At 70.0% G+C, this 162,316-nt stretch carries 160 protein-coding genes, 1 tRNA gene and 3 pseudogenes; 48 read left to right on the forward strand and 116 right to left on the reverse strand.

Going from position 1 to position 162,316, the window contains the following annotated elements:
• Positions 1-684: helix-turn-helix transcriptional regulator (locus NBM05_RS01735; RefSeq protein WP_254164673.1), on the forward strand; the 684-nt coding region annotated here is incomplete at its 5' end.
• Between the two features lie 253 nt (positions 685-937).
• Here the strand turns inward: NBM05_RS01735 and NBM05_RS01740 are convergent.
• The 3 genes from NBM05_RS01740 to NBM05_RS01750 all read right to left on the reverse strand — a co-directional run bounded on the left by NBM05_RS01740 (position 938) and on the right by NBM05_RS01750 (position 2,382).
• A complete protein-coding gene (locus tag NBM05_RS01740; protein WP_254164675.1) occupies positions 938-1,174 on the reverse strand; it encodes a type II toxin-antitoxin system prevent-host-death family antitoxin in 237 nt (78 codons plus the stop codon).
• Positions 1,175-1,289: 115 nt separating this feature from the next.
• Positions 1,290-1,796: a GNAT family N-acetyltransferase gene (locus tag NBM05_RS01745; protein ID WP_254164677.1), complete on the reverse strand. Its 507-nt coding sequence runs from the start codon at positions 1,794-1,796 to the stop codon at positions 1,290-1,292.
• Positions 1,789-2,382: a winged helix-turn-helix domain-containing protein gene (locus tag NBM05_RS01750; RefSeq protein ID WP_254164679.1), complete on the reverse strand. Its 594-nt coding sequence runs from the start codon at positions 2,380-2,382 to the stop codon at positions 1,789-1,791. The genes NBM05_RS01745 and NBM05_RS01750 overlap by 8 nt, the downstream gene beginning before the upstream one ends.
• Before the next feature lie 111 nt (positions 2,383-2,493).
• On the opposite strand from NBM05_RS01750, the gene NBM05_RS01755 reads away from it, so the two are divergent.
• Positions 2,494-2,880 carry a VOC family protein gene (locus NBM05_RS01755; protein WP_254164681.1) on the forward strand — a complete coding sequence of 129 codons (387 nt, stop codon included), beginning with the start codon at positions 2,494-2,496 and terminating at the stop codon, positions 2,878-2,880.
• A gap of 13 nt (positions 2,881-2,893) precedes the next feature.
• Here NBM05_RS01755 and NBM05_RS01760 read toward each other — a convergent pair whose 3' ends face one another.
• The 12 genes from NBM05_RS01760 to NBM05_RS01815 form a co-directional block, all read right to left on the reverse strand.
• Complete coding sequence (locus tag NBM05_RS01760) at positions 2,894-3,733, reverse strand: alpha/beta fold hydrolase (RefSeq protein WP_373689262.1); 840 nt, start codon at positions 3,731-3,733, stop codon at positions 2,894-2,896.
• A 264-nt stretch (positions 3,734-3,997) separates the two neighbouring features.
• Positions 3,998-4,429 (reverse strand): VOC family protein, encoded by a 432-nt coding sequence (locus NBM05_RS01765; protein WP_254164683.1) that lies wholly within the window; start codon positions 4,427-4,429, stop codon positions 3,998-4,000.
• A 139-nt stretch (positions 4,430-4,568) separates the two neighbouring features.
• On the reverse strand, positions 4,569-5,921 hold the full coding sequence (locus tag NBM05_RS01770) for a YkvI family membrane protein (protein ID WP_254164685.1): 1,353 nt from the start codon (positions 5,919-5,921) through the stop codon (positions 4,569-4,571).
• 214 nt (positions 5,922-6,135) lie between these two features.
• Entirely contained in the window at positions 6,136-6,681 is a 546-nt protein-coding gene (locus NBM05_RS01775) for a GNAT family N-acetyltransferase (RefSeq protein ID WP_254164896.1), read from the reverse strand.
• A gap of 121 nt (positions 6,682-6,802) precedes the next feature.
• Positions 6,803-7,222 carry a type II toxin-antitoxin system VapC family toxin gene (locus tag NBM05_RS01780; protein ID WP_254164687.1) on the reverse strand — a complete coding sequence of 140 codons (420 nt, stop codon included), beginning with the start codon at positions 7,220-7,222 and terminating at the stop codon, positions 6,803-6,805.
• Positions 7,219-7,452 carry a FitA-like ribbon-helix-helix domain-containing protein gene (locus NBM05_RS01785; protein WP_254164689.1) on the reverse strand — a complete coding sequence of 78 codons (234 nt, stop codon included), beginning with the start codon at positions 7,450-7,452 and terminating at the stop codon, positions 7,219-7,221. Before NBM05_RS01785 ends, NBM05_RS01780 begins: the two co-directional genes overlap by 4 nt.
• Positions 7,453-7,517: 65 nt before the next feature.
• Positions 7,518-7,955 carry a VOC family protein gene (locus tag NBM05_RS01790; RefSeq protein ID WP_254164691.1) on the reverse strand — a complete coding sequence of 146 codons (438 nt, stop codon included), beginning with the start codon at positions 7,953-7,955 and terminating at the stop codon, positions 7,518-7,520.
• Between the two features lie 55 nt (positions 7,956-8,010).
• Positions 8,011-8,313 carry a HigA family addiction module antitoxin gene (locus NBM05_RS01795; protein ID WP_254164693.1) on the reverse strand — a complete coding sequence of 101 codons (303 nt, stop codon included), beginning with the start codon at positions 8,311-8,313 and terminating at the stop codon, positions 8,011-8,013.
• Positions 8,300-8,581, reverse strand: a complete 282-nt coding sequence (locus NBM05_RS01800; protein ID WP_254164695.1) for a type II toxin-antitoxin system RelE/ParE family toxin — start codon at positions 8,579-8,581, stop codon at positions 8,300-8,302. Before NBM05_RS01800 ends, NBM05_RS01795 begins: the two co-directional genes overlap by 14 nt.
• 207 nt (positions 8,582-8,788) lie before the next feature.
• Complete coding sequence (locus NBM05_RS01805) at positions 8,789-9,208, reverse strand: PIN domain nuclease (protein ID WP_254164697.1); 420 nt, start codon at positions 9,206-9,208, stop codon at positions 8,789-8,791.
• Positions 9,199-9,423 (reverse strand): type II toxin-antitoxin system VapB family antitoxin, encoded by a 225-nt coding sequence (gene vapB, locus NBM05_RS01810; protein WP_254164699.1) that lies wholly within the window; start codon positions 9,421-9,423, stop codon positions 9,199-9,201. The genes NBM05_RS01805 and vapB overlap by 10 nt, the downstream gene beginning before the upstream one ends.
• A 191-nt stretch (positions 9,424-9,614) precedes the next feature.
• Complete coding sequence (locus NBM05_RS01815; protein ID WP_254164701.1) at positions 9,615-10,073, reverse strand: helix-turn-helix domain-containing protein; 459 nt, start codon at positions 10,071-10,073, stop codon at positions 9,615-9,617.
• A gap of 85 nt (positions 10,074-10,158) precedes the next feature.
• Between NBM05_RS01815 and NBM05_RS01820 the strand changes: the two genes are divergently transcribed.
• The gene (locus NBM05_RS01820) at positions 10,159-11,976 is read left to right on the forward strand and encodes a bifunctional NAD(P)/FAD-dependent oxidoreductase/class I SAM-dependent methyltransferase (protein WP_254164703.1); all 1,818 of its coding nucleotides are present in this window, start codon (positions 10,159-10,161) and stop codon (positions 11,974-11,976) included.
• Positions 11,977-12,167: 191 nt separating this feature from the next.
• Here NBM05_RS01820 and NBM05_RS01825 read toward each other — a convergent pair whose 3' ends face one another.
• From NBM05_RS01825 to NBM05_RS01830, 3 genes are all read right to left on the reverse strand, one after another.
• A complete protein-coding gene (locus NBM05_RS01825; RefSeq protein ID WP_254164705.1) occupies positions 12,168-13,094 on the reverse strand; it encodes a phosphotransferase family protein in 927 nt (308 codons plus the stop codon).
• Positions 13,095-13,195: 101 nt separating this feature from the next.
• A complete protein-coding gene (locus tag NBM05_RS15305; protein WP_302183615.1) occupies positions 13,196-13,321 on the reverse strand; it encodes a hypothetical protein in 126 nt (41 codons plus the stop codon).
• A gap of 261 nt (positions 13,322-13,582) precedes the next feature.
• Positions 13,583-14,764, reverse strand: a complete 1,182-nt coding sequence (locus NBM05_RS01830; protein WP_254164707.1) for a PD-(D/E)XK nuclease family protein — start codon at positions 14,762-14,764, stop codon at positions 13,583-13,585.
• Between the two features lie 1,079 nt (positions 14,765-15,843).
• Between NBM05_RS01830 and NBM05_RS01835 the strand changes: the two genes are divergently transcribed.
• The 5 genes from NBM05_RS01835 to NBM05_RS01855 all read left to right on the forward strand — a co-directional run bounded on the left by NBM05_RS01835 (position 15,844) and on the right by NBM05_RS01855 (position 20,914).
• Complete coding sequence (locus NBM05_RS01835) at positions 15,844-16,149, forward strand: helix-turn-helix transcriptional regulator (RefSeq protein WP_254164709.1); 306 nt, start codon at positions 15,844-15,846, stop codon at positions 16,147-16,149.
• Positions 16,146-16,298 (forward strand): hypothetical protein, encoded by a 153-nt coding sequence (locus tag NBM05_RS01840; RefSeq protein ID WP_254164711.1) that lies wholly within the window; start codon positions 16,146-16,148, stop codon positions 16,296-16,298. Before NBM05_RS01835 ends, NBM05_RS01840 begins: the two co-directional genes overlap by 4 nt.
• A gap of 85 nt (positions 16,299-16,383) precedes the next feature.
• Positions 16,384-17,994 carry a DNA primase family protein gene (locus NBM05_RS01845; RefSeq protein WP_254164713.1) on the forward strand — a complete coding sequence of 537 codons (1,611 nt, stop codon included), beginning with the start codon at positions 16,384-16,386 and terminating at the stop codon, positions 17,992-17,994.
• Positions 17,995-18,879: 885 nt separating this feature from the next.
• Positions 18,880-20,286: a hypothetical protein gene (locus NBM05_RS01850; protein WP_254164714.1), complete on the forward strand. Its 1,407-nt coding sequence runs from the start codon at positions 18,880-18,882 to the stop codon at positions 20,284-20,286.
• A gap of 37 nt (positions 20,287-20,323) precedes the next feature.
• Positions 20,324-20,914, forward strand: coding sequence for a recombinase family protein (locus tag NBM05_RS01855; RefSeq protein WP_254164716.1), 591 nt, complete (start codon positions 20,324-20,326; stop codon positions 20,912-20,914).
• 35 nt (positions 20,915-20,949) lie between these two features.
• Here the strand turns inward: NBM05_RS01855 and NBM05_RS01860 are convergent, their stop codons facing one another.
• On the reverse strand, positions 20,950-21,927 hold the full coding sequence (locus NBM05_RS01860) for a hypothetical protein (protein ID WP_254164718.1): 978 nt from the start codon (positions 21,925-21,927) through the stop codon (positions 20,950-20,952).
• An 851-nt stretch (positions 21,928-22,778) separates the two neighbouring features.
• Here NBM05_RS01860 and NBM05_RS01865 point away from each other — a divergent pair.
• From NBM05_RS01865 to NBM05_RS01875, 3 genes are all read left to right on the forward strand, one after another.
• Positions 22,779-23,264, forward strand: coding sequence for a hypothetical protein (locus tag NBM05_RS01865; protein ID WP_254164720.1), 486 nt, complete (start codon positions 22,779-22,781; stop codon positions 23,262-23,264).
• A gap of 86 nt (positions 23,265-23,350) precedes the next feature.
• Positions 23,351-26,050 (forward strand): UvrD-helicase domain-containing protein, encoded by a 2,700-nt coding sequence (locus NBM05_RS01870; protein ID WP_254164722.1) that lies wholly within the window; start codon positions 23,351-23,353, stop codon positions 26,048-26,050.
• A gap of 362 nt (positions 26,051-26,412) precedes the next feature.
• Positions 26,413-26,835, forward strand: coding sequence for a hypothetical protein (locus tag NBM05_RS01875; RefSeq protein ID WP_254164724.1), 423 nt, complete (start codon positions 26,413-26,415; stop codon positions 26,833-26,835).
• Between the two features lie 198 nt (positions 26,836-27,033).
• Here NBM05_RS01875 and NBM05_RS01880 read toward each other — a convergent pair whose 3' ends face one another.
• Both NBM05_RS01880 and NBM05_RS01885 read right to left on the reverse strand, forming a co-directional pair.
• Positions 27,034-27,216, reverse strand: coding sequence for a hypothetical protein (locus tag NBM05_RS01880; protein ID WP_254164726.1), 183 nt, complete (start codon positions 27,214-27,216; stop codon positions 27,034-27,036).
• A 12-nt stretch (positions 27,217-27,228) separates the two neighbouring features.
• A complete protein-coding gene (locus tag NBM05_RS01885) occupies positions 27,229-27,960 on the reverse strand; it encodes a hypothetical protein (protein ID WP_254164728.1) in 732 nt (243 codons plus the stop codon).
• Positions 27,961-29,084: 1,124 nt separating this feature from the next.
• Here NBM05_RS01885 and NBM05_RS01890 point away from each other — a divergent pair.
• Complete coding sequence (locus NBM05_RS01890; protein ID WP_254164730.1) at positions 29,085-29,534, forward strand: hypothetical protein; 450 nt, start codon at positions 29,085-29,087, stop codon at positions 29,532-29,534.
• 100 nt (positions 29,535-29,634) lie between these two features.
• On the opposite strand, the gene NBM05_RS01895 is transcribed toward NBM05_RS01890, so the two are convergent.
• From NBM05_RS01895 to NBM05_RS01905, 3 genes are all read right to left on the reverse strand, one after another.
• The gene (locus tag NBM05_RS01895; RefSeq protein ID WP_254164732.1) at positions 29,635-30,450 is read right to left on the reverse strand and encodes a metallophosphoesterase; all 816 of its coding nucleotides are present in this window, start codon (positions 30,448-30,450) and stop codon (positions 29,635-29,637) included.
• A 148-nt stretch (positions 30,451-30,598) separates the two neighbouring features.
• The gene (locus NBM05_RS01900) at positions 30,599-31,177 is read right to left on the reverse strand and encodes a hypothetical protein (protein WP_254164734.1); all 579 of its coding nucleotides are present in this window, start codon (positions 31,175-31,177) and stop codon (positions 30,599-30,601) included.
• A gap of 175 nt (positions 31,178-31,352) precedes the next feature.
• A complete protein-coding gene (locus tag NBM05_RS01905; protein ID WP_254164736.1) occupies positions 31,353-32,159 on the reverse strand; it encodes a hypothetical protein in 807 nt (268 codons plus the stop codon).
• A gap of 148 nt (positions 32,160-32,307) precedes the next feature.
• Between NBM05_RS01905 and NBM05_RS01910 the strand changes: the two genes are divergently transcribed.
• The 3 genes from NBM05_RS01910 to NBM05_RS01920 all read left to right on the forward strand — a co-directional run bounded on the left by NBM05_RS01910 (position 32,308) and on the right by NBM05_RS01920 (position 34,121).
• Positions 32,308-32,574: a helix-turn-helix domain-containing protein gene (locus NBM05_RS01910; protein WP_254164738.1), complete on the forward strand. Its 267-nt coding sequence runs from the start codon at positions 32,308-32,310 to the stop codon at positions 32,572-32,574.
• 133 nt (positions 32,575-32,707) lie between these two features.
• A complete protein-coding gene (locus NBM05_RS01915) occupies positions 32,708-33,010 on the forward strand; it encodes a type II toxin-antitoxin system RelE/ParE family toxin (RefSeq protein WP_254164740.1) in 303 nt (100 codons plus the stop codon).
• A gap of 13 nt (positions 33,011-33,023) precedes the next feature.
• Positions 33,024-34,121, forward strand: coding sequence for a HigA family addiction module antitoxin (locus tag NBM05_RS01920; RefSeq protein WP_254164742.1), 1,098 nt, complete (start codon positions 33,024-33,026; stop codon positions 34,119-34,121).
• Here the strand turns inward: NBM05_RS01920 and NBM05_RS01925 are convergent.
• From NBM05_RS01925 to NBM05_RS01975, 10 genes are all read right to left on the reverse strand, one after another.
• Entirely contained in the window at positions 34,111-34,389 is a 279-nt protein-coding gene (locus NBM05_RS01925) for a hypothetical protein (RefSeq protein WP_254164744.1), read from the reverse strand. The genes NBM05_RS01920 and NBM05_RS01925 overlap by 11 nt on opposite strands.
• 483 nt (positions 34,390-34,872) lie before the next feature.
• Positions 34,873-35,094 (reverse strand): hypothetical protein, encoded by a 222-nt coding sequence (locus NBM05_RS01930; protein WP_254164746.1) that lies wholly within the window; start codon positions 35,092-35,094, stop codon positions 34,873-34,875.
• On the reverse strand, positions 35,091-39,869 hold the full coding sequence (locus tag NBM05_RS01935) for a DEAD/DEAH box helicase (RefSeq protein WP_254164748.1): 4,779 nt from the start codon (positions 39,867-39,869) through the stop codon (positions 35,091-35,093). The genes NBM05_RS01930 and NBM05_RS01935 overlap by 4 nt, the downstream gene beginning before the upstream one ends.
• Positions 39,860-40,885 (reverse strand): class I SAM-dependent DNA methyltransferase, encoded by a 1,026-nt coding sequence (locus tag NBM05_RS01940; RefSeq protein WP_254164750.1) that lies wholly within the window; start codon positions 40,883-40,885, stop codon positions 39,860-39,862. The genes NBM05_RS01935 and NBM05_RS01940 overlap by 10 nt, the downstream gene beginning before the upstream one ends.
• 268 nt (positions 40,886-41,153) lie before the next feature.
• Positions 41,154-42,698 (reverse strand): recombinase family protein, encoded by a 1,545-nt coding sequence (locus tag NBM05_RS01945; protein WP_254164751.1) that lies wholly within the window; start codon positions 42,696-42,698, stop codon positions 41,154-41,156.
• 300 nt (positions 42,699-42,998) lie between these two features.
• Positions 42,999-44,120 (reverse strand): hypothetical protein, encoded by a 1,122-nt coding sequence (locus NBM05_RS01955; RefSeq protein WP_254164752.1) that lies wholly within the window; start codon positions 44,118-44,120, stop codon positions 42,999-43,001.
• On the reverse strand, positions 44,117-44,932 hold the full coding sequence (locus NBM05_RS01960) for a TIGR02391 family protein (protein WP_254164753.1): 816 nt from the start codon (positions 44,930-44,932) through the stop codon (positions 44,117-44,119). The genes NBM05_RS01955 and NBM05_RS01960 overlap by 4 nt, the downstream gene beginning before the upstream one ends.
• A gap of 15 nt (positions 44,933-44,947) precedes the next feature.
• Positions 44,948-46,195 carry an exodeoxyribonuclease VII large subunit gene (locus tag NBM05_RS15545; protein WP_254164754.1) on the reverse strand — a complete coding sequence of 416 codons (1,248 nt, stop codon included), beginning with the start codon at positions 46,193-46,195 and terminating at the stop codon, positions 44,948-44,950.
• Entirely contained in the window at positions 46,192-47,298 is a 1,107-nt protein-coding gene (ychF, locus tag NBM05_RS01970; RefSeq protein WP_254164755.1) for a redox-regulated ATPase YchF, read from the reverse strand. The genes NBM05_RS15545 and ychF overlap by 4 nt, the downstream gene beginning before the upstream one ends.
• A gap of 222 nt (positions 47,299-47,520) precedes the next feature.
• On the reverse strand, positions 47,521-48,072 hold the full coding sequence (locus tag NBM05_RS01975; protein WP_309248092.1) for an OsmC family protein: 552 nt from the start codon (positions 48,070-48,072) through the stop codon (positions 47,521-47,523).
• A 772-nt stretch (positions 48,073-48,844) separates the two neighbouring features.
• Here NBM05_RS01975 and NBM05_RS01980 point away from each other — a divergent pair.
• From NBM05_RS01980 to NBM05_RS01995, 4 genes are all read left to right on the forward strand, one after another.
• Positions 48,845-49,702, forward strand: a complete 858-nt coding sequence (locus NBM05_RS01980; protein WP_254164756.1) for an alpha/beta fold hydrolase — start codon at positions 48,845-48,847, stop codon at positions 49,700-49,702.
• A gap of 141 nt (positions 49,703-49,843) precedes the next feature.
• Complete coding sequence (locus tag NBM05_RS01985; protein WP_254164758.1) at positions 49,844-50,815, forward strand: 3-oxoacyl-ACP synthase III family protein; 972 nt, start codon at positions 49,844-49,846, stop codon at positions 50,813-50,815.
• Positions 50,809-51,540 carry an ABC transporter ATP-binding protein gene (locus NBM05_RS01990; protein WP_254164759.1) on the forward strand — a complete coding sequence of 244 codons (732 nt, stop codon included), beginning with the start codon at positions 50,809-50,811 and terminating at the stop codon, positions 51,538-51,540. The genes NBM05_RS01985 and NBM05_RS01990 overlap by 7 nt, the downstream gene beginning before the upstream one ends.
• Positions 51,537-53,852 (forward strand): ABC transporter permease, encoded by a 2,316-nt coding sequence (locus NBM05_RS01995; RefSeq protein ID WP_254164760.1) that lies wholly within the window; start codon positions 51,537-51,539, stop codon positions 53,850-53,852. Before NBM05_RS01990 ends, NBM05_RS01995 begins: the two co-directional genes overlap by 4 nt.
• Positions 53,853-53,929: 77 nt before the next feature.
• Here NBM05_RS01995 and NBM05_RS02000 read toward each other — a convergent pair whose 3' ends face one another.
• Positions 53,930-54,529, reverse strand: coding sequence for a ScbR family autoregulator-binding transcription factor (locus NBM05_RS02000; protein WP_254164761.1), 600 nt, complete (start codon positions 54,527-54,529; stop codon positions 53,930-53,932).
• Positions 54,530-54,782: 253 nt separating this feature from the next.
• On the opposite strand from NBM05_RS02000, the gene NBM05_RS02005 reads away from it, so the two are divergent.
• From NBM05_RS02005 to NBM05_RS02025, 5 genes are all read left to right on the forward strand, one after another.
• Positions 54,783-55,694: an ABC transporter ATP-binding protein gene (locus NBM05_RS02005; protein WP_254164762.1), complete on the forward strand. Its 912-nt coding sequence runs from the start codon at positions 54,783-54,785 to the stop codon at positions 55,692-55,694.
• On the forward strand, positions 55,691-56,458 hold the full coding sequence (locus NBM05_RS02010; RefSeq protein ID WP_254164763.1) for an ABC transporter permease: 768 nt from the start codon (positions 55,691-55,693) through the stop codon (positions 56,456-56,458). The genes NBM05_RS02005 and NBM05_RS02010 overlap by 4 nt, the downstream gene beginning before the upstream one ends.
• The gene (locus NBM05_RS02015; protein WP_254164764.1) at positions 56,455-57,747 is read left to right on the forward strand and encodes a sensor histidine kinase; all 1,293 of its coding nucleotides are present in this window, start codon (positions 56,455-56,457) and stop codon (positions 57,745-57,747) included. Before NBM05_RS02010 ends, NBM05_RS02015 begins: the two co-directional genes overlap by 4 nt.
• The gene (locus NBM05_RS02020) at positions 57,744-58,355 is read left to right on the forward strand and encodes a response regulator transcription factor (RefSeq protein ID WP_254164766.1); all 612 of its coding nucleotides are present in this window, start codon (positions 57,744-57,746) and stop codon (positions 58,353-58,355) included. The genes NBM05_RS02015 and NBM05_RS02020 overlap by 4 nt, the downstream gene beginning before the upstream one ends.
• A gap of 67 nt (positions 58,356-58,422) precedes the next feature.
• On the forward strand, positions 58,423-59,610 hold the full coding sequence (locus NBM05_RS02025; protein WP_254164768.1) for a DNA recombination protein RmuC: 1,188 nt from the start codon (positions 58,423-58,425) through the stop codon (positions 59,608-59,610).
• Positions 59,611-59,662: 52 nt separating this feature from the next.
• Here NBM05_RS02025 and NBM05_RS02030 read toward each other — a convergent pair whose 3' ends face one another.
• Both NBM05_RS02030 and NBM05_RS02035 read right to left on the reverse strand, forming a co-directional pair.
• A complete protein-coding gene (locus NBM05_RS02030; RefSeq protein ID WP_373689265.1) occupies positions 59,663-60,718 on the reverse strand; it encodes a 4-hydroxy-3-methylbut-2-enyl diphosphate reductase in 1,056 nt (351 codons plus the stop codon).
• Between the two features lie 83 nt (positions 60,719-60,801).
• Complete coding sequence (locus tag NBM05_RS02035; protein WP_254164770.1) at positions 60,802-61,779, reverse strand: hypothetical protein; 978 nt, start codon at positions 61,777-61,779, stop codon at positions 60,802-60,804.
• Positions 61,780-61,851: 72 nt separating this feature from the next.
• On the opposite strand from NBM05_RS02035, the pseudogene xseA reads away from it, so the two are divergent.
• Positions 61,852-63,093, forward strand: a pseudogene (xseA, locus tag NBM05_RS02040) (exodeoxyribonuclease VII large subunit); the annotation flags it as partial.
• Positions 63,094-63,365: 272 nt separating this feature from the next.
• The gene (locus NBM05_RS02045; protein ID WP_254164771.1) at positions 63,366-63,596 is read left to right on the forward strand and encodes an exodeoxyribonuclease VII small subunit; all 231 of its coding nucleotides are present in this window, start codon (positions 63,366-63,368) and stop codon (positions 63,594-63,596) included.
• Between the two features lie 124 nt (positions 63,597-63,720).
• On the opposite strand, the gene NBM05_RS02050 is transcribed toward NBM05_RS02045, so the two are convergent.
• The 3 genes from NBM05_RS02050 to NBM05_RS02060 all read right to left on the reverse strand — a co-directional run bounded on the left by NBM05_RS02050 (position 63,721) and on the right by NBM05_RS02060 (position 66,507).
• Positions 63,721-64,947 carry a pyridoxal phosphate-dependent aminotransferase gene (locus NBM05_RS02050; RefSeq protein ID WP_254164772.1) on the reverse strand — a complete coding sequence of 409 codons (1,227 nt, stop codon included), beginning with the start codon at positions 64,945-64,947 and terminating at the stop codon, positions 63,721-63,723.
• Positions 64,948-64,974: 27 nt separating this feature from the next.
• Positions 64,975-65,937: an ABC transporter substrate-binding protein gene (locus tag NBM05_RS02055; protein WP_254164773.1), complete on the reverse strand. Its 963-nt coding sequence runs from the start codon at positions 65,935-65,937 to the stop codon at positions 64,975-64,977.
• Between the two features lie 135 nt (positions 65,938-66,072).
• Entirely contained in the window at positions 66,073-66,507 is a 435-nt protein-coding gene (locus NBM05_RS02060; RefSeq protein WP_254164774.1) for an NUDIX hydrolase, read from the reverse strand.
• Between the two features lie 398 nt (positions 66,508-66,905).
• Between NBM05_RS02060 and NBM05_RS02065 the strand changes: the two genes are divergently transcribed.
• Positions 66,906-67,085, forward strand: coding sequence for a hypothetical protein (locus tag NBM05_RS02065; protein WP_254164775.1), 180 nt, complete (start codon positions 66,906-66,908; stop codon positions 67,083-67,085).
• A 195-nt stretch (positions 67,086-67,280) separates the two neighbouring features.
• Entirely contained in the window at positions 67,281-68,267 is a 987-nt protein-coding gene (locus NBM05_RS02070) for a mechanosensitive ion channel family protein (protein ID WP_254164777.1), read from the forward strand.
• Here the strand turns inward: NBM05_RS02070 and NBM05_RS02075 are convergent.
• Complete coding sequence (locus tag NBM05_RS02075; RefSeq protein WP_254164778.1) at positions 68,221-69,312, reverse strand: LysR substrate-binding domain-containing protein; 1,092 nt, start codon at positions 69,310-69,312, stop codon at positions 68,221-68,223. The genes NBM05_RS02070 and NBM05_RS02075 overlap by 47 nt on opposite strands.
• A 64-nt stretch (positions 69,313-69,376) precedes the next feature.
• Between NBM05_RS02075 and NBM05_RS02080 the strand changes: the two genes are divergently transcribed.
• The 4 genes from NBM05_RS02080 to NBM05_RS02090 all read left to right on the forward strand — a co-directional run bounded on the left by NBM05_RS02080 (position 69,377) and on the right by NBM05_RS02090 (position 71,254).
• Positions 69,377-69,449, forward strand: a tRNA-Ala gene (locus NBM05_RS02080).
• A 75-nt stretch (positions 69,450-69,524) separates the two neighbouring features.
• The gene (locus tag NBM05_RS15315; protein WP_302183617.1) at positions 69,525-69,653 is read left to right on the forward strand and encodes a hypothetical protein; all 129 of its coding nucleotides are present in this window, start codon (positions 69,525-69,527) and stop codon (positions 69,651-69,653) included.
• Positions 69,654-69,752: 99 nt separating this feature from the next.
• The gene (locus NBM05_RS02085; RefSeq protein ID WP_254164779.1) at positions 69,753-70,709 is read left to right on the forward strand and encodes a P1 family peptidase; all 957 of its coding nucleotides are present in this window, start codon (positions 69,753-69,755) and stop codon (positions 70,707-70,709) included.
• Positions 70,710-70,711: 2 nt separating this feature from the next.
• Positions 70,712-71,254 carry a GNAT family N-acetyltransferase gene (locus tag NBM05_RS02090; protein ID WP_254164780.1) on the forward strand — a complete coding sequence of 181 codons (543 nt, stop codon included), beginning with the start codon at positions 70,712-70,714 and terminating at the stop codon, positions 71,252-71,254.
• A gap of 82 nt (positions 71,255-71,336) precedes the next feature.
• Here the strand turns inward: NBM05_RS02090 and NBM05_RS02095 are convergent, their stop codons facing one another.
• The 11 genes from NBM05_RS02095 to NBM05_RS02145 all read right to left on the reverse strand — a co-directional run bounded on the left by NBM05_RS02095 (position 71,337) and on the right by NBM05_RS02145 (position 80,077).
• The gene (locus tag NBM05_RS02095) at positions 71,337-72,314 is read right to left on the reverse strand and encodes an SRPBCC family protein (RefSeq protein ID WP_254164781.1); all 978 of its coding nucleotides are present in this window, start codon (positions 72,312-72,314) and stop codon (positions 71,337-71,339) included.
• A gap of 22 nt (positions 72,315-72,336) precedes the next feature.
• The gene (locus tag NBM05_RS02100) at positions 72,337-72,684 is read right to left on the reverse strand and encodes an ArsR/SmtB family transcription factor (protein WP_254164782.1); all 348 of its coding nucleotides are present in this window, start codon (positions 72,682-72,684) and stop codon (positions 72,337-72,339) included.
• Positions 72,685-72,735: 51 nt separating this feature from the next.
• Entirely contained in the window at positions 72,736-73,209 is a 474-nt protein-coding gene (locus tag NBM05_RS02105; protein WP_254164783.1) for an SNARE-associated domain-containing protein, read from the reverse strand.
• An 86-nt stretch (positions 73,210-73,295) separates the two neighbouring features.
• A complete protein-coding gene (locus tag NBM05_RS02110; protein WP_254164785.1) occupies positions 73,296-73,511 on the reverse strand; it encodes a hypothetical protein in 216 nt (71 codons plus the stop codon).
• 270 nt (positions 73,512-73,781) lie between these two features.
• Positions 73,782-74,399 carry a signal peptidase I gene (locus NBM05_RS02115; RefSeq protein WP_254164787.1) on the reverse strand — a complete coding sequence of 206 codons (618 nt, stop codon included), beginning with the start codon at positions 74,397-74,399 and terminating at the stop codon, positions 73,782-73,784.
• 12 nt (positions 74,400-74,411) lie between these two features.
• Positions 74,412-75,080: a hypothetical protein gene (locus tag NBM05_RS02120; RefSeq protein WP_254164788.1), complete on the reverse strand. Its 669-nt coding sequence runs from the start codon at positions 75,078-75,080 to the stop codon at positions 74,412-74,414.
• The gene (locus NBM05_RS02125) at positions 75,077-76,570 is read right to left on the reverse strand and encodes an RCC1 domain-containing protein (protein ID WP_254164790.1); all 1,494 of its coding nucleotides are present in this window, start codon (positions 76,568-76,570) and stop codon (positions 75,077-75,079) included. The genes NBM05_RS02120 and NBM05_RS02125 overlap by 4 nt, the downstream gene beginning before the upstream one ends.
• A gap of 26 nt (positions 76,571-76,596) precedes the next feature.
• Positions 76,597-77,082, reverse strand: coding sequence for a hypothetical protein (locus tag NBM05_RS02130; protein ID WP_254164792.1), 486 nt, complete (start codon positions 77,080-77,082; stop codon positions 76,597-76,599).
• 47 nt (positions 77,083-77,129) lie between these two features.
• Positions 77,130-77,714 carry a hypothetical protein gene (locus NBM05_RS02135; RefSeq protein WP_254164793.1) on the reverse strand — a complete coding sequence of 195 codons (585 nt, stop codon included), beginning with the start codon at positions 77,712-77,714 and terminating at the stop codon, positions 77,130-77,132.
• 74 nt (positions 77,715-77,788) lie between these two features.
• Complete coding sequence (locus NBM05_RS02140) at positions 77,789-78,448, reverse strand: hypothetical protein (RefSeq protein ID WP_254164795.1); 660 nt, start codon at positions 78,446-78,448, stop codon at positions 77,789-77,791.
• Between the two features lie 153 nt (positions 78,449-78,601).
• Positions 78,602-80,077, reverse strand: a complete 1,476-nt coding sequence (locus tag NBM05_RS02145) for a LuxR C-terminal-related transcriptional regulator (protein ID WP_254164797.1) — start codon at positions 80,075-80,077, stop codon at positions 78,602-78,604.
• A gap of 320 nt (positions 80,078-80,397) precedes the next feature.
• Here NBM05_RS02145 and NBM05_RS02150 point away from each other — a divergent pair, with 320 nt between their 5' ends.
• The 5 genes and pseudogenes from NBM05_RS02150 (at position 80,398) to NBM05_RS02165 (ending at position 84,407) form a co-directional block, all read left to right on the forward strand.
• The gene (locus tag NBM05_RS02150; RefSeq protein ID WP_254164799.1) at positions 80,398-80,796 is read left to right on the forward strand and encodes a hypothetical protein; all 399 of its coding nucleotides are present in this window, start codon (positions 80,398-80,400) and stop codon (positions 80,794-80,796) included.
• A gap of 335 nt (positions 80,797-81,131) precedes the next feature.
• Entirely contained in the window at positions 81,132-81,500 is a 369-nt protein-coding gene (locus NBM05_RS02155; protein WP_254164801.1) for a hypothetical protein, read from the forward strand.
• Positions 81,501-82,122: 622 nt separating this feature from the next.
• Positions 82,123-82,944, forward strand: a complete 822-nt coding sequence (locus tag NBM05_RS02160; RefSeq protein ID WP_254164803.1) for an alpha/beta fold hydrolase — start codon at positions 82,123-82,125, stop codon at positions 82,942-82,944.
• Positions 82,945-82,987: 43 nt separating this feature from the next.
• Positions 82,988-83,074: pseudogene (locus tag NBM05_RS15550) on the forward strand (NAD(P)-binding protein); the annotation flags it as partial.
• A gap of 148 nt (positions 83,075-83,222) precedes the next feature.
• The gene (locus tag NBM05_RS02165; RefSeq protein ID WP_309248093.1) at positions 83,223-84,407 is read left to right on the forward strand and encodes a phytoene desaturase family protein; all 1,185 of its coding nucleotides are present in this window, start codon (positions 83,223-83,225) and stop codon (positions 84,405-84,407) included.
• A 468-nt stretch (positions 84,408-84,875) separates the two neighbouring features.
• On the opposite strand, the gene NBM05_RS02175 is transcribed toward NBM05_RS02165, so the two are convergent.
• From NBM05_RS02175 to NBM05_RS02185, 3 genes are all read right to left on the reverse strand, one after another.
• Positions 84,876-86,513 carry a CYTH and CHAD domain-containing protein gene (locus NBM05_RS02175; protein ID WP_302183618.1) on the reverse strand — a complete coding sequence of 546 codons (1,638 nt, stop codon included), beginning with the start codon at positions 86,511-86,513 and terminating at the stop codon, positions 84,876-84,878.
• Positions 86,514-86,556: 43 nt separating this feature from the next.
• Positions 86,557-86,721 carry a hypothetical protein gene (locus NBM05_RS02180; protein ID WP_254164805.1) on the reverse strand — a complete coding sequence of 55 codons (165 nt, stop codon included), beginning with the start codon at positions 86,719-86,721 and terminating at the stop codon, positions 86,557-86,559.
• Between the two features lie 1,264 nt (positions 86,722-87,985).
• Complete coding sequence (locus NBM05_RS02185; RefSeq protein ID WP_373689263.1) at positions 87,986-88,843, reverse strand: UTP--glucose-1-phosphate uridylyltransferase; 858 nt, start codon at positions 88,841-88,843, stop codon at positions 87,986-87,988.
• Positions 88,844-89,003: 160 nt separating this feature from the next.
• On the opposite strand from NBM05_RS02185, the gene NBM05_RS02190 reads away from it, so the two are divergent.
• From NBM05_RS02190 to NBM05_RS02200, 3 genes are all read left to right on the forward strand, one after another.
• Positions 89,004-89,654: a 5-formyltetrahydrofolate cyclo-ligase gene (locus tag NBM05_RS02190; protein WP_254164808.1), complete on the forward strand. Its 651-nt coding sequence runs from the start codon at positions 89,004-89,006 to the stop codon at positions 89,652-89,654.
• 37 nt (positions 89,655-89,691) lie between these two features.
• Positions 89,692-89,934 carry an FmdB family zinc ribbon protein gene (locus tag NBM05_RS02195; RefSeq protein ID WP_254164809.1) on the forward strand — a complete coding sequence of 81 codons (243 nt, stop codon included), beginning with the start codon at positions 89,692-89,694 and terminating at the stop codon, positions 89,932-89,934.
• A gap of 423 nt (positions 89,935-90,357) precedes the next feature.
• Complete coding sequence (locus NBM05_RS02200) at positions 90,358-90,984, forward strand: SAF domain-containing protein (protein WP_254164810.1); 627 nt, start codon at positions 90,358-90,360, stop codon at positions 90,982-90,984.
• A gap of 138 nt (positions 90,985-91,122) precedes the next feature.
• On the opposite strand, the gene NBM05_RS02205 is transcribed toward NBM05_RS02200, so the two are convergent.
• The 11 genes from NBM05_RS02205 to groES all read right to left on the reverse strand — a co-directional run bounded on the left by NBM05_RS02205 (position 91,123) and on the right by groES (position 110,288).
• Positions 91,123-95,538: a hypothetical protein gene (locus NBM05_RS02205; protein ID WP_254164811.1), complete on the reverse strand. Its 4,416-nt coding sequence runs from the start codon at positions 95,536-95,538 to the stop codon at positions 91,123-91,125.
• 134 nt (positions 95,539-95,672) lie between these two features.
• Complete coding sequence (locus tag NBM05_RS02210; RefSeq protein WP_254164812.1) at positions 95,673-96,446, reverse strand: MurR/RpiR family transcriptional regulator; 774 nt, start codon at positions 96,444-96,446, stop codon at positions 95,673-95,675.
• A gap of 432 nt (positions 96,447-96,878) precedes the next feature.
• The gene (gene guaA / locus NBM05_RS02215) at positions 96,879-98,483 is read right to left on the reverse strand and encodes a glutamine-hydrolyzing GMP synthase (RefSeq protein ID WP_254164813.1); all 1,605 of its coding nucleotides are present in this window, start codon (positions 98,481-98,483) and stop codon (positions 96,879-96,881) included.
• Between the two features lie 99 nt (positions 98,484-98,582).
• Positions 98,583-99,146 carry a DUF3817 domain-containing protein gene (locus tag NBM05_RS02220; RefSeq protein WP_254164815.1) on the reverse strand — a complete coding sequence of 188 codons (564 nt, stop codon included), beginning with the start codon at positions 99,144-99,146 and terminating at the stop codon, positions 98,583-98,585.
• Between the two features lie 7 nt (positions 99,147-99,153).
• Positions 99,154-100,206: an SURF1 family cytochrome oxidase biogenesis protein gene (locus NBM05_RS02225; RefSeq protein WP_254164817.1), complete on the reverse strand. Its 1,053-nt coding sequence runs from the start codon at positions 100,204-100,206 to the stop codon at positions 99,154-99,156.
• Between the two features lie 193 nt (positions 100,207-100,399).
• A complete protein-coding gene (locus NBM05_RS02230; protein WP_254164819.1) occupies positions 100,400-101,527 on the reverse strand; it encodes a GuaB3 family IMP dehydrogenase-related protein in 1,128 nt (375 codons plus the stop codon).
• A 37-nt stretch (positions 101,528-101,564) separates the two neighbouring features.
• Entirely contained in the window at positions 101,565-103,082 is a 1,518-nt protein-coding gene (gene guaB / locus NBM05_RS02235; RefSeq protein WP_254164821.1) for an IMP dehydrogenase, read from the reverse strand.
• Positions 103,083-103,308: 226 nt separating this feature from the next.
• Positions 103,309-105,726 carry an acyltransferase family protein gene (locus tag NBM05_RS02240; protein ID WP_254164823.1) on the reverse strand — a complete coding sequence of 806 codons (2,418 nt, stop codon included), beginning with the start codon at positions 105,724-105,726 and terminating at the stop codon, positions 103,309-103,311.
• Between the two features lie 70 nt (positions 105,727-105,796).
• Positions 105,797-107,890 (reverse strand): acyltransferase family protein, encoded by a 2,094-nt coding sequence (locus NBM05_RS02245; RefSeq protein ID WP_254164825.1) that lies wholly within the window; start codon positions 107,888-107,890, stop codon positions 105,797-105,799.
• 463 nt (positions 107,891-108,353) lie between these two features.
• Positions 108,354-109,943, reverse strand: coding sequence for a chaperonin GroEL (gene groL / locus NBM05_RS02250; protein WP_254164828.1), 1,590 nt, complete (start codon positions 109,941-109,943; stop codon positions 108,354-108,356).
• 48 nt (positions 109,944-109,991) lie between these two features.
• Complete coding sequence (groES, locus tag NBM05_RS02255) at positions 109,992-110,288, reverse strand: co-chaperone GroES (protein ID WP_254164830.1); 297 nt, start codon at positions 110,286-110,288, stop codon at positions 109,992-109,994.
• 222 nt (positions 110,289-110,510) lie between these two features.
• On the opposite strand from groES, the gene NBM05_RS02260 reads away from it, so the two are divergent.
• On the forward strand, positions 110,511-111,791 hold the full coding sequence (locus NBM05_RS02260; RefSeq protein ID WP_254164832.1) for a class I SAM-dependent methyltransferase: 1,281 nt from the start codon (positions 110,511-110,513) through the stop codon (positions 111,789-111,791).
• Positions 111,792-111,900: 109 nt separating this feature from the next.
• Positions 111,901-113,052: a glutamate--cysteine ligase gene (locus tag NBM05_RS02265; RefSeq protein WP_254164834.1), complete on the forward strand. Its 1,152-nt coding sequence runs from the start codon at positions 111,901-111,903 to the stop codon at positions 113,050-113,052.
• Between the two features lie 40 nt (positions 113,053-113,092).
• Here NBM05_RS02265 and tsaD read toward each other — a convergent pair whose 3' ends face one another.
• From tsaD to NBM05_RS15775, 5 genes and pseudogenes are all read right to left on the reverse strand, one after another.
• Positions 113,093-114,175 carry a tRNA (adenosine(37)-N6)-threonylcarbamoyltransferase complex transferase subunit TsaD gene (gene tsaD / locus NBM05_RS02270; RefSeq protein WP_254164899.1) on the reverse strand — a complete coding sequence of 361 codons (1,083 nt, stop codon included), beginning with the start codon at positions 114,173-114,175 and terminating at the stop codon, positions 113,093-113,095.
• Positions 114,176-114,363: 188 nt separating this feature from the next.
• The gene (gene rimI / locus NBM05_RS02275; protein ID WP_254164835.1) at positions 114,364-114,867 is read right to left on the reverse strand and encodes a ribosomal protein S18-alanine N-acetyltransferase; all 504 of its coding nucleotides are present in this window, start codon (positions 114,865-114,867) and stop codon (positions 114,364-114,366) included.
• Entirely contained in the window at positions 114,864-115,643 is a 780-nt protein-coding gene (gene tsaB / locus NBM05_RS02280) for a tRNA (adenosine(37)-N6)-threonylcarbamoyltransferase complex dimerization subunit type 1 TsaB (protein WP_254164836.1), read from the reverse strand. The genes rimI and tsaB overlap by 4 nt, the downstream gene beginning before the upstream one ends.
• A 9-nt stretch (positions 115,644-115,652) precedes the next feature.
• The gene (gene tsaE / locus NBM05_RS02285) at positions 115,653-116,216 is read right to left on the reverse strand and encodes a tRNA (adenosine(37)-N6)-threonylcarbamoyltransferase complex ATPase subunit type 1 TsaE (protein ID WP_254164837.1); all 564 of its coding nucleotides are present in this window, start codon (positions 116,214-116,216) and stop codon (positions 115,653-115,655) included.
• Positions 116,206-117,623 (reverse strand): annotated as a pseudogene (locus NBM05_RS15775) (alanine racemase). The gene tsaE and the pseudogene NBM05_RS15775 overlap by 11 nt, the downstream one beginning before the upstream one ends.
• A 56-nt stretch (positions 117,624-117,679) precedes the next feature.
• On the opposite strand from NBM05_RS15775, the gene NBM05_RS02300 reads away from it, so the two are divergent.
• Positions 117,680-118,921 (forward strand): glycosyltransferase, encoded by a 1,242-nt coding sequence (locus tag NBM05_RS02300; protein WP_254164838.1) that lies wholly within the window; start codon positions 117,680-117,682, stop codon positions 118,919-118,921.
• A 69-nt stretch (positions 118,922-118,990) separates the two neighbouring features.
• Complete coding sequence (locus NBM05_RS02305) at positions 118,991-119,785, forward strand: phosphatase (protein ID WP_254164839.1); 795 nt, start codon at positions 118,991-118,993, stop codon at positions 119,783-119,785.
• A 34-nt stretch (positions 119,786-119,819) separates the two neighbouring features.
• On the opposite strand, the gene NBM05_RS02310 is transcribed toward NBM05_RS02305, so the two are convergent.
• The 5 genes from NBM05_RS02310 to NBM05_RS02330 all read right to left on the reverse strand — a co-directional run bounded on the left by NBM05_RS02310 (position 119,820) and on the right by NBM05_RS02330 (position 127,279).
• On the reverse strand, positions 119,820-121,454 hold the full coding sequence (locus tag NBM05_RS02310) for an NAD(P)H-hydrate epimerase (RefSeq protein ID WP_254164840.1): 1,635 nt from the start codon (positions 121,452-121,454) through the stop codon (positions 119,820-119,822).
• Positions 121,445-121,849, reverse strand: a complete 405-nt coding sequence (locus tag NBM05_RS02315) for a holo-ACP synthase (RefSeq protein ID WP_254164842.1) — start codon at positions 121,847-121,849, stop codon at positions 121,445-121,447. The genes NBM05_RS02310 and NBM05_RS02315 overlap by 10 nt, the downstream gene beginning before the upstream one ends.
• A gap of 168 nt (positions 121,850-122,017) precedes the next feature.
• Positions 122,018-123,892: a glutamine--fructose-6-phosphate transaminase (isomerizing) gene (glmS, locus tag NBM05_RS02320; RefSeq protein WP_254164844.1), complete on the reverse strand. Its 1,875-nt coding sequence runs from the start codon at positions 123,890-123,892 to the stop codon at positions 122,018-122,020.
• A gap of 214 nt (positions 123,893-124,106) precedes the next feature.
• Positions 124,107-125,246 (reverse strand): mannitol-1-phosphate 5-dehydrogenase, encoded by a 1,140-nt coding sequence (locus NBM05_RS02325; protein ID WP_254164845.1) that lies wholly within the window; start codon positions 125,244-125,246, stop codon positions 124,107-124,109.
• Positions 125,243-127,279, reverse strand: a complete 2,037-nt coding sequence (locus NBM05_RS02330) for a PTS mannitol transporter subunit IICBA (RefSeq protein ID WP_373689264.1) — start codon at positions 127,277-127,279, stop codon at positions 125,243-125,245. Before NBM05_RS02330 ends, NBM05_RS02325 begins: the two co-directional genes overlap by 4 nt.
• 236 nt (positions 127,280-127,515) lie before the next feature.
• Between NBM05_RS02330 and coaA the strand changes: the two genes are divergently transcribed.
• From coaA to mscL, 3 genes are all read left to right on the forward strand, one after another.
• Positions 127,516-128,472: a type I pantothenate kinase gene (gene coaA, locus NBM05_RS02335; RefSeq protein ID WP_254164846.1), complete on the forward strand. Its 957-nt coding sequence runs from the start codon at positions 127,516-127,518 to the stop codon at positions 128,470-128,472.
• A gap of 56 nt (positions 128,473-128,528) precedes the next feature.
• The gene (locus NBM05_RS02340; RefSeq protein WP_254164847.1) at positions 128,529-129,356 is read left to right on the forward strand and encodes a M15 family metallopeptidase; all 828 of its coding nucleotides are present in this window, start codon (positions 128,529-128,531) and stop codon (positions 129,354-129,356) included.
• Between the two features lie 224 nt (positions 129,357-129,580).
• Positions 129,581-129,991 carry a large conductance mechanosensitive channel protein MscL gene (gene mscL / locus NBM05_RS02345; protein WP_254164848.1) on the forward strand — a complete coding sequence of 137 codons (411 nt, stop codon included), beginning with the start codon at positions 129,581-129,583 and terminating at the stop codon, positions 129,989-129,991.
• Positions 129,992-130,077: 86 nt separating this feature from the next.
• On the opposite strand, the gene glmM is transcribed toward mscL, so the two are convergent.
• The 35 genes from glmM to NBM05_RS02520 form a co-directional block, all read right to left on the reverse strand.
• Positions 130,078-131,451, reverse strand: a complete 1,374-nt coding sequence (gene glmM, locus NBM05_RS02350; protein WP_254164849.1) for a phosphoglucosamine mutase — start codon at positions 131,449-131,451, stop codon at positions 130,078-130,080.
• 229 nt (positions 131,452-131,680) lie between these two features.
• Entirely contained in the window at positions 131,681-132,181 is a 501-nt protein-coding gene (gene rpsI / locus NBM05_RS02355) for a 30S ribosomal protein S9 (RefSeq protein ID WP_254164850.1), read from the reverse strand.
• A gap of 32 nt (positions 132,182-132,213) precedes the next feature.
• The gene (rplM, locus tag NBM05_RS02360) at positions 132,214-132,657 is read right to left on the reverse strand and encodes a 50S ribosomal protein L13 (RefSeq protein WP_254164852.1); all 444 of its coding nucleotides are present in this window, start codon (positions 132,655-132,657) and stop codon (positions 132,214-132,216) included.
• Positions 132,658-132,985: 328 nt separating this feature from the next.
• Entirely contained in the window at positions 132,986-133,933 is a 948-nt protein-coding gene (locus NBM05_RS02365) for a tRNA pseudouridine synthase A (RefSeq protein ID WP_254164854.1), read from the reverse strand.
• Between the two features lie 270 nt (positions 133,934-134,203).
• Entirely contained in the window at positions 134,204-134,899 is a 696-nt protein-coding gene (gene rplQ / locus NBM05_RS02370; RefSeq protein ID WP_254164856.1) for a 50S ribosomal protein L17, sunset domain variant, read from the reverse strand.
• Positions 134,900-134,999: 100 nt separating this feature from the next.
• Positions 135,000-136,004 (reverse strand): DNA-directed RNA polymerase subunit alpha, encoded by a 1,005-nt coding sequence (locus NBM05_RS02375; RefSeq protein ID WP_254164857.1) that lies wholly within the window; start codon positions 136,002-136,004, stop codon positions 135,000-135,002.
• A 177-nt stretch (positions 136,005-136,181) separates the two neighbouring features.
• Positions 136,182-136,586: a 30S ribosomal protein S11 gene (rpsK, locus tag NBM05_RS02380; RefSeq protein WP_254164858.1), complete on the reverse strand. Its 405-nt coding sequence runs from the start codon at positions 136,584-136,586 to the stop codon at positions 136,182-136,184.
• A gap of 29 nt (positions 136,587-136,615) precedes the next feature.
• Complete coding sequence (rpsM, locus tag NBM05_RS02385) at positions 136,616-136,984, reverse strand: 30S ribosomal protein S13 (protein ID WP_254164859.1); 369 nt, start codon at positions 136,982-136,984, stop codon at positions 136,616-136,618.
• A gap of 155 nt (positions 136,985-137,139) precedes the next feature.
• Entirely contained in the window at positions 137,140-137,253 is a 114-nt protein-coding gene (rpmJ, locus tag NBM05_RS02390) for a 50S ribosomal protein L36 (RefSeq protein WP_129656416.1), read from the reverse strand.
• 157 nt (positions 137,254-137,410) lie between these two features.
• A complete protein-coding gene (infA, locus tag NBM05_RS02395) occupies positions 137,411-137,632 on the reverse strand; it encodes a translation initiation factor IF-1 (RefSeq protein ID WP_005505018.1) in 222 nt (73 codons plus the stop codon).
• A gap of 342 nt (positions 137,633-137,974) precedes the next feature.
• Complete coding sequence (gene rlmN, locus NBM05_RS02400; RefSeq protein WP_254164860.1) at positions 137,975-139,150, reverse strand: dual-specificity RNA methyltransferase RlmN; 1,176 nt, start codon at positions 139,148-139,150, stop codon at positions 137,975-137,977.
• Between the two features lie 46 nt (positions 139,151-139,196).
• Positions 139,197-140,024, reverse strand: a complete 828-nt coding sequence (map, locus tag NBM05_RS02405; protein WP_254164861.1) for a type I methionyl aminopeptidase — start codon at positions 140,022-140,024, stop codon at positions 139,197-139,199.
• Between the two features lie 116 nt (positions 140,025-140,140).
• On the reverse strand, positions 140,141-140,704 hold the full coding sequence (locus NBM05_RS02410; protein ID WP_254164863.1) for an adenylate kinase: 564 nt from the start codon (positions 140,702-140,704) through the stop codon (positions 140,141-140,143).
• Entirely contained in the window at positions 140,701-142,011 is a 1,311-nt protein-coding gene (secY, locus tag NBM05_RS02415; RefSeq protein ID WP_254164865.1) for a preprotein translocase subunit SecY, read from the reverse strand. The genes NBM05_RS02410 and secY overlap by 4 nt, the downstream gene beginning before the upstream one ends.
• A 265-nt stretch (positions 142,012-142,276) precedes the next feature.
• The gene (gene rplO, locus NBM05_RS02420) at positions 142,277-142,753 is read right to left on the reverse strand and encodes a 50S ribosomal protein L15 (protein ID WP_254164866.1); all 477 of its coding nucleotides are present in this window, start codon (positions 142,751-142,753) and stop codon (positions 142,277-142,279) included.
• A gap of 2 nt (positions 142,754-142,755) precedes the next feature.
• Entirely contained in the window at positions 142,756-142,965 is a 210-nt protein-coding gene (gene rpmD / locus NBM05_RS02425) for a 50S ribosomal protein L30 (protein WP_068169536.1), read from the reverse strand.
• Complete coding sequence (gene rpsE / locus NBM05_RS02430; RefSeq protein WP_309248094.1) at positions 142,965-143,681, reverse strand: 30S ribosomal protein S5; 717 nt, start codon at positions 143,679-143,681, stop codon at positions 142,965-142,967. Before rpsE ends, rpmD begins: the two co-directional genes overlap by 1 nt.
• The gene (rplR, locus tag NBM05_RS02435) at positions 143,678-144,037 is read right to left on the reverse strand and encodes a 50S ribosomal protein L18 (RefSeq protein ID WP_302183622.1); all 360 of its coding nucleotides are present in this window, start codon (positions 144,035-144,037) and stop codon (positions 143,678-143,680) included. Before rplR ends, rpsE begins: the two co-directional genes overlap by 4 nt.
• A 2-nt stretch (positions 144,038-144,039) precedes the next feature.
• On the reverse strand, positions 144,040-144,576 hold the full coding sequence (gene rplF / locus NBM05_RS02440; protein WP_254164867.1) for a 50S ribosomal protein L6: 537 nt from the start codon (positions 144,574-144,576) through the stop codon (positions 144,040-144,042).
• Between the two features lie 27 nt (positions 144,577-144,603).
• Entirely contained in the window at positions 144,604-145,002 is a 399-nt protein-coding gene (gene rpsH / locus NBM05_RS02445; protein ID WP_254164868.1) for a 30S ribosomal protein S8, read from the reverse strand.
• A gap of 70 nt (positions 145,003-145,072) precedes the next feature.
• Positions 145,073-145,636, reverse strand: coding sequence for a 50S ribosomal protein L5 (gene rplE / locus NBM05_RS02450; protein WP_254164869.1), 564 nt, complete (start codon positions 145,634-145,636; stop codon positions 145,073-145,075).
• Positions 145,636-145,971, reverse strand: coding sequence for a 50S ribosomal protein L24 (rplX, locus tag NBM05_RS02455; protein WP_254164870.1), 336 nt, complete (start codon positions 145,969-145,971; stop codon positions 145,636-145,638). The genes rplE and rplX overlap by 1 nt, the downstream gene beginning before the upstream one ends.
• Before the next feature lie 3 nt (positions 145,972-145,974).
• The gene (gene rplN, locus NBM05_RS02460) at positions 145,975-146,346 is read right to left on the reverse strand and encodes a 50S ribosomal protein L14 (protein WP_254164871.1); all 372 of its coding nucleotides are present in this window, start codon (positions 146,344-146,346) and stop codon (positions 145,975-145,977) included.
• Positions 146,347-146,815: 469 nt separating this feature from the next.
• Positions 146,816-147,088 (reverse strand): 30S ribosomal protein S17, encoded by a 273-nt coding sequence (gene rpsQ / locus NBM05_RS02465; protein ID WP_309248095.1) that lies wholly within the window; start codon positions 147,086-147,088, stop codon positions 146,816-146,818.
• The gene (gene rpmC, locus NBM05_RS02470; protein ID WP_254164873.1) at positions 147,085-147,414 is read right to left on the reverse strand and encodes a 50S ribosomal protein L29; all 330 of its coding nucleotides are present in this window, start codon (positions 147,412-147,414) and stop codon (positions 147,085-147,087) included. The genes rpsQ and rpmC overlap by 4 nt, the downstream gene beginning before the upstream one ends.
• Positions 147,415-147,416: 2 nt before the next feature.
• A complete protein-coding gene (gene rplP, locus NBM05_RS02475; RefSeq protein WP_129656432.1) occupies positions 147,417-147,833 on the reverse strand; it encodes a 50S ribosomal protein L16 in 417 nt (138 codons plus the stop codon).
• Entirely contained in the window at positions 147,834-148,670 is an 837-nt protein-coding gene (rpsC, locus tag NBM05_RS02480; RefSeq protein WP_254164875.1) for a 30S ribosomal protein S3, read from the reverse strand.
• Positions 148,671-149,036, reverse strand: coding sequence for a 50S ribosomal protein L22 (gene rplV, locus NBM05_RS02485; protein WP_254164877.1), 366 nt, complete (start codon positions 149,034-149,036; stop codon positions 148,671-148,673).
• 59 nt (positions 149,037-149,095) lie between these two features.
• Entirely contained in the window at positions 149,096-149,377 is a 282-nt protein-coding gene (gene rpsS, locus NBM05_RS02490; protein WP_254164880.1) for a 30S ribosomal protein S19, read from the reverse strand.
• Between the two features lie 12 nt (positions 149,378-149,389).
• A complete protein-coding gene (rplB, locus tag NBM05_RS02495; protein WP_254164882.1) occupies positions 149,390-150,226 on the reverse strand; it encodes a 50S ribosomal protein L2 in 837 nt (278 codons plus the stop codon).
• A gap of 38 nt (positions 150,227-150,264) precedes the next feature.
• Positions 150,265-150,567, reverse strand: a complete 303-nt coding sequence (rplW, locus tag NBM05_RS02500; protein ID WP_254164884.1) for a 50S ribosomal protein L23 — start codon at positions 150,565-150,567, stop codon at positions 150,265-150,267.
• Positions 150,564-151,187: a 50S ribosomal protein L4 gene (gene rplD / locus NBM05_RS02505; protein WP_254164886.1), complete on the reverse strand. Its 624-nt coding sequence runs from the start codon at positions 151,185-151,187 to the stop codon at positions 150,564-150,566. The genes rplW and rplD overlap by 4 nt, the downstream gene beginning before the upstream one ends.
• A gap of 5 nt (positions 151,188-151,192) precedes the next feature.
• Positions 151,193-151,849, reverse strand: a complete 657-nt coding sequence (rplC, locus tag NBM05_RS02510; RefSeq protein WP_254164887.1) for a 50S ribosomal protein L3 — start codon at positions 151,847-151,849, stop codon at positions 151,193-151,195.
• A gap of 16 nt (positions 151,850-151,865) precedes the next feature.
• On the reverse strand, positions 151,866-152,174 hold the full coding sequence (gene rpsJ, locus NBM05_RS02515; RefSeq protein WP_030015043.1) for a 30S ribosomal protein S10: 309 nt from the start codon (positions 152,172-152,174) through the stop codon (positions 151,866-151,868).
• 1,136 nt (positions 152,175-153,310) lie between these two features.
• Positions 153,311-153,799, reverse strand: a complete 489-nt coding sequence (locus tag NBM05_RS02520; protein ID WP_254164888.1) for a hypothetical protein — start codon at positions 153,797-153,799, stop codon at positions 153,311-153,313.
• 653 nt (positions 153,800-154,452) lie between these two features.
• Here NBM05_RS02520 and NBM05_RS02525 point away from each other — a divergent pair.
• Positions 154,453-156,237: a hypothetical protein gene (locus NBM05_RS02525; protein WP_254164889.1), complete on the forward strand. Its 1,785-nt coding sequence runs from the start codon at positions 154,453-154,455 to the stop codon at positions 156,235-156,237.
• A gap of 364 nt (positions 156,238-156,601) precedes the next feature.
• On the opposite strand, the gene tuf is transcribed toward NBM05_RS02525, so the two are convergent.
• The 5 genes from tuf to NBM05_RS02550 form a co-directional block, all read right to left on the reverse strand.
• The gene (gene tuf, locus NBM05_RS02530; RefSeq protein ID WP_254164890.1) at positions 156,602-157,792 is read right to left on the reverse strand and encodes an elongation factor Tu; all 1,191 of its coding nucleotides are present in this window, start codon (positions 157,790-157,792) and stop codon (positions 156,602-156,604) included.
• A gap of 185 nt (positions 157,793-157,977) precedes the next feature.
• Complete coding sequence (fusA, locus tag NBM05_RS02535; RefSeq protein ID WP_254164891.1) at positions 157,978-160,092, reverse strand: elongation factor G; 2,115 nt, start codon at positions 160,090-160,092, stop codon at positions 157,978-157,980.
• 66 nt (positions 160,093-160,158) lie between these two features.
• Positions 160,159-160,629, reverse strand: coding sequence for a 30S ribosomal protein S7 (gene rpsG / locus NBM05_RS02540; protein ID WP_254164892.1), 471 nt, complete (start codon positions 160,627-160,629; stop codon positions 160,159-160,161).
• Positions 160,629-161,003 (reverse strand): 30S ribosomal protein S12, encoded by a 375-nt coding sequence (gene rpsL, locus NBM05_RS02545; RefSeq protein ID WP_129656444.1) that lies wholly within the window; start codon positions 161,001-161,003, stop codon positions 160,629-160,631. The genes rpsG and rpsL overlap by 1 nt, the downstream gene beginning before the upstream one ends.
• A gap of 438 nt (positions 161,004-161,441) precedes the next feature.
• Entirely contained in the window at positions 161,442-162,221 is a 780-nt protein-coding gene (locus NBM05_RS02550; RefSeq protein ID WP_254164893.1) for an IclR family transcriptional regulator domain-containing protein, read from the reverse strand.
• Between the last annotated feature and the right edge of the window lie 95 nt (positions 162,222-162,316).

Raw genomic sequence — 162,316 nt, forward strand, 5'->3', positions numbered from 1 at the left:
CTGGCCAAGCTGGACCAGGTGATGCCACCGCGGCTGCGCTCCGAGGTCCGCGCGGTGCACGGCGCGACCGTCTCCCTCCCCCGCCCCGGGACCGCGATCGACCCGGAGCTGCTGCTCACGCTCGCCCGCGCCTGCCGCGACGAGGTCCGCGTGGGCTTCGACTACACGGACCGGGAGGGCACGGCCCGACGCCGCACGGTCGAGCCGCTCCGCCTGGTCACCACCGGCCACCGCTGGTACCTGATGGCGTGGGACGTGGACCGCGGCGACTGGCGCGTGTTCCGCCTGGACCGCATCGACGACGCCGCCGCGAGCACCTGGCGGTTCAGGCCCCGGCCCCACCCCGACCCCGTCGAGCATGTGCACCGCTCCGTGACCGAGGCCCCGTACCGCCACGTCGCCCGGGTCAGGGTGAACGCACCCGCCGAGGAGGTCGCGGCGCGGGTCCCGCCGCAGGTCGGGCGCGTGGAGGAGGATCCGCTCGAGGGGTGGTGCCTGCTCGTGGTGGGCGCGGACCGGCTGGAGTCGATCGCGGTCCACGTGGCGCTGCTAGGGTTCGAGGCCGAGCTCGTGGAGCCGGAGGAGCTGCGAGTGGTCGCCGCGAAGCTGGCCGGTCGGCTGGCGGGGATGGGCGGGAGCGCCGCGGTGGACGATCCCGGCGATGGGGATGAGCCCCGGCCCTGACTCCCGGCGGGCGCCCTCGCCCGATCCGCGGATCGGGCGGCGCTGCGCCCTCTTCGCGAGGAGGCGGCCCGCTTCGGCCCCTCAGCCCCACGGATCCAGCAGCGCCACGCCCATCGGCTCGAAGTCGGTCACGTTGCGCGTCGCCACGGTCATCCCGTGGACCTGGGCCGTCGCGGCGATGTAGGCGTCGCGCTCCGGGCGCGGGCCGCAAGCTTGCGGATCTCGCTCTGCGCGTTCGTGTCGAGCAGGTACTTCACAGCTGCGGATCCCTCAGGCTGAACGGGCTCGGGAGCGGTACGAACTCGACGTCGGCGTCCTCGTCCATCCGCAGGCGCTCCACCACATTCCCGCCCTCGCGCGTCAGGCGGTGGAACTCCTCGATCGACAGGAGGACGTAGGCCGGCTCCCCTCGATCGGTGATGACCACCGGACCCGAGGCTGCCGCGCGCTTGGCAGCGCTGACGTCGCGATTCAGCTCGCGTGCGCTCATCTCGAAGACCATAGGACACCTCCCGTGAACAAGTGCTTACCTAGATTCTCAGACGGGTGACGGTGGTTTTCCAAGGCCGGTGGACCGCCGACGTCGCACGCTCTTCACCCGCAGGTCAGAGCGCCTTCCTCATCGCGGGCCACGCAACCTCCGCGAAACCCTCCCGCTCATACATGGACCGCCCCGCGCTGGTCGCCATGAGCTCCACCCGCCGGACGCCGGTCGACCGGGCCCACTCCATCACGGCCCCGAAGGCCCGGCGCGCATGGCCGCGGCCCCGCTGGGAGGGCACCGTGCACACCGTGCTGACCAGCACGTCCCTCCCCTCGGGGCAGGCGGGCGACGGCGCCGCATCCCTGACCGCGCCCACGGCCCCCGCCACGACGCCTTCGTCCGTCTCCACCACGAAGATGCCGTAGTCGGGGTGGGTCAGCCGCTCCGCGAACCAGCGGCCCGCCGCCTCCTGCCACGGACGCGATTCCGCGTCCGCCACGCCCATGGCGCGGAACATCTCCCGGCGCAGGGCGACGAGGGAGCCGAGGTCGCGGGCGGCGGCGCGGCGGACGAGGGGACCGGTGCCGGCGGCGTCGCCCGCGGTGGGGCGGCGCGCCCCCTCACCCATGCGGTTCACCGGTCATGACGTCGAACAGGGGACGCGAGCGAACGGTGCTCAGGAACGGGGACGGATCGTCCGCCTGCCACTCCTCGGCTGACACCCGCGTGATGTTCACCGGCAGGGACAGCTGGGCACCGGCACGGTTCGCAATCTCCGAGAGGGTGCGGCGCGGGACGGCCCCGACGACGAGGACGTCGAGGTCGTTGGGGAACGGCCCCGCGACGCCGCTGCGACGGGCCGCCCACGACCCGTAGATGAGCACCCGCTCCGCGCCCTCGACGGACTCGAATGCCTCGCGCAGCACCGGGACCGGGCCGTAGGTCGCCGCGATGACGTCTCGCATGAGCGTGAAGAGCGGGTGGTCCTGATTCGCGCGGAGGAGGCGGTTGCGGCCCTCCTGACGATCCCGAAGGACTCCCCCCTCCACCAGGCGACTCGCCTCGCGATGGACGACCGGCGCGCTCGCCCCCGTCCTGCGGGCGATCTCGGACAGGGAGAGCTCACGGTCCGGATGCCCCAGCGTCTCCGCGAGAAGGGCCCCCACGGCGTCGGACCTCACCAGCGGCGTGAGCAGGGACGGCAGAGTCTTCATATAACCGGATCATATTTTCCACTTATGGGAAGTGTCAAGGGCTGGTCCTCACCGTCACCGCATCGCCTCGCCCCTTCCCCCGCGCACCCCGCCCGCCTACACTTCACACGTATGAGCGGTTCCATCCAGCCCCAGCACACCGTCTTCGCCCTCGACTGCCCCGACGCCGTGGCCCTCGCCGAGTTCTACGCCACTCTCCTCGGCTGGGAGGTCGTCGCCGAGGACGAGGAGCCCGACTGGGTGGAGGTCCGCCCGCCCGGCGACGCCGCCTACCACCTGGCCTGCCAGCAGGTCGAGGGCTACCGCGCCCCCGAGTGGCCGGACGGAGCGATCCCGCAACAGGCTCACCTGGACTTCTACGTCGAGTCCATCCCCGACGCCGAGCCGCGGGTCTTCGCGGCCGGCGGCACGCGGCACGAGGTCCAACCGAGCGAGGACGGCAGCTTCGTCGTCTACCTCGACCCGGTGGGGCACCCGTTCTGCCTCTGCCGCTCCTAGGCGCGCACCCCGCTCAGTCCGTGAGCAGGAACGAGCGCAGCGCCGCGATCACCTCGTCCGGCTTCTCGGAGTGCACCCAGTGGCCCGAGCCGCGCACGGTCATGCGCGTGGTCTTGGGGAACAGCGCCCGCATCGCCGGGCCGTCCTCGCGCGTGACGTAGTCGGAGCGCTCCCCGGCGATCCAGAGCACGGGCCCGGTGAACTGCGCCCCGCCCGCGTCCGGGAAGCCCATGACCGCCTCGATCTCGCGGCGCAGCATCTCCAGGTTGGGCTCCCACCGGAACCCCTCCCCCTCCCGCCGGAGGTTCTGGAGCAGGAAGCCGCGCACGCCGTCCTTCGGAATGGCCTCGCGCAGCTGCTCGTCCGCCTGGCCGCGGCGCTCCAGCCCGGCGAGGTCGACGGTGGCGAGCGAGTCGAGCAGGTGCTTGAACTCGCCCCGCGCGGCGTCGGCGGCCACCGGCGAGATGTCGACGACGACGAGTCGCCGCACCAGCTCGGGGTGCCGCAGCGCGAGCACCATGGCCACCTTGCCGCCCATCGAGTGGCCGACGACGTCGACCGGCCCGTCCGCGGCGAACCCCTCGCGCAGGTGCGCGGCGACGGCGTCGGCCATCTCCGGGTAGTCGACGCTCTCGGTCCATTCGGAGCGGCCGTGGTTGGGCAGGTCCACGAGCAGGCTCCGGGCCTCCGGCTCGAGGCCGGACGCGATGCGGGTGAAGTTCTTGCCGCGGCCGAAGAGGCCGTGGAGGAACACGACGCGGCGAAGGAGCGCGGCGCCGGAGGTCCCCCGCGAGGCGTCCTCTGCGGGTCCGGCGACGACGGAGTGCAGGGTGGGCTGGGCTTGATCGTTCACGTGTCCAAGGTAACCGGAGCGGCCGGGCGGTGTCCTCCGGCGCGGCCGGGGTGAGACGATCAGGACACGGCCCGCGGCGAGGCGATCCCGGGCGTGGCCCGCGGCGAGGCGGCCTCGGCACGGCCCGTAGTGAGGCGGCCCCGGCCCGGCCCTCAGAGACGCGGCTCCGGCGCGCTCCGCGGTGAGACAGCCCCGGCACGGCCCGCGGCACAGTGGCGCCGGATGCGGCCCGCTGCGGGTCGCGCCCGGGGCCGGCATCGTCGCTCAGTCCTCCTCGGCGGAGTCGGCGGAGAAGGCCCACATGACCCCGAAGCGGTCGAAGACCGTACCGTACCAGCCGCCCCACGGAGCCTGCTCCAGCGGCATGCCGACCGTGCCGCCGGCGTCGAGGAACTTCTGGAACAGGGTGCGGGCCTCCTCGGGACCCTCCGCGGTGTAGAGGAGCGAGTAGGCGGTGCCGGTGAGCGGGTAGTCGTTGCCGTCGTCCATCGCGTCGCCGCCGGAGATCACCCCGCCGGGCAGGGTGAGGGTCGCGTGGGCGACGGACTGCGGGTCGGGCGCGAAGGGCATGCCCTGCAGGTCCATGTCGCCGTAGCGGATGACCTCGAGCTCCCCGCCGAGCACCTCGTGCCAGTGCTCCATGGCCTCGGCGGTGGTCCCTGGCAGGGCGATGTAGGTGGCGATGGACGAGGTCATGGCGGGCTCCTTCGACGCTGAAGTGGCTGGAGACTCCAGTATCACCCGGCGCACCGGGCCGCGGCCAGACCCGGACGGTCCCGACGGCGTCCGCGCACGACGTCGTGCTCCCGGCCCCGGCCCGGCCCCGCGCGGCGCGTCAGGCCGAGGGACCCGCCGACCCGGACCCGGTCTTCTCGCCCTCCTCCTTGGTCAGCTTGGCCAGGCGCTCGCCCAGCTCGCGCTGCTGCTCGACCGGGATCTCGATGCCCGTGGTCTGCTCCGCCTCCCGGTAGACGTCCTCGCTCATGAAGTCCCCGAGGTGCTTAGCGCGCAGGTTGGACTCGTCCACCGCCTGGATGAGCGCGCTGGCGTGCCGCGGGGTCCACCGGCGCTGCGGGTCCAGCCGGTAGAGGATCAGGGCGCGCACCCGGTCGCGACGGAGGCTCTCCGCGCTGATGTCGCTGCGGGCGCTGACGAGCCAGGTGCCCACGAGCACGGCCACGAACAGGATGCCCAGCCACCCGAGCACGGGGAACACGTTGTTCACCAGGGCCGTGAACGGCAGGAAGCTCAGCCCGAAGCCGATCAGCGTCACGGCCACGAACACCACGCGGTAGAGCGAGGGCCGCGGCACCGCGAGCCGCTTGCCCAGCGAGTAGAAGACCCCGAGGGCCGTGCTGAAGATCATCAGGTACGTGGCGATGGAGGCGATGACGCCCAGGATCGGGTTCATCTCGTTGATCAGCGCCAGCGTCGGCAGGTCGGAGGTGTAGACGTCCTCGACCCGCAGGAGCAGGGCGGCCGTCATGAGCAGCAGGAGGCCGCCGAAGATGAGGCCGCCGAGGAACCCGCCCCAGCCGGCCGCCTGCGGGCTCCAGTTCTGGCCGCCGATGATGATCGCCATCGCGATGCCGCTGAACATCGACAGGCCCGTGTAGTTGACGGTGGACAGCAGCCAGTTCGGCAGGGAGGAGGTGACGTGCTCGATCGCGAACTCGTGCACGCCCTGCAGCGAGCCGCTGAAGGTCAGGATCGAGTACAGGCCGGCCGCGAGGATCAGGGCGATCATGGCCGGGGTGATGCCGCCGATGATGCCGCTGACCCGGTCGGGGTTGAACATGCCCGCGACGATCACCAGCACCACCATGATGGCGGACCCGGCGAAGAGCGGCAGCCCGAACTGCTGGTTCAGGTTGGACCCGGCGCCGGCCAGCATCACGAAGCCGATGCAGAACTGCGCGATCGAGAGCCCGTAGTCCATGAACTTGGCGAGGAACTTCGAGGCGATCGAGTCGAAGACCTTTCCGTGCGACTGCGCCCGGAAGTAGCTGCCGTACTGGAGGATCGCGAGCGCCGTGAGCGGCATGATCAACAGGTTCACGCCCGCACCGGCCAGCCCCCACCAGCCGTAGGAGACGTAGAACTGGAGCATCTCCTGCCCGGACGCGAAGCCCGCCCCGACCGTGACGCCGAAGTAGGCGAGGCCGATCATCAGGACCCTCTTGAGCATGCCGAATATTCCCCTCAATGCGTGCGACTGTGTGCGAAGTACATAGGAAGCTTACTGATTTCCGGTCGACCAGCCTACTGATTGATTTGTGATATTCAACGCTGTCCGAGTCGGCCGCGGGCTTCTCTCGCGTCTCAGACTCCCCCGCGGATACGGCGGCGCGGGCACATGGTCCGCCCGGACGACGTCGGCCGCGTCAACCCGAGCGGTGCCCCTACCCCGCGCGGAGATCGCGCCGCATGATCACCCGAGGGAACCCGTCGAGCACCGACCCGGTCCGCGCCGCCAGCGTGAACCCAGCCCGCTCGAACACCCGCCGCGTGCTGACGTACGCCATCGTCGGGTCCACCCGCTCGACGCCGTTGTCCACCGGGTACCCCTCGATCGCGGGCGCGCCCCGCTCCCGCGCGTGCTCCACCGCGCCCTCCACCAGGGCATGCACGATCCCCTGCCTCCGGTGCCCCGGCCGCACGCGGAAGCACCACAGCGACCACACGTCCAGGTCGTCCACGTGCGGGATGCGCCGGCTGCGCGCGAAGCTCGTCTCGCTGCGCGGGTGCACCGCGGCCCACCCGACCGGCTCCCCCTTCAGGTAGGCGACGACGCCGGGCGGCGGCTCCTGCGCGCACAGCTGCCGGACGCGCTCGGCCCGCTCGGGCCCGCGGAGGGCGTTGTTCTCCGCGCTGCACAGCCGGTGGCTCAGGCAGAAGCAGACGCTCGACGTCGCCTTCCTCGGCCCGACGAGCGCCGCCACGTCCATGAAGACCGTCGCGGGCCTGACCTCGATGCGCTGGTCATCCACGGGCTCAGTATGCGCCTCGGTGCGCCGTAAGATGCTTTGCCGACTGGCGATTCGACTCAATCAGGAAGAATCTATTGGATCAGTCCGCCCAGGGGTCGATGACCCTCACGCCAGTACACGCGAAGTCCTTGACGTTGCGCGTCGCACACGCAGCACGGTGGGCGCGGCAGATCGCAGCGATCTGGGCGTCGGCAGTACTGATCGGCAGCCCCTCTCGTTCGCGCCGGGAGAGCACTTCAGCGTATTGCTCGGCGGCGGCGTCGTCGAAAGCCAAGATAGCGCCCGACTGGCGGTATGGCCCCACAGCGGCATTGAGGGCAATCTGCAACTCTTCCTTGCGTCGCCCCTCGGGGAGTCGGCGCACCCCGGCCAGGAGTTCGGCCAGGGTGACCGAGGTGATGGCGACCTCTTCTCCCGGTGCTTCCAGCAGTGCGACGACGCGAGCGTTCGGACGCGGCTTGAAGATCTCAGAGATGACGTTGGTATCGAAGACGATCACTCGAAGTCGACCACCCGCGCCACGTCGTCGCGCGCGGGGACGGGAAGGTCCTCGACGCCACCCACCTCTTGCGCCGCCCGCAACAGTGCCAGGCCGATGTTGCGTGGCTCCGTGGCGCGGGTGAGAATGTCACGGGCTTCGGCCTCCATGGAACGGCCGTGGTCCTTTGCCTGCGATGCCAGGCGCTGTTTAACCGACTCGTCGAGTCCGCGGACGATGATGGATGCCATGAGAATCACCTCGCTAGTTGCTATCACTCATGATATCAGTCCCTTCGATGGTGATCTCGCCGCACTCACCCACCCGCGAGCTCCTCCGCCAGCATCACGATGATGCCGCTGGGCCCGCGCAGGTACGTCAGCCTGTACGCGTCTTCGTAGGTGGCGACGCCGCGCAGCGGGTGGCAGCCGTGCCTTGCGGCGATCTCCAGGGCGGCGTCGAGGTCCCCGACCGAGAAGGCGACGCGGTGCATGCCGATCTCGTGCGGGCGGGTCGGCTCCGTGGGGATCGCCTCGGGGTGGATGTACTCGAAGAGCTCGAGGCGGCCGTGGCCGTCCGGCGTCTGGAGCATCGCGAGCCGGACGTGGTTGCCGTCGAGGCCCACGGCGGTGTCGGCCCACTCGCCGCTCACCTCGTCGCGCCCGAGGACCGCGAGGCCGAGGTCGGTGAAGAAGGCGACCGCGGCGTCGAGGTCCTCCACGGCGATGCCGACGTTCTCCAATTTGATGTCCATGCGCACCAGGCTAGCCAGCGGCGGGGAACGGGGGAAGTACCCGTCGGCCCCGGGATCAGGCGGCCCGCAGCGGCGTGATGGCCTCGATCCCGGTGTCCGCCCTGTCCCGGGCGCGGTCCAGGTCGTAGTGCGACTGCAGGTTGAGCCAGAACTGCGCCGAGACGCCGAAGTAGCGGCCGAGGCGCAACGCCGTGTCGGCCGTGATCGCGCGCTTGCCGTGCACGATCTCGTTGATCCGGCGCGGCGGCACCCCGATGGACACGGCGAGCTTGTTCTGCGTGATGCCGAAGCCCTCGATGAAGTCCTCCATGAGCACCTCGCCGGGGTGAACGGGCGCGAGCCTGTCAGTGGTAGTCAACGACCTCGACCTCCTCCGGGCCGGCCGCGGTCCACACGAAGCAGATCCGCCACTGACCATTGATTCTGATGCTGTACTGACCGACCCGATCGCCTGTGAGCGCCTCGAACCGATTTCCGGGCGGGACGCGAAGCTCCTCAAGCGCCTCCGCGGCTCCCAGCAGACGGAGCTTGCGCAGGGCCGTCCGCTGGATCCGCGGGTCGATGGACGGCACGCGCTCGCGATGCCACAGTCGTTCGGTGGCGCGGTCACCGAACGATCTGATCATGGCCTCATCGTATAACGCATCGCGTTATTAACGCTAGGCGTTAGGTCCGAACGCGGACATGTCGCTCTCAGCGAAGCAGACGGACTCTGCGGTCCGGCCGCATCCTGAACCCCATGCCCGATGACAACGCCGGCTCGATGTGGCCGGCACCCAGGCCTCCAGCCGAGCCGGCCACGAGACCAGCGCATCGCGGCCCTTCGCCTCCGGTCACCTCACGGCGAGCGTCTCGACCGGCTGCCCCGTGATCTCCGCGATGAGATCGAAGTCCTTGTCCATCGCGAGCACCGTGAGCCCGGCCTTCTCGGCGGTGGCCGCGATCAGCAGATCGGGAATGGAAGGTGCCCGATAATGACCGCGATCGGCGAGGAGCATCTGCACCTCGAAGGCACGGTACTCCATCGCGGGCGTCAGATGCTCGACCGGCATCAAGGATAAGGGCGGGAGGCCGAAGGCCGCCCTCCCCGCTTCACCCGAGCGGGCGGAGAAGCCGAGCTCGAGCCTCGTCACCGTCGAGAGCCGCACCAGGCCCCGTCCGATGCGCGCGTTCCATTCATCGAGGCGCGCGGCGTGGCCGGCCTGCATCCGGACGTAGGCCGATTTGTCGACCAGCCAGCTCGTCACCGCCACGCGGCGTCCATCACGTCACCGTCCGCCAGGTCGGCGAAGGCCGCTGCGGACCTCTCCCAGTCCGCAGCGGTCAGCTCGGTTGCGGGGTTGGCGGGAGCAGCCCCTTCGAGCTTTCTGCGCAGGAACTCGTTGCGAGACAGGCCTTGATCGGACGCCGCGGCATCGATGCGCTCCACCGCCTCATCGCTGAGACCTCGAATGAGCACGTTCGTCATGATGATCACCTCTTCCACTATGATATCGCGATGTCATCGCCCCTTCTAGCCACCCTCACGCCGTCGCAGGGATGCCCCGCGATGCCGGCCCCCTCAGTTCTCGCCGTCGTGCCGATGCACGGTGTGCCCCTCCCGGTCGAAGATCATGATCACCTCGGCGGGCCCCCCTTCGGCCACGAAGGCGTGCGGGGTCATGGTGGCAAACTCGGCCGCCTCCCCCGCCTCGACGACCACCGCGCGCTCCCCCAGGAAGGGCGGACCTTGCCCTCCATCACGAAGAACCAGTCGTGCCCGGGGTGCACCCGCTGCTCCGGGACCGCGGAGGTCGGCTCGAGCCGGACCTTGAGGGCCTTCATGGTGCCGGTCGCCCGGGAGAGCGTCCAGGTGGTGCGCGAGCCCTCCCGGCTCGGCTCGGGGCGGATGACGACGTCGGCGTCGGTGTCGTCCTCGAGCAGGGTCTCGACGTCGGTGCGCAGGGCGCGGGCCAGCGGGAGGAGGACGTCCAGGCTGATCGCGCGCTTGCCGGTCTCGATGCGGCTGATCGTCGAGGGACTGAGGTGGGAGCGCTCGGCCAGGTCGTCGAGGGAGAGGGACTGGGCGTGGCGCAGGCTGCGCAGCCGGGTGCGCACGACCTGTTCAATCTCGGACATGGGGGCCTTCCGGGCGTCTCGTGGCGGTCCTTGCGAATACCGCAAGATGGTATGCACTATACGCGATCCTCGCTATTCTCGACCTATGACTTCCAGCGACCAGCGATCCGCAGACCAGCACGACGCCGACCGGGCGCACTCCAGTGGCGGCACCTCGGGTGACGCTCCGGTGCACGCGCACGACGGCGCGTCGAACGCCGACCAGGTACACGCCCACACCGGTGCGTCGAGCGCCGACCAGGTGCACGCCCACACTGGTGCATCGAACATAGACCGGGCGCACGCCCACGGTGACGCATCGACCGCCGACCAGCCGTCCGCCCCGGCCCGTCCCGCCATCACCCGGCACGCCGACGTCGCGATCATCGGCGGCTCCGCTGCCGGCCTCGCGGCCGCCCTGCAGCTCTCGCGTCAGCGGCGCTCGGTGATCGTGGTCGACTCCGGGGAGCCGCGCAACGCGCCGTCCGCCTCAATGCACAGCTACCTGGGCCACGAAGGGCGCTCCCCCGCCGAGTTCCTGCGGATCGCCCGCGCCGAGGTCCGCTCCTACGGCGCGGAAGTCCTCACCGGGCGGGCCCTCGACGTCGTCCGCGAGGCCGAGGGCTTCCGCCTCCAGCTGACCGGTGGCATCGTGCTGTGCGCCCGGCGCGTGGTCGCGGCGACCGGCCTGCGCGACGAGCTCCCCGAGATCCCGGGCCTCGCCGAGCACTGGGGCGCCTCGGTCATCCACTGCCCCTTCTGCCACGGGTACGAGGCGCGGGACGGACGCATCGTCGCCCTCGTGACCTCGCCCGCCGGGCTGCATCCCCTGCCCCTGCTGCGCCAGCTCACGGAGCGGCTCACCGTGGTCGTCCACGGCGGCGTCCCCGCCGAGGACCCGCAGCTGGCGACCCTCAGGGCCGTCGGCGTGCGGGTGATCGTCGGCCCCGTCGAGCGGATCCTCGACGACGACGCCGGGGAACTGCGCGCCCTGCGGATGGCCGACGGCGCGGAGGTCCCCGCCGACACCATCCTCGTCGGCACCCGACTGCACGCCCGGGTGGAGCCCTTCGCGAGCCTCGGCCTGACCGCTGGCGAGCACCCGAGCGGCGTCGCGAGCTACGTCGAGGCGGATGCGTTCACCGGCGCGACGGCCGTGCCCGGGGTGTACGCGGCCGGGACCCTCGCGGAGCCGATGCTGCAGGTGCTGCCCACCGCGGCCGCCGGCGCGCGGGTCGGGGCGATGGTCAGCTTCGACCTGGCCCAGGAGGACCTCGCGGCCGCGGCCCGCCCGGTCGCGCACGCCGCCGACTGGGACGGTCGCTACAGCGGCGACCCGCAGTGGAGCGGCAACCCCAACGGCTCCCTCGTCGCCGAGGTCGCCGGCCTGACACCGGGTACGGCCCTGGACATCGGGGCCGGCGAGGGCGGGGACGCCCTCTGGCTCGCGGAACAGGGCTGGCGGGTCACGGCGAGCGACATCTCGGCGCGGGCCCTCGACCGCGTCCGCGCGGAGGCGCAGCGCCGCTCGGCGTCGGTGAAGACCCTGCAGGCCGACGCCAACGCGGCCGCCCCCTTCGCCGGAGCCCGCTACGACCTGGTCACCGCCGCGTACGCCTCGATCCCGCGGACCCCGGACGCGCGCGGCCTGGCGAACTTCCTCGACGCGGTGGCACCCGGAGGCAGGCTGCTGATCATCAATCACGACGTGAGCGACATGCGGGAGATGCTCTCGACCGCGGATCCGGACTCGACCCGCCCCTTCGACCACGAGGCCTTCGTCGGCACCGACGACTTCGTGGAGGCCCTGTCCGCCTCGCCGGACTGGGAGATCGAGGTCAATGAGCGCCGGGAGCGTCCCGCCGGAGCGGTCTCGGCGCATCACGTTCACGACGTCGTGCTGCGGGCCCGGCGAGTGGGATAAGTTCTGCGTATCCGACGCGCGGACTGATGGTCCAGCCTGCGCCGACGCACCGGTACTCCTCTCCCCTGCTGCAAGCTCAGATCCCAGACAGCTGACGACGGCCGCCCTATCTCTGACGACGATCGCTCGGCCCGTCGTCGGGGATGGGACGGTTCACCCGGCCCTTCTGTTGCATTGGCAAACGGTCGTCCTCAGCCAAGCACCGCGGACCTGACGTCGGGTCTGCGAAGCATGTTCGCGCACCAGACGAAGTGTCCGTCGGCCGCGTCGGATCCGAAGCAGGCGTTGGTGATCACCGCGTACGCCGCGCGGTAGACGCCGTACCGCCGAGGGTCGTGGCCGAAGCGGGCGAGGAAGGCGTCGTTGAGGAGTTCCTCGGACTCGCGTGCGTGCGGGCCGTACATGTCGAAGATGCTCGCCGTGATGGCGGCGTCGAACTGCGGGTCGCCGATGGTCGTCAGGAAGCCGAAGTCCAGCATTCCGCTGACCTGATCGTCCTGGACGAGGACATTCGCCGGGATCAGGTCGCCGTGGATCAGGCCGGTGACTTCCGGGGCGTCCAACTCGCGCAGCGCGTGGGTCAACGCAGTGACGAGATGATCGACGCCGTCCACTTCTCGCCGCAGCAACCGGGGCGATGCTCGGAACCGGCGGTCGACCAGGTCGGCCAGCGCCTCTGTGAAGAGTGTCTGCTGATCGAACGGCTCGTCGCCAGGCAGGATCGGTAGGGCTGCCAGTCCCGGCGATGCCTGTACCTGGGCGATGCCCGCCAACGCATCGCCCATCCATCGAATCGCAGCCGCATCAGCGACCGGTGGCTCAGGGAGACCGTCAATACGCAGCGGGCTGCCATGCACCCTGCGTTCGATGGTGATAAGGACGTCGTCATCCTCAAGCAGGTCGAGAACCACCGGGGCGTCGAACTCCAGGTCCGCGTACCCCAGCGCCGCTCCGAACTGCACCAATGCATCTAGGTCAGCGCGAGAACGACCACGCCAGACCTTGGCGACCTCCATCGCCGACAACGCGACGACGGTTCCTTCCATGCCCACGCCCAGAAGCTCGGCCGGCTGCCAGCCGTGTCGTCGCAGCACCGCAATCGCTCGGGTATCCAACACACCCGCGACTTTAGCCGCAATACGCTGTCCCGTGCCTCAGTTCGACCTCGGGTCCCTCCGTGAAGAAGCATGGGGCGTATGAGTTCACCAAGTCTCCAATCTCATTCCGCGCCTTTGCCGCCTCGATCTGAAATCTTGTAGACGTCACCCTGCTGGTCATAGGTGATCCATTCGCCCACGGGCTTCCCGGCGTCGAAGTGCCCGGAACGCTTGAGCGTGCCATCCACCCGTTACCACTCCAAGTAACCGACCGGACTACCGTCCTCGATCTTGCCCTTCGGCCAGCGTGTCACGCCATTGGCGTGGTATTTGATGGTGAAGCCGTCGATGACCTCAGTCTTCTTCGCACCGGATGCCATCTATTTCAGTCCCAAGACGCTAGACGTTGAACCGGAGCTCCACGACATTCCGGCACTAAGAAACATCATGCGCGCCATGCGGTTCACGCAGGGGTCATATCGAGACATGCCGGATGCACGACGCCGGATTCAGGCTCTTGAGTTCACCTCTAGGAGTCTGATGAGCTCGTCGTGAAGTCTGCAGTCGTCGTGATCGAGACCATCGAGCACTTCATCCAGAGTCACTGTCGTCTGACGGATCATCAAGGCATCAACGAGGGTGACGAAGACATACGAGTAGTTCACGGTCACTAGATCGACAGTGCTCTTCCAGTCTGGATCCCGTTCGTTGGCATACCATGCCGTGGGCCCAAACTTGAGTTGGACATGAGACCCGCCTGACTCAGCCACACCTTTGGGAAAGTCGACGGTGATCGTCCACTGGTAGATGCCCTGCAGATTCGCACCTACCCTGCATATGGGTTCACTGCCAAGAGTCTCGCTGAGCTGACGATTTAGGGGGCCTTCGGCAAAAGCTCGAAGACGGTTCTTAACCCCCTGGAGCACTTCACGTCCCTCGACGAACTGTTCTCTCGCCTGCATGGCCAAGTCACTCGCGAACTTCTCCGCTGCTTCGTCCTGTCTCTGCGCTTGATACCTCTCGGCTTCGCCTGTGTCGCACATGGCTGTTATGAACCGGAGCACATCCCGTTTTCCCATAAGGCCTCCTGACCTCACGAATTTTCGATGCATCTGCTGGATGAAGGAGTACGAGTCTGCATTCTCCTGCTGGTAATTCGGATCGTCATGAACCGCATCGTACAGCCTGTCGATCAGCCTGCTATATGTCAGGACCAGCGCCTTATCCCATCCGCTGGTTTGCCGGGATCGGTCTTCGTCACGGCACAGCAGGACCACCGCCCCCTGTCTGCGCTCACGACGACTGAAGTTCAGGTAACGCTCATACGCGTGGCCGTGTCCATCCGAGATGAAGTAGTTCTCAACAACGAGTGAGGCATCCTGGTTCTCGAGTACCAGGTCGGCAATGTCGGCCGGGTCCCCGACCGATCCCGTGTTCACCTCCTGCCGCACTCGGTAGCTCCCGTACTCGAATGGGGAAGGACACGTGCAGGCGGCGTTCACTTCATCGATGAAGATCCGTATGAACCGGTCGTGCAGATCATGAGACCCGCCGCTGTCGAGCAACCATCCGAATACATTGGAGATCTGCTTCTCATGGGTTCCGTGGTGCATGACATCAAAAACGTTGAACTTCTGGCCCAACGACTTTCCAAGGATCGGCAACAGCCTGGGGACTAACTCACCCGTCATTTTCCGCTCTCTTGCTTCTCTGTGGGGTAGGAACTCGTCATTCCATCATGCACGAATCGCTACCCGCATCGAAGCATCATTACCCTTGGCCTGAGTCGACCACCGCTAGACGTTCAAATAGTACTCCACATCGGCCCCCATGCACGTGGTCGCAGATCTCTGTGCGAGGTCAATTGCTGCCAACTTCGAGGAATGCCTGTCCCTTGAGCCTAATAGGACCTGACGTAGGAGGGTGTTCATGGAGCACGCCAAGAAAAACAAGTCGACGCTGACCCGAGCCTGAGCAACAGATGGCTGCGAAGCTGGAGCGCATCATCAGTGACTCCGAAGCCTCATACGCTGCAGCTCACAATGCTACGTACCGCGAAGAGCTGATCCACGCACTCATGCCACATGATGGAAGTACCGTAGCCGGCTGGTCTGAGAACCGCCCGAGCCGCCCACGCCCCCTAGAAAGTTGGTAAGTGCGTTCGGCATCCACCCAGACGTTGAGGCCCATCCTCCAAGTAGTCGACAGGGACCTCCCCCGCGAGGGGATAGCTCATGACCCACTCGCCACCAGTTCGGCCATCCGGTCGATCTAATGGATTGCCACACGGTTTCCATAGTGACGACCCCTCAACGATCCCCGAAGGACACCGGTCAAAATTTACTCGTCTGGCGCGCTGCCATGCGGCCGACGCCGGAGCCCTGAGATGGCTTTGGGACACATGGGACATTCCGATCCCCTTCTTTCTCACGTAGGGGTATGAGAAAGAAACCGTTGCCTACGTCCCTTATGTCCCCATCATCTCCGAACGAGGCGTTCCCATCCTGTTGGCCCGAGCTGTCGGACGGTTAATGAACAGAAGATCAGAAGGACTAGGGTACACCTGCTTGATCGAATGCAATCATGCGCCAAGCCTGTTGTGGCCGTGTCCCTAGTCATCCTTGCTTTCCTGGTCAGACATGGGTAGTTTGAGTTGCACCCGATTGCTCCCTCGGAGCGATTCCCGGCTTCACCTTGTGGAGTCGAACCGCTAAGTGTACCCAATAGAGGTGCAGCGGCCCCACTCTGGGGACGTATGAAGCGTGGTCTCATGAGCCGCGCATACGCGGGGCTGAGGCGCGACGTGAGTGCCGTGGGAATCAGAACTTTTCATCTTGCGAGAAAAGATCTGGAGCACCCCATGATCACCTCAGTATCTTCTGATTCTTCTCACGCGACCCCGGGCGCGGCACTGTCGGTCGACGGCGCGGCGGCATACCTCGGAGTGTCCAAGAGCGCCCTCGACACCTGGCGGACGCGCGGTCAGGGGCCGCGGTACAGCCGCTTGGGCAGGCGTATCGTCTATCGAATCGCAGCGCTCGACGAGTTCCTGCTCGAGAGCGAGCAGCGCCGATGAGCGCCCTGGCTGTCCTCGAGACCGATCAGCGCAAAGATCAGCCCGATGATATCGACGTGCTCGTCGAACAGATCGTCGACGGATTCCCTCGGGTGCGCGATTCAGAGAAGCGCGAGCTGACACAGCTGCTCTCCCCCGTCTCCCGCTGAAGCTGGGCGACCCCGAATACGAAGTTGGGGTCGCCGAGCGGCTACTCGGCGACCCCGACACGGCACATCCGACAGGAGATTGCCCATGTCTGATTATATTTTCTCCCATGATCCCGGTGAATTCCACAGCATCGCGGCCGAGAAGAGCTTAGCTGTCAACGGCGTCGAAGAGGCCGACCTCGCGGAGGCCGAGCGGCAGTTCTTGATCAGGGACGCCGATAATCTGCGCTCCCATGCCCGTGTCGCCCATATCGCTGCGGCGGAGTGCGTCAACAAGTTCATCCATGTCCCCGGGCTGGGTTGGTACCACTGGAACGGTATGCGCTTTGTCCTTGACGTCGAAGACAAAGCCGTTACAGGGGCAGTGATGCGCGTCATCGGGAACTACGCTGTCGAGGCCCTTTCCGACAGGGAGCTTCTCGCCGACCTGGTCAAGTCTCAGACTTCCAGCGGCCTCGCCGGCGTCGTGCGCATCATGTCGACGATCACGAGCCTGTCCGCGCAGGTGGAGGAGCTCGACGCCGATGCCTACCTCCTGAATACTCCCTCAGGCGTTCTGGATTTCCGCGAGATCGAGACCGGGTCGGACTGGCGCTCGCTTACGGTGCGCCCGCACGACCCCAAATACCGGATGACGCAGATCACCAGAGGTGCCTACGATCCCAACGCGTATTCGGAGCTATGGCAGAGATTCATCTCGACCAGCCTTCCCGATGCCGAGGTCCAGCACTACCTGCAGCAGGCGATTGGAGTGGGACTCGTCGGTGAGCAGGTGGAGCACATCCTGCCTATCCTCACCGGTGTCGGGCGCAATGGCAAAGGGGTCTTCTACGGAGCGCTCTTGCACGCTCTGGGCAACTACGCAACGGTGGCGAGTCCGAGCCTGTTCAACATCGACCGACATGCAACGGCTGACAAGCCGAGCCCCGCCTTGCTCTCCCTGCGTGCACGTCGAGTCGTCTTCATGTCCGAGACGGCCAAATCGGCAGAGCTGGATTCAGCTCGAATTAAGGCGCTGAGCGGCAATGACAGGGTCGTGGCGCGTGGGGTCCACAGCAAGCAGACGATCGAATTTGACCCCTCGCATCTGCTGTTCCTCATTACGAACCATGCCCCGCAGCTGCCTGCTGATGACACGGCCGTCTGGGAACGGGTGCGCACGGTTCCGTGGGATGTGGTGGTGCCGCCCGATCAGCGCGACAGCGGTCTCGGCAGCAAGCTCAGAGCAGAGGCTGACACGGTACTCGCCTGGGCGTTGGCTGGCCTCGAGGCCTACTTCCGAGAAGGCCTGGTCTCCCCGGAGCGAGTGGAGGAGGCCACCGACCTGTACAGGACCAATCAGGACACCGTCTCGAACTTCATTGCTGAGCGCTGCGAGGACGGCTGCACCGACAGAGAAAGCCAGTCGACCAAGGTCCTACACACCGACTACCAGAAGTATTGCAAGGCGAACGGGGTGATGCGCGAGCACGTACTTGGCGAACGCGACTTCGGCAACCGGTTGAGTGAACTGGGCTATGCCTCGGGAAAGTCTGGGTCGCGCCGGTTCCGCCAAGGGTTGAGGCTGCTGCCGGATGACGAGGAAGCTCGCGCCGAGATCGCGAAGGCCGAGGGTCTCGCGCGGGCCAAGGCGTTGCACACGGGCGATTCGCCCTCCGACGGTCCTAAGAAACCCGGCATCACCTACTGCGGCTGAGGCGGAGTGTCACCGATGCCAGGTTCTTCCCATCAGTTCTTTCAGAGGGGACTCCTGTCGATGCCGATCATTGCACGTCTGTGGGAGGAGCTCAGCACCAGAGGAACCGGACCGTTGAAGGGCGGGACAGGTGATAGATGCCGTCTGCGGTGCGATACCAGGCAGAGGGCCTGTTCTTGGTCTCGGTACGGTCATGGGCTGGCCTCAAGTTATCCCGTTGAAGACCGTATCGAGACCGAAGAAGGGCCCAGGAAACGTCGGGTCCATTCGAGACCTTATGAAGACCTGACCGGGACCTGTGGACGCCACGCTCTGGTCCAGAGGCAGACCTCGATCAAGCCATTTCGAAGTCTAGAGACCCATCTGGGCCCTCAAGGCCCCGCACCAGACCGTGACATGTCTCTTAAGAGTCCCAGCCAGGACATGAACGGGACCCGATGTGGTCCGTGTCTGGCCGGGATGCTCCATCGCCTCCCCCGGTGTCGGTGGGCCGGGGCTTCCTGCAGGTCTTCAGGCAATTCTCCTCTTCGGCGGTGTACACGACAGGAGCAGAGCCGCCGCAGCCCATCCCGAGGCCTCCGGTGGGGAGCCCCAGCGGGGCTCCCCACCGGAGCGCCGATGAGCGCCGCCAGGCGGTCGGCCCCCGGCAGGGCCCCGGACAACTGGAGCGAAGCGGAAGTTGTCTTACGGGGTTAAGACATTTCCCTTGTCCTGCGTTCGCCTCCCCATCCTCCATCATCCATGGATCTCGGGGAGGTGATCGGAGCAGCAGGACTAGGGAGAGATGCCGGCTCCTGGTGTGCGGGGCTGTGGAGCAGGAGGGGACCCGCACACCCGGAGACGGATGGGACTGAAACGAAGCACGATCGATAAGGAGTGAGTCAGATGGCGGAAATCATCGGACGGGCCGGCTTCCACGCCCAGCACACGAAAAACGTCAGCGAGAGGGGCGCGGTCCTGCACGAGATGATGCGCGAGCTCGATGAGGACTCGGTCGCCTACTGGGCTGCGCGGAACCCGAATATCGTCGTCGCCGACGAGGCGCTCAACGAGGCCATGGTCAACGACCGCGCCGGCGGGTTCCGGACCTGCACGGATCGGACGGAGGTGCTGGACTACGGGGCCGACCGTGTCCGCAGGGTCAAGCGGAAGTTCCGGGAGGACAAGCCCGATCGGAATACCGGGAGGATGAAGGGCGGCACCGTGACCACCTCCCTGCTGGTGGCTCACCTGCCGAAGTCTCTGTGCGTCGAGATCCCGGGCCACTACCCCGTGCTGGATAGCAAGACCGGTCAGCCCGCCGTGGACTACGACGGGCAGCCGATGATGCGCAGCCGGTGGGCCGCCCGGGACCGTGATCAGGCGCGGCGCTACTTCCAGGACGTGGTCCAGTACCTGGCCCAGGAGGTGATCCCCGGCGGGCAGGAGGCCGTGCTGGGCTACGACATCCAGCACAGCGAGAGCACCCCGCACGTGCAGGTCATCGCCGACACCTTCGCCGAGGACCCGAAGGATGCCGCGGCGCTGCGGGTGGAGGCGTCCCGGGCCTGGTTCTCCCACCGCGAGGTCAGGGATGAGACCGGGCGGCAGAAGAGCGGGCCGGCGAAGCTGCGGGACTACCACGCCGGCCTCAAACAGCACCTGATCGACCGCGGCTACGAGATCTCCGCCGACTTCGACGAGGAGCGTCACCTGGTCGGGATGGGCAAGGACGAGTACGGGCGGGTCATGGACGCGAAGCACCACATCGACAGGCTCCATGATCGGGCCGTGGCCGACCATGTGAAGCTCAACGACTGGGACGCGAGCCTGCTGGCGCACCGGCACGAACTGGAGGACAAGGAAGCGGATCTGACCGAGCACCAGCGCGAGCTCGAACGCCGAGAGGCAGAGCTCCCCGCCCTGCGTCGACGCGTCGCCGAGGACAGCCGGCAAGAGGTCCTTGCGACCGCCCGGACGCAGATCCAGGAGAAGGTCCAGCAGGAGCTCGCCAGCGCCCTCGCACCGGCGCAGTCGCTGTTGGATCGCCGGCAGGAAAAGCTCGAGGAGCGCCTGGCCCAGGCCGCCTGGGACCGGGAAGCCTACTTGAATGCCACGGCGCAGTTGGAGCGGATGAGCCGGTCTCTCCGACCCCTGGTGGAGAAATGGGAGCAGCGCAACCCGCACACCGAGCAGGGAGCGAAGGCCCAGTCCCATGCCGCGCGCATCAGGGGCATCGAGCAGCGGGCGGCCGAGATCCGTGCGAATGCTCCTGATCCTGACGCCGACCCCGAGGCCGAACTCGGCCACTAGTCACCCATACCCACCTCATACCGAAAGGACCACCATCATGCTCTACGGTTACACTCGGACCTCCACCAAGGACAAGCAGGACGATGACCTGCAGCGCCGGGCACTGACCGATGCCGGGGTCGCGAAGGCCCGGCTCTACTCCGACCAGGTCTCCGGCTCACAAGCGGCGAAGACCAGATCGGGGTGGGCGGCCCTCGACGTGCAGCTGCGCGCCGGCGACGAGCTGGTCGTCTGGCGCATCGATCGGATCGGGCGGTCGATGATCGACGTCGTCACCACGGTGAAGAACCTCGGTGACCGCGGCGTGAGCGTCCGGTCGCTATCGGACGGCATCGATCCCTCCACCCGCGAGGGTCGGCTGATGCTGAACTTGATGGCGACCTTCGCCGAGTACGAGCGAGAGCTCATTCAGGAACGCGTCCGAGCCGGCGTCAACGCCGCGAAGGCCCGCGGGGTGAGGATCGGACGCCCGGCACCGGACCCGGAGAAGGTCGCGCGGAACCTCCGGACGGTCCAGCATCTCATCGACTCGGAAGGTCTTGGCGTGGTCGAGGCCGCGAAGACGGTGGGCTGGTCGAAGGCGACGTATTACCGGCACAGATCGACTTCGAGCGGCAAACTGGCCTGAACCGGATCCGTGGCCATCGACGATCTGTGCAAGTCTCAGCGCTGCGCCCGGGCCAACCTCTTGTCGACGTCCAGGAGATAGACGAGGTCGTGCTGCCGCGCCGCCGAGCGGGCCTTGAACGCCTCCGCCGCACCGGCCACGGCCACCCTGCCCGCGGCCCCCGCCGCTGCAGCCGCGGACGGGAGCAAGGCGGCAAGGTCAGGGATGTTCGCGATCGCCACAGCAATGGTCGGCACGCCGTACCCCTCCGTCACGAGGCGCTTGCCCGTCTCGACCGCGACGCGGGTCTTCGACGCCGTGCTCCGCAGGTCATCGAGACTGGGGCGCACCTCGTCGTGCCAGAGCTCGTCGATCTCGCTCGGCAGAGTCGCGTCCAGCGCCGATGACTGGAGTTTATCGGCGAGGCTCTTCGCCGACGCTCGGTACCGGGCGCGCCCATCGGCGAGTTCGTCCCTCGCCTCGAGCACGTGGCTCATCGAGGCGTCGGGGAACGTCGGCAGCCGCTCCACAAGCCCAGCCCCCACTGCTGCCCGCCGGGACCTCAGCCCGGCGACGGCAGGGAGCCCGTCTGGATAGACTCCAGAGTCGAGCAGGAGTTTGGTGGTCACCTCGTCCAGCAGGACGTGGGAACCAGGATCGCTCAAAGCCTTCACCAGACGGTCGCGGAACCATGCGATCTGCTGATCGGTGGCGTCCTCGAGGCGGGTCCCGTCGCTGATCATCCTGACGGAGTCAGCTTCCAGCGCCATGTCGATCTCCACTGACTCATGACTGTCGAAGACCTCGTCGGCCTGCCTCTTCAGCGGAGGTATAGCTTCGCGCCACTGCCTCTCGTTCTCGATTCGGTCGGGATCGTTCCGGGGCCGAGCCTCTAGCGCCCTCATCGCCCTCCGGAAGTCTCGGGGAGCCACGCCCTCCACCCCGAGCCTCCTCAGCGTCCCGGCCGACAACGAGCAGACTGTCTTCCACGGGTCACCTGCGTCGACGTCCCGCAGTGGCCGGAAGTCGTTCATCCACGCCGCGCTCGGGGCGACTAGATCGACATGATCCGCGTACAGCAGGGAGCTCCGCAACAGGCGAAGCTCCCTTTGCAGCGACGGCTGGCCGCTGGGCTTCGTTCGAGGAGCGACACCGACGGTGATCGTCAGTCCCTCACGAGCGGGGATCGGCTTGTGGCGTTCCCTGCGAGATGCTCTGCGCGACGACTTTCCCATCCATCAATCATCCCGCAGGCATGACACGGAGTTCCGCGTCTCACAAAGTGTGTCTCGTACAGAAACTTTGCGAGACCGAGTTCTGAGACCCGACCTCCGGTGAAGATCCGGTAGGCAAGTCTCGTCTCATCAAGGTGAACGATCCAAGACTGCTCCTCGGTCAGCCCGGCGGCCATGGCGGGACTGGGCTGATCTCGCCGGTGACGACGGACCGAGGCGTGGTCCACTCCGCGGCGCTTATGCTCCTCGATGATGAGAGTCGATTGGCGGATTGTGGATATTCCGACGCGCGGACAGAGTCACGCATAGTCCCGAAGGCACCGCGAAATAGTTTCGCGATGTTACGCGACGCTCTCCCCATCAAGCGTTTCTCGCGGGAGCTGATCATTGACCTCACCGCATAATATCGGGGTCCATGCTTGGTTGCCCGTCGCCTGCGTCATGAATTCCTCGTGCAACAAGAATTCGAAATAATCAACGAATGTAGCACTATCGACCATCAAAGGTCGCATATCACCGATCTTTATTGCATCTAAAGACGTACCTCTCGACGTAAATGCGCCGCATCAACGTCTATATATGATCTGGTGGAGCCGGAGGCCATTGCAGAAGTCGACAGAACCATAAGGCCCATGACGAGGAGGCATGATATGAGCACCGACCCGGTCCTCGAAGACACGACGGACGCCAAGCCGTACGCGGCCAAGAGAACCCTCTGGTGGGAAGTGGTGATCAAGACGCTCATGATCATCGGCATGATCTCGTGGCTTGTCGGGCTGGATGACCCCGGGCAGTCTCTGAGGACCGTTGCCGGCTGGACCATGGTCGCCAAGCTGCTGACCCCCATCTTCGTGGTCGCGTTCTTCTGGCACGTCATCGATATCAGATCGCGCGAGCTGCAGGGCCTGCCGGCCCGCCAGGGAGCGATCCTGCGGTCCCAGTGGCGGTGGCGGTGGGTCTCGGTGGTGCTGCTGGCCGGTCTGAGCGCCATGTGGGCCGTGTTCTTCATCTTCAATCGCGAAGCCCCGCAGATCGCGGCCGCTGTGCTGACCGCGCTGGCGGGTGTTTTCACGGCGGCGGAGCTGTGGCGGTTGCGCCACCACCAGGTGCCGGACGAGCTGGTGCGTCAGGGATGAGGCGCGGCACGGCTTCGGGACACGCGTAGCCGGCAGCCGGAGGTCCTTCGCAGGCAGTATCCACCGATGATCATCAGGAGCGAGAAGTGAGAGAATGGCGTCCCTCGCGCTGGGCGCGGTTGTTCGGCGCGGCCGACGGCTGGGCCCTGCGCGTCGACGGGCCCTACGTCGAGATCGACCGGGGCGCGGAGGCCCAGCGGCACCACGCGTTCGTCGTGCGCGACCGGAGCACCGACAAGCGCCTGTTCTGGTACGCCGTGGTGTTGCCCATCGTTTCCGGGCCGATCCGTCTGAACGGGCTCAGCGGCCCGGCCCGGCGGTCGCTGGAGCAGGGACTGCAGGCCTCGCTGGACGAGTACGACCGGCTGAAAGGCATCGTCGAGCGCTTCAACGCCAGCAGCGCCCTGATCTCGGCCTGGTGGACCCGAGTGCAGGCAGACCGGCTCGAGATGGCCGAGCGCTGGCTGCCGCGCGAGGTGCTCCGAGGCTGGCAACAAGACCGGCCGGATCCCGACCCGTCGTTCCTGGACGTCTACCGCGAGACCCATCTGGCGGAGTTCCTCCGACAGCAGCCGCAGGAAGTGCACGCGGCGCTCCTCGCCTGGCAGCACGAGGACCTCGAAGCGAGCACCGCCAGGCGCAACCAGGCATTCCTGGCCGCCGAGCGCAACCGGCTGGCCGAGTTCTTCGACACGATCGAGAAGTCCCCGCTGACCGAGGAGCAGATCGAATCAGTCATCTGCTTCGACAACCGGGTCCGGGTGATCGCCTCCGCGGGGTCCGGCAAGACCTCCACGATGGTCGCCCGGGCGGCCTACACGCTGCGCCGCGAGTTGGCTCCCCCGGGCGGGATCCTCATGCTGGCCTTCAACAAGAAGGCCGCCGAGGAACTGGCAGAACGCCTGGTCGGCCGCCTGGGCGGACAGGGCGAGGGGGTCTCCTCGCACACCTTCCACTCCTTCGGGATGCGCGTGATCGGCGAGGCGACCGGACGCAAGCCGTCGGTCGCCGATGACATCACGAAGGACAGCGGCCTGAAGCGGGTGGAGCGCATCGTGGACGAGCTGCGCGAGCACAACGGCGGCTTCCGCCGGGACTGGGACCTGTTCCGCCTCGTCTTCGGCCGCGACCTCCCGGAGCTCGGGGCGGACGAGATCCCCGAGGACTGGGACCACGAGGCCAAGCGGTCCGGCTTCCGGACGCTCAACGGCGAGGTGGTCAGGAGCCAGGAGGAGCGGATGATCGCTGACTGGCTGTTCTACCACGGCGTCGCGTACCAGTACGAGCGCCCCTACGCCTACGACACCGCCGATGCCCAGCACGGCCAGTACCGCCCGGACTTCTACTACCCGGACATCGACGCCTACCACGAGCACTGGGCCATCGGTTCGGACGGGCGGCCCCCGGCGTCGTTCCGCGGTTATGCCGAGGGCATGGCGTGGAAACGTCAGATCCATCGAGGCCGCGGCACGACGCTGTTGGAGACCACCTCCGCCGGCGTCCGCGACGGATCGGCCTTCGAAGAGCTGGCCCACGGGCTGAGCACCCGCGGGATCGTCTTGGACGAGAACCCCTACCGGAAGAGCGTCGGCGAGGAACCTATGGAGGACCGCGACCTGATCAATCTGGTCCGGACCTTCATGGTCCACGCCAAGAGCAACCGGCTCGAGAGCTCGGTACTGGACGCCCGGGCCCGGACCACGTCCGGACTCCCCCTGCGCGCCCGCCTGTTCCTGCGCATCCACGGCCGCATCGCCCAGCAATGGCAGGACGGACTGCAGCGCGAGGGACTGATCGACTTCGAGGACATGCTCAACCAGGCCAGCGACCTCATCGAGGCCGGTCGCTGGCAGAGCCCGTTCGAGGTCGTCATGGTCGACGAGATGCAGGACAGCAGCAGCGCGAGAGCGCGCCTGGTCCAGGCTCTGGTGTCCAGGCCGCACACCTACCTCTACGCCGTCGGCGACGACTGGCAGTCGGTGAACCGGTTCGCCGGCGCGGACCTGTCCGTGATAACCGGCTTCGACCAGTGGTTCGGCGAAGGCCCCACCGTCTGGCTGCGGCGCACCTTCCGCTCCCCGCAGTCGATCTGCGACGTCGCCAGCTCCTTCGTGTCGAAGAACCCGGACCAGATCGCCAAGACGGTCGTCTCAGACCGGCCGGAGGAGCCCCCGACGCTTAGAGCCGTCGCGGTGGAGGCGAAAAGCGGCTACGGTCCGCTGGTGCACTCATACCTGGACGAGCTCGACCGCTCCCAGGCCCAGCGGGGCCAAGGCGGGGCCACGGTGCTGATCCTGGGCCGTTACCGCAAGACACTCGAGGACTTCGAGGCCGAGAAGGCCCACGGCTGGGAGCATCTCGAGATCGAGCTCAGCACCGTCCACTCCGCCAAGGGCAAGGAGGCCGACTACGTCGTCATCGCCGACCTGAACAAGGGCGGGTTCCCCAGCACCATCCAGGACGACCCGTTGCTGGAGCTGGCGATGCCGCGGGGCGAGGACTACCCCAGCGCCGAGGAGCGCCGGTTGTTCTACGTCGCGCTGACTCGCGCCCGCCGCGCGGTGCTGATGCTGACCGTGGCCCGCCGGGAGTCCCCGTTCCTGCTGGAATTGATCGACCGGAAGCAGGTGTCCCTGGAGAACGTGCGCGGAGAGATCGACAATCCAGTGATGTGCCCGACCTGCGGAGTCAATCGGATGCTCGTGCGCAAGGGACCGAAAGGGGACTTCTACGGCTGCAGTGCTTTCCCCGGATGCCGGGGCACGAAGAGCCTTTCAAAAAAATGAGCAGGTGCGCGCAGAGTTCGCGCCGTGGCGCGTGAGGGAGAGTCAGGAGTTGTCCGCGTGATGATGACCGAGATACGAAACCTTGCCCTGCAGCGAGCCGGTTGCCCAGATATGACGAAGAGACGGACCGTGCCGGCGTTCCCTTGCCCGGCACCGTGCCCGTGGCGAGTGGCCGAGACCGCCGGACGTCTACGAGACGCATGTCGGCCCGTACCCTTTACAGGCCGTCCGTGCGATGAAGGGAACGTGCAGGCTGCTATCCGATCTCGGCGTGGAACGGATGTCGGCGGATGGCTGGAGCGACCCGTCATGATGACCAGGCGAGATCAGCGGCAGCCAAGCCCGGCGGGGCGAATAGTCCGATGAGCGACCTCGTCCCGGCCTGCCTCTCCCCCGGCGACGCCGCGGCCTACGGCCGGTGGCTCGGCGGCGGCCAGGAGCCGGTCCCCTGGAGCTGGGAGGACGACGGGTCCCTGGCCTGCCTGCTGGCCCCCGCCCCGTGGTCGTTCTGGATCGGGGTCGGGGCCGTCACGGACGGCATGCTGCGCCCGGTCCTGGTCTTCAAGAACCCGGTGCCGGTCATGGACGACCGGCTGCTCGGTGATGAGCCGCCCCGGCGCATCGACGAGCAGCTGCGGCGCAGGCTGGAGCACCGGCTGCGCGTGCACAACCCGGGCCTGCAGGGCGCACTGGAGCGACTGAGGGCGGAGCCGGTGGGCCGTCTCATCGAACGCTCCGGTGCACTTGACGGGACCGGAGAGGTAAGTGGAGAATCCTGGCGCTGAGACATGCTCCAGCGCAGGTTCGGAGGTAAGACAAAGTCTGGTTGACAAAAACAAAGAGAAGGACACACGGACTGCCGCCCTAGTCGACACGCACACTTTAGAACGGATCTTTACCGCCCGCTATTTCCCACTCAGTGCAACGACCCGCCGTGGAATCAAGGACATCCACCCGATTCCACGACGGATCGTCGCGGCGCATCAATCTTTCAGTGAATTAGATTCACTGTCGCCCTGATGCGCGTACTGCTTGTTTTTCGTCGACGGACGAACAAGAAATTTTCGCAGCAGGTATATCACTATAAAGAAAGATGCGAGGAAAAGAAGAACCAGTGGTCCAAATCCTAAAATCGCCTGACCAAAAGTCGGTTCAATTGGACTCATTTTGATCAGATCCTATCGCCATCCGCAGGACACAACCCCCGGGCCGTTTGTGACTAACTGGAGGTTAGCACTCCTCGTGCTGTGATTCCAACCGAACAGGGACCGCTCCACGGTAACCGTGGTTTGGAAGTACCCCTGTCCACCTCCGAGGCGGTGAGTCGTATTACTGAAAGAGATATTAGCGCCGGGCTCCCGGGACACCACGACCTGAGGCGTGGCGGAGTAGGTTGCCAAGACACGACCCGAACCGGTCTGATAGTCCCCCGACAGGCGAATCTTGGTGATATTGATCCCGGCGAAGTTGAAATCCTGATCGCACCTGGAGGTCACGTTGTAGGTGGCGGCCGCGGCTTGAACAGCGAGCCCTGGAGCCGACGCGCCACCTTCCGCCCCTGCACCTTCAACACCGCAGTCGATGTGATCCACCGTTACACCACTATTCGGGTCCTGGGCGGCCGCAATGACACCCTCTCCGTTGATGATTTCGTTGAGTTTGCCCCTCTGTTCCTCAGAAAGGTTCAAATACGCCTCATAGGATTCACGGGCACCCTCCTCGCCACTTTCGGCCGCTACCTTGACATTTTCCCCCAACTTGTCCACCGCCGACTCGTCGACGGCTTCGTTCGACGCAGAAGACGCCCCCGACGAGGTTTCAAATGCACTAGCCGGGGCCAACGCCCCGAAAGAGGTAATGCCGGCAAGACCGATGATGATTGCAGTCCGGCCCACAGAGGACTTAAGCATAGATTACGCCTCATATTCTTCAATTATGCGAATGGTTGACAAGATAAACACAACCATATCCCCGCGCCACCCGTCAAAGACCGAGAGCCGCCGAACCGCGGCATGGACGTTACGTGATATTAAAATTTGATCGTAGTGAGTTTTATTACTGCGCTCTCAATCTTTGCGGTGTATTGGCCGCCTCCGGAGGTACTCATGGAGTGAGACTCAAGTAGTAGTGCTCGCCTAAATTGCCCACCTAAGTACCCCGTTCGCCGCCGTGCGATGCGGACTATGTGACTGGTGAGCGTGCATCCTCTTGCGAAAAGTGTCTCCATCGCGTGCTGGCAGGGTGATGCCATCACTCGATGGCGGCGCATCCAAGACAATGCGATTATGTCGCATTTGATTTATCCGTACATGATGCATTAGACACCCAGAACGCATAATGCCGGCGGAACACCTATGAAATCGCGGGAGGGCTGTGCTGAGATCTCCGACCGACCTCGAACCCGTGTGCTACTCAGCAGCGTCAGCAAGAATTCCGCCCGTCACCGTGGAAGCGGCCCATCAATCTCTAGGCAGCCAGATCACAGCATTTTGCCGTTCCGCCTGGGCGGCATGCCCCATGTGCCTTCGGCGCAGGGGTACCAGCAGGCGGGATACCGCCCCGCGGGCGCTTTCTCAATACATGAACAATGCCTTGGTTCTGGCTTCTGCGGAAGAGACGCCACCAAGCGATACTCACCATCAGCGGTCGACCGTCTATCAGATCATTCTCCCGGCCGCCGCCTTCGCCGATGTACCACGACCGCCGCATCGGCGGAGAGGACCGCGATGACGGTTTCAAGCATCAACGATGGCGCGTGCGCTCAGGCGGTCTAAGGGCCACGAGCAAGCACTTGATGCGCTTGGGCCAGCCGATGACAGTAGTGGCGGCTTGGCGACGCGGTGCGCGAATGTATCTCACGACGCTTGCGCCAGGAAGAGTGCCAGACGGCGCGTTGTCATCGACCGGCATGACGAGGATCGTTGCAGGAGCGGCGGATCGTAGGCTCATTTCGAATAATCTGGCCTGCGGGTCTTTAAAATTGATTTTCGCCGACACATACTGGTATGGGGGACATTGTGAAAGGCGGCTGCCAGTGAACAAATCGAGGAACGTTTCGACCAGGTGGAACCTGCCATCGCTCGTGCTGCGTCCGCTGGTCGTTCTGAATGCCGGGCTGCTCGCGCTGATGCTGGGCCTGCTCATTTGGGGCACGGTGGATGGCTGGATCTTCGAGGCGTCTGGCACCGGCGCTGGACGGCGCATGCGGCTGGAGCAGGTGAGCCTCGTTGCCGTCTTCCTTTCCGTCGGCATCGTCTGGGCGATGGGGCGGCCCGGCGCTGCTCGGACCCGACGGGCGGCCAAGCGGTCCGCCTGGTGGGACCGCGTGCACTCAGCCATCCGCCTGGCCGCATCGAACGGCGACGGGGGTAGGAAGTCGATTGGCCTGCACTTGCTGGAGCAGCTGATCGAGGATCCCGACGGGACGATGCAGGACCGCCGGATGCTGCGCGAGGTTACGGTCACCCTCAAGGCGCAGGGCTAGCACGCCTTGGAACTGACCATGTGCTTCCTCTCCTACCAGCGGCCCAGGCACGGGCCTGTATGATCCACGCTTTGACCAGTGCCCCCGAGCGCTTTCGTGTTCATCCCGGCTTTTCCTCACCCGAACCGCACGCGAAGGACGCGTATCTTCCGTCGGCGACGGCGTAGCGCAACACGTTCACCTGGCCCGTGCTCTCGACGTCACCGTCGATGTAGTAGTGGCTCTGGCCATCGTGGAACACCCCGTGAGAGCCGTCGGCGTGCATCTCGGACGTGCGGACGTGGCCGGCGACCACCGTCTTGACGAAGGGGCCGAAGGTTGGCGGGTACTTCTCCGTCAGCACGTGATCGGGCGTCGCCGCGCGCCAGAGGTCTCCTGCCTCTTCGTCGACCCCGGCGTGGACGTAGATCTGCTCGGGCGTCTCGTAGAGGCGAGGCAGGCCGCGCAACCAGGAGATCAACGCGGCGTGCTTCCCCCGCACGGCCCTTTTGAGGTTGCCGTTCGTCGTGGGCCCGTCGAGGGCGGAGGCGTCGCTGCCTGGATCTTCGTCCCCGAAGGCCCGCGCCTGCTCGGGCGGGCCGAGGAAGGACTTCACGGTGACCAGGTCCGCGTCCGACATGATCCAGCCGAGGTCCTCGTCGTCGCCGTCCAGCCACTCGAGGAGCCACTCCTCGTGGTTGCCGAGCAAGGCCGTCACTCTCTCGGGGAATTCCAGCTGAAGCCGCCGGACGATCTCGAGCACCTCGGCGCTGGCCGGCCCGCGGTCGACGTAGTCGCCGAGCAGGACGAGTCGCGCACCGGGGTCGCCTTCGAGGTCGACGAGGTCGAGGGCTGCCCGTAACGCGTCGGGGTAGCCATGGATGTCGGAGACCGCGTAGATGCGCTCCGCCTTGGAGTCGTGCTCTCGTTCGACCATCAACGCTCTAACTGTTCCCCCATGGTCACGCTCTCCCCCGCGCGCCTCCAACATACGGACAAGATTCCGCGGCATGGGATCATGGACCGCCGCTTGCCCTGGCCACGCGGAGCGAGGCCCGTCGGCAGTAATCGTGACCCGTCGGTCACTACCCCAGCGGGCCGGTCTGCTTTACGGTGTCCGAACGCCACCACACAGGACCATCGTTCCACGGCTCCATGCCGGCCCGACGGCAGGCGGTCTGGAGCTTGTCCAAGCCCGCGTTTCGCTCAGGACCATCGTCCAGACGACCGCCCCCGTCGAGACTGAGAGGTTCGGGCAGGGTGAGGACGAGCAAGGTGTCCTCGTGCAGCTGCAAGACATGGGCCAGCTCGTCGAGGATCCTTCCCATCAACTTCTGGCCGCGGTACCGCTCTTCCAGAGTGATCCGATCGACCAGCAGCACATCGTCGAGACGATCGCTCGCTGCGAGAATCTGCCGGGCGGCAGCACCCAGGGCCTCGGCGTGCGCACTGATGCTGTCGGCGGCGTCCCACACCTCCTCGGGATCGAGGGATCCGACGCCACGCCCGAGCCATCCGGTGAGATTGCCGATCTCGGCGGACCCGGCGTCGTCGTAGGACATGATGCTCGCATCGAGGCACCGCAGGACGCCGTAGGGGTCCGAGTGACCTTCCAAGAGCGTGGCCTCGATGCCGATGTTGGGTTCATCCTGGATAGCGGGCATAGCAACTTGTCCTTTTGCGAACGCGATATCCCATCTAATCCCAGTCCCGGGCCAGATCGTCGAGTTCGGCGTCGGTGAGATCCAGTACGACCCCCAGGGGCTCCTCCCCCTCGCCTCCCGAGATAAGAACGGCGCATGACGTCATGATGACTCCTTTCGACTGCGTTGAGCAGGATCAGTATTCCGGCGGGGCCCACTCACCGGTCACACTTAGCTCGGCGGCGGTGTCGCCGGTGACGATGATCGACGCCCCGTCCTGTCCGCCTTGGGTGCCGGCGACGACGGCGATGTCGACATTGGCGAAATTTCGGATGATATCGGAGTCGGCGCTGTTCATTTTCGAAGGCTTCTGTGAGTACGGGAAGCCCAAGCTGGTGATGTCGTCCTCAGCGTTTTCACTGCATTCGTCAACGAACGTGGCGTGCGAGAAATCTTTGGTCATGTAGTCCATGCCATTTTCGAGCTCAGCGTCACTTGGCACTTCATCAACGACTTCATCTTCTTCGATCTCGACATCTGTTATCGCCTCGTGCAGATTTGCCTGCGGGGTCTCGTCCTGGTGCCTCCGCGGCGCTGAAAGGGCATCCTCGCCCCCGTCGGTATAGGCGATGTCGACGTCGAGGCGGCAGATTCCGGTCTCGAAGGCCTTCGCGCTAAGAGTGTAGTGATCGATGGCTACGCTGCCATCCTCGGGGATCGTTGCCTTGAGCTCATCGGAAAGCTGCACCACGACCTCGCCCTCACTTGCGACGAACGGTTCCTGGTCATCGTCGTCATCCACGCGGGCCTGATCGAACTGGTAGACACTCTCCGTTGGGGTCTGCTCAGTGGCCTGGCTGTCCTGCTCGCTGGCCGGAGCGGTTTCGTCGCCGCCTCCGTCACCGCAACCGGAAAGCAACAGGGCGATCCCGGCCAGAGCCGCGGTGGGTGCGAGGATCCGGGAGCGTGCGGTGGTCGGGGGCTGGGTCAGTTCCGTGGTCAAGGGTGCTCCTGTCTGCATCGGTTGTTCGATCACGCTTCCGGCTCTTGGGATCGTCCGGTGAGAGCGAGTCGGCGTCCTCTCTCGACCCTAAACGAATAGGCGCTTTTAAGTTACTGTGCAAAGAAGGTTACTCCACGAGTGTGGAGGCATGCCTGCTCCCGTACCCGATCTGCGCGCCTTAGGGGTCGAGATCGCACGCCTACGGCGGGAGCGGGGGATGTCGATCGACCGGCTCGCTGAGGCTTCTGAGGTGCATCGGAAGTCGATCATCCAGATCGAGGCCGGGCGTGTTGCCGCGAGGATCTCCACGCTGCACGGCATCGCCCACGCCCTCGGCGTCCCCTTGACGGAACTGGTCGCGCCGGTGTGTGCCCGGCACCCGAAGACGGCGCAGAAGCCTACGCCGATCATCTGAAGCAGCCTCGGTGAGGCGCTGGTCAGCACGCAACCACCCAGGCGTACGTGTGTCTGGTCAGCGACTTTGGCTCATCCTCGGGCATAATTTCTGTGATGACAGCGTTATACTGTAACGAGATCGGTGACACTGATTGCGCGTAGACTACAAGGACAAGAAGCTCGCGAAACTGTGCACCGACGAGCGCGAGATACAGAAGAAGCGGCCGGATCTCAAGAAGAAGCTTCGACTGCGGATCAAGGCGCTCGAAAATTCAGACACACTCGGAGACCTGCCGGACGACGACCCTGGAGGTGCATGGCATGACCTCAAAGGCAAGCGCGCCGGGACATGGGCCGGCGAGCTCAGCGGCAACTGGCGGCTCCTCGTGGAGCCGATGCCCAACGCGCTAAACGCAGTCGACGTGACCGTCGTTGTCATCGAGGACTACCACTGAGGAAGGAGGGACCATGACCGCCACCAACTACGCCGTCGCTCCCGGGGAGTACCTGGAGGAGTGGATTGACGATCACGGCCTGTCCCAGCAGCGCGTTGCCGAACTCCTCGGAAGCAGCCGCAAGCAGGTCAATGAGATCGTCAACGGGCGCGCCCCGATCACGAGCGATACCGCCATGCGCCTCGAGCGTGTCGTCGGAATCCCCGCCAGAACATGGCTGAAGTACGAGGCGCTCTACCGCGCGGACCTCGCCCGCATCGCCGACGAAGAGGTCTTGGCCGATCACGCGGGGGAGATCGCGCCATCGGCTGTCACCTACCTGCGCGACATCGGCGCAACCAAGGCAACCAGGCGCAGCCCCGGCAAGCTCGTGTCCGACTTCCTCGCGTTCCACCGGTGCGGGACTTGGGAGGCCTACGTCCACCTCCACGAAGAAGCTTCCAGCGGCGACTACGCGCTTGCCGCTCTGAAGGACTCCGGCACGGCTCTCGACCAGACCCTGCTCACAACCTGGCTGCGTGCTGCCGAGTTGGAAGAGCCCTTCGAGCGCGGCCGCGGCTACGACTACGACCCCGAGCGGCTCCGCGCTGCTCTGCCCAAACTCCGTGCCCGCGCCGCAACGCCCGACACGACGATGCTGCGCGACATCGCGAACATCCTCGCCGACGCCGGCGTTGTCTTCATGGTCGTGGAGCCGCCCAAGAAGCTCCCGCTGCTCGGCATGACGCGCTGGATCGACAAGAAAGTGCCGGTGATCCAGCAGACCGGCCGCTGGGGCAAGGACGGTTTCGTCATTTGGACCCTCTTCCACGAAATTGGCCACGTCCTCAACGACCCCCGCGGCGAGATGCACGTGGAGTACCGCACGGAGAAAAAGCGAAACTCCGCAGCCGAGAAGGGTGCGAACAAGTTCGCCATGGATCTGCTCTTCGGCGACGCCGGCATCACACAGTTCCGCGGCCTGTCCTACGACCGAGAGATCGCTGACAAGGCCCGCGAGATCGGTGTCGCACCTGGCGTCGCCGTCCACCAGATGCACCGTCGCAGATTACTAAACTACAAGTTCGGCAACCGGCTCTGCGTGGATCTAGCAGGGACGTTCACCGAGTAGGGAAGGACGAGAGTTGGTCTCGCAGGTCGGCCAGCTTCACGAAGTACCGGCGGGCCGCGATTGCCAGCAGCGTCGCGTCGGTCTCGGCAAACCCGGTCTCGCGGTCGCCGTCGTGCGTTTCAATGACATGGAGCGCATAGTTCCTAACCTCGCGGAACATGTGCGCCTGCGTGACGATCTCCTTTATCGTCGCGCTCCCCGGGGACGGCTTGAGCTCACGGAGCTTCTGCTCGGTGAGACGGGTGCCCTCGGCGACGTCGCAGGCCATCCTCCGCCTTCTTCGTCAGCGACGTCGTCGGGCCCGGGACGGCGCGCGCGAGACTAAACCACGCTGCTTCGGACGCTGCCGCTAACAGGCTCGATGAGGCCAGGTAGAGACCGCTCCGCAGGGCTCGCCGGCTCTCGCGGACGATCGCGATGCCACGGATTCCGAGGAGTTCGTCAAGGCCCGCCAAGAGCTCCTCGTTGGGCAAGAGGATCTCGCTGGTGTCACGACCGGCCGGCGGGCAGGCATGAATGGTGAGTGGCTGCCGCCGCTAATATCGATCAAGGGCGACCGAACGAGCATAGGCACACGCGAGCTCCCGCCCGGGTAGGCGACTGGAACGTGACCCGGCTGGGGCACGTACTGGTTCCCCTCGGCGCGCGTGAGAACGCCTTCGGCGATGAACCGCGAGAGAGCGCGACGCACGGCGTGACGGCACCGGAGCACCGCCGGATGCGGGCCATGCGGGTCGGGGCCAGCAAGCCGTCAACCGGGCTCGGACGCCGACAATGCAGTGAACTTCGAACGTTCAGCTGGACGCCGAACACCGATTACGCTCAACCACCAGTCCTCACCTTCCGTCGTGACCACCGGTACGTCTACCTCCGCGACAGCATCGAGGGTCACGCCGCGCGCCACTATGGCATCAGCCTCGCTCGGCGTCACGGCGCTCTGCACGACCGAGACGAACGGCTCCTCGAAGTTCACTCGGTCTCGATGATGTCGAGCGGAGGCAGGGTATCGACGACCTTCATTGTCTCGACCGACACCGTGACGATCCGCGCGAGCAGATCCAGGACGTATCGCGGGTCACCGACCTCGCGCGACCAGTCGTTCGGATCGTTGACGATGCCGGACCCGGACTTATTGTCGGTCTTCACATGGTACCGATCGATGATCCACTCGACAGCCGACCGGCTGCCCAGCATGTATCGGTATGCCTCATCAGGGATGCCAGAAAGCACGATCCGGTCGTTGTACTGGATGACGGTCCTGTCAGCTTTCTCTCCTGCGGCCTTCTGCGCGGCAGTAGGCCTCCCGAACTTCATCTTCTTGCCCACCGTGTAGAACGCGTAAGGATCCGTGCCGTCAGCAGGAGCGGCGTCGAGGCCATCGAGCGGGTAGGGCTCCACGGACTCGTACCCGAGGTGAAGGCCGGAGAACGCTCGGCCGGCGTTTGCGAAGCCGTGGAAGTCGGCCGCGAACGGGATCCGCGGGAGCATCTTTTTCAGGTCGGCCGCGTACGCCTCTCGGTACTCCGGTGAGTGCAGCAAACCGTAGACGTAGAAGAAGATATCGTCCTTCGTCACCGCCTCATCGCCGTACACCGCCTGGAACCGAGACAGCGCGTCGTCAGTGATGTTGTCGATCTTCCGGTAGCCGTCAACAACCTCCGCATCGTCATCGGGCCTGCCGAAGTCGAGAGCGCCTTCCTCCGCCTCAGTGGACTCGTATCGGAATCGCGCAAGAGCCTGACCGCCTTCCGAGCCGTAGAGGTTCAGGTCGGGGACCACCGCCGTCATGAGCGCAGTGAACGGCTTGGATGTGGCCGCCGGAGTGATATAGATCGAATGGTTCGTTGCCAAAGGAGTCGGGAAAAACTCGCGAAGCGTTCGCGGCCGGTGGAGCCAGGCGTGGTCTGGGTAGAGACGCTGCATCTCAAATGGCCGGTACATCGCAACGAGAGGTTTTGAGTCGTTGAACGGAAGCTGCCGGCGTCGTTTGAAGGCGCTTTCAAGCGACGATGACCACTTGATCTTCTTCCTGTCCTTGCTTACGGGGCCTACGAGCGCGGCTGCATACGTTTCGCACGCAAGACGCATCGACTGCCTCAATGCGTCCGTGCCGGATGCGTACACCCACGCATCACGACTCGTTCCGAGTCCATTAACAATGGTCGAAAATACCCCTGATTCAGGTCCAGCCGCGACCGCGAGATACGTACTGAACTCGTTTGAACGGTGGTTGATCCAATCACCGTGCTCGTTCGGTCGGATCAAGCGGCCCGGGGAGGAGAGGATGGAACCGATCTGCCGGACCTGCTCTAGCTTCTGCTCTTGAGTGAGCCCGTCGGCCATCTGTTCGTAGTTAATCCTGGCCTCGCCGGACCGATCACCCCCCTTCACGAGCACAGTGATCGCAATGCCTGATTGGCTCCCTTCCCCGAAAACCTTGCCGCCTTCAGACCGCCAGTCAGACGCGCGCTGATCACCCCGGAGATTAAAGATGTGAACCGCACTGAACTCCTCAGCAAGGCAGAGTCGCATGCCGTCTGCCGTGTTTCCGTCAAGCCAGCCATTGCTGGACACGAATGCGATCAAACCACGATCAGCAAGTCGCTCACTCGCCCATCTGAACGCACGGATGTAGCTGTCATAGAGCGCGTTCTTGTTGGTGGCGGTCGACCGTTCCGCGTAGGTGCTCCGGATCTTGCTATCCAGGTGCGGATAGGACTCATTTGCGTTATCGTCGTTTCCGCTTCCTTGTTTGTGCGAGTACGGCGGATTGGCAACGATCACCGTGATCGGGAGCCCTCTCTGGCGCACGATCCGCTCGTTATTCTCGGGGAAGATATCAAGATCCTGGCGATCTCCGTCCTCGTACGACTGAAATGTGTCGGTGAGCACGAGACCTGGGAACGGTGCCGGCTCGTCAGCCAGGTCCGCGTAGGTGGTCTCGATGTTGATCGCGGCGATGTAGTACGCCAGCAATAGGATCTCGTTGGCGTGGATCTCCTCGGCGTACTTGCGTGCGAGGTCGTGCGGTTCGATCAGCCCGAGCTGCAGGAGCCGGACGATGAAGGTGCCGGTGCCGGTGAACCCGTCGAGGATATGCACGCCCTCGTCGGTCAGCGACTGCCCGAACTCTTGACGCAGAACATCATTGGCCGACCGCAGGATGAAATCGACGATCTCGACCGGCGTATAGACAATGCCAAGCTTGTCGACGGTCTTCTTGAACGCCTTAGCGAAGAAGTTGTTGTACAGCTCGACGAGGATCTTCTGGCGTCCCTCGGCGTTGTCGACCCCGGCGACTCGTCGACGGACGGAGTCGTAGAAACCCTCGAGGGTTGCGTTCTCGGAGTCAAGGGCATACTCATCGAGCACGGCGAGCATTGACTCCATCGTCTGCGCGACCGGGTTGTTCGCTGCGAAGTCGTAGTCTGCAAATAGCGCCTCGAAGACGGGGCGGGTGATCAGGTGCTGCGCGAGCATCTCGATCGCCTGGTCCTTGGTGATCGACTCGTTGAGGTTACCGCGCAACCCCTGGAGGAACGTGTCAAACCGCGCCTTCGCCACCTCGGACTCCTGCAACAGCCCAGTGATGCGCGTGATGTGGGCTTGAGCAATGTCGGCGATGTCCGATGCCCAGTCCTCCCAGTAGGTCCGCTCGCCGACCTTCTTCACGATGCGCGCGTACATCGCGTCCCGGAAGCCGTCGAACCCGTAATCCAGCGGAAGCTGCACGTAGTCCGGACCCTGCGAGCCGGTGTCGTTTCCCTCTTCGTCCCCGCGGGGCGGCGGCGTGACGTCGACGATGTCGATCTTGGTGTTCTTCTTCTTGTTCAGGTCGATCTGGTTGACCATGGCGTGGAACCGGTCGTCGTGCGACCGTAGTGCCTGCAGGACCTGCCAGACAACCTTGTAGCGCTTGTTGTCGTTCAGCGCCTCCGACGGCCTCATTCCTGAGGGAATGACGACCGGCAGGATGATGTAACCAAGCTTCTTCACCCCGGACGGGTCCTTGCGCATCACCCGGCCCACCGACTGCACAACGTCGACCTGGGACCCCCGCGGAGTCAAGAACATGACTGCATCCAGTGCTGGTACGTCGATGCCCTCAGAGAGGCACCGAGCGTTGGTGAGCACACGGCAGACCTCAGCCCCGGCATCGCTCTTGAGCCAGTCGAGGTGCTCGTTGCGCTCGTGAATGCCCATTGTCCCGTCGACATGCACGGCCTCGACGCGAAGGTCGTTGGAAACATGTCGGGACTCGTCCTCCAGCGCCCGTTCGATCAGCGCCGGGAACGCGCGGGACGCCGTACGGGAGGCCCTGATGTCCTTCGCGAACGCCACTGCCCGGCGCATCGGCATATCGTCTGCGCTGTCGCTCTCTTCATCACGGCGGTAGTTCTTCGCCAGCCCCTGCCAGCAGCCCAGCAGCTTCGCGGCGTCATCGAGCTGAATCTCGCCGTCCTGAGCCATGGTCTGCTGGAAGTGCTCGGCTACGTAGGCCTCATCGACTGTGAGCACGATCACCTTGTAGTCGGTGAGCAGGTTCTGCTCGACCGCCTCCCCGAAGCCGAGCCGGTACAGCTCCGGGCCATAGGTGTCCTCGTCGGCCATGTCGGCCAGCATCGCGTCGTTCTCGATCGCCTTCTTCGTCACCGCGTCGTCGAAGACGCGCGGCGTGGCAGTCATGTACACCCGCTTCGCGGCGGTGATGAAACCGTCGTCGTGGACCTTGACGAAATGCGATTCCGGCTGGCTGGCGAGGGTAACGCCGGTGGTACGATGCGCCTCGTCGCAGATAATTAGATCAAACTCGTCGAGTCCCTTCGCTTGGGCCTCCGAGATGACGTCTATGGACTGGTACGTGGAGAACACCACGGTCATCCGGGCCTGGGCGCGCTTGCCGACCGCCATCCGTGCCACCAGCGTATCGGCGTCAGTAGTCGCCGGTTCGGTCAGGTCGATCGTGGACAAGTCGCCTGAGTCGTCGGCCTTGCGACCGACCCGCACGTCTGAGCACACCGCGAACGGCCTGATGTCCACCTCGGACTGGGCCATCCACTCGCGCAGCGACTGCGACAGCAGTTGGATCGACGGCACCAGGAACAGCACCGTGCCGCCTTCGCCGACCTGCCGCTCGGCGAGCCTCAGCGCCGTGAACGTCTTGCCGGTGCCGCACGCCATGATCATCTTTCCGCGGTCGTGCTCAGCGAGTCCCGCGGTGGCCGCGTCGATAGCCGCCTTCTGGTGCCGGCGCGGCTGGTGCACGGTGGCGAGCTCAACTTGATCCGGCTTGGACCACGAGTACTGGGACCAGTCGACCCGAGCGTCGTCGAGGAACGCGATGTCGATGCGCTGCGCGACCTCCCCAAGGGTCTCCTCGGCGTTGCCGGTCCACCCAGCAGCGGTATCGAAGACGTAGCGCTCGGTCCACTCGGCCTTGGCGGAGGCGGAGATGAAGGAGTCTATATCGGACTTCGCGACCTTGTGGCCCTCGGCGTAGAACTTGCACTGGATCGCCGCGAGTCCCTCTCCCTCGCGACGCTCGGCGACCAGGTCGATCCCGGTGTCGGGGCGGTTGCCGCGGCCCGGCCACTCCTTCCAGAGCCATACGTTCTCGAACCGCGCCACCCACTCCGGCTCGTTCGACAAGTATGCCTTGATCAGCCGCTCGAACCGATCGCCTTTGTCCCGCTCGTCGAGCGACGCCTTGCGCAGATCATCGAGGAGTTCGTGGATCGTTACAGACATGAAAGGTGCTCCCATGATTCGCAGTTGCAGTTTTGTACCTCTAATCTCCTACTTGTGACTGCTCCGCCGGGCGGCGCTTCGAGTGGGTCTGCATCCCGCAACGACCCCTTCTCGACCTCCCAGTCGACCTCGAACATAAGGTTCGAAAACACATGGTCGAAGGCCTGCCCGTCGTAGAGGTCATCGACGAGACTGTTGCCCTTCTTGATCGCGTCGGAACGGCTGCCCTGTATCAGCAAGTCCGCCTTCCCAAGGGCGAACGGGGATGGCATGAGTTCTTGCCCGTAGAAGGTGACGTCGACCTGCTCGCTGGTGCGCTTCCGCGTCTCTTGCGCGATCAGCTGCATGCCGCCGGAGCCGGCCGTCGAGTCGTAGACCGAGCACGCGGCGTGGTCGGAGGCGAACGTATCGTCGTCGTTGCTGATGGGCACGTTGACCATCAGCCGGATCGCGTCTCGCGGAGTGTAGAAGTTACCCGTGGCCTCGCCCTTTTTGTTGAAGGCCCGGTACATGACACCCTCGAACACGTCGCCCATGTTGGTGTCATTAAGGCTGGCCGGGCTGAGGTCGAGCGTGGAGAGATGCTTGACGATGGGGTGCAGGCGGTTGGCGTCGGCGAAGACCTTCGCGCGTCGGTTGAAGTCAAACGAAACCCAGATGTCGGAGATGTTGTTCGAGAAGCCGTCAATGTGGCTCTTGAGGGACTTGTCCACGTTGTCATCGAACAACGCGATGGTCGGGAGGTCGAGCGGCGAGGTGTTATAGAAACCCAGGCCAAACCGGTCCTTGACGGCGATGTCGATGAGATGCTGAGACATTCCGGCGAAGGAGTTGACGTACTTGATGACGTCGTCGTTCCTGTCGGCCAACATACACTCCAGGCGACGGAGGACCGCGAACGGAAGGATGTAGTTGCCGTAGTCTTCCTCGTGGACGATGTTGCGCAGGTATTTGTCCGCTGTGTCCCATACAATCCGCGCCGTCGTCTTCCTGGACGACTCCGCCGGCTCGGCCATGCTCAACTGTTCCTACTCGTCACGATAGTGTTGTATCAAGAAATTTACACGGGCAATGCATTAGCAAGACGACATTTTGATCCGTGTCCAAGACGTAGCTGCGGGGCGATCGCAAGTTCACGCCCCGCAACGCCACTCAATCACCGCTTGTCCGCTACGGCCTCGATCGCTGCGATGCGACGGCTGTGCACCGACAAGCCAGAGCGGCTTCAGCCCACTAGGCATCCACATCGTCCATCCCAAGAAGTCCCGAACACAGGTTCCTCGCTCAGTTCTCGGCCTTCAGACCCTTAGGCGTGACCTTAACCGTCTCAGGATCGAAAACTTTCCGTCCGCGCGGTGCCGGGTAGAGCCTGACCTCGCAGAAGAAGTCGATGACCCGGCGCTTGATCGCGAGGTCTGCATCATCGAACGCCTTTACTAGATCCACTGCATCGAGGACGCCGCCGAGGTCGGTCGTCGCCGTGAGTGCCCGACGTTCCTTATTCAGAGCCTCGATGTACGCGCTCTCCCGGTCCCGGATGCGCTTGAGGTCTCGCCCCTCAATGATCTCCTCGTCGTAGTCATTCTGCGCGCGCATGATCCTGCCCTCGTGGACGCCGACCTCGTCCTGCAGCGCCTTGAGGCGCGGCTCGTCCCTCGCGGACAGCGCATCCCGGACATCTGGCCGCGCCAGGCGCGCGCGGATGATCCGCAGGACCCAGTCGTCCACGTTCGCCCGGGAGCGGACCAGGTGACCCGGGCAGCGGTAAGCGTGGGAATGTGCTCGAATCGGCTGGTCACAGATCCCGCAGAGGTACAGGCTCGACCCGAGGTGCTTCCGCGCCGTCGAACCGGTGCGGTTGGTCACCCGGGTCTGGTCGTTCAGGCGCTCCTGGACTGCGTACCAGGTCATCTCGTCGACGAGCGCCTCCCACTGACCCATGACGGGACGGCCGTCGACGTCGCGGAGGATCTGCGAGTACCAGCTGCGGCGCTTGTTCCTGTCGGTCCGCTCCTTCTTGTCGGTGTACACCGAGTACCCGGCGTAGCGCGGGTTGCGGAGGATCCCCAGCACGGTGCTCGATGCCCAGGGCCCGTCCTCCGGCACAGGCTTCGGTTCAAGACCCTCTTCCTGCCGGCGCTCGTTGCGCTCGATCATGAGCGTGCGGGTGTGCTTGGGCAGAGACGGGATCGAGTTAGGGACGTGAGCGCCCACCGCGCCGGACAGGCCGGCCGCCAGGGCTGCGATGGAAGGGCCGTTGGTGATGGCAAAGAGCCTGTACAGCTCGCGCACGGCAGCGGCCTCGTGATCGATGACCTCTCCCCTGCTTGTGTAACCGAGCGGACGCGTGCCCTTGGGGGCACGGCCCTGCTCGGCGCGCTGCAACTGGCCAGCGGACTGCCGGAAAGACTTCCGGTCCACTTCGCCGCGGGCGACAGCCGCCTTGATGCGGGCATACATGCGCCCACCGTCGGTGGTCAGATCGGCCTCGCCGTTCGCGGTGACGAGCTGGAGCCCGCGGTCCTCGGCGGCATCGATCCAGTCCTCGAGCTGGCGAGGCTGCCGCGTCAGGCGGTCGAGATCCCAGCAGATGATGGCGTCGAAGCGTCCCGCCGCGAAGTCTGCCACCATCCGGTCGTAGTCGGGCCGCTTCTTGGCCTTGTCGGTCGCGGACTTCGACTGGTCGACGTACTCCTCGACCACGGCCCATCCCCGGTCCTTCGCGATCCGTAGGCATGCGTCGCGCTGCCGGTCGATGGCGAGGCCGTCCATGTTGCGGTCGAGCGAGATGCGGAGGTACACGGCGGCGCGAACGAGTGCGGAGGTCATTGTCCAAGCCTAACCGATGATGTTTTTCAGTGCCGGAATGCTTTCGTTCAAGCTCTTGTAATAGTTGACGATCGATTGCTCTGCCTGTGCAGGACCCCGTGGGACGGACGCATGGGCGAGAATTAAATGGTGATGATGGATCCCAGCACTGCACACGCGTTCTGGAAGGCGCTCTTGGACAACGCCTCCGGCCTGGTTGCAGACGCCCATACTCTGTTCGAGCGCAGGTCGTTCGGCCGAACATAGGTCGTGCAGGAGTTCTGGGACGACGACTACTTCAATGGATCGGAGGCCTGAGAGTCAACCGGATTCGCAGGCCACCCTGTCGGCGTAGCCGATGAGGCTCGTGACGAGCATGAGCACCTGAATGCAATTCCGCTTGCTGAACTGACGCGAGGAGACGCCATGGACGCTGGCATGGCGGGAGTAGTAGTGAGGCACCTGGTCACCCTTGTGCTTCCAGAACTCCTCGTGCGCATTCCAGATAGGCAGCCATACGAACGCTTCGCGGACGCCCATCTCGTCGATCTCGTCGGGGACGTCAGCTCCCCTCTTGCGATTCGTGATGACCCCGCGGGCCTTCCGGTCGGGGTAGAAGCGGTAGATCAGCGTGTCCAGCGTGACGGTGAACATGGCCTGGGCGGAGCGGGCGTGGCCGGCGCGCATCGCGCCGAGGCCATCGAGCGCGAAGCTCAGCTCGTCACTGACCACCTCGTGGTCCGCCCGCTCCAGCACCGCGGCACAATCCTCGATGAGCGAGTCGTAGCAGTCGCAAAGCACTCGTCGTCGCCCTGCCCGGTCCTTCGCTCGCAGGAATCGAAGAGCCGTCCGGCCCCGTGGCACGAGGTAGAGCGGGATTCCCTCCTGCTCGACGAACGCGTGAACCTGGCTGGCCCTGATCTCATCCGCATGATCTTTGAGATTGGGCGGCAGCAGAGCGCGGTTGAAACCGCGGAGTGCTTCGGGGGCAAAGAACGGCCCGAGAGACCTTTGCAGGCCTTCCATGGCCTGCGCCTGCTGCTCCGAGATCCGCTTGAGCGTCTCTTGGGTCGCGGGATCGAGGACCGGTCCCTTCAACGCGGGCAGGTCGAGCGGCGGCATCGAGAAAGTGGGGACACTGGCGACGATCGACGCCATCTGCTCCCGGAGCCGTTCGTTCATCGGCGCGAAGGCCTCGCGGGCGATGGCGCTGTAGTCGGGCATTGATGAGCGGACCTGCGCCTGCAGGGGCGCGAGGACGCTGGCAACGAGATCGTCCATGTTCGGCAGTAGCGACCGCGAGAACCCCGTTGGCATACGGAAGCCGACGCTTCGATCCTTCTGGTCGCCCTCGGACGACTCTTCCAGCTCCGACGCTCCTTCCTCGGCGCGGGAGGCGTCCTCGTCTTCAGGTTCGACCTCGTGCTCGTCGTCATCGTTCACGACGATCCTCCGTTGGACGCCGACGCGCCATCGAATCTCCGATGGACCATGGAGACTATCGTCAGCACTTCGAGCAGCTCGTCGTCGTTGATCGTGCGGTTCAGTCTTGGGTCGTGCGCCGTCGGGTTCCGGTAGAGGCCGTTCAGGCCCTTCACGAGATTCGCGAGCCCGGTCTGCTCGTCCTTCTCCGTCTGCGTCCGCAGCGAGTTGATCGCGAGCATCGGGACCCCGGACTTGCCGAGCGCCAAGGCGTCGTCGGCGAGCACGGCCCCATCGCCCGACGCACCGGTCAGGCTCCGAAGACGGTCAAAGATGCTTTTGCTCGCCTCGAGGCAGGCATGGAAGTGCGCCTTCTTCAGGACCTCCAAGGAGCAGTATCGCAGCACCTCAGGATGGCACTTGCGGCGGTGGAGCTCATCGCGGATCGACGTGGCGATGCGAGCCGCTTCATCCAAGGTCTGGGCGACTGCGCCCTTGGCGACCTTGCCCTCGTCATTGACCCGCAGTCCGACGAACGCAAGGTGCTCGTTGAGACGATCCTGGCGAAGAGCGAAGAGCTCCGGCTGACTGCGGTACCGCACTGGGTCCATCGCCGTGACGATGCGCTTCGAGCTCTGGTCGTTATTCTGACGAGCGACGAAGGTCTCGCCGAGCCGGTCGCGCTTAGTCGTCGTCGGGATCGGATCCTCCATGCGCAAGCGGAAGAGCAGATCGCCAATCTCGCGACCCGTCAACCCGTCCGACGTGTCCGCAAGGACATCGGAAATCGTCTTCAGTACTGTATAGGACCAAGGTGTTTGTAGCTCACTCATACTCAAATCACCGGATTAGCTCCCGTTCTGAAGATGCAACCCCCGTGCATCCGAAACCGTATTATTCATATTTCTTAGGGCACGCTCAATGCTTTCCCCGTTACCAAGGCTTTTCTCGCCATTCTCAAGACGGCGAGCTCCTTCGGCTAGTATCATTCCCAGCTGCTGTTCATATTGAACCGTCTCTGCGAGAAACAACGTCCGGGCATCACTTGGGGTCCTGCAAACACGCACAACAGGATTTTTCACCGTCATGGGGTCACTCGCGTGCCCAACAGCGACCCAACACGGAACCTCGAGGGTCTCAAGATGAGGCTCTAATGCAGCGTGGACCTTTTCGAGGTCTTTCTTACTGCCGCCGCCATAAGCGACCACAATTGCATCCTGATCGAATTTGAAGGCTGCCAATGCACTGCTCATCTGCGCCGCGAAATTGGTTTTATTCCGATAGACGGTCCGGAGGCTGCATTCCAGCTCCGGATGCTCCTCAAGCTCGGCTATGTCGCTGCGCGCAGCTTCACCGCCGGGGACTATAACCCCAACTCTCCATTTCTTCCGAGGCAACGCACGTGAACTCGCGGCATCGAGAATCAGCCTTGGACCCGGTGCGGTCGATGCGAACGAGATATTGTTCATCTCGCCGGTCGCGAGCTGAATCTTATCGTGCCCCCACAGAAAGTCACTCAGCGATTTCAACAACTTGGTAACGCGTGCTACAGTTTGCTGATCCCCGTCTCGAACCGCGACATGCTGGACGCGCTGCGACGCGTATGCACCCCACCCGAAAATTAGCTGCGGAAGGAGCAAGTCCAACTCCTCGATGAGTGTTTGCCCTTCTTCTCCACATGCAGCCAGCGCGTCTTTGATATCGTTTACACGATCTTCCGTCGATGGCTGGATCACATCGCCGATCTCAGCCCACACAACGGCTTCGAGCTCAAGCACACCGTCAACACTCGATGAAAACTCCCGCACGACTTCCCGGACGAAGTCAATCCGCTTGTTAAGAGCCAAGTGCGCCCTCTTGGACAAAGGACGCATAAGCATGCGTAGCACAGGACGCGGAGTCCTGGAGTACGCACCCCAGGTCCGGAGCGCCATCTCACCCGGCACGAGTTCGACCCCCGAATCAAGCCAAGCGTCAGCCAAACGCTCCTCACCTAGAGCCAGCATCTTGAGATACACACCGACGACCAGCGAGTTCATCAAGGCGTGACGTCCCTGGAAGCTAGAGATCTCATGATCGAGCGGTGCCTCAGTCACTTCTTCCCGCTCCCTGACGCTCCTCCGTGCCGGAACTCCACCACGTCCCCATCCTTCATCACATACTCCTTGCCCTCCATCCGCACCTTCCCCGCGGCCTTGGCCTCGGTCATGGTGCCGGCGGCGTCGAGGTCGTCGAAGGAGACGATCTCAGCCTTGATGAAGCCGCGCTCGAAGTCGGTGTGGATGACGCCGGCCGCCTGCGGGGCGGTGTCCCCCTGCGTGATGGTCCAGGCGCGGGACTCCTTGGGCCCGGCGGTCAGGTAGGTCTGCAGCCCCAGCGTGGAGAAGCCGGTGCGGGCCAACTTGGACAGCCCCGACTCGTCCTGCCCGGACATCTCCAGCATCTCGCGGGCCTCCTCCTCGGACAGCTCGACCATGTCGGCCTCGAGCTTCGCGTCCAGGAACACGGCCTCGGCCGGGGCGACCAGCTCGCGCAGCTGCTGCTGCTTCTCCTCGGAGGCGAGGACGGCGTCGTCGGCGTTGAAGACGAAGATGAACGGCTTGGAGGTCAGCAGGTTCAGCTCGCGCAGCTTCTCGGTCTCGAGCTTGGCGGCGGGCGCGCCGCGGAAGATGGTCTCGCCCTCCTCCAGGATCTTCTGGGCCTCGCGGTAGGCCTCGAGCTGGGCGGCGTCGCCCTTCTTGATCTTGACCTGCTTCTCCAGGCGCGGGATCGCGTTCTCGAGGGTCTGGAGGTCGGCGAGGATCAGCTCGGTGTTGATGGTCTCCATGTCGGAGGCCGGGTTGACCGCGCCGTCGACGTGGACGACGTCGGGGTCGTCGAAGACGCGCACCACCTGCGCGATGGCCTGGGCCTCGCGGATGTTGGCGAGGAACTTGTTGCCGAGCCCCTCCCCCTCGGAGGCGCCCTTCACGATGCCGGCGATGTCCACGAAGGACACGGTCGCGGGCAGGATCTTCTCCGACCCGTAGATCTCCGCCAGGCGGTCCAGCCGCGGGTCGGGGAGGTTCACGACGCCGATGTTCGGCTCGATCGTGGCGAAGGGGTAGTTCTCCGCCAGGACGGTGTTACGGGTCAGTGCGTTGAAGAGGGTCGACTTGCCGACGTTCGGCAGTCCCACGATTCCGATAGTTAAAGCCACGGTGCCCCAGTCTATCCGGCCCGACGCCGCCCCGCATGCCCTGGTGCGTCACGCACGTCCGTCGGAGTCGTTGCCCAGGCGGTGCGTGGGTGACGACTCGTCACCTGTGCCTCGGCGCCGCGTGCGACGAGTCGTCAGATGGACCTGGGCGGTTTGCGCGACGACTCGTCACCGTGACGTCATCGTCGCCCGTGACGAGTCGTCGCCGCACCCCGGGATCGGTCAGTCCTCCACGCTCATCGTCACGCTCGTGGGGTGCTCGACCGTCCGGGAGACCGTGCAGTCCTTCGTCTGCGAGAGCTCGACCAGCCGCGGCACCATCGCCCGCGCCTTCTCCCCCGCGGACCCCTCGGGGAACCGGACGGAGAAGGAGAGCTCGACGTCGTCCAGCCGGCTCCCGCCGCCCTCGTCCGTGACCTTCAGCCCGCTCGCGCGCACGCGCAGCTCCTCCGGCTCGGCGCGGCGGGAGGAGACGACGTCAACGTCCACCGCGGAGCAGCCCGCGACGGCCGCGAGCAGCAGCTCGACCGGGGTCAGCAGGCCCTCGCCCTGGCCGAAGTCGACGGAGTCGCCGGCGGCGTTGGTCGCGCGGTAGTGGCGCAGGCCCACGCGCTCGACCTCGACGCCGCGGTAGCGGGGGTTCTCCTCGCGGGCGGTGGCCTCGGTCGCGGTCGGGCCCGTTGCGGTGACCCCGGTGGCGCCAGCAGGTGCGCCAGAAGTCGTGGCCTCGGCGGCGTTCTCGGCGGCTGTCCCGGATGCAGTTGATTCGCTCATGAACTCATCTTGCTCCACGGGAGCCACCGGCGTCGCTGGGTGTCTCCGACAGCGAAAAACGAGAGGTGCGCCTCTGGGTGGTCTCAGCGGCCTCACCCTCCCTCCCCACCGAGGAAGGACGCATCCGGCCGTCCGGCCCAACGCGTCCGGATCCGACTTACCGGGAGCGGACTCACACGACCCCTGCTCCGATAAGGCCAGATGCGCCCTCTCACCGCGACATTGCAGGAGGCAGCCGAGTCCGAGAAAGGGTTGTCTACGGCCGGACGGTCCCCGCCACACCAACAGCGAGACCTTTCCCGGACCAGCTCACTGACCGCACGGCTAGTATGTGGTTCATCTGACGAAGAAGGGGCGAGCATGCTCATCGAGAGGATTCGTGTCATGAAGCCGGCACACGTCCTACCGGAACGAATCGTGGACACGGCGGAGATCGAGGCGCTGCGCGGAACATCCGATGCCTGCGGACGCGTGAGCCTTGAAGTTCCAAGTCCTACATGTGGAACTCCTTGTCTATTTCCGCAACGCGTGAGCCCATCGACGACCACTGAGGCAGCAGCAAGGAGAATTACACGAACACCCTCGCTACCGGCGTCCAGACATGGGATCCGCCGCAGTGCACAGTGCACTTGGCGATCGACGCGGTTGCTTCCGGGTTCGCGTTTGACCGACGGCACCGCAAAGCTCCCGAAGCAACGTGGGCTCGAGCTTGAGCTCCCCGATGCGGGGCTGACGGATCGATTCGGGTCTGGAGAGGGAGGTGTCGGCACTGGTGGCCAAGCGCGATAACCCAACGCAGACGGGAGTCCTGACGACGAATATCGGGAGCATGCCTTGGCGTGCCTCAGGCAATGGTGAGACTCTCCTTTTCCTACACGGGCTCCTGACCAACGCTTCCTCCTGGGACGCCGTGATCGAGGATCTTGCTCGGGACTTCCGGTGCGTGACTCTCGATCTCCCCTTGGGCAGTCATACGTGCTCCACGCGGGAGAATGCGGAACTGAGCGTTGAGAGCCTCGCGACGGCTGTCTGCGAAGCCGTCGGTCAGTTGTGTCCCGAAGGCTTCGTGCTCATCGGCAGCGATACCGGAGGCGTCGTCGCTCAGATCACGGCTGTACGCAGACCCCCGGGCCTCACGCGCCTCGTCCTGCTCTCCTGTGACACCGAGAAGAACTTCCTACCCGCTGTCCTTCGGTACCTCCAGGTTGCCGCTCATGTGCCTGGCGCGATGCAGGTTCTTCGACTGTCTCTCAGAAGCCGGTGGATACGGCGGCTGCCCATCGCCTTCGGCTGGCTCGTACGTCGAGAACTCAGCGAACGGGAGTGGGACAGCATCGTCGCCCCTCTGAACAATCGCTGGGTGCGACGCGATCTCGGCAAGATCCTCCGCGGAATCTCGACCCGCTTCACCGTCAAGGCGGCCGAGGAGCTCGAGAGCTTCCCGCTGCCGACGCTGTTTCTTTGGGCCGACACCCGAAAGGTCTTTTCAATCGACAACGCGCATGCGCTGGCCGCGCGAATGCCTCGTGCGCGCGTGAAAACTGTTCCCGACAGTCTGGCTTTCAGTCACCTCGACCAGCCTGGATACGTATCTCAATCAATCAGGCAAGACGTGAAAGGAGACGGATAAGACGCGCTATTGCACATCCGAGTCCGTCACCGTTGGTCACCCGGACAAGGTGTGCGATGCCCTCACCGGCGGAATGCCTCAATCAACTCACTGACCGTACGGCTAGTACGTGGCTTATTCAACGAAGAAGGAGGAACGAGCATGCTCAAGGAAGGGATTCGTGTCATGGGGACGGCGGAGGTCCTGCCGGAACGGATCGTGGACACGGCGGAGGTAGCGGCCCTGTGCGGGATATCCGAGGAGAAGGCCCTGCAGCGGACCGGGGTCAGGACCAGGCGCTGGCTGAGCGACCACGAGGACCCGCTTCTTCAGGGGGTCGCGGCGGCCGAACAGGCCATCCGGGCGGCGGGGCTTGAACCCGCCGACGTCGACCTGGTGATCAACGCCTCCGGGACCCCGATGCAGGCCATCCCGGACGGCGGGGCGCTGATCGCCGCGGAGCTCGGGCTGAGGGGACGATTCGCCTACTCGGTGCACGCGACCTGCATCTCGTTCCTGGTGGCCCTCCAGCAGGCGGCCTTCCATCTGGGATCCGGGCGAGCCGACCACGTCCTGATCGTGTCGACCGAGGCCGGCAGCCGAGGCCTGGACTTCGGGCAGCCGGAGAGCTCGATCCTCATCGGGGACGCCGCAGCCGCCGTGGTCGTGGGCCGGCCGGAGCGTCCGGACCAGGGCATCGTGGCCTCACGGTTCTCCACGGACACCCACGGGATCCGCGACGCCAGGATCCCGGGCTTCGGCAGCCGGCGGCACGTCGGGGACACCGTGGGCCGGCCCGAGGACCACGTCTTCGACATGAAGGGCCTCAACCTCCTGCGCGGGGCCATCAACTGGTTCCCGCCGTTCCTGGAGTCGGTCCGCCCGGGCTTGAGCACCAGCGCCGAGGGGATCGATCGGATCATCCCCCACCAGACCAGCAGGGCCGGGATGGAGCTGATGTCCCGGTTCTGGGGGTGGGAGAAGATGGTCGTCACGCTCGGCGAGGTCGGCAACACGATCGCGGCCAGCATCCCCCTGGCCCTGCACCGCGCGGATCTGAAGCCCTCCGAGACCGCCCTGCTGGTCGGCACCGGCGCGGGAACCCACTACGGGGCGATGATCGTCCGATGGTGACCGAGGCTCCCTTCGTGGCCGTGGACGGCGTCGGGCGCTCGTTCGGGGAGGGCCCGACGCGGGTCGTCGCCCTGGCGGAGGTCAGCGTCGAGCTGCGCGGCGGAGAATTCTCGGTGATCGTCGGCGCCTCCGGCTCGGGCAAGAGCACCCTGCTCAACCTCGTCGGCGGCATGGACCGCCCCAGCACCGGGTCGATTCGCGTAGGAGAGACGGAGATCGCGGCCCTCACGGACCGGGAGCTGACGCGGTACCGGAGGGAGCGCGTGGGCTTCGTCTTCCAGTTCTACAACCTCATCCAGAACCTGACGGCCCGGGAGAACGTGGCGCTCGCGGCGTCGTTGGTCATGCCCGGCCGCGAGGCGGACGACGTCGCCGGGGACCTGCTGGAACGGGTCGGCCTGGGGCATCGGCTCGACCGGTTCCCGCGGCAGCTCTCCGGTGGCGAGATGCAGCGGGTCGCCATCGCCCGCGCCCTGGCCAAGCGACCCGCGCTGCTCCTGTGCGACGAGCCGAGCGGTGCGCTGGACTCGACGACCGGGACCCAGGTGCTCGCGCAGCTGCAGGAGACGGCGCGGACCACCGACACGGCCGTCGTCGTGGTCACGCACGACCGCGAGCTGGGGGCGGCGGCGGATCGCCTCATCCGGCTCCACGACGGCCGGGTGGTGGAGAACCGGCGCAACGACCGGCCCGCGACCATCGGCGGGAAGGCGGGCGCGGGATGACGCTCTTCGGCCGGAAGCTCTGGCGCGACCTGCGGGAGCACTGGGCGCCGTTCACCGCCGTCTGCCTCATGGCGGCCCTCAGCGTCCTCGTCTTCTCCGGACTCGAGGGCAGCTGGCGGGGCATCGGGGCGCAGCTCGAGTCGTTCTCCGCCAGCCACCGGCTTCCCGACGCGTGGGTCTCCGGGACCCGCCTGAGCGACGACGACGCGCGGCGGTTCGAGGAGCTGGACGGCGTCGAGCGCGCGGGGCTGGTCTCGGCCGTGCCCGTGACGCGGACGGGGTCCGCGACGGAGGACGAGCTCGTGCTCTCGACCCGGGACCGGGGCGGGCTCAACGCGCCCCTCCTCCGGGACGGGACCGGGATGCCGGCGGACGAGGCGGAGGTCCCGGCGGACGGCGTCTGGCTCGACGAGGCCTACGCGCGGGCGAACGACGTCGGACCCGGGGACCGGATCGCGGTCTCCCGCGGCGCGGCGAGCGCAGAGCTGAGGGTCGAGGGGCTCGTGATGCAGCCGGACGGGCTGGCGCACACCGGCTCCGGCCTCGTCGCGCCGGATCCCGGGAGCTTCGGCTACGGCGTCGTCGGCGAACGGGCCGCCGCGGAGCTCGCCGGCGGCGGGCCCGTCCAGCAGACCCTCCTGGTCCGGGGCGGGGTCGAGGCGGTGCGGGCCGAGGCGCCGCGGCTCCTCGGGGACCGCTACGTCTCGATCCTCGACCGCGGGAGCCATCCCCAGATGGCGGGCGTCTTCGAGCGGGTCGGTCAGATCCGCGACCTCTCGTTCCTGTTCACGGCCCTGTTCGCCCTCGTCTCCGCGCTGTCGATCTTCACCTCGGTCCGCCGGCTGGTCGACACCCAGCGCCAGGAGATCGCGACGCTGGCAGCGCTGGGCTGCCGCCGGAGGACCATCGGCGCCTACTACACGGCGGTGGGCGCCGCCGCGGTCCTGCTCGGGTGCCTCCTCGGCCTCGGGGTCGCGCCGGTGCTCTCCCGCTACATCCTCGCCACCCAGCGAGGCAGCTTCGGCCTCCCGGCGTGGGAGCCGGTCCACACCCTCGCCGGTGGCGCCGTCCCGCTCCTGCTGCTCCTCGTGTGCGTCCTCGCCACCGGCCTCGCGGTCCGCCCCCTGCTCAGGGGGAGCCCCGCGGACGGGCTGCGCCCCGAGCCGGGGCGGGCGCGGCACACCCCGCTCGAGCGCCTCCGGCCGCTGTGGCGCAGGGTCTCCCCCGGCGCCCGCTGGGCCCTGCGCGACGCGACCGGCAACCCCGTGCGCGTGGCGATGGGTATCGTCGCGACCGCAGGCTGCATGATGCTCCTGATGACCGGATTCGGGATGCCGGACACCCTCGACCGGCAGGTCGACCTCTCGTACTCCGAGCAGTACCGCTACGACACCCTGCTGCGCCTCTCCCCCGCGGCCGCCGAGCACGCGAGGACCAGGGTGGCCGAGGCGGCCGGGACCGGGCAGTGGATGCAGCAGTCCGCGGTCCGCATCGCCTCGCACGACGGCGACGGCGACGGCGACGACGGCGAACATCCGCTCACGGTGCTCGGGGAGGGCGACCTCCTCCGGCTCCCGGATCGAGCGGGGAATCCCGTGGCCCTCGACGACGGCGCGGTCCTCAGCGACCGGCTCGCCGCACGGTGGGGGCTCGACGTCGGGGACGACCTCACCGTGACCGAGGCCGGTGGTGCGCAGCGCCGCCTGAGGATCGCCGGGACGACGACCGCCTCGGAGCCGCAGGGGATCGCGCTCAGCGACGCCACCTGGGAGCGGGCGGGAGGCGCCTTCACCCCCACCAGCTACCTGACGGAGCGTCCGGTGGGGCCGGAGGTCCGCGGCGCGCCGGAGGTCCAGACCGCCAGGACCCTCGAGCAGCAGCGGGAGAGCGCGCGGGCGCTCGTGGGGTCCCTCACGGGCGTCTTCAGCCTGATCAAGGTCTTCGCGGTCGTCCTGGCCGTGGTCGTCCTGTACAACCTGGGGCTGCTGAGCTTCGCGGAGCGTGTCCGCGACTATGCGACGCTGCGGGTGCTCGGCTTCCGCCCCGGGGAGCTCCGCTCGCTGGCCAGCCGCGAGAACCTCGCGACCGCGCTCCTCGGCTGGCTCGTGGGCCTGCCCGCCGGCTGGTGGTTCCTCGGTCGCTACGTCGAGCAGTTCAGCACGGAGCGGGCCGCCTACGCGCCGAGCATCTCGTGGGTCAGCGTCTGCCTGGCCTCGGCCATCACGCTCGCCTTCGCCCTGAGCGCCACGGCCATGCTGACCCGGCGCATCGGCGGGATCGACATGACCGGCGCGCTGAAGGGGGTCACTTAGGCGGGCCGCCGGGTCGTGTGGACGGGCTCCGGCCGGGCCGGGCCGGCGGATCGCCGGGGCCAGCTAGGCCGGCGGAGTCAGTTCCCGGCGGGACCAGCCAGGCCCGGGAGCAGCAGATCCCACATTGCCTCGACGCGCTCGACGAGGTCGGAGCCCCGCGTCAGCTGCCAGGAGACCTCCTCGACCCCGAAGAAGCCGGCGACGATCTGCCAGGCCGCCTGCCCGGCGTCGAGCTCCCGTCTCATCTCGCCTCGCTCCTGCGCCTGCCGGACGTGACGGGTCGCCACCTCGATCCACGGCAGGAACGGCGTCGGCAGGTCGGTGTCGACCACCTCGGCCTCGCGCATCAGCCGCAGCGGGGCACGCGTTCCGGGGTCCTCGCGGTAGCTGGCCGCGACCTCCGCGGAGAGCCAGCGCAGGGCGCCCACGCCCGTCAGCCCGCGCCGCTCGATCTCCTCGAGGAGCTCCCGCCACCGCGCGAAGTAGGAGTCGACGACGGCGAGCGCCACGGCGGACTTGGTCGGGAAGTGGAAGTACACGGTCCCCTTGGTCACGCCCAGGCGGCCGGCGATCTCGCTCAGGGCCGTGGCCGCGTACCCCCGCCGCTCGAACTCCTCCGCGGCGATCCGCAGGATCGCGGCCCTGGTCCGCAGGCGCTGCTGCTCGCGCTGGGTCACCCGCGCCCTCCGCAGCCCACCGGTTCGTTCCTCGACATGCCCATACCGTATCAGCGCGCGACGTCCGGGATCGGCGCGGGGTCCGGGCCGCCGGAACCTGTCGGCGACGTCGCCCCCGCTCGCGCGGGAGGCCCTCCCCCGGCCGTCGCCGGCGGTTCTCACCCGAAAAGCGCCCACGCCCCTGACAAACGTCATGCCGACATCATGACGTTTGCTCTACCCCCGCCGCCCCCGCTCCGGAATGCTGGAGGGCATGAACACGAACGTGATCCGGGCGGACGGCCTGGTCAAGAGCTTCAAGGACGGCAGCGGGCGCAGCTTCGACGCCGTCGCCGGCATCGGCCTCGAGGTCGGGCCCGGGGAGATCATCGGCCTGCTCGGACCCAACGGGGCCGGCAAGTCGACGCTGATCGACATGGTGCTCGGCCTGACCCGGCCCACCCGGGGGACGATCGAGGTCTTCGGCGCCGAGCCCCTCCGCTCCATCAAGCGGGGACGGATCGGCGCGGTCCTGCAGACCGGCGGCCTCCTGCCGGACCTCACGGTCGCCGACACGATCCGCATGATCGCCGCGACCCACCGGGACCCGCTCCCCCTCGAGACGGTCCTCGCCCAGGCCGACCTGACCCACCTGGCCCGGCGCCGGGTGGGCAAGTGCTCGGGCGGCGAGCAGCAGCGCATCCGCTTCGCCCTGGCCGTGCTCTCCAACCCCGAGCTGCTGATCCTCGACGAGCCCACCACCGGCATGGACGCCGGCGCCCGGCACGCCTTCTGGGACGCGATGGCCGACCAGGCCCGGGAGGGCCGCACCATCATCTTCGCGACCCACTACATCGAGGAGGCGCAGAACTTCGCCCGCCGGATCGTGATGGTCGGGCGGGGGCGGATCGTGGCGGACGGCCCCACCGAGGAGGTCCGCGAGCGCGCCTCCGCCCGCACCGTCACCGCCGTGCTCCCGGAGGGACTCGACGCCGCCGCCCTCCCGGGCGTGATCTCGGTGGGCACCAGCGGGGACCGCACCACGCTGACCACCGCCGACTCCGACGCGCTGGCTCGCCACCTGCTGACCGAGACCGCCGCGACCGACCTGTCCATCTCCACCGGCTCGCTCGAGGACGCGTTCCTCGCCCTGACGTCGTCGGAACCCGCCAAGGAGCAGCTGTGAACCTCGCCGTCTTCACCCTCATCGACCTGCGCCGCATCTTCGTCGACTGGGCGGGCCTCTTCTTCACCACCGGCCTGCCCGTCCTGTTCTACCTGCTCTTCGGCGCGATGCAGACCTACGCCGACGCCCCCTTCGGCGAGGGCAACGTGGCCGCGTACATCATGGTCGGCATGGCCGTGTACGGCGGGGTCACCTCGGCCTGCTCGACCGTGGGCTCGACGGCGGTCGAGCAGACCACCGGCTGGGGGCGCCAGCTCGCGCTCACCCCGCTCGGCAGCGTCCCGATGCTGGTCTCCAAGACGGTGGTGATCCTGGTCCGGGCCGCGTTCCCGGTGGCCGCGGTCAACATCGCGGGGATCTTCACCTCCGCCGAGATGCCGGCCGCGACGTGGGTGACCTGCGCGGTCGTCTCGGTCCTGGCGGCCCTGCCCTTCGGCTTCTACGGCATGATCTTCGGCATCCTGTTCCGCTCGGAGTCGGCGGTGTCCATCGCGAGCACCTCCGTGGTGATCCTGGCCTTCCTCGGCAACTCCTTCTCGCCGCTGCCCGAGTTCCTCATGGGCCTGGCCCGGTTCAGCCCGATGTACGGCGCGACGTCGCTGGCCCGCTACCCGCTGAGCGAGGGACAGCAGGCCGTGAGCGACGTCGGGGTCCTGGTCACCGACCCGCTCTGGTACGCGGTGGCCAACGTGATCGCCTGGACGATCGTGTTCGCCGCGATCTGCGCGCTGCTGGCGCGGAAGAAGCAGAAGGGGCGGCGATGACGCGGGAGCGGACGGCGTCGGGGAGCCCCGCCTGGACGGCCCGGCTGGCCCGGAACTTCCGCTGGCTCCACGCCCTGCAGGCCGGGGTCTGGCTGGTGTTCCTCGCCTTCCCGGTGCTGCTGATCCTGGACAGCCCCGCGCCCTGGGGGATCCGGGCCCTCGCGCTGGCCTCCCTCGCGGTGTTCTGCGCGGTGTACCTGCTGGCCTTCGGCCTCATCGAGAGCTGGACGCGGCGCAGCGGCTGGCTCGTGGCGGCCTGGCTGGCCGGGCTCGTCGTCCCGGCGCTGGGCCTGATCCCGGCGCTGGGGATCTACGTGTTCGTCGTCAACGGGTACGTCGTGGCGCTGCTGGCGTTCGGGCTGCCGCGCCGGTGGGGCTTCGCCCTCGGCGGCCTGTGCTGCGTACTCTCGGCCGTCACCGTGGCCCTGGTCGACCCGGGCGCCCTGTGGCCGCTGTCCAGCACGCTGGTCCTGGTGCCGGTGATCGTGTTCATCATCGGGGCGCTGTCCTTCCGCGAGGAAGCCGAGTACGAGCTGCAGCAGCGGCTCGCGGTCGCCACCGAACGCGAGCACGTGGCCCGCGACGTCCACGACCTCCTGGGCCACTCCCTGACGGTCATCAACCTCAAGGCCGAGCTGGCCCTCAAGCGCCTCGACGCCGACCCCGCCGCGACCCGCTCCGAGCTCGAGCAGATCTCGCAGCTGTCCCGGGTGGCCCTGGCCGAGGTCCGCTCGACCGTGACCCGCCTCCGCGCCCCGGACTTCGGCGGCGAGATCGCGGCCGCCCGCGCCGCGCTGACCACCGCGGGCCTCGAGGCGGTCCTCCCGCCCGCCGCCGAGGCCCCGCGGCTCGCCGGCGGCAACGCCGCGCTGTTCTCGTGGGTCCTGCGGGAGGCGGTGACCAACGTGGTGCGGCACTCGGGCGCCACCCGTTGCGAGGTCCGGCTCAGCGCGGAGAAGCTGCAGGTCGACGACGACGGCGTCGGCCCCGGCGGAGACTTCGGCAACGGGCTGAACGGGCTCGCCGAGCGGGTCCGGGAGGCCGGCGGGCGGCTCGTGGTGGGGCCGCTGCCGCCGGCCGGGGCCGCGGTGGGCCACGAGGATCCGCCCCTCCTCGCCGATGCGGCGTCCGACCCCGACGACGCGGCGCTCAGCCCCGGCGACACGACGGCCCACGGCGGAGCCGTGGCGGCCCGCCCCGACGACGCGGCGTCCCCCGCCCGCCGCCCCGGCACCCGCGTCCTGGTGACCATGACCGCGAGCACCACCCCCCTGGAGGCAGCACGATGACCCCGATCCGCGTCCTGATCGCCGACGACCAGCAGCTCGTGCGCGGCGCCCTCGCCGCCCTGCTGTCGATGGAGGGCGACATCGAGGTGGTGGGCGAGGTGGGCCGCGGCGACGAGGTGGCGGGCGCCGTGGAGCGCGGGGACCCCGACGTCGTGCTGATGGACATCGAGATGCCCGGCGGGAGCGGGATCGACGCCGCCCGGGCGCTGCGGGAGGCCGGGAGCCGGTGCGCCGTCGTGATCGTCACGACCTTCGGCCGTCCCGGGTACCTGCAGCGGGCCCTGGCCGAGGGGGTGCGCGGCTTCGTCGTCAAGGACACGCCCCCGGCGCAGCTCGCCGAGGCGGTGCGGCGCGTGCACTCCGGGCTGCGCGTCATCGACCCCTCGCTCGCCGAGCAGTCGCTGCTGGCCCGGGAGAACCCGCTGACCGAGCGCGAGGCCGAGGTCTGCCGCGCGGCCGCCGCGGGCGCCGGGATCAAGGAGATCGCGGCCGCCCTGCACCTGTCCGGCGGGACGGTGCGCAACCACCTCTCCTCGGTCATCGGCAAGACCTCGGCGCGGAACCGCCACGAGGCCGTGCGGGTCGCGGAGGAGAACGGCTGGCTCTGAGCGGCGCGTCATCCACATCCCGGGTCCCGATGCCTCAAGTGTCGGTCGGGCCTGGCATGGTGGGGTCATGGACGTTCTACCCCTCATCCTCTGCACGCTGCTGGCCCTGGTCCTCGGGGGCCTCGGCGGATTCCTGGTCGGCTCGCGCCGCGCCGCGGAGCACGGTGCCCCGGGCTCCGAGAGCGCGGCCGAGGAGAACGCGCGGCTGCGCTCCGAGCTGGCCGCCGCGGTCGAGGGCCGGAGCATGCTGGCCGCGCGCGTGGAGTCGCTGGAGGAGCGCGCCCGCACCGACCAGGACGTGCTGCGGGCCCTGGCGCCGGTCAAGACCCAGCTCGGCACCGTGGAGCAGCAGGTCCGCCAGATGGAGCGCGAGCGCGCGGACCAGTTCGGCTCCGTCCGCGAGGCGCTGGAGGTCGCTCGGCGCGGCCAGGACGAGCTGCGGGACTCCACCTACAACCTCTCCTCGGCCCTGCGCTCCACCACGGCGCGCGGCTCGTGGGGCGAGACCCAGCTGCGCCGCGTCGTCGAGGCCGCCGGCATGGACCCGCACGTGAGCTACTCCGAGCAGGTCAGCGCCCAGGTCCAGGACGAGGAGGGGCGCACCCGCACGGTCCGGCCGGACATGGTCGTGGCGCTGCCCGGCGGCAAGGAGATCGTGCTGGACTCCAAGGCCCCGCTCAACGCCTACCTGGAGTCCCAGGAGGCGGAGGACCAGTCGGAGCGCGCGGCGTGGGAGGCCAAGCACGCCAAGGCCGTGCGGTCGCACGTGGACGCGCTGGCGGGCAAGAGGTACTGGGAGTCCCGCGCGGTGAGCCCCGAGGTCGTGCTGTGCTTCCTGCCCATGGAGTCGGCGCTCTCGGCGGCCCTGCGCGCGGACGGGACGCTGCTGGACTACGCCTCGAGCCGCGGGGTGGCCCTGGTCTCCCCCGTCTCGCTGCTGGCCTCGCTCAAGGCCGTGGCGCTGTCCTGGCGGCAGGAGTCGGTCTCGGCCAACGCCCGGGAGCTGCTCTCGCTCGCGCAGCAGCTCTACGAGCGGCTGGCCACCGTGGGCGGGCACCTGCAGCAGATGGGGCGCTCGCTGACCAAGAGCGTGGAGTCCTACAACTCGATGCTGGGCTCCCTGGAGTCCCGGGTCCTGGTCACCGCCCGCCGCATCAACGAGCTGGACCCCTCCGCGCGCCCGGACGAGCGGCTGGAGCCGCGGCCCCTGGACGCCACGGCCAAGCCGCTGACCGCGGCCGAGCTGCAGGACTGAGCCGGCGGGGGCCGCGACGCGCAAGTGGCGCCTGCCGCTGCGCAAGCGCCGCCTACCGTTGCGGCTTCTCCCCGCGCCCGCCGATCTGGCGGGATGAGTCGCCGGAGTCCTTCAGGGCCGCGCGCAGCTCCTTGGGCATCGAGAACAGGATGTCCTCGGTCGCGGTCTCCACGGGCTCGACGTCGGCGTAACCATACTCGGCCAGCAGGTCCAGCACCTGCTGGACCAGGACCTCCGGGACCGAGGCGCCCGAGGTCAGGCCCACGGTGCTGACGCCCTCGAACCAGGCCTCGTCCACCTGGTGGGCGAAGTCGACGCGCTCCGAGCGCGTCGCCCCGTACTCGAGCGCGACCTCCTTGAGCCGCACCGAGTTGGAGGAGTTCGAGGAGCCGACCACGATCACGAGGTCCGCGTGCGGCGCGATCTCCCGGATCGCCCCCTGCCGGTTGGAGGTCGCGTAGCAGATGTCGTCCGAGGGCGGGTTGTGCAGAGCCGGGAACCGGCGCCGCAGCCGCTCCACGGTCTCCATCGTCTCGTCCACCGACAGCGTGGTCTGGGAGAGCCACACGACGCGCTCGGGGTCCCGGACCTCGACCGAGTCGACGTCGTCCGGGGAGTTCACGATCTGGATGTGCTCGGGCGCCTCGCCCGCCGTGCCCTCGACCTCCTCGTGGCCGACGTGGCCGATCAGGAGGATGTCGAAGTCCTGCTTCGCGAAGCGCACGGCCTCGCGATGGACCTTGTTGACCAGCGGGCAGGTGGCGTCGATGGTCTGCAGCTGGCGCTCCTGCGCCTCGTCGATCACGGCCGGGGAGACGCCGTGGGCCGAGAACACGGTGACCGCGCCCTCGGGGATCTCGTCGACCTCGTCGACGAAGATCGCACCGCGCTCCTCGAGGCTGGTGACCACGTGCGCGTTGTGCACGATCTGCTTGCGGACGTAGACCGGGGCGCCGTAGTGGTCCAGGGCCTTCTCGACCGCGATCACGGCGCGGTCCACGCCGGCGCAGTAGCCGCGCGGCGCGGCGAGCAGGACCTTCTTGGCCCCGGTGGGCGCGGCCGCCTCGACCTCCTCGCGGGATCGGCGGGAGCGCGGGACGTGCGGCATGGCCAGCGGCACCGACCGGGTCTGGGCGCCGGTGCGGGGCTGAGTCTCGGTGGTGGTCGGCATAGGGTCCAGTCTATCCACGATCAGAAGACTTCAGCAGGGCCGCGTCGTGAGCCCCTCAGCACATCCGCGATGATCAGCAGCACCGCGGCCCCCAGGCCCACGCCCAGCGAGGTCAGCGCCCAGGTCGGCACGTCGGCGGTGACGGCCTCGGTGAAGCGGCCCAGCACAACGCCTCCGGTGCCCCCGACGTCGTCGGCCCACCGCGTGAGCGCCCCCGCGCCGAGGGACATCACGGCCCACACGGCGATGCCCGCGGCGGCCAGCACCCCGGCCGGGGCGAGCGCCCGGTGCCGGGGCATGAGCCAGGCGGCCGCGAGGGTGAGCACCACGGCGCCGATCGCGAAGGCGGGCACGGCGGTCGCCAGGCGCGCGGCGTCGTGCAGGAACGCGGCCCCCTCGCCCTGCCCGGAGGCCCCGGGCTCCTCGAGGTCGATCAGCCGGCCCTGGTCGCCGAGCCCCAGGTCGACGCCGAGCAGGCCGCCGATCCGGGCGTCGACGGTCTCGTAGAGCGGGCCCGCGTCCAGCACCAGCACGTCCGAGGGCGCCTCCCCCAGGTTCTCCCGGTGGGTCTCCACGGCGGTCTCGTGCCACACCGCGGCGAAGTCCTCCGACTCCACCGCGGAGGAGACCGCGCCGCGCAGCACCGTCTCGGCGCCGTCGCGGGCCGCGCCCAGCAGCCCGCTGTACCAGGCGTCCCCCGAGCCGTCGCCGAGGTAGCGGCTCACCTCGTCGGAGGCCATGATGTCCTCGACCGCGGCGTCGGCCAGCTGCCCGCGGAACTCCTCCGAGGCGGCCATGCCGTCCGCCGTGGCCACGAACGCGTCCTCGTCCACGATCGACACGGAGAACCAGGTGAGCACCACCGAGGCGACCGCGAGCACGACGGCGAGCAGGGCGGCCACCGCCGCGAGGGCCCCGCGGACCAGGGCGACGGCGGGAGAGCGCCGCGGCCCCGAGGGGAGGCGGGCGGTCGCGGGCGGGAACGCGGAAGTGGACATGGCGCGATGGTATCCGACGCGGCTGTGGGCCGGACGGGACCCGGGGCCGCCCCGGCTGGTATCACTTAAGCCATGAGCGTTTCAGACGAGGGACCCGCGGGCGCCCAGCCCCTCCCGGCCCGGGCGAGCCAGACGACCCCGGAGAACCCGTGGCCCCTGCGCCTCCTGGCGGAGAAGATGCACGAGTACGTCGCCCGCTGCGCGCCCACCTGGGTCGAGGGGCAGATCATCGAGCTGAACCGGCGGGCCCGGGTCACGTACCTGACCCTGCGCGACGTCGACCAGGAGGTCTCCGTCCCGGTCACCCTCTTCGCCTCCGAGACCGCCCGGATGCAGACCGAGCTGGAGCGCGGGATGCGGGTCGTGGCCCGGCTGAACCCCGACTACTGGAAGAAGACCGGGCGGCTGTCGATGGTCGGCTCGGGGATCCGGCAGGTCGGGCTGGGCGACATGCTCGAGCGCATCGAGCGCCTGCGCCGCAAGCTCCAGGAGGAGGGCCTGTTCGACCCCTCCCGCAAGCGGCCGCTGCCGGTCCTGCCGCACCGCGTCGGCCTGATCACCGGGCGCGACTCCGACGCGGAGAAGGACGTGCTGCGCAACGCCCGGCTGCGCTGGCCCGGCGTCGAGTTCGAGGTCCGCCAGGTCGCGGTCCAGGGCGTGCACGCGCTGTCCCAGGTGACCGCTGCGCTGGCCGAGCTCGACGCTGACCCGGCGGTCGACGTCGTCGTGATCGCCCGCGGCGGCGGCGCGCTGGAGGACCTGCTGCCCTTCAGCGAGGAGGCCCTGGTCCGCGCGGTGGCCGCGGCCACGACGCCGGTGGTCTCCGCGATCGGCCACGAGGCGGACCAGCCGCTGCTGGACCACGTCGCGGACGTGCGCGCCTCGACCCCCACCGACGCCGGCAAGCGCGTGGTGCCCGACGTCGAGGAGGAGCGCCTGCGGATCGCCCAGGCCCGGGCCGCGACCGAGCGCGCCGTGCGGATGCTCGTGGACCGCGAGGCGGGCGGGCTGGCCCAGTTCCGCTCCCGGCCCGTGCTGGCCCATCCGGAGTCCATGCTGCTGGCCCGCGAGGAGGAGACCGACGCCGCCCGGCAGCGGGCCCAGCGCGCCGTGGCGGTGGCGCTGGACCGGGGGCGCGAGCAGATCGCGAGCCTGCGCTCGCGGGTCGTCTCGCTCTCACCCCAGCGCACGCTGGACCGCGGCTACGCGGTGGTCCAGGACGCGCGCGGCGCGGTGCTGCGCGACGCCGCCGACGCCGAGGCGGGCGCGAGCGTGACGGTGCGCCTGGCCTCGGGCTCGCTCGGCGCGACGGTCGAGGACGTCCGCCCCGCCGAGAACGCTCGCCCCACCGACGCCGCTGCCCGGCCCGCCGACGCTCCCCGGCCGCCGATCCCGCGGAGCCGACCGAGACCTGACCCGCCCGGCCTGACCCACCCAACCCGATCCGCCCGGCCCGACCCATGCAACCCGATCCGCCCGGCCCAACCCGTGCGGTCGGACCGCCGGCCGATCGGCTGGCGCGCCGACCGACCGGCCCGCCCCGCCCCAGACCACCTAGACGCACACCCCCGAACGAGGAGAACACCATGGCAGACCAGCACGAGACCGCGACCCCGGTGCAGGAGCTCAGCTACGAGCAGGCCCGGGAGGAGCTGATGGGCATCGTCTCGCGGCTGGAGTCGGGCGCCTCGAGCCTCGAGCAGTCGCTGTCCCTGTGGGAGCGCGGCGAGGCCCTGGCCCAGCGCTGCGAGGAGTGGCTCGACGGCGCCCGCAAGCGCCTCGACGCCGCGAAGGAGCGCCGCGCCGAGGCCGAGTGACCCGCCCGGCACGGCGTCCGCCGGGCACGGGACCGGCCGAGGCCATGCCCCATCGGCCCGCGCCCCGGCGGTCTACCGGCCCGCCGAGCCGCGGAACCCACCGGGCCCGCTAGCGCCGGACCCGCTAGCGCTGGACCTGCTGGTACCCGCTGAGGAACTCCCCCAGCCGGTCCAGCGCCTTGGACAGCGTCTCGGTGTCCGGCAGCGTGACGAGCCGGAAGTGGTCCGGCGCGACCCAGTTGAACGCCCGGCCGTGGCTGACCAGGATCTTCTGCTCCTTGAGCAGGTCGAGGACGAACTGCTCGTCGTCGACGATCCCGAACTTCTCGGTGTCCAGCTTGGGGAAGAGGTACAGCGCGCCCTCGGCCTGCTGGCAGGTGATGCCGTCGATCTCGTTGAGCTTGCGGTACGCGAGGTCCCGCTGCTCCTTGAGCCGGCCCCCGGGCAGGATCAGGTCGTTGATCGACTGGTAGCCGCCCAGCGCCGTCTGGATCGCGTGCTGGGCCGGGACGTTGGCGCACATGCGCATGTTGGCCAGCAGCTTGATGCCCTCGACGTAGCTCTCGGCCTTCCAGGTCGGGCCGGTGATGGCCAGCCAGCCCGAGCGGTACCCGGCGACCCGGTAGGCCTTGGACAGGCCGGAGAAGGTCAGGCACACGACGTCGTCGTCGGCCAGGCTCGCGGTGTGGACCATCTCCGCGCCGTCGTAGGTGATCTTCTCGTAGATCTCGTCGGAGAACAGGATCAGGTCGTGCTCCTTGGCGAGGTCCACGATCTGCTGCAGGGTCTCCCGCGAGTACACCGCCCCGGTGGGGTTGTTCGGGTTGATGATCACGATGCCCTTGGTGTTGGGTGTGATCTTCAGCCGCATGTCCTCGATGTCCGGGTTCCAGCCGTTCTGCTCGTCGCACAGGTAGTGCACGGGCGTGCCGCCGGACAGGGCCACGGAGGCGGTCCAGAGCGGGTAGTCGGGCGTGGGGATGAGGATCTCGTCACCCGGGTCGCAGAAGGCCTGCAGGGACAGGGTGATCATCTCGGAGACGCCGTTGCCGAGGTACACCTTGTCGGTGTCCAGGTTCATGATGCCCTGCGTCTGGTAGTACTGCACCACCGCGGTGCGCGCCGAGTAGATGCCGCGGGAGTCGGAGTAGCCCTGGGCGTGGTGCAGGTGGCGGACCATGTCCTTCATGATCGCGTCCGGTGCCTCGAAGCCGAAGGGCGCGGGGTTGCCGATGTTGAGGCGCAGGATGCTGTGGCCCCTGGCCTCCATGCGCTCCGCCTCTTCGAGGATCGGTCCCCTGATGTCGTAGAGGACGTTGTTCAGCTTCTTCGACTGCCGGAATTGTGCCATGTGGACCAGGGTATACCGGCCGTTCGCTCAGCCGTCGCCTTCGCGGAGCCAGAAGTCGGCCGCGTCCGCCGCGGAGACGGCGTCATCCCCGGTCATGAGCCGGTTGAGGAAGACGAGGTCGGCCGTGTTGAGCCGGCCCGACGCGGAGTTCACGGCGTCGCGGGCCGAGGCGGGCAGCTCGTCGGCCTGCACCACGGGCAGGACCTGCTGGGCGATGAAATTGACCTGCGGGTCCTCGAGGACCACCAGGTTGTTCTCCGGAATGGCGGCCGAGGCGGTGTAGACGTCCGCGACGTCGACCCCGCCCTCGGTCAGCCGGTCCACCAGCTCCTCCTGGTCGTCCACCGACTCGAAGCGCTGCGGGACGCAGTCGTAGAGGCTGCTCAGCCCGGCGGCGCCGTAGCTGCGCTGCTCGAAGCCGGAGGGCACGCCGAAGCTCAGCTCGCCGCAGTGCTCCGCGAGGTCGCGGATCGTCGAGAGGCCGTACTCGGCCGCCGTGACGCGAGTGACCGCCAGCGCGTCCTTGTTCTCCGCGGAGGCGGCGTTGAGGGTGCCGAGCCCCTCGGGCAGCACCCGGGGCAGGGTGCTCAGGATGTCCCCGCTGGACATGCCGGTCACGTTCAGCGCGGCGGCGCCGCCCTCCTGCGGGTTGACCGTGCCGTCCTGGGTCACGTGCAGCAGCAGGTTGCCCGAGTAGTCCGGGGTGATCTGGATCGGGTCGCCGTCCGGGCTCAGCATCGCGTCCAGGTAGTCGTCGCGCGTGTCGCCGGTCGGGACGACCTCGGTCTCGTAGCCCGCCTGCTCCAGCACGCCCGCGTAGATGTTGGCCACCGCCTCGGTCTCCGCGTTGATGCCGGCGCCGATCCGCACCGTCCCGTAGTCCGAGGCCGAGGGGTCCTGGCTGACCTCCTGCTCCCCGCCACAGCCGGTCGCGGTCAGGAGTAGGGTCGTCGTCAGAAGGGCCAGCGGGGCGATGATCCTGCGCTTCACGGTCGTTCTCCTCGGGGTGGTCGGCGGTCCCGGGCGGTCGAGGGGGCCGGGGGGTGCGGGGCGGGTCGGGGTGTCGGGGCGGGGAGGGGCGGGAGGGGCGGGCGATTCAGGAGACGACGGCGTCGGGGCGGGGCCTCAGAGGGGCAGCCCGTAGGCCCGGGCGGCCACGTCCACCAGGGAGACCCTGCGCAGGCCGGGCAGCTCCTCCAGCGGGACCCAGGCGACGTCGTCGGTCGAGTCGTCGAGCGCCGTGACCCCCAGGGCCCCGCCGGTGACGTAGGCGCGGTACAGGATCCGCAGGGCGTGGAAGACGCGTCCGGGACGGCCCTCGTCGGCGTACCTGCTGTCGAGGCAGAGCAGCCCGTCCAACGCCACGTGGTACCCGCTCTCCTCGTAGACCTCGCGGACTGCGGTCTGCTCGGGGGTCTCGCCCACCTCCATGCCGCCGCCCGGCAGGGTCCAGGCCGCCCGCTCGGGGGCGCGCTCCCCCGTCCAGTGGGTGAGCAGGATCTTCCCCTGCTCGATGATGACCGCGTAGGCGGCCGGGCGGGTGTCCATCACCAGGGCCATGTCGGGTCCTCGCCTCGCTCTCCTCGCCGGGGTCGGGTCGTCCGCGCCGGCGGCGCCCGACGTCGGGTGGTCGCGCCGCGTCCGGAGATCGCGACGCCGCCCGCTCGCCCTCGCGCCGCGGCGCACCGCTGCGTCGCCGCGGGAGCACGGCGGGCCTCCGGCGGCCTTCCATGCTCGCCCGGACGGGCGGGCAGCATGTTCCGGGCGAGTGGGCGGCACGCTCCCGGGCCGGCTGGCGGCACGCTCCCGGGCGGGCGGGCGGCGCATTCGCGGAGGGGCGGCGCGGTCGGATCGGGCGGGCGGCCCTCGGCGGGCCGGCCCGTGGAGGCCGCCCCGGCGCCCTATAGTGGGAGGCGTACATCGCAGACCGCCTTCGATTCTCGCTGGAGGAGACCCCCATGAGCAACGACCCCGCACCCGCCAAGAGCTCGATGACGTGGCTGTGGATCCTCGGGGGGATCATCCTGCTGGCCGTGCTGGTGTTCGGCGGGATCGTGCTGTTCCTCGCCGGGCAGGAGTCGCTGTCCCTGCTGGCCTCGGGGACCCCGGAGGTGGCCGGCGCGCCCGCGCTGGCCTGAGCCGCCGAAACCACGAGAAGGGCCGCCCCGCGACGTCGCGGGGCGGCCCTTCTCGCCTCCGGCTCGGGGTCCGACTGGGATGCGTCGCGAGGCCCGGTCGGAGCTTCCTCACATCCCGCCGCCATCCCGTGCCCCGGACCCGGGTGACCCGATACCCTGGGGTCCATGAATGTGCTAGCCGACGAATCTTCCCCCATGTCCGCACAGGCCGACGGGCTGATGCAGCAGGTCTCCAGCCTCGACTTCTGGCTCGACAGCCCGCTGCGGATCGTGCTCATCCTGGTCATCGCGGCGCTGCTGAACCTCGTGGCCAGGACCGTGATCCACAAGATCACCGCGGGGGTGTCCAAGGGGACGCGCGCCCGGATCGTGACCAAGAAGACCGCGAAGGGCAGCCGTTGGGTCGAGGACACCCAGATCGCCAACGAGCGGCAGGCGCAGCGGGCCACCACCGTGGGCTCGGTCCTGCGCAGCGTGGCCACCATCGTCATCTGGGTCATGGCGACCCTGATGATCATCTCGGAGCTGGGCTTCAACATCGCCCCGGTGATCGCGAGCGCCGGCATCGCCGGTGTCGCGCTGTCCTTCGGCGCGCAGTCGCTGGTCAAGGACTACCTCGCGGGCATCTCGATGGTCGCGGAGGACCAGCTGGGGATCGGCGACGTCGTCGACCTCGGCGAGGCCAGCGGCACCGTGGAGTCGGTGGGCCTGCGCGTGACGCAGGTGCGCGACGTCGAGGGCACCCTCTGGCACGTCCGCAACGGCGAGGTCCTGCGCGTGGGCAACTCCTCGCAGGGCTGGGCCCGCACCGTGCTGGACGTCCCCGTGGCCTACAACAGCGACCTCGACGCCGTGACCCAGCTGCTGCTGAAGACCGCCGAGGAGGTCAAGCAGACCACCGAGAGCGGCAAGTCCATCATGGGCAAGCCCGAGGTGTGGGGCGTGGAGCAGATGTCGGGCGAGTCCCTGACCCTGCGGCTCGCCGTGAAGACGGCGCCGCTGCAGCAGTGGGACGTCGCCCGGACCCTGCGCGCGCACATCAAGCGCGCCCTGGACCAGGAGGGCTTCCGGATGCCGCTGCTGAACCAGTCGATCATCCACCAGACCTCGAGCTTCCCGAGCGTCTCGGCGCGCGTCAGCCCCTCTTCCGGGGAGGGCGAGAGCGCGAGCCGCGGGAGCTAGCGCCCGGCTTCCCCGCCGACCCGGCGCCCGCCGAGGGGCCTCGTCGTCCGGTCTTGGACCGGGAGTCGGGGCCCTTTCCGCGTCCGGGGGCGGGGCGCTTCGGGGAGGCGCCGGAGCCCTTGGACCGCCCGGATCCCTGCGCGGCGCCGGGCGCCTTGCCGGAGCCGGTGCCCCTTCTTGCGCCGGCCCCCTTCCCGGAGCCGGCACTCTTCCCTGCGCCAGCACCCTTCCCGGCGCCGGCACCCTGCGCCGGCGCCTTGGCCCCGGCCCGCCCGGCGACCTCGGCGATCTCTCCGCGCGAGCTGTCCTCGCGGCGTCCGCGGGCGATCCCCACGAACTCCTGCAGGACCGCCTCGTCCGGTTCGGGGCGCTCCCCCAGCCCCAGCCGCGGCCAGACCACCAGCACGGGCCGCTCCCCGGCGTCGGCCAGGGGACGATAGGTCAGGTCCTTGCGCCGGTGCAGGCGCGCGAGCGACATCGGGACGATCAGCAGCCCCAGCCCGGCCGCGACGAGCTCGACCGCGTCGCCCAGGTGCCGCATCTCGGGCAGCGGCCGCGGCGGGTGCGCGGCGCGGTGGGCGGCGCTGGCCTCGGCCCACTCGGGTGCGCTCCCCGGATCCTGGAGCATGCGCTCCTCGGCGAGCTCCTCCACGGGCACCTCGTCCAGCAGCGTCAGCACGTGCTCGGCGGGCAGGATGACCACCTGCCGCTCCCGGTACAGCTCGACGGCGTGGAAGGCCTCCCGGTCCAGAGCGGCCGGCTCCTCCTCGGGCCGCAGCAGGACCATGTGCGCGACGCCGTCCGCGAGCGCCCCGAGCCCGGTCTCCGCGTCCTCGAGGGGCAGGCGGGTCAGCGGCGCGGTGCGGCCGAGCCTGCGGTCCCACCGGTCGAACCACTTGCCGGGCATGATGCCGGGGACGAAGGCGACGGTCAGGCCCTCGGCGGCGGGGCCGACGGGGAGGCGCTCGGCAAGCTCGGCCGCGGGCTCGGCGGGCTCGGCCGCGGGCTCGGCGGGGTCCACGGGCGGCGTCTGGGAAGTCTCCATGGAGCAAACGTAGCAGTGAAGTTGAAACCGGGGCCTGGGACGGAGTATGTTGTAGAGGTTGCTCGGGGCTATAGCTCAGTTGGTAGAGCGCTTCGTTCGCAATGAAGAGGTCAGGGGTTCGAATCCCCTTAGCTCCACGAACACCGAGACGCAGCAGGGCCCCGCCGGACGGCGGGGCCCTGCTGCGTTCCACCCCGCCCCCGGAGGCCGCCGTGCAGGAACCTCGTGAGGTCCGCGTCGAGGGCGACGTCGTCCGGCGCCCCCGCAAGCCCTGGACCCCGACCGTCCACGCCCTGCTGCGCCACCTCCGCTCCCACGATCTGCCGGTCCCCCTCCCCTAGACCCGCTCCTCCCCCTTGCGAGACGATGAGGGGAATCGCCCGGCCCACACGGCATTCGCGCCACGCACCGGGCCGCCCGCCCCCTCGCGACGGAGAGTCATGCCCCAGGACAGCACCGACCACGCCTCTCCCGGTGACCCCGCATCCCCCGCCGTCCCCGTCCTCCCCGGCGCCCCCGCCTCCCCCGGCGTCCGCGTGGGCCACTGGACCGACGCCGAGGCCCGCACCGGCTGCACCGTCCTGACCTTCCCGGAGGGGACGGTCGCCTCGTGCGAGGTGCGCGGCGGCGCCCCGGCATCCCGGGAGCTGGACCTGCTCTCCCCCGAGAAGACCGTCTCCACGCTCGACGCCGTGCTGCTGACCGGGGGCTCGGCCTTCGGGCTCGCGGCGGCCGACGGCGTCGTGCGTTGGTGCGAGGAACGGGGCCGCGGGGTGCCCACCCCGGCCGGGCGCGTGCCCATCGTCCCAGCCCTGGCCCTGTTCGACCTCGCCGCGGGCGACCCGAGGGTGCGGCCCGACGCCGACGCCGGTTACCTCGCCGCCCGCGCCACCGAGGGCGAGCAGGTCCTCCGGGGGCGGATCGGGGCCGGGACCGGCGCGCAGGTGAGCCAGTGGCGCGGCCCCGGCGGCCGCCGCCCGGGCGGGCTGGTCTACGCCGAGCGGCGGCTGGGCGAGCTCGTGGTGGGGTCGCTGTGCGCGGTCAACGCCTTCGGCGACGTCGACGACGGGACCGGGCCGGTCTCCCTGGACGCGGCAGCCGCCCTGGCCGCGCCGTCCTTCGCGGCCCCGCCGGACCGCACCCACACGACCATCGGCGTCGTGATGACCAATGCGCGCCTGGACAAGGTCGGCTGCCGGATCCTGGCCCAGGGGGCGCACGACGGCCTGGCGCGCGCGATCACCCCGCCCCACACCCGCTTCGACGGCGACGGCTTCGTCGCCGCCGCGACGGGCGCGGTCGAGGCGCAGGTCGACGCCGTCCGCCTCCTGGCCCTGGCCGCCACGGCGGACGCGATCCGCTCGCTGGCCGCGGCGCCGCCACCAGGGGAAGCGTGAGCATGGTCGCGCATCGACCCGACGCGCTGCCCCCTCCCCGGCTGGTCCGGCGCGAGGACGCCGTCGAGCTCGCCCGCCTCTACCGGCGCCAGCGCGCGTACCTGGCACCCTGGGAGCCCGACCGCGCGGACCGCTTCTTCACCGAGGAGGGGCAGCTCGCCGAGATCGACGGCGTCCTCTCCCGCCACGCCCGCGAGGAGGCGCTCCCCCTCGTCGTCGCGCATCCCGACGGCTCGCTCATCGGGCGCGTGACGCTGAGCGGCATCGTCCGCGGTGCGTTCCAATCGTGCAGCGTGGGCTATTGGATCGCGGAGGAGCACGCAGGACGGGGCCATGCCACGCGAGCGCTCCGGTGGGCCGTGACGATGGCCTTTGATGAGCTGGGCCTCCACAGGGTGCAGGCCGAGGCGGTGCCCGAGAACCTCGCCTCCCACCGCGTCCTGACCAGGGCGGGGTTCCGGCGGATCGGCCTCGCGCCGCAGTACCTGCACATCGACGGTGCGTGGCGCGATCACGTGCTCTACCAGAGGCTGAGGGGCGGCTGAAGATCAGACCCGCAGCTCCGATCGATCCAGGGCGTGGACGACGCCGCCACGGCGTCGCCCCCGGCCTCCGCCCCGGCCCCGCTCAGGCCCCCTGGAGCACCTCCCGCTCCAGCCGGGCGTAGCTGTCCTCCATGCCGTCGACCATGCCCGTGCCCAGGATCTCCTCGCGGGTCGCCCGGTCCGGGTAGGTGATCACCAGGGACAGCAGGGTCCCGTTCTCGAGCGGGGTCAGCGTCATCTCGTTGACGGTCTCGGTGGGCCCGGCGTCGATCATGCGCTCCGTGACCACCTCCCGCCGCGGAGACTCGAGGTGCAGGACCTCCCCCGTGAAGCCGAAGCGCTCCGAGCCGTCTTCGGCCTCCCACTCGTAGCGATACGACTGCCCCACCTCGTCGCCGATCTCGCAGACCGGCATGCGCCAGCCGTCCGGCCCGAGCATCCACCGCTTCATCAGGTCGGACTCGTGGTGGGCGCGCCACACCTGCTCGGTCTCGCCGCGCAGCACGCGGCTGATCCTGACCCGCCGGTCGTCGATCTCCTGGGAGACCGTCCCCCGCGCCGGGTCGAGCGGCGTGCCGTCCTGCAGGACGTCGTCGATCTGGCCCATCGCCGCGGTCATGCCCTCGCGCATGCCCATCGCCAGCAGCTGCTCGAGCTGGTCCAGGGAGTCGAAGTACGTGGTGGTGGTCAGACGGGAGCCGTCCCCGGTCTCCTCGAACTCGAAGGTCATGCGCATGCTCGGCATCTCGGGGTTGGGCTCGCCGTCGGGCCCGGCGAAGCCGTCGCGCACCTCGAAGGAGCGGGGCGCGTCGACGTCGAGGAACTCCCAGTAGCCGCCGGAGGGCTCGCCCTCGGGACTGGTCATGTAGTAGTCGGATCGGCCGCCCGGGAACATGTCGTGGCGGGTGAAGGTGGCAGGCCACTCCGGCGGTCCCCAGAACCGCTCGATCTGGCGGGGGTCGGCGTAGGCGTCCCAGAGGCGGCGCACCGGCACGGGGAAGTCCGCGACGACGCGCATGGTCAGGGCATCGAGATCCTGGTCGACGGTGGTGATGGGCATGGCGTGACCTTTCGGTGAGGGGCTACTCGGCGGCGAGCAGGTCCTCCAGGCGGCCCAGGCGGGCCCGCCACAGCTGCTCGTAGCCGTTCAGCAGGGCCTGCGCCCTGCCGAGCGTCTCCGGATTGCCGCGGACGAGGCGCTCGCGGCCACTCCGGTACTTGGACACGAGCCCCGCCCCTTCCAGGACGGAGACGTGCTTCTGAACCGCCGCGAACGACATGTCGTAGGCGGCGGCGAGCTGCGAGATCGAGGCCTCACCGGTCAGGGTGCGGCGGACGATGTCGCGTCGGGTCGCGTCCGCGAGGGCCCGGAAGATGCGGTCCACCTGGTCCTCGTCGAGCGGGAGGCGCGGATTCTCATGTACAACCATTTGGTTGTACTTTAGGCCTCACGCCGCCCCCGGTCAAGGGTTTTCCGTGCCCTATCTCACAGACGCGCGGCGGCCCCTGGAGCGGATCGCCCACCGCCAGATCGCGACGCCGACCGCCACGGCCGCGAGCACCACGGCCAGGATCCACGGCCTCTCGAGCCACGCCCAGACGACGGCCATCCCGACGGTCCCGTAGATCGTCCCCCAGATCAGCGTGCCCACGAGCATCGCGGGGATCCAGCGCATCAGGGGCATGCGGGTGAAGCCGGTGGTCATGATCACCGCGGTCTGGAAGCCCACGGTCAGGAAGCAGGCCGGGACGGCGAGCACGCCCCAGCGGTTCACGAACGCCTCGGCGCGGCGGTAGAGCGGGGTCTCCAGCAGGGCCAGGACGCGAGCCGAGCGGCGGCCGCCCGTCGAGGCGAGCCAGCCCAGCATGAAGACCAGGGAGGTGCGCAGGACGCCGACGCCCCAGAAGAAGAGGATGGCCAACCCCCAGTGCAGCCCCTCGATCCAGTCCTGCATGCCCCGAGTTTATCGAAGAGCGGCGCCGAGCCCCGTGACGGGGGTCACCCGGGAAGCGCTGGCCCGAGGCCCGCCTCCGCGGTCCGTCAGTCGCCCGAGCGGGCGCGCCGGTCCCTGATCCCGAAGTAGATCGTTACCAGCACTCCCAGCCCCGCGGCGATGCCCCACGGCCAGGAGGGCCTGATCGCGAAGACCCCCAGCCACACGACGGTCAGTCCCGCGTACATCCAGAACACGCTGCGGAACCGCATCGTCCGCAGGTCCCGCGGGTCGTTGCGGCCGGGTCCGTCCTCGGGCGCCATGCGGGTCCTCCCCTCGATCGTCCTCGCCGCGCGTCGTCGTGTGCTCGTCGCGCGGGCGCGTGCCGGTTCCGGCGCCTCACATTCTAGGCGCCCACGCGCGCAGACCCCGCCGGCACGGGACCGACGGGGCCTACGGGGAGCCGCCGCCCCGGGCGAGGCGGCCCGTGTGGGACGGCCGGGCGGTACGGCCCGAGTGGGACGGCCAGGTGGGCCAGCCGGGCGGGTCACCTCGGGGGCGGAGACCGGGTGGGGTCTCGCCTCGGCGGAAGGCTAGGACTCGCGCACCGCGCCCGGTTCGGCCTTCGCCAGCGGCGCGGTGTCCGTGTCCTGGCCGGAGCCCGGCGGGGCGTCGGGCCGGGCCTCGGGGTCGGGCTCCACGGCCTGCGCCTCGGAGCCCTTCCCGCGCCGCGGGGCGCGCCCGCCCAGGTAGACCAGCACGACCATGCCGATCAGGATCGCGATCATGAGCAGCGGACTGCCTTTGATCCAGTGGGCCAGGTACCCCAGGAGGGGGATGTGGGCCACGTTGAGCCCCACCCGGCTGACGTCGTAGGGGTTCGGGTCGGCGGCGTCGTTGGCGTCGCCCTTGAGGGTCATCCTGACCCCGCTGCCCCACGGCTCGACGCTGGTGACCCGGTGGGTGATGAGGCCGTCGATGTCCTGCCGGGCCACCGTCACGACGTCGTCGACCGCGACGTCCTTCGCGTCGACCGAGCGCGTCAGGGCGAGCGACCCCACCGGCAGCGCGGGCTCCATGGAGCCGGAGACGACCACCACGGGCCGCAGTCCGAAGACGAGGCAGACCGCCACGACGATGAGCGTGATGGCCCCGGCCAGCGCACCCACGTTGAGCAGGACCGCGCGGATGATTCGGAGTGGTTTGTTCATGTGTTCTAGCACCTATTCGATGACGGGGGTTCCACTGAGACGCATCCCCAGCCGGAATCCGCCGTGGTTCATTTCGCGATCTGGCACGGGCGTCAGAAGCCTGATCCACAAGCCGAGTCGGCGTTCCGATCCGGGCCGGCCCGGTACGTGGGGAACCTCGTCCTCCTGGGGCGGTCCTCCTCGCCCGATCAGGGTCCCGAGATCGACGTCGTGGTCGATCTCCATCGGGGCCCCGTTGACTCCGTCCTCGGCTGTGTCGCCCAACAGAATCTCGCCGGTGTCCTGATCGAAGATGGTCACTCGCATCCACGGCACGTAGTCGGGCCTCGAAGGATCGGCGGGGGGCTTGGCCGTCACGGCGAGACGCATCGCCATCGGAAGATCGGGAGAGTTGTTGGCCACCGTGAAGGTCGTCTTCGCGGTGCGCCCCGGGCGGACATTACGAACGAACTGTGGCCCTCCGATCTTCGCCTGCCCGGACGAGCGGATCAGGCCATTCTGATCGACCACGCCGATCCCGTAGGCCGCCGTGCCCATCTCGCTGAACGACAGACGGGCCCGATCCGTGAAGGCCGCGGCCGCCCGGTCGGTCACGAAGAACGTCGACCACCCCAGCACCACCACGGCGAACAACGCCAAGACCATTGGCAGCCGTCCTTTGACGGCCGATGCGACGTTCATCTCGATCTCTCCATTCGCGGCAACCGCATGTAGGTGGGCGGCTGCCTCTTCTTCGTCTCCGTGCTGGTCCACCAGTCGAAGCTGTTGCGCACCTGCGCGTGTCTGTTGTTGTTTGCCGCATGAGTCGTCCCGTTCCAGGTCACGACGTCGCCTCCCGTCCGGAAGACCACCGGCGTGTACCCGGAACCGCCGAGACTCTCGATGTCCGCCCCGAGGAAGTCCAGGCGCATCGGCCATTTGAGAGGCGCCGCCGAGGCTGGGTACGAGGCGAGGAACCCGTCCGGCTCAACGGCCCCGTACTTGCGGGTCCCCCACTGGTAGACGCGTCCGTTGTCTCCCAGTGCGAATACCATGTCCGTGGTGGGGACGACGCGCGTAGCACGCACCCCGCGTTCGAGGTCGACCTCCGTAGGGGTGGCCGCTTCAGCCGCGCTCCGCGCACCCCAGGGGACGCCCCACGAGGTCGGGACCGCCGGTCCCACGCCCCAGGCGAGCAGTCGCCCGGAGTCGAGCAGGAAGGTGTTGCCGTGATAGTGACCCGACATGGAACGGATGCTGCAGTTGTCGGACTGCGCGCCGTTGGGTCCGGTGGGCGGCCCGCTGCACCCCTCCCGTGCGTACGCGGAGAGCGTTTGCGAGCGCCGGGGGCTGACGGCAGTGAGAGCGTCCCCGTCGCCCCCCGGTGACGTCTGGTAGGTGTGCCGATTGGCCCAGCCCCACCAGTACACGCCGCTGGTCGCGTCATCCGGACGGTGACCCCCGAGGATGACCCAGGAGCTCCAGGTGCCGGCCCCGATGGAATGCGCCGGACCCGGGAGCTGAACTCGCGTCGGGGCACGATCGGACACAGACTGTCGGATCCCCTGCCCCAGCAGCCCGCGAGAGCCCTGGTTGTTGCCCCAGGTGTAGACGTCGCCGTTCTCCAGCAGCGCCATGAATGCTCCGGATGACGAGGCGAGGTCGATGACCCGTCCGGGGAGGTGGACCTCTCCGGGCGCCCACCATGCCTGCTCGCCCGACGCCGTGGCACCTCGGCCCATGACCGAGTTCCGCTGGTTCCCGCCCCAGGTGAACACCTTGCCGTCTTCGGAGAGAGCGGCCAGACCCGTGAAGTCTGGGTTGTCGGACCAGAATCCGTCCAGGCTGGTCCCCTGCACCTTGACCGCTCGACGGGCGTCAGCCCGGTCGGCCCCCTGGCCTGGAAGCGAGACCGTCGATACCGGAGCAGCGGAATGCACCTCGCGGTGCCCCGTCCCGGAGAGCCCGTTGCCGCGATACCCCCAGATGGCGATGTCGCCATCTGGCCGGATGGCCACGGACGTCCCGGCGAGGTACGTCTGCTGGGCTTTCCACGACGCGGTCGGCGTCACCGGAGCCTGAGCCGGATCGAGCCTGGCGACGACCTGGTCGGTGTGCACCGCGCTGGTGCTCCCCACGAATGCTGCGGCCACCATTCCGAGCGCACCGGTGGAGACCAGGGTGGAGATCATGGCCCGGATGAGCCTTCTCCCCCGCCTCATCGATGAAGCCTCCGTCCCCGGGTAGCCCGCAGCGTGAACATCACACCCAGGCAGAGCAGAAGGAGAAAGACTCCGGCGCCGGTGGCAAGCGCGAGGCCGTGGAGAGCCCCTCCGCCAGAAGCGGGAGGCAGGGGGACGGGCTCCTCCCTCCCGGTCGCGACGACGTGGAGCGTGAACGTTCCGTTGGACTCGAGCGAGGGGTCCGACTCTGCCGGGTGGCGCAGCGACCCGCGCAGCCGGACCTGCCGCGGCGCCTCGAGGGTTCCCAGGGGAAAGTTCGTGGTCTTCATCTCCACCTCGTGGTCGAGGACGACCTGCCCCTGATCGTCCATGATGGACAGCTCGAGGGGGCGGTTCGGCCGCGGTGAGAACCCGTCGAATTCGATGGTGACGCTCAACGACAGCGAGTGCGTACCGGGATTCGTGACGTCGATGGAGAAGTCGGTCGGGCTGCCGGGACTGGGTATGTGAAACGTGCGCACCTCAGCAACAGGAGGAACTGAGGGGGTGCCACCGGAAGCACGCGGAATCATGCCGTTTCACCTCGCAGGACGGTCGTGAACCCAATGGGTCGTCCGCCGGAGAGCGACGGATCGACGGAGTCCGAGGGTAGGGACAGCTCGATGCGGACGGTGCGGGCGACGGCCGTCTCCCATCCGTCGATGACGATGGGGTGAGCCTCGAGCCCTTCAAGAGTCTGATGATCCGCAAGGGGTGAACCGTCGTCTACCCTCACTGTGTACAGAGCCTTCGCGGCCACGTCGTTGCCTTGCGGATCGATCGACAGTCGAACGGGACCGGTGTCGTCGGATGTCGTCACCACGTCGAATTCCGTGGTGGGCTCCGGCTCTCCGCTGCCGTGGAAAGGTATGACGGCGTTGCCTTCGGCGGAGAGCTCGTAGGCGCTTTCCTCGGTGGACGCCTGGACGAGCGATCCATCGGGGGCGACGATGGCCAGGTCGTAGTCGACGGAGACTTCCTCGTCGTCGAGGATGATGTCGATGGGCGGGGCCATGGGCGCGGCATTGGTCGCGGGGATGCTGCCCGCCGCGATGGCGCTCGCTGCCAGGACGGGGATGCCGAGGGCGCGCCAGTGACTGATCTTGCGTGTCATGGGGGCGTGTTCTTCCTGTGGTCAGGGGCGGCACCCGCGGGGCAGGGCCCCGCGGGTGCCGTGCCGGCGAGGGGTCAGCTCTGCTCGATGGAGGAACCGGAGACCTGCATCTGGAGGCGGGCACTCTGGCCGTTCAGCGCATTGTCGTTCTCGCTGGTGGGAAGCCACACGTCGAAGGTGATGGAGCTCTCCTCATAAGGAGCGAGCTCCGTCAGCTCCACGGCCTTCTGCAGCTGGGTGAAGGACAGGTTGTCGTGGACCCGGCCGTCCGGATCGCTGATCTTGAAGCGCAGCGTGTCGCGGAAGAGCTGGCTCTGGCTGCCGCGGTCGTTGAGGTTGACCCCCAGCGTCGAGCCGAACTTCGCGGAGTCGTTGCGGACCGGGATGGTGACGGTCCGCGGCTCGCCGCCGGGCATGATCGAGTCGGCGCCGGGCAGGTTGACGGGAACACCCGCGGGGTCGTCGGCCTCCTGCCACCCCTCGATGAACTCGCCCTTCTCGTCCGTGGCCCCCACCTGGAGGTTGTAGGCCTTGGTCCCGTCCCCTGTCCCCGGACCGATCCCGCCGTCGCCGCTGGCGTAGTTGCCGATGTTCAGGTAGGCGTTGTCCAGGAATGCCGCGGCGGTGATCAGGGCGCCGACGCCGGCGAGGGAGCCCCAGGCCAGAATCGCCTTGCGGCGGTCCCGACGCTTCGCGGCGCGGTCCTCGGGGGACATTGTCTCAGTAGTGGTCATTCTTTTCTCCCATAGTGACTAACTCACGCTTTCGCCACCCCGCGGTTGAACGGGGCGGAAGCGATGATGCCAGGCTAGGAAAAAAGTCGAGGGGGTGATTTTAATGCCGTTCGTTGACATTTCGAACGCGAGGTGTCAGGGGTCATATCGCGCCTAGATGAAACCGATTCTCTCGGCCGCCAACCGAAGCTCGTCGCGGCTTCTGACACCGAGTTTTCGGTACAGCATCCGCTGGTGCGTCTTCAGGGTGTTGAAGGATATGTACAGGTCATCTGCGATGTCGCGGCGGTTCGTATCGCTGCACAGGGCGGGCAGCAGCTCCGCCCCCCGCCGCGTCAGCCGGGGCCTGACCGCCTCGGCGTCCTCGAACTGGGGCCACCCGGGCACCGAGACCTCCGCGAAGCGGCGCACGCGCTGGGTGAACGCCTCCATCTCACCCTCCCTCAGCCCGCCGGACCGCTCGAGCCCCTCCGCCAGCAGCGCGGCCGCGCCCTCCGGACGGCCGCACCGCAGCGCCGCCTCCGTGCCCAGGGCGCACCGCCGCAGCTCCGTGCGCCGCAGCAGGCGCGTGTCCCCGCGCAGGGCCACCGCGTCCCGGAACGCCTCCTCGGCGCGCCCGGCGGCCAGCGCCGCCCGGGTGCGCACCAGACGCGTCAGGAAGAACTGAGGGTCCGCCTCCTCCAGGATCGACTCCGCCTCCTCGACCCGGCCGTCTTGGAGGGCGAAGGACGCCAGCGCGACCGGGAAGGCGCTGCGCGGGAACCCGTCGCCCCGCCGCGCCTCCGGCACCTGCCGCTCCAGCTCGGTCAGCCGCGCGCGGAACAGCTCCTCTCCCCCGGTGCTCCGGCACGCCCGCCAGAGGGCGTAGACGTAGAAGGGCCACATCATGCCGAGCGAGGCGATGCGGGCGGTGGGCAGGCGCTCGACGAGGACCCCCGGGCGCTCCGCGTCGTCGAGGATGCTCCGGGTGAACCGCGTGTCCAGGTCGATCCGGTCCTCGACCCAGCTCTTGGTCCGCCCCGAGTACCCCGAGGCGTTCAGCTTGAGCCGGGCCAGCTCGTCGTCGCCGAAGAGCACGTGGATCAGCGCGGACTTGACCAGGGAGTCGCGGCCGTACATCGCCATGCGGCGCGGCGGCTCGGCGGCCTGCACGGCCCCGAAGCACTCCAGCGCCGCGGACAGGTCACCGCCCAGCATGTTGGTGACGCCGGCCTCGTAGGAGCACGTCGCCTTCCAGACCGCGGGATCGATGCCCTCCGGCCGCCCCATGATCAGGTCCCGCGCCGCGCGCCCCTTCTCCATGGCCGCGCGCGGGTGGCTGCGGCGCTGGTCGATCAGCTCGCGGGCCTGGGCCCAGACGCCCCGGTCCAGCTGATCCTCCTCGAGCCGGGAGCAGCCGAAGGGACCCACGCCCCGCGAACCTCCCCCGCCCGAGACGCCGAACACGTACCGCACCACCTCGGAGGTGGCCGCCCGCTCCCGCGGCAGCGTCTCCAGCAGGCGGCGCATGCGCCAGGGCCGGATGGCGTGCCATGACTCCAGGGGACGCCGCTCCACCAGGTCGAGCAGCGCGTCCCCGTCCCCCGCCCAGATGGCCTTCTTCAGATCCAGCAATGTCGTCGCAACCATGAGCACATGATGTACCCGGACGCGGAAGGGGCCCACGAATTGTCAACCAGCGGCGCGTCCGCACCCCGCCAGCCGGCCAACGCCGGGTCACACTCGGGTCATTTCACAGAGGATTCGCTGATCAGAAACCACATGAAAGGTCCGCCACAGGGTATTCGGCCCGGGTGAGATCCCGGCGGCATTACGCTTCTCCGAGCGCATGCGGAGAGTAAATGTGCTATAAATCACCACGATTTGACGCGTTCGGCGCTTAAATCCCCGATCGTGACGCGACGATGAACGCCACCGGAGCGGACCCGGCTGTGCGATCATCATGACTCATGAACAGCGCATGGGACGTCGTCGGGGTGGTCGCGGAGACCCTCTCCTGGATCGGCCTCGGCATCGGGCTGCTGCTCGCCGTCGCCGCGCTCCTGCTGCGCCTCTACGACGGGAGCTGGAAGCCCGCGACCATCGTCATCCTCGAGGCGGAGCGGGGACCGGTGGCGCGGTGGATCCTCGACGACGGCATCCACGAGCGCCCCTTGACCGCCGCGGAGGCGCACGCGCTCGGCTCAGCGGAGGTGCACCACGCCTACGTGAGCACCCGCGACTCCGGGTGGATGCGCCTGCACCGCACCGCCTCGTCGCTGCACGTCATGCCCCGGCTCGCCCTGATCTTCCTGGGGGTCGGCGCGCTCGGGTGGCTGGTCTCGTTCGTCCAGACCCTGGCGGACTGAGCCGCCCGGGCGCGCGGACGTGCGCGCCTCCGGACGGCGTCTGCGGCCAGCCGTGCCGCGACATGCCCGGCGCCCCTGGCCGACGCGGTGCACCGCGGCCGACCAGGGCATCGCGCCGGGCCAGGCCACCGCGGCCGGGGCACGGGGCCCGACCAGGACGCCGCGGCCGGCCGGGGCGCGGGACCCTCGGCCTATTCGAAGGGTTGCCCCGAAGCCCCACTGGGACCCGAGCTCCCCGAGCTGCCCCAGGTCCGTGCCGCCGAGCAGCCCTCGGCGTCCACGCCCTCGGCGAGCTGCCCGACGTCGGCGATCTCCTCGGGGTCTCGAAGCCCTGGATGCCCTCCAGGAGCGGGCCGGCCGCCGCGCTCAGCACCGCGCCTCTGGCCACCGCCGCGAGCAGGCCGCCGCCCACCGCTCCGATCCCGACGCCGGCCGCGGCCGCCCCCAGCCCCCGGCCGCGTCCGCCGCCGGTCGAGCCCCCGCCCAGCACCCGCTGGATCAGCCCCGGCTTCATCACCTCGGCGCGCGTGGCCGAGCGGGCGAGGTCCTCCGGGCGGGAGGAGGCCGGCCGCTCGGAGGCGGGGAACTCCGCGTCGAACCGCGAGCGCACCTCGTCGCGCTGCTCGGGCGAGAGGCGACCGAAGGCGTCCCGGTTGACCTGCTCCAGCTGCTCCGGCGGGGCGGTGCGGGTCAGGTACTCGTAGCGGGCCACGGCCATCTCCTCCTCGGGTGTCCCCGCCGGCCGGAGCCCGCGCTGCCGGCGCGCCCCGCGCCCGATGCCGGGCGCTGATCCGGCCCGCGGCCGAAGCGCGCGTCGCCCGTCGGGACGGCCCGTCCGTTCGACGGACGCGCCCCTCCCTGGTCCGTGGGAGCCGTCTTCTCCTGGACCTTCTGCGCCACCGTGTGGGCGATCGCGCGCCAGTCCCGGCCGCCTCCGGAGGACGACCGGTTACTGTCGCCTCGGCCGGATCGGGACGACGCGGCGTCGGCGATGGTCTTGAAGATCTTGGACATGCTGCTCATGGGCGGAGCCTTTCCGTAGTAGAGCGGGCGAATACCTCCACTGTGTTCCGTGCCGCTGGGAAATGTCCGGGGGCGACCAGGGAAAACCGTTGGGGTTTCGCTGACCGCGTGAGGCCCTGTCAGCGCCCCGCGTTCGCTCACTAGGGTGGTGAGACACACCACCCCGCCCGCCTGGCGGACCCGGGCGCGGCCCACGGGAGCCGACGACGCCCCGGGCACGGCCCACGGGAACCGAGGGCACCTCGGGCGGGCGGTCCGGCACGGAGGGGAGCCTCCGCGCATCACACCCAGGGAGGCAAGAGTATGACGTACATCGCCACAGCCGACGGACACAACCTGCACGTCGAGGACCACGGTGGGGACGGCCGACCCGTCGTGCTCATCCACGGCTGGCCCCTCTCCGGGGCGTCCTGGACGCACCAGGTCTCCCCGCTCCTCGCCGCGGGCCACCGCCCCATCACCTACGACCGCCGCGGCTTCGGCCACAGCGACAAGCCGGAGACCGGATACGACTACGACACCCTCGCCGAGGACCTCCGGGCCGTGCTCGAGGGCCTGGACCTGAGGGACGTCACGCTGGTCGGCTTCTCGATGGGCGGCGGCGAGGTCGCCCGGTACGTCGCGCGCCACGGCACCGAGCGGCTGCGCGGCGTCGTGTTCGCCGCGGCCGTGCCGCCCTACCTGGAGCAGACGCCGGACAACCCGGACGGACCCCTCCCCCGCGAGCAGGCCCAGGAGATGGAGCGCGGGCTGCGGGAGGACCGCGAGGCCTTCTTCGACGACTTCGCCACGGGGTTCTTCACCGCGGGCGAGGAGCTCGCGGTGGACGAGGAGACCCGGCAGGAGGCGATCGCGCTGGCACGGCAGTCGGGGCACGCGGCGGCCCTGGGCTGCCTCGAGGCCTTCGCGACCACCGACTTCCGCGGCGACCTCCCGGCGATCGACGTGCCGACCCTCGTCCTCCACGGGGACTCCGACGGCACCGTGCCCTTCGAGGGATCCGGCCAGCGGACCCACGACGCCGTCCGCGGCAGCCGGCTGCACATCATCGAGGGCGGGCCGCACGGAATCAACGCGAGTCACCCCGAGGAGTTCAACCGCGCGCTGCTGGATTTCCTGGGCTGATGGCCGCCGGCTGGCGCGCCGCGGCGCGGAGAGGGCGGGCGGGATGACCGCGGTCGCCGTGGTGGGCTCCGGCCCCAACGGGCTGACGGCGGCCTGCCGGCTGGCCCGCGCCGGGCTGGACGTGACCGTCTACGAGCGGGCGGACCGGCCGGGCGGGGCGTGCCGCTCCGAGCCCGCGCTCGGCGAGGGACCGTGGTCGACCTCGGGGCCGCCGCGCACCCCTTCGGCGTCGCGAGCCCCGCGTTCGCCGCCCTGGGCTTGGAGGACCGCGGCCTGGAGTGGCTGCACCCCGAGCTCCCCTCGCCCACCCGCTGCCCGGCCGGCCGGCCGCCCTGCTGCGGCGCGACGCCGAGGCCACGGCCCGCGGACTGGGCCCGGACGGCCGCGCCTGGAGGTCGGTGCACACGCCGCTGCTCGGCTCCCCCGCCGCCGTCCCGCGCAACGTCATGGGGCCGCTCCTGCGCTGGCCCCGCGACCCGGCGGTCATGGCCCGCTTCGGCGCCCGGGCCGTGTGGAGCGCCTCCGCGCTGGCCCGGGCGTGCTTCCGCGGGGACGAGGCGCGCGCGCTGTTCACCGGCTCCGCCCTCCACGCGGTGATGCCCCCCTCGCACCCGCTCACCGCCGCCTTCGGGACCGTCTTCGGGGCGCTGGGCATGACCAGCGGGTGGCCCGTGGCCCGCGGCGGCTCGCAGGCGATCGTGGACGCCCTCGTGCGCGTCCTGACGGAGGCCGGGGGGAGGATCCGCTGCGGCGTCGAGGTCGCCGACTTGCGGGACCTCCCGGCGCACGACGTCGCGGTGCTCGACGTCGTACCCTCCGGCCTCCTGGCCCTGGGCGGCACCGACCTGCCCGAGGGGTACGCGCGGCGGCTCCGGAGGTGGCGCCACGGGCCCGCGGTGCACAAGGTCGACTTCCTGCTCGACGGCCCCGTGCCGTGGGCGGACCCCCGGGTGGGCACGGCCGGCACGGTGCACGTGGGCGGCGGGCCGGAGGAGCTGGGCGCGGCCGAGGACGCCGTGCGGCGCGGCTCGCTGCCCCAGCGGCCCTTCGTGATGGTCACCCAGCAGCAGGCGGCCGACCCCTCCCGCTGCGCGCTGCCCGGCCGGCACGTGCTGTGGACCTACGCGCACGTGCCCCACGGCTGCTCCCGCGACGTCCGGCCGCTGATCGAGGCGCAGATCGAGCGCTTCGCCCCCGGGTTCCGCGACCGCGTCCTCACGGCCCGCGACGAGCCCCCCGCGGCCCTCGAGCGCTGGAACCCCAACCTGGTGGGCGGGGACATCGGCGGCGGCTCCCTCGGCGGCCTCCAGCAGGTCTTCCGGCCGACGCCGTCCCTGCAGCCCTACCGCGCCGGGCGCAGGGGACTGTACCTCTGCTCGTCCTCGACGCCGCCCGGGGGCGGTGCGCACGGGATGGGCGGGTGGAACGCGGCCGGGGTGGCGCTGCGCGACCTGGGGGCCTGACGGTGGGCCAAAGGGTGATTTACCTCACCTTGTGAACAACTGGCAACACTAGAAGTGGATCTGACTAGGCCAAATAACATGCCGTCGAGCCCCGTGAGACCTTCTGGCAAGTTTTTTCGATGCGATCTCCACGTAAGGGTAGCCAAACCTCACGGCATTAGGTTATGTTTTTATTACCGAATAGCCGGGAGGCAGCTCGGGACGGATGCGGAAGGACTCTACCGCGACCGCCACGGGACGGCGCCTCCAGTGTGAAGATCTTCTTCCTGTGTGTGTGATGCAAAGGATGGGCCCCGGAAATCCGGGGCCCATCCGCCTTTAAGCACACCGTCGTCCGGGGCGGCACCTCGGTCTCAGGTCCCCGACGGCGCGCAGCGCCGGAGCCAGGCCCGGCGGGCGCCTCAGCCCGGGGCCAGGCCCGGCAGGCGCCTCAGCCCGGGGCCAGGCCCCTCGGGCGCCTCAGCCTGGCTAGGCCCCCACGGCGCGCAGCCCGGCCTCCAGGCGCCGCTCGTGCGCCTCGACCGCGCGGCCCAGGAGGATCCCGACCGCGAGCCGGCCGGCGCCCCGCCGCTGGAGCACCCGGGCGGCGTGCTCGAGCCAGGCCTGCGCCGCGCCCGCGTCCATGAGCCGACCCAGGACCGACTGCGTCGAGGCTGCCTCCGCACGCAGCGCCGCCACGGCGGTCGCGCGCTTCTGGGACATGACGCCCGTGGCCTCGAGCGCCTCGGCGGCGTACCGCAGGCTCTTCGCGGCCTTCCGCACCTCGTGCAGGCGCCGCAGGACCTTGCGGCCCGCCGCGCCGTCGTCGCCGGCCCCGGAGTGCAGGCCGAGCGCCGCGACGGACCCCGCGGAGACCTCGTCTCCCCCCGCCTTCCGCCAGGCCGTGAGCGCCTTGCCGCGGCGGCGTCGCACCCTGCCCTCCAGCTCCTCCACCATGCGGCGGCCCAGCTTGCGCGGCGAGGCGTCGGCGACCGAGCGGCGCAGCCGGGCGCCCGCGCGAGCGACGAGGGCCTCCACCGTGCGCCGGTGCCCCGCGGAGTCGAGGTGCGCGACGGCGCGACGGTGGGCGGCCCGGATCTCCTCCGCCAGCAGCTCCTCGAGCTCGCGGCGCGCGGCGCGGGTCAGTCCCGGCCAGGCGGCCTGCTCCTCGAGCTGCTCGCGGATCACCTCGAGGTCGCGCTCCTCCCCCAGCGCGAGGCCCGCCGCGCGGAGGCCCGCCACGATCTCCTCGCACAGGGAGCGCGGCATCGAGCCGCGCAGGCCCCGCAGGATGCTGCGGACGGCGCGCAGGCGGATGCGGAGCTGGTGGACGGCGTCGACGGCGTCGGCCCGCACGGCCACATCCAGCACCGGCAGCTCCTCCAGGTGCGGGAGCAGTAGCGCCGTCACCAGGTCCGCGCCGCTGCGGGGGCGGGATGCCCGGCCCGTGGACGCGCCCGCGGACGGGACGGCGCCGCGGCCGCCCTGGATCCCGGCCGCCTCGTCGAAGTCCGCGTCCTGGCCCAGGGCGCGGGCGATCTTGGCGACTGAGGTCGACGGCGTCGCCCCGGCCGCCCTCAGCGCGTCGTCGAGCACCGAGAACGCGTGGTCGCCCACCTGGGCGCCGAGCTCCGCGTCGGCGAGCTCCACCTCCCACTCCCGCCACGCGCGTTCGATGCCGGTGGAGTGGTCGAGCGAGCGGACCCGGTCGTCGCACACCTCGACGACGTGCGTCCCGTGCGCGTCGGTCAGCAGCGTCCGACGCCGCTGCGTGGCCAGATGCGCCAGCGGCTCCAGCGGCGCGCCGAGGGTCACCCCGCTCACCAGTGCGCGGACCGCGCTGGGCATGCCGGCCCGGTCCTTCAGGAGCGGCACGTGCACCTCGTGCCGGGCGCCGTTCCAGCTGAACTTCACGTGCCAGCCCTCGTCGTGGCCGCCGCGGCGGCGGCGCAGGGCCACGCGGCGGCGCAGCAGGTCGCGCGCCTCGGTGTCGTAGTAGGTGGCGTCGAGCTCCTGGTCCTGGACCTCCGCGACGGTGAGGCCGGGGACGCCCTCGAGGTCGGGCGGCGCGGCGTCGGAGGCGGGCGCCTCGTACTTCGTCTCGATCTCCAGGTGGCTCTTGCTCATGGGTCCTCCGTGGGGCGGCGGGCTCGGTGGGGCGGGCGGCTGCTCAGGCGCGGCGGCGGGAGAGGACGTCGTCGAGGTCGAGGGGCCGCGCCGTGCCGCTGGCCTCCTCCAGGCTCTTGGAGTGCGCGGCGGGCTCTGCGGGCACCTCGAGGGGCTCGGGGCGCTCGTGGCGGGCCTCGGGGGCGTCGACGTAGGTGGGTTTGGGCACCGAGACCGGGTCCCAGGTGGCGCCGGCGGCGCGGAAGGCCTGCTCGGGCCGGTTCGCGATGCGCTTGGCCTGCTCCCGCAGCCGCTCCAGGCCGGCGCCGCGCGCCGGGGCCGCGGTCGCACCGGTGGACGCGCGCGAGGCGTCCTCGCGGGGGGCTCGGGCGCGAGGGCGCCGCGGGGCGCCGCGGCGCCGAGCGCTGGGCGGCGGAGCGGTGTGGCCGGCGGGGGCAGGCGCGGTCCGGTCGGCGGGAGCGGACGCCGCGCGGTCGGCGGCGGCGGCCGGGCGCCTGGGCGCCGAGCGGGGCGCGGCGGTGGACCCCGAGGGCGTTCCTCGGCGGCGGCCGGGACCGCGCCGGCGGCACGCGGCTTCACGGCGGAGGAGGGAAGAGCGCTCGAGGAGGGGCGAGCGTTCGAAGAGGGGCGGGTGACGGCGGCGCTCGCCGCGGGCCGAGAGCGCGTGGCCCCGTGCGGCGTCGTCGTCGCCCGGCGGGCCTCCTGGTCGCTCAGCGCGAGGTAGCGCAGCGAGGCCAGGGCCCCGACGCCCACGATCACCAGGAAGACGGGCAGGGGCCAGCCAATGGAGAAGAACGGGCTCAGCAGGGCCGTCACGGCCGAGGCCACGAGGGCCAGCAGCCCCACGAGGGCGATGCCGGCCCGGCCCCGGCGGATCCCCGGGGCCGAGGGCCCGGCGGGTGCCCGGCGGACGCGCGGGCGCGGCGTCGCGACGCCTCGCGGCGCCGGTCGGCGGGGTGGGGGCGTCGCCGCGGGCGGGTGCGCCGGCGGTGGGATCGCCCGTGCCTTCGGGCTCACCGGGAGACGAGGTGCTCATCATGTCGGTCCTTTGACACAGAGGGGCGTGGTCCCGGGGGAAGGCGGGGTCGGTCTCCTCCATGATATCCCGGGCCGAGACCTGGGCAACGACCACGGGATGGCGCCGGCGATCGATGCCGCGCACCAGGCGGGTCAGCAGGATGAAGACGATGAGGAGCAGGATGCTCGACATCGAAACCCAGGAGAAAGACACCCCCTCACTGTATCCGCTGGGGGTGCGGCCTTCACCCCCGATCGGCGATGCGTCGCCGCGTGTCTCGCGGCCCGGGGAGACACCCCGCCGTGACCTGCGGAAGCGCGCGGGCGACCGCGGGGTCGGGCGCGCGGAGGGGCGAGAGCGGCGCCGCGGCCGGACAGGGGAAAGGGCACCGGCGGCCCTTCGGCCTCCGATGCCCTTCCGTGCGTTCGCCCCCTTCCGCGGGGGCCGGCGCGGCCTATTCGGCCGGCAGCGTCTCCACGAACTCCTTGAGCCAGGAGCGCATGCCGGGCCCGAGGTCCTCGCGCTCGGCGGCCAGGATGACGTTGGCCTTCAGGTAGGAGAGCTTGTCCCCGGTGTCGAAGCGGCGGCCCTTGAAGACGACGCCGTAGACGCCCTCCCCCTCCCCGTCGCCCTGCGCGAGGGTCTCCAGCGCGTCGGTGAGCTGGATCTCGTTGCCGCGCCCCGGAGGGGTGTCCTCCAGGACGTCGAAGACGCGGGGGTGCAGGACGTAGCGGCCGATGATGGCCAGGTTGGACGGGGCGTCCTCCGGGGCAGGCTTCTCGACCATGCCGGTGACCTTGACGTAGTCCTCGCCCTCGACGGCCTCCACCGCCGCGCAGCCGTAGGCGCTGATCTGATCCCGCGGGACCTCCATGAGCGCGACGACGTTGGCGCCGGTGCTCCTCTGCGCCTCGATCATGCGGACGAGGAGGTCCTCCTTCTCGTCGATCAGGTCGTCGCCCAGGAGGACCGCGAAGGGGTGCTCGCCGACGTGGGTCTTGGCGCGCAGCACCGCGTGCCCGAGGCCCCGGGGGTCGCCCTGACGGAGGTAGTGGAGCTCGCCGAGCGCCGTGGCCTGCTGCACGGACTCGAGGAGGTCGTCCTTGCCGGCCTCCTTGAGGGAGGCCTCGAGGTCGGGGATCCGGTCGAAGTGGTCCTCGAGCGCGCGCTTCGAGCGGCCGGTGATCATGAGGATGTCGTCCAGACCGGCGGAGACCGCCTCCTGGACCACGTACTGGATGGCGGGCCGATCGACGACCGGCAGCATTTCCTTGGGGCTCGCCTTCGTCGCCGGGAGGAATCGCGTTCCCATGCCCGCGGCGGGAATCACCGCTTTGGTGACGGGCTGTGCAGATGTATTTGCGGTCATATCCACACCATAGCGGAGGAGCCGGCTTATTCCCCGACTACCCGTGAGTATGGCGCGCGCGGACTATACGGATGTCGGGCCCGGGTGCGTTACGGTCGGCTGTATGAGCATCGCACCCGGGCCGGGGGCCCCCGAGGAGAAGGCCCGACTGCGCGCCGCCCTGCTGGACCGGCGGGGCCAGCGGGCCCTGGACGACGACGCCGGGGCCGAGCGCTCGCGCGACGCCCGCGCCTTCGCCGAGCACCTGGGCGCCCTCGTGCTGGCGCGCTGCCCGGAGGGCGGGACGGTGGCGGCATTCATGCCCACCCCCACCGAGCCGCCGCTGCTCTCCGCGATGGCGGCCTTCCACGCGGCCGGGCGCCGCGTCGTCGTGCCGGTCAGCCTTCCCGCGCGGCGCCTGGCGTGGGTCGAGTGGCGCCCCGGGGTGCCGGTCCGGGCCGCCGGGTTCGGCATCGACGAGCCGGAGGGCGAGCGCCTGGGCGAGGAGGAGTTCCTGCGCGCGGCCGTCCGGCTGGTCCCCGCGCTGGCCGTGGACGGCGCGGGGGTGCGCATGGGATACGGCGGCGGGTACTACGACACGGCGCTGGCGGCCGCGGGCATCCGGGACGCGGTCGGGATCCTCTACGCCGAGGAGCTGCTGCCCCCGGGGACCGTGCCCGCCCAGCCCCACGACGCCCGGCTGCTCGAGGCCTGCACGGAGCGGGGGCCGGTGCGCTTCCCGCTCGTCGGGAGCCACCGGCCGGCAGGAGTATGATGGTGCGCCGAACCTGACTTCATGAGGGAGGACCCGCGTGCCCGTCTACGCCTACCAGTGCAAGAGCTGCCAGCACCGCTTCGACATCCGCCAGTCGTTCGCCGACGCCGCCCTGACCGAGTGCCCCGAGTGCCACCGGGACGAGCTGCGCAAGAAGTTCAACACCGTGGGGGTCAGCTTCAAGGGCAGCGGCTTCTACAGCACCGATGCGAAGGCGTCGTCGTCCGCGGGGGCGTCGTCCGGCTCCTCGACCGGGTCCGGGAGCGGATCCGACTCCTGATCCGGCGTCCCCGCGGGCGGTCCGGACGGGCCCGCTGACCGAGCGTCTTCACGGCTGGCCTCGGAGGGCCCGCTGACCGAGCGTCCCCAAGGCTGACCCGAAGGGTTCCGTCGGCGCGGTCGTCCACCGGCGTGCTCGCTCACGCGCTGATCGAGTGGCCGCTCGGCCCGCCGCGGTGACAGGCTGGGCGGCATGACCCCACGATCCTCGCCACCGCAGTCCGTCGCCCCCGAGCCGTCCCCGGATCGCCGGTCAAGGCCGGCTCCGCCGCGCGCCCCGGCTTCTTCACGCGTTCGATTCTCCCAGCGCGCCCGGCCCGCTCTTCGCGCCCGGCCCGATCCGCACGCCCCATCCCCTTCGCAGGCCCGCCCCTCCCGTCGCGCGCGCCGTTCGGTGCCATTGCGGGTGCGCTGGCGCTCGCTGGTGAGTCGGCGGGCCCGCACGGCCGGGACGGTCCTGCTGGTCCTCGCGGCGGTCGGCTCGGTGCTCTGGCCCCGACCCTCGCCCGCCCTCCCCTCGCGGCTCGTCGTCGCCGAGCGCGACCTGCCCGCGGGCCACGTCCTGGCTCCCGGGGACCTCGCCGTGCTCGAGGTCGCCGGCGAGGGCCTGCCTCGCCCGGAGGAGGCCGAGGACCTCCGCGCCGACCTGCTCGACTCCCAGCTGGCCCTGTCCGTCCGCGCGGGCGAGCCCCTGACCCGGTCGGCGTCCTCCGGCGGAAGCGTGGCGCGCGAGCTGCCCGAGGACCTGGTGGCCGTCAGCGTGCGCGCCCGTGATCCGGCGTCGTCGGAGCTGGTGCGGCCCGGGGATCGGGCGACGCTGCTGACCTCCACGGCCGCGGGGGAACCCGTGGAGGCCGAGGCGATCGTCCTGCGGCGGGCGGAGGTCCCGGCCGACGGCGGCGGCTCAAGCGGCTCCGGAGGGGGCGGTCCGGGGTGGGGCGGTCCGGTGAGGGGCGGCGGGGAATCTCCCGTGCTGGTCGGCGTGGCCCCCGAGGACGCCCGCCGGCTCGCCGCGGCCGAGCCGAGCGTGAGCTTCGCGCTGCACCGGTGACGCTAGCACCGGTGACGCTAACCCCAGTGCGGCGGGCGCTCCTCCAGCAGCCAGCGGCCGCGCTCGTCGAGGGGCGCGCCCGCCTCGTGATCCGGCGCGCCGGCGTCCCGGCTCGGCGCGGCGGGGGCCGTCCCGGCGTCATCGTGCGCCGGCTCCTCGCGGGGCCCCGCCGAGGCAGGCTCCTCTCCTCGCCCGGGGCGGGGTCCAGGTCCCGCCGGTCGCCCGGCGCGCGCCCCGGTGGCGGTACCGGCGCGGGGCGGCCTCCGTCACCGGGGCCGCCCGTCGAGGCGACCGTGGTCGCCCGAACCGACGGGGCGTCCGAGCCGCCGTGCGCGCCTGTACTGGCGGGGCCGCCGTGCGAGCCGTGCCGGCCGGAACGTCGGGCTTCCCGCCCGCCTGCTCGAGGCCCAAGGTGCGCAGGATGCCGTCGGCCACGCTCTGGGGGTCCGAGAAGACGTCCACCGTCCAGACCGGGGCGTGGTTCCACCCGGTGCCCATGAGCATCTCGGGCAGCAGGCGGGAGCGCTCGCGCACCGTCATGCGCGCGTACTCCTCGGTGCCGTCGGAGGTCACCGCCACGGGGAAGCGCAGGGTCTCCGCGCTCCCCCGGAGGCCCCGCGTGCCGTGGCCCGAGGTCCGCGCCCGAGGGCTGGGGACGGCGCCGGAGGAGAGCGACTCGCCCGCGGCGGTGGCCACGGCGTCGACCTCCAGGCCGGTGCTCAGGCCCACCTGGGCGCCGCGGATGCGCAGGCGCCGGGCGAGGTCCGCCAGGAGCCAGTCGGCCTGCTGCTCGCGCTCGTCCGGGTCGTAGACGGAGAGGAAGCGGCTGGCCGGGCGGGCGCCCGGCAGCCCGCCCTCGGCCCCGGCGCCCTGCCCCGGCTCGGGCGCCCCCGCGGTCGCCTCGGACTCCCGCGCCGCGTCGTGGCGCTCCAGCAGGGCCACGAGGTCGCCCATGCCCTCCCGCAGGTCGGCCCCCCGCAGCTGCTCGAGCGTGAGGGAGGAGACGATGCGCGTGTGGAAGCGGGCGGCCGTGACCGCCATGACGAAGCGCTGGCGCCCCCTGGCCTCGGCGAGCTGCCCGAAGTGCGCGGCGCGCCCGCCCGCCTCCGGCGAGACGCCGAGGGAGAGGATCACCCGGTCGCGGCGGATCCCGCGGGCCCGGGCGAGGTCGAGCACGCGGAAGGGCTCCGCGCGGGCCTCGAAGAACTCGGCGAGCTCCGGGTGGCGCCCGATGCCGTACCGGACCCCCTCCGCGATCCGCGCGGCGTGGCGCGGCCCGGAGGTCAGCACGGCCAGCGACTGCCGCGGGTTGCGGGCCGCGTGGTCGAAGATCATGCCGACGACGGCGCGCACCTCCGCCGCGGGCGACTCCACCACGGGCGCGCCCAGGTGGTCGTCCGGCTGCTCGGCGTGCAGGTAGTCCACCCGCAGCGAGCGCACCGGGCCGACGGCCTCCTCGCCGTAGGGCATCGAGCGCAGCTCGCCGTCGTAGAAGGTCTCGTTCAGGTACTCCAGGACGGACCGGTCCCGGCAGTCGCCGACCCTGCGCAGCGTCCGGGAGGGGTAGACCCGCCCGAGCACCTCGAGCGCCGACTCCACCGGGGCCGTGCTGGCGTCGCGGTCCCCGCCCAGGACCGGCGAGACGATGAAGGGCTGGGGGTAGCCGGAGACGTCGTCGCCGACGGCGATCACCTGGTCGGTGCGGGCGAAGGCGGCGAGGCAGGCGCCCAGCGGCGTCGAGTCGGCGTCGAGGACCACCACCGCGTCGGTCCGCGCCCCGGCCGGCAGGGACCGGCCGACCGCGAAGGGGCTGGCCAGCCACAGCGGCTTCAGGGCGGCGAGCACCCGCGGCGCGTGCTGCAGGTACTCGCCCAGCGGGGCGGGCGCCCCCTTGAGCAGCTTGCGCAGCTCGCGGGACTGCAGCGGCTTGAGGTTCACGGCCCGGCTCCACCCCTGCGCGACGCCGTGGCGCACCCGGGCGGGGCCCGAGGCGACGTGCGCGGCGTCGGCCCGCCGGAACGCGGTCTCCCAGTCGGCGAGGCGGGCGCCGTCGACGAGGTTGACCTCCGAGCGGGTCAGCATGATCTCGAAGGCCGACTGCCACCAGGCGAGGTCCAGCTCGTCCGCGACGCCGTGCTGCGGGACCTCCCGCCGCTCGAGGTCGGCCAGCAGCTCGCCGAGCCCCTTGCCGCGCAGGATGCCCAGCAGCCGCTCCCGCTCCGGGAGGGTGTCCAGGAGGAAGGGGTCCCCGGCCATGGTCTCCAGGAAGCGCTGCAGCTCGCGGATCGGCGTCGCGAAGTAGTCGCGGCGAGCCGGGCTGTCCTCCATGACGATCGCCAGCCCGGAGACCTCCGCGGCGAGCCGGTCGTAGGTGCCCCGGAGCTCGGCCAGCCCCTCGGGGACCGCCGCGGGACGCCCGTCCACGACCCACTCCTGGCGCGCCTCGCGCTGCTCCTGGACCGTGACCAGGCAGCGGTGGACGTCGGAGAGGTGGACCTGCGGCCGGATGTACTCCTTGGCCGCGCGGCGCAGCTTGGAGCGCTGCAGCGCGGACATGTCGATCCCCCGCTCCCGCCGCCAGGCCGAGGAGGCGGTCGCGGCGATGAGGTCGGTGACCGGGCCGTCGAAGACCTCGGGGGTGAAGCGCTCGAGCGTCTCGGCCATGCCCTCCAGCAGGGAGATCTGCTCGTCCCAGCCGCCCAGGGTCTCGGCGCGCTCCAGGCCCACCGCGTCCAGGGCGCCCTCGAGGCGCGTGCCGAGCTCCCGGACGGTCTTCAGGATGTCGCGCACCAGCTCCCGGGCGCGCCCGGTCTCCTCGGTGTTGACCAGCCTCGCCCCGAACCAGGCGGATTCGCGGGTCGCGGCGTGGAAGGCGCGCAGCTCGGCCGCGCGCTCGAGCTGGGCGACGGTCTCGGCGCGGTCGACGGTCGCATCCAGGACGGCCCGCTTGAACCGCACCCGGGTGGAGGGCGCCGGGTTCTTGGCCGTGAGCTCGGCGAGGGTCTGCATGGCCCGGTACGGGGTGACGCCCCAGCGCTCCTCGTGCCAGTGCAGGGACTCGACGTGCTCGGCCAGCCGCGTCCGGGCCTGCTCCAGGTCCCGGTGCAGCGCGTCCAGCTGCGGCGCCTCGGAGCGCTCGTGCTCCACGATCGAGGCAATGAGCGAGCGGGAGAGGTCCTCCGGGTCGTTCTCCTCCCCCGGCTCGAGCACGAGCTCGCCGAGGCCCAGCTCCTCCAGCCGGCGCTTGGCCTCGGTCAGGGTCGCCCGGCGCTCGGCCAGGATCATGACGGACTTCCCCTGCTCGGCCAGCCCGGCGACGACGTTGAGCGCGGCTCGCAGCGGCTGCGTCCCGGCGGGCGCCCGCACGGTCATCGACTCGCCGGCGCGGGCCAGCTGCACGATCTCGGAGACGGCCGAGTCGGCGTCGTAGACCAGGGTCTCCTCGGCGGGGGCCAGAGAGTCGGGGTGGGTCGCGGCGCGGGTGGGCCCCGGGCGCTCGCGGGGGGCGCCCACCTCGGCCGTCTCCAGGTCGGAGAGGTCCCGCAGGATGCCGGCGGCGGAGCGGCGGGGCAGCTCGCCCACGGTGTCGGAGAGGTCCGCGAAGGTCGAGACGACGGTGGTCGCCTCGACGTGCATCCCCAGCACCCCGGAGCAGACGGTGCGCACGGCCTCGAGCACGGGGTCGGGGGTCAGCCGCGAGCCCGAGACCGCCTTGCGGGCCACGCCCTGGGCCACCAGGTCGATCCCGTACTCGTGGCGCAGCTGGCGGACCATTCCCGGGTTGAGGCGGGCCGGGCCGGTGAGCTTGAGCTCGTAGTCGTCCCCGCCGGGGTGCGGGGTGATGCTGATGGGTGCCAGCAGGATCGGGGCGATGAACCGCTTCTCGACGCCGCGGCGCTGGCCGGGTGCCGCCGCCGCGCGCTGCTCGCGGGAGATCCACGACGCCGTCCCCGCGGCGAAGAAGCCGGCGGACAGGCCGTGGTCGGCGTCGAGCTCGAAGGTCTTGGCGCGGATCGCCTGCGCCGAGCGCATCCCGGCGTTGAGCACCGAGCGGTCCCGGAGGATCGTCGACAGGCGGGTCTTGCGGCCCGAGAGCAGCTGGGCGTAGCCGGAGGGGTTGGACTCGGTCAGGTCGATGTGGACGTTGTCGACGCGGTTGAAGTCCAGCAGCGCGTCCGGTCCCGTGTAGACCTCGACCTGCTGGAGCCACCGGCCGAGGCGCAGCTCGCCGGTCTCCTCGGGCGGCTGGGGATCCCCCGCCCGCTCGGACCGAGACGAGCCCTCGGCGCGCTCGGACGGGGAGGACTCCTCCGCCCGCTGGGACGGGGAGGACCCCTCGGCGCGCTCGGACCGGGAGGCCCCCTCCGCCTGCCCAGCCGGGAAGGAGCCCCCGGCCTGCCCTGCCGGGGAGGCTCCGGCCGGCGCCTCGCCCGCCCCGGGATCGGCGCTCGGGCGCGCGGGGCCCCACGGGGCGCCGGAGGGGGCGGAGGGCCCGCTGGCGGCCGGGTCCCCCGCCGTGGAGGTGCCGGTTCCTACGGAGTGCGAGTCGCTCACAGTGCCTCAACTTCTCGTCTCTGGTGATAGTGTGCCCGCGACGGCGCGCACCCCTCCATTCTAGGAGTTCCCGCCCCGCGTTCGCGCATCCGCGGCGGAGGGCCCTGCCCGTGCGGCGAGCCCCGCCCGTCCCCTCAGCGCCGCGCCAGCCCCCGCCTCTCCCGCAGATGCATCACGTACCGCCTGACCAGGTAGTCCAGGACCACGTTGAGGCCGATCCACGAGTAGTAGGATTCGGAGCCCCCGACCCGCCCGAGCGGGCTCGCGCAGTAGTGCAGCATCCACTCCGGGTTGTAGCTGCGCTCCCGGTCCCCCAGGCGCGTGATCGCGAGCGTCTGCAGGGAGCGCAGGAGGAACAGCTCCGCGAGCTCGGCCTGGGCGGGCATGCCGTCCCCGCCGGAGATCAGGACCAGCAGGTCCTCCGGGTCCATGGCGGGGAGGCTCGCCTTGAGCTCCTTGACGCCGGGGACCATGACGGTCGAGGTGCCGTTGATCAGCAGCGCCTTGGACAGCTCCTGCGCGGCCGTGCGCGAGGAGAAGTCGGTGCCGTAGCAGTAGACGGTCCGCGCCCGCTGCATCCGGTGCAGCACGGGACCGAGGTCCGCCCGCTCCAGCTGCGCCAGCGTGCCCTCGACGTCGCGCCGCTGCGCCGCGACCAGGTCCGCGACCTCGCTCGTGGGCGCCGAGCGGGAGTGCCGCAGGAAGTACTTCAGCTCGGAGAAGCCGCTGAAGCCGAGCTTCTTCGTCAGCCGCATGACGGAGGAGGGCGAGGTGAAGGTGCTGTGGGCGACCGCCTGCACCGACGACTCGACCACCCGGTCCTGGTTGGCCAGGACGTAGCTCATGATGGCGCGCTCGGTGTCGTTCCATTTCTCGTGGCGCGAGGCGACCACGCTCTCCAGGTTCATGCATTCCTCCCCCGCCCCGCGCGAGGTGTCCCGCGGGGCCACCGTCAGACAGATTCTTCCATTCGGAATCCCTCGGGCGGCCCGCGGCGGCGCGCGATCCCCGTGCGCTGTGGACCGAGGGGCGCCCCGGCCCCGCCGCCGGACCGTTGGGGGCGTCGGGCGGTGCGGCTCGGCCGCGACCCCGCGTGCCGAGGCGCGTCGCCGCGCCGCCTCGCCCTCCCCCGCAGCGATCCGGGCTGCCTCGAAGGTTCACTGCCGAGATTAGGTGGGGGCGGGGCGGAAATCCGCAGAAAGCGGCGGCGTGGAACGTATGCCGGAGATGCGGTACAAACCGGGCACGGACGCGGAACGGCCCGCCGCCTCCCCGGAGCGGGGACGACGACGGGCCGTCGGTCGGCCCGGCCGCTCACGCGGGGGCCGGGCCGGGGAGTCCTACTCCCACTCGATGGTTCCCGGGGGCTTGGAGGTCACGTCCAGGACCACCCGGTTGACCTCCTGGACCTCGTTGGTGATGCGGTTGGAGATCCGCGCCAGCAGGTCGTAGGGCAGACGGGACCAGTCGGCGGTCATCGCGTCCTCGGAGGAGACCGGGCGCAGCACGATCGGGTGGCCGTAGGTGCGGCCGTCGCCCTGGACGCCCACCGAGCGTACCTGCGAGAGCAGGACCACCGGCATCTGCCAGACCTCCTCGTCCAGGCCGGCACGGGTCAGCTCGGCGCGGGCGATCGCGTCGGCCGCGCGCAGCACCTCGAGGTTCTCGCGGGTGACCTCGCCGATCACGCGGATGCCGAGGCCCGGGCCCGGGAAGGGCTGGCGGGCCACGATCTTCTCCGGCACGCCCAGCTGGCGGCCGATCGCCCGGACTTCGTCCTTGAACAGGGTGCGCAGCGGCTCGACCAGGTCGAACTTCAGGTCCTCGGGCAGCCCGCCCACGTTGTGGTGCGACTTGATGTTCGCCGCGCCCTCGCCGCCGCCGGACTCGACGACGTCGGGGTAGAGCGTGCCCTGGACCAGGAACTTGATGTCCTCGCCCGAGCCGCCCAGCTCGGCGATCAGGGTGCGCTGCGCGTCCTCGAAGGAGCGGATGAACTCGCGGCCGATCGCCTTGCGCTTGAGCTCGGGGTCGGTCAGGCCCTCGAGGGCGCCCAGGAACCGGTCCGACTCGTCGATGGTCACCACGCGGATGCCCATGGTCTCGGCGTAGTCCTGCTCGACCTGCTCCCGCTCGCCCTGGCGCAGCAGCCCGTGGTCGATGAAGAAGCAGGTCAGCTGGTCGCCGACCGCCTCGTGGACCAGCGCGGCCGCGACCGAGGAGTCGACGCCGCCGGACAGCGCGCAGATGACCTGCGCGTCCCCGACCTGCTCGCGGATCCTCTCGACCTGCTCCTCGATGACGTTGCCCGTGGTCCAGGTCGGCTCGAGCCCGGCCACGTTGAACAGGAAGTTCTCCAGGGCCTGCTGGCCGAAGTTGGAGTGCCGGACCTCGGGGTGCCACTGCACGCCGCCCAGCTTGCGCTCCTCGTGGACGAAGGCGGCGACCGGGGTCGCCTCGGTGGTCGCGAGGACCTCGAAGCCGGCGGGCGCCTCGGTCACGGAGTCGCCGTGGCTCATCCACACGTTCTGCATCACGGGGGTGCCGCCCAGGAAGGAGACGCCGCCGCCGGTCAGGGTCGCGTCGGTCGCGCCGTACTCGCGCAGGCCGGTGTGGGACACCGTGCCCCCGAGGGCCTGGGCCATCGCCTGGAAGCCGTAGCAGATGCCGAACACGGGCACGCCGGCCTCGACCAGGGCCGGGTCGAGCGAGGGGGCGCCGTCGTCGTAGACGCTGGACGGGCCGCCGGACAGGACCAGGGCCGCGGGGTTCTTGGCCAGGATCTTCTCGACCGGCATGTTGTGCGGCACGATCTCGGAGTAGACGTTGGCGTCGCGCACGCGCCGCGCGATGAGCTGGGCGTACTGCGCGCCGAAGTCGACGACGAGTACCGGTCGGTCCTCCAGCTCGGTGGAGACCGGGTCAACGGTGTGGGTCACTGACATTCCTCGGGGTTGGTGAGCAGAGGGGTGAGGTGCGCCCGGGGGCGGAACTGCACCAGTCTAGGATACTCCCCCGCGCCGGGAGGAATCAGGCCCCCTGCGCTAGTACCGCTTGGCGGAGGTGGGGTTCTCCCGCAGCTGCGAGAGGGTCTCCCGGTGGATGCGCCGCTCGACGATGAAGGAGAGGAAGGGCACGACGCCGCCCAGCGCCATCACGATGAACTGCGGGAAGGGCCAGCGCATCAGGAACCAGACGCGGAAGCAGGCGACGAGGTAGACCACGTAGAACCAGCCGTGGATGATCAGCACCCACGTGGAGAGGTTCAGCCCGCCCACGAGGTTGCCGGTCTCCAGGTTGAGCCAGCCGACCGGGACCGTCGCGCCCGTGGCGGCGTCGCGGCCGCCGGCGATGAGGTCGTGGCCGAAGACGTAGCGGGAGATCATCTCCGCGACCAGCAGCAGCAGGAACGTCCCGGAGATCCAGGCGCAGTACTTGTAGAAGGTCAGCGAGCCCCGGATCTGCGACGGGGTGCCGGCGAACTTCCGGCGCGCGATGCGCACGTGGGACGCCTTCTGCGGGCTCGCGTCCGCGGGGAGCGGCACCTTCTTGCCGTCGGTGCGCTCCACGGGGCGCGGGGTCCCCTGGGGGCCGGTGTTCTCGGACACGGTGCGGTCACTTCCGTTCTGGGGTCGGTGGCTGCTCGGAGCGCGCCTGGGCGGTGTCGGCCGGCGGGATGGGGCCGGCCGGGCCGGACGGGTCCGGCTCGTCGAAGTAGAAGTACTGGGCGGCGTCGGCGTCGTAGTAGAAGTACCGCCCCGTCTCCTCCTCGTAGAAGAAGCGGCCCTCGCGGGCGGGGAGGAACTCGTAGAACCTCTCCGGGTCGACCCGGCGCTGGTGCGCGTCGGCCAGCATCCGCCACCAGAGGTACAGGGCGAAGCCGGCGAAGACGACCCACTCGATCGCGTAGAAGACGTTCAGCCAGTCCAGCGAGTCGTCGGTCACCTGGTCGGTCCGGATGACCTCGAGGCCGTCCGCGGGGGCGGCCAGGGCGGCGGCGTCGGTCAGGCGGCCCTCGGCGTCGAGGGGCAGCGGGGAGCCCGCGGGGACCTCGGCGTTGGCGGTGACCAGGCCCGAGTACAGGGGCGCGTCCCACACGTTGGTCAGCTGCGCGGTGGCGGCGGCGCCCAGCACGGTCCCGGGGCCGGCGGCGTCGGTGGCCTCGTCCACGAGGTCGCTGGCCACGGGTGCCTCGTTGGCGATCAGCCGGCCGGCGAGGGTGACGTCCCCGGCGGGCTCGTCGTAGGCGGCCGCGGACCCCGGGTCGGTCACGAACCCCCGGGCGACGCCGACCGAGTAGACGGCCTCGGGGTCCTCGATCCCGGACTCCACGGGAGCCACCGGCGCCTGGACGTCCGGGACGAACCGGGTCACGACCCAGTAGCCGGGCACGCCGTCGTTGACCCGGTTGGCCACCAGCACGGTGCTGTCCGGGACGTAGGTGCCGGTGGTCTCGACCATGGAGTCCGCCTGGGAGGCGAAGACCGGCTCGAGCGCGCGGACCGTGTCCTCCAGGGGCTCCACGACCTCCTTGGCGGGGTCCTCGTGGATCTGCCCCGAGGACGCCGAGCCCAGCTGCCACTGGCTCAGCAGCATGAAGCCGGTGGCCAGCAGCAGGGCGAACAGGAGTCCGGCCAGCCAGCGCGGGGTCAGGGCGAGTTTGAGCACGTCTTCCAGCGTATCGAACCAACCTGGGAGAGCGCTCATCGCGCCCGTGGCCGAGTCGCACGGGACCGCGGATCGCACCGGCCCGGGGCGATCCGCGGTCCGGACGCCGGGGCGATCTGCGGTCCGGACGCCGGGGCGATCCGCGGTCCGGACGCCGGGGCGAGGCGGGCCCGGGGCCCCGGCCGCCCCCGCCTCAGGAGCGCTGGGTGATGACGACCTCGGAGCGCTGGAACTCCTTGAGCGTGGAGTACCCGGTGGTCGCCATGGCCCGGCGCAGCGCGCCCACCAGGTTGGAGGTCCCGTCCACGTGGTTGGACGGGCCGTTGAGCACCGTCTCCAGCGTCCCGACCTGGCTCATCTGCGTGCGGGCGCCGCGCGGGTACTCGTGGTGGTGGGCCTCGGGGCCCCAGTGGTAGCCGCGGCCCGGCGCGTCCGTGGCGCGGGCCAGCGGGGCGCCGATCATCACGGCGTCGGCCCCCATGGCCATGGCCTTGACCATGTCGCCGGAGACGCCCAGGCCGCCGTCGGCGATCACGTGGACGTAGCGGCCGCCCGACTCGTCGAGGTAGTCGCGGCGGGCCGCGGCGACGTCGGAGATGGCCGAGGCCATCGCGGCGTGGATGCCCAGCGCGCGGCGGGTGGTCGACGTCGCGCCCCCGCCGAAGCCGACCAGCACGCCTGCCGCGCCGGTGCGCATGAGGTGCAGGGCCGGGGTGTAGCCGGCCGCGCCGCCCACGATCACCGGCACGTCGAGCTCGTAGATGAACTCCTTGAGGTCCAGCGGCTCCTGGTTCTGCGAGACGTGCTCGGCCGAGACCGTGGTCCCGCGGATCACGAACAGGTCCACCCCGGCGTTGACCACGGCCCGGGAGAACTCCTGGGTGCGCTGCGGGGTCAGGGACCCGGCCACGACGACGCCGGCCTCCCGGATCTCCGCGAGCCGCGCGGTGATCAGCTCCGCCTTGATGGGCTCGGCGTAGATCTCCTGCATGCGCGAGGTCACCCGCGGCATGTCGTCGCCGGGCAGCAGCGAGATCTCGTCGAGGTAGGGCTGCGGGTCCTCGTAGCGGGTCCACAGGCCCTCGAGGTTCAGCACGCCCAGGCCGCCCAGGCGGCCCAGCTCGATCGCCGAGGCCGGGGACATCACGGAGTCCATCGGCGCGCCGACGATCGGCGTCGGGAAGGTGAAGGCGTCGATCTGCCAGTCGGTCGAGACGTCGCGGGGGTCCCGGGTGCGGCGGGCCGGGACCAGGGCGATGTCGTCGAGCGAGTAGGTGCGGCGGGCCCGCTTGGAGCGACCGATTTCGATGTCGTAACTCACGTGTTCCTTTCGCGGGCCGGGGAGGCCCGGGTGCGGACTAGCGGCGGTAGTTGGGGGCCTCGACGGTCATGGTGATGTCGTGGGGGTGCGACTCCTTCAGCCCCGCCGGGGTGACCCGCACGAACTTGCCCTTGTGCTTGAGCTCGTCGATGTCCGAGGAGCCGACGTAGAACATCGTCTGGCGCAGGCCGCCCTCGAGCTGGTGCAGCACGGCCGAGAGCGGGCCGCGGTAGGCCACCTGACCCTCGATGCCCTCGGGGATGAGCTTGTCCTCGCTCTTGACGTCGGCCTGGAAGTACCGGTCCTTGGAGAAGGAGGCCTTCTTCCCGCGGGTCTGCATCGCGCCGAGCGAGCCCATGCCGCGGTAGGCCTTGAACTGCTTGCCGTTGACGAAGATCAGGTCGCCCGGCGACTCGTCGCAGCCGGCGAGCATCGAGCCGAGCATCACGGAGTCGGCGCCGGCCACGATGGCCTTGCCGATCTCGCCGGAGTGCTGCAGCCCGCCGTCGGCGATCAGCGGGACGCCGGCCGGGATGGTGGCCTTGGCGGACTCGTTGATGGCGGTGATCTGCGGGACGCCGACGCCGGCGATGATGCGGGTGGTGCAGATGGACCCGGGGCCGACGCCGACCTTGACGGCATCCGCGCCGGCGTCGACGATCGCCTGGGCGCCGTCGCGGGTGGCCGCCTGGCCGCCGATGATGTCCACGTGCGCCGCGGCCGAGTCGTTCTTCAGGCGCGCGATCATGTCCAGCACGCCCTGGGAGTGGCCGTTGGCGGTGTCGATGAACAGGGCGTCCACGCCCGCCTCGACTAGGGTCATGGCGCGCTCGAAACCGTCGCCGAAGAAGCCGACCGCGGCGCCGACGCGCAGCCGGTCCTCCTCGTCCTTGCTGGCGTGGGGGTACTGCTCGGTCTTGGTGAAGTCCTTGACCGTGATGAGGCCGGTGAGGCGGCCGGCGTCGTCGACCAGGGGCAGCTTCTCGATCTTGTTGGTCGCCAGCAGCGCGAAGGCCTCGTCCTTGTGCATGCCCTCGTGGCCGGTGATCAGCGGCATCCGGGTCATGATCTCCTCGACCCGGCGGGTCTCGAAGTCCTGCTCGGGGAGGTAGCGGGTGTCCCGGTTGGTGATGATGCCCAGCAGGACCCCGTCCTCGTCGACGACGGGCAGACCGGAGATCTTGAAGTGGCCGCACAGGTCGTCCAGCTCGCGCAGGGTCGCGCCGGGGCTGATGGTCACGGGGTTGGTGATCATGCCGGACTCGCTGCGCTTGACGCGGTCCACGTGCTCGGCCTGGTCGGCGATCGAGAGGTTGCGGTGGATGACGCCCATGCCGCCGAGGCGGGCCATGGCGATGGCCATGCGGGAGTCGGTCACGGTGTCCATCGCGGCGGAGATGATGGGGCTGCTCAGGGTGATGCGCTTGGACAGGCGGGTCGAGGTGTCCGCGTCCGACGGGTTGACGTCGGTGTTGCCGGGCAGCAGCAGGACGTCGTCGTACGTGAGGCCAACGAGGCCGAAGGGGTCGTCCGAGAGTGCGGTGGGCTGAGTCAAGGGGTGTGCGACCTTTCACGTTGCGCGTGCCTCACTCCGCGGCGCGCGGCGCGGCGGCTCGACGGCGGCGGGGCCGGGACGCGGCGGGGCGAGGGGAGGTGGGCTTGTCGTAGTTCATCATAAACGCGCCGGAGCGCTCATTTCTTCCCCCGGTGCTTCTCCACGGGGCGGGGCACGGCCCCGGGAGGCGGCCTGGCCGGCCGGGTCACGACCCGGGGGGCCCGGGTCACGACCCCGGCGGCCCGGCCGGGCCCCGGCTACGGGACGGCGGCCGGGTCCGGCGCCGCGGCGCGCCGGGCAGCGTCTCGCCCGGCGTCCACGCGGCGTCGCCCTCGCCCGGGGCGGAGCCGTCCTCGCCGGACGCGGCCCCGGCGGCCCCCTCCTCCGCCGCCTGGTCCCCGGCCTGCTGGTCCCCGGTGCCGAGGTCGGGGACGGCGTCGTCGGGGTAGATCGGCTGGCCGAGCTCGTCGTAGCCGATCGGCTCGGGGTCCGCCGGGGGCTCGCCGAAGCCGCGGGCGCCGTCGGCCTCCCGCCACTGCGGGTCCACCAGGGCGTCGCCGAAGCGCTGGTCGAAGAAGACCCGGGTGGAGCGGACGAAGGTGGCCGTGAGGTGGTTGTCGTCGATGTAGGTGTAGACGTTGCCCACCGCGGGCGGGCACGCGCCGTCGGGGCAGATCAGGTCGTTCATGTCCATCGAGCCGTACCCGGGGATCTCGTCCCGCCAGGCGAGCGTGGGATCCGGGGTATAGGCGGAGACGTGATCGAAGGCGCAGTCGTCGAAGGAGCCGTCCTCCTCGCAGTCCCAGTGGGACTCCGCGAACCGGGGGTTGTCCCGGATCCCGACGACGTTGACCCCGCGGGCGGTCCAGTCCCGGACCTGCTCCTCGGTGCCGTCGCGGATGATCTCGGCCACGCCGTCGTAGGTGGACTGCGTGGACTGGATGACCAGCGTGTCCGGGTCCCGCTCGTCGATGAACGACTCCGCGTTGGCCAGCCAGTCCTGGCACTCCGCGGCGAACGCGTTGTCCTCGGTCGTGGTGAAGAAGCAGCCCGGGTGCCGGACGAAGGTCAGGTCCCAGTTCTCCGCCTCGGCCGTCTGGCGCAGCGCGGACATCCACTGCTCGGTGTGGCTGTTGCCCACGGCCACGACCGTCCGCTCCGGCTCGGGGTTGTCCACCACGTGGTAGCACTGGTCGCCGACCAGCCCGTGCAGGTCGACGTCCGGCTCGTCCGAGCACCAGCTGCCCAGGCCGCCGTCCTGCCACGACCAGTCGTCGGCGCGGTCCAGCACGGTGGGGATCAGGCCCGGGTCGGGGTCCCCGACGTAGGTGTACCCGGGGTCGAGGATCTCGGCCCCGGGGTTGTTCTTCCAGGCGTTGGCCTGGATCTGGTGGTTGACGTAGACGATCCGGCCCTGCCAGGCCCCGACCGCGCCGAGGCCCACCGCGAGGCAGCCGACGACCACGAGCGCGGAGCGCCACCGCTTGGCCTCGGACCACTTCCACTTGCGCAGCGGCGTGTCCACCCACCGGGTCAGCAGCACCGAGCCCGCGAGCGCGACGCCGAGGATCCCGACGCCGGCGAAGAAGTCGGCCTTCTCCCGCCCGACGAAGTCGAGGTAGATGACCAGCAGCGGCCAGTGCAGCAGGTACAGGGCGTAGGAGTACGCACCGAGGGAGACCAGGGGCTTCCAGGACAGGATGCGGTCGGCGCCCCAGCGGGTCCCGGTCTGGCCCGCGACGATCACCAGGCTCGCGGCGAGGGTCGGCCAGAGCGCGATGTAGCCGGGGAACGCGCCCTCGACGTCGAGCACCGCCCCGCAGATCAGGATCGCCACGACCCCGACCCAGGTCATGATCCCCCGGAACCCGCCGGGCAGCTTGATCCACGGCAGCACGATGGCCACCAGCGAGCCCAGGGCGAACTCCCACAGGCGCGTGAAGGTGTTGAAGTACGCCTCCTGCTGGTTGGCCGCGGTCTCCACGACCGAGTACGTCAGCGAGGCCACGAACACGCAGCCGAAGACCAGGGCGAGCGTGGCCCGCACCGGCAGCCGCAGCACCTTGGCGACGATCCCGCCGAGCGCGAAGAGCAGGGGCCAGACGAGGAAGATCTGCCCCTGGATGGACAGCGACCAGAAGTGCCGCAGGGGCGAGGCCGCGCTGGTGTCGGCCGCGTAGTAGTCCACCGCGTTGGCGATCGAGTACCAGTTGTCCCAGTAGGTCACCACCGAGACGGCCTCCTGCATCGTCGGCAGCCAGCGCTCGGCGCCGAGGAAGAGGCGGGTGGCGATCAGCACGCCCACGACCGTGAGGATCGCCAGCGGCAGGATCCGCTTGAAGACGTGCACCCAGTACGTGCTCAGCTCGCGCCAGCGGATGGGCGTCCCGCGCTCGAGCTTGCCGGTGAAGGACAGCGTCATGAGGAAGGCGGAGATGAACAGGAAGACGTCGACGCCGCCGGAGACCCGGCCGAACCAGATGTGGTAGGCGGCGACCAGCAGCACCGCCATCGCCCGCAGCCCCTGGATCTCCGGGCGGAAGGCGCGCTTGGGCTTGGCCGGGGAGGCGGTCGCCGTCGATCGCGCGGCCCAGGGCGCCTCCCCCTGTCCGATCGGCGCGCCGCGGTCGTTGGTCTGTGTCATCTATCGATCCTGTACGTGGTGTGGTGGCCGGCGGCAGCGTGGTCCTGCCCCGGTCCGGACGGGCGGGCGTTCAGCGTCGCGAGGACTCCGCCTGCCGGAGCGCGTCGTCGAGCCGCGCGTCGAAGAACTCCTGCGTCGACCTGACGAAGGTGGCGGTCAGGTGATTGTCGTCCACGAAGGTGTAGACGTTGCCGACCGTGGGCGAGCATACCCCCTCCGGGCAGACGAGGTCGTTCATCTCCATCGTCCCGAAGCCGGGGGTCCGCGGCCCGACCCACTCGTCGAGCGGGTTGGCGGCCTCCAGCATTGGGGAGGTGTAGTCACAATCACCCCCGAGCCGCTGGCACTCCTCGTGCGAGACCTCGAAGCGCGGGTTGTCCCGGAACGCCACGACGTCGCTGCCGGCGGCGGTCACCTTCCGGACCATCTCCTCGGTCCCGGGGCGGACGTACTCCCCCTCCGCGCGGTCCTTCTCGAACGTGGAGGCGGTCCCCTGCAGGAAGACGACGTCGGCGCCGTAGTCCAGGACGAATCGCTCGGCGCGGGGCACCCAGTCGGCGCACGCGGCGTCGAACGCGTTGTCCTCCGGCGTGGTGAAGTGGCAGCCGTGGCGGATGACGACGACGAGGTCCCAGCCCCGCTCCTCGGCGGTCCGGGTCAGCGCGGTCAGCCACTGCTCGGTGTGGCTGTTGCCCACGGCCAGCACGCGCTGGGTCGGCTCGGCGTTGGGGACCGGATGGGCGCAGACGCCCTCCTCCATCCCGTAGGTCTCGATGCCCTCCTCCGAGCACGGGCGGGTCTCGGTGAACAGGTCCGTGGCGCGGGCCGGGGCGTAGGGCAGGCTGACCCCGGTGGTCTCCGCCTCGGTCGTGGCGGCGGCGCCGGGGTCCTGCGATGCGGCGCCGGGGTTCTGCGACGCGGCGTTCTGGGTCACGTAGGCGCCGGTCATGTACGCGATCCGCCCCTGCCAGGCGCCGACCGCGCCCAGCACGAGGACGCCGCAGGCGCCGCAGACCGCGAGCGCGCGCCGTCGGCTGGCCGCGGGCCAGGCCCAGCCGCGCAGCGGCGCGTCGACGTGCCGGGTGAGGAGGATCGAGAGCAGGATCGAGACCGCGATGATCGCCAGGCCCGCGACCGGCCCGGCCCGCTCCCCGCCGTCGAAGACGAGGTAGAAGACCAGGATCGGCCAGTGCACGAGGTACAGGGCGTAGGCCCGCCCGCCCAGGTAGACCATCGGCCGGGAGGCGAGGAGGCGGTCGACGCCGTACCGGCTCCCGGTGTCCCCGGCGACGATCACCAGCGCCGCGGCGAGGGTCGGCAGGAGCGCCGCGTAGCCGGGGAACGCGCCCTCGACCTCCACGACGACGCCGCACAGCACGATCGCGATGACGCCCAGCCACCCCAGCGCCACCCGCAGCCGCGCGGACAGCCGGAGCGAGGGCAGCGCGAGCGCCACGAGCGAACCCAGGGCGAACTCCCACAGGCGGGCGAAGGTGTTGAAGTAGGCGGCCTGCTGGTTCGCCGCGGTGAACCAGACCGAGAAGGCCAGCGAGCCGGCGAGGACGATCCCGAAGAGCAGGGCGAGGGCCGGGCGGACGCCCCAGCCGCGGCGTCGGGCCCAGAGCCCGCCCAGGGCGATGAGCACGGGCCAGAGGAGGAAGACCTGGCCCTGCATGGACAGCGACCAGAAGTGCCGCAGCGGCGAGGCGAGGGAGGCGTCGGTGGCGTAGTAGTCGACGTGGTGCGCCGCGGAGAACCAGTTGGAGGCGTACGTGACGACCGCGAGGGACTCCCCCATGATCTCGTGCCACCGGCCCGCGGGGTACCAGAGCCGGGTCGCCAGCAGGACGCCGAGCACGGTCAGCACCGCGAGCGGCAGGATCCGCTTGAACACGTGGGTCCAGTACCCGCTGATCTGGCGGATCCCCAGCGGCTTGCCGGCCTCGAGCTTGCGGGCGAAGCTGCCCGTGAGGAGGAAGGCCGAGATGAGCAGGAACACGTCGACGCCGCCGGAGACCCGGCCGAGCCAGATGTGGAAGACCACCACGAGCAGGATCGCCACGGTGCGCAGGCCGTCGACCTCCGGGCGGTAGCGGCGCTGCCCGTCGTGCTGCTCGGGAGCCGCCGGCGCGGAGGGGGCCGGGTGCGTGGTGGAGGATCGCATGCGTGGTGGTGGCCGCGCCGGTCGCGGAGCGCGGCGGTGACGGCTCCGGGATCCGGGCCTCGCGGGCGTGCGGGCGGCCGGGAGTTCCCTTCTGCTCGGCCGGAAGCGGGGCGCCGGGCGGGACGCGGGGTCCGGTGCGCGGCGGTCGGGCGCGCGGGCGACCGGCTTCGGGCTGACGGGCGGTTTCACCTGCGCTGGCGGCGGCGCCGGGGCAGGGGGCCGGAGGGACGCTCCCGACGACGGGGCTCGCCGACCGTCCTCGATACTACCGGGTCGGGGGGTTCCGGGAAAAGCGACGTGGGTCACCGGAGCACCCGCCCACGCCGGGCTGACCGGGGACCATGTCCGCCGCGGGGCCGGCCGGGCCTGCGCCCCGGGGACGCGGAAGGGCCCCGCGACAGCAGTCGCGGGGCCCTTCCTGCGGAGCCGAGCCGGCCACTGGGCCGGCGCCTCGGGGAGAGGGTCAGCCCTCGTCCTCGTCCTCCGGCTTGTCGACCACGAGGGTCTCGGTGGTCAGCACCAGCGCGGCGATCGACGCCGCGTTCTCCAGCGCCGAGCGGGTCACCTTGACCGGGTCGATGACGCCGGCGGCCAGCAGGTCGCCGAACTCGCCGGTCGCGGCGTTGTAGCCCTCGCCGGGCTGCAGGTCCGCCACGCGGGCGGCGACGACGTAGCCGTCGGCGCCGGCGTTCTCGGCGATCCAGCGCAGCGGCTGGACCAGCGAGCGGCGCACGATGTCCACCGCAGTCCGCTCGCCGTCCGTGGCCAGGCCGAGGTCCTCGTCCAGCGCCTTGGCGGCGTGGACCAGGGCCGAGCCGCCGCCGGCGACGATGCCCTCCTCGAGGGCCGCGCGAGTCGAGGACACGGCGTCCTCGATGCGGTGCTTGCGCTCCTTGGCCTCGACCTCGGTGGCTGCCCCGACCTTGATGACCGAGACGCCGCCCGCGAGCTTCGCGAGGCGCTCCTTGAGCTTCTCGCGATCCCAGTCCGAGTCGACGCGCTCGACCTCGGCGCGCAGCTGGGCCACGCGCTCGGCGAGCGCCTCCTCGGAGCCGGCGCCGTCCACGATGGTCGTGTTGTCCTTCGTGACGGTCACGCGGCGGGCCGAGCCCAGCTGCTCGAGGGTCACGGCGTCGAGCGCGATGCCCAGCTCGCTGGTGATCAGCTCGCCGCCGGTGAGGATCGCGAGGTCCTGCATGATGGCCTTGCGGCGGTCGCCGAACCCGGGGGCCTTGAGGGCCACCACGTTCAGGTTCCCGCGCATCTTGTTGACCACCAGGGTGGACAGCGCCTCGCCGTCGACGTCCTCGGCGATGATCGTGAGCGGCTTCTTGGCCTGCACGACCTTCTCCAGGACCGGCATCAGCTCGGCGACCGAGGAGATCTTGCCCTGGTAGAGCAGGATCGCCGAGTCCTCGAGCACCGCTTCCTGGCGCTCGGGGTCGGTCACGAACGACGGGGAGAGGTAGCCCTTGTCGAACTGCATGCCCTCGGTCACGGAGAGCTCGATCTCGGTCGAGGAGCCGTCCTCGATCGTGATCACGCCGTCCTTGCCGACCTTCTCGAAGGCCTCGGCGAGGAGCTCGCCGATCTGCTCGGACTGGGCCGAGATGGCCGCCACGTGGGCGACGTCCTGGCCCTCGACCTCGCGGGCGTTCTCCAGCAGGCGGGCGGAGACGGCCTTGACGGCCGCCTCGATGCCCGCGCGGATCTCGCCCGGGGCGGCGCCGGCGGCCACGTTGCGCAGGCCCTCGGCGACGAGCGCCTGGGCGAGCACGGTCGCGGTGGTGGTGCCGTCGCCGGCGACGTCGTTGGTCTTGGTGGCGACCTCCTTGGCCAGCTGCGCGCCGAGGTTCTCGTACGGGTCGTCGAGCTCGACCTCGCGGGCGATCGTGACGCCGTCGTTGGTGATCAGCGGGGCGCCCCACTGCTTGTCCAGGACGACGTTGCGGCCGCGCGGCCCGAGGGTCACCTTGACGGTGTCGGCGAGCTTGTCCACGCCGGCCTGGAGGGCCTTGCGGGCGGCGTCGTCGAATTCCAACTGCTTTGCCATCGGTGTCAATGACTCCTTAGGGATTCGGGGGTGCTGGGGACGCGGAGACTACTTCTCGACGACGGCCAGCACGTCGCGGGCGGAGAGCACCAGGAAGTCCTGGCCCGAGTACTTGACCTCGGTCCCGCCGTACTTGGAGTAGATGACGATGTCGCCCTCGGCGACGTCGACGGGGATGCGGTTGCCCTTCTCGTCCACGCGGCCGGGGCCGACGGCGACGACCTTGCCCTCCTGGGGCTTCTCCTTGGCGGTCTCGGGGATGACCAGGCCGGAGGCGGTGGTCTGCTCGGCCTCGACGGGCTGAACGACGATGCGGTCTTCGAGGGGCTTGATGGAGACGGACATGGGTGACCTTCTTCCGTAGATGGATCAGTATCAAGGCGTGAGCCGCGGGGGCGTGCCAACCGTCGTCGCGGTGCCGATTGAGCGCCGGGCCCAGTTAGCACCCTGAGTGCCAGAGTGCTAACACGACTCTATTCCGGGGATTAGCAGAGGGTCAAGGCGAGTGCCAGCCCGCGTCGTCCGCCCGGCCGCCGCCCGGCGCGCGCGACGCGCTAGGGTGAACCCATGCCTGCCGAGTACACCGCCGACGAACTGGCCCTCCTGGACGGGATCGAGTACCGGGAGGGCGACGTCCTGGCCCTGTCCGCCCGCCTGCGGGACCGGGGCCTGGGCCCCGAGCGGACCGCGGACCTGCTGACCCAGGCCAGGCTGCGGGGCGAGGCCGCGGCCAAGTTCGGCGCGGCCGAGGCCGCCCGGATGCTGCTGACCCGCGACGGCCTGGAGCAGGCCACCCGCCGCGCCGTGGCCCGGCTGCACGCGCGGCGGTTCCGCGAGGCCGGGATCGGCTCGGTCGCCGACCTGGGCTGCGGGCTCGGCGGGGACTCGGCGGCCTTCGCCCGCGAGGGCCTGCGGGTGCTCGCGGTCGAGCGGGACCCGCGCACCGCCGCCTTCGCCGCCCACAACCTCGCCCCGCACCCCGCGGCCGAGGTGCGGCGCGCCGACGTCGCCGAGCTGGACCTGGGCGCCCTGGCCGACGCCGCGGGCCGCCCGGTCGAGGCCCTCTGGCTCGACCCCGCCCGCCGCGAGGAGCCCGGGTCCCGCCGCTCCCCCGGCGGGCAGGCCCGGCGGATCTTCGACCCGGAGGCCTTCTCTCCGCCGTTCTCCCTCATCGAGGCGCTCGCGCGCACCGGCCTGCCCCTGGGCGTGAAGATGGGCCCCGGTATGGACCGCGCGGCGATCCCAGCCGGGGCCGAGGCCGAGTGGGTCAGCCACCGCGGCGAGGTCGTGGAGCTGGTCCTGTGGTTCAACGCGCTGCGCTCCCCCGGCGTCCGCCGGCGCGCCACGGTGCTGGGCCCCGACCCCCTGGAGCCCGAGGTCCTCGCGAGCCTGGCCTCCGGGGACGACTTCGGGCGCGGCCCCGAGGCGCCGGTCGGCGAGCCCGGCGCGTTCCTCTACGAGCCCGACGGCGCCGTCATCCGGGCCGAGCTGGTGGACCGGCTGGCCGGGGCGACCGGCGGCCGCCTGGTGGACCCGCGCATCGCCTACGTCTTCTCGGACGAGGAGCACCGGCTCGACTGGGCCACCGGGTGGCGGGTGCTCGAGGCCCTGCCGCTGCACGCGAAGCCGCTCAAGCGCTGGGTGCGCGAGCACGGCGTGACGGACCTGACGATCAAGAAGCGCGGGGTCGACGTCGTGCCCGAGGCCCTGCGGAGGCAGCTGCTGGCCGGTGCGAAGCGCGGCGGGGGCCGGGGGCGGCGGGGCCCGCTGGTGCTGACCCGCTGGGACGCGGCCGAGGGCGAGCGGCGGGGGGCCTTCGCCGTCGAACCGCTCGGGCCCGCCGACTGAGACCGGGCCCCTCCCCGGGACGGGCGCCGCGTGTCCGCCGGCCGGACCGGGTGGGGCCGGGGCCCCTCGCGCGGTTAGGATGGATCGACCCTAATTGGAGGCCCGCCCCATGATCGAGTTCTCTCGCTCCGCCCCGTCCACGCTCGGCGTGGAGTGGGAGGTCGCGCTGGTGGACCGGAAGACCGGTGCCACCCGGCCCGCGGCCGAGGAGGTCTTCGACGCCATCGAGGCGACGGAGCCGAGCCTGGCCCACCCCGACGGCCAGGCACCGCACATCGCGCGCGAGTTCCTCGCGAACACCGTGGAGATGGTCACCGGCGTCGCGAGCAGCGTCGCCGAGGCCACCGACCAGCTGCAGGACCTCACCGAGAAGCTGCACGCCCTCACGGACCCGCTGGGCATCGACCTGTTCTCCGCGGGCACCCACCCCCTGGCCGAGTGGCGGACCGAGCAGATCTCCGCCAAGGAGCGCTACCAGAAGGTCCTGGACCGCACGCAGTACTGGGGCCACCAGATGCTCATGTACGGCATCCACGTCCACGTGGGCCTCGACTCCCGGGACAAGGCCCTGCCCGCGGTCAACCAGCTGGTCAACTACTACCCGCACCTGCTGGCGCTCTCCGCCAACTCCCCCTACTGGGGCGGGCACGACACCGGCTACGCATCCCAGCGCGCCATGATCTTCCAGCAGATCCCCACGGCCGGGCTGCCCTTCGGCTTCGAGGAGTGGCACGAGTTCGAGGACTACACCCGGGACCTGCTGCAGACCGGCGTCATCGACGAGCCCTCGGAGAACCGCTGGGACGTCCGCCCGGTGGCCCAGTACGGCACCGTGGAGATGCGGGTGTGCGACGGCGTCTCGACGCTGGAGGAGATCGGGGCCCTGACCGCGCTCACCCAGTGCCTGGTGGAGGAGACCTCGCGGCGGGTCGACGCCGGGGAGCGCATCCCCGTGATGCCCCGCTGGCACGCCGAGGAGAACAAGTGGCGCGCGGCCCGCTACGGCATCGAGGCGATCATCATCCAGGACGCCCAGAACAACGAGCGCCTGGTCACCGACGACACGATCGACCTGCTGAACCGGCTGGAGCCCATCGCCCGCCAGCTCGGCTGCTCGGAGGAGCTGACCGGGATCGAGCGGATCATCGAGCGCGGCCCGGGGTACCTGCGGCAGCGCCGGGTCGCGAAGGACGCCGGGGGCGACCTCCGTGCCGTGGTGCAGGACATCACCGACCTGACCCGCCACGGCTTCCGGGACTAGGGGCACGACGCCGGGGCGGTCCGCCCCAGCGGCCGTCCGCTCAGGCGGGGACGCTGACCGTGGTCACCGGCAGCGACGGGTCCGCGGTGAAGCCGAGCCCGGTCGGCGGGACCCTGGCCGCCACGAGCCGGGCCCCCAGCGCCGCGACCATCGCCCCGTTGTCCGTGCAGAGCGAGAGCCGCGGGACCACCAGGCGGATCCCGTGCCGCTCGCAGCGCTCGGCGGTGAGCGCCCGCAGCCGCGAGTTCGCCGCGACGCCCCCGCCCAGCAGCAGCGTGTCGATGCCGTTCTCGGTGCAGGCCAGCATCGCCTTGGCGGTGATGACGTCCGCGACCGCCTCCTGGAAGGACGCCGCGACGTCGGCCGCCGGGACCTCCTCCCCGCGGGCCTCGCAGCCCTCGACGACGCGCGCGACCGCGGTCTTCAGCCCCGAGAACGAGAAGTCGTACCGGTGGCTGCCGGGCGCCTCGGCGCTGCCCATGTACTTGCCGGCGGTCAGGCCGCGCGGGAAGCGGAAGGCCTCGGGGTCGCCCTCGGCGGCGGCGCGGTCGATCGCGGGCCCGCCCGGGTAGCCGAGGCCCAGCAGGCGGGCCACCTTGTCGTAGGCCTCGCCCGCGGCGTCGTCGAGGGTCGCGCCGAGCAGCCGGACCGAGCCGGCGATGTCCGCGACCTTGAGGATCTCGGTGTGCCCCCCGGAGACCAGCAGCGCGCCGAGGCCCTCCGGCAGCGCGCCGCCGGACTCGGCCTCGGGCAGCCCGCCGCCGGCCAGCAGGCCCACCCCCACGTGGGCGACCAGGTGGTTCACGGCGTAGAGCGGCTTGCCGGTGGCCACCGCGAGCGCCTTGGCCGCGCTGACCCCGACCATCAGGGCGCCCGCGAGGCCCGGGCCGCTGGTCACGGCCAGGGCGTCGACGTCGTCCAGGGTCAGCCCGGCGTCGGCCAGGGCGGCGTCGAGCGCGGGGATCATGGCCTCGAGGTGGGCGCGGGAGGCGATCTCGGGGATGACGCCGCCGAAGCGCTCGTGCTCCTCCATCGAGGAGGAGACGGTGTTGGTCAGCAGCGTGCTCCCGGCGACGATGCCGATGCCCGTCTCGTCGCAGGAGGACTCGATGCCGAGCACGATGGGGCCGCGGCGGGACGCGGCCGGGGCGGCGTCGGCCTGGGCAGCTTCGGTCGGGGCTGCGGTGGCCGCCGGCGCGGCGTCGGGAGCCGGAACGGCGTCCGGAGCCGGGGCGGCGTCCGGAGCCGGTACGGCCTCGACGGGGGCGGACGCGGCGTCGGCCGGGCGCGGTGCGGTGGTCTCGGGCTGGTTCACGGTCGGGGATCGCCTTCCGGGGTCAGGGTCTTGCGCATGATCACGGCGTCGGCGCCGTCGGGGTAGTAGCGGCGGCGCACGTGGATCCGCTCGTAGCCGAGGGAGGAGTAGAGGCCCTCCGCGCGCGGGTTGTCCGCGCGGACCTCGAGCATCATGGTCGCCGCGCCGGCCTCGCGGGCCTGCCGGTGCATGCGCTCCATGAGCCAGCGGCCCACGCCGCGGCCCTCGTGCTCGGGGACCACGGCGATGGTCTGCACGTCGCCGGTGTCCCCCACGGCCATCATGCCCGCGTAGGCCACGACGACGCCGGCCCCGTCCTGGACCACCGTGTACCGCCGGGTGGGGTGCCCGACCTCGGCGAGGAGCATCTCCAGCGGCCAGGCGTCGGCGGGGAACAGGCGCACCTCGAGGCGGTGCACGGCCTCGACGTCGGCGAGCTCCAGCGGGCGGGCGGAGTAGCCCGCGGGCGGGGGCGCGGGCGCCGGCGTCTCCGGGCTCATCGGAGGGCCCGCTTCCGCGGGGCGGGGACGCGGGCGTCGGAGCCGCGCAGGTACAGCGGGGAGGTGCCGGTCGAGGCGGCGTCGAGGCCGGCGCGCAGCGCGGCCCGGACCAGGTCCTCGGCGGTGGGCTGCACGGCGTCGTGCCCGGGCAGCGCGGTCAGCGACTCGGGGTACAGCAAGGCTCCGCGGCCGGCGACCGGGGGCTCGGCCGAGGGCGCGGCCGGTGCCGGCTCGGCGTCCTCGGCCGGCTCGCCGTCCGCGGCCGCCGGGTAGAGGGCTGCGCCGATCTCCGCCGCCGGTCCCACCGCCGGGCCGGCCGCGCGGCGGTAGCCCTCCTCGAGGATCTCGTAGTCGGCCGCGTAGACCTCGCGGCGCCGGGCGTCCGTGACCACCCGCAGGATGCGGTGCCCGGCCGCGCGGGCGGCGTCGTGGGCGGCCTCCGCCACGGCGTCGAGGCTCACGACGCCGCGCACCTGCGTCCCCCAGGCCCAGGCCAGGGTCCGGGCGGTCACGATCCCGGCGCGCAGGCCGGTGAAGGGGCCCGGGCCCACGCCGGTCAGGACCATCCCCAGCTCGGGGCCCTCGACGCCCGCGGCGCGGAGCAGTTCCTCCACGCCCGGGGCCATGACCTCCGCGTGGGACCGGGTGTCCTCGGTCCGGAAGGCGCCGAGCACCTCGACCGGGCCCGCGTAGGGCCGGCCCGAGGCGGCGGCGTCCTCCACGCGGATCAGGGCGCCGCTGGCGATGGACGAAGTATCACAACCGAGTATCAGCACCCGATCAGTCTAATGCCGCGCCGCCTCGAGCAGCTTCAGCGTGAGCGGGCCGGTCAGCTCCTCGCGCCACCGGGGGCCGTGGAAGCTCATGCGCAGGATCCGCGGGTCGGAGTCCTCCTCCGAGCCCTCGACCGTCGGGGCGCCGGTGCCCACGGCGCGCTCCAACTCCACCTCGACCCGGGACTCGGCGAGGTGCTCCACGAGGCCCCTGCCCCACTCGACCACGGTCACGGCGCCGTCCATCGAGTACTCGAGGTCCAGGTCGTCGACCTCCTCGGCGCTCCCGAGGCGGTAGGCGTCCACGTGCACCAGGGAGGGGCCGCCGGGGCGGGCGCCCTCCGGGTCGTTGCGATGCACCCGGGAGAGCACGAACGTCGGCGAGATCACGCTCCCGGAGATCCCCAGCCCGGCGCCGAGGGCCCGGGTGAAGGTGGTCTTCCCGGCCCCGAGCTCCCCGGTCAGGATCAGGAGGTCCCCGGCCCTCAGGCTCCCCGCGAGCACGTGGGCCACGCGCTGGGTGGCCTCGGTCCCGTGCAGCTCCAGCACCGCGGTGCCCCGTGCCTCAGCAGTCATCGATCGACTCGTCCTTCCGCGCCGACCCGCCCACCGTCACGCGGTCCACGCGTGCGGAGATGCGGGTGACGATCTCGTAGTTGATGGTTCCGGCCGCGCGGGCCCACTCGTCGGCGGAGGGCTCCTCGCCGCCGCCGAACAGGACCGCGGGCGCGTGGAGGTAGCCCAGGGCGGGGTCGCTCAGGCCCGGCCGGCCGAGGTCGACGACGAGCTGGTCCATCGCGATCCGCCCGACCACGGGGTACGTGCCCGCCGGCGCCCCCGCCGGGTGGATCCGCACGGGCCCGCCGGTGCCGACCCGCGGGACGCCGTCGGCGTACCCCAGCGGGATCAGGGCCAGGGTCGTGGGGCGCTCCGTGCGGTAGGCGAGGCCGTAGGAGACCCCCTGGCCCGCCGGGACCTCCTTGACGGCGTCGACCACCGTGCGCAGCGTCATGACCGGCCGCAGGCCGAGGTCCGCGGCGCTCGTCCCCTCGAAGGGCGAGAGGCCGTAGAGGGCTAGGCCGACCCGGACGGCGTCGTAGTACGGGCGCTCGACGCCGTCCGCGGGGGCGGCCCCGGCGGGGGCGACCCGGCCGCCGTCACCGGGGGCTCCGGCGGTGAGGACCCGGGCGCCGTCACCGGGAGCTCCGGCGGGGGCCGCGTGGGCGCCTCGGCCGCCGGGGTCCCGGTCCCCGGCGTCCCGGGTCAGCAGCGGGGCCAGCGTGGCCGGGGAGTTCGCGACGTGGAGCAGCTCCGGGCGGAGGCCGGCGGCGCGGGCGCGGGCGACGGCGTCGTCGAACCGGGCCAGCTGCTCGCGCGTCTCGGGGCGCTCGGGCTCGTCGGCCACGGCGAGGTGGGTGAAGACGCCGGTGACCCGGACCAGCCCCGCTCCTCGAGCGCCCGGGCGCGGGCCACCAGGTCCGGCCACTGCCGGGCGGTCGCGCCGTTGCGGCCCAGGCCCGTGTCGATCTTCAGGTGCAGGCGGGCGGTGCGGCCGGACCGCTCCGCCGCCTCGGCGATCGGCTCCAGCTCCCAGCCGGAGACGCCGAGCTCGACGTCGTGCGCCAGCGCCGCCGGGAAGTCGGTCGAGGCGGTGTGCAGCCAGGCCAGCAGCCTCCCGCCGACGCCCCGCTCGCGCAGCCGCAGCGCCTCGCGCACGTGCGCGACCCCGAGCATGTCGGCGCCCGCGGCCAGCGCGGTGCGGGCCACCGCCTCGGCCCCGTGCCCGTAGGCGTCCGCCTTGACCACGGCGATCAGCAGGGACGGCGCCACGAGCGCGCGCAGGCGCCGGACGTTGTGGGCCAGGGCGTCCAGGTCGATGACCGCGGCGCGCTCGCACGGCGGGCCGAGGGGCGCCGGGCCGGGAGACGCCGGGCCCGGGGACGCCGGGACGCGGACGGCCTGGGGATGTTCGGGGGTGGTCATGGGCCCATTCTCTCATCAGCGGCGGGCGCCGGCGGCGGCTCGCGTAGACTCGTGGGGTGAGTTCCTCGGAGTCAGGACGCGGCCGGGTCGTCCACGTGATCAGCATGCACACCTCTCCCCTCGCCCAGCCGGGCCACGGCGACGCCGGAGGCATGAACGTCTACATCGGCCAGCTCTCCCGCGCCCTGGCCCGCGCCGGCGTCGGCGTCGAGGCCTTCACCCTCCTGACCTCCGCCCCCGAGGGCTCCGATGCAGCGCGGGCCGCGCACCGCACGGTCGAGGTCTCCCCCGGCTACCGCGTGCACGAGCTGTACCTGCCCGAGGCCGAGGGGGCCGGCAAGGAGGCCATGGCGGACCTCACGGAGGCCTTCGGCCGCGCGTGCGCGGGCCACGCCCGGCGGCTGCCCCCTCCCGACGTCGTCCACGCCCACTACTGGCTCTCCGGCCGCGCGGCCGAGGCCTACCTCGCCGCGCGGGGAGGCCGGGTCCCGCTCGTCTCCGTGCTGCACACCAGCGCCCTGGTCAAGAACCTGGGAGCCGGTCCCCGGGAGCGGCCGGAGCCCGAGGCCCGCGTCCGAGGCGAGCGCGAGGTCATCGCGGCCTCGGCCGCCCTGATCGTGAACACCGAGGCCGAGGCCGAGCAGATGGTCCGCCTCTACGGGGCCCGTCCCGAGCGCACCCGGGTGGTCCCGCCCGGCGTCGACGCCTCGGTGTTCCGCCCCGGCCCGCGCCGCCCCGCGGACGGCCGCTTCCGCGTCCTCTTCGCCGGCCGCCCCCAGCCGCTCAAGGGCCCGGAGATCCTGCTGCGCGCCGTCGCCCTCGCCCGCCCCGAGGTCCCGGGGATCGAGCTGGAGGTCCGCGGCAGCGCCGGCGCCGGCTACCTCGCGGAGCTCCGGGAGCTGGCCCGCTCGCTGGAGGTCGACGACGTCGTGCGCTTCTACCCCGCGACCACGAGCGCCGACCTGGCCGCCGCCTTCCGGGACGCCGACGCCGTCGCCTGCCCCTCCTCCTCCGAGACCTTCGGACTGGTCGCGCTGGAGGCCCAGGCCTGCGGCGCCGTGGTCCTGGGATCCGACGTCAGCGGGCTGCGCGCCGCGCTGGACGAGGGGCGCTCCGGGATCCTGGTGGAGCACCGGGAGCCGGAAGCCTGGGCGCGCGCGCTGGCAGCCGTCGCCGCGGACCCCGGCCGGCGGGAGCGGCTCAGCGCCGCGGCGATCGCCCACGCCCACGGCCTGACCTGGGACGACGCCGCGCGTCGGACCCTCGCGGTCTACGCCGGCCTGCTCGAGGGCCGATGATCTCGCGGCCGGGAACCCCGACGAACGCCACGACCCCGACGACCCCCACGACCCACGAATGAGGAGACGATGAGCACCACGGACATCCACGACGAGGAGGCCTTCGCGGCCTACCTGGACGAGGCCCGCATCACCGGCGAGGTCGGCACCCCGCGCCAGGACAACCTGGCCCACATCGAGAAGTTCCTGGCCGGGGACGAGCACCTCGAGTTCGGCGTCGAGCTGACCCGGGAGTGGACCCGGCAGGAGGTCTTCGACCTCATGGTGGACCGCGCGGGCCTGGACCCCGACCCCCGGCACACGCACGGCCAAGACACCATCAGCGCCGAGCGCTGCGTCGCCGCGCTAACCCGCTACGCCCGCCACTTCGGCGACGCCGTCCGGCGGGGCGCGGGGATCCTCTTCGCCACGGGGCACCCGGCGGGCCTGTTCCCGGTCTACCAGCACCTCGCCGACGCCGCCCGGCGCGGCGGGGCGCGCGTGATCGGCATCGAGGAGGGCATCCACTTCGACGGCGGCGACCTCCGGCAGATCAACGACGTCGTGATGTACCAGCGGTACGGCTCCCTCGCCCACACCCACTACCCGGAGCCGATGCGGCTGGTGCTGCGGCAGCTCCGGGAGGCGGGGACGCCGGTGGACTTCGTGGTCGCCGACCACGGCTGGGCCGGGGCCGCAGCGAGCGCGGGCCTGCCGACCCTCGGCATCGCCGACTGCAACGACCCCGGCCTGTTCGTCGCCGAGGCCCAGGGGCAGCTCCTGACCGCGGTGCCCATGGACGACAACGTCCTGCCGCACCTCTACGACCCGGTCACGGAGTTCGTCCTGGACCGGGCGGGGCTCGCGGTGCGCAGCGCCGTCTGACCCTCGGCTCAGTGTCCGAGCAGCGGCCCTCGGCTCAGTGTCCGCGCAGCGACCCTCGGCTCAGCGTCCGAGCAGCCGCCCGAGCTGCCCCGGGATGCGGGAGGCGGCGAGCGTGGGCGGGAGGGGCCCGGGCTCCGCGGTGCTGATCGCGCGCTGCAGCAGCAGCGCCCCGGCCGCGACCCGGGCCCACGCGGCGTCGTCGTCCGGCGCGACGCCGTGCTCGACCCGCGCCTGATGACAGGCCACGGCCGCGCCCAGCATGCCCGTGAGCGTGTCCCCGAGCCGGCCGTGGCCAGCCACGGGCTGCCCCCGGTGTGCGCGAGCACGACGCCGGGGCCCGCCACCACGGTGGTCCCGCCCTTGAGCAGCAGCGTGCCGCCGAGCACCTCGCGGGCCGCGCGGGCCCACGGCAGCGGCGCCGCCTCGATCCCGGAGCGGTCGGGGAAGCCGTCCTCCGGCAGGTCCTCCTCGGCCAGGCCGGCCTCCAGGGCGGCGGCGCGCAGCCGTTCCCCGCCGCCGGGCTCAGCCGCACCGCCCACTCCAGGGCCGAGGCGAGCTCTCCGGCGTGCGGGGTCATCACCACCGAGGCACGGGCCCGCTCGCCCTCCCCGGCCGCCCCGGCGAGGATCTGGATCGCGGCGGCGTCGGCCACGACCGGCAGGCCCGAGTCCAGCGCGGCCCGGATCTCCCGCTCGGCCGCCCCGCCCGTGGCGCCCGAGCCCACGGCCCACGCCTGCACGCGGTCCGCTCCCACGTGCTCGCTGCGGACCGCCTCGGGGCACTCCAGCGCCATCAGCCCGGCCAGGGCGGCCCCGCCGGTGTACCGGACCATCCCGGCGCCCGCGTTGATCGCGGCCCGGACGCACATCAGGCCCGCACCGGGGAAGGCGTCGCTGCCCGCGACGGTGCCCACGACCCCGCGGGTGTACTTGTGGTCGCCCTCCCCGGGGGCGGGCCAGACGCCGGGCAGGTCCGCGTCCTCCAGGACCAAGGCGGACGGTTCGGGGAGGTCGTCCTCGATGCCGATCGGCACCGTCTCGATCCGGCCGACCGCGCTCGCCGAGGCGGGCGCGACGAGGCCCGTGGTGGGGGCGGCGAAGGTCACCGTCAGGTCCGCGGGCAGCACGGGGCCCGAGAGCCGGCCGGTGGTCGCGTCCAGGCCGGAGGGGACGTCGCAGGCGATGACCGCCGGCGTCCGGCGGGCGTCGTCCCGGCCCGCGAGCAGCCCGCGCACCAGCCCGGCCGCCGGCTCCCGCAGCCCGCCCGAGCCGCCGGTGCCCAGGATGCCGTCCACGAGGAGGTCGGCCGCCGCGGCGGCCTCGAGGCAGGCCGCCTCGCCGTCCTCCGCGAGGTCCAGCACCGCGCCGCCCGCCCCGCGCAGGGCCGCCATCCCCTCGGAGTGGTGCCTCGGGGCAGTCAGGACGGCGGTGACCCGCGCGCCCCGGGAGCTCAGCGCGGCACCCGCGTGGAGGGCGTCGCCCCCGTTGTTCCCGGAGCCGACCAGCAGGACGACGTCGGCGCCCCCGACGCCGCCGGCCCGCTCCCTCAGCAGGCGGACGGCCGCCTCGGCGAGGCCGCGCGCCGCGACGTCCATGAGCGGCTCCCCGGCGTCGAGGTGGGGCTTCTCCGCGTCCCGGATCTGCCGGGCCGTGTACGCGTTCAGGACCATGCCGCCTCCTCCAGGGCCTGGGCCGCGGCGAGCTCGTCCTCGCCGAGGCGCTCGGCGATCGCGGTCGCGACCGCGGTCCCGCCGTCGTGGGTGATGCTGACGTGCCAGCGGTTGATGCCGAGCCGGTCGGCGGTCTCCCGGACGGTCCCGGTGACCACGAGCTGGGGCGCGCCGTAGCGGTTCTTCTCGATCAGGCAGTGGTGCCAGATCATGCCCGGCGGGGCGTGCAGGGCCTTGGCCACGGCCTCGCGCACCGCGAAGCGGCCCGCGAGGGAGTAGACGGGAAGCTCCTGCTCGTCCTCGGTGAACAGCCGCGACCTCAGCCGGGGGGTGCGCTCCAGGATGGACTCGAAGCGGGCGATGTCGACGACGTCGACTCCGGTTCCCATGATCACGGTGCGGGTGCTCCCCTCGCTCGGCCGGAGGACCGGCTGGTCGGTGTGCCGTCAGCCTACGACCGGGACGGCCGCAGGGGCGGGGCGACGCGCCGCGCGCGCCGCCCCCGTGAACGCGCAACGCCCGCCGCGGGAGGCGACGGGCGTTGCGGTGGTGCGGGGGCCGTACTACTCGACGGTCACCGACTTGGCCAGGTTGCGCGGCTGGTCGACGTCGTACCCCTTGGCCCCGGCCAGGGCGCAGGCGAAGACCTGGAGCGGCACGGTGGCCAGCAGCGGCTGGAGCAGCGTCGGCGCCTGCGGCACGGTGATGACGTGGTTGGCGTAGTCCGAGACGGACTCGTCGCCCTCCTCGGCGATCACGATGGTGATGGCGCCGCGGGCCCGGATCTCCTGGATGTTGGAGACGACCTTGGAGTGCAGCGAGTCCCGCCCGCGCGGGGAGGGGACGACCACGAAGACCGGCTGGCCCTCCTCGATCAGCGCGATCGGGCCGTGCTTGAGCTCGCCGGCGGCGAAGCCCTCGGCGTGGATGTAGGCGATCTCCTTGAGCTTCAGCGCGCCCTCCAGGGCCACGGGGAAGCCCACGTGGCGGCCGAGGAACAGCACCGAGGAGGAGTCGACCATGTCCGTGCCGAGCTTCTTGACCTGCTCCTCGGCGTCGATGACCTCCTGGATCTTCTCCGGCATCTTCTGCAGCTCGTCCACGACGTCGACGATCTCGTCGGCGTACATGTTCCCGCGCAGCTGGGCGAGGTAGAGGCCCAGGAGGTAGGCCGCGGTGATCTGGGCCAGGAACGCCTTGGTCGAGGCGACGGCGATCTCGGGGCCGGCGTGGGTGTACAGCGAGGCGTCGGACTCGCGCGGGATCGAGGAGCCGTTGGTGTTGCAGATCGCCACGACCTTGGCGCCCTGCTCCCGGGCGTGCCGGATGGCCATGAGCGTGTCCATGGTCTCCCCGGACTGGGAGAGCGCGACGACGAGGGTCTTCTCGTTCACGATGGGGTCCCGGTAGCGGAACTCGTGGGCGAGCTCGACCTCGGTGGGGATCCGGCACCAGTGCTCGATCGCGTAGCGGGCGACCTGGCCGGCGTAGGCGGCGGTGCCGCAGGCGATGACGACGATCTTGTCGACCGAGCGCAGCACGGCCTCGTCGATGTGCAGCTCGTCCAGGCTCAGGCGGCCGCGCTCGTCGAGGCGGCCCAGGAGGGTGTCGCGCACGGCGGCGGGCTGGTCGTGGATCTCCTTGTCCATGAAGGAGGAGAACCCGCCCTTCTCGGCCGCGGCGGCGTCCCACTTGACCTCGAAGGGCTTGCCCTCCGCGCGGTTGCCCTCGAAGTCGGTGATCTCGTAGTCCTCGGCGGTGATGGTCACGATCTGGTCGTTGCCCATCTCCACGGCCTGCTTGGTGTAGTCGATGAAGCCGGAGACGTCCGAGCCGAGGAAGTTCTCGTGCTCGCCCAGGCCGATGACCAGCGGGGAGTTGCGGCGGGCCGCGACGATGCGGTCCTCGTGGTCCGCGTGGACGGCCAGCAGGGTGAAGGCGCCCTCGAGCCGCCGGCAGGTCAGGCGCATGGCCGCGGTGAGGTCCCGGGCGGCGTCCTTGTTGTAGTAGTCGGCCAGCAGCGTGGCGGCGACCTCGGTGTCGGTGTCCGAGACGAAGTTGTAGCCCTTGCCGGCCAGCTCGTTCCGCAGCTCGGAGAAGTTCTCGATGATGCCGTTGTGGACCACGGCCATGCGGCCGTTGTCGACGACGTGCGGGTGAGCGTTCGGGTCGGTCGGGCCGCCGTGGGTGGCCCAGCGGGTGTGCCCGATCCCCAGGATCGAGTTCGGCAGCGGGCTGGCCGCCAGCTCGGCGTCGAGCGCCGCCACCTTGCCGGCCTTCTTGCGGTGGTCCACCGCGCCCTCCGAGACCACCGCGACGCCCGCGGAGTCGTACCCGCGGTACTCGAGGCGGCGCAGGCCCTCGAGGACCACGTCGAGGGCATAGTAATCACGGTCGACGGCACCGGGCTGTCCTACGTATCCAACGATTCCACACATGCGCCCCAGCTTAGCCCACGGCGAGGCCCCTCCCGCGTCATAGTGGACTCGCGAGTATGTGATGTTCGCACGCACCCCGCCAGCGTGCCGGAACGCCGCGTCGCCGGCCCGAATGTGACGGGCCGGCGACGCGGGTTCGAAGAACGGCGAGGCGCCGCGCGGGGCTGGGACGAAGCGGAGCACCGCACCGGGACGCGAGGCGCGCCCCGGCGGATCAGGCGGCGGCGAAGACCTCGGCCAGCTGCTCGTGCAGCGGGTGCTGGGGTCCGACGCCGGTCAGCCGCTCCACGAGCTCCCCGCGGTCCCCCGCGGACTCCTCCAGCAGCCGGCGCAGCTCCTCCGCCTCCGGGTCGCCCTCGGCGTCGAAGGCGAGCGCGGCCCCGACCGCGGCCACCAGCGCCTCGGGCCGGTGGCCGTGCTCGGCGAGCTCGGCCGCGGGGCCGACGAAGCGCTCCCCCGCCGAGATCTTGCGCAGCGGCGCCCGCCCGACCCGCTCGACCGTGTCCGGCAGGTGCGGGTTGGCGAACCGGGTCAGGATCTTCTCGATGTACTCCTGCTGGGTCTCCGGGGCGAAGCCGAACTTCTCGACCAGCAGCTGCTTGGTCTCGGCCAGGACCGTCTCGACCCGGGCGCGCACGCCGGGATCGGCGAGCGCGTCCGAGATCTTGTGCAGCCCCGCGAGGCGCCCGAAGTAGGCGGTCGCCGCGTGGCCGGTGTTGACCGTGTACAGCTTGCGGGTGATGTAGGGCGCGAGGTCCTCGACCCACGTGATGCCGGGGACGTCCGGGACATCGTCGCCGAACGGCGTCGACTCCACCGCCCACTCGTAGTAGGTCTCCACCGTGACGTCCAGGCCGGCGCCCTGCTCCTGCTGGGGCACGATCCGGTCGACCGCCGTGTTGGCGAAGATCGCGACGTCGTCGGCCTCGGGGTAGGCCTCGCGGATCGCGGCCGCGAGGCCGTCGGTCGCGTTGATCGCGTTCTCGCACGCCATCACCGCGACCTTGCCCAGGGTCCCGGCCTCGGCGCGGGCCCGCAGGCCCTCGGCGATGGCCGGGGCGATGATCTTCAGGACGGTCGGCCCCACCGCGGTGGTGACGACGTCGGCCTCGACGATCTGTCGGCGCAGCCCCTCGGGGTCGCTCGCCGAGTTGACGCCGCTGAACCCGGTGACCCGGATGTCGCGCGGCGCGGCGCCGACCTCGTGGACCGTGTAGGAGTCCTGCTCGTTGAGCGCGTCGATCAGGGGCGCGGCGACGTCGGCGAAGACGAGCTCGTACCCGGCCTCGTGGAGGAGGACCCCCACGAAGCCGCGGCCGATGTTCCCCGCCCCGAAGTGGAGGGCCTTCTTCATGCGTTCACCTTCCCGAAGATCCCGAGGACCTCCTCGGCGGAGCCGGCCTCTTCCAGCCGGGCCACCGCCTCCTTGTCGGAGAAGACCTTGGCGATCTTCTGCAGCAGTTCCAGATGCTCCCCGCCCGCGCCGGCGATGCCGATCACGAACCGGACGGGCTTGCCGTTCCAGTCGATCTCCTCGTCGTAGCGGACGAAGGAGACGGCCGAGGAGTGGATGGCCGACTTGGCCTCGTTGGTCCCGTGCGGGATCGCCAGGCCGTTGCCCATGAACGTCGAGACCGAGGACTCGCGCTCGTGCATCGCGGCCAGGTAGGCGTCCTCGACCTTGCCGGTGCCGATCAGCAGGCCGCCGGCCTCGTCGATGGCCGCGTCGCGGCTCGTGGCCCGGCCGCCCAGGACGATCGAGTCGGCGGTGAGGATCTCGTCGGTCGAGCCGGCGCGCTCCTCCTCGTCGGCGGAGGCCGCGGCGGGCGTCCCGGCGGCAGCGGCGGCCGGTGCGGCGTCGGCCGCCTCGGCGTCCCCGCCCTCGCGCTGGCGGCGGATGGTCTCCACGATCTCGTCGTAGCGCGGCGAGCCCATGAAGTTGTCCACCGTGACGTGGGCAGCCGACGGCGTCGGGCCCTTCGCCCGGTCGTAGAGGTCCTCGTGGACCACCACCAGGTCGAACTCGTCCGTCAGGTTGTTGATCGCCGAGTTGACGACGCTGACCTGCTCGCCGTAGCCGGCCTTCTTGATCTTGTTGCGCAGCACCGAGGCGCCCATCGCGGAGGAGCCCATGCCGGCGTCGCAGGCGAAGACGATCTTGGAGATCTGCTCGCCGCCGGTCTGGCCGGCGCCGGTCAGGAACCCGGAGACCGAGGACTTCTTGCCCTTCATGCCCTCCATCTGGGCGGTGGCCTTGGCGAGGTCGTCCTCGGACTGCTTCGAGAACCGCAGGAGCAGGGCCGCCACGATGAAGGAGACCGCCGTCGCGGCGAGCACGCCGAGCGTCACGCCGAGGTAGGAGTCGGTCGCGGTGGACAGGTAGATCATGATGATCGAGCCCGGGGCGGCCGGCGAGCGCAGGCCGACGTCGAACAGCAGCTCGACGAAGATCCCGGACATGCCGCCCGCGATGGCCGCGAGGATCAGGATCGGCTTCATCAGCACGTACGGGAAGTAGATCTCGTGGATGCCGCCGAAGAACTGGATGATCGCAGCACCCGGTGCGGTGGCCCGGGCGATGCCGCGGCCGAAGAACATGTAGGCGAGCAGGATGCCGAAGCCGGGGCCGGGGTTGGCCTCGAGGAGGAAGAGGATCGACTTGCCCTGCTCGAGCGACTGCTCGGTGGCCAGCGGGGTGATGATGCCGTGGTTGATGGCGTTGTTCAGGAACAGCACCTTGGCCGGCTCGATGAGGATCGAGGTCAGCGGCAGCAGCCCGTTGTTGATGAGGAAGTTGACCGCCTCGCCGGCGATGTGGGTCAGGAAGTTCATGACCGGGGTCAGCAGGAACATCGACCCCACCGCCAGGATGGCGGCGAGGATGCCGGCGGAGAAGTTGTCGACGAGCATCTCGAAGCCGGGCTTGATCCGGCCGGCCCAGAGGGCGTCGAGGCGCTTCATGCACCAGCCGCCGATCGGGCCCATGATCATCGCGCCGAGGAACATGGGCGCCCCCACGCCGTCCTCGCCGATGAACACGGGCGAGCTGGTGCCCAGGATGACGCCCATGACGGCGACGGAGCCGACGACGCCGCCGCGGACGCCGTGGATCAGCCGGCCGCCGGTGTAGGCGATGAGGATCGGCAGGAGATAGGTGACGGTCGAGCCGACGAGCGTGTTGATCTGCTCGTTCGCGAACGGGCCGTCCGGGTAGACGAACAGTGCCGTGATGGCGCCCCACGCGATGAAGGCGCCGATGTTCGGCATGATCATCGAGGAGAGGAAGGTGCCGAAGCGCTGCACTGCGACGCGGGCCCCGCCCTTCTTTCTCTCCTCGGTGGGAACGGAGGTGGTGGTGCTCAAGGTAGGCTCCCTGGGTCGTGACATCGAGAATGAGCCGGAGCCGCCCTGTCCAGGACCTGCGACGGGTCTCGCCGCTGCCCACCCCAACCACGATGCGAGTTGATACGCCGACCGCCTTCCGCGTGGCCACTGCGCCCTCGAGAATCACGGTCTGATCACAGGTTATCCCGAATAGTGGAATCCCGACACGCATTTTTCACCGCCGCGGGTCGCGTCGCGGAATTCGGTCAGCGTCGCGCGGCGGGCCTACACTGATTCCGATGACTGAAGCACTCGCGCTGCCCCGCACGACGCCGTTCGTGCCCCTCGACCGGGAGACCTGGTCCAGGCTCTCGGACGAGATCGACGTCCCCCTCTCCCCCGAGGAGGTCGAGCGTCTGCGCGGCCTGGGCGAGACCCTCGACGTCGAGGAGGTCCGTCAGGTCTATCTCCCGCTCTCGCGCCTCCTGAACCTCTACGTCAACGCCGCGGGCTCCCTGAACCAGGCCACCAACGAGTTCCTGGGTAAGGAGCACCAGCGCACGCCCTTCGTGATCGGCGTCGCCGGCTCCGTCGCGGCCGGCAAGTCCACGACGGCGCGCCTGCTGCGGGCGCTCATGAGCCGCTGGCCGACCACCCCCAACGTCCAGCTCGTCACCACCGACGGCTTCCTCTACCCGAACGCCGAGCTCGAGGCGCGCGGGCTGATGCAGCGCAAGGGCTTCCCCGAGTCCTACGACCGCCGGGCCCTGCTGCGCTTCGTCTCGGAGATCAAGTCCGGGGCGCCGGTGGTCACCGCCCCGAAGTACTCCCACATCACCTACGACATCCTGCCCGACGAGCAGGTCGTGGTGACCCGCCCCGACGTGCTGATCGTCGAGGGGCTCAACGTCCTGGCGCCCGCCCAGCTGCGGCCCGACGACAAGGCGGCCCTGGCGCTCAGCGACTTCTTCGACTTCTCGGTCTACGTCGACGCTCGGACCACCGACATCGAGAAGTGGTACATCGACCGCTTCCTCTCCCTGCGCGGCGGCGCCTTCTCCGACCCGCGCTCGTACTTCAAGCGCTACGCGAGCCTGTCCGACGCCGAGGCCCGGGAGACCGCCCGCGGCATCTGGAAGCGCATCAACGAGCCCAACCTCGTCCACAACGTGCGCCCGACCCGCGGCCGGGCCCAGCTGATCCTCTCCAAGGGCGGGGACCACACCATCCGCCGCGTGCTGCTCCGCAAGACCTGAGCCCGCCGGCCGGCACCGGTCACGGATCGAGCCCCTCCCCCGATAAGGACACCTTGATGACGACTCGACGACCGCTCCGGCTCGCGTGCCTCGGCCTGGCCCTCTGCGCCGTCCTGACCGGCTGCGCCGGGACCGGGTCGCCGGAGCAGGCACCCGGAGGGGCGACGGCGTCGTCACCCGCCCCCGGGGAGTCCGCCCAGCCCGCCGAGCCGCCCCGGTCCGCCACCCCGTCCCCGTCCGGCGAGACCGCCCCGGGCGACGACGCCGGCTCGCCCCGCCCGGACGCCTCCGCCCCCGCGCTGGACGATCCCGCGGTCGAGGACCCCGCGTCCCCGTCCGTCCTGGTCAACAAGGCCCGCCCGCTGGACCCCCTCGACTGGGCACCGCATGACCTCGTCGACGTCGCGGGGGTCCAGCTGCGCGCCGAGGCCGCGGGCGCCGCCGAGGGCATGATCGCGGCCGCCGGTGCGGACGGCGTCGACTTCACGCTGATCAGCGGGTACCGCTCCTACGCGGAGCAGGAGCGCACGTACGGCTCGTGGGTCGCCGCGCAGGGGCAGGAGAGCGCGGACAACGCCTCCGCGCGCCCGGGGCACTCGGAGCACCAGACGGGCCTGGCCGCGGACATCGGCCAGCGGGGCGGCTGCGACCTCCAGGTCTGCTTCGCCGAGACCGACGCCGCGGACTGGGTCGCCGAGCACGCCGCGGAGCACGGCTTCATCGTCCGCTACCCCTGGTGGGAGCACGAGACCACCGGCTACTGGTACGAGCCGTGGCACCTGCGCTACGTGGGCGCGGAGACGGCCCGGGCCTACGCGGCGTCGGGCGCGGCCAGCTACGAGGAGTTCCTGGGGGCGCCGGCGGCTCCCGACTACGCCGCCTGAGCGACGGGTCCGCGCGCCCCGCCCGGAGGTGCGCGTCTCTCCCGTGCGAGGAACCAGCCTCCACCGTGCTGGATAGTGACATCCCCGGGCGCGACGTGCGGGTCCCCCGCTCGCGGATGGTCCGTTCGCGGGTGGCCCGTTCGCGGGTCCCTTGCTCGCGGGTGGCCCGTCTCACGGCGCGGGCCGCATGATCCGTCCCCTCCCCGTGGCATAGGATGTTCCGCATGCTTCAAGGATTCAGAGACTTCATCACCCGGGGCAACGTGCTCGAACTCGCGGTCGCCGTGATCCTCGGCGGCGCCTTCAACACGGTGGTCAACGCCCTGGTCGAGTCGGTCATCATGCCGGCCGTCTCGTGGGCTGTTGGCGCCCCCTCGTTCGACTCGTTCCTCGTGTTCGGCCCGGTACGGGTGGGCGTGCTGCTCACCGCGGTGGTCAACTTCCTGATCGTCGCCGCCGCGATCTACTTCTGCATCGTGCTGCCGATCAACAAGCTCAACGAGCGACGCCGGCGCCGCCTCGGGCTGCAGTCCGAGGAGGAGGGCGACCCCCAGGTGGCGCTGCTGACCGAGATCCGCGACGCCCTCGTCGCGCGGGACGGCTCGCCCGGCCCCGGCGCCCGAGAGGAGCGCTGAGCCCCGAGGGAACCCATGCGAAGGCCCCGCACCACGGCTCGTGGTGCGGGGCCTTCGTCGCGCTCGCGGGAGCTTGCCCGGGGGCGTCAGGCCACCGGGGCCTCGAGCCTCAGCTCGTGCGCGACGACGTCGGCCAGCCGCTGGGCGTGGGACTGCACGATGCTCTCCGTGGGCCCCTCGACCATCACGCGCACGAGCGCCTCGGTCCCGGAGGAGCGCAGCAGCACGCGGCCGTCCTCCCCCAGCTCGGAGCGGACGGAGGCGATCTCGCTCTGGACGGCGGTGTTGGTGTCCACGCCGTACTTGTCCACGTTGGAGACGTTGATCATGGTCTGCGGCACGCGGTCAAAGCGCGTGGCCAGCGTGGAGAGGGACAGGCCCGTGCGGTTGACCTCGGCGGCCAGGTGCATGCCGGTGAGGATGCCGTCGCCGGTGGTCGCGTAGTCGCTCATGATGACGTGGCCGGACTGCTCGCCGCCCAGGTTGTAGCCGTGGGCCTTCATGGCCTCGAGCACGTAGCGGTCGCCCACCTTGGTGCGGACCATGCGGATCCCCTCGGTCTCGAGGTACTTCTCCATGCCGAGGTTGGTCATCACGGTCGCGACCAGGGTGTCGTCCTTCAGCTTGCCGGCCTCCTTGCGGGCCACGGCGAGGATGGACATGATCGTGTCCCCGTCCACGACCTGCCCGCGCTCGTCCACCGCCAGGCAGCGGTCCGCGTCGCCGTCGTGGGCGATGCCGAGGTCGGCGCCGACCTCCCGGACCTTGGCCTGCAGGCCCTCGAGGTGGGTGGAGCCGACGCCGTCGTTGATGTTGGTGCCGTTGGGGTCCGCGGCCATGACGTGGACCCGGGCCCCGGCCATGCGGAACGCGTCCGGGGAGCACCCCGAGGCCGCGCCGTGGGCGCAGTCGAGGACGATGGTCAGGCCCTCGAGCGCCGAGCGGGCCGGCAGCGTCGAGATCAGGTGGGTCACGTAGCGATCCTCGGCGTCCGCGAACCGGGAGATCCGGCCGAGGTCGGCGCCGCGGGGCCTCAGAAAGTCCTGGGCGGTGTACACGGCCTCGATCCGGTCCTCGACGGCGTCGGGGAGCTTCTTGCCGCCCCGGGCGAGGAACTTGATCCCGTTGTCCTGGAAGGGGTTGTGCGAGGCGGAGATCATGACGCCGAAGTCGGCGTCCAGGTCCGCGACCAGGTAGGCGGCGGCCGGCGTGGGGAGCATCCCGGCGTCGTAGACGTCGACGCCCGAGGAGGCCAGGCCCGCCGAGATCGCCGCGCCGATGAACTCGCCGCTGATCCGCGAGTCGTGGGCGATGACCGCCTTGGGGCGCTCTCCCGCCCCCGCCTGGTCGAAGCCGAGCACGACCGCCGCGGCCTGCGCCAGTTTGAGGGAGGACAAGGCTCCCATCGAGTCGCTGTTCGCGCACGCGCGAACGCCGTCGGTTCCAAATAATCTAGACATCGCAATGCATTATACGCCGCACGATATATATTGCCGCTAGTTTTACGGCAGATCGTACCCATAAGTACGATTCGTCACCCTCGAGGCCCCACGGCGCCGTACCGGGGAGTACAATGCCGGCGGCACGCCCCGGGATCCTCGCGCACCGGCGCCGCGACCGCCCGGGAACGACGACGGCCCGCCTCCCCACCACGGGGAGACGGGCCGTCCGCGAGCGGTAATCGGTCGATCAGCGCTTGGAGAACTGCGAGGCCTTGCGGGCCTTCTTGAGACCCGCCTTCTTGCGCTCGATGACGCGGGCGTCACGAGTCAGGAAGCCGGCCTTCTTCAGCGCCGGGCGGTTGTTCTCGAGGTCGATCTCGTTCAGCGCGCGGGCCACGCCCAGGCGCAGCGCACCGGCCTGGCCGGAGGGGCCGCCGCCGTGGATGCGGGCGATCACGTCGTAGGAGCCCTCGAGCTCCAGCAGCTTGAAGGGGTCGTTGACCTCCTGCTGGTGCAGCTTGTTGGGGAAGTAGACGTCGAGCGCGCGGCCGTTGACGATCCACTGGCCGGAGCCGGGGACGACGCGGACACGGGCCACGGCCTGCTTGCGGCGGCCGACGGCTGCGCCGCCGACGGTCAGGGCGGGACGCTCGGCGGCGACGGCCGCCACGGTCTCGGAGGACTCCGAGGTGTAGCTGGTCAGCTCCTCGCCCTCCACGTTGATCTGGTCTTCAGTAGTCTGAGCCACGATTTCTCCTGTAGTTGTCTTCGCAGGCCCGATTACTGGGCGATCTGGGTGAATTCGTAGGTCTTGGGCTGCTGAGCCGCGTGCGGGTGCTCGGCGCCGGTGTAGACCTTGAGGTGCTTGATCTGCTCGGCGGCCAGCTTGGTCTTGGGCAACATGCCCTTGACGGCCTTCTCCACCGCGCGCGTGGGGTTCTTCTCCAGCAGCTCGGTGTAGTTCACCGACCGCAGACCACCCGGGTAGCCGGTGTGGCGGTAGGCCTTCTTCTGCTCGAGCTTGGAGCCGGTGAGGGCGACCTTCTCGGCGTTGATGATCACGACGAAATCGCCGCCGTCGACGTTGGGGGCAAAGGTCGGCTTGTGCTTTCCGCGCAGCAGCGTTGCGGTCTGGCTGGCAAGACGACCCAGGACAACGTCGGTGGCGTCAATGACGTGCCACTGGCGCTGGATATCGCCGGGCTTCGGGGTGTACGTACGCACTTGTATTTGCCTTCGTCTCGGAATCTCTTCGGTGGCGCGAGCTGGGCTCCACGCCGTGTGGGGTGCGCTCGAAGGGGTCTGGGTGAGGGCCAGACGCAGCCGTTCCAGTCCCGAAGACTCGCCGCGCCATCATCGTCACGCCCTGCAACTGGGCCGATCGATAGCGCGCAGGAACCGAGGTGGGACACGCACAACAGCTAAAGACTATACCGAACCTTCTGCGCTTAATCCACAGCCGCGGCGCGGCCGATGGAGAGAGACCCGCCACCTCCGCCCCCGGGGCGCGGCCCGGGCGGCGTCAGGCCCGGGTCTGCGGCCTCGGGCGGCGTCAGGCCCGGCGGGCGCGCGTCGCCTCGGCCCGCCCGGCCCAGTCCGCCGGGGACTCCGGGTAGTCGATCCGCTGGAGCATGAGGCCCTCCGGCGGCGCGAGCCGGATGCTGGAGTCCCGGACCGGACTCTCGATGCGCCCGGCGATCCACCCGGCGTCCCGCTTCCCCTCCGCGACCCCGACGCACGCGCCGATCAGCGCCCGGACCATGTTGTGGCAGAACGCGTCCGCCCGGACCGTGGCCTCGATCAGGCCGCCCTCGCCGCGGGCGAAGCTCAGCTCCTGCAGCTCCCTGACCGTCGTCGCGCCGAGCCGGGGCTTGCAGAAGGACAGGAAGTCGTGCAGGCCGAGCAGCGGCTCGGCCGCGCGGTTCAGCGCCTCGACCTCGAGCGCGTCCCGCAGCGCCCACGAGGAGGCGCGGTTCAGGGGCCTCCGACGCCGGGGGCCGTCCGCGATCCGGTACAGGTACGTCCTGCTCAGCGCTGAGAACCTCGCGTCGAAGGAGGCGGGCACCTCGCGCGCGGAGGAGATCTCCACGGCGCCGATCTCCGCGGGCCGCGCCCCGGGCCGCGGCGGGCGCCCCACGGCCCCCAGGACGCGATTCAGCGCGCCGTTGGCCTTGCGGGCCAGGGCCTCCCCCGGCGCGTCCCCCGACCGCCCCGGCAGGGCCTCCCAGCGCGGCGCGGGGACGTCCAGGTGGAGCACCTGGTGCCCGGCGTGGACCCCGGCGTCGGTCCGTCCCGCGACGGTGAGCCGCACGGGCTCCCGCAGCACGAGCTCGATCGCCTCCTCGAGGCAGCCCTCCACGGTGACCAGGCCCGGCTGCTTGGCCCACCCGGAGAAGCAGGACCCGTCGTAGGCGAGGTCCATCCGGACCCGCACGGTGCCGGCCGACGTCGCGGCCTCGGCCCCCAGGGGATGCTCGGGCGGGTGGGCGGCGTCGGGCATGGCGGCTGCTCCTCGAGGGGGACGGGTCACGCGCCCCGCAAGGGGACGCACGACCGGGGACGGGTCACGCGCCCCGCAAGGGGACGCACGACCGGGGACGGGTCACGCGCCCCGCAAGGGGACGCACGACCGGGGACGGGTCGCGCGGCCCGCGAGGGGCACGCGGCCGGGGCTGGCACCCCGGCGGGAAGCGGATACGGGAAGGGCCCCGCCGACCCTGGGGGTCGACGGGGCCCTGCGCCGCGTGCCGCGCACGGCGCGGCGCGCGGACTACTCGGAGACCTTCTGCGCGGCCTCGCCACCGGCCGGCGCGTAGCCGGCGGCGATGGCGGAGTCCGCGGAGTCGAACCAGATCTCGGCGGTGGTCGAGTTGTACCAGCGCGAACCGGGCACGTGGTACTTCATCGAGTTGCTGTTGCCCTTGACGGAGAAGCCCTCGGGGGCCTCACCGCCCTCGAGCGGGCCGTGGGCGCCGGCGGGCAGCTCACCCTCGGCGACGGGGGCCGGAGCGGCCTCCGCCTCGACGGCGGGCTCCTCGACGACGGGCGCCTCCGGGGCGGCGGCAGCGGCGGCCGAGGTGGCCTCGTTGACGACCGACTGGCTGGCGACGGGCTCCATGACGAGCTCGATGACGGCCATGGGGGCGTTGTCGCCGGCGCGGGCGCCGATCTTGGTGATGCGGGTGTAGCCGCCCGGGCGGTCGGCCATGGCCGGCGCGATCGCGGTGAACAGCTCGTGGACGACCGACTTGTCGGTCAGCTGGCGCATCACGCGACGACGGGCGGCCAGGTCACCTCGCTTGGCGAAGGTGATCAGGCGCTCGGCCACGGGACGCATGCGCTTGGCCTTGGTCACCGTGGTGGTGATGCGCTTGTGCTCGAAGAGCTGCTGCGACAGGTTGGCCAGCATGAGCCGCTGGTGCGACGGGCTGCCTCCGAGGCGGGGCCCCTTGGTGGGAGTAGGCATAGTAGATTATCTCCGTTAGTGACGGTCTTCCGCGCCGATCATAGATGCACCGAAGACCAAGTTTGTTCGTGAACTGTGGACGGCTGGGCCGGTCCGAGGCTTAGTAGGAGTCCTCCTCGGGATCCTCTTCCTCGGCGACCCGGGCGGCCAGATCGAATCCTGCGGGCGAATCCTTGAGCGACATCCCCAGTTCAGCCAGCTTGTCCTTGACCTCGTCGATGGACTTCGCACCGAAGTTGCGGATGTCCATCAGGTCGGCCTCGGAGCGCGTCACGAGCTCACCCACGGTGTGGATGCCCTCGCGCTTGAGGCAGTTGTAGGAGCGGACCGACATGTCGAGGTCCTCGATGGGCAGCGCCATGTCGGCGGCCATCGACTCATCGGCCGGCGACGGGCCGACCTCGATGCCCTCGGCCTCGGTGTTGAGCTCACGGGCCAGGCCGAAGAGCTCCACCAGGGTGCTGCCCGCGGAGGCCACGGCGTCGCGCGGGGCGATCGCCTCCTTGGTCTCGACGTCCAGCACGAGGCTGTCGAAGTCAGTGCGCTGCTCGACACGGGTCGCGGCGACGCGGAAGGTCACCTTCAGCACCGGCGAGTAGATGGAGTCGACCGGGATGCGGCCGATCTCCGACTCGCCGACGCCCGCCTTGTTCTGGGAGGCGGAGACGTAGCCGCGGCCACGCTCCACGGTCAGCTCCGCGTTGAAGCTGCCCTTGGAGTTGAGCGTGGCGATGTGCAGATCCGGATTGTGGATCTCCACCCCGGCGGGCACCTCGATGTCGGCTGCGGTGACCTCGCCCGGGCCCTGCTTGCGCAGGTAGGCGATGACCGGCTCGTCGTTCTCCGAGGAGACCGAGAGCTTCTTGACGTTGAGCACGATCTCGGTGACGTCCTCCTTGACCCCGTCCACGGTCGAGAACTCGTGCAGCACGCCGTCGATGCGGATGCTGGTCACGGCTGCGCCGGGGATGGAGGAGAGGAGGGTGCGACGCAGGGAGTTGCCCAGCGTGTAGCCGAACCCGGGTTCGAGGGGCGAAATCGTGAAGCGCGAACGGTCTTCCGCTACGACTTCTTCACTGAGAGTGGGGCGCTGTGCAATGAGCACTGATGTTTCCTTTCAGCGAGCATCCGCTATATGACGCAACACAGGTGGGGGAAAACAAGGGATGGGAGGCGCGGCGGACGGCCGCGCCGGGAGGGCCCGCGGAGTTCACCGCAGGACCGCAGGCGGGCGAGCTGCTCCAGGAGCGACCCGCTCGCCCGGCGGACGGCGATCTCAGGATCAGACGCGGCGGCGCTTGGGCGGCCGGCAGCCGTTGTGCGCGCTGGGGGTGACGTCCTGGATGGAGCCCACCTCCAGGCCGGTTGCCTGCAGCGAGCGGATCGCGGTCTCGCGCCCCGAGCCCGGGCCCTTGACGAAGACGTCCACCTTGCGCACGCCGTGCTCCTGCGCGCGCTTGGCGGCCGACTCGGCGGCCATCTGGGCGGCGTAGGGCGTGGACTTGCGGGAGCCCTTGAAGCCCATCTCACCGGCGGAGGACCAGGAGATCACGGCGCCCGAGGGATCGGTGATGGAGACGATGGTGTTGTTGAACGTCGACTTGATGTGCGCCTGACCGGCGGTGATGTTCTTCTTGTCCTTGCGGCGGGGCTTACGAGCGGCCGCAGCACGAGTCTTTGGGGGCATTTAGAAAATTCTCCTACGCTTGAGCGTGCTTACTTCTTCTTACCGGCGACCGTGCGCTTCGGACCCTTGCGGGAACGCGCGTTGGTCTTGGTGCGCTGGCCGTGGACGGGCAGGCCGCGGCGGTGACGGATGCCCTGGTAGCTGCCGATCTCGACCTTGCGGCGGATGTCGGCGGCCACCTCGCGGCGGAGGTCGCCCTCGACCCGGAAGTTGGCCTCGATGAAGTCGCGCAGCGCGACGAGCTGAGCGTCGGAGAGATCCTTCACGCGGATGTCGCCGCTGATCTCGGTGGCCTCGAGGGCCGCGGTGGCACGGGTCTTACCCACGCCGTAGATGTACGTGAGAGCAATTTCCACGCGCTTTTCGCGGGGAAGATCCACTCCTGCGAGACGAGCCATAGTGGCGGTTCTCCTTGTAGTTGATCCAGAGGTTTACGGCATCGCTCGCCCGGGTTTCCCCGGTCTCCGGCCTCTGTATCCGGAGGTGTCCCTGTGAGAGTGACGGGTGCGGTGCCTTGTTCTGAGGTGCCGGGGTGACCGGCCGGCCCGGGAGCTTAGCCCTGGCGCTGCTTGTGGCGCGGGTTCGAGCAGATCACCATAACCACACCGTGACGACGGATCACTTTGCAGCTATCGCAGATCGGCTTAACGCTCGGCTTGACCTTCATCGCATTCCTTTGCGTTGTTGCAACTGTTGCTGTTGTTCGCGGGATTCTCCCAGCGGATCGCGGACGATCGTCGAAGAGTCCCACACGCAGACAGGCACCACCCGCAGGTGCGCGGCGGTGCCTTCCATCCCCCACCCCGATGGGCGAGGGACGAGTCCTACTTGTAGCGGTAGACGATGCGGCCTCGCGAGAGATCGTACGGGGAGAGCTCCACCACGACGCGGTCCTCGGGGAGGATCCGGATGTAGTGCTGACGCATCTTCCCGGAGATGTGCGCAAGGACCTTGTGGCCGTTGTCCAGCTCAACGCGGAACATCGCGTTGGGCAGGGCTTCCACCACAGAGCCTTCGATCTCGATTACGCCGTCTTTCTTGGCCATATCCTCCGCTAACGTCGGTGCCCGCCGCGGGTGCGCGGCGGGTCAGGTGTATGATTCCTCTTCCGCCGAGGCCCCGCGCGCGGGCGCGCCGGGTTCACGGCAGAGACAACCAACAGATGAGTGTACGCGATCGGGCGGGGAAAGTTAACCCACCACCCCGGGGTGGAGGCTGTGATCTCGCTCGCTCACGCGCCGTCGCGCCGCCTCTGCCGCGGGGACCACGGCGGCCGCGCAGGCTCTCGCGACGCCGCTGGGCCCCGTCGGGTCCGGGGCCCGGAAGGCCTCCCGGGCCCGGCTACCCTAAGCCCGGAAGGCCTCGCGAGGCCCGGCCGCTCCCGGGGCCTACGACGCCGCGGCGAGCTGCCCGCAGGCGCCGTCGATGTCGGAGCCGCGGGTGTCCCGGACCGTGGTCGGGATCCCGTGCGCCCGGAGACGCTCCACGAAGTTCTGCTCGACCCCGGGGCGCGACGCCGTCCACTTGGACCCCGGCGTCGGGTTCAACGGGATCGGGTTCACGTGCACCCAGCCCCTCCCCCGCTGCGCGAGCTTCTTGCCCAGCAGGTCGGCGCGCCAGCCCTGGTCGTTGATGTCGCGGATCAGCGCGTACTCGATCGAGACGCGGCGGCCGGTCTCCCGGTAGTAGGCGTAGGCCGCGTCGAGGGTCTCGTCGACCTTCCAGCGGTTGTTGATCGGGATGAGCTCGTCGCGCAGCTCGTCGTCCGGCGCGTGCAGGGACAGCGCGAGCGTCACCGGCAGCTTCTCCCGGGTGAACTTCCGGATCGCGGGCTCCAGGCCGACCGTCGACATCGTGATGCCGCGCGCCGAGATGCCGAGCCCCTCGGGCGAGGAGTCGATGAGGCGGTGCACCGCGCCCAGGGAGGCCTTGTAGTTGGCCAGCGCCTCCCCCATGCCCATGAACACGATGTTGGACACCCGCAGCGGGCGGGTGGCCTCGGCGCCGTCCTCGGCGGCCTCCAGGCCCTGCATCTGCTTGAGCAGGCGGGCGCCGGCGACCACCTGCTCCACGATCTCGGCCGTGGAGAGGTTGCGGGTGAGGCCCGCCTGCCCGGTGGCGCAGAACGGGCAGTTCATGCCGCAGCCGGCCTGGGAGGAGATGCACATCGTGACGCGGTTGGAGTAGCGCATGATGACGGACTCCACCAGGGCGCCGTCGAACAGGCGGTGCACCGACTTCAGGGTCGCGCCGCCGTCGGCCTCGAGCGTCCGCACGGTGGTCAGCAGCGTCGGCATCGCGTCCGCGACCATCTGCTCCCGCGAGGCCGCCGGCAGGTCGGTCATCTGCTTGGGGTCGGTGATGAGGTGGTCGAAGTAGTGCTTCGACAGCTGGGTCGCCCGGAACGGCTGGTGGCCCAGCTCGCGCAGGAACTCCTTGCGGCCGGCCAGGTCGAAGTCGGCGATGTGCTTCGGCGGCTTCCCCCGGCGCGGGGCCTTGAGGATGATCTTGCCCGGCTCGGGCCGGGAGGTGATCTCCACGGGGGTGACGGTGCTTTCGGACACGGCTGCTGTTCCTTTGCGCGCTGGCGACGGTGTGTGTGGTGAGTGGTCACTCGGGGATGGGAGACACCCTCACCCCGAGCTTGCCGAGCTCCTCGGCGCCGCCGTCCTCGGCGGTCAGGACCCAGATGCCGTCCCGGTGGAAGGCCACCGAGTGCTCCCACTGGCTGGCGCGGGAGCCGTCCACGGTCTTGACGGTCCAGTCGTCGTCCAGGACGACGGTCTCGATCGATCCTGTCACAAGCATGGGCTCGATCGCTAGGGCCATCCCCGCCTTCAGCCTGGGACCTCCCTCACGCGTGCTGTAGTTGGGCACGTCCGGGGCCATGTGCATCTCGCGCCCGATGCCGTGCCCCACGTAGTCCTCGACGATCCCGTAGGTCTCCCCCGACTCCCTCCGCACGAAGGCCTCGACCGCCTCGCCGATCTCCCCCACCCGCTGGGCGGTGGCCGCCGCGGCGATCCCGTGCCACATGGCCGCCCGGGTCATCTCGGACAGCTCCCGGTCGGCAGCGGAGACCGGCCCGATCAGCGCGGTGCGGGCCGAGTCGCCGTGCCACCCGTCCACGATCGCCCCGCCGTCGATCGAGATGATGTCGCCCTCCGTGAGCGTGTAGTCGCCCGGGATCCCGTGCACGACGACGTCGTTGGGCGAGGCGCAGATGGTCGCCGGGAACCCGTGGTAGCCCAGGAAGTTGGACGTCGCCCCGTGCTCCTCGAGCACCGCGCGGAAGGCGGCGTCGAGCTCCGCGGTGGAGACCCCCGCGGCGGCGGCGGCCACGGCGGCGTCCAGCGCCCGGGACGTCACGACGCCGGCGCGGGCCATGGTGCGCAGCTGCTCGTTGGTCTTGTACTCGATCTTTCGACGCCCGAACATGGGTCTCGCTTTCGTGGAGGGGCTGGCGGCGGGGCCGGCGCGCCCGGTGGATAGAGCGGCGGCGGACCCCCTGGGTTCGGGGGCCCGCCGCGGCAGGGTGTCTCAGGCGGAGCGCGTCAGCGGACCGCGCTCAGCAGACGCTCGGTCACCGCGTCGATCGAGCCGAGCCCGTCGACCTCGGAGACGAGCCCGCGGGAGGCGTAGAGGTCCACGATGGGGGCCGTCTCGCTGGCGTAGACGTCCAGGCGGTGCCGGATCACGTCCTCGGTGTCGTCGCTGCGGCCCTCCTGGACGGCGCGGCCCAGCAGGCGCTGCACGAGCTCCTCGTTGTCCGCGGTCAGCAGCAGGACGCCGTCGAGCCTCTGGTCGAGCTCGGCCAGGATGCGGTCCAGCTCCTCGACCTGCGCGGTGTTGCGCGGGTAGCCGTCCAGCAGGAAGCCCTCGGAGGTGTCCTCCTGGCCCAGGCGGTCGCGGACCATGCGGTTGGTCACCGAGTCGGGCACGAGGTTGCCGGCGTCGATGTACTGCTTCGCCTCGCGGCCCAGCTCCGTCTCGCCCTTGATGTTGGCGCGGAAGATGTCGCCCGTGGAGATCGCGGGGATGGAGAGCTCCTCGGAGATCCTCACGGCCTGGGTGCCTTTGCCGGCCCCGGGGGGCCCGATGATGAGCAGACGGTTCATCGCAGAAGTCCTTCGTAGTGTCGTTGTTGTAGCTGGGCGTCGATCTGCTTGATGGTGTCGAGTCCGACGCCGACCACGATCAGCAGCGAGGTGCCGCCGAACGGGAAGTTCTGGTTCGCATCCACCAGGACCAGCGCGATGAGCGGGATCATGGCGACGATGCCGAGGTACAGCGAGCCCGGCAGCGTGATGCGGTAGAGCACGTAGCTCAGGTAGCGCTCCGTGGGACGGCCCGCGCGGATGCCCGGGATGAAGCCGCCGTAGCGCTTCATGTTGTCCGAGACCTCCTGCGGGTTGAAGGTGATCGAGGCGTAGAAGTAGCTGAAGCCCACGATCAGCAGGAAGTAGGCGACCATGTAGATCGGGTGGTCGCCGCTGACCAGGTAGGTGCTGATCCAGTTGACCCAGGCCGGCGGGGCGGTGCCGTCGGACGGGGTGTTGAACTCGGCCAGCAGGCCCGGCAGCATCAGCAGCGACGACGCGAAGATCACCGGGATCACGCCGGACATGTTGACCTTCAGCGGGATGTAGGTGGTGGTCCCGCCGATGGTGCGCCGGCCGATCATGCGCTTGGCGTACTGCACGGGGATGCGCCGCTGCGACTGCTCGACGAAGACGACCGCGATGATGACCAGCAGGCCGACCAGCAGGATGCCGGCGAAGACCGCCCAGCCCTGGGTGCGGAAGATGTCGCCCAGCGCCGAGGGGAAGGAGGCGGCGATCGAGGTGAAGATCAGCAGGGACATGCCGTTGCCGACGCCCTTCTCCGTGATCTGCTCACCCAGCCACATGATGATGCCGGTGCCCGCGGTCAGGGTGAAGATCAGCAGGACGATCATGAGGATCGAGTCGTCCGGGATGATCGGCAGCGGGCAGTTCCCCAGCAGGGTCCCGGAGCGGGCCAGCGAGATGATCGTGGTGGCGTTCAGCATCGCCAGGCCGATCGTCAGGTAGCGGGTGTACTGGGTCAGCTTCTGCTGGCCCTGGCCGCCCTCCTGGTGCAGCTCCTGGAACCTCGGGATCACCACGCGCAGCAGCTGCACGATGATCGACGCCGTGATGTAGGGCATCACGCCCAGCGCGAAGATGGACAGCTGCAGCAGCGCCCCGCCGCTGAAGAGGTTGACCATGTCGTAGATGCCGCCGGTGGTGCCGCCGAGGGCGAGGCACTGCTGGACGTTGCCGTAGTCGACCCCGGGCGCGGGGATGAACGTCCCGGCGCGGTAGATCACGATGATCGCGAGGGTGAACAGCAGCTTGTTCCGCAGGTCAGGGGTCTTGAACGCCCGTCCGAAAGCGCTGAGCACATGGCCTCCTGTAGAAAGTCTTGGTGAGTGCGAACCCGGCGGTACGCGCCGGTCGGCGGCGGCGTCGGGCTCTGGGCATCCCTGGGTTAGTCTAGCCGGTCGCGGCCCGAGGGCCACCCAAGGGATGGCCGCAGGCGGGGCGCGTTCCCGGCGCGGACGCCCGCGCGGGACCGCCCGAAACGGCACAGAGGCCCCCGCCCAGCGAACGTGGGAAGGGGCCTCTGCGAGTGAGGAGGGCGTCCCGGGGAACCGGGACGGGCCGTCCTTACTGGGCGGTCGCCGTCGCGGTGCCGCCGGCGGCCTCGATCTTCTCCACCGCGGAGGCGGAGAACTTGTCCACGGTGACGTTGACCTTGACGGTCAGCTCACCCTGGCCGAGGACCTTGACGGGCTGGTTCTTGCGGACCGCGCCCTTGGCCACGAGCGACTCGACGGTCACGTCGCCGCCCTCGGGGAACAGCTCCGAGAGGCGATCCAGGTTGACCACCTGGAACTCCACGCGGAACGGGTTCTTGAAGCCGCGCAGCTTCGGAAGGCGCATGTACAGCGGAAGCTGCCCGCCCTCGAAGCCGGCACGGACCTGGTAGCGGGCCTTGGTGCCCTTGGTGCCGCGGCCTGCGGTCTTGCCCTTGGATCCCTCGCCGCGACCCACGCGGGTCTTGGCCTTGCGGGAGCCGGGGGCGGGACGCAGGTCGTGGACCTTGATGGTCGAGCCGTTCTGCTCTTCGTTGGTGTCTGCCATGGTTACTTGACCTCCTCAACCTTCACGAGGTGAGCGACGGTGTTGACCATGCCGCAGGTGACCGGGTCGGCGGTGCGAACCACCTTGTTGCCCGGGCGCTTGAGACCCAGCGAACGCAGGGTGTCGCGCATGTTCTGCTTCTGGCCAACGTAGGACTTGAGCTGCGTGATCTCCAGCTGTGCATCGCTGGGCTGAATACGCTTACCGGTCATTACGCACCTGCCTTTTCGCTACGCATCAGGTAGGCCGGGATGACCTCGTCCTGCGGCAGGCCACGGCGCGCGGCGACGGAGACGGGCTCCTCCAGCTGGCGCAGGGCCTCGACCGTTGCGTGCACGATGTTGATCTGGTTCGAGGAACCGAGGGACTTCGAGAGCACGTCGTGGATGCCGGCGCACTCGAGCACCGCGCGGACCGGACCACCGGCGATCACACCGGTACCGGCCGTGGCCGGACGCAGCATGACGACGCCGGCGGCAGCCTCGCCCTGCACGCGGTGCGGGACGGTGCGGTCCTCGATGCGGGGGACGCGGAAGAAGTTCTTCTTCGCCTCCTCCACGCCCTTGGCGATGGCCGAGGGAACTTCCTTGGCCTTGCCGTAGCCGACGCCCACCAGGCCGTTGCCGTCGCCGACGACGACCAGTGCGGTGAAGCTGAAGCGACGGCCGCCCTTGACGACCTTCGAGACGCGGTTGATGGTCACCACGCGCTCGATGTACTTGTCCTTCTCCTCGTCGCGCCCGCCGCGGCCACCACGGCCGCCGCGGTCGCCACCGCGCTCGTTGCGGCCGCGGCCGCCACGCTCGTTACGGCCGCCACGGCGGTCGTCGCGCTGCTGGGAGTTCTGGTTCTGGTTCTCGGCGGACTCGGGTGCAGCGTTGTTCTCTGCCACCTGGGTCTCCTTCTCGTTTGCGGTCTGCTCGCTCACAGGGCCAAACCACCTTCCCGGGCGCCATCAGCAACAGCGGCCACACGGCCGTGGTACTTGTTGCCGCCACGATCGAATACGACGGACTCGACGCCGGCAGCCTTGGCGCGCTCGGCGATCAGCTCGCCGACCCGCTTGGCCTTCCCGGTCTTGTCCAGTTCTGCGGAGCGCAGCTCGGCCTCGAGGGTCGACGCCGACGCCAGGGTGTGGCCCTGGGAGTCGTCGATGACCTGCACGAACATGTGCTGGGTCGAGCGGAACACCGAGAGGCGGGGACGAGCGGCGGTGCCGTTGATGTGCTTGCGAACGCGCGTGTGGCGGCGCTTGCGAGCGACAGTCTTCGTCTTCTGGGACATGATTACTTACCAGCCTTTCCGACCTTGCGGCGGATCTGCTCGCCCGCGTAGCGGACACCCTTGCCCTTGTAGGGGTCGGGAGCACGGAGGCCGCGGATGTTGGAGGCAACCTGGCCGACCTGCTGCTTGTTGATTCCGGACACGGTGAGCTTGTTGTTGCCCTCCACGGTGAAGGTGATCCCCTCGGGGGCCTTGACCGAGACCGGGTGGCTGTAGCCCAGCGCGAACTCGAGATCGTTGCCCTTGGCGAGCACACGGTAACCGGTGCCCACGATCTCCATCTTCTTGGAGTAGCCCTCCGAGACGCCGATGATCATGTTGTTGATCAGGGTCCGGGACAGGCCGTGCAGCGAGCGGGACTCGCGCTCGTCGTCCGGGCGGGAGACGGTGATGGTGTTCTCCTCGAGGGAGACGCTGATCGGGGAGGCGATCTCCTGGGTGAGCTCACCCTTGGACCCCTTCACGGTCACCGCGGATCCGTCGATCGAGACCTCAACGCCGTTCGGCACCGAGATGGGGAGACGTCCAATACGTGACATTATTCTCTTCCTTTCTCTGGTGCCCGACTACCAGACGTAGGCGAGGACTTCCCCGCCGACACCCTTGCTCGAGGCCTGCTTGTCGGTGAGCAGTCCAGAGGAGGTCGACAGGATGGCGATGCCGAGCCCACCGAAAACCTGGGGCAGGTTGGTGGACTTCGCGTAGACGCGAAGGCCCGGCTTGGAGATGCGGCGGACCCCGACGATGGAGGTCTCGCGGTTCGGACCGAACTTGAGGTCCAGGGTCAGGGTCTTGCCGACCTGAGCCTCTTCCTCGCGCCAGTCCTTGATGTAGCCCTCGGCCTTGAGGATCGAGGCGATCCGGGACTTGAGCTTGGAGAACGGCATCGACACGGTGTCGTGGTGAGCCGAGTTCGCGTTGCGCAGACGCGTCAGCATGTCTGCGACGGGATCTGTCATGGTCATGTGGGCACGTGCCCTTCCTCGGAGCGGTTTCCGGCCGGCGTCGTGCGACGGCGGCGGACCTGCGCCGTAGTTAGTTGGTGGTCTTGAAGGGGAAGCCGAGCGCCTTGAGCAGCGCGCGACCCTCGTCGTCGGACTTGGCGGTGGTGACCACGGTGATGTCCATGCCACGGACGCGGTCGATCGCGTCCTGGTCGATCTCGTGGAACACCGACTGCTCGGTCAGGCCGAAGGTGTAGTTGCCGTTGCCGTCGAACTGGCGGTCCGAGAGGCCGCGGAAGTCGCGGATTCGGGGCAGCGCCAGCGAGACGAGGCGGTCCAGGAACTCCCACATGCGCTCGCCGCGCAGGGTGGTGTGGCAGCCGATGGGCTGGCCCTCGCGGAGCTTGAACTGCGCGATGGACTTCTTGGCCTTCGACACCTGGGGCTTCTGACCGGTGATGGCGGTCAGGTCGCGCACGGCGAAGTCGATGAGCTTGGAGTCGCGCGCGGCTTCTCCGACGCCCATGTTGACGACGACCTTGACGAGCTTCGGCGTCTGCATGGGGTTCTGGTACTCGAACTGCTCACGCAGGGCCGGGGCGACCTCGTCCTGGAACTTGGCCTTCAGGCGGGGGGTGATCTTCGTATCGGTCATTAGAGGTCCTTACCCGAGCTCTTGGACACGCGCACGCGGACGGTGCGGTCGCGCCCGTTGCGCTCGACGGTCTCTTCGCGGTAGCCAACGCGGCTGGGCTTGTTGGTCTCGGGATCGACGATCGCGACGTTGGACGCGTGGATCGCTGCCTCGACCTTCTGGATGCCGCCGCCGTCACCGGTGTTCGGGTTGGCCTTGGTGTGCTTGGTGACCACCTTGACGCCCTCGACGATGACGCGGTTGGTCTCAGGGATGACCTTCAGGACCTTGCCCTGCTTGCCCTTGTCGGTGCCAGAGATGACCTGAACCAGGTCACCGCTCTTGATCTTGGCCATGAGTTAGAGCACCTCCGGAGCAAGCGAGATGATCTTCATGAACTTCTTGTCGCGCAGCTCGCGCCCGACGGGCCCGAAGATGCGGGTGCCGCGGGGGTCGCCGTCGGTGTTCTTGAGGATCACTGCCGAGTTCTCATCGAACTTGATGTACGAGCCGTCCTGACGACGGACCGACTTCTTGGTACGGACGACGACCGCCTTGACGACGTCGCCCTTCTTGACGTTTCCGCCGGGAATTGCATCCTTGACGGTGGCGACGATGATGTCGCCGATGCCTGCGTAGCGACGGCCGGAGCCACCGAGGACACGAATGGTAAGGATTTCCTTAGCACCCGTGTTGTCGGCGACCTTGAGCCGTGACTCCTGCTGAATCACTGATGTACTCCTGTCGTCTCACCGGTTCTCACGCCGCAGTCGGACTGGATCGTCCGCGCTGAACGCCGTGGGCCTTGTGGAACAGTTGATCGGGGTTGATTGACGCGCCGGGCCCGTCGGATGGGAGCATCCGGGGGTTAGCGGCCACGCCTGGGACCCGCCATGCCAGGAACATCTGGTCCCGCGACGAGCGGGCGAATGCGCCCGTGGGTAGCGGCATTATGCACTGGCACGGAAGATCCGTGGTGACGAGCGGGCCCGATGGACCCACACAAAGACAAGACTTTACCACAGCCCGGGCGTGTCCGACAGGCCGCGATCGCCGGATCGGCGGGGTTCGCGGCTTGATCTCGCTCACGCCGCGGCGCGTCCGGGCACGCCCCTCCCCCGGCGTCGCCGGACGCGGCGAGGGCCCCTCCCGCCGGGTGGCGGAAGGGGCCCTCGTGATCAGCCGAGCTGACGATCCGGCCTACTTGGCCTTCTCGACGATCTCGACGATGCGCCAGCGCTTGCCGGCGGACAGCGGCCGGGTCTCCATGATGCGCACGAGGTCGCCGATGCCGGCGGCGTTCTGCTCATCGTGGACCTTGACCTTGGTGCTGCGGCGCATGACCTTGCCGTAGAGGCCGTGCGTGACGTGATCCTCGACCTGGACGACGACGGTCTTGTCCATCTTGTCGGACACCACGTAGCCGCGGCGGGTCTTGCGGAGATTGCGCTCTTCCGACTTCACTTCACTCACTTGGCATCACCTTCGGTAGCGTTGGCCTTCTCAGCCTTCTTCGCTGCCTTAGCAGCTTTCTTGTCGGCCTTCTTGTCCGAAGCCTCGACCTCTGCCACCTCGGCCTCCGGGCGAATGCCCAGCTCGCGCTCGCGCATCACGGTGTAGATGCGCGCGATGTCGCGCTTGACGGCCTGGAAGCGACCCGAGTTCTGCAGCTGACCGGTGGCCTTCTGGAAACGGAGGTTGAACAGCTCCTCCTTAGACGAACGCAGCTTCTCAACGAGAGCGTTGTTGTCCAGTTCCTCGAGCTGCTCGAGCGAGAGATCCTTGGATCCTACTGCCATTTCTATTCACCACCTTCGCGACGCACGATGCGTGCCTTCATCGGGAGCTTGTGGATCGCGAGGCGCAGGGCCTCGCGTGCCACGTCGTCGTTCACGCCGGCGAGCTCGAAGAGCACGCGACCCGGCTTGACGTTGGCAACCCACCACTCCGGCGAGCCCTTACCGGAACCCATGCGGGTCTCGGCGGGCTTCTTGGTCAGCGGGCGATCCGGGTAGATGTTGATCCAGACCTTGCCGCCACGCTTGATGTAGCGGGTCATGGCAATACGAGCTGCCTCGATCTGGCGGTTGGTCACGTATGCAGGAGCCAGCGCCTGGACGCCCCACTCGCCGAAGGACACGGTGGTCCCGCCCTTGGCGACGCCGGTGCGCTTGGGGTGGTGCTGCTTGCGGTACTTAACGCGACGGGGAATCAGCATTTATGCCTCACCGTTCTCTGCAGTCTTGGCTTCGGCGGCGCCGGCCTCCGAAGCGGTGTTCTGCTGCTCGTTGCGGCCGCGGCGCGGGGCGCCACCGGCGTTGCGACGACGACGCTCACCGCCGCCACCGCCTCCACGACGGTCGTTGCCGCCGCCGCGGCGGTTGCCCTGAGCGGCCTGCTGAGCAGCCAGTTCCTTATCGGTCAGGTCACCCTTGTAGACCCACACCTTGACACCGATGCGACCAAAGGTGGTCTTGGCCTCGAAGAAGCCGTAGTCGATGTTGGCGCGGAGGGTGTGCAGGGGCACGCGGCCCTCGCGGTAGAACTCCGAGCGGGACATCTCGGCGCCGCCCAGACGGCCGGCGCACTGGATGCGGATGCCCTTGGCCCCGGCCCGCTGCGCGGACTGGATGGCCTTCTTCATGGCGCGGCGGAAGGCCACGCGGGAAGCGAGCTGCTCGGCGACGCCCTGGGCCACCAGCTGAGCGTTGGTCTCGGGGTTGTTGACCTCGAGGATGTTCAGCTGGATCTGCTTGCCGGTGAGCTTCTCGAGCTCGCCGCGGATGCGGTCGGCCTCGGCGCCACGACGGCCGATGACGATGCCCGGACGCGCGGTGTGGATGTCCACGCGCACGCGGTCCCGGGTCCGCTCGATCTCGACGTTGGCGATGCCGGCGCGCTCCATGCCCGTGGACATGAGCTCGCGGATCTTCACGTCCTCGCGGACGAAGTCCTTGTAGCGCTGGCCTGCCTTGTTGGAGTCAGCGAACCAGTGCGACTTGTGGTCCGTGGTGATCCCCAGTCGGAACCCGTGCGGGTTGATCTTCTGTCCCACTTAGCGGTCCTCCTCGTGATCCGGGGTAGCGAGCACCACGGTGATGTGGCTGGTTCGCTTGTTGATGCGGTAGGCGCGACCCTGTGCACGCGGCTGGAACCGCTTCATGGTCGGGCCCTCGTCGACGTACGCGGAGCTGACGAACAGCTCGTCCTCCTTGAAGGCGAGGCTGTCGCGATCCGCGAGCTGCCGGGCGTTGGCCACGGCCGACTCGACGATCTTGAATACCGGTTCCGAAGCGTGCTGGGGGGCAAACTTCAGAATCGCCAGAGCCTCATTCGCCTGCTTGCCACGAATCAGGTCGACGACGCGCCGGGCCTTCATAGGCGTCACGCGAACGTAGCGCGCAGATGCCTTGGCTTCCATTGCCTATCTCTCTTTCGTCTTCTTGCCGAAGAGCAATGCGTTGCTGGTCGGTTGCCCGATCAGCGACGCTTGCCCTTGCGGTCGTCCTTCACATGGCCGCGGAAGGTCCGCGTGAGAGCGAACTCGCCGAGCTTGTGCCCGACCATCGACTCGGTGATGAACACGGGGATGTGCTTGCGTCCGTCGTGCACGGCGATCGTGTGCCCGAGCATGTCGGGGATGATCATCGAGCGGCGGGACCACGTCTTGATGACGTTCTTGGTGCCCTTATCGTTCTGAGCGGCGACCTTCAGGAAAAGGTGCTGATCGACGAAAGGGCCCTTCTTCAGACTACGAGGCATGTTTCAGGCTCCTTAGCGCTTCTTGCCGGTACGACGACGACGGACGATGAGCTTGTCGCTGTCCTTGTTGGGACGACGGGTGCGCCCCTCGGGCTTGCCGTTCGGGTTGACGGGGTGACGACCACCGGACGTCTTGCCCTCGCCACCACCGTGCGGGTGGTCCACCGGGTTCATGACGACGCCTCGCACGGTCGGGCGGATGCCCTTCCAGCGGTTGCGGCCGGCCTTGCCCCAGTTGATGTTGGACTGCTCGGCGTTGCCCACCTCGCCGACCGTGGCGCGGCAGCGCACGTCGACGTTGCGGATCTCGCCGGAGGGCAGGCGCAGCTGGCCGAACTTGCCCTCCTTGGCCACCAGCTGCACGGAGGCGCCGGCGGAGCGGGCGAGCTTGGCGCCGCCGCCGGGACGCAGCTCCACGGCGTGGATCACGGTGCCCACGGGGATGTTGCGCAGCGGCAGGTTGTTGCCGGGCTTGATGTCGGCGGCCGGACCGGACTCGACGACGTCGCCCTGCTTCAGGCGGTTCGGGGCCACGATGTAGCGCTTGGCGCCGTCGACGTAGTGCAGCAGCGCGATGCGCGCGGTGCGGTTGGGGTCGTACTCGATGTGAGCGACCTTGGCGTCGACGCCGTCCTTGTCGTGACGACGGAAGTCGATCAGACGGTACTGGCGCTTGTGCCCACCGCCCTTGTGGCGGGTGGTGATGCGCCCGGAGTTGTTCCGGCCGCCGTTCTTGGGCAGCGGGCGGACCAGGGACTTCTCCGGGGTCGCGCGCGTGATCTCTGCGAAGTCGGCAACGCTCGAGCCGCGACGGCCCGGGGTTGTCGGCTTGTATTTACGAATTGCCATAGTTCAGTTCCTCGTTAAAGTGGTCTCCGCTCGGGCGTTCAGCCCTGCGGACCGCCGAAGATGTCGATGGTGCCTTCCTTGAGGGTCACCACGGCACGCTTGGTGCTCTTGCGGGCCCCCCAGCCGAAGCGCGTGCGCTTGCGCTTCCCGGCACGGTTGATGGTGTTCACGCCGGCGACCTTGACGCCGAAGATGCGCTCCACGGCGTCCTTGATCTCCGACTTGTTGGAGCGGGTGTCGACCTCGAAGGTGTACTTGCCCTCGTCGATCAGACCGTAGCTCTTCTCCGAGACGACGGGCGCGATGATGACGTCGCGGGGGTCCTTGATGGTGGCGCTCACTGGGCGTCCTCCTGGTTCTTTCCAGCCTTGCTGGCGAATGCCACAAACACGTCGTACGCGTCCTTGGTGAACACCACGTCGTCCGAGATCAGCACATCGTAGGTGTTGAGCTGATCCGCGTACAGGACGTGGGCGTTCGGCAGGTTGCGCACGGACAGTGCGACGGTGTCTTCCTTGCGGTCGATCACCACCAGCACGTTCTTGCGGGGGGTGATGTCGGCCAGGGCGGCCTTCGCCGCCTTGGTGGACACGGAGTCCACCAGCGAGGAGACCACGTGGATGCGGCCGTAGGCGGCGCGATCCGAGAGGGCTCCGCGCAGCGCGGCGGCCTTCATCTTCTTGGGGGTCCGCTGCGAGTAGTCGCGCGGGACCGGACCGTGGACGACGCCACCGCCGGTCATCTGAGGGGCGCGGATGGAGCCCTGACGAGCCCGGCCGGTGCCCTTCTGCTTGAACGGCTTGCGGCCGGCCCCGGAGACCTCGCCGCGGTTCTTGGTCTTGTGCGTGCCCTGGCGGGCGGCGGCCAGCTGGGCCACCACGACCTGGTGGAGCAGAGCCGTGTTGGGCTCCACGCCGAAGACGTCGCTCGGCAGGTCGACCTTGACGGTTTCAACAGCCATGAGAGTTAGGCTCCCTTCACAGCGGTGCGAACCAGGACCACGCCGCCCTTGGGGCCGGGGATGGCACCCTTGATGAGCAGGACGTTGTTCTCGGTGTCCACACCCTGGATCGTGAGGTTCTGGGTGGTGTGACGGTTGTTGCCCATCCGGCCCGCCATGCGCATGCCCTTGAACACGCGTGCGGGGTAGGAGGCACCGCCGATGGAACCGGGCTTGCGGTGGTTCTTGTGCTGACCGTGGGAGGCGCCGACGCCCTTGAAGCCGTGGCGCTTCATCACACCGGCGAAGCCCTTGCCCTTGGTCTTGCCGATCACGTCGACGCGCTGCCCGGTCTCGAAGACCTCGACCGACAGCTCCTGGCCCGGGGCGTACTCGGAAGCGTCCGACGTGCGGATCTCGACGAGGTGACGACGCGGCGTGGTGCCGGCCTTCTCGAAGTGACCGGCCAGGGGCTTGGTCACCTTGCGGGGGTCGATCGCACCGTAACCGATCTGAACGGCGGAGTAGCCGTCGGTGTCCTGGTCGCGCAGCTGGGTGACGACGTTGGAATCGGCCTTGACGACGGTGACCGGCACGAACTTGCCGTTCTCGTCCCAGACCTGGGTCATACCGAGCTTGGTGCCCAGCAGACCCTTCACCTGGCGCTCGAATTTGGTAGTCATGGGGATGCGATCCTCTTTAAAGCTTGATTTCGATGTTCACGTCTGCCGGCAGGTCCAGGCGCATGAGCGAGTCGACTGCCTTCGGAGTGGGATCGACGATGTCGATCAGGCGCTTGTGCGTCCGCATCTCGAAGTGCTCGCGGCTGTCCTTGTACTTGTGCGGCGAGCGGATCACGCAGTACACGTTCTTCTCGGTGGGCAGCGGCACGGGGCCGACCACGGTCGCGCCGGCGCGCGTCACCGTCTCAACAATCTTCCGAGCCGAGGAGTCGATGACCTCGTGATCATACGACTTCAGCCGGATGCGGATTTTCTGTCCCGCCATCTGTCGGACTCTCTTTCTTCAAGTACTTCCCTGTGATGGGGCCGGTGGGCCCCTTGTATGGCGTCTTCAGGCAAGCTCCCCACACTCCCCGAAGGACTTCGGGCGGGTGATGGGTTCCTGGCGCCGCCTCGCACGAGCTGAATCCGGACGTCTCGCCCGGGTTCCTCACCTCGTCGAAGCACCGACCCCCGTACTCGGGCGTGTCGCCTTGATTCCAGGCGCACTACCGCGATCTGACGGACCGGGTCATATTTGGGCTTGTGCGGACAGCCCCCGGGTCTCCCCGATTCTGGGCATGTCGACGCCAACAAGCGCTTGAACAACGTCATCCATCTTGCCAGAGGCCGCGGCGCCCCGCAAGCTCTGCGCGCGGAAGTGGTCAGAGACACTCGAGACGCGTCACCGCGGCCCTCCGCGTCGTCGCACCGGCTAGATTTGGTGACAAAGAGCACCGGACCAGGGCAGACGCCCACCGGTCACCGCGCCGGACCCGAGGTGGACCATGGAAGCCCTCATCGTCGTCATCGTCCTCGGACTCGTCTTCGGAGTGCCGCTGGCCATCGGGCTCGCCGTCGGCTTCGCCTGGGGGCGCCGCGCGGGCCGGAGGGACGCCGGCCCCCTCCGGGTCGACGCGGACCCGTACCGGCCCCCGAGGGCGCCGGAGGCCTTCCAGCCGGGCTCCCACCGGCCGGGAGGACCCGGACAGGCGGCGGGCTCCCCCCGGCCGGGTGCGCCCGGGCAGGCGGCAGGCTCCCCGGCCGGGTGCGCCCGGGCAGGCGGCAGGCTCCCCGGCCGGGTGCGCCCGGGCAGGGGCCGGCGGTCACCCCGCGCCCGCTCCCGGCCGGGGACCCGAGGGCGGCGCGCCGGGCGGGACGCCGCCGTCGTGGGCCGACTTCCGCGGCGGGGCGGGCACCGGCCCCTACCGCCCGGCGTCGGGGCCCGCCGGGCCCCCCTCCCCCCCCCGGGGGGACGCCGCCGCCCCCCCCCCCCGCCGGCCCGGGCGGACCCGCCGCGCTGATCAACCTGGGCCTGTACGTCGCGAGCCTCCTGCTGATCACCGGCAGCGGCCTGCTGGTCAACTACGCGGCCCCGGCGGGCGTGAAGGTCGCCGGGCTGTGGCTGCTGAGCGCGGTGTACTACGGCGTCGGCGTCGCGCTGTTCCTGACCGTGCGGCGCCTGAGGATCGCCGGGATCTCCATGACGGGCACGGGCCTGGCGGTCCTCCCCTTCGCCGGCCTGGCCACCTGGTCGCTGCTGTTCCCCGACGCGGCGTCGCTGATTTGGCTGGTGACCTCGCTGGTCGGGACGGTGGCGCTGTACGCCGCGTGCGCGCTCATGAACAGCCGCGTGCTGGGCGTGCTGATGGTCGCGTTCCTCGTCTCCGTCGCGCTGTCCATGGTCTCCACCGTGGGCCTCGGCCTGGTCTGGTACTTCGCCGCGACCACGGCCCTGGCGACGCTGCTGATGCTCCTGGTGCGCCTCGCGCCCGCGGGGCTCCCGCGCAGCGTGCTGGCCTCGATCGTGCGGACCCACCGCCTCATCGTGCCCGCCTCGGCGCTCGCGACGATCTTCACCGCCCCCTGGGCCGACGCGGGGCAGGTCTGCGTCGCGTTCGCGGTCTTCACGCTCTACGCGGCGCTGTTCCACGTCCTGAACCGCACGGACCTCGAGCTGATCCAGCTGCGCGCCTACCCCGCCGTGGCGGCCGCCGCCGGGCTGCTCTGGGCGACCGACAGCTGGTACTGGGCCGGCTGGGGCGCCTGGGGCGGGTTCCTCGCGGCGTCCCTCTCGTGCGGGCTGGCCCCGCGCGGTGCGGCGGGCATCGGGCGCCCGCGGGGCGGCGACCGTTACGGCGGGACGGGTGCCGGGTCGCAGCCGGGCGAGGTCCCTCACGGTGGTCGTGGGGCGGCGGCGCGGCGCGAGGACGTGCTCCTCCTCGCGCAGGCGGTGTTCTTCGGGATCGCCGCCGTCGTCACGCTCTGGTACGTCGTCGTCGGCGATCGGTTCCACGGGGCCGGGGACGAGGCGGAGGGGTCTGGACCGCGGCGCGGCTGCTCGCCAACCCCGTGTGGGCTCCCCGGCGTGGCTGGCCGTGGCCCTGACCGCGGCGGGCGCGGCCCTGTGGGGCCGGATCGGCGGCTGCGGCTGGCGGCGCTCGTCCAGGTCGGACTGCTGGCCGTCACGACGGCGCCCGAGCTCGGAGCGCACGGGCTCGGACCGGTCTGGGCCGCCTGCGCGCTGGCGATCGCGGTGCTCCTGGCGCGACCGGCCGCGGGCGGTGCGCGGGTGCGCCCGCCGCGGGCGTTGCGCCGACGCGACCGGCCGCGAGCGTCGCGCGGACGCGCCCGCCCCTCTGGCTCCCTCCGCCCTGGCCCTGGCGCTCGGCGCGCTCGCGGCCGACGTCGCGCCCCAGCCCGCCGGGCGCCACGGCCTGGTCGTGGCGGTGGCCGCGCTCGCCGTGGTCGCCCTCGCGCAGGCCCTGCTCCGCCGGGCGGCGGATCGCCCCGTGGGCGGGATCGTCGTGCCGGTCGCGGCGTCCTCCGCGCTCTGGGTCATGGGCGCGGTGACGCTGAGCGCTCCGAGCGGCGGCGCGGGCCCCTCCGCGGTCGACGTCGCGCTGCTCGGCGTCCTGCTGGCCGCCCCGGCGGCGGTGGGGGCGGCCGTCGTCGCCCAGCTGGCCCGGATCCGGAAGGCGGGCCGCCTCCCGGACGGCCTCGCCGCCGCCTACCTCCTCGCCCCGCTGCTGACCGGCCTCCTCCTCGACCTGCCGGCCGGCGCGCGGCTGGCGGCCGGGGCCGTGCCGGGGTGGGCGCCCGGCGTCGTGTACGGGATCCTCCTGCTGACCGCGCTCGGGGCGCTGCTGACCCGGCGCGCGCAGGCCCCCTCCTTCTGGGTCCTCGTCACCCGCGTCGCGGTGCTGCCGCTGACTGCCGAGCTCGCCGTGCGGCTGCTGGACAGCGGCGTCGGCATCGCGTGGACCGTCACGGTGGTCCTGCTCGCCCAGCACGCGGTGAGCTGGGCGATCCAGCGCCGGCCCCCGATCGCGACCCGGGACAGGGTGCTGGCGTGGATCCTGCTGGGAGTGCAGGCGGCCACCGCCCTGCTGCTGTGGCTGCTGGTGCCCGGCGGGAGCGCCGCGCTGTCAGCCGCGGCGATGCTGCTGCTGACCGCCGCCGCTGCGTGGGTCTACGAGGCCCGCCGCACGATCCCCGGCTACGCGCTGCTGCCCCACGTCCTCGCCCCGGCGGCGCTCGCCGCGGCCGACGGCGCGAGCCAGGCGCTCGCCCCGCGCACCGATCAGACCGCGGTCCTCGGCGCCCTGGGGATCCTCGTGGCGGTGCTGATCTCCCTCTCCGCGCGCATCCTGCGGGAGGGGGCCGGCCGCGGGGCGGGGCGCCCCGGCGCGGTCGGCGAGCTCGTCTGGCTCGGCCTGCTGTTCCTCGGCGGGATCGTCCCGGACCGGACCGGCTGGGTGGCCTGCATCGGCCTCGCGCTGGCGGCGTGGATCCTCCTGCTGCTGCTCCGCGACGCCGCGCCGCGGTCCGGGGCCGCGGCGGCCGGGCCGCGCCCGCTGCCGATGGCCGAGCTGAGGCGCCACGTGGTGGTGTGGACCGGCCTGCTGATCCTGCTGCGCCTGCTCGGCTACGTCTTCGACGGCCCGCAGCCGGTGCTGTGGCCTCTGCTGGCCGGCGTCGCGCTGATGGGGCTGGCGCTCGGGTCCCGGGTCGAGGCGCCGCAGCGCAGCCGGGCCTACCTCTGGTTCGCCTTCGGCGCCGAGACGCTCGCGTGGCTGGTCTCGATCGCCGACCCCGCGGTCGGCGGCCCCGTCGCCCCGCTGTGGGGGCTCGGCATCCCCGCCCTGCTGATCGCGGCGCTCGTGCTGGGGATGGTCGCGGCGGTGCTGACGCGGGACACCGCGGCGGGCTGGGCCTGGGCCGCGCTGATCACGGCCGTGCTGCTGTGGTACGCGCGGAACCTCGGGCCGCTGCTGCTGATCATCCTCGCCCTGGCGATCACGGGGGCGGTCATCTGGTTCCTGTTGCGGACCGGCCGCCGGTCCTGAGCGGCCGGTCCTTCAGCGGCCGGTCCCCCGGGGCCACGCCCCGACGCCGACGGGCTCGCGGCCGCGCCCACGGGACGTCGACGCGTCGAGGAGCCCGGCCGTGCCGACCAGACGTCGACGCGACGAGGAGCCCGGCCGCGCCGACCGGACCTCGGCACGGCGAGGAGCCAGGCCGCGCCCACGAGGCGCCGAAGCGACAAGCAGCCGGGCCGTGCCGACCGGACGTCGGCGCGGCCGGGCTGACGCCGGCCCGACGGACCCCGGGCACGACGAAGGGCCCCGGCACAATGCCGGGGCCCTTCTGTCAGCGCACGCTAGCGGGCCGTGACGACCCGCCCGCGATCACCTCGCGAGGTCGGGGACCCTACTTGGTGATCTTGGTGACGCGGCCCGAGCCGACGGTGCGGCCACCCTCGCGGATGGCGAAGCCGAGGCCCTCTTCCATCGCGATGGGCTGGATCAGCTCGACGGACATCTCGGTGTTGTCACCGGGCATGACCATCTCGGTGCCCTCGGGGAGGGTGATGACGCCGGTGACGTCGGTGGTCCGGAAGTAGAACTGCGGACGGTAGTTCGAGTAGAACGGGTTGTGACGCCCACCCTCGTCCTTGGAGAGGATGTAGACGTTCGCCTCGAAGTCGGTGTGCGGGGTGATCGAACCCGGCTTCACGACGACCTGGCCGCGCTCGACGTCGTCACGCTTGAGACCGCGCAACAGCAGCCCGCAGTTCTCGCCGGCCCAGGCCTCGTCGAGCTGCTTGTGGAACATCTCGATGCCGGTCACGGTGGTCTTCTGGACCGGGCGGATGCCGACGATCTCGACCTCCGAGTTCAGGCCCAGGGTGCCGCGCTCCGCACGACCGGTCACGACGGTGCCGCGGCCGGTGATGGTGAAGACGTCCTCGATGGGCATGAGGAAGGGCTTGTCCTTGTCGCGGACGGGGTCCGGGATGAACTCGTCCACGGCCTCCATGAGGTCCTCGACGGACTTGACCCACTCGGCGTCGCCCTCGAGGGCCTTCAGCGCGGAGACGCGCACGACGGGAGCGTTGTCGCCGTCGAACTCCTGGGAGGACAGCAGCTCGCGGACCTCCATCTCGACGAGGTCCAGCAGCTCCTCGTCCTCGACCATGTCAGACTTGTTCAGCGCGACCAGCAGGGTGGGGACGCCGACCTGGCGGGCCAGGAGGACGTGCTCACGGGTCTGCGCCATGGGGCCGTCGGTGGCGGCGACCACGAGGATCGCGCCGTCCATCTGAGCGGCACCGGTGATCATGTTCTTGACGTAGTCGGCGTGGCCGGGAGCGTCGACGTGCGCGTAGTGGCGCTTGTCGGTCTGGTACTCGATGTGCGCGATGTTGATGGTGATGCCGCGCTGGCGCTCCTCGGGAGCGGAGTCGATCATGCCGAAGTCGCGGGCCTCGTTGAGGTCCGGGTACTTGTCGTGGAGCACCTTGGAGATCGCAGCGGTCAGCGTGGTCTTACCGTGGTCGACGTGACCGATGGTGCCGATGTTGACGTGCGTCTTGTTGCGCTCGAACTTTGCCTTAGCCACTGAATGTTCCTCCTAGAACGTTTGGTGAAAACGTGCGCTGGCCTGTGCGCCGTCCGTGGATGCAGACGGATTCCTGGTACACATTAGCGGAAAATCCTCCGCTCGGGAAAACCAGCGCACGTTTCCGGGCTTGGGGTGGGGGGATGGTGCCGCGGCCCCGTGCGGGGCCGCGGCATGCGGGGGTACTACTCCCCGCGGCTCTTCTGGACGATCTCCTCGGCGACGGCCTTGGGGACCTCGGAGTAGCTGTCGAAGGTCATCGAGTACACCGCGCGGCCCTGCGTCTTGGAACGCAGGTCGCCGATGTAGCCGAACATCTCGGACAGCGGCACCAGGGCGGAGACCAGCTTGACGCCGGCCACGTCCTCCATGGCCTGGATCTGGCCGCGGCGGGAGTTCAGGTCGCCCACGACGTCGCCCATGTACTCCTCGGGAGTACGGACCTCGACGGCCATGAGCGGCTCGAGCAGCACCGGGTTGGCGCGCTTGGCGCCCTCCTTGAAGACCATCGAACCGGCGATCTTGAAGGCCATCTCGGAGGAGTCGACGTCGTGGTACGCGCCGTCCAGCAGGGTGGCCTTGACGCCCACGACCGGGTACCCGGCGAGGATGCCCAGCTGCATCGCGTCCTGGATGCCGCGGTCGATCGAGGGGATGTACTCGCGCGGCACGCGGCCGCCGGTGATCTTGTCCTCGAACTCGTAGAGCTCCTCGGCGTCCAGCGCGATCGGCTCGAAGGCCATCTGCACCTTGGCGAACTGACCGGAGCCGCCGGTCTGCTTCTTGTGGGTGTAGTCGACCTTGTCGACGGCCTTCTTGATGGTCTCGCGGTAGGCCACCTGGGGCTTGCCCACGTTGGCCTCGACGCGGAACTCGCGCTTCATGCGGTCCACCAGGATGTCCAGGTGGAGCTCGCCCATGCCGCCGATCTCGGTCTGCCCGGTCTCCTCGTTGAGGTTGACCGTGAAGGTCGGGTCCTCGGCGGCGAGCTTCTGGATGGCGGTGGAGAGCTTCTCCTGGTCGCCCTTGGTCTTCGGCTCGATGGCCACGAAGATCACGGGCTTGGGGAAGGTCATCGACTCCAGCACGATCGGGTTGGCCGGATCGCACAGGGTGTCGCCCGTGGTGGTCTCCTTGAGGCCGATCGCGGCGTAGATGTGGCCCGCCTGGATCTCGTCGACCGGGTTCTCCTTGTTGGAGTGCATCTGGAACAGCTTGCCGATGCGCTCCTTGCGGCCCTTGGTCGCGTTGAGCGTCTGCTGGCCGGAGCTGGCGATGCCCGAGTACACGCGGATGTAGGTCAGCTGACCGTAGAACGGGTGCGCAGCGACCTTGAAGGCCAGGGCCGAGAACGGCTCGTCCTTGGCCGGCTTGCGGATGAGCTCGACCTCCTCGTCCTTGGGGTCGCGCCCGATCATCGGGGGCACGTTCAGCGGCGAGGGCAGGTAGTCGATCACGGCGTCGAGCATGGGCTGCACGCCGCGGTTCTTGAACGCGGAGCCGCACAGGACGGGGTAGGCCTCGTTCTTGACGGTGAGCTCGCGGATGCCCGCCTTGAGCTCCTCCTTCGAGATCTCCTCGCCCTCGAGGTACTTCATCATGAGCTCCTCGGAGCTCTCCGCGACGGCCTCGATGAGCTCGTTGCGGTACTGCGCCGCGCGCTCCTGGAGGTCCTCGGGGATCTCGCGGGTCTCGTAGGAGGCACCCAGGGAGACGTCGCCCTTGGAGTCGCCCTCCCAGACGTACGCCTTCTCCTCGATGAGGTCCACGACGCCGACGAAGTCGTTCTCGGAGCCGATCGGCAGCTGGATGACCAGCGGCTTGGCGCCGAGGCGCTTCACGATGGTGTCGACGGTGAAGTAGAAGTCGGCGCCCAGCTTGTCCATCTTGTTGACGAAGCAGATGCGGGGGACCTCGTACTTATCGGCCTGGCGCCAGACGGTCTCCGACTGGGGCTCGACGCCCTCCTTGCCGTCGAAGACCGCGACGGCGCCGTCGAGCACGCGCAGCGCGCGCTCGACCTCGACCGTGAAGTCCACGTGGCCCGGGGTGTCGATGATGTTGATCTGGTTGTCTTTCCAGAAGCACGTGGTGGCCGCGGAGGTGATGGTGATCCCGCGCTCCTGCTCCTGGGCCATCCAGTCCATCGTGGATGCACCTTCGTGAGTCTCACCGAGCTTGTGGTTGATGCCCGTGTAGAACAGGATGCGTTCGGTAGTGGTGGTCTTACCGGCATCGATGTGAGCCATGATGCCGATGTTGCGGACCTTGTTGAGGTCGGTAAGCACGTCAAGTGCCACGATGTATCCCTTTCAGGTGGTTCAGGAGCGCCGGCCCGCCCGGGGGACGGGCCGGCGGGGCTGAAATTACCAGCGGTAGTGGGCGAAGGCCTTGTTGGACTCGGCCATCTTGTGGGTGTCCTCGCGACGCTTCACAGCGGCACCGAGACCGTTGGACGCATCCAGGATCTCGTTCATGAGGCGCTGGGTCATGGTCTTCTCGCGGCGGAGCTTGGAGAAGCCGACCAGCCAGCGCAGGGCCAGGGCGGTCGCGCGGCCCGCGCGGACCTCGACCGGGACCTGGTAGGTCGCGCCGCCGACGCGGCGGGAGCGGACCTCGAGGGAGGGCTTGATGTTGTCCATGGCCTTCTTGAGGGTGGACACGGCGTCGCCCTCGGACTTGGCGGCCACGCCCTCGAGGGCACCGTAGACGATGCGCTCGGCGGTGGACTTCTTGCCGTCCTGGAGGACCTTGTTGATCAGCTGCGTCACGAGCGGGGAGCCGTAGACCGGGTCGACGACGAGCGGACGCTTGGGAGCGGGACCCTTACGAGGCATTACTTCTTCTCCTTCTTCGCGCCGTAGCGGGAGCGGGCCTGGCCGCGGTTCTTGACGCCCTGGGTGTCCAGCGCGCCGCGCACGATCTTGTAGCGGACGCCGGGGAGGTCCTTCACACGACCGCCGCGGACGAGCACGATCGAGTGCTCCTGGAGGTTGTGGCCCTCGCCGGGGATGTAGGCCGTGACCTCGACGCCGCCGTTGAGCTTGACGCGAGCGACCTTCCGCAGCGCGGAGTTCGGCTTCTTGGGGGTGGTGGTGTACACACGGGTGCACACGCCACGCTTCATGGGGCTGCCCTTGAGAGCGGGCGCCTTGGTCTTCGTGACCTTGGGAGTCCGGCCCTTGCGGACCAGCTGCTGAATTGTAGGCACTTTCGTGTTCTCCGTTGTATCGAGGGCCCGAAGCGCACGGGGTGCGCCGAGGAGGGCCGTTGATGATTGGCTCACTCGCGGCAAAGCGAGGCGGGTGAGCGCACTGATAACCGGTCCAGTGAGCGCCGAGCGGGCACAGCGAATTGATGGCATTTTGACGCAATCATGCGCGCCAGAGGACCGTATCCATACCTGCCATTGATTCGAAGCCCGACCCGCGGGACACACGCCGCGACCCATCCCACCGGAGAAACGGAAGGCAGGAGCACGCCATGCTCGCACTGAGACTGAGTACTTCACCGTCAAGAGTACCCGAGCGGGCGGCCTTTGGCTAACGACTGTGCCGCACGCAACCCCGGCCGAGGCGCGTCGGCGGCGCATGTCGGCGGGGCACGTCGGCGCGACGCGCCGGAGGGGGGGCCGAGGTCGTGGGGCCGCTCAGCCCAGCGCTCCCCCGCCGGCGCGGTAGGAGTGCCCGATCCGCAGCGCCGCCTCCCGCAGCCGGGGCACGATGCTGCTGGAGATGGAGTCGGTGCTCGCGGTGGGCGAGCCGACCCGCATGGAGACGTTGATCGCCGCGATGGTGCGCCCCGCGGCGTCGACCACGGGCGCGGCGACGGAGCGCAGGCCGATCTCCAGCTCCTGGTCCACTAGCGTCCACCCGCACCGCCGCGCCTGCTCGATCCTCTCCGAGATCTGGGCGGCGTCGGTCAGGGTCCGGTCGGTGATGGCCTCGGGCCGCTGCCGCGCGAGGTACCGCTCGAGCTCCGCGGGAGGCAGCCCCGCGAGCAGGACCCGCCCCATCGACGTCGCGAAGGCCGGGAACGTGGTGCCGACGTTGATGGTCACGGCCATGATCCGGCGAGCGGGGACCCGGGCCACGTAGACGATGTCGTCGCCGGCGAGCACGGACATCGAGGAGGACTCCCCCACCCGGGCCGAGAGCTCCCGCAGGTGCGGGTAGGCGAGTTCGGGCAGCGAGAGCCCGGAGAGGTAGGCGTAGCCGATGCTGAGCACGCTGGGGCTGAGCCTGAACGTCCCGCCCTCGCTCAGCACGTACCCGAGCTCCACTAGGGTGTGGAGGAAGCGCCGGGCGGTGGCCCGGGTCAGGTCCGTGCGGCGGGCCACCTCCGCGAGCGTCATCTGGACGTGCTCGGCGTCGAAGGCCCGCAGCACGGCCAGGCCGCGGGCCAGGGACTGGACGTAGGCGTCGGTCATCCCCGGCTCCCCCGGGCGGCGGCCGGGCCGGCGTCGGACGCCTCGCGCTCGGGTGCGTCGCCGCGCTCGGGCCCGGCACCGCTCCCGGGCTCGGC

The sequence above is a fragment of the Rothia santali genome, assembly GCF_024199905.1.
GTDB lineage: Bacteria > Actinomycetota > Actinomycetes > Actinomycetales > Micrococcaceae > Rothia > Rothia santali.

Coding starts and splice junctions, on each gene's coding strand:
- NBM05_RS01740 (WP_254164675.1), bottom strand. CDS start 1,174: ATGAGCGCACGCGAGCTGAATCGCGACGTCAGCGCTGCCAAGCGCGCG.
- NBM05_RS01745 (WP_254164677.1), bottom strand. CDS start 1,796: ATGGGTGAGGGGGCGCGCCGCCCCACCGCGGGCGACGCCGCCGGCACC.
- NBM05_RS01750 (WP_254164679.1), bottom strand. CDS start 2,382: ATGAAGACTCTGCCGTCCCTGCTCACGCCGCTGGTGAGGTCCGACGCC.
- NBM05_RS01755 (WP_254164681.1), top strand. CDS start 2,494: ATGAGCGGTTCCATCCAGCCCCAGCACACCGTCTTCGCCCTCGACTGC.
- NBM05_RS01765 (WP_254164683.1), bottom strand. CDS start 4,429: ATGACCTCGTCCATCGCCACCTACATCGCCCTGCCAGGGACCACCGCC.
- NBM05_RS01770 (WP_254164685.1), bottom strand. CDS start 5,921: ATGCTCAAGAGGGTCCTGATGATCGGCCTCGCCTACTTCGGCGTCACG.
- NBM05_RS01775 (WP_254164896.1), bottom strand. CDS start 6,681: ATGGACGTGGCGGCGCTCGTCGGGCCGAGGAAGGCGACGTCGAGCGTC.
- NBM05_RS01785 (WP_254164689.1), bottom strand. CDS start 7,452: ATGGCATCCATCATCGTCCGCGGACTCGACGAGTCGGTTAAACAGCGC.
- NBM05_RS01790 (WP_254164691.1), bottom strand. CDS start 7,955: ATGGACATCAAATTGGAGAACGTCGGCATCGCCGTGGAGGACCTCGAC.
- NBM05_RS01800 (WP_254164695.1), bottom strand. CDS start 8,581: ATGATCAGATCGTTCGGTGACCGCGCCACCGAACGACTGTGGCATCGC.
- vapB (WP_254164699.1), bottom strand. CDS start 9,423: ATGACGAACGTGCTCATTCGAGGTCTCAGCGATGAGGCGGTGGAGCGC.
- NBM05_RS01815 (WP_254164701.1), bottom strand. CDS start 10,073: ATGTCCGAGATTGAACAGGTCGTGCGCACCCGGCTGCGCAGCCTGCGC.
- NBM05_RS01820 (WP_254164703.1), top strand. CDS start 10,159: ATGACTTCCAGCGACCAGCGATCCGCAGACCAGCACGACGCCGACCGG.
- NBM05_RS01830 (WP_254164707.1), bottom strand. CDS start 14,764: ATGACGGGTGAGTTAGTCCCCAGGCTGTTGCCGATCCTTGGAAAGTCG.
- NBM05_RS01835 (WP_254164709.1), top strand. CDS start 15,844: ATGAGCCGCGCATACGCGGGGCTGAGGCGCGACGTGAGTGCCGTGGGA.
- NBM05_RS01840 (WP_254164711.1), top strand. CDS start 16,146: ATGAGCGCCCTGGCTGTCCTCGAGACCGATCAGCGCAAAGATCAGCCC.
- NBM05_RS01845 (WP_254164713.1), top strand. CDS start 16,384: ATGTCTGATTATATTTTCTCCCATGATCCCGGTGAATTCCACAGCATC.
- NBM05_RS01850 (WP_254164714.1), top strand. CDS start 18,880: ATGGCGGAAATCATCGGACGGGCCGGCTTCCACGCCCAGCACACGAAA.
- NBM05_RS01855 (WP_254164716.1), top strand. CDS start 20,324: ATGCTCTACGGTTACACTCGGACCTCCACCAAGGACAAGCAGGACGAT.
- NBM05_RS01860 (WP_254164718.1), bottom strand. CDS start 21,927: ATGAACGACTTCCGGCCACTGCGGGACGTCGACGCAGGTGACCCGTGG.
- NBM05_RS01865 (WP_254164720.1), top strand. CDS start 22,779: ATGAGCACCGACCCGGTCCTCGAAGACACGACGGACGCCAAGCCGTAC.
- NBM05_RS01875 (WP_254164724.1), top strand. CDS start 26,413: ATGAGCGACCTCGTCCCGGCCTGCCTCTCCCCCGGCGACGCCGCGGCC.
- NBM05_RS01880 (WP_254164726.1), bottom strand. CDS start 27,216: ATGAGTCCAATTGAACCGACTTTTGGTCAGGCGATTTTAGGATTTGGA.
- NBM05_RS01885 (WP_254164728.1), bottom strand. CDS start 27,960: ATGCTTAAGTCCTCTGTGGGCCGGACTGCAATCATCATCGGTCTTGCC.
- NBM05_RS01895 (WP_254164732.1), bottom strand. CDS start 30,450: ATGGTCGAACGAGAGCACGACTCCAAGGCGGAGCGCATCTACGCGGTC.
- NBM05_RS01900 (WP_254164734.1), bottom strand. CDS start 31,177: ATGCCCGCTATCCAGGATGAACCCAACATCGGCATCGAGGCCACGCTC.
- NBM05_RS01910 (WP_254164738.1), top strand. CDS start 32,308: ATGCCTGCTCCCGTACCCGATCTGCGCGCCTTAGGGGTCGAGATCGCA.
- NBM05_RS01920 (WP_254164742.1), top strand. CDS start 33,024: ATGACCGCCACCAACTACGCCGTCGCTCCCGGGGAGTACCTGGAGGAG.
- NBM05_RS01925 (WP_254164744.1), bottom strand. CDS start 34,389: ATGGCCTGCGACGTCGCCGAGGGCACCCGTCTCACCGAGCAGAAGCTC.
- NBM05_RS01935 (WP_254164748.1), bottom strand. CDS start 39,869: ATGTCTGTAACGATCCACGAACTCCTCGATGATCTGCGCAAGGCGTCG.
- NBM05_RS01940 (WP_254164750.1), bottom strand. CDS start 40,885: ATGGCCGAGCCGGCGGAGTCGTCCAGGAAGACGACGGCGCGGATTGTA.
- NBM05_RS01945 (WP_254164751.1), bottom strand. CDS start 42,698: ATGACCTCCGCACTCGTTCGCGCCGCCGTGTACCTCCGCATCTCGCTC.
- NBM05_RS01960 (WP_254164753.1), bottom strand. CDS start 44,932: ATGAGTGAGCTACAAACACCTTGGTCCTATACAGTACTGAAGACGATT.
- NBM05_RS01975 (WP_309248092.1), bottom strand. CDS start 48,072: ATGAGCGAATCAACTGCATCCGGGACAGCCGCCGAGAACGCCGCCGAG.
- NBM05_RS01985 (WP_254164758.1), top strand. CDS start 49,844: ATGCTCAAGGAAGGGATTCGTGTCATGGGGACGGCGGAGGTCCTGCCG.
- NBM05_RS01990 (WP_254164759.1), top strand. CDS start 50,809: ATGGTGACCGAGGCTCCCTTCGTGGCCGTGGACGGCGTCGGGCGCTCG.
- NBM05_RS01995 (WP_254164760.1), top strand. CDS start 51,537: ATGACGCTCTTCGGCCGGAAGCTCTGGCGCGACCTGCGGGAGCACTGG.
- NBM05_RS02005 (WP_254164762.1), top strand. CDS start 54,783: ATGAACACGAACGTGATCCGGGCGGACGGCCTGGTCAAGAGCTTCAAG.
- NBM05_RS02015 (WP_254164764.1), top strand. CDS start 56,455: ATGACGCGGGAGCGGACGGCGTCGGGGAGCCCCGCCTGGACGGCCCGG.
- NBM05_RS02020 (WP_254164766.1), top strand. CDS start 57,744: ATGACCCCGATCCGCGTCCTGATCGCCGACGACCAGCAGCTCGTGCGC.
- NBM05_RS02025 (WP_254164768.1), top strand. CDS start 58,423: ATGGACGTTCTACCCCTCATCCTCTGCACGCTGCTGGCCCTGGTCCTC.
- NBM05_RS02030 (WP_373689265.1), bottom strand. CDS start 60,718: ATGCCGCACGTCCCGCGCTCCCGCCGATCCCGCGAGGAGGTCGAGGCG.
- NBM05_RS02035 (WP_254164770.1), bottom strand. CDS start 61,779: ATGTCCACTTCCGCGTTCCCGCCCGCGACCGCCCGCCTCCCCTCGGGG.
- NBM05_RS02045 (WP_254164771.1), top strand. CDS start 63,366: ATGGCAGACCAGCACGAGACCGCGACCCCGGTGCAGGAGCTCAGCTAC.
- NBM05_RS02050 (WP_254164772.1), bottom strand. CDS start 64,947: ATGGCACAATTCCGGCAGTCGAAGAAGCTGAACAACGTCCTCTACGAC.
- NBM05_RS02060 (WP_254164774.1), bottom strand. CDS start 66,507: ATGGCCCTGGTGATGGACACCCGCCCGGCCGCCTACGCGGTCATCATC.
- NBM05_RS02065 (WP_254164775.1), top strand. CDS start 66,906: ATGAGCAACGACCCCGCACCCGCCAAGAGCTCGATGACGTGGCTGTGG.
- NBM05_RS02070 (WP_254164777.1), top strand. CDS start 67,281: ATGTCCGCACAGGCCGACGGGCTGATGCAGCAGGTCTCCAGCCTCGAC.
- NBM05_RS02075 (WP_254164778.1), bottom strand. CDS start 69,312: ATGGAGACTTCCCAGACGCCGCCCGTGGACCCCGCCGAGCCCGCGGCC.
- NBM05_RS02085 (WP_254164779.1), top strand. CDS start 69,753: ATGCCCCAGGACAGCACCGACCACGCCTCTCCCGGTGACCCCGCATCC.
- NBM05_RS02090 (WP_254164780.1), top strand. CDS start 70,712: ATGGTCGCGCATCGACCCGACGCGCTGCCCCCTCCCCGGCTGGTCCGG.
- NBM05_RS02095 (WP_254164781.1), bottom strand. CDS start 72,314: ATGCCCATCACCACCGTCGACCAGGATCTCGATGCCCTGACCATGCGC.
- NBM05_RS02100 (WP_254164782.1), bottom strand. CDS start 72,684: ATGGTTGTACATGAGAATCCGCGCCTCCCGCTCGACGAGGACCAGGTG.
- NBM05_RS02105 (WP_254164783.1), bottom strand. CDS start 73,209: ATGCAGGACTGGATCGAGGGGCTGCACTGGGGGTTGGCCATCCTCTTC.
- NBM05_RS02110 (WP_254164785.1), bottom strand. CDS start 73,511: ATGGCGCCCGAGGACGGACCCGGCCGCAACGACCCGCGGGACCTGCGG.
- NBM05_RS02115 (WP_254164787.1), bottom strand. CDS start 74,399: ATGAACAAACCACTCCGAATCATCCGCGCGGTCCTGCTCAACGTGGGT.
- NBM05_RS02120 (WP_254164788.1), bottom strand. CDS start 75,080: ATGAACGTCGCATCGGCCGTCAAAGGACGGCTGCCAATGGTCTTGGCG.
- NBM05_RS02125 (WP_254164790.1), bottom strand. CDS start 76,570: ATGATCTCCACCCTGGTCTCCACCGGTGCGCTCGGAATGGTGGCCGCA.
- NBM05_RS02135 (WP_254164793.1), bottom strand. CDS start 77,714: ATGACACGCAAGATCAGTCACTGGCGCGCCCTCGGCATCCCCGTCCTG.
- NBM05_RS02140 (WP_254164795.1), bottom strand. CDS start 78,448: ATGACCACTACTGAGACAATGTCCCCCGAGGACCGCGCCGCGAAGCGT.
- NBM05_RS02145 (WP_254164797.1), bottom strand. CDS start 80,077: ATGGTTGCGACGACATTGCTGGATCTGAAGAAGGCCATCTGGGCGGGG.
- NBM05_RS02150 (WP_254164799.1), top strand. CDS start 80,398: ATGAACAGCGCATGGGACGTCGTCGGGGTGGTCGCGGAGACCCTCTCC.
- NBM05_RS02155 (WP_254164801.1), top strand. CDS start 81,132: ATGCCCTCCAGGAGCGGGCCGGCCGCCGCGCTCAGCACCGCGCCTCTG.
- NBM05_RS02160 (WP_254164803.1), top strand. CDS start 82,123: ATGACGTACATCGCCACAGCCGACGGACACAACCTGCACGTCGAGGAC.
- NBM05_RS02175 (WP_302183618.1), bottom strand. CDS start 86,513: ATGAGCAAGAGCCACCTGGAGATCGAGACGAAGTACGAGGCGCCCGCC.
- NBM05_RS02185 (WP_373689263.1), bottom strand. CDS start 88,843: ATGGGAACGCGATTCCTCCCGGCGACGAAGGCGAGCCCCAAGGAAATG.
- NBM05_RS02190 (WP_254164808.1), top strand. CDS start 89,004: ATGAGCATCGCACCCGGGCCGGGGGCCCCCGAGGAGAAGGCCCGACTG.
- NBM05_RS02210 (WP_254164812.1), bottom strand. CDS start 96,446: ATGAACCTGGAGAGCGTGGTCGCCTCGCGCCACGAGAAATGGAACGAC.
- guaA (WP_254164813.1), bottom strand. CDS start 98,483: ATGTCAGTGACCCACACCGTTGACCCGGTCTCCACCGAGCTGGAGGAC.
- NBM05_RS02240 (WP_254164823.1), bottom strand. CDS start 105,726: ATGACACAGACCAACGACCGCGGCGCGCCGATCGGACAGGGGGAGGCG.
- NBM05_RS02245 (WP_254164825.1), bottom strand. CDS start 107,890: ATGCGATCCTCCACCACGCACCCGGCCCCCTCCGCGCCGGCGGCTCCC.
- groL (WP_254164828.1), bottom strand. CDS start 109,943: ATGGCAAAGCAGTTGGAATTCGACGACGCCGCCCGCAAGGCCCTCCAG.
- groES (WP_254164830.1), bottom strand. CDS start 110,288: ATGTCCGTCTCCATCAAGCCCCTCGAAGACCGCATCGTCGTTCAGCCC.
- NBM05_RS02260 (WP_254164832.1), top strand. CDS start 110,511: ATGCCTGCCGAGTACACCGCCGACGAACTGGCCCTCCTGGACGGGATC.
- NBM05_RS02265 (WP_254164834.1), top strand. CDS start 111,901: ATGATCGAGTTCTCTCGCTCCGCCCCGTCCACGCTCGGCGTGGAGTGG.
- rimI (WP_254164835.1), bottom strand. CDS start 114,867: ATGAGCCCGGAGACGCCGGCGCCCGCGCCCCCGCCCGCGGGCTACTCC.
- tsaE (WP_254164837.1), bottom strand. CDS start 116,216: ATGACTGCTGAGGCACGGGGCACCGCGGTGCTGGAGCTGCACGGGACC.
- NBM05_RS02305 (WP_254164839.1), top strand. CDS start 118,991: ATGAGCACCACGGACATCCACGACGAGGAGGCCTTCGCGGCCTACCTG.
- NBM05_RS02310 (WP_254164840.1), bottom strand. CDS start 121,454: ATGGTCCTGAACGCGTACACGGCCCGGCAGATCCGGGACGCGGAGAAG.
- glmS (WP_254164844.1), bottom strand. CDS start 123,892: ATGTGTGGAATCGTTGGATACGTAGGACAGCCCGGTGCCGTCGACCGT.
- NBM05_RS02325 (WP_254164845.1), bottom strand. CDS start 125,246: ATGAAGAAGGCCCTCCACTTCGGGGCGGGGAACATCGGCCGCGGCTTC.
- NBM05_RS02330 (WP_373689264.1), bottom strand. CDS start 127,279: ATGTCACGACCCAGGGAGCCTACCTTGAGCACCACCACCTCCGTTCCC.
- coaA (WP_254164846.1), top strand. CDS start 127,516: ATGACTGAAGCACTCGCGCTGCCCCGCACGACGCCGTTCGTGCCCCTC.
- NBM05_RS02340 (WP_254164847.1), top strand. CDS start 128,529: ATGACGACTCGACGACCGCTCCGGCTCGCGTGCCTCGGCCTGGCCCTC.
- mscL (WP_254164848.1), top strand. CDS start 129,581: ATGCTTCAAGGATTCAGAGACTTCATCACCCGGGGCAACGTGCTCGAA.
- glmM (WP_254164849.1), bottom strand. CDS start 131,451: ATGTCTAGATTATTTGGAACCGACGGCGTTCGCGCGTGCGCGAACAGC.
- NBM05_RS02365 (WP_254164854.1), bottom strand. CDS start 133,933: ATGCCCGACGCCGCCCACCCGCCCGAGCATCCCCTGGGGGCCGAGGCC.
- rplQ (WP_254164856.1), bottom strand. CDS start 134,899: ATGCCTACTCCCACCAAGGGGCCCCGCCTCGGAGGCAGCCCGTCGCAC.
- rpsK (WP_254164858.1), bottom strand. CDS start 136,586: ATGCCCCCAAAGACTCGTGCTGCGGCCGCTCGTAAGCCCCGCCGCAAG.
- rpsM (WP_254164859.1), bottom strand. CDS start 136,984: ATGGCTCGTCTCGCAGGAGTGGATCTTCCCCGCGAAAAGCGCGTGGAA.
- rpmJ (WP_129656416.1), bottom strand. CDS start 137,253: ATGAAGGTCAAGCCGAGCGTTAAGCCGATCTGCGATAGCTGCAAAGTG.
- infA (WP_005505018.1), bottom strand. CDS start 137,632: ATGGCCAAGAAAGACGGCGTAATCGAGATCGAAGGCTCTGTGGTGGAA.
- map (WP_254164861.1), bottom strand. CDS start 140,024: ATGTTCGGGCGTCGAAAGATCGAGTACAAGACCAACGAGCAGCTGCGC.
- NBM05_RS02410 (WP_254164863.1), bottom strand. CDS start 140,704: ATGAACCGTCTGCTCATCATCGGGCCCCCCGGGGCCGGCAAAGGCACC.
- rplO (WP_254164866.1), bottom strand. CDS start 142,753: ATGGCAGACACCAACGAAGAGCAGAACGGCTCGACCATCAAGGTCCAC.
- rpmD (WP_068169536.1), bottom strand. CDS start 142,965: ATGACCGGTAAGCGTATTCAGCCCAGCGATGCACAGCTGGAGATCACG.
- rplR (WP_302183622.1), bottom strand. CDS start 144,037: ATGTCCCAGAAGACGAAGACTGTCGCTCGCAAGCGCCGCCACACGCGC.
- rplF (WP_254164867.1), bottom strand. CDS start 144,576: ATGTCACGTATTGGACGTCTCCCCATCTCGGTGCCGAACGGCGTTGAG.
- rpsH (WP_254164868.1), bottom strand. CDS start 145,002: ATGACCATGACAGATCCCGTCGCAGACATGCTGACGCGTCTGCGCAAC.
- rplE (WP_254164869.1), bottom strand. CDS start 145,636: ATGACCGATACGAAGATCACCCCCCGCCTGAAGGCCAAGTTCCAGGAC.
- rplX (WP_254164870.1), bottom strand. CDS start 145,971: ATGGCCAAGATCAAGAGCGGTGACCTGGTTCAGGTCATCTCTGGCACC.
- rpmC (WP_254164873.1), bottom strand. CDS start 147,414: ATGGCAGTAGGATCCAAGGATCTCTCGCTCGAGCAGCTCGAGGAACTG.
- rplP (WP_129656432.1), bottom strand. CDS start 147,833: ATGCTGATTCCCCGTCGCGTTAAGTACCGCAAGCAGCACCACCCCAAG.
- rplV (WP_254164877.1), bottom strand. CDS start 149,036: ATGGAAGCCAAGGCATCTGCGCGCTACGTTCGCGTGACGCCTATGAAG.
- rpsS (WP_254164880.1), bottom strand. CDS start 149,377: ATGCCTCGTAGTCTGAAGAAGGGCCCTTTCGTCGATCAGCACCTTTTC.
- rplB (WP_254164882.1), bottom strand. CDS start 150,226: ATGGCAATTCGTAAATACAAGCCGACAACCCCGGGCCGTCGCGGCTCG.
- rplD (WP_254164886.1), bottom strand. CDS start 151,187: ATGGCTGTTGAAACCGTCAAGGTCGACCTGCCGAGCGACGTCTTCGGC.
- rplC (WP_254164887.1), bottom strand. CDS start 151,849: ATGACTACCAAATTCGAGCGCCAGGTGAAGGGTCTGCTGGGCACCAAG.
- rpsJ (WP_030015043.1), bottom strand. CDS start 152,174: ATGGCGGGACAGAAAATCCGCATCCGGCTGAAGTCGTATGATCACGAG.
- rpsG (WP_254164892.1), bottom strand. CDS start 160,629: ATGCCTCGTAAGGGTCCCGCTCCCAAGCGTCCGCTCGTCGTCGACCCG.
- NBM05_RS02550 (WP_254164893.1), bottom strand. CDS start 162,221: ATGACCGACGCCTACGTCCAGTCCCTGGCCCGCGGCCTGGCCGTGCTG.